Origin of the sequence: Enterobacter sp. Ag1 (assembly GCA_000277545.1) — a bacterium.
Classification (GTDB): domain Bacteria; phylum Pseudomonadota; class Gammaproteobacteria; order Enterobacterales; family Enterobacteriaceae; genus Cedecea.
Genome location: AKXM01000004.1, coordinates 1 through 228231, shown reverse-complemented (window position 1 = coordinate 228231; position 228231 = coordinate 1). Strand labels below are relative to the sequence as shown.

General features: G+C 55.1%; 217 protein-coding genes, 6 tRNA genes and 1 other RNA gene (1 of these 224 only partly in view). 99 read left to right on the top strand and 125 right to left on the bottom strand.

The window, feature by feature from the left end; translation table 11 throughout:
* From prc to msrC, 3 genes are all read right to left on the bottom strand, one after another.
* Positions 1–1694, bottom strand: partial view of a carboxy terminal-processing peptidase gene (prc, locus tag A936_RS01810; RefSeq protein WP_008454005.1) — the 5' portion only. Its footprint begins 352 nt before the window's first position; only the first 1694 of its 2046 coding nucleotides appear in the window; it begins with the start codon at positions 1692–1694; its stop codon lies off the left edge, out of view.
* A 20-nt stretch (positions 1695–1714) separates the two neighbouring features.
* Complete coding sequence (gene proQ / locus A936_RS01805) at positions 1715–2398, bottom strand: RNA chaperone ProQ (protein WP_008454003.1); 684 nt, start codon at positions 2396–2398, stop codon at positions 1715–1717.
* A 104-nt stretch (positions 2399–2502) separates the two neighbouring features.
* Positions 2503–2991, bottom strand: coding sequence for a free L-methionine (R)-S-oxide reductase MsrC (gene msrC, locus A936_RS01800; protein ID WP_008454000.1), 489 nt, complete (start codon positions 2989–2991; stop codon positions 2503–2505).
* A 146-nt stretch (positions 2992–3137) separates the two neighbouring features.
* On the opposite strand from msrC, the gene yebS reads away from it, so the two are divergent.
* From yebS to A936_RS01775, 5 genes are all read left to right on the top strand, one after another.
* On the top strand, positions 3138–4382 hold the full coding sequence (gene yebS / locus A936_RS01795) for a membrane integrity lipid transport subunit YebS (RefSeq protein ID WP_008453998.1): 1245 nt from the start codon (positions 3138–3140) through the stop codon (positions 4380–4382).
* Positions 4351–6984, top strand: a complete 2634-nt coding sequence (locus tag A936_RS01790; RefSeq protein WP_008453996.1) for a PqiB family protein — start codon at positions 4351–4353, stop codon at positions 6982–6984. Before yebS ends, A936_RS01790 begins: the two co-directional genes overlap by 32 nt.
* Before the next feature lie 78 nt (positions 6985–7062).
* Positions 7063–8511: a 16S rRNA (cytosine(1407)-C(5))-methyltransferase RsmF gene (gene rsmF / locus A936_RS01785; protein ID WP_008453993.1), complete on the top strand. Its 1449-nt coding sequence runs from the start codon at positions 7063–7065 to the stop codon at positions 8509–8511.
* 105 nt (positions 8512–8616) lie between these two features.
* On the top strand, positions 8617–8856 hold the full coding sequence (locus tag A936_RS01780) for a YebV family protein (protein WP_008453991.1): 240 nt from the start codon (positions 8617–8619) through the stop codon (positions 8854–8856).
* 238 nt (positions 8857–9094) lie between these two features.
* Positions 9095–9286, top strand: a complete 192-nt coding sequence (locus A936_RS01775) for a YdfD/YebW family protein (protein WP_008453989.1) — start codon at positions 9095–9097, stop codon at positions 9284–9286.
* 16 nt (positions 9287–9302) lie between these two features.
* On the opposite strand, the gene A936_RS01770 is transcribed toward A936_RS01775, so the two are convergent.
* The 6 genes from A936_RS01770 to yobA form a co-directional block, all read right to left on the bottom strand.
* Positions 9303–9836, bottom strand: a complete 534-nt coding sequence (locus A936_RS01770; RefSeq protein WP_192810964.1) for a GNAT family N-acetyltransferase — start codon at positions 9834–9836, stop codon at positions 9303–9305.
* 14 nt (positions 9837–9850) lie between these two features.
* The gene (locus A936_RS01765; RefSeq protein ID WP_008453986.1) at positions 9851–11098 is read right to left on the bottom strand and encodes an MFS transporter; all 1248 of its coding nucleotides are present in this window, start codon (positions 11096–11098) and stop codon (positions 9851–9853) included.
* A 255-nt stretch (positions 11099–11353) separates the two neighbouring features.
* A complete protein-coding gene (locus A936_RS01760; protein ID WP_008453984.1) occupies positions 11354–12850 on the bottom strand; it encodes a SulP family inorganic anion transporter in 1497 nt (498 codons plus the stop codon).
* A gap of 540 nt (positions 12851–13390) precedes the next feature.
* A complete protein-coding gene (locus tag A936_RS01755; RefSeq protein WP_008453983.1) occupies positions 13391–13735 on the bottom strand; it encodes a YebY family protein in 345 nt (114 codons plus the stop codon).
* Between the two features lie 28 nt (positions 13736–13763).
* Positions 13764–14639, bottom strand: coding sequence for a copper homeostasis membrane protein CopD (copD, locus tag A936_RS01750; RefSeq protein ID WP_008453981.1), 876 nt, complete (start codon positions 14637–14639; stop codon positions 13764–13766).
* A gap of 5 nt (positions 14640–14644) precedes the next feature.
* Entirely contained in the window at positions 14645–15019 is a 375-nt protein-coding gene (yobA, locus tag A936_RS01745) for a CopC domain-containing protein YobA (RefSeq protein WP_008453980.1), read from the bottom strand.
* Positions 15020–15160: 141 nt separating this feature from the next.
* Here yobA and A936_RS01740 point away from each other — a divergent pair, with 141 nt between their 5' ends.
* The 3 genes from A936_RS01740 to exoX all read left to right on the top strand — a co-directional run bounded on the left by A936_RS01740 (position 15161) and on the right by exoX (position 16950).
* Entirely contained in the window at positions 15161–15391 is a 231-nt protein-coding gene (locus A936_RS01740) for a DNA polymerase III subunit theta (RefSeq protein ID WP_008453979.1), read from the top strand.
* 129 nt (positions 15392–15520) lie between these two features.
* Entirely contained in the window at positions 15521–16249 is a 729-nt protein-coding gene (locus A936_RS01735; RefSeq protein ID WP_008453978.1) for a carbon-nitrogen hydrolase family protein, read from the top strand.
* Positions 16250–16278: 29 nt separating this feature from the next.
* Positions 16279–16950, top strand: coding sequence for an exodeoxyribonuclease X (gene exoX / locus A936_RS01730; RefSeq protein ID WP_008453977.1), 672 nt, complete (start codon positions 16279–16281; stop codon positions 16948–16950).
* Here the strand turns inward: exoX and ptrB are convergent.
* The 3 genes from ptrB to A936_RS01715 form a co-directional block, all read right to left on the bottom strand.
* Positions 16947–19004, bottom strand: a complete 2058-nt coding sequence (gene ptrB / locus A936_RS01725; RefSeq protein WP_008453976.1) for an oligopeptidase B — start codon at positions 19002–19004, stop codon at positions 16947–16949. The two genes, exoX and ptrB, sit on opposite strands and share 4 nt — an antisense overlap.
* A gap of 124 nt (positions 19005–19128) precedes the next feature.
* Entirely contained in the window at positions 19129–19803 is a 675-nt protein-coding gene (locus A936_RS01720; protein WP_008453974.1) for a tellurite resistance TerB family protein, read from the bottom strand.
* A gap of 123 nt (positions 19804–19926) precedes the next feature.
* The gene (locus A936_RS01715) at positions 19927–20277 is read right to left on the bottom strand and encodes a YebG family protein (RefSeq protein ID WP_008453972.1); all 351 of its coding nucleotides are present in this window, start codon (positions 20275–20277) and stop codon (positions 19927–19929) included.
* 136 nt (positions 20278–20413) lie between these two features.
* On the opposite strand from A936_RS01715, the gene purT reads away from it, so the two are divergent.
* Positions 20414–21592, top strand: coding sequence for a formate-dependent phosphoribosylglycinamide formyltransferase (gene purT / locus A936_RS01710; RefSeq protein WP_008453970.1), 1179 nt, complete (start codon positions 20414–20416; stop codon positions 21590–21592).
* Between the two features lie 65 nt (positions 21593–21657).
* Here purT and kdgA read toward each other — a convergent pair whose 3' ends face one another.
* From kdgA to zwf, 3 genes are all read right to left on the bottom strand, one after another.
* Positions 21658–22299: a bifunctional 4-hydroxy-2-oxoglutarate aldolase/2-dehydro-3-deoxy-phosphogluconate aldolase gene (gene kdgA, locus A936_RS01705; protein WP_008453968.1), complete on the bottom strand. Its 642-nt coding sequence runs from the start codon at positions 22297–22299 to the stop codon at positions 21658–21660.
* 52 nt (positions 22300–22351) lie between these two features.
* Positions 22352–24163 carry a phosphogluconate dehydratase gene (gene edd, locus A936_RS01700; protein ID WP_008453966.1) on the bottom strand — a complete coding sequence of 604 codons (1812 nt, stop codon included), beginning with the start codon at positions 24161–24163 and terminating at the stop codon, positions 22352–22354.
* A gap of 266 nt (positions 24164–24429) precedes the next feature.
* Entirely contained in the window at positions 24430–25905 is a 1476-nt protein-coding gene (zwf, locus tag A936_RS01695) for a glucose-6-phosphate dehydrogenase (RefSeq protein WP_008453964.1), read from the bottom strand.
* Between the two features lie 376 nt (positions 25906–26281).
* Between zwf and A936_RS01690 the strand changes: the two genes are divergently transcribed.
* From A936_RS01690 to msrA, 8 genes are all read left to right on the top strand, one after another.
* Positions 26282–27151 (top strand): MurR/RpiR family transcriptional regulator, encoded by an 870-nt coding sequence (locus A936_RS01690; RefSeq protein ID WP_008453963.1) that lies wholly within the window; start codon positions 26282–26284, stop codon positions 27149–27151.
* A gap of 127 nt (positions 27152–27278) precedes the next feature.
* Entirely contained in the window at positions 27279–28721 is a 1443-nt protein-coding gene (pyk, locus tag A936_RS01685; protein ID WP_008453961.1) for a pyruvate kinase, read from the top strand.
* Between the two features lie 219 nt (positions 28722–28940).
* On the top strand, positions 28941–31043 hold the full coding sequence (locus tag A936_RS01680; protein WP_008453959.1) for a TonB-dependent siderophore receptor: 2103 nt from the start codon (positions 28941–28943) through the stop codon (positions 31041–31043).
* Positions 31034–32014 carry an ABC transporter substrate-binding protein gene (locus tag A936_RS01675; protein WP_034807366.1) on the top strand — a complete coding sequence of 327 codons (981 nt, stop codon included), beginning with the start codon at positions 31034–31036 and terminating at the stop codon, positions 32012–32014. Before A936_RS01680 ends, A936_RS01675 begins: the two co-directional genes overlap by 10 nt.
* Positions 32007–32762, top strand: a complete 756-nt coding sequence (locus A936_RS01670; protein ID WP_008453956.1) for a class I SAM-dependent methyltransferase — start codon at positions 32007–32009, stop codon at positions 32760–32762. Before A936_RS01675 ends, A936_RS01670 begins: the two co-directional genes overlap by 8 nt.
* A gap of 4 nt (positions 32763–32766) precedes the next feature.
* Positions 32767–33762 carry a FecCD family ABC transporter permease gene (locus A936_RS01665; protein WP_008453954.1) on the top strand — a complete coding sequence of 332 codons (996 nt, stop codon included), beginning with the start codon at positions 32767–32769 and terminating at the stop codon, positions 33760–33762.
* Positions 33763–33950: 188 nt separating this feature from the next.
* A complete protein-coding gene (locus A936_RS01660) occupies positions 33951–35711 on the top strand; it encodes a cytochrome c biogenesis protein DipZ (protein WP_237717558.1) in 1761 nt (586 codons plus the stop codon).
* A gap of 15 nt (positions 35712–35726) precedes the next feature.
* Positions 35727–36446: a peptide-methionine (S)-S-oxide reductase MsrA gene (gene msrA, locus A936_RS01655; protein ID WP_008453950.1), complete on the top strand. Its 720-nt coding sequence runs from the start codon at positions 35727–35729 to the stop codon at positions 36444–36446.
* Positions 36447–36500: 54 nt separating this feature from the next.
* Here msrA and lpxM read toward each other — a convergent pair whose 3' ends face one another.
* The 3 genes from lpxM to znuA form a co-directional block, all read right to left on the bottom strand.
* Positions 36501–37481 (bottom strand): lauroyl-Kdo(2)-lipid IV(A) myristoyltransferase, encoded by a 981-nt coding sequence (gene lpxM, locus A936_RS01650; RefSeq protein ID WP_008453949.1) that lies wholly within the window; start codon positions 37479–37481, stop codon positions 36501–36503.
* Positions 37482–37604: 123 nt separating this feature from the next.
* On the bottom strand, positions 37605–38927 hold the full coding sequence (mepM, locus tag A936_RS01645) for a murein DD-endopeptidase MepM (RefSeq protein ID WP_008453947.1): 1323 nt from the start codon (positions 38925–38927) through the stop codon (positions 37605–37607).
* Positions 38928–38942: 15 nt separating this feature from the next.
* On the bottom strand, positions 38943–39887 hold the full coding sequence (gene znuA, locus A936_RS01640) for a zinc ABC transporter substrate-binding protein ZnuA (protein ID WP_008453945.1): 945 nt from the start codon (positions 39885–39887) through the stop codon (positions 38943–38945).
* A gap of 79 nt (positions 39888–39966) precedes the next feature.
* Between znuA and znuC the strand changes: the two genes are divergently transcribed.
* Together znuC and znuB are read left to right on the top strand one after the other, a co-directional pair.
* Entirely contained in the window at positions 39967–40719 is a 753-nt protein-coding gene (znuC, locus tag A936_RS01635) for a zinc ABC transporter ATP-binding protein ZnuC (RefSeq protein WP_008453942.1), read from the top strand.
* Entirely contained in the window at positions 40719–41504 is a 786-nt protein-coding gene (gene znuB / locus A936_RS01630; RefSeq protein ID WP_008453940.1) for a zinc ABC transporter permease subunit ZnuB, read from the top strand. The genes znuC and znuB overlap by 1 nt, the downstream gene beginning before the upstream one ends.
* 55 nt (positions 41505–41559) lie before the next feature.
* Here the strand turns inward: znuB and ruvB are convergent, their stop codons facing one another.
* The 6 genes from ruvB to aspS all read right to left on the bottom strand — a co-directional run bounded on the left by ruvB (position 41560) and on the right by aspS (position 46814).
* A complete protein-coding gene (ruvB, locus tag A936_RS01625) occupies positions 41560–42570 on the bottom strand; it encodes a Holliday junction branch migration DNA helicase RuvB (protein WP_008453938.1) in 1011 nt (336 codons plus the stop codon).
* 8 nt (positions 42571–42578) lie between these two features.
* A complete protein-coding gene (gene ruvA / locus A936_RS01620) occupies positions 42579–43190 on the bottom strand; it encodes a Holliday junction branch migration protein RuvA (protein WP_008453936.1) in 612 nt (203 codons plus the stop codon).
* An 82-nt stretch (positions 43191–43272) separates the two neighbouring features.
* Positions 43273–43794 (bottom strand): crossover junction endodeoxyribonuclease RuvC, encoded by a 522-nt coding sequence (gene ruvC / locus A936_RS01615; RefSeq protein WP_008453933.1) that lies wholly within the window; start codon positions 43792–43794, stop codon positions 43273–43275.
* Positions 43795–43834: 40 nt separating this feature from the next.
* Positions 43835–44575 carry a YebC/PmpR family DNA-binding transcriptional regulator gene (locus tag A936_RS01610; protein ID WP_008453931.1) on the bottom strand — a complete coding sequence of 247 codons (741 nt, stop codon included), beginning with the start codon at positions 44573–44575 and terminating at the stop codon, positions 43835–43837.
* 23 nt (positions 44576–44598) lie between these two features.
* Positions 44599–45042, bottom strand: coding sequence for a dihydroneopterin triphosphate diphosphatase (nudB, locus tag A936_RS01605; RefSeq protein ID WP_008453929.1), 444 nt, complete (start codon positions 45040–45042; stop codon positions 44599–44601).
* The gene (gene aspS / locus A936_RS01600; protein WP_008453927.1) at positions 45042–46814 is read right to left on the bottom strand and encodes an aspartate--tRNA ligase; all 1773 of its coding nucleotides are present in this window, start codon (positions 46812–46814) and stop codon (positions 45042–45044) included. Before aspS ends, nudB begins: the two co-directional genes overlap by 1 nt.
* A gap of 268 nt (positions 46815–47082) precedes the next feature.
* On the opposite strand from aspS, the gene A936_RS01595 reads away from it, so the two are divergent.
* The 5 genes from A936_RS01595 (at position 47083) to cmoB (ending at position 50681) form a co-directional block, all read left to right on the top strand.
* Positions 47083–47649, top strand: a complete 567-nt coding sequence (locus tag A936_RS01595; protein ID WP_008453925.1) for a hydrolase — start codon at positions 47083–47085, stop codon at positions 47647–47649.
* A complete protein-coding gene (locus A936_RS01590) occupies positions 47646–48464 on the top strand; it encodes a DUF72 domain-containing protein (RefSeq protein ID WP_008453922.1) in 819 nt (272 codons plus the stop codon). Before A936_RS01595 ends, A936_RS01590 begins: the two co-directional genes overlap by 4 nt.
* Before the next feature lie 70 nt (positions 48465–48534).
* Entirely contained in the window at positions 48535–48930 is a 396-nt protein-coding gene (locus tag A936_RS01585) for an MAPEG family protein (protein ID WP_008453920.1), read from the top strand.
* Between the two features lie 39 nt (positions 48931–48969).
* Positions 48970–49713 carry a carboxy-S-adenosyl-L-methionine synthase CmoA gene (gene cmoA / locus A936_RS01580; protein WP_008453918.1) on the top strand — a complete coding sequence of 248 codons (744 nt, stop codon included), beginning with the start codon at positions 48970–48972 and terminating at the stop codon, positions 49711–49713.
* Positions 49710–50681, top strand: coding sequence for a tRNA 5-methoxyuridine(34)/uridine 5-oxyacetic acid(34) synthase CmoB (cmoB, locus tag A936_RS01575; protein WP_008453916.1), 972 nt, complete (start codon positions 49710–49712; stop codon positions 50679–50681). Before cmoA ends, cmoB begins: the two co-directional genes overlap by 4 nt.
* Before the next feature lie 54 nt (positions 50682–50735).
* Here cmoB and A936_RS01570 read toward each other — a convergent pair whose 3' ends face one another.
* Both A936_RS01570 and cutC read right to left on the bottom strand, forming a co-directional pair.
* Positions 50736–51014, bottom strand: coding sequence for a YdgH/BhsA/McbA family protein (locus tag A936_RS01570; protein ID WP_008453915.1), 279 nt, complete (start codon positions 51012–51014; stop codon positions 50736–50738).
* A gap of 223 nt (positions 51015–51237) precedes the next feature.
* Positions 51238–51987, bottom strand: a complete 750-nt coding sequence (gene cutC / locus A936_RS01565) for a copper homeostasis protein CutC (protein ID WP_008453913.1) — start codon at positions 51985–51987, stop codon at positions 51238–51240.
* 91 nt (positions 51988–52078) lie between these two features.
* Here cutC and A936_RS01560 point away from each other — a divergent pair, with 91 nt between their 5' ends.
* Positions 52079–53218, top strand: a complete 1140-nt coding sequence (locus A936_RS01560; protein ID WP_008453911.1) for a MalY/PatB family protein — start codon at positions 52079–52081, stop codon at positions 53216–53218.
* Here the strand turns inward: A936_RS01560 and A936_RS01555 are convergent, their stop codons facing one another.
* Positions 53219–53785: a VOC family protein gene (locus A936_RS01555; RefSeq protein WP_008453908.1), complete on the bottom strand. Its 567-nt coding sequence runs from the start codon at positions 53783–53785 to the stop codon at positions 53219–53221.
* Positions 53786–54029: 244 nt separating this feature from the next.
* Here A936_RS01555 and argS point away from each other — a divergent pair, with 244 nt between their 5' ends.
* Positions 54030–55763 (top strand): arginine--tRNA ligase, encoded by a 1734-nt coding sequence (argS, locus tag A936_RS01550; RefSeq protein WP_008453907.1) that lies wholly within the window; start codon positions 54030–54032, stop codon positions 55761–55763.
* Positions 55764–55822: 59 nt separating this feature from the next.
* Here the strand turns inward: argS and bglB are convergent, their stop codons facing one another.
* The 15 genes from bglB to A936_RS01475 all read right to left on the bottom strand — a co-directional run bounded on the left by bglB (position 55823) and on the right by A936_RS01475 (position 73598).
* A complete protein-coding gene (gene bglB, locus A936_RS01545) occupies positions 55823–56962 on the bottom strand; it encodes a beta-galactosidase BglB (protein WP_008453906.1) in 1140 nt (379 codons plus the stop codon).
* Positions 56963–56966: 4 nt separating this feature from the next.
* Positions 56967–58550 carry an MFS transporter gene (locus A936_RS01540; RefSeq protein ID WP_008453905.1) on the bottom strand — a complete coding sequence of 528 codons (1584 nt, stop codon included), beginning with the start codon at positions 58548–58550 and terminating at the stop codon, positions 56967–56969.
* A gap of 249 nt (positions 58551–58799) precedes the next feature.
* Positions 58800–59195: a flagellar protein FlhE gene (flhE, locus tag A936_RS01535; RefSeq protein ID WP_008453904.1), complete on the bottom strand. Its 396-nt coding sequence runs from the start codon at positions 59193–59195 to the stop codon at positions 58800–58802.
* A 3-nt stretch (positions 59196–59198) separates the two neighbouring features.
* Positions 59199–61277, bottom strand: coding sequence for a flagellar biosynthesis protein FlhA (flhA, locus tag A936_RS01530; protein ID WP_008453903.1), 2079 nt, complete (start codon positions 61275–61277; stop codon positions 59199–59201).
* Positions 61270–62421 (bottom strand): flagellar biosynthesis protein FlhB, encoded by a 1152-nt coding sequence (flhB, locus tag A936_RS01525; RefSeq protein ID WP_008453902.1) that lies wholly within the window; start codon positions 62419–62421, stop codon positions 61270–61272. Before flhB ends, flhA begins: the two co-directional genes overlap by 8 nt.
* A 143-nt stretch (positions 62422–62564) precedes the next feature.
* The gene (cheZ, locus tag A936_RS01520) at positions 62565–63215 is read right to left on the bottom strand and encodes a protein phosphatase CheZ (protein ID WP_008453901.1); all 651 of its coding nucleotides are present in this window, start codon (positions 63213–63215) and stop codon (positions 62565–62567) included.
* A gap of 10 nt (positions 63216–63225) precedes the next feature.
* Entirely contained in the window at positions 63226–63615 is a 390-nt protein-coding gene (gene cheY / locus A936_RS01515) for a chemotaxis response regulator CheY (protein ID WP_008453900.1), read from the bottom strand.
* 19 nt (positions 63616–63634) lie between these two features.
* The gene (locus A936_RS01510; protein WP_008453899.1) at positions 63635–64684 is read right to left on the bottom strand and encodes a protein-glutamate methylesterase/protein-glutamine glutaminase; all 1050 of its coding nucleotides are present in this window, start codon (positions 64682–64684) and stop codon (positions 63635–63637) included.
* A complete protein-coding gene (cheR, locus tag A936_RS01505) occupies positions 64681–65547 on the bottom strand; it encodes a protein-glutamate O-methyltransferase CheR (protein ID WP_008453898.1) in 867 nt (288 codons plus the stop codon). The genes A936_RS01510 and cheR overlap by 4 nt, the downstream gene beginning before the upstream one ends.
* 19 nt (positions 65548–65566) lie before the next feature.
* Positions 65567–67171, bottom strand: a complete 1605-nt coding sequence (locus A936_RS01500) for a methyl-accepting chemotaxis protein (protein WP_008453896.1) — start codon at positions 67169–67171, stop codon at positions 65567–65569.
* 42 nt (positions 67172–67213) lie between these two features.
* Positions 67214–68881 carry a methyl-accepting chemotaxis protein II gene (gene tar / locus A936_RS01495; protein ID WP_008453894.1) on the bottom strand — a complete coding sequence of 556 codons (1668 nt, stop codon included), beginning with the start codon at positions 68879–68881 and terminating at the stop codon, positions 67214–67216.
* 125 nt (positions 68882–69006) lie between these two features.
* Entirely contained in the window at positions 69007–69963 is a 957-nt protein-coding gene (locus A936_RS01490) for a Csu type fimbrial protein (RefSeq protein ID WP_008453893.1), read from the bottom strand.
* Positions 69964–69998: 35 nt separating this feature from the next.
* Positions 69999–72278, bottom strand: coding sequence for a fimbria/pilus outer membrane usher protein (locus A936_RS01485; protein ID WP_034807454.1), 2280 nt, complete (start codon positions 72276–72278; stop codon positions 69999–70001).
* A 55-nt stretch (positions 72279–72333) separates the two neighbouring features.
* Positions 72334–73053, bottom strand: coding sequence for a fimbrial biogenesis chaperone (locus A936_RS01480; protein ID WP_008453888.1), 720 nt, complete (start codon positions 73051–73053; stop codon positions 72334–72336).
* A gap of 14 nt (positions 73054–73067) precedes the next feature.
* On the bottom strand, positions 73068–73598 hold the full coding sequence (locus A936_RS01475) for a Csu type fimbrial protein (RefSeq protein ID WP_008453886.1): 531 nt from the start codon (positions 73596–73598) through the stop codon (positions 73068–73070).
* Between the two features lie 656 nt (positions 73599–74254).
* Between A936_RS01475 and A936_RS01470 the strand changes: the two genes are divergently transcribed.
* Positions 74255–75520: a dicarboxylate/amino acid:cation symporter gene (locus tag A936_RS01470; protein ID WP_008453884.1), complete on the top strand. Its 1266-nt coding sequence runs from the start codon at positions 74255–74257 to the stop codon at positions 75518–75520.
* A 209-nt stretch (positions 75521–75729) separates the two neighbouring features.
* Here the strand turns inward: A936_RS01470 and cheW are convergent, their stop codons facing one another.
* The 6 genes from cheW to flhD form a co-directional block, all read right to left on the bottom strand.
* Positions 75730–76224: a chemotaxis protein CheW gene (cheW, locus tag A936_RS01465; protein ID WP_008453882.1), complete on the bottom strand. Its 495-nt coding sequence runs from the start codon at positions 76222–76224 to the stop codon at positions 75730–75732.
* A gap of 28 nt (positions 76225–76252) precedes the next feature.
* Complete coding sequence (cheA, locus tag A936_RS01460) at positions 76253–78271, bottom strand: chemotaxis protein CheA (RefSeq protein WP_034807347.1); 2019 nt, start codon at positions 78269–78271, stop codon at positions 76253–76255.
* Between the two features lie 10 nt (positions 78272–78281).
* Entirely contained in the window at positions 78282–79211 is a 930-nt protein-coding gene (gene motB, locus A936_RS01455) for a flagellar motor protein MotB (protein ID WP_008453876.1), read from the bottom strand.
* Positions 79208–80098 carry a flagellar motor stator protein MotA gene (motA, locus tag A936_RS01450; RefSeq protein ID WP_008453872.1) on the bottom strand — a complete coding sequence of 297 codons (891 nt, stop codon included), beginning with the start codon at positions 80096–80098 and terminating at the stop codon, positions 79208–79210. Before motA ends, motB begins: the two co-directional genes overlap by 4 nt.
* 125 nt (positions 80099–80223) lie before the next feature.
* Positions 80224–80754 carry a flagellar transcriptional regulator FlhC gene (gene flhC / locus A936_RS01445; protein WP_008453870.1) on the bottom strand — a complete coding sequence of 177 codons (531 nt, stop codon included), beginning with the start codon at positions 80752–80754 and terminating at the stop codon, positions 80224–80226.
* A gap of 51 nt (positions 80755–80805) precedes the next feature.
* The gene (gene flhD, locus A936_RS01440; protein WP_008453867.1) at positions 80806–81156 is read right to left on the bottom strand and encodes a flagellar transcriptional regulator FlhD; all 351 of its coding nucleotides are present in this window, start codon (positions 81154–81156) and stop codon (positions 80806–80808) included.
* A gap of 937 nt (positions 81157–82093) precedes the next feature.
* Between flhD and uspC the strand changes: the two genes are divergently transcribed.
* Together uspC and A936_RS01430 are read left to right on the top strand one after the other, a co-directional pair.
* Positions 82094–82513, top strand: coding sequence for a universal stress protein UspC (uspC, locus tag A936_RS01435; RefSeq protein ID WP_008453866.1), 420 nt, complete (start codon positions 82094–82096; stop codon positions 82511–82513).
* Positions 82514–83329: 816 nt separating this feature from the next.
* Positions 83330–83833, top strand: coding sequence for a non-heme ferritin-like protein (locus tag A936_RS01430; RefSeq protein WP_008453865.1), 504 nt, complete (start codon positions 83330–83332; stop codon positions 83831–83833).
* 70 nt (positions 83834–83903) lie between these two features.
* Here the strand turns inward: A936_RS01430 and A936_RS01425 are convergent, their stop codons facing one another.
* The 7 genes from A936_RS01425 to A936_RS01395 form a co-directional block, all read right to left on the bottom strand.
* The gene (locus tag A936_RS01425) at positions 83904–84155 is read right to left on the bottom strand and encodes a DUF2766 family protein (RefSeq protein WP_008453864.1); all 252 of its coding nucleotides are present in this window, start codon (positions 84153–84155) and stop codon (positions 83904–83906) included.
* Positions 84156–84264: 109 nt separating this feature from the next.
* Positions 84265–85239: an ABC transporter ATP-binding protein gene (locus tag A936_RS01420; protein WP_008453863.1), complete on the bottom strand. Its 975-nt coding sequence runs from the start codon at positions 85237–85239 to the stop codon at positions 84265–84267.
* Positions 85232–86209: an ABC transporter ATP-binding protein gene (locus A936_RS01415; protein WP_008453861.1), complete on the bottom strand. Its 978-nt coding sequence runs from the start codon at positions 86207–86209 to the stop codon at positions 85232–85234. The genes A936_RS01420 and A936_RS01415 overlap by 8 nt, the downstream gene beginning before the upstream one ends.
* Positions 86202–87047 (bottom strand): ABC transporter permease, encoded by an 846-nt coding sequence (locus tag A936_RS01410; RefSeq protein WP_008453859.1) that lies wholly within the window; start codon positions 87045–87047, stop codon positions 86202–86204. Before A936_RS01410 ends, A936_RS01415 begins: the two co-directional genes overlap by 8 nt.
* Before the next feature lie 2 nt (positions 87048–87049).
* Entirely contained in the window at positions 87050–88003 is a 954-nt protein-coding gene (locus tag A936_RS01405; RefSeq protein WP_008453857.1) for an ABC transporter permease, read from the bottom strand.
* Between the two features lie 58 nt (positions 88004–88061).
* Entirely contained in the window at positions 88062–89651 is a 1590-nt protein-coding gene (locus tag A936_RS01400) for an ABC transporter substrate-binding protein (protein ID WP_008453855.1), read from the bottom strand.
* Positions 89652–89884: 233 nt separating this feature from the next.
* On the bottom strand, positions 89885–91036 hold the full coding sequence (locus A936_RS01395) for a methyl-accepting chemotaxis protein (protein ID WP_008453853.1): 1152 nt from the start codon (positions 91034–91036) through the stop codon (positions 89885–89887).
* A gap of 322 nt (positions 91037–91358) precedes the next feature.
* On the opposite strand from A936_RS01395, the gene yecR reads away from it, so the two are divergent.
* From yecR to A936_RS01380, 3 genes are all read left to right on the top strand, one after another.
* A complete protein-coding gene (gene yecR, locus A936_RS01390) occupies positions 91359–91718 on the top strand; it encodes a YecR family lipoprotein (RefSeq protein WP_034807343.1) in 360 nt (119 codons plus the stop codon).
* 140 nt (positions 91719–91858) lie between these two features.
* Positions 91859–93133: an MFS transporter gene (locus A936_RS01385; protein ID WP_008453849.1), complete on the top strand. Its 1275-nt coding sequence runs from the start codon at positions 91859–91861 to the stop codon at positions 93131–93133.
* The gene (locus tag A936_RS01380; protein WP_008453847.1) at positions 93133–93570 is read left to right on the top strand and encodes a DUF3574 domain-containing protein; all 438 of its coding nucleotides are present in this window, start codon (positions 93133–93135) and stop codon (positions 93568–93570) included. Before A936_RS01385 ends, A936_RS01380 begins: the two co-directional genes overlap by 1 nt.
* A 47-nt stretch (positions 93571–93617) precedes the next feature.
* Here the strand turns inward: A936_RS01380 and A936_RS01375 are convergent, their stop codons facing one another.
* Positions 93618–94799, bottom strand: a complete 1182-nt coding sequence (locus A936_RS01375) for a NupC/NupG family nucleoside CNT transporter (RefSeq protein ID WP_008453845.1) — start codon at positions 94797–94799, stop codon at positions 93618–93620.
* 350 nt (positions 94800–95149) lie between these two features.
* On the opposite strand from A936_RS01375, the gene ftnA reads away from it, so the two are divergent.
* Complete coding sequence (gene ftnA / locus A936_RS01370) at positions 95150–95647, top strand: non-heme ferritin (RefSeq protein WP_008453843.1); 498 nt, start codon at positions 95150–95152, stop codon at positions 95645–95647.
* A 42-nt stretch (positions 95648–95689) separates the two neighbouring features.
* Here ftnA and A936_RS01365 read toward each other — a convergent pair whose 3' ends face one another.
* From A936_RS01365 to uvrY, 8 genes are all read right to left on the bottom strand, one after another.
* The gene (locus A936_RS01365) at positions 95690–96265 is read right to left on the bottom strand and encodes a UPF0149 family protein (RefSeq protein ID WP_008453841.1); all 576 of its coding nucleotides are present in this window, start codon (positions 96263–96265) and stop codon (positions 95690–95692) included.
* Between the two features lie 73 nt (positions 96266–96338).
* Positions 96339–97082: an alpha/beta hydrolase gene (locus A936_RS01360; RefSeq protein WP_008453840.1), complete on the bottom strand. Its 744-nt coding sequence runs from the start codon at positions 97080–97082 to the stop codon at positions 96339–96341.
* Positions 97083–97204: 122 nt separating this feature from the next.
* Positions 97205–97290: transfer RNA gene (locus tag A936_RS01355), tRNA-Leu, on the bottom strand.
* Between the two features lie 12 nt (positions 97291–97302).
* Positions 97303–97376 (bottom strand) — tRNA-Cys (locus A936_RS01350).
* Between the two features lie 49 nt (positions 97377–97425).
* Positions 97426–97501 (bottom strand) — tRNA-Gly (locus A936_RS01345).
* A gap of 167 nt (positions 97502–97668) precedes the next feature.
* A complete protein-coding gene (gene pgsA / locus A936_RS01340; RefSeq protein WP_008453839.1) occupies positions 97669–98217 on the bottom strand; it encodes a CDP-diacylglycerol--glycerol-3-phosphate 3-phosphatidyltransferase in 549 nt (182 codons plus the stop codon).
* A gap of 57 nt (positions 98218–98274) precedes the next feature.
* Positions 98275–100107, bottom strand: a complete 1833-nt coding sequence (uvrC, locus tag A936_RS01335) for an excinuclease ABC subunit UvrC (protein ID WP_008453838.1) — start codon at positions 100105–100107, stop codon at positions 98275–98277.
* Positions 100100–100756 (bottom strand): UvrY/SirA/GacA family response regulator transcription factor, encoded by a 657-nt coding sequence (gene uvrY, locus A936_RS01330; RefSeq protein WP_008453836.1) that lies wholly within the window; start codon positions 100754–100756, stop codon positions 100100–100102. Before uvrY ends, uvrC begins: the two co-directional genes overlap by 8 nt.
* Positions 100757–101238: 482 nt before the next feature.
* On the opposite strand from uvrY, the gene A936_RS01325 reads away from it, so the two are divergent.
* Entirely contained in the window at positions 101239–101463 is a 225-nt protein-coding gene (locus A936_RS01325; RefSeq protein WP_008453834.1) for a DUF2594 family protein, read from the top strand.
* Positions 101464–101531: 68 nt separating this feature from the next.
* Here A936_RS01325 and sdiA read toward each other — a convergent pair whose 3' ends face one another.
* A complete protein-coding gene (gene sdiA / locus A936_RS01320; protein WP_008453832.1) occupies positions 101532–102254 on the bottom strand; it encodes a quorum-sensing transcriptional regulator SdiA in 723 nt (240 codons plus the stop codon).
* Positions 102255–102407: 153 nt separating this feature from the next.
* On the opposite strand from sdiA, the gene A936_RS01315 reads away from it, so the two are divergent.
* A complete protein-coding gene (locus A936_RS01315; protein WP_008453830.1) occupies positions 102408–103769 on the top strand; it encodes a CoA transferase in 1362 nt (453 codons plus the stop codon).
* Between the two features lie 19 nt (positions 103770–103788).
* On the opposite strand, the gene tcyN is transcribed toward A936_RS01315, so the two are convergent.
* The 6 genes from tcyN to fliA all read right to left on the bottom strand — a co-directional run bounded on the left by tcyN (position 103789) and on the right by fliA (position 108535).
* Positions 103789–104541, bottom strand: coding sequence for an L-cystine ABC transporter ATP-binding protein TcyN (gene tcyN / locus A936_RS01310; RefSeq protein ID WP_008453828.1), 753 nt, complete (start codon positions 104539–104541; stop codon positions 103789–103791).
* Positions 104538–105206, bottom strand: a complete 669-nt coding sequence (tcyL, locus tag A936_RS01305) for a cystine ABC transporter permease (protein WP_008453825.1) — start codon at positions 105204–105206, stop codon at positions 104538–104540. Before tcyL ends, tcyN begins: the two co-directional genes overlap by 4 nt.
* Positions 105207–105240: 34 nt before the next feature.
* On the bottom strand, positions 105241–106227 hold the full coding sequence (dcyD, locus tag A936_RS01300; protein WP_008453823.1) for a D-cysteine desulfhydrase: 987 nt from the start codon (positions 106225–106227) through the stop codon (positions 105241–105243).
* A gap of 118 nt (positions 106228–106345) precedes the next feature.
* Positions 106346–107146 carry a cystine ABC transporter substrate-binding protein gene (tcyJ, locus tag A936_RS01295; RefSeq protein WP_008453821.1) on the bottom strand — a complete coding sequence of 267 codons (801 nt, stop codon included), beginning with the start codon at positions 107144–107146 and terminating at the stop codon, positions 106346–106348.
* An 85-nt stretch (positions 107147–107231) separates the two neighbouring features.
* Positions 107232–107777, bottom strand: a complete 546-nt coding sequence (gene fliZ / locus A936_RS01290) for a flagella biosynthesis regulatory protein FliZ (protein ID WP_008453818.1) — start codon at positions 107775–107777, stop codon at positions 107232–107234.
* A gap of 38 nt (positions 107778–107815) precedes the next feature.
* On the bottom strand, positions 107816–108535 hold the full coding sequence (gene fliA, locus A936_RS01285; RefSeq protein ID WP_008453816.1) for an RNA polymerase sigma factor FliA: 720 nt from the start codon (positions 108533–108535) through the stop codon (positions 107816–107818).
* A gap of 387 nt (positions 108536–108922) precedes the next feature.
* Here fliA and A936_RS01280 point away from each other — a divergent pair, with 387 nt between their 5' ends.
* Entirely contained in the window at positions 108923–109879 is a 957-nt protein-coding gene (locus A936_RS01280; RefSeq protein ID WP_034807339.1) for an ATP-grasp domain-containing protein, read from the top strand.
* Between the two features lie 4 nt (positions 109880–109883).
* Positions 109884–110600, top strand: a complete 717-nt coding sequence (locus A936_RS01275) for a class I SAM-dependent methyltransferase (RefSeq protein ID WP_008453812.1) — start codon at positions 109884–109886, stop codon at positions 110598–110600.
* A gap of 72 nt (positions 110601–110672) precedes the next feature.
* Here A936_RS01275 and A936_RS01270 read toward each other — a convergent pair whose 3' ends face one another.
* The 4 genes from A936_RS01270 to A936_RS01255 all read right to left on the bottom strand — a co-directional run bounded on the left by A936_RS01270 (position 110673) and on the right by A936_RS01255 (position 117696).
* On the bottom strand, positions 110673–111800 hold the full coding sequence (locus tag A936_RS01270; RefSeq protein ID WP_008453810.1) for a DegT/DnrJ/EryC1/StrS family aminotransferase: 1128 nt from the start codon (positions 111798–111800) through the stop codon (positions 110673–110675).
* Positions 111801–111840: 40 nt separating this feature from the next.
* Positions 111841–115194, bottom strand: coding sequence for an O-linked N-acetylglucosamine transferase family protein (locus A936_RS01265; protein WP_008453808.1), 3354 nt, complete (start codon positions 115192–115194; stop codon positions 111841–111843).
* 39 nt (positions 115195–115233) lie between these two features.
* Positions 115234–116661 carry a hypothetical protein gene (locus A936_RS01260; RefSeq protein ID WP_008453806.1) on the bottom strand — a complete coding sequence of 476 codons (1428 nt, stop codon included), beginning with the start codon at positions 116659–116661 and terminating at the stop codon, positions 115234–115236.
* Positions 116662–116859: 198 nt separating this feature from the next.
* Positions 116860–117696: a flagellin N-terminal helical domain-containing protein gene (locus A936_RS01255; protein WP_008453804.1), complete on the bottom strand. Its 837-nt coding sequence runs from the start codon at positions 117694–117696 to the stop codon at positions 116860–116862.
* Between the two features lie 400 nt (positions 117697–118096).
* Here A936_RS01255 and fliD point away from each other — a divergent pair, with 400 nt between their 5' ends.
* From fliD to amyA, 4 genes are all read left to right on the top strand, one after another.
* Positions 118097–119518, top strand: coding sequence for a flagellar filament capping protein FliD (fliD, locus tag A936_RS01250; RefSeq protein WP_008453803.1), 1422 nt, complete (start codon positions 118097–118099; stop codon positions 119516–119518).
* Positions 119519–119527: 9 nt separating this feature from the next.
* Positions 119528–119938 (top strand): flagellar export chaperone FliS, encoded by a 411-nt coding sequence (fliS, locus tag A936_RS01245; RefSeq protein WP_008453801.1) that lies wholly within the window; start codon positions 119528–119530, stop codon positions 119936–119938.
* Positions 119938–120300 (top strand): flagella biosynthesis regulatory protein FliT, encoded by a 363-nt coding sequence (gene fliT, locus A936_RS01240; RefSeq protein ID WP_008453799.1) that lies wholly within the window; start codon positions 119938–119940, stop codon positions 120298–120300. The genes fliS and fliT overlap by 1 nt, the downstream gene beginning before the upstream one ends.
* Positions 120301–120369: 69 nt before the next feature.
* Positions 120370–121857: an alpha-amylase gene (gene amyA / locus A936_RS01235; RefSeq protein ID WP_008453798.1), complete on the top strand. Its 1488-nt coding sequence runs from the start codon at positions 120370–120372 to the stop codon at positions 121855–121857.
* 405 nt (positions 121858–122262) lie between these two features.
* Here amyA and yghU read toward each other — a convergent pair whose 3' ends face one another.
* The 6 genes from yghU to A936_RS01200 form a co-directional block, all read right to left on the bottom strand.
* Positions 122263–123108, bottom strand: coding sequence for a glutathione-dependent disulfide-bond oxidoreductase (gene yghU, locus A936_RS01225; protein ID WP_008453793.1), 846 nt, complete (start codon positions 123106–123108; stop codon positions 122263–122265).
* 114 nt (positions 123109–123222) lie between these two features.
* Positions 123223–123846 carry an SDR family oxidoreductase gene (locus tag A936_RS01220; RefSeq protein WP_008453791.1) on the bottom strand — a complete coding sequence of 208 codons (624 nt, stop codon included), beginning with the start codon at positions 123844–123846 and terminating at the stop codon, positions 123223–123225.
* A complete protein-coding gene (gene hutX, locus A936_RS01215; protein ID WP_008453789.1) occupies positions 123843–124340 on the bottom strand; it encodes a heme utilization cystosolic carrier protein HutX in 498 nt (165 codons plus the stop codon). The genes A936_RS01220 and hutX overlap by 4 nt, the downstream gene beginning before the upstream one ends.
* Positions 124337–125683 carry a heme anaerobic degradation radical SAM methyltransferase ChuW/HutW gene (hutW, locus tag A936_RS01210; protein WP_034807438.1) on the bottom strand — a complete coding sequence of 449 codons (1347 nt, stop codon included), beginning with the start codon at positions 125681–125683 and terminating at the stop codon, positions 124337–124339. Before hutW ends, hutX begins: the two co-directional genes overlap by 4 nt.
* A gap of 29 nt (positions 125684–125712) precedes the next feature.
* A complete protein-coding gene (locus A936_RS01205) occupies positions 125713–126555 on the bottom strand; it encodes a heme/hemin ABC transporter substrate-binding protein (RefSeq protein ID WP_008453785.1) in 843 nt (280 codons plus the stop codon).
* Positions 126555–128699, bottom strand: coding sequence for a TonB-dependent receptor plug domain-containing protein (locus A936_RS01200; RefSeq protein WP_008453783.1), 2145 nt, complete (start codon positions 128697–128699; stop codon positions 126555–126557). The genes A936_RS01205 and A936_RS01200 overlap by 1 nt, the downstream gene beginning before the upstream one ends.
* A gap of 389 nt (positions 128700–129088) precedes the next feature.
* On the opposite strand from A936_RS01200, the gene A936_RS01195 reads away from it, so the two are divergent.
* On the top strand, positions 129089–130768 hold the full coding sequence (locus A936_RS01195; protein ID WP_008453782.1) for an ArnT family glycosyltransferase: 1680 nt from the start codon (positions 129089–129091) through the stop codon (positions 130766–130768).
* Between the two features lie 24 nt (positions 130769–130792).
* Here A936_RS01195 and A936_RS01190 read toward each other — a convergent pair whose 3' ends face one another.
* Positions 130793–131086 carry a DUF1330 domain-containing protein gene (locus A936_RS01190; RefSeq protein WP_008453781.1) on the bottom strand — a complete coding sequence of 98 codons (294 nt, stop codon included), beginning with the start codon at positions 131084–131086 and terminating at the stop codon, positions 130793–130795.
* 234 nt (positions 131087–131320) lie between these two features.
* Here A936_RS01190 and asr point away from each other — a divergent pair, with 234 nt between their 5' ends.
* Positions 131321–131746: an acid resistance repetitive basic protein Asr gene (gene asr, locus A936_RS22520; protein ID WP_008453780.1), complete on the top strand. Its 426-nt coding sequence runs from the start codon at positions 131321–131323 to the stop codon at positions 131744–131746.
* 81 nt (positions 131747–131827) lie between these two features.
* Entirely contained in the window at positions 131828–131911 is an 84-nt protein-coding gene (ydgU, locus tag A936_RS24025; protein WP_456297838.1) for a small membrane protein YdgU, read from the top strand.
* 229 nt (positions 131912–132140) lie between these two features.
* Here ydgU and A936_RS01180 read toward each other — a convergent pair.
* The 6 genes from A936_RS01180 to aspA form a co-directional block, all read right to left on the bottom strand.
* A tRNA-Phe gene (locus tag A936_RS01180) sits at positions 132141–132216 on the bottom strand.
* Positions 132217–132330: 114 nt separating this feature from the next.
* Positions 132331–132906 carry a transcriptional regulator gene (locus tag A936_RS01175; protein ID WP_008453778.1) on the bottom strand — a complete coding sequence of 192 codons (576 nt, stop codon included), beginning with the start codon at positions 132904–132906 and terminating at the stop codon, positions 132331–132333.
* A gap of 38 nt (positions 132907–132944) precedes the next feature.
* Positions 132945–134753, bottom strand: coding sequence for a protein-disulfide reductase DsbD (locus tag A936_RS01170; RefSeq protein ID WP_008453777.1), 1809 nt, complete (start codon positions 134751–134753; stop codon positions 132945–132947).
* Positions 134729–135052: a divalent cation tolerance protein CutA gene (cutA, locus tag A936_RS01165; RefSeq protein WP_008453776.1), complete on the bottom strand. Its 324-nt coding sequence runs from the start codon at positions 135050–135052 to the stop codon at positions 134729–134731. The genes A936_RS01170 and cutA overlap by 25 nt, the downstream gene beginning before the upstream one ends.
* Positions 135053–135139: 87 nt before the next feature.
* Positions 135140–136441: an anaerobic C4-dicarboxylate transporter gene (locus A936_RS01160; protein WP_008453775.1), complete on the bottom strand. Its 1302-nt coding sequence runs from the start codon at positions 136439–136441 to the stop codon at positions 135140–135142.
* A 115-nt stretch (positions 136442–136556) separates the two neighbouring features.
* Positions 136557–137993, bottom strand: coding sequence for an aspartate ammonia-lyase (gene aspA, locus A936_RS01155; protein ID WP_008453774.1), 1437 nt, complete (start codon positions 137991–137993; stop codon positions 136557–136559).
* Between the two features lie 344 nt (positions 137994–138337).
* Here aspA and A936_RS01150 point away from each other — a divergent pair, with 344 nt between their 5' ends.
* The 4 genes from A936_RS01150 to A936_RS01135 all read left to right on the top strand — a co-directional run bounded on the left by A936_RS01150 (position 138338) and on the right by A936_RS01135 (position 141412).
* Entirely contained in the window at positions 138338–138814 is a 477-nt protein-coding gene (locus A936_RS01150; RefSeq protein ID WP_008453773.1) for an FxsA family protein, read from the top strand.
* A 134-nt stretch (positions 138815–138948) separates the two neighbouring features.
* Complete coding sequence (locus tag A936_RS01145; protein ID WP_008453772.1) at positions 138949–139242, top strand: co-chaperone GroES; 294 nt, start codon at positions 138949–138951, stop codon at positions 139240–139242.
* 40 nt (positions 139243–139282) lie between these two features.
* Complete coding sequence (groL, locus tag A936_RS01140) at positions 139283–140929, top strand: chaperonin GroEL (protein ID WP_008453770.1); 1647 nt, start codon at positions 139283–139285, stop codon at positions 140927–140929.
* 129 nt (positions 140930–141058) lie between these two features.
* Positions 141059–141412, top strand: a complete 354-nt coding sequence (locus A936_RS01135; protein WP_008453768.1) for a DUF4156 domain-containing protein — start codon at positions 141059–141061, stop codon at positions 141410–141412.
* Positions 141413–141618: 206 nt separating this feature from the next.
* Here the strand turns inward: A936_RS01135 and epmB are convergent, their stop codons facing one another.
* Entirely contained in the window at positions 141619–142647 is a 1029-nt protein-coding gene (gene epmB, locus A936_RS01130) for an EF-P beta-lysylation protein EpmB (protein ID WP_008453766.1), read from the bottom strand.
* Positions 142648–142688: 41 nt separating this feature from the next.
* On the opposite strand from epmB, the gene efp reads away from it, so the two are divergent.
* From efp to ecnB, 3 genes are all read left to right on the top strand, one after another.
* Positions 142689–143255 (top strand): elongation factor P, encoded by a 567-nt coding sequence (gene efp, locus A936_RS01125; protein ID WP_008453764.1) that lies wholly within the window; start codon positions 142689–142691, stop codon positions 143253–143255.
* A gap of 64 nt (positions 143256–143319) precedes the next feature.
* A complete protein-coding gene (locus A936_RS01120; RefSeq protein WP_008453762.1) occupies positions 143320–143454 on the top strand; it encodes an entericidin A/B family lipoprotein in 135 nt (44 codons plus the stop codon).
* Positions 143455–143558: 104 nt separating this feature from the next.
* Complete coding sequence (gene ecnB, locus A936_RS01115; protein ID WP_008453759.1) at positions 143559–143705, top strand: lipoprotein toxin entericidin B; 147 nt, start codon at positions 143559–143561, stop codon at positions 143703–143705.
* Between the two features lie 31 nt (positions 143706–143736).
* Here the strand turns inward: ecnB and A936_RS01110 are convergent, their stop codons facing one another.
* Entirely contained in the window at positions 143737–144345 is a 609-nt protein-coding gene (locus A936_RS01110; protein WP_008453758.1) for a LuxR C-terminal-related transcriptional regulator, read from the bottom strand.
* A gap of 288 nt (positions 144346–144633) precedes the next feature.
* On the opposite strand from A936_RS01110, the gene sugE reads away from it, so the two are divergent.
* Positions 144634–144951 (top strand): quaternary ammonium compound efflux SMR transporter SugE, encoded by a 318-nt coding sequence (gene sugE, locus A936_RS01105; protein WP_008453755.1) that lies wholly within the window; start codon positions 144634–144636, stop codon positions 144949–144951.
* Here the strand turns inward: sugE and blc are convergent.
* Entirely contained in the window at positions 144948–145481 is a 534-nt protein-coding gene (gene blc, locus A936_RS01100) for an outer membrane lipoprotein Blc (RefSeq protein WP_008453753.1), read from the bottom strand. The genes sugE and blc overlap by 4 nt on opposite strands.
* A 108-nt stretch (positions 145482–145589) precedes the next feature.
* Entirely contained in the window at positions 145590–146741 is a 1152-nt protein-coding gene (ampC, locus tag A936_RS01095; RefSeq protein WP_083845834.1) for a CMY2/MIR/ACT/EC family class C beta-lactamase, read from the bottom strand.
* Between the two features lie 128 nt (positions 146742–146869).
* Between ampC and ampR the strand changes: the two genes are divergently transcribed.
* Positions 146870–147748, top strand: coding sequence for a LysR family transcriptional regulator AmpR (gene ampR, locus A936_RS01090; protein ID WP_008453749.1), 879 nt, complete (start codon positions 146870–146872; stop codon positions 147746–147748).
* A gap of 26 nt (positions 147749–147774) precedes the next feature.
* On the opposite strand, the gene rclA is transcribed toward ampR, so the two are convergent.
* Positions 147775–149100 carry a reactive chlorine resistance oxidoreductase RclA gene (gene rclA / locus A936_RS01085; protein WP_008453747.1) on the bottom strand — a complete coding sequence of 442 codons (1326 nt, stop codon included), beginning with the start codon at positions 149098–149100 and terminating at the stop codon, positions 147775–147777.
* 125 nt (positions 149101–149225) lie between these two features.
* Here rclA and rclR point away from each other — a divergent pair, with 125 nt between their 5' ends.
* Positions 149226–150083 carry a reactive chlorine-specific transcriptional regulator RclR gene (gene rclR, locus A936_RS01080; RefSeq protein ID WP_008453745.1) on the top strand — a complete coding sequence of 286 codons (858 nt, stop codon included), beginning with the start codon at positions 149226–149228 and terminating at the stop codon, positions 150081–150083.
* A gap of 42 nt (positions 150084–150125) precedes the next feature.
* Here rclR and frdD read toward each other — a convergent pair whose 3' ends face one another.
* From frdD to frdA, 4 genes are read right to left on the bottom strand one after another with little or no spacing between them, the layout of a single operon-like run.
* Positions 150126–150485, bottom strand: a complete 360-nt coding sequence (gene frdD / locus A936_RS01075) for a fumarate reductase subunit FrdD (protein ID WP_008453743.1) — start codon at positions 150483–150485, stop codon at positions 150126–150128.
* Positions 150486–150495: 10 nt separating this feature from the next.
* The gene (frdC, locus tag A936_RS01070; protein WP_008453742.1) at positions 150496–150891 is read right to left on the bottom strand and encodes a fumarate reductase subunit FrdC; all 396 of its coding nucleotides are present in this window, start codon (positions 150889–150891) and stop codon (positions 150496–150498) included.
* A gap of 10 nt (positions 150892–150901) precedes the next feature.
* Entirely contained in the window at positions 150902–151636 is a 735-nt protein-coding gene (locus tag A936_RS01065; RefSeq protein WP_008453741.1) for a succinate dehydrogenase/fumarate reductase iron-sulfur subunit, read from the bottom strand.
* On the bottom strand, positions 151629–153422 hold the full coding sequence (gene frdA / locus A936_RS01060) for a fumarate reductase (quinol) flavoprotein subunit (RefSeq protein ID WP_008453739.1): 1794 nt from the start codon (positions 153420–153422) through the stop codon (positions 151629–151631). Before frdA ends, A936_RS01065 begins: the two co-directional genes overlap by 8 nt.
* Before the next feature lie 332 nt (positions 153423–153754).
* On the opposite strand from frdA, the gene A936_RS01055 reads away from it, so the two are divergent.
* The 3 genes from A936_RS01055 (at position 153755) to epmA (ending at position 156643) form a co-directional block, all read left to right on the top strand.
* Positions 153755–154528 carry an isocitrate lyase/PEP mutase family protein gene (locus A936_RS01055; protein WP_008453737.1) on the top strand — a complete coding sequence of 258 codons (774 nt, stop codon included), beginning with the start codon at positions 153755–153757 and terminating at the stop codon, positions 154526–154528.
* A complete protein-coding gene (locus A936_RS01050; protein ID WP_008453734.1) occupies positions 154515–155561 on the top strand; it encodes a bifunctional transcriptional activator/DNA repair enzyme AdaA in 1047 nt (348 codons plus the stop codon). Before A936_RS01055 ends, A936_RS01050 begins: the two co-directional genes overlap by 14 nt.
* A 104-nt stretch (positions 155562–155665) precedes the next feature.
* Positions 155666–156643 (top strand): elongation factor P--(R)-beta-lysine ligase, encoded by a 978-nt coding sequence (gene epmA, locus A936_RS01045; protein WP_008453732.1) that lies wholly within the window; start codon positions 155666–155668, stop codon positions 156641–156643.
* A 57-nt stretch (positions 156644–156700) separates the two neighbouring features.
* On the opposite strand, the gene A936_RS01040 is transcribed toward epmA, so the two are convergent.
* Entirely contained in the window at positions 156701–157729 is a 1029-nt protein-coding gene (locus A936_RS01040) for a threonine aldolase family protein (RefSeq protein WP_008453731.1), read from the bottom strand.
* Between the two features lie 193 nt (positions 157730–157922).
* On the opposite strand from A936_RS01040, the gene A936_RS01035 reads away from it, so the two are divergent.
* Complete coding sequence (locus A936_RS01035; protein ID WP_008453728.1) at positions 157923–158453, top strand: GNAT family N-acetyltransferase; 531 nt, start codon at positions 157923–157925, stop codon at positions 158451–158453.
* Between the two features lie 73 nt (positions 158454–158526).
* Positions 158527–159156: a LysE family translocator gene (locus tag A936_RS01030; protein WP_008453726.1), complete on the top strand. Its 630-nt coding sequence runs from the start codon at positions 158527–158529 to the stop codon at positions 159154–159156.
* Positions 159157–159213: 57 nt separating this feature from the next.
* On the opposite strand, the gene yjgA is transcribed toward A936_RS01030, so the two are convergent.
* On the bottom strand, positions 159214–159768 hold the full coding sequence (gene yjgA / locus A936_RS01025; RefSeq protein WP_008453724.1) for a ribosome biogenesis factor YjgA: 555 nt from the start codon (positions 159766–159768) through the stop codon (positions 159214–159216).
* 99 nt (positions 159769–159867) lie between these two features.
* Here yjgA and pmbA point away from each other — a divergent pair, with 99 nt between their 5' ends.
* Both pmbA and cybC read left to right on the top strand, forming a co-directional pair.
* The gene (gene pmbA / locus A936_RS01020) at positions 159868–161220 is read left to right on the top strand and encodes a metalloprotease PmbA (protein WP_034807432.1); all 1353 of its coding nucleotides are present in this window, start codon (positions 159868–159870) and stop codon (positions 161218–161220) included.
* Between the two features lie 58 nt (positions 161221–161278).
* Complete coding sequence (gene cybC, locus A936_RS01015) at positions 161279–161665, top strand: cytochrome b562 (protein WP_008453720.1); 387 nt, start codon at positions 161279–161281, stop codon at positions 161663–161665.
* Positions 161666–161702: 37 nt separating this feature from the next.
* On the opposite strand, the gene A936_RS01010 is transcribed toward cybC, so the two are convergent.
* A complete protein-coding gene (locus A936_RS01010) occupies positions 161703–162335 on the bottom strand; it encodes a CatB-related O-acetyltransferase (protein ID WP_008453718.1) in 633 nt (210 codons plus the stop codon).
* Between the two features lie 385 nt (positions 162336–162720).
* Here A936_RS01010 and mdcA point away from each other — a divergent pair, with 385 nt between their 5' ends.
* The 8 genes from mdcA (at position 162721) to mdcH (ending at position 169792) form a co-directional block, all read left to right on the top strand.
* Positions 162721–164376 (top strand): malonate decarboxylase subunit alpha, encoded by a 1656-nt coding sequence (mdcA, locus tag A936_RS01005; protein ID WP_008453717.1) that lies wholly within the window; start codon positions 162721–162723, stop codon positions 164374–164376.
* The gene (locus A936_RS01000; RefSeq protein ID WP_008453715.1) at positions 164376–165245 is read left to right on the top strand and encodes a triphosphoribosyl-dephospho-CoA synthase; all 870 of its coding nucleotides are present in this window, start codon (positions 164376–164378) and stop codon (positions 165243–165245) included. The genes mdcA and A936_RS01000 overlap by 1 nt, the downstream gene beginning before the upstream one ends.
* A 10-nt stretch (positions 165246–165255) precedes the next feature.
* A complete protein-coding gene (gene mdcC / locus A936_RS00995; RefSeq protein ID WP_008453713.1) occupies positions 165256–165555 on the top strand; it encodes a malonate decarboxylase acyl carrier protein in 300 nt (99 codons plus the stop codon).
* Complete coding sequence (locus A936_RS00990; protein WP_008453711.1) at positions 165548–166378, top strand: biotin-independent malonate decarboxylase subunit beta; 831 nt, start codon at positions 165548–165550, stop codon at positions 166376–166378. The genes mdcC and A936_RS00990 overlap by 8 nt, the downstream gene beginning before the upstream one ends.
* The gene (gene mdcE / locus A936_RS00985) at positions 166378–167178 is read left to right on the top strand and encodes a biotin-independent malonate decarboxylase subunit gamma (RefSeq protein ID WP_008453709.1); all 801 of its coding nucleotides are present in this window, start codon (positions 166378–166380) and stop codon (positions 167176–167178) included. The genes A936_RS00990 and mdcE overlap by 1 nt, the downstream gene beginning before the upstream one ends.
* A gap of 125 nt (positions 167179–167303) precedes the next feature.
* On the top strand, positions 167304–168263 hold the full coding sequence (locus A936_RS00980) for an AEC family transporter (RefSeq protein ID WP_008453707.1): 960 nt from the start codon (positions 167304–167306) through the stop codon (positions 168261–168263).
* 3 nt (positions 168264–168266) lie between these two features.
* Positions 168267–168887: a malonate decarboxylase holo-ACP synthase gene (locus tag A936_RS00975; protein ID WP_008453705.1), complete on the top strand. Its 621-nt coding sequence runs from the start codon at positions 168267–168269 to the stop codon at positions 168885–168887.
* On the top strand, positions 168884–169792 hold the full coding sequence (mdcH, locus tag A936_RS00970) for a malonate decarboxylase subunit epsilon (protein ID WP_008453702.1): 909 nt from the start codon (positions 168884–168886) through the stop codon (positions 169790–169792). Before A936_RS00975 ends, mdcH begins: the two co-directional genes overlap by 4 nt.
* On the opposite strand, the gene A936_RS00965 is transcribed toward mdcH, so the two are convergent.
* Positions 169776–170714 carry a LysR family transcriptional regulator gene (locus A936_RS00965; protein ID WP_008453700.1) on the bottom strand — a complete coding sequence of 313 codons (939 nt, stop codon included), beginning with the start codon at positions 170712–170714 and terminating at the stop codon, positions 169776–169778. The two genes, mdcH and A936_RS00965, sit on opposite strands and share 17 nt — an antisense overlap.
* A 402-nt stretch (positions 170715–171116) precedes the next feature.
* Between A936_RS00965 and A936_RS00960 the strand changes: the two genes are divergently transcribed.
* From A936_RS00960 to A936_RS00915, 10 genes are all read left to right on the top strand, one after another.
* Positions 171117–171419 carry a glycine dehydrogenase gene (locus A936_RS00960; protein WP_008453698.1) on the top strand — a complete coding sequence of 101 codons (303 nt, stop codon included), beginning with the start codon at positions 171117–171119 and terminating at the stop codon, positions 171417–171419.
* 17 nt (positions 171420–171436) lie between these two features.
* Entirely contained in the window at positions 171437–171799 is a 363-nt protein-coding gene (locus tag A936_RS00955; protein ID WP_008453696.1) for an SFCGS family glycine-rich protein, read from the top strand.
* A gap of 2 nt (positions 171800–171801) precedes the next feature.
* Positions 171802–172098 (top strand): DUF4312 family protein, encoded by a 297-nt coding sequence (locus A936_RS00950; RefSeq protein ID WP_008453694.1) that lies wholly within the window; start codon positions 171802–171804, stop codon positions 172096–172098.
* Positions 172099–172122: 24 nt separating this feature from the next.
* Positions 172123–172899 carry a DUF4311 domain-containing protein gene (locus tag A936_RS00945; RefSeq protein WP_008453692.1) on the top strand — a complete coding sequence of 259 codons (777 nt, stop codon included), beginning with the start codon at positions 172123–172125 and terminating at the stop codon, positions 172897–172899.
* Between the two features lie 11 nt (positions 172900–172910).
* Complete coding sequence (locus tag A936_RS00940) at positions 172911–173552, top strand: DUF4310 family protein (RefSeq protein ID WP_008453690.1); 642 nt, start codon at positions 172911–172913, stop codon at positions 173550–173552.
* Between the two features lie 55 nt (positions 173553–173607).
* Positions 173608–174741 carry an amidohydrolase/deacetylase family metallohydrolase gene (locus A936_RS00935; protein ID WP_008453688.1) on the top strand — a complete coding sequence of 378 codons (1134 nt, stop codon included), beginning with the start codon at positions 173608–173610 and terminating at the stop codon, positions 174739–174741.
* A complete protein-coding gene (locus A936_RS00930; protein ID WP_008453687.1) occupies positions 174725–175837 on the top strand; it encodes a DgaE family pyridoxal phosphate-dependent ammonia lyase in 1113 nt (370 codons plus the stop codon). The genes A936_RS00935 and A936_RS00930 overlap by 17 nt, the downstream gene beginning before the upstream one ends.
* A gap of 2 nt (positions 175838–175839) precedes the next feature.
* Positions 175840–176580 (top strand): 2-dehydro-3-deoxy-phosphogluconate aldolase, encoded by a 741-nt coding sequence (gene dagF, locus A936_RS00925; protein ID WP_008453685.1) that lies wholly within the window; start codon positions 175840–175842, stop codon positions 176578–176580.
* 264 nt (positions 176581–176844) lie between these two features.
* Positions 176845–177996 carry a lactonase family protein gene (locus tag A936_RS00920; protein WP_008453683.1) on the top strand — a complete coding sequence of 384 codons (1152 nt, stop codon included), beginning with the start codon at positions 176845–176847 and terminating at the stop codon, positions 177994–177996.
* A gap of 46 nt (positions 177997–178042) precedes the next feature.
* Positions 178043–179953 (top strand): BglG family transcription antiterminator, encoded by a 1911-nt coding sequence (locus A936_RS00915; protein ID WP_008453681.1) that lies wholly within the window; start codon positions 178043–178045, stop codon positions 179951–179953.
* A 145-nt stretch (positions 179954–180098) separates the two neighbouring features.
* On the opposite strand, the gene dolP is transcribed toward A936_RS00915, so the two are convergent.
* Genes dolP through A936_RS00895 form a run of 4 tightly spaced genes read right to left on the bottom strand, consistent with a single transcriptional unit; the run spans position 180099 to position 183774 of the window.
* A complete protein-coding gene (dolP, locus tag A936_RS00910; RefSeq protein ID WP_008453679.1) occupies positions 180099–180674 on the bottom strand; it encodes a division/outer membrane stress-associated lipid-binding lipoprotein in 576 nt (191 codons plus the stop codon).
* Between the two features lie 32 nt (positions 180675–180706).
* The gene (diaA, locus tag A936_RS00905; protein ID WP_008453676.1) at positions 180707–181297 is read right to left on the bottom strand and encodes a DnaA initiator-associating protein DiaA; all 591 of its coding nucleotides are present in this window, start codon (positions 181295–181297) and stop codon (positions 180707–180709) included.
* Positions 181298–181318: 21 nt separating this feature from the next.
* Positions 181319–181714, bottom strand: a complete 396-nt coding sequence (locus A936_RS00900) for a YraN family protein (protein WP_008453674.1) — start codon at positions 181712–181714, stop codon at positions 181319–181321.
* Positions 181672–183774 carry a penicillin-binding protein activator gene (locus A936_RS00895; protein ID WP_008453671.1) on the bottom strand — a complete coding sequence of 701 codons (2103 nt, stop codon included), beginning with the start codon at positions 183772–183774 and terminating at the stop codon, positions 181672–181674. The genes A936_RS00900 and A936_RS00895 overlap by 43 nt, the downstream gene beginning before the upstream one ends.
* A 61-nt stretch (positions 183775–183835) precedes the next feature.
* Here A936_RS00895 and rsmI point away from each other — a divergent pair, with 61 nt between their 5' ends.
* Positions 183836–184702: a 16S rRNA (cytidine(1402)-2'-O)-methyltransferase gene (rsmI, locus tag A936_RS00890; RefSeq protein ID WP_008453669.1), complete on the top strand. Its 867-nt coding sequence runs from the start codon at positions 183836–183838 to the stop codon at positions 184700–184702.
* 142 nt (positions 184703–184844) lie between these two features.
* Entirely contained in the window at positions 184845–185462 is a 618-nt protein-coding gene (locus A936_RS00885; protein WP_008453667.1) for a hypothetical protein, read from the top strand.
* Between the two features lie 51 nt (positions 185463–185513).
* On the opposite strand, the gene A936_RS00880 is transcribed toward A936_RS00885, so the two are convergent.
* The 8 genes from A936_RS00880 to kbaZ all read right to left on the bottom strand — a co-directional run bounded on the left by A936_RS00880 (position 185514) and on the right by kbaZ (position 193710).
* Positions 185514–187403: an alpha-galactosidase gene (locus tag A936_RS00880; protein WP_008453665.1), complete on the bottom strand. Its 1890-nt coding sequence runs from the start codon at positions 187401–187403 to the stop codon at positions 185514–185516.
* 22 nt (positions 187404–187425) lie between these two features.
* Complete coding sequence (gene kbaY, locus A936_RS00875; RefSeq protein WP_008453662.1) at positions 187426–188304, bottom strand: tagatose-bisphosphate aldolase subunit KbaY; 879 nt, start codon at positions 188302–188304, stop codon at positions 187426–187428.
* 10 nt (positions 188305–188314) lie between these two features.
* A complete protein-coding gene (locus A936_RS00870) occupies positions 188315–189472 on the bottom strand; it encodes an SIS domain-containing protein (protein ID WP_008453660.1) in 1158 nt (385 codons plus the stop codon).
* A 348-nt stretch (positions 189473–189820) separates the two neighbouring features.
* Positions 189821–190255 (bottom strand): PTS galactosamine/N-acetylgalactosamine transporter subunit IIA, encoded by a 435-nt coding sequence (agaF, locus tag A936_RS00865; RefSeq protein ID WP_008453658.1) that lies wholly within the window; start codon positions 190253–190255, stop codon positions 189821–189823.
* A 12-nt stretch (positions 190256–190267) separates the two neighbouring features.
* Positions 190268–191137, bottom strand: a complete 870-nt coding sequence (gene agaE / locus A936_RS00860) for a PTS N-acetylgalactosamine transporter subunit IID (RefSeq protein ID WP_008453656.1) — start codon at positions 191135–191137, stop codon at positions 190268–190270.
* Positions 191127–191909, bottom strand: coding sequence for a PTS N-acetylgalactosamine transporter subunit IIC (gene agaW / locus A936_RS00855; RefSeq protein ID WP_008453654.1), 783 nt, complete (start codon positions 191907–191909; stop codon positions 191127–191129). The genes agaE and agaW overlap by 11 nt, the downstream gene beginning before the upstream one ends.
* Positions 191910–191919: 10 nt before the next feature.
* Positions 191920–192393 (bottom strand): PTS N-acetylgalactosamine transporter subunit IIB, encoded by a 474-nt coding sequence (agaV, locus tag A936_RS00850; protein WP_008453652.1) that lies wholly within the window; start codon positions 192391–192393, stop codon positions 191920–191922.
* Between the two features lie 24 nt (positions 192394–192417).
* Entirely contained in the window at positions 192418–193710 is a 1293-nt protein-coding gene (gene kbaZ / locus A936_RS00845) for a tagatose-bisphosphate aldolase subunit KbaZ (RefSeq protein ID WP_008453650.1), read from the bottom strand.
* Positions 193711–193961: 251 nt separating this feature from the next.
* Between kbaZ and A936_RS00840 the strand changes: the two genes are divergently transcribed.
* Both A936_RS00840 and rnpB read left to right on the top strand, forming a co-directional pair.
* A complete protein-coding gene (locus A936_RS00840) occupies positions 193962–194771 on the top strand; it encodes a DeoR family transcriptional regulator (RefSeq protein WP_008453648.1) in 810 nt (269 codons plus the stop codon).
* 59 nt (positions 194772–194830) lie between these two features.
* An RNA gene (gene rnpB / locus A936_RS22400) (RNase P RNA component class A) lies at positions 194831–195207 on the top strand.
* A 2-nt stretch (positions 195208–195209) separates the two neighbouring features.
* Here rnpB and A936_RS00835 read toward each other — a convergent pair.
* Together A936_RS00835 and A936_RS00830 are read right to left on the bottom strand one after the other, a co-directional pair.
* Positions 195210–195587, bottom strand: a complete 378-nt coding sequence (locus A936_RS00835; RefSeq protein WP_008453645.1) for a hypothetical protein — start codon at positions 195585–195587, stop codon at positions 195210–195212.
* Between the two features lie 178 nt (positions 195588–195765).
* On the bottom strand, positions 195766–196692 hold the full coding sequence (locus A936_RS00830) for a bifunctional helix-turn-helix transcriptional regulator/GNAT family N-acetyltransferase (protein WP_008453643.1): 927 nt from the start codon (positions 196690–196692) through the stop codon (positions 195766–195768).
* Positions 196693–196972: 280 nt separating this feature from the next.
* Here A936_RS00830 and A936_RS00825 point away from each other — a divergent pair, with 280 nt between their 5' ends.
* Entirely contained in the window at positions 196973–198070 is a 1098-nt protein-coding gene (locus A936_RS00825) for an AAA family ATPase (RefSeq protein WP_008453642.1), read from the top strand.
* A gap of 41 nt (positions 198071–198111) precedes the next feature.
* On the opposite strand, the gene A936_RS00820 is transcribed toward A936_RS00825, so the two are convergent.
* The 6 genes from A936_RS00820 to A936_RS00790 all read right to left on the bottom strand — a co-directional run bounded on the left by A936_RS00820 (position 198112) and on the right by A936_RS00790 (position 206925).
* On the bottom strand, positions 198112–198906 hold the full coding sequence (locus A936_RS00820) for a hypothetical protein (RefSeq protein ID WP_008453641.1): 795 nt from the start codon (positions 198904–198906) through the stop codon (positions 198112–198114).
* Between the two features lie 16 nt (positions 198907–198922).
* Positions 198923–200086 (bottom strand): MFS transporter, encoded by a 1164-nt coding sequence (locus tag A936_RS00815; RefSeq protein ID WP_008453640.1) that lies wholly within the window; start codon positions 200084–200086, stop codon positions 198923–198925.
* 81 nt (positions 200087–200167) lie between these two features.
* Positions 200168–200959, bottom strand: a complete 792-nt coding sequence (locus A936_RS00810; RefSeq protein ID WP_008453639.1) for a hypothetical protein — start codon at positions 200957–200959, stop codon at positions 200168–200170.
* Between the two features lie 3 nt (positions 200960–200962).
* A complete protein-coding gene (locus tag A936_RS00805) occupies positions 200963–202411 on the bottom strand; it encodes a radical SAM protein (RefSeq protein WP_008453637.1) in 1449 nt (482 codons plus the stop codon).
* Positions 202411–205050, bottom strand: coding sequence for a glycosyltransferase (locus A936_RS23660; protein ID WP_237717557.1), 2640 nt, complete (start codon positions 205048–205050; stop codon positions 202411–202413). The genes A936_RS00805 and A936_RS23660 overlap by 1 nt, the downstream gene beginning before the upstream one ends.
* 1173 nt (positions 205051–206223) lie before the next feature.
* Positions 206224–206925, bottom strand: a complete 702-nt coding sequence (locus A936_RS00790; protein WP_008453631.1) for a pirin family protein — start codon at positions 206923–206925, stop codon at positions 206224–206226.
* Positions 206926–207030: 105 nt separating this feature from the next.
* Between A936_RS00790 and A936_RS00785 the strand changes: the two genes are divergently transcribed.
* On the top strand, positions 207031–207921 hold the full coding sequence (locus A936_RS00785) for a LysR family transcriptional regulator (RefSeq protein WP_008453630.1): 891 nt from the start codon (positions 207031–207033) through the stop codon (positions 207919–207921).
* A gap of 46 nt (positions 207922–207967) precedes the next feature.
* Here the strand turns inward: A936_RS00785 and mscM are convergent, their stop codons facing one another.
* From mscM to rsgA, 3 genes are all read right to left on the bottom strand, one after another.
* On the bottom strand, positions 207968–211306 hold the full coding sequence (gene mscM, locus A936_RS00780) for a miniconductance mechanosensitive channel MscM (RefSeq protein ID WP_008453628.1): 3339 nt from the start codon (positions 211304–211306) through the stop codon (positions 207968–207970).
* A 145-nt stretch (positions 211307–211451) separates the two neighbouring features.
* Positions 211452–212411 (bottom strand): archaetidylserine decarboxylase, encoded by a 960-nt coding sequence (asd, locus tag A936_RS00775; RefSeq protein ID WP_008453626.1) that lies wholly within the window; start codon positions 212409–212411, stop codon positions 211452–211454.
* Positions 212412–212488: 77 nt separating this feature from the next.
* Positions 212489–213544 (bottom strand): small ribosomal subunit biogenesis GTPase RsgA, encoded by a 1056-nt coding sequence (gene rsgA, locus A936_RS00770; protein ID WP_008453624.1) that lies wholly within the window; start codon positions 213542–213544, stop codon positions 212489–212491.
* Between the two features lie 113 nt (positions 213545–213657).
* Between rsgA and orn the strand changes: the two genes are divergently transcribed.
* The 3 genes from orn to A936_RS00755 all read left to right on the top strand — a co-directional run bounded on the left by orn (position 213658) and on the right by A936_RS00755 (position 214578).
* A complete protein-coding gene (gene orn / locus A936_RS00765) occupies positions 213658–214203 on the top strand; it encodes an oligoribonuclease (protein WP_008453623.1) in 546 nt (181 codons plus the stop codon).
* A 186-nt stretch (positions 214204–214389) separates the two neighbouring features.
* Positions 214390–214465, top strand: a tRNA-Gly gene (locus A936_RS00760).
* Positions 214466–214502: 37 nt separating this feature from the next.
* Positions 214503–214578, top strand: a tRNA-Gly gene (locus A936_RS00755).
* A gap of 272 nt (positions 214579–214850) precedes the next feature.
* Here A936_RS00755 and queG read toward each other — a convergent pair.
* Entirely contained in the window at positions 214851–215990 is a 1140-nt protein-coding gene (gene queG / locus A936_RS00750) for a tRNA epoxyqueuosine(34) reductase QueG (protein ID WP_008453621.1), read from the bottom strand.
* Here queG and nnr point away from each other — a divergent pair.
* The 11 genes from nnr (at position 215989) to A936_RS00695 (ending at position 228033) form a co-directional block, all read left to right on the top strand.
* On the top strand, positions 215989–217491 hold the full coding sequence (gene nnr / locus A936_RS00745) for a bifunctional ADP-dependent NAD(P)H-hydrate dehydratase/NAD(P)H-hydrate epimerase (RefSeq protein WP_008453619.1): 1503 nt from the start codon (positions 215989–215991) through the stop codon (positions 217489–217491). The genes queG and nnr overlap by 2 nt on opposite strands.
* Before the next feature lie 4 nt (positions 217492–217495).
* Positions 217496–217957, top strand: a complete 462-nt coding sequence (gene tsaE / locus A936_RS00740) for a tRNA (adenosine(37)-N6)-threonylcarbamoyltransferase complex ATPase subunit type 1 TsaE (protein WP_008453617.1) — start codon at positions 217496–217498, stop codon at positions 217955–217957.
* A 13-nt stretch (positions 217958–217970) separates the two neighbouring features.
* A complete protein-coding gene (gene amiB / locus A936_RS00735) occupies positions 217971–219302 on the top strand; it encodes an N-acetylmuramoyl-L-alanine amidase AmiB (protein ID WP_008453615.1) in 1332 nt (443 codons plus the stop codon).
* Positions 219303–219311: 9 nt separating this feature from the next.
* Positions 219312–221189 (top strand): DNA mismatch repair endonuclease MutL, encoded by a 1878-nt coding sequence (gene mutL / locus A936_RS00730; RefSeq protein WP_008453612.1) that lies wholly within the window; start codon positions 219312–219314, stop codon positions 221187–221189.
* Complete coding sequence (gene miaA / locus A936_RS00725) at positions 221182–222126, top strand: tRNA (adenosine(37)-N6)-dimethylallyltransferase MiaA (protein ID WP_008453610.1); 945 nt, start codon at positions 221182–221184, stop codon at positions 222124–222126. The genes mutL and miaA overlap by 8 nt, the downstream gene beginning before the upstream one ends.
* 101 nt (positions 222127–222227) lie before the next feature.
* On the top strand, positions 222228–222539 hold the full coding sequence (gene hfq / locus A936_RS00720) for an RNA chaperone Hfq (RefSeq protein WP_008453608.1): 312 nt from the start codon (positions 222228–222230) through the stop codon (positions 222537–222539).
* Between the two features lie 75 nt (positions 222540–222614).
* Entirely contained in the window at positions 222615–223895 is a 1281-nt protein-coding gene (gene hflX, locus A936_RS00715; protein ID WP_008453606.1) for a ribosome rescue GTPase HflX, read from the top strand.
* Positions 223896–224105: 210 nt separating this feature from the next.
* Complete coding sequence (gene hflK / locus A936_RS00710) at positions 224106–225365, top strand: FtsH protease activity modulator HflK (protein WP_008453604.1); 1260 nt, start codon at positions 224106–224108, stop codon at positions 225363–225365.
* A gap of 2 nt (positions 225366–225367) precedes the next feature.
* Entirely contained in the window at positions 225368–226372 is a 1005-nt protein-coding gene (hflC, locus tag A936_RS00705) for a protease modulator HflC (protein ID WP_008453602.1), read from the top strand.
* A gap of 62 nt (positions 226373–226434) precedes the next feature.
* Positions 226435–226632: a DUF2065 domain-containing protein gene (locus A936_RS00700; RefSeq protein WP_008453600.1), complete on the top strand. Its 198-nt coding sequence runs from the start codon at positions 226435–226437 to the stop codon at positions 226630–226632.
* A 102-nt stretch (positions 226633–226734) separates the two neighbouring features.
* Positions 226735–228033, top strand: coding sequence for an adenylosuccinate synthase (locus A936_RS00695; RefSeq protein ID WP_008453598.1), 1299 nt, complete (start codon positions 226735–226737; stop codon positions 228031–228033).
* Positions 228034–228231 lie beyond the last annotated feature (198 nt).

The following is a 228231-nucleotide window of genomic DNA, read 5'->3' as shown; positions in this document are numbered from 1 at the left end:
GTAAGGTCACCGGTTTTCACATAGGTCGCTGCGTTGATGCTGTCCCACGGCAATGCGTTGTCTTCGAACTTCTCGCCGGTCTCAGTTTGCTCGGTCCCGGTTGGCATCATGATGTCCGGCGTCACACCTTTCCGCTGAGTGCTGCCGCCGTTGATGCGGTAGAACTTCTGAATGGTGTACTGAACCGAGCCCAGCGCAGGCCATTCCGGACGCAGCATCTGATCGTAAATGCGATTCAGCGAACGGTACTGCTGCACGGTGCCTTTCCCGAAGGTCGGCTCGCCGACAATCAGCGCGCGGCCATAATCCTGCATCGCCGCCGCAAAGATTTCAGATGCCGAGGCGCTGAAGCGGTCAACCAGCACCACCAGCGGCCCTTTGTAGTAGACCACGCCGTCGGTATCGCTATCTTCACGGACTTTACCGTTGTTGTCGCGGACCTGAACGACCGGGCCACTTGGGATAAACAGACCGGACAGGGACACCGCTTCAGTCAGCGCCCCGCCGCCGTTAGAACGCAGATCGATAATTACGCTCTTCACGTTCTGTTTTTCCAGCTTCTGCAGCTGAACCTTCACATCATCAGTGAGGCCAACGTAGAAGCCAGGAATATCCAGCACGCCGACTTTGTCTTTGCCGACTGTCTTCACAGACATCTTAACCGCGCGATCTTCGAGGCGAATACGTTCGCGGGTCAGCGTCACGGTACGCGTCTTGGTGCCTTTGCCCGCTGGCAGGATTTCAAGGCGAACTTTGCTGCCTTTTGGCCCTTTAATCAGCGCCACAACGTCGTCCAGACGCCAGCCGATCACGTCAACCATCGGTTTACCCGTTTGGCCTACGCCAACAATACGATCGCCGACGGTGATGGCCTTGCTCTTCGCCGCCGGACCACCGGCAACCATGGAGTTGATCAGCGTATAATCATCGTCCATTTGCAGCACCGCCCCGATACCTTCTAAAGACAGGCTCATTTCGGTGTTGAACTGTTCGGTGCTGCGCGGAGAGAGATAGTTCGTATGCGGGTCAATCTCATGAGCAAACGCGGTCATCGCCAGCGAGAACACATCTTCGCTGTTACTTTGCGCCAGGCGGCGGATCGCAAACTGATAGCGCTTGGTCAGGGTTTCACGAATTTCCTGCTCGGTTTTACCGGTCAGCTTCAGGCTCAGCTCGTCGTATTTAACTTTCGCATCCCAGAGCTTATCCAGCTCATCGACGCTCGTTGGCCACGGCGCCTTGCTGCGATCCAGATTGATGGTGTCGTTACCGGTGAAATCCATCGGCTTCGCCAGCACCTTCAGGGCGTACTGGTAGCGTTCAAAACGGCGCTTCTGACCCAGATTGTAGAGGTCGTAAAAAACATCGAGCTTACCGCTACGCAGCTCGTCGCCGATCTGCCCTTTCTTCGCAGCGAACTGGGCGACGTCGCTGGCTAACAGCACGTTATGGCTGTAATCCAGCAAGTTCAGGTAGCGGTCAAAGATTTTTGCCGAGAAATTGGCATCCAGATCGAACTGGCGGTAATGCGAGCGCGTAAAACGCGAGGTCACACGCTCACTCACCGTAGCGTGCTGAGCTTCTTCCTTTAACTGAGGAATTTGGTCAGCACGGGTAATGTTGTCCAGGGCCAGGGCACTGCCTGCCACGAACAGCAGGCTGGCGATAGCCGTAAGCTTAAAGAGTTTGTTCATGCCTGAGTCAGGCCTCCGTTTCAGAACTGCAAGTGTTCTGCGCGTACGATCATTGCCATACCAGAAGTCAGCTGTACACGGACGCCATCTTTGGTAATTTCCAGTACGGTAGCATCCATTGCGTTGTTACCGGCTTTGACTTTAATGGCCTGTCCAACCTGCAGAGCAGAAATATCGGTCACCGGCGTACGACGCTCTTCACGAGGTGCCTTAGGTGCCGGTTTTTCTGCGCGAGGTTTACGCTCCGCCCCTTCTTTACGACGCGGTGCTGCCGCCAGACGAGGTTTGCGTTCGCGACGTGGAGCGTCTTCCGTTACGCCTGCGGCTGCCGCGGCTTCACGTTTCTTCGCCTGTTGCTCAGCGCGCTGGGCCTGAACGCGGGCTTTCGCTTCATCCAGCTGCTGACGTGCATGTTCAACATGCTGTTCGTCCAGCTCACCGCAAGGGTTGCCATCAAGATCGACGCGAGTCGCGCCAGCTTTGATGCCGTACAGGTAGCGCCAGCTTGACGTATAGAGACGTAACGCTGAACGAAGCTGTGTTTTGCTGAGGCTCATTTCGCCTTCAACACGAGAGACTAAATCCTGGAAGATACCAATCTTCAACGGACGAGCTTCACCTTCAGCGCTAAAACATTGAGGGAAACGCTCGGCCAAAAATGCGATAACTTCTTTACTGCTATTCAACTTAGGTTGATTTTCCATGAAATTTCCTGATTACAACGGAATTGCCAATAAGTCGCAGGCATGAACAGGCGACATTATAATGACGCCATCGCTAAATGCCACGTTATCCGTTGCTTATCATGCTATCGAGGGAAGAATTTTTTAAAATCAGTGCCGCTCAGCACGTCTGAAAGCCGCGAAATCAAGGTTTTTAAACCCATTTCGTCTTCTTCCGAAAAACGGCCATACTCGGTGCTGTCGATATCCAGGACGCCAATCGTCTGGCCGTCAACCGTCAGGGGCAGCACAATTTCCGAATTGCTGGCCGCATCGCAGGCAATGTGCCCGTCGAATGCATGCACATCCTCCACACGCTGAATCGTGCCTGCTGCGACGGCTGTGCCGCATACGCCCTTGCCGACAGGGATTCTTACGCAGGCAATTTTGCCCTGGAAGGGCCCCAGAACTAGCGTTTGGGCTTCGAGAAGGTAGAATCCTGCCCAGTTGACGCCTTCAAGGCGCTCAAAGAGCAACGCACTGGTATTCGCCAGTGTTGCAAGAAAGCTGGTTTCACCTGCCATTAACGCACTAAAATCGCGATTCAGATCCGCGTAAAATTGTTCTTTGTTCATTAAATAACCGTTATGTTGTCTTACTTTACTTTGTAGCATATTAAAATAAGCATTAAATGCACGGTGCCACAAGGTGTATCATTTTATGAATTACGATAGGCTAAATGCATCATTCAGATAACAACGCTCCCGGCTTACGACGCACAATGAAAATACACGCCATCAGTCAGGCATTGCCTCAGGCACGTTATCAGCGTTGTCCCCAATGCGATACCCTTTTCTCTCTGCCCCAGGTTAAATCAACACAAAGTGCCTACTGCCCCTGTTGTGATGCAAGAGTACATCATGGCCGTGACTGGTCATTGACGCGCCTGGGGGCGATGGCCGTGGCGATGCTGGTGCTCATGCCCGTCGCCTTTTCCGATCCGCTGCTGCGTATCTATCTCCTGGGTTCGAGTATTGATGCCAACGTTATGCAGGGCATTTGGCAGATGGCAAGCCAGGGAGACGTGCTTACCGCCGCCGTCGTGCTCTTTTGCGTGGTCGGCGCACCGGCCACGCTGGTCGCGGCTATTGCCTATCTCTGCTTTGGCAACATTCTCGGCATGAACCTTCGCCCGGTACTGCTGATGCTGGATAAGCTTAAAGAGTGGGTGATGCTGGATATCTATCTGGTGGGCATTGGCGTGGCGTGCATTAAGGTTCGCGAGTATGCGTTTATCCAGCCAGGCCCAGGGCTGATCGCTTTTATTGCGCTGGTGGTCTTGAGCCTGTTGACCATGATCCACCTGAACATTGAGCAGCTATGGGAGCGTTTTTACCCCCAGCGCCCGGCTCGTGCTTTTAATGCGCAACTGCGGGTTTGCCTCGGCTGCCATTTTACCGGCGTTCCTGACGAACGAGGCCGCTGCCCTCGCTGCCACATCCCGCTGTACCATCGCCGAAAGCAAAGCTTACAAAAATCCTGGGCAGCACTGGTTGCCTCCCTGATCTTCCTGCTTCCGGCTAACCTGCTGCCGATTTCTATTATTTACGTGAACGGGGCACGCCAGGAAGACACCATTCTTTCGGGCATCATTTCCCTGGCGCACAGCAATATCGCCGTCGCTGCCGTGGTGTTTATTGCCAGTATCCTGGTGCCGTTTACTAAAGTTATTGTATTAATTACGCTACTTATCAGTATTCATTTCAAATGCCAGCAGGGATTACGAACCCGCATTTTATTGCTTCGCTTTGTCACCTGGATTGGCCGCTGGTCTATGCTCGATCTGTTTGTCATCGCGTTGATGATGTCACTGGTTAACCGTGACCAGCTGTTAGCTTTTACGATGGGTCCCGCCGCAGTCTTCTTTGGCGCGGCGGTTATATTAACTATTCTTGCCGTCGAATGGCTGGATAGCCGACTACTTTGGGACGCACATGAGTCAGGAAACGCCCGCTTCACCGACTGAAGCGAGAATTAAAACGAAACGCCGGATTTCCCCTTTCTGGTTATTACCTGTTATTGCGTTACTGATTGCCGGCTGGCTGATCTGGACGACTTACCAGGAACGCGGCAACACCGTAACCATCGACTTCATCTCCGCCGACGGGATAGTCGCTGGCCGCACGCCCGTGCGCTACCAGGGCGTTGAAGTGGGTACCGTGCAAAACATCAGCCTGAGCGATGACCTGCGTAAAATAGAAGTCAAAGTCAGCATCAAAAGCGATATGAAGGATGCCCTGCGGGAAGACACACAATTCTGGCTGGTAACGCCGAAAGCTTCCCTCGCTGGAGTATCCGGGCTTGATGCCCTGGTAGGCGGGAACTACATCGGCATGATGCCGGGTAAAGGCGAGCCGCGTGACCATTTTACCGCCCTCGATACCCAACCCAAATATCGCCTGGATAACGGCGAGCTGATGATTCACCTCCACGCCCCGGATTTAGGCTCCCTTAACAGCGGGTCGCTGGTTTATTTCCGCAAAATTCCGGTTGGCCGCGTGTATGACTATGCCATCAATAAGAACAAGCAGGGCGTCACCGTCGACGTGCTTATCGATCGCCGCTTTACCAGCCTGGTGAAAAAAGGCAGCCGTTTCTGGAATGTGTCCGGCGTAAAAGCCGATGTTAGCCTGAGTGGGGCCAAAGTTCAGCTTGAAAGCCTGGCGGCGCTGGTCAATGGGGCCATTGCTTTCGATTCCCCTGACGATTCAGAACCGGCCAAAGCGGATGATGAATTCGGCCTTTACGAAGACCTGGCGCACAGCCAGCGCGGCGTCATCATTAACCTCGATCTCCCGAGCGGGGATGGCCTTAAAGCAGGCTCGACTAAGTTAATGTATCAGGGGCTGGAGGTGGGTTCGCTGACTAAGTTAAACCTCAATCCAGGCGGTGCCGTCACAGGGGAAATGACCGTTGACCCCGGCGTGGTTAGCCTGATGCGTAGCGGCACGCGCATCGAACTCCGTAGCCCAAAAATCTCGCTGGATAATCCAAGTATCAGCACGTTGCTCACGGGCAGCACCTTTGAACTTGTGCCGGGTGACGGCGAGCCGCAGGATCGCTTCACCGTAGTCTCCAGCGATCAAACGCCGCTCCAGCAGCCGAATGTATTGACGCTTTCGCTGACGGCCCCTGAAAGCTACGGTATTGATGCCGGACAACCGATTATCCTGCACGGGATACAAATCGGCCAGGTGGTGGCGCGGGCACTGTCAGCGAAAGGCGTCACGTTCTCCGTCGCCATTGAACCGCAATACCGCCATCTGCTGCAGGGCGACAGCAAATTCGTGGTCAACAGCCGCATTGATGTGAAGCTCGGCATGGACGGAGTGGAATTCCTGGGCGCCAGTGCCAACGAATGGGTCAACGGCGGCATACGCGTGCTGCCGGGCAGCAAAGGCGAGATGAAAAGCAGTTATCCGCTTTATGCCAACCTGGAAAAAGCGATTGAAAACAGCCTGAGCGACATCCCGACCACCACGCTGACGCTGACGGCCTCCAGCCTGCCAGATATCCAGACCGGCTCCGTGGTGCTGTACCGCAAATTCCAGGTGGGCGAAATCATCACCATCCGCCCTCGCGCCGAGAACTTTGATATTGATGTTCACATCAAGCCGGAATACCGCAAGCTGCTGACGCCAAACACCGTGTTTTGGGCTGAAGGTGGCGCGAAAGTTCAGCTCAACGGCAGCGGGCTAACGGTGCAGGCCTCCCCGCTCTCTCGTGCACTCAAAGGGGCCATCAGCTTTGACAACATGAGCGGTGCCAGCGTCGGACAGGTGAAAGGTGAGAAACGCGTGCTCTACGCCTCTGAAACCGCGGCAAGAGCGGTGGGCAGCCAGATAACGCTGCACACTTTCGATGCCGGAAAACTTTCCGCCGGGATGCCAATTCGCTATCTGGGCATTGATATCGGCCAGCTTGAGTCGCTGAACCTGACGCAATCCCGCAACGAAGTGGAAGCGAAAGCGGTACTTTACCCTGAGTATGTGTCTACCTTCGCACGCGCCGGTACCCGCTTCTCCGTTGTCACACCGCAGATCTCTGCGGCGGGCGTCGATCATCTTGATACCCTCCTCCAGCCTTACATCAACGTTGAACCCGGTAAAGGTGACCCCCGCCGCGACTTCGAACTGCAGGAAGCGTCTATCACCGACTCTCGTTACTCCGACGGGCTGAACATCGTGCTGGAAGTGCCTGAAGCCGGCTCGCTGAGCATAGGCACGCCGGTTCTCTTCCGCGGGATTGAAGTCGGTACGGTAACCGGCATGACGCTCGGCAATCTCTCTGACCGCGTGATGGTGGGCCTGCGTATAAGCAAGCGTTACCAGCATTTGCTCCGGGACAACTCCGTCTTCTGGCTGGCTTCCGGCTACAGCCTGGACTTTGGCTTAACTGGCGGCGTGGTGAAAACCGGAACCTTTAATCAGTTTATTCGCGGTGGCATTGCGTTTGCGACGCCGCCGGGGATCCCGCTTTCCCCTAAAGCAGAGGCCGGGAAACACTTCCTGCTGCTGGAAAGCGAGCCGAAAGAGTGGCGTCAGTGGGGCACCGCCCTTCCGCGCTGAACCGCAAGCCCGGGCGGTACGTCGCCCGGGTAATTCCGTGTTAAACTGCGCCCCTTAATTTTTTCAGGGGCGTTTTTCATGGCTCAATTTACTGCCGTTTATCTTCCTCAACCTTTTCTCGACGCGATTCGTGACGCACTTCCCGCTGGCCAGACGCTGGAAAGTTTTATCGAATACTGTCAGCAGCCGCTGCGCCGCAGCCTGCGCGTCAATACGCTGAAGATATCCGTGGCTGACTTTCTGACGCTCGTCGCGCCCTATCACTGGCGTTTAACGCCGGTGCCGTGGTGCGAAGAAGGCTTCTGGATTGAACGAGAAGATGAAGAAACCCTGCCGCTGGGCAGCACCGCAGAGCATTTGAGCGGCCTGTTCTATATTCATGAAGCCAGTTCAATGCTGCCCGTAGCCGCGTTGTTTGCCGACGGCAACCAGCCGCAGCGAGTGATGGACGTCGCCGCAGCGCCAGGATCAAAAACAACCCAGATTGCCGCCCGCATGAATAATACCGGCGCAATTCTTGCCAATGAATATTCCGCCAGCCGGGTAAAAGTCCTGCATGCCAATATCAGCCGCTGTGGGATCAGTAACGTAGCGCTGACGCATTTTGATGGCCGCGTATTCGGTGCCGCTCTGCCGGAATCCTTCGACGCCATTCTGCTGGATGCCCCCTGCTCCGGTGAAGGCGTGGTGAGGAAAGATCCCGATGCACTACGCAACTGGTCGCCTGAAAGCACGGCCGAAATTGCCGGCACACAGCGCGAATTGATTGAGAGTGCTTTTCATGCGCTCCGCCCCGGCGGGACTCTGGTCTACTCGACCTGTACGCTGAATCGCCAGGAAAACCAGGATGTCTGCCAGTGGCTGCTGGATACCTGGCCGGACGCGGTAGAAATTGCCCCCCTTGACGAGCTTTTCCCGGAAGCAGCACGCGCGCTGACGCCGGAAGGTTTCCTGCACGTGTTCCCACAGATTTACGACTGCGAAGGCTTTTTCGTTGCCCGTTTGCGCAAAACGGCCTCTATCGAACCGCTGCCGGCCCCGGGCTATAAAGTAGGGAAATTCCCCTTCGCGCCGATGAAAGGCAAAGCCGCAGCCGAACTAACCACCGCGGCGGCAAAATCGGGCCTTATCTGGGGCGATGAGCTGAATCTATGGCAGCGCGACAAAGAGATCTGGCTGTTTCCGAGTGAGATTGAACCGCTTATCGGGAAAGTGCGTTTCTCTCGCATTGGCCTCAAGCTCGCCGAACAGCATAACAAAGGCTTCCGCTGGCAGCATGAAGCCGTGGTTTCTCTGGTCAAAAGTGACAACCCGCTTTGCTTCCCGCTGAGCGAGACCGAAGCCGAGGAGTGGTACCGTGGGCGGGATATCTATCCAGAAGTGACACCGTCACGAGATGAAGTGATTGTCACTTTTCAGGGGCAGCCGATCGGCCTGGCGCGTAAAGTTGGCTCACGCCTGAAGAACAGCTACCCAAGGGAATTAGTACGCGACGGCAAGCTTTTCGCCGCCCCGCAGGCTGGCTAAAAAAATAAGCACTTTTTGAGTTGGCAATTTGTGCTGCCTTGACTACGCTGAAATTGGAACGACCCACTGGTCATACCACCTGCTGCGGATAACAAGGAGCCAAAGATGACAAAGACCAACGTTCGGATCGGCATCTTCGAGATCGATGATGCCGAATTACACGGTGAACAACAGGGGGATCGAACGTTAAGCATTCCCTGCAAGTCCGATCCCGACCTGTGCATGCAGCTGGATGCATGGGATGGGGCAACCTCTATTCCCGCCGTGCTGGACGGCGAACATTCCGTACTTTACCTGCAGCATTACGATCGCCAGCGCGATGCCTGGGTTATGCGCCTTGCATAATTCAAGATGAACCCGTCCCTGAGACGGGTTATATAGATGATAAACAGCCAAAAACGTGGTTTTCAGCTGTTTGAAGTAGACCAGAGGACATCATTCATTGCTTTTGTTAGACCCAAGTGCCGTTTTTACATCAATGATTTTTGCCAGCACTTTCTCCGTCCACGGGACGGATTAATTATTTCCCCCACTCCCTTGGCTCCCCTACACTTAAACCAAACGAAGCGGTTCTGAGGCGCTAATGTTTGCTTTGGTTTTATTTGTTTGTTACCTGGACGGCGGCTGTGACGATCTGGTGCTGGAAGTCTTCACCAGCGAGCAGCAGTGTCTGAGTGCGATGAGCGAGCAGCGTATGCGCCACGGCGGCTGTTACCCGGTAGAAGAGTTTATCGATGGATTCTGGCGGCCTGCCCAGGAGTACAGCGACTTCTGAGCAGGGCCAGGCGAGATTAGCGCTTCTTCGGGCGAAGGAACATGCGTATTTGCTTCCCGTGGTATTCAACGTAGTGCTGGAAAGTAAAGCCGAAGCGCTCTGCCAGACCAATAGAACGCTGATTATCGTCATCAATAATGCAGCATACCGGCTCGCTGAAATTGTCATCCGCCCAACTTAACACTGCGCTGAGCGCCTCCGCCGCATAGCCTTTACCGTGTACCGCAGGAATAAGCGTCCAGCCCGCCTCCGGGTGTGCCAAAGCCGGGCTGAGATTTCGTTTAGCGTCCTGGAAACCAAACGCCCCTACGAATCGCCCACTCTGTTTTTCAAACAACGCCCAGTAACCGTAGCCCAGCGCCTGCCAGTGACCGATATAGCGCATCAATCGCGCCCAGCTCATTTCACCGTCCTGCGGTTTTCCGCCGCCGATAAACTTTACCATCTCCGGGTCAGACCAACAGGCAACCAGCGCCTCATAGTCGTCCAGCGTAAAATGGCGCAGGATAAGGCGTTCCGTTTCAAGACGTGGGGCTTCAGTAATCATCATGACTCCGCTCAGTATTACTCTTGTAGTCGTTGTTTAAGGCCTGATTTGCAGGCGTAAATGATAGCGCACAGCAGCAGGCTAAACAGCATGGTACCCAAAAACACACCCGCACCGGTCAGGGTTAGCATAACGCCGCCAATCAGCGGCCCAAGCGCTATGCCTAACGTCGTCAGGGTCGATGCTCCCAGGTACGCACCGCGGTGCTCATCCGGTGCCAGCTGATCCAGCAGAATATTCAGGTTCGGCATCAGAATGGCCTCGCCGATGCTGAAAATAACCGTCACGCTCACCCACAACAGTGCATCCGGCGTACGGACGGACCAGAACAAAAGCTGTGACAGCGCAAAGATAGCGCCCCCCAGCAAAATACGGTTAGACAGGCTAACTTGAGCCAAAAAGCGAACCAGAAAAAGCTGGGCAATAAGCACCGTACAGGCGTTCGACACCAGAATCAGCGTGATTAACTTTACGGCCGCCTCAGCGTCCAGCGTCAGTAAATAAAGCGGCACCACGGATTCATAATGTACGAAAACCACGGCGCATAACGTGCTGCACAGCAGCGCCGCAACGAACAGTTTGTCCCGGGCGATGATTAGCATAACGTCGCGTAATCTGACCCCGGGTTTATGTTCGCTATCTTTGGCAACCAGCTTGCCTGCAGGAATAAACAATAAGGTGTAAATAAGCAGCGGCAAATAGCTCACAGCCGTGATTACGAATGTCCCTTTCTGCGAAGTCAGCCCGAAAGCAATGCCGACCAGTGGCCCGGTGACCGCCGCCACATTCACCAAATAATAGCGAATCTGCAGAGCCAGAGCGCGACGACGGCGGTCGCCCAGTAAGTCACTCATCAGCGCTCGCGTCGGCGGCTCTACCCACGCGAAACAGACGCCAACAATCATTAGCCCAATGATAAATAACGCCATTCCCGTGGCCAGCCCAAGCAGAGCATAGCCAACAAACGACAGCGCACAGCCGAGGGAAAGCACGCCCCGGCGGCCTAATTTATCCGACAGCTGCCCGCCATACATTCCCAGCACCACTGCCAGAAGCGCACTGCTGGTCATCGCCACGCCTACAGAGATGGGCGAAAGATGATAATTACGGGTCATGATCACCGTCATAAACGGCCAGGCCATAAAATAGCTAAAGCGAATCACCAGGGTAAAAAGCAGCAGCGCAATCACCGTCGACGGGAAGGTTTTGACCGTCGGCCAAAAACCGCGCGCAGCGTCCTCACGGACGGCATCGTTTGTCGTCATAAAGTATCCTGTTAATTATCGTTATAGTGGAGGCGGGGCCGCTTACGCTGAGTAAGCGGTTAAATAGTAATAAGTTATTCCTTATTGACTGGCAACGTAAATGTTACTGAAATGTTTATTTCCCCAGCTTGTCGTTTAAACCATCAGCCGGGCAGCGGAAAGTAGTGGAAAATTGTGACCTGCCGCTCAAAAAATGGCATTTCGTGCTGGGAATGATTGGGGAGAGTCGGCAGCTGAACGCCGCCGGCAAAACGGTTAAAGTTTACCGCTCAGGCGCTGATGGAAATCGGCGCTGTGGGTGTCCAGGCCAACAATTTCGACCTGCGCCTGATAACGCTGATAGCGCGTTTCAATGGCATCTAATACGGCAACGGTGGAGGCATCCCAAATTTGAGCCTGAGTCAGATCGATCACCACCCGTGCCGGGTCGTCAGCATAGTGAAAATGCTCGACCAGGTCGTTGCTGCTGGCAAAGAACAGCGGCCCACGAACCCGATAAGTCACTTCGCTCCCGTCCGCTGCCAGCTGCCGCTCAGCACGCACCACATGTGCAATACGGCGAGCAAACAACATCATAGCGAAGATAACGCCGCCCAAAACGCCAAGCGCGAGGTTATCGGTATAAACCGTTATAGCGACGGTCGTGAGCATCACCAGCGTTTCCGGCACCGGCATTCGGCGAAGCGTAACTGGAGAGAGGCTATGCCAGTTCAGCGTTTTCACCGCCACAATCATCATGATCCCAGCCAGCACCACCATCGGAATTTTTGCCATCACTTCACTCAGCACGGTGACCAGCAGCAATAGCACCAGCGCAGCCGCCACGGTAGACAGCCGCGTTCGCCCTCTTCCCAGCTCAACGTTGACAATGGTTTGCCCAATCATGGCGCAGCCCGCGATGCCGCCATAAAAACCGGCGAAGATATTCGACACGCCCAGTCCCCAGCATTCGCGCCGCTTGCTGGAAGGTGTATCGGTGAGATCGTTCACCAGCCTGGCCGTTAGCAAGGACTCCATCAAGCCAACAAAAGCGATGCTCAGCGCGCAGGGCCAGATAATGCGCAGCGTCTCAACGTTAAGCGGCACTATCAGTTCCGTTAACCCGGGCAAACCGGCTTTCATCGGCCCGCTGTCGCCTACCGTGGGCATTACCCATCCCAGGGCAATACTCAGGCCGGTCACCAGAACAATCGCCACCAGCGGCGAAGGCACAGATTTAAGCAGTCTCGGCAACATTAAAACGACGGCGAGAGTCACGACGAACAGGCCCCAAACCAGCGGCGATTGCCCCCAGACATGAGGCACCTGAGCAAAGAAAATAAGAATCCCCAGCGCATTCACAAACCCGGTCATTACCGAAAGCGGGATATAGCGCATCATTCGCGCCAGCCCGCTTAGGCCGAACAGGATCTGGATCCCGCCCGCCAGCACCACCGCAGGCAGGATATAACCCACCCCATATTGATGAACCATCGGGGCAATCACCAGCGCTACCGAACCGGCCGCCGCAGTGACCATTGCCGGGCGGCCCCCCAGAATCGACATAGCAAAACAAAGCACGATCGAGGCAATCAGGCTGACCTTCGGATCCACGCCCGCGATCAGGGAAAAGGAGATCACTTCGGGGATCAGGGCCAGCGCGGTGACGACTCCGGCCAGCAGTTCACGCTGGATGAGTCGAGGGGAGCGAAGCACGGCGCGCAGGCTATTCTCACGCGCATGTTGAGCGGCAAGCTCGGTTTGATTTGTCATAGTCGGATGCAGGCTTATTGTCAGAAACGCCGCATTTCTCATGGAATGCAGTCAGTGAGGCCGAAAGTGTAGCGTTGTCGCGGCAGTGATGCGAATTTTTGTGACATGCGTCACTAGCCCGAAAGACTCACCGACCCGGCCCCCACGTTTGCGCAACAAATAATTAACAAATTGAGCAAAAAACGCTGGACGGCAAGCTATCAAGGTGTGGTATGGTTTTAGCGCACAGGCCAGGTCGAAGCGTTATGGGAAACGCTTTACGCGCAAGCAAGCTGGCGGATTCCCGAATAAAAAAAGACCGAATACGATTCCTGTATTCGGTCCAGGGAAATGGCTCTTGGGAGAGAGCCGTGCGCTAAAAGTTGGCATTAATGCAGGCTAAATCGCCTTGCCTCTTAAGAATAGATTACCGGCGCAGGTTTTCCAGTCCGCAACAAAAGTGGTCAGAAAAAAGGCGCAATAAAGGTGACTATTTATGCAAAAACAGCAATATCCCGTTGAGGCTATTGCTGTTTTTTTATGCCAGGAAATGCGTGTTTTTTATTCACCGCAAAGCTTTTGCGCGCGCTCAATGAAGGGTTCGAGACTCATCTTCTGGCCAGGATGCTGCGGGTCGTCCACCTGAATAACGCTGATGGGCTGCCCGCTCGTTTTACCGCTCTTGATCTGCTGCTCGGCAATGGCGTTCAGCGGGTACTGCATCAGCGTACTTGGGTTGATGGCAAACAACGCATTCCCCGCTCTGCAGCTCAACATCACCTCTTCACGGTTGAACGCCCATTTGTCTTTACCCACCTCAAACCGACTCACGGTGATAATTTGCGGGGCAGCCAGCGCAGAACTCGCGCAGGCCAGCAGCAGTAAAGTCAAAATGCTCTTTTTCATGAATCTCTCATATAACCAGTTTGCGCCGTCAGAACGGCTCCCAGGTAGCATAGATGCTGACAAGCAGCAGTATCGCTACCGATAGAATCACTTCCAGCCACGTAAGCTGAATAAATCTCCGCTGAGCATCGGCTTGAACAGCGTCGAAACGCGGCACCAGTATATAGCGGTTGATCAGCGCCAGCATAACCATCACTAGCACCAGCACAACCTTCAGCGCCAGCAATCGAACATAACCACTTTCCAGCGGCAGCGCCCAGCCGAGGATAAGCAAGCTATTCACCACGCCGGTCACCAGTACCGCAGCCACTGCAAGATGCCCGTAGCGCGAAAAACGCATCATTGCCGTAATCGCCGGAGTACGCCAGCGCGGCTTATGTGCCATATACATACAAACCAGCAAAGGCAGCAGGCCTCCCACCCACCAGGCCGCGCTCAGAAGATGAATCGCATGGTTCATCCGCTGAAAGACACCGAGCGCGCCGTCGTGCATTGCGGCATGCCCGACGCCAGCTAGCATAATTAGCTGCGCCGCGGCTAAAAGCAGCAATAACCCCGGCATTGCCCGGGGAGCGATCAGCACAGCGGCCAGCGTGGCCAGGCCCAGCAATAGCTGCCATATCCAGACGGAACCAAAGCGAGTCGTCAGCACCGCCTGCCAGACATCCGGCGAAAGAGTATCGCGCCAGCCGTCACCCATTTGCCCGGCCTGAGCCATGAATAGCAGACAGGCGCTAATGAGCGACAGCCAGACGGCAGGCCGCCACTGCGCCCTGAGGCGACGCACAAGCACGGGTTTAAACTGCTGCGGGGCAAGGAGCGAACAGCAGATGGCGCTGCCAAGCAGCACCATCAAGGCAGTGAAATGGATAAAACGCAGCGCGATGTAAAACGCCGACAGCATGGCGATTACTTCACGGAGAAGTGATAGTTACCTTTGGTTTTGTGCCCGTCGACCGACACAACATGCCAGTCCACGGAGTAATCACCCGGTTTCAGGGCTTCTTCAACCGGCACAATCAGCTGTTTGTTGTCGGTCTCAGCAACCTTCACTTTCCCGGTCTTCACGGCAGATTTCTGCGGGCCGGTCACGGTCACGCCGCTGAAGCCAGGCTCCACCCCTTCAGAGAAGCTCAGGGTCAGCGACTGCGGCGATGCTGTCACGGCGGAATCTGCTGCCGGAGACTGCTGCTTAAGGTGCGCGTGTGCAAACACGGCTGGAGAAACGGCCATAGCAGTGACAAATGCCGCCACGGTTGCGATGCGGGAGGAGATGAACGCCATATTAACTATTCCTTTTTGTTATGTGTCGAGGCGGCAAGGATACCCCCGCGTTAATACCAAGTCGAGACGGGAAAAGCTATTGTTGCTTGTCATCCGGGGCGCAAAACAGTAACTTCTGCGCTGACATTGCAGGAGGATATGATGAGCTACAATCTCGCCGATTTACCCCAGGAAGAAATGGATAAAGTTAACGTCGACCTTGCCGCTGCCGGCGTGGCGTTTAAAGAGCGCTATAACATGCCCGTAGTGGCTGAAATGGTGGAACGTGAGCAACCTGAACATCTGCGGACCTGGTTCCGTGAAAAGCTGATTGCCTATCGTCTGGCCTCGGTGAATCTTTCCCGTTTGCCGTATGAACCGAAGCAAAAATAAAAAATTAAGAATTTTCTCTTTGATTCAAAACTAGTGCTACTCTCTTCCTTGTTCAGTTGACCACAAGCTTTGGCTCATCCCTCACGATTGCAGGACGCAATCGTTGGATGAAAGATTAAGGAAGAACCTATGCCACGCTGGAATGTTGCCGCTGCGCAATACGGTGCCGTTGCCGGAAGTTATCAGGCCAACATCGACCACCATCTCGATTTCATTCGCTGTGCCGCCGAAGAAGGCATCGATCTTCTGGTTTTCCCTCATCTCTCTTTATCCGGATTACGCCCCGACAACCATCCTCCGGCGTTTACCGATCCGCTGTTCGACCCGCTCAGCGAGGCTGCTCGCAGCTACCATATGACCGTTATCGTCGGCATGTCGCTCAGTGACGAGGCGCATAGCGCCGCCGGTATGGTAGGTTTTCTGCCGGATGGATCGCGTATCGCCTGTTGCAAACGTCCCGCAACGGCTATCGATGTAAATGCTCAAACCCCCGTCGCACCACTTTTGGGGCAACGTTCCCGCAATATTGCCCTGGCCGTTTGCGCCCAAAGCGATGATGAAGCCTGGCCCCGAAGCGCCGCTGATATCGGCGCCGATCTTTACGCCACCGGCGCCGCAATGACAGAACTAAGCTACCAGCAAGATGAGATGTATATGCAACGCTGGGCGCACAAATATGGACTCACCATTTTGCAGGCCAATTACGCCTGGTCCGGGGCAGAACTTCGCTCCGCTGGGCGCAGCGCATGTTGGGATAATTTAGGCCAGCTAGTCGTCAGGGCCGACCAGGGTGAATTGCTGGCGATTGGCCGCCGGGATGAGAGAGGTTGGCACGGCGAGGTCATTCCTTTACGCTAGTCGCCTGAGGCCTGTTTACGGAGACTGCGATGCTGCGCATTATTGATACGGAAACCTGCGGATTACAGGGAGGCGTAGTGGAAGTTGCGTCGGTCGATATCATCGACGGCAAGATTGTAAACCCGATGAGCGATCTTGTCCGTCCTGACCGACCAATAAGCCACCAGGCAATGGCCATCCATAAAATTACCGAAGAGATGGTGGCCGATAAACCCTGGATTGAAGACGTCATCCCCCGCTATATCGGTAGCCCCTATTACGTGGCGCACAACGCCAGTTTCGACAGCCGCATGCTGCCGGAAATGCAGGGCGACTGGATTTGCACGGTGAAGCTGGCGCGTCGCCTGTGGCCGGGCATCAAATACAGCAACATGGGCTTGTATAAATCGCTAAAGTTGCATGTGGATACACCTGCCGGGCTGCATCATCACCGCGCCCTGTTTGACTGTTATATCACCGCCGCCCTGCTGCTGAGAATTATGGATGTGTCCGGCTGGACCGCAGAAGATATGGTCACGATTACCGGGCGCCCGGCGCTGGTAACCACCATGATGTTTGGCAAATACCGGGGCAAACGCATTGCCGAAATAGCCGAAGACGACCCGGGTTATCTTCGCTGGATGCTCAACAACATCAAGGAGCTAACGCCGGATCTCCGCATGACGCTAAAACATTACCTGGCCGCCAGCGCGGCCGATTAATGCACGCGCCCTGGCAGCGTTCCCTGCGCCAGGGCAATCAGGAAAGCAAACTCCAGTGCCACGCCTTCGTAAGATTTGAAGCGCCCCGACTTGCCGCCGTGCCCGGAATCCATGTCGGTACAAAGCAGCAGCAAGGTCTCATCCCGCTTATAGTCACGTAATTTGGCAACCCACTTAGCCGGCTCCCAATACTGCACCTGCGAATCATGCAGCCCGGTGGTCACTAACAGATGGGGATAAGCCTGCTCACGAACCTGGTCGTAAGGGCTGTATTGCTTCATATAGCGGTAATATTCTTCATCCTGGGGGTTACCCCACTCTTCAAATTCCCCGGTGGTAAGCGGAATCGACTCGTCCAGCATCGTCGTTACAACGTCGACAAACGGCACCTGAGCCACCACGCCATGGAATAATTCAGGACGCAGATTGATAGCTGCCCCCATCAGCATTCCGCCCGCGCTGCCGCCCATCCCATAAAGCAGTTTAGGATCGCCATATCCCTGCCTGAGCAGCTCGTCGCACACGTCCAGATAGTCGTTAAAGGTATTCATTTTTTTCAGGTATTTACCGTCTTCATACCATTGTTGGCCCAGTTCACCGCCGCCGCGGACATGGGCGATGGCGAAGACAACCCCCCTGTCCAGCAGACTCAAACGGCTGCTGCTAAAGTCAGCATCCATACTGCTGCCGTAAGATCCATAGCCATAGACCAGCAGCGGGCTTTTGCCCCGGCGAAAGTGTTTCCGGTGATAAACCAGTGAGACCGGTACCAGAACGCCATCCCGCGCCGTCACCCACAGATGCTCGCTGCGGTAATGGCTAGCGTCAAAACCGGCAACCTGGGTTTGCTTGATAACCCGTCGCTCACCGCTGTCCATATCCAGCTCGAATAGGGTGTCCGGCGTTGTCATTGAAGAGTAACCGTAGCGCAGGTGCGAAGTTTCCGGCTCAGGATTGTAGCCAAGCCAGGTGACATAGGCTGGATCGTCAAAAGCGATGCCCGTGGACTCACGCGTATGGCGATTAATCTGGCGCAGGCTGGTCAATCCCTGCTGGCGCTCGGCAACCACCAGCCAGTCGCGGAACAGCGTAAAGTCTTCAAGCATGACCTGTTCCCGCGCGGCAATCAGCGTTTCCCACTGTTTTTCGTCCCGCACGGCGCTGCGGTAGAGTCCGAAATTTTTACCGTCTTTGTTGGAACGAATGTAGAACCCATGCTGGTAGTGATCGACCGTGTACTCATGATCTTTCCGGCGCGGGGCAAAAACTTGCGGCTCGGCGTCTGCCAGTTCGGCATCCAGTAACAAAGCCTCACTCGTCGTCGCGCTGGCAAGATGAATGACAACAAAATGCTGGGAGGTTGTTTTATGCACGCTGACGTAAAAAGCGTCATCTTTTTCTTCATACACCAGTTGGTCATCGGCCACCGGGTGGCCCAGCGTGTGCCGCCAGACCTGATAAGGCAGTAAGGTTTTGGGATGCTTGCGCACGTAGTAAAGCGTGACGGAGTCATTTGCCCAAACAAAACCGGTCGAGACGTTCTCCAGCAACTCCGGATACCAGTTTCCGGTTTTCAAATTGCGCAGACGGATGCCGAACTGACGGCGGGAGAGATAGTCCTCTGCCAAGGCCATCACGGCATTGTCCGGCGTAATGGCCAATCCACCCATGGTGTAGAACTCGCTATGGGCGGCACGCTGGTTGGCATCCAGCAAAACGTCCCACTCGCCCCACTCTTCTCTGACCGCAGATTGCCGCTGATAAATCGCGTACTCATTCCCTTTGTCATACACCTGGCGGTAGCGATAGCCGTTCTTCACATACGGGGCGGAAACATCGCGAGGAGGAACGCGAGCGATCATCTCTTTGAGCAACTGATCCTGCAGCGCGCGCTGGCTCTCCATGATCCTTTTCCCGTAATCATTTTCCTGCTCAAGGTATTTCAGCACATCCGGATCGGCGCGGTCATCATCCCGCAGCCAGTAATAGTTATCCGTGCGGGTATCGCCATGCAGCGTCATAGCGTGAGGTATTTTTTTGGCTTTTGGCGGCATCACTTTCATCATTTTCCGTTTAACACCCCGTAAGGGTGGCAAATTCAGCCGGGCTTGCAAGCGGAACATGAAGGATTAAAAGAAAATGCCGGGAGAAACCCGGCACAGGCTGGTTGCAGGAGGATTACACCGCGAGCGGTTGTTTTTGCTGCTGAATATCTTGCTCAATACCGGAGCGGACATCCGGCGGTATGTTTAGCGCATCGCCCAGAGCGCTCAGGTAGCTACGTTCCATAAAGTGATCGATATCGATAGCCGTGCAGCTAAGGTAATAAAGCTCCAGCGCTTCCTCCTCATTTCTCACACCTTGTGCAAGCTGGTGAGGATCTAACGGCCTGTCGATCGCCCGTTCGACGAGCGCTTTACCTTCCCCGTCGATACCGACTTCACGCAGCTGTTGCTCAATAAACTGACGCTCTTTTGCATCGATATGGCCGTCGCTTTTCGCCGCAAAAACCAGCGCGGTAATTAATCTTTCGGTACGAACATCAACCGACGAGTGCGGCTCACTCCAGCCTGTGGAAACGGGCTGGCTCTGGCGAACCCGCTCCTTGTATTTGTTCCATAACACGCTTCCGGCCACGGCGCCGCCGCCGACCAGAAGCGCACTGGTGCCGTATTTTGTTAACAGTTTGCGGGAAGATTTACTCGCCAGCAGTAACCCGGCTAATCCACCCAGCGCCCCCGGCACCAGAAGTTTACCGATCCCTTCAGAGCTATTACCGGCTGCAGGCTGTGAAGATTGAGGAGAAGTAGATTGCCCCAGGAGCGACTGAAGCTGCTGTAACCAGTTATTCATGACGGAGATCCTCTGTTGACTTAACTCGTCGAGAGTAGGCCACAGGACGTCAAGAAACGTCGGACAGCGCTAAAGATGGGAAAAGAATCGCGCCGGCTACCCGGCGCTTACAGCAGAACCGTATTACGCGGCTTTGGTGCGTTTACGTCCAGGGTGTTCGCTGACGTTGTCTTCAGCCGCTGGCGATTGTTCAAGCGCTGAGGACTCCGCGTCTGGCTCAAACTGACTTAATTCAGGCTCTGGCAGCTTGCCATTTTTCAATACGCCCGCCAGCAGATCCTTGTTTTCCGCCATCCACATCGCCAGGGTGTCGCTCTGCCCTTCATCCAGCGCAATCGGGCTTTGCTGCAGCCAGTCGCCGAGGACTTCAGCCAGATCCAGCATTTTGTCATAAGCGTCAGCATCCTTTTTACTGGCAAAGGCCATTTTTTCTTGTCCCTCTCTCACTACAACATATTTAATCTCGACCGCCATTTTGCAGCTCCGTTTTACCTGTTTATTTATCCAGTATATCGTCATTCATTTTATCACACAAGCCGGAAAGCCGCTGCCAACGCAAACGTTTTCGTTTATACTGCAGCGGTCTTTTTCTTTGTTAAGGCTAAATCACATGTCAACGTTGGGAACCGCTCTGCGCCCGGCAGCTACGCGAGTTATGCTGCTGGGTTCCGGTGAATTGGGTAAAGAAGTGGCCATTGAATGCCAGCGCCTCGGGGTAGAAGTTATCGCCGTCGATCGCTACGCAAATGCGCCGGCAATGCACGTCGCACACCGCAGCCACGTCATTAACATGCTGGATGCCGCGGCGCTAAAAGCGCTTGTCGCCGCCGAAATGCCCGATTTTATCGTTCCTGAAATTGAAGCCATTGCCACCGATGCCCTGCTGGAGCTTGAAGCCCAGGGTCAGCGAGTGGTGCCGTGCGCCCGCGCCACCAAACTCACCATGAACCGCGAAGGGATCCGCCGCCTGGCCGCAGAAGAACTTCAGTTGCCCACTTCCAGCTATCGCTTCGCCGACAGCGAAGAAGCCTTCCAGCAGGCCGTGCATGAGATTGGTTTGCCGTGCATTGTAAAACCGGTAATGAGTTCCTCCGGCAAAGGCCAGAGCTTCATCCGCACAGCCGACCAACTGGCAAAAACCTGGGAATACGCCCAGCTAGGTGGGCGGGCCGGTAAAGGCCGCGTTATCGTTGAAGGCGTGGTCAATTTTGATTTTGAAATCACCCTGCTGACCATCAGCGCCGTTGACGGCGTGCATTTCTGCGCGCCTATCGGGCACCGTCAGGAAGAGGGCGACTACCGTGAATCCTGGCAGCCACAGCAGATGAGCGACATCGCGCTGGCAAAATCGAAAGAGATTGCTGAAAAAGTGGTTACCGCTCTGGGCGGCCATGGCCTGTTCGGTGTGGAGCTGTTTGTCTGCGGCGATGAGGTGATTTTCAGTGAAGTCTCCCCTCGCCCGCACGACACTGGCATGGTGACGTTGATTTCACAGGATCTGTCTGAGTTTGCGCTGCACGTTCGCGCCTTCCTCGGCCTGCCTGTCGGCGAAATTCGTCAGTATGGCCCTGCCGCATCGGCGGTGATCCTGCCTGAGTTGCAAAGCGATAACGTTAAATTTAGTAACGTGGGAGCAGCGCTGGGCGGCGGTTTACAGGTTCGCCTGTTCGGTAAGCCGGAGATCGCAGGTAAACGCCGCATGGGCGTGGCGCTGGCAACCGGTAACAGCGTCGATGAGGCAGTGACAAGGGCCGTGACGTCAGCCGCTCAGGTAAAAGTTGAAGGATAAAAAAATCGCCCTCAAATGAGGGCGATTGAGTCAGTGGGCCCGCGTACTGCGGGCTTTTTTATGGCTTACAGCTTGGCGCCTTCCACCGCTTCACGGGCAAGCTGAGTGATGCGGTCGTATTCGCCCGCTTCCAGCGCATCGGCCGGAACCAGCCAGGAACCACCGATGCACAGCACGCTTTTAAGCGCCAGGTAATCGCGGTAGTTAGCCGGAGATATCCCCCCGGTTGGACAGAAACGCACCTGAGAGAACGGTCCTGCAATGGCCTGCAGCGCTTTAGTGCCACCGTTGGCTTCAGCCGGGAAGAATTTGAACTCTTTCAGGCCATAGTCCATCCCCAGCATCAGTTCTGACACGGTGCTGATGCCTGGGATCAACGGAATGGTGCCTTCGGTCGCGGCTTTCAGCAGCGGCTCGGTCAGACCCGGGCTGATGGCAAACTGCGCGCCAGCTTCGGTCACTTCCGCAAGCTGCTGTGGGTTCAGCACGGTACCTGCGCCGATAATAGCTTCAGGCACTTCTTTCGCAATCGCACGAATGGCATCGATAGCACAAGCTGTACGCAGCGTGACTTCCAGCACGCGGACGCCACCGGCCACCAGCGCTTTCGCCATTGGCACCGCATGCTCCAGCTTGTTAACAACAATAACCGGCACAACCGGACCGGTTTTCAGGATCTGTTCTGCTGTAGTTTTCCAATTTTTCATCTGAGCGCCTCTTAGCCACTTTTAATCTGTTCCGGGCATTACTGCCGCGGGCTTAAAATTTAATGCAGGTTGCGCCTTGTTCAGCGCCCGAAAGCTGTTCGCGCAATGCGCCGAATAGCTCCCGACCAGTCCCTACGCGCTCGGCGCTGAGATCCGGGTGATAAGCAGTGCGCGCCGCAAGTACGGCTTCATCGACCAGCAACGTTAGCTCGCCCGTTTGGCCGTTGACGCGAATAATGTCGCCATCCTGCACCTTCGCCAGCAGCCCGCCGTCATACGCTTCCGGGGTAACATGGATTGCGGAAGGCACCTTCCCTGAGGCACCGGACAGTCTTCCATCTGTCACCAGAGCAATTTTGAAACAGCGGTCCAATAATACTCCAAGCGGCGGCATAAGTTTATGCAATTCTGGCATGCCGTTCGCTTTTGGCCCCTGATGGCGGACGACGACAACGCAATCGCGGTCCAGTTTGCCGGCTTCAAAAGCAGGCAATACGTCATGCTGGCTTTCAAAAATAACCGCGGGCGCTTCAATCACCTGATTTTCTACCGGCACCGCTGAGGTTTTCATCACCGCCCGGCCCAGATTCCCGCTCAGCACTTTGGTTCCGCCGTGGCGGGAGAATGGTTTTTCCATCGTGGCAATAACGTCGCTATCCAACGGCTGGCTCGCGCCTTCACGCCAGGCAAGCTGACCGTTGTCGAGCCACGGCTCCATGGTGTAGTGATGCAGGCCAAAACCGGCCACGGTGTTAACGTCTTCGTGCAGCAGGCCACCTTTCAGCAGCTCACGCAGCAGCACCGGCACACCGCCCGCCGCCTGGAAGTGGTTAATGTCGGCAGGGCCATTCGGGTAGAGGCGCGCCAGCAGCGGCACAATTTCGGAGATCTCGGAGAAGTCGTCCCAGTTAATAATGATCCCGGCAGCGCGAGCCATCGCAACAAGATGCATGGTATGGTTCGTCGAGCCGCCGGTAGCCAGCAGTGCAACAATGCCGTTCACCACCACTTTCTCATCAATCATTTTCCCGAGTGGCATCCATTCGTTGCCGTTGCCGGTCAGGCGAGTGACCTGGCGCGCCGCTGCGTCCGTCAGCGCGTGACGCAACTCTGCATCAGGCTGAACAAACGACGACCCCGGCAACTGCATGCCCATAAACTCAACCACCATCTGGTTGGTATTCGCCGTGCCGTAGAAAGTACAGGTCCCCGGAGCGTGATAAGAGGCAGCTTCCGCTTCCAGCAGCGCGAGGCGGTCAACTTTACCTTCCGCATAAAGCTGGCGAATGCGGACTTTTTCTTTGTTCGGCAAGCCGCTGGCCATCGGGCCTGATGGCACAAAGACTGCTGGGAGATGCCCAAACGACAGCGCGGCCATCGTCAGCCCCGGCACGATTTTGTCGCACACGCCAAGATAGAGCGCCCCGTCAAACATGTTATGGGAAAGGCCAACGGCGGTAGACATGGCAATCACTTCCCGGCTCAGCAGCGAAAGCTCCATACCATCCTGGCCCTGAGTCACCCCGTCGCACATCGCCGGGACACCGCCTGCAACCTGCCCCACCGCGCCCACGGAATGCAGCGCCTTACGGATTTGCTCAGGATAATGTTCATACGGCTGATGGGCGGAGAGCATGTCGTTGTAGGACGTGATGATCGCAATATTGTTACGCAGCATGCTTTTCAGCGCCGCCTTATCGTCCGGCTGGCAGGCAGCGAAACCATGCGCGAGGTTACCGCAGGCAAGTTCCGAGCGGTGAACCGTGTTGCTCCGGGCTTTCTCAATGCGTGCCAGGTAGGCTTCGCGCGTTGGGCGGGAGCGTTCGATAATACGCGATGTTACCCGTAACAAATTTGGATGCATAGAAGTTCCTCAGAAAGTGGCTGTTCTCCCGCATTGATACCGTCATGTTCAGAGCTGATGAATGTAACTTTGTTGCCCATCGTAGCCCATCAGACTTGATGCCGGGAGCAAAAACGCTTCAGCTAGTGTAAATAAAAAAGCCCCGCGGGTGAATCCACGCGGGGCTATTATTCATAAAAAACTATGCCACTTCTGTGTTAGATCATGTTACCGGTAAAATAAGGTCCCTTTGTTAGTGACTTTTTACCGGCCATGTTCACGGCCTGTTACTCAAACTCGTTCCAGGAGTGGCCGTCACGGGTAATCATCGCCACGGAAGCCACCGGCCCCCAGGTTCCGGCCTGATAAGGTTTCGGCGCATCGTTATCCGCAGCCCAGGCTTCGGTAATGGAGTCGACCCATTTCCACGCCTCTTCCACTTCATCACGACGAACAAACAGCGCCTGAATGCCCCGCATGGTTTCCAGCAGCAGACGTTCATAGGCATCTGCCAGGTGAGATTCATTGAAGGTCTCGGAGTAGCTCAGATCCAGTTTGGTGGTTTGCAGGTTATGCTTGTGCTCCAGGCCCGGGACTTTGTTCAGGATCTGAATATCCACGCCTTCATCCGGCTGCAGACGGATAGTCAGCTTGTTCTGCGGCAATTCCTGCCAGGAATCTTTAAACAGATTCAGCGCAGGGTTTTTGAAGTAAACCACGACTTCAGAACATTTGGTTGGCAGACGTTTACCGGTACGCAGGTAGAACGGCACGCCGGCCCAACGCCAGTTATCGATATCTACGCGAATAGCCACGAAGGTTTCGGTGGCGCTGGATTTGTTCGCGCCCTCTTCTTCCAGGTAACCAGGCACTTTTTTGCCCTGCGCGAAGCCTGCGGTGTACTGACCGCGCACGGTTTTATCACGCACGTTGGTGCGGTCAATGCGGCGCAGCGACTGCAGAACCTTCACTTTCTCATCGCGAATATGGTCCGCAGTCAAATCAGACGGTGGAGACATGGCAATCATGCACAGGATCTGCAGCAGGTGGTTTTGGATCATGTCGCGCATCTGCCCGGCCTGATCGAAGTAACCCCAGCGGCCTTCAATACCCACTTCTTCGGCCACGGTGATTTCTACGTGATCGATAGTGCGGTTGTCCCAGTTGTTAGCGAACAGGGAGTTAGCAAAACGCAGTGCCAGCAGGTTAAGAACGGTTTCTTTACCCAGATAGTGGTCGATGCGGTAAACCTGGCACTCTTCAAAGAACTCGCCCACCTGATCGTTGATCTGCTGGGAAGTTTCGAGGGAAGTCCCCAGCGGTTTTTCCATGACGACGCGAGCAGGCTTGGCGTTAAGCTTCGCTTTACCTAACCCTTTGCAGATAGCGCCAAAGGTGCTTGGCGGCATAGCGAAATAGTTGATGGTGACGCGATTCTGCTGGTCGAGCATTTTCCCCAGCTTGGTAAAAGCAGAGGTGTCGTTGACGTCCAGGTTACAGAAATCCAGACGACCGCTCAGTTTGTCCCACAGGCTCTCGTCAATCTTCTCTTTCATGAAGGTTTCGAGGGCTTCGCGGACAACTTTGGTGTATGCCTCTTTATCCCACTCTGCGCGGCCAACACCCAGAATACGGGTCTCCGGATGGATTTGACCTGCTTTTTCCAGCTGATACAGGGATGGCAACAGTTTCCGGCGCGCCAGGTCGCCTTTTGCACCGAAAATGACCAGGTCGCACGCCTGGGCTGTTTGCGTTACCGCCATGTTTGTCTCCTCGTTTCGGATATCCCGGCTTTTACCGGCCCTTTGGGGCCCGGATAGCATTAAGCCAGGCACGTCTTGTAATTTTATTACGCTGCAATGTACTGCTTTTGCTGAATCGAGGACAACCGTTAACCCCGGTTTGACCGCCTCAATTGCTAACTTTTCCCACAATGCCGCACTAAAGCGTCATTTACTGGCGTTTTATTGTGCGATGTAACCGTTGCCAAAGTTAGACACCGATCATGTAATGAAAAAAAACAACAACATTACCTGGGCGACTCGCCCTATCACATTTTAGCAAGAGTATATTCTTGCTAAATCGGCCCACGATTTCTTCTGTTGCTGAAATCGCTAAAACCCATGAGTGCCCGCCTTTATGAATATGCTGGAAAAAATCCAGTCACAGCTGGAACACCTTAGCAAATCGGAACGCAAAGTCGCAGAAGTGATTCTTGCTGCGCCTCAGGACGCCATTCACTCCAGCATCGCGACGCTTGCCCGTAGCGCGGACGTCAGCGAGCCCACCGTGAACCGCTTTTGCCGTCGCCTTGAAACCAAGGGCTTCCCGGATTTTAAACTGCATTTAGCTCAGAGTCTGGCGAATGGCACGCCGTATGTAAACCGGAATGTTGATGAAGATGATAGCGTCGAGTCCTATACCGGCAAGATTTTTGAATCCGCTATGGCGAGCCTTGACCGGGTTCGTCAGTCGCTGGATATGTCTGCGGTGAACCGGGCCGTGGATTTGCTTACCCAGGCAAAGAAAATTGCCTTTTTTGGACTCGGATCATCCGCCGCCGTCGCGCACGACGCTACCAACAAGTTTTTCCGCTTTAATGTCCCGGTGATTTACTCAGATGACGTTGTTATGCAACGTATGAGCTGTATGAATTGTACCGAGCAGGACGTGGTGGTGCTTATCTCTCACACCGGCCGGACTAAAAATCTGGTTGAGCTGGCGCAGTTAGCCCGTGAAAACGATGCCATTGTGCTCGCCATCACATCGGAAGGCAGCCCGCTTGCCCGTGAGGCGACGCTTTCCCTGCTGCTGGATGTGCCAGAAGATACTGACATTTATATGCCGATGGTGTCTCGCCTGGCGCAGTTGACCGTCATTGATGTCCTGGCGACGGGCTTTACTTTGCGTCGAGGGGCAAAATTCAGGGATAACTTGAAGCGAGTCAAGGAAGCGCTCAAAGAATCGCGCTTTGATAAAGAACGTCTTCTCTCAGGCGATGAACGTTAATTTTTGATAACAAAGTTGTAACTTATTAGGCTGTTCGGTTACGTTGTCATGGGTGTTTACAGCACACCCTGACCTACCGAGTTTTTGTTCACGCAACACCAAGTTGTTTCAGTCAACGGAGTAATACATGTCCAGACGGCTACGTAGAACCAAAATCGTTACCACCTTAGGCCCGGCAACCGACCGCGATAATAATTTAGAAAAAATTATTGCCGCCGGCGCTAACGTGGTGCGAATGAACTTCTCCCACGGCTCAGCTGAAGACCATCAGCTGCGTGCAGATAAAGTGCGTGAAATTGCCGCAAAACTGGGGCGCCACGTGGCGATCCTCGGCGATTTGCAAGGCCCTAAAATTCGCGTATCTACCTTCAAAGAAGGCAAAGTATTCCTTAACCTGGGCGACAAATTCCTGCTGGATGCCAACCTCGGCAAAGGCGAAGGCGACAAAGAGAAAGTGGGCATCGACTATAAAGGCCTTCCGGCCGACGTTGTCCCAGGCGACATCCTGCTGCTCGACGATGGCCGCGTGCAGCTCAAAGTGCTGGAAGTCCAGGGCCTGAAAGTGTTTACCGAAGTGACCGTAGGCGGCCCGCTGTCTAACAACAAAGGGATCAACAAGCTGGGCGGAGGGCTGTCTGCAGAAGCGCTGACCGACAAAGACAAAGCCGACATTGTTACCGCGGCAAAAATTGGCGTTGATTACCTGGCCGTTTCCTTCCCACGCTGCGGCGAAGATTTGAACTATGCCCGTCGTCTGGCGCGTGATGCGGGCTGCGATGCGAAAATTGTGGCGAAAGTAGAACGCGCGGAAGCCGTTTGCGACGAAGCCGCAATGGACGATATTATTCTCGCCTCTGACGTGGTGATGGTAGCCCGCGGTGACCTGGGCGTAGAAATCGGCGACCCGGAGCTGGTTGGCATCCAGAAAACCCTGATTCGCCGTGCGCGTAAGCTGAATCGTGCCGTGATCACCGCCACCCAGATGATGGAGTCGATGATCACCAACCCAATGCCAACCCGTGCGGAAGTCATGGACGTGGCAAACGCCGTACTCGACGGCACCGATGCGGTGATGCTGTCGGCAGAAACGGCGGCAGGCCAGTATCCTGCTGAAACCGTAGCGGCAATGGCGCGGGTTTGCCTGGGCGCAGAGAAAATCCCAAGCATTAACGTTTCCAAGCACCGTCTCGACGTGCAGTTCGATAACGTGGAAGAAGCCATTGCGATGTCCGCGATGTATGCCGCTAACCACCTCAAAGGGGTTACCGCCATCATTTCGATGACCGAGTCCGGGCGTACCGCGCTGATGACGTCCCGTATCAGCTCCGGCTTGCCTATTTTTGCGCTCTCTCGCCATGAGCGTACGCTGAACCTCACGTCACTCTATCGCGGCGTGACCCCGGTTTACTTTGACAGCGCAAGCGAAGGCGTCGCCGCCGCTAACGATGCGGTAAACCTCCTGCGGGATAAAGGCTACCTGATTTCTGGCGACCTGGTCATCGTGACCCAGGGCGACGTAATGAGCACCATTGGCACCACCAACACCACGCGTATACTCTGCGTTGAGTAATTCTCGCCCGCGATAAAGCCCGACAGAGCCGCGACACACGTTCGCGGCTTTTTTATTATCTGCCCCGCTTCCCTGGCCGTAAACCCACACGCAATACAGCGTTTTAATTTCCACATCATTGTGAAATGATATGTTATAACGTAACAATTGATGGCAAGGTAGAGTCTTACGGCGCCACTTTCTGAACAGGCACGTTCATTCTGAGTCGATACATACACAATGAAAATCAAACGCCCCTTCCCGTATGCCTGCGTCGCATTGACGTTTTTTTCTTCTCCGCTTTTGGCCGCCAGCTGCCCTTCCGCTGAGTGTGAAGAAAACATCACCGTAGAAAGCCGAACGCCCGCAGAAATTCAGCCCGCAGTCGGCACGGCGTCACGCCTGGGCCTGACGGATAAAGAAATCCCCCGCTATGTGGAAACCTTTTCACAAAAAGAGATCCGCGTCCGCGGCGACCGCACGCTGGCCGAAACCGTCAGCCATGCAACCGGCATGTCCGGCGTCGCTTCCCCTACGCTCTCCAATAGCTTCTCACTGCGCGGCTTTATGCCGGTAAGCTGGCTATTGGACGGGATGGAAATGCCAGGCAGCACGCTCCAGTTGGGCAACCCGGCACACTACGGCCAGGTGGATATTTTGCACGGCCCCGGTTCCACCCTGAACGGTTTGAGCGCTACCGCCGGCAGCGTCAATCTTGTGTCACGTCAGCCCAGCTTCGTGGACACACCGGCGATGCTCAACTATCGGTTCGGCAGCTACAGCACCCAGGCATTGCAGGGCGGAGCGGGAGGAACGCTGTTGCAGGACAAAATAGCCTGGCGGCTGGATGCTTCAGGCAGCGGCGGTAACAGTCAGGTCCAGCATGAGCGCAATCGACAGTCGAGGGTCAGCGGCTCGCTGCTCTTCCGCCTGACCGACGACACCACCCTGACGCTCTACGGCGACCGGATGAACAACCGGAGCAACAATCCTTACTTCGGGACCCCATTGATTGAGGGCAAAGCACTGAAGTCACTGCGCGGCCTGAACTACAATAATCTGACCGACGCCACGATTGCCAGCCACGCAACGGCCTTGCAGGCCGTACTGGACAGCACTCTCGCTCCGGGGCTGAGCTTCAACAACCATACCTGGTATTACACCGGCTACCGCGCCTGGCACAACGTGGAACGCTATCGCTACAGCGCAGCAGCTCCGGACTTAGTGAATCGCGACTCCTGGGGCGATCTGAGCCATAAGAATACCCTGCTGGCTAACAGGTCGAGTCTGTCCCTGGACGGTCCTCTGCTGGGGTTCGATAACCGCCTGGTGGCCGGAATCGAGCTGCAAACCAGCCGCTTTGATTATCAAAAAAACGGCTTCCCCGGCTCGCAAGATGTGCCCATATTTAATCCGCCGCGCGAGCCTTTCAGTGCCGAAACCGGCGTTACCCGCACGCCCTGGAGTCGGGTCACTCAACGCCAGTCTGCGGCTTTTCTGGAAGACAGCCTGCAGTTGACCCGCAGCCTCAGCCTGCTAAGCCAGCTGCGCTTTACGAAGCTGGATATGGACTGGCGCTACTACACGCCGGCGCGCAGTGAAAGTCAGACCTACAGCTTCCTGAATTCAGGTCTCGGCCTGAACTGGGATATCACCGACAACACCACGCTATACGTCAGCTATGCCAACGGCAAAGAGGCTGGAGGCGACATCTTTTTCTTAAGCGCCGACCAGACTCATCTGCCGCTGACGCAGTCACAGCAGTGGGAAACAGGGATCAAGAGCCAGTTCTGGGATAACAAAGTGGCCACCCGGCTTGCTCTCTACCAGCTACGTAAAAATAACCTCTTCACTCCTTCAGCTATCACGCCGGGGGAGCTTACCGCCGTGGGGCAGCAGACATCTCGGGGAATTGAGTTTTCCACGACTATTCAGCCCAACGAGCGCTGGGAGATGGCGGGAAATCTGGCCTGGACTCACGCAAGATTTGACCGTTTTAGCGCGGGTAACCCGCCTGAAAATCTGGACGGGAATCAACCGGCTTATGTCCCGACCTGGACCGGCAATCTCGCACTTACCTGGCACCCCATAGCTCCTCTCAGCTTGCGGAGTGACCTGCGCTATGTTGGCAGCAGCTTCAATGACAATCGCAATACCCGACCGATGGACGATTACATTACCCTGGATCTGGCCGCAGAATACCGGCTGACGCCTAAAGTGACCGTGGGTACGCGGGTGCGCAACCTGACCGACACGTTTTATACCTGGCAGCGGACTTACGACGGCCAGGCGCTGATCGCGCCGTCACGCACCTGGGAAGGTTGGGTGACGGTATGGTTCTGAGGACCGTACCAGCGGCTTTAATTCTTGTGGCAGCGGGACTTCTGTTTCCCTCAGCTCTACGGGCTATTACCCTCCCTAATTGTGCTGAACCACAGCGCTTTGCTGCCGTACCGACGCGTATCGTGGTTTACGGCAATCCGGCGCTGGAAAATCTTCTGGCGCTAGGGGCGCAGGAAGAGATTGTCGGCATCGTGGGCTACGATCCAGCCCACGACCCTCAGCACCTGGCTGACGGCAACGCTCTTTCACTGCCGGTCGTGGCAAAGAAGGGGCTCATTTCTGCTGAGGCGCTGCTGATGCTGCATCCTGACATGGTCTACTCCTCAAGCTGGTACTGGTTCTGGTCACCTGAAGGAGCGACCCGCGACCAAATGACATCGTGGGGGATATCGACCTGGCTTTCATCAGGCGCCTGCGGAGGTCAGCAAAGTACCCCAGGGCGAAATATCAGCTTTGATGCGCTGTTTCAGGAAATTGAGGATTTAGCGCAAATCTTACGCCGGGAAAAACAGGGCATGACGCTTGTAGACCAAAACCGAAAGTACCTGGCAGCCCTGCGCCAGCGTGCGGGTACATTGCCCCCGGCGCGTCTCCTCTGGTGGTATTCCGGCACGGATTCACCCTACGTGGCCGGGTGCTGCGGCGCGCCGAATATGCTGAGCATGGCCAGCGGCAGTCAAAATATTTTCTCCGATCTCTCTGCGCTGTGGCCAAACGTTGCCTGGGAAGAGATAGCCCGTCGCGATCCGGACATTTTGGTGCTCGCCGATCTGCCCCGGGGCGGCCCCGGGGATAGTGCCAAAGATAAAATAGCCTTTGTCGAGCATTTCCCTCTCACCGCCGGGCTGCGCGCCGTGAAGGAAAAGAAATTCATCATCCTGTCCGGCTATGACATGGATCCCTCGATCCGCTCGCTGGACGCGCTAAACCGGCTCATTGCCTCACTTTCTACCAAGGAAAAACATGACTGACATCACATGGAACACTCTTGTCACGCTCTGGGATCGGCAGCAAAGCGCTTATATCGCCAGCCGGGAAGCGCGCTTCGACGCCCTGATGGACATACTCGCCCTGCAGTTTGACGATGCCTTTTCACTACTCGAACTCGGGTGTGGGCCGGGTTCCCTCACGAGGCGCATCCTGCAACGGTTCCCTGCTGTGCACGTTACCGCGGTGGATGTTGATCCGGTCATGCTGGCCATCGCCCGTGAAACGCTGCTTCCTTTCGGCGATCGGGTGCGTATTCTTTCGGCCGATTTGGCCACGCCTGACTGGCAGCAAAAAATGGTCGGGGCTCGCCCGGAAGCGATTGTTTCAAGCACCGCGTTACACTGGTTAATGCCCGACAGACAGCATGCTCTGCACGGTGAAATTCATAGAATGCTGGCCGATAACGGCGTGTTCCTGAATGCCGATCACCAGCGTTTTAACCCCGCGGACCTCCACAAGAAAGCGATCAGCGAGCGCCACGATGCCCAAACTCAGCAGCGGGCCTGGGCTCACGGTGCCGTGGACTGGGAGGCGTGGTTTACCCTCGCTAAAGAGATAGAGGACATCGCCAGGCTGATTCCGGCCCGGGAAGCCGTGTTCGCGGGGCGCCTGGTTCCCCCGCCGACAACGGTGGCCTTTCAACTGGCAAGCCTGAGTCAGGCTGGTTTCAGCGAAACAGGCACGCTGTGGCAGCTTATGGACGATTACCTGATTGCCGGCTGGAAATAAGTGCGTGAAGCCGCTGCGCCTGCTGCTGTGTGCCATCGTCACTTTGCTAGGATTGATTTATAGCCTGCGCTACGGGGCAGTCACATTATCCTTGAGCGAAGTGATTCAGCTCCTGAATCCGCGTCCCGCAGAGGATCCCGTGCTGGCCCTGTATCAGAAAATCGTCTGGTCGCTGCGACTGCCCAGGGCGCTGCTGGCGATGGCCTGCGGCGGTGGGCTGGCGCTGGCTGGCGCCGTGCTACAGACATTAACCCGTAACCCGCTGGCTGACCCGTGGCTGCTCGGCATCTCTTCCGGCGCCGGTCTGGGCGCCGTGCTCATTATTGCGCTCGGCGTCCAGCCGCTGCTCATAGCCATGCCCTCCGGCGCGTTTATCGGGGCGCTGACCGCATTCGCTCTGGTTGTGCTGATGGCTGGCCGGGCCGTGACGCAGCCAGCGCGATTTATGCTATCGGGCGTGGCCGTGGGGCAGTTACTGAGCGCCTTCACCTCGCTGATTGTTTTCTGGCAAACGGACGCCACCACCTCACGTGGCTTTACCTTCTGGCTGCTTGGCGCGTTTGGTCAGGCCACCTGGCAGCAGGTCGCGATTTGCAGCGGCGCACTGTTTGTTATCGGCACATTTTGTCTGGCACTGTCCCCGACGCTAAACGTCATGGCGCTGGGTAACGTTGCCGCTCAGGGGCTGGGCGTTAACGTAGCCGCGCTGCAAATGTGGCTCTACCTCTCCATGACGGTATTAACCGCCACGATGGTCGCCTTTTGTGGGGCGATTGGCTTTGTCGGTCTGACCGTTCCACACCTGGCAAAGCTGATGTTCGGCCATCGCCACCAGTGGGTTTTACCCGCCAGCGTGTTCTTTGGCGCGCTGCTGACGCTGGCTTCCGACACGCTGGCGCGCACGCTATTTGCTCCGAGGGAACTGCCTCCCGGCGTCATCACGGCGCTGATCGGCGTGCCGGTGTTTCTTCTCGCCCTGCGCCACCGCCCACAACCCTGACCCCTCCGCCCCCAGGCCGTTTCACACGAACAGGCTCTTGCCCTCCCGCCGCCTCGAGAGTTATCACGAAATTGTTAACTCTTGAGGAGGATTTAGTAAGTATTCTTTTTATAAAGTGCAGGCATAAATACATGAGGAGCTCCGTCTTTCCGCCCGGCTCTCCGTTCTCACTCTGATACAGGAACATCATGATGCTGGTCATTATTCTTGCTTATCTGGGCGGCCTGTTAACCATCGCCAGCCCTTGTATCCTGCCGGTACTGCCGTTTGTTTTTGCACGATCCGACCAGCCGTTTGTCCGCACAGGGCTGCCGCTTCTGGCGGGCATGGCGATAACGTTCACGTTATTCGCAACTCTGGCAGCCGTCGGCGGTGGCTGGGTCGTCGCGGCCAACCAATATGGCCGCGGCGTGGCATTAGTGTTGATGGCAGTGTTTGGTATCACGCTGCTATTCCCTCGCCTGGCTGAGCGCGTCATGCACCCTCTGGTTAACGCGGGTAACTCGCTGTCTAACCGCGTGGCTCCGGGCCAGCCAGCGGGTCCAGGCGCTTCATTTTTACTAGGTATTGCAACCGGGCTGCTTTGGGCGCCTTGCGCAGGTCCCATTCTGGGACTGGTGTTGACCGGTGCGGCCCTGCAGGGGGCAAATGTAGGCTCTACGCTGTTGCTGTTGTCTTATGCCGCAGGTGCGGCCACCTCGCTGGCGCTGGCGCTTTTGATCGGTGGCAAAGTATTCAGCGCCATGAAACGCTCTCTGGGCGTAGGGGAATGGATCCGTCGAATTCTGGGCGCAGGGATGTTACTGGGCGTCGTCGCTATTTCTTTTGGCTTAGATACCGGCGTCCTGGCCCGACTTTCTACAGCGTCAACCGGCGGCATCGAACAAGCGCTGGTGAAACGCCTCTCTCCAGACAGCACCACGGCCAATGCCCCCACGCCCGCCTCCGTGGTGAAAACGTCAGATGACGACACCATTCCAACGTTGACCGATGCTGGCGTGATGCCTTCGTTGAGCGGTGCGACGCAGTGGCTAAACTCGCCACCACTGACTGCTGAATCGCTGAAAGGCAAAGTCGTCCTCGTCGATTTCTGGACTTACTCCTGCATTAACTGCCTGCGTTCTTTACCGTATGTGAAAGCCTGGGCCGAAAAATACCGCGACCAGGGCCTGGTGGTGATTGGCGTCCACGCGCCGGAGTTCGCTTTTGAGCGTGACGTCAATAACGTGACCAAAGAAGCGAAGAAACTGGGCGTCACTTATCCCATCGCCATTGATAACGATTACAGTATCTGGCGGGCGTTCAATAACCAGTACTGGCCAGCACATTACTTTATTGATGCCAGCGGCCATATTCGCTACGAGCACTTTGGCGAAGGCGACTATGCGCAATCTGAACGCGTTATTCAGGAGCTGCTGCGCCAGGCAGGCGCTAAAAATGTTAACAGCGGCATCAGCACCGTTTCTGCCAGCGGCGTAGAGCAGGCGGCCAGCGGCCAGAATGACATCTCTCCAGAAACCTACCTCGGCTATATGCGGGCGCAGAACTTTGCCTCTGGCGAAGTCACCGGAGATAAACCGACAGACTACAAAAAGCCTTCCGCACTGCCGCTGGACAGCTGGGGACTCGAAGGTAACTGGACCATCGGCGGGGAGAACATCACGCTTAATCGCCCGAATGGCCGCATTGTTTACCAGTTTCATGCTCGCGATCTGCACCTCGTTCTCGGCCCTGGCACAGCAGGCAAGCCGGTGCGTTTTAAAGTCACAATCGACGACCAGGCGCCCGGCAGCGTTCACGGTTCAGATGTTGCCCCGGACGGCAGCGGCACGGTGACGGAACAGCGCCTTTACCAGCTGATTCGCCAGTCGAGCGGCAGCGGCGAACACACGTTCAGTATTGAATTTGAAGATCCGGGCGTGAACGCCTATGCCTTCACGTTCGGTTAACCGGGGAGCATTACGATGAAACCGACACTCTTTTCATCCACCAAACGCCGGGTAGCGTTGTTCAGCGCGCCTGCACTTATCGTTGCTGCACTTGTCTTTCAGAATACGGCCTGGTCCGAACCCGAACGTGCGGTGGCGATCCCTGCACCACTGCAGGATGAGTCGCCCACGGGCCAACATCTTGAAACCGCCGTCTTTGCCGGGGGGTGTTTCTGGGGTGTTCAGGGCGTCTTTCAGCATGTTAAAGGCGTGACCAGCGCAATATCTGGCTATACGGGCGGTAAAGCACGGACGGCGAATTATGAGACGGTCAGCATGGGGATGACCGGGCACGCCGAATCCGTGCAGGTTATCTTTGATCCAGCCAAAGTGACCTATGGTCAGCTATTACAGGTCTTCTTTTCCGTCGCGCACAACCCCACGGAGCTAAACCGCCAGGGGCCGGATTACGGAACGCAATACCGTTCTACCGTTTTTCCGCTCAGCGAATCACAGGCGAAGGTGGCCAAAGCGTATATCACGCAGCTTAACGCCAGCCATAGGTTTAGTGCGCCGCTGGTCACCACGATTGAAGAACATGCGCAGTTCTACCCGGCAGAGAAATATCACCAGAATTTCCTGCACGACAACCCAAGCTACCCTTACATCGCGATCAACGACATCCCGAAAGTCGAACAGCTTAAACAGCTCTTCCCGGCGCTGTGGAACAACGATCCGGTGCTGGTGAAAGGGTGAAAAAAACCGCGCCCGTGAAAGACAGTGGCGCGGTTTTCCATTACGCAATATGCGCTATTTTTTCTTTTTCGGGTACAGCTCATCCCGGCAGTAAGGCTCTATCTCGCCCTCTTTACGGGTCTTCAGGAGCTTGAGGATCCAGGTATATTGCTCCGGATGCGGGCCCACCAGCAATTCCACCTCTTCGTTCATCCGGCGGGCGATGGTATGGTCATCGGCGTCGAGCAGATCATCCATCGGCGGGCGGATAAAAATATCCAGCCGGTGAGTGTCGCTGTTATAAACCGGGAACAGCGGGATCACGCGGGCACGACACACTTTCATCAGGCGCCCAATGGCCGGGAGAGTTGCTTTGTAGGTCGCAAAGAAATCGACAAATTCGCTGTGTTCTGGGCCATGATCCTGATCGGGAAGATAGTAACCCCAATAGCCCTGGCGAACGGAACTGATAAACGGTTTGATCCCGTCGTTGCGGGCATGCATCCGGCCGCCAAAGCGACGGCGCACCGTATTCCAGACATAGTCAAACAGCTGGTTGCCCTGGTTGTGGAACATCGCCGCCATTTTCTGGCCTTCAGAGGCCATCAGCATGGCCGGAATATCGACGGCCCAGCCGTGCGGCACGAGGAAAATCACGTTCTCCCCTTTCGCCCGGATCTCGTCCACTATCTCTTTGCCGTGCCAGTCCACTCGAGCCATGACCTTTTTCGGGTCACGCAGCCCCAACTCCGCCATTAGCACCATCGCCTGCGGCGCCGTGGCGAACATGCGATCGATGATTGATTCACGCTCGGCTTCCGGTAAATCCGGGAAGCAGTAAAGCAGGTTAATTTGTGCCCGGCGTCTGGCGCTTTTGCCCAGGCGCCCCGCTAAGCGCCCAATTTTCCCCAGCAAAGGATCCCGGAGTCCCGGAGGAAGAAGCGCCAGCCCGACAAAAGCGCCAACGCCAAGCCATGCGCCCCAGTAACGCGGGTGCAAAAAGGCTTTTTGAAATTCAGGGATAAACTCACTGTGGTTTTTTTTTGCTTTTTCCATGCGGCTCTCAGTAGTTCGCCAGCAGTCTGGCGAGACAAATTTATCGTTATTTTAGCGGGGCTGCGGCCAGCAGACAAAAGAAAAAGCCGGTTACAAGAACCGGCTTTTCGTCGAAGGGAAAAATCAGTCGATACGCAGCTGCGGCAGTACGTCTTTAACCTGCGCCAGGTAATCACTGCGATCGGAGCCGGTCAGGCCCTCAGAACGCGGCAGTTTGGCCGTCAGCGGGTTAACCGCCTGCTGGTTGATCCACACTTCGTAATGCAGATGCGGGCCGGTAGAACGCCCGGTATTGCCAGACAGTGCAATACGGTCACCGCGCTTCACTTTCTGTCCAGGTTTCACCAGCAGCTTCTTAAGGTGCATGTAACGGGTGGTATAAGTCCGGCCATGGCGGATAGCCACAAAGTAACCTGCGGCCCCGCTGCGCTTCGCCATTACCACTTCACCATCCCCGACAGCCAGTACAGGTGTTCCCTGTGGCATCGCAAAATCAACGCCTTTGTGCGGCGCGACGCGGCCGGTCACCGGGTTAAGACGACGAGGGTTGAAGTTAGAGGAAACGCGGAACTGCTTCACGGTTGGGAAACGCATAAAGCCTTTGGCCAGGCCCGACCCGTTGCGATCGTAAAACTTGCCGTCTTCCGCACGGATAGCGTAATAATCTTTTCCGTCACTGCGCAGGCGCACGCCGACCAGTTGGCTCTGCTCACGCTTGCCGTCCAGCATTTCGCGGGACATCAACACGGAGAATTCATCGCCCTTCTTCAGCTTGCGGAAGTCCATCTGCCACTGCATGGCTTTGATAACAGAACTGATTTCTGCGCTAGTCAAACCGGCATCACGTGCGCTGGAAACAAAACTTGCCCCCACCGTGCCCTTCAGCACGCTGTTAACCCAATCGCCCTGCTGGGTTTCGCTGCTCATTTTGAAACCGTTATCAGTGCGATCGTAAGTGCGCGTTTCGCGGCGCGACATTTCCCAGGTCAGACGCTGCAAATCGCCGTCTGCGTTAAGCGTCCAGGAAAGCTGCTGACCAATTTTCATGTTTCGCAGGTCTTTATCAGCGGAAGCGAGCTGGCTGATGTCGCCCATATCGATGCCGTACTGATTCAGAATGCTGCTTAGCGTATCGCCTGTGGAGACGACATATTCATGAACGCCCGCTTCGCCGGAGGTTTTATCATCCAGCTCATCCTGAGGCAGGGTGTCATCTTCGGCGTCCGGGGACTGGTCGAGGGGTTCGCTGGCTTCCGGCAGCAGCGAATGTATTTCGCTTTTTTGAAGTTCGATGGTCTTGATTATCGGACTGGACTGCGGATGGTAAATTGACGGTCGCCATACCGCGACCGCCAGAGTGAGAACCGTAAGCGACCCCAGCATAACGCGATGGGGCCGTGATAAATTGTCAAATGCCATGGCGACAGAGCGGGCTATCTGTTGCACGTATTCACTTCCTCGTTAATCTCCTTTCAGGCAGCTCGCATACTGGTTCGCAAGTCCGGTCATAAACTGCATATAGCTGTTTTTACCCAATGCGACTTCAATTCCCAGAGGATCTAAGGTGCCGGAGCGAACGTTAGTGCCTCTGGCAACGGCGTTAATTACCGCTGGCCTGAATTGTGGCTCAGCAAAAACGCAAACCGCTTTATGCTCAACCAACTGTGTTCTGATTTCATGTAAACGCTGCGCACCAGGCTGTATTTCAGGGTTAACGGTAAAGTGGCCAAGCGGCGTTAAACCGTACTGTTTTTCAAAGTAGCCATAGGCGTCATGAAAAACGAAATACCCTTTTCCTTTCAGCGGTGCCAGCACGGAACCCACCTGTTTATCGGCGTCGGCTAAGCCTGACTCGAAATCTTTCAGGTTGGCGTCAAGTTTGGCTCGATTTTCGGGCATAAGTTCCACTAATTTATCGTGGATTGCAACCGCCGACAGCCGCGCTACTTCTGGGGAGAGCCAAATGTGCAAGTTGTATTCACCGTGATGGTGATCTGCGTCACTCTTTGCGCCATGGCCATGTTCATCGCCGTGCTCATGGTCGTCGTCGTCACCGCCTTTCATGAGCAGCGGTTTCACGCCGGCAAGCGCCGCCAGCTCAAGCTGTTTTTGCTCGGGAAGCTGACGCACAGACTTCTGCATGAAAGCTTCCATTTCTGGCCCAACCCATACAACTAAGTCCGCGCCCTGTAAGCGTTTTACATCGGACGGACGAAGTGCATAGTCGTGCTCAGAGGCGCCATCAGGCAGTAATACTTCTGTGCCAGTCACCCCGTCGGCAATGGCTGAAGCGATAAAGCCCAGAGGCTTGATGGACGCCACAACGGCGGCGTTGGTGTTGGTGACGGCAGAGCCCCAGAGGGCAGCGGAAAATGCAGCGAAAAGAAGTGTCTTTTTATGTAACATAATGCAACTTATCATCGTGGAAATCAGAATAATTGTGATATTATAACATCCGCTAACTTATGCAACCCCTGAAATTGCCATGACAAATTTGGTTGAACTGGAAAATATCTCGGTCTCTTTTGGCCAGCGACGCGTGCTGGCTGATATCTCACTTGCGCTAAAGCCCGGCCGTATTCTTACGTTGCTGGGGCCTAACGGTGCCGGTAAATCCACCTTAGTGCGTGTCGTGCTTGGGCTGGTCACACCCGATCAGGGTGTCATCAAGCGCGACCAGCATCTGCGCATTGGCTACGTGCCGCAAAAACTTCATTTGGACGCCACGCTGCCGCTCACGGTTAGTCGTTTCCTGCGCCTGCGTCCGGGAGTGAAAAAAGCCGACATTCTCCCGGCACTTAAACGCGTGCAGGCTGCTCATTTGATAGATGCGCCAATGCAGAAGCTCTCTGGCGGTGAAAACCAACGCGTTCTGCTGGCGCGAGCGTTGTTGAATGAGCCTCACCTGCTGGTACTGGATGAACCCACCCAGGGCGTGGACGTCAACGGCCAGCTCGCGCTTTATAATCTGATTGACCAGCTTCGCCATGAGCTGAACTGCGCGGTGCTGATGGTTTCTCATGATCTGCACCTCGTCATGGCCAAAACCGATGAGGTGCTGTGCCTGAACCACCATATTTGCTGCTCCGGTACGCCAGAAGTCGTCTCCACCCATCCTGAGTTTATCTCGATGTTTGGGCCCATCGGTGCCGAACAACTGGGCATTTATCGCCACCATCATAACCACCGTCACGATCTGCAGGGTCGCATCGTTCTGCGCAGAGGGAATGGACAGTAATGCTTGAATTGTTGTTGCCCGGCTGGCTGGCCGGGATTTTGCTCGCCTGTGCGGCAGGGCCGCTGGGCTCTTTTGTGGTCTGGCGTCGGATGTCTTATTTTGGCGATACGCTGGCTCACGCCTCATTGCTGGGCGTCGCGTTTGGTCTGCTGCTCAATGTGAACCCTTTTTATGCCGTTATCGCAGTGACGTTGTTACTTGCTATTGGCCTGGTCTGGCTGGAGAAACGCCCTCACCTCGCCATTGATACTCTGCTGGGTATTATGGCGCACAGCGCCCTGTCGCTCGGTCTGGTGGTGGTCAGCCTGATGTCTAACGTCCGCGTCGATCTCATGGCTTACCTTTTCGGCGATTTACTGTCAGTCACGCCGTCGGACATTATCTCCATTGCCGCTGGCGTGGCCGTGGTGCTTGGCGTACTGGCCTGGCAGTGGCGTAGCCTGCTGGCGATGACCATCAGCCCGGACCTTGCCCACGTGGACGGCGTCAATCTTCAGCGAGTGAAAATGCTGTTGATGCTGGTGACCGCCCTCACCATCGGTGTTGCAATGAAATTCGTCGGGGCACTCATCATTACCTCACTGCTGATTATACCGGCCGCAACCGCGCGGCGCTTCGCCCGAACGCCGGAACAAATGGCGGGCTTTGCGGTTCTCATTGGTATGATTGCCGTCACCGGCGGGCTGGCTTTCTCGGCACTTTACGATACTCCGGCAGGTCCATCCGTAGTGCTGGCCGCCGCCGCGCTGTTTATTCTTAGCATGGCTAAAAAGCAGCCGGCTTAAACCTCACGTAGACACGAAAAAGGCGCCCTGAGGCGCCTTTTTTATTGCGGAATATTCACGGCTGAGCCGGAGGGACAATCCCAAAGTGCGTCCAGGCCCGCGGCGTGGCAATACGCCCGCGCGGCGTTCGCTGCAGAAAGCCCTGCTGAATCAGGAACGGCTCCAGCACGTCCTCAATGGTTTCTCGCTCTTCGCCGATAGCGGCGGCAAGGTTATCCAGCCCAACCGGGCCACCGAGGAACTTGTCGATCACCGCCAGCAACAGCTTGCGATCCATGTAATCAAACCCTTCGCTATCCACATTCAGCATGTCCAGCGCCTGCGCTGCTACTTCGGCAGTAATCGCCCCGTCATGCTTTACTTCAGCAAAGTCGCGAACGCGGCGAAGTAAGCGGTTGGCAATACGCGGCGTACCGCGAGCGCGGCGGGCAACTTCCAGAGCACCATCATCGCTCATCTCCAGCCCAAGCACGCTGGCGCTGCGCCCGACAATATGCTGCAGGTCGGCCACCTGATAAAACTCCAGCCGCTGCACAATCCCGAAACGGTCGCGCAAGGGCGAAGTCAGGGAGCCCGCGCGGGTGGTCGCGCCAATCAGAGTGAACGGAGGGAGATCGATTTTAATCGAACGGGCAGCCGGGCCTTCGCCAATCATGATATCCAGCTGATAGTCTTCCATCGCCGGATACAGCACCTCTTCCACCACCGGGGAAAGGCGGTGGATCTCATCGATAAACAGTACGTCGTGAGGCTCAAGATTGGTTAGCATTGCCGCCAGATCGCCAGCTTTCTCCAGCACCGGGCCGGAGGTGGTTCGCAAATTCACGCCCATCTCGTTGGCCACGATGTTAGCCAGGGTGGTTTTCCCCAGCCCCGGTGGGCCAAAAATCAGCAGATGATCGAGCGCATCGCCGCGCAGCTTGGCCGCCTGAATGAAGATTTCCATCTGCGAGCGCACGTGCGGCTGCCCGACATACTCTTCGAGCAGCTTTGGGCGAATGGCACGATCGATTAACTCGTCCTGGGTGATATTTCCTGGGGATACCAGGCGGTCTGCTTCAATCATCCTCTACCTCATAGCGCCGCGCGGAGCGCTTCGCGGATCAGGGTTTCGCTGTCGGCACCGGCACGGCCCACTTTGCTGACCATGCGGCTGGCTTCCTGTGGTTTATAGCCCAGAGAAACGAGGGCAGCAACGGCTTCCTGCTCGGCATCGTCGGCCTGGCCGTTATCCGGCGAGGTTAGCACCAGATCGGCTGCAGGGGTAAACAGGTCGCCATGCATGCCTTTGAAGCGGTCTTTCATCTCCACAATCAGGCGCTCGGCGGTTTTCTTACCCACGCCCGGCAGCTTGATAAGGGAGCCAATTTCTTCGCGCTCGACGGCATTCACGAACTGCTGAGCCGACATCCCGGAGAGAATAGCCAGCGCCAGTTTTGGCCCCACGCCGTTCACTTTAATCAGCTCACGGAACAGCGTCCGCTCCTGCTTATTGTTAAACCCGTAAAGCAGCTGAGCGTCTTCACGCACCACGAACTGAGTGAACACCACCGCCTCTTTGCCAATGTCCGGCAGCTCATAGAAGCAGGTCATCGGCATATACACTTCGTAACCCACGCCGTTGGTTTCCAGCAATACCAATGGGGGCTGCTTTTCCAGAACGATGCCTCTGAGTCGACCTATCACAATGTGCTCCTGCGTATTTACGTTGATGCGCGAAAAAGTAACGCTATGATATAAAAAAGGCTGGATAGATATCCAGCCTTAATTATTTTAATCGCCCTCGCGCCAAATTAAGCCGCGATTCGCTCATCTGGACCGAGTTTTGCGTCACATGGCAATGCGTAATGGCGATAGCCAACGCATCCGCCGCATCAGCCTGCGGGTTGGCCGGGAGCTTCAGCAGCGTGCGCACCATGTGCTGCACCTGGCTTTTCTCCGCGCTGCCTATGCCCACCACGGTTTGCTTTACCTGACGTGCCGCGTACTCAAACACCGGTAGATCAGCATTCACCGCTGCGACAATGGCCGCGCCGCGCGCCTGCCCCAGCTTAAGCGCGGAATCCGCATTTTTCGCCATAAACACCTGCTCGATGGCAAAATACTCGGGCTGGAACTGGGTAATGATTTCGCTCACCCCCGCGTAGATAAGCTTCAGACGCGAGGGCAAGTCGGCAACCTGCGTTCGGATACAGCCGCTGCCCAGATAGGTCAACTGCCGCCCGGTCTGGCGGATAACGCCGTAACCGGTGACGCGCGATCCCGGGTCGATGCCGAGAATAATCGCCATCACGCGTCTCCTGAGTACAGGTCAGATATTGGCTGCGCCATTAAAGGGTAGCCGCCACCTCGTCGGAGATCTCACCGTTGTGGTAAACCTCCTGCACGTCATCACAATCTTCCAGCATGTCGATCAGACGCATCAGCTTAGGCGCGGTGTCCGCATCCATGTCTGCTTTGGTGGAAGGGATCATGGAAACTTCTGCGTTGTCCGCCTTCAGGCCCGCTGCTTCCAGCGCATCTTTCACCGCGCCCATCTCTTCCCATGCGGTGTAAACGTCGATAGCGCCGTCGTCGAAGGTCACGACGTCTTCAGCACCCGCTTCCAGCGCAGCTTCCATGATCTGATCTTCGTCACCTGCTTCGAAGGAGATAACCCCTTTCTTGGTGAACAAATAAGCAACGGAGCCGTCGGTGCCCAGATTCCCGCCGCATTTGTTGAACGCGTGACGCACTTCGGCAACGGTACGGTTACGGTTGTCGCTCAGGCATTCCACCATCACGGCAGAGCCGCCAGGGCCGTAACCTTCATAAATGATGGTTTCCATGTTCGCATCATCATCGCCGCCCACGCCGCGTGCAATCGCACGGTTCAGGGTGTCGCGCGTCATGTTGTTCGACAGCGCTTTATCGATAGCGGCGCGCAGACGCGGGTTAGACCCTGCATCACCGCCGCCCAGACGGGCAGCCGTTACCAGCTCGCGAATAATTTTGGTGAAAATCTTACCGCGCTTGGCATCCTGTGCCGCTTTGCGGTGTTTCGTGTTGGCCCACTTACTATGACCTGCCATAACAATCTCCAAAAGCGCCTCTATCAGGCGGCATCAATTACAAACTCTTCAATCGCCTGCCGGTTGCTCCATGACTTGGTCATCAGGGCCGCCTCTTCGGCGGGCACCCATTTCCAGGCCAGATGTTCGGTAATCGTAATCTGGCGTTCATGAGGCAGCGCAAGACAGAACCACGATTCCGTATTGCGCGTGATCCCCGGCGCATAGCGATGACGCAAATGAGTAAATATCTCAAACTCCACCCGGCGCTGGCAGTCAACTAACGGCAGCGGCTCATTGAGCACGTCGATAGCGACCTCTTCCTTTACTTCACGCCGGGCGGCATGCAGCGCGCTTTCCCCTTCTTCAAGGCTGCCGGTGACCGACTGCCAAAAATCAGGATCGTCGCGCCGCTGTAACATCAGCACCCGCTTCGTATCTTCTGCGTAAATGACCACCAGAACCGAAACGGGACGCTTATAAGGCATCAGTTTTTCTCTGCCTTTTTGATGACTTCAATCCCCAGCTCGGCAAGCGAAGCCGGGTTAGCGAAGCTTGGCGCTTCGGTCATCAGACAGGCGGCAGCCGTGGTTTTCGGGAAGGCGATAACGTCACGGATGTTGTCGGTGCCGGTCAGCAGCATGGTCAGGCGATCCAGACCAAACGCCAGGCCCGCATGAGGCGGCGTACCGTACTTCAGCGCGTCCAGCAGGAAGCCGAATTTCTCGCGCTGTTCCTGCTCGTTAATGCCCAGAATGCCGAACACGGTCTGCTGCATCTGGCCGTTGTGAATACGCACGGAGCCACCGCCCACTTCGTAGCCGTTGATAACCATATCGTAGGCGTTGGCAATCGCGGTTTCCGGCTGAGCAGCCAGTTGTTCCGGCGTCATGTCTTTTGGCGCGGTGAACGGGTGGTGCATCGCGGTCAGGCCGCCTTCGCCGTTGTCTTCAAACATTGGGAAGTCAACCACCCACAGCGGCGCCCATTTTTTCTCATCGGTTAACTGCAAATCTTTACCGATTTTCAGACGCAGTGCGCCCAGAGCGTCGGCAACCACTTTCTTGCTGTCCGCGCCGAAGAAGATCATGTCGCCGTCGGCTGCGCCGGTACGAGCCAGGATAGCTTCCACGATATCCGCGTTCAGGAACTTGGCGACCGGGCTGGTGATCCCTTCGATGCCTTTCGCACGTTCGTTAACCTTGATGTACGCCAGGCCGCGAGCGCCGTAAATTTCGATGAACTTGCCGTAGTCGTCAATCTGTTTACGGCTGATCTGTGCGCCACCCGGCACACGCAGTGCGGCAACGCGGCCTTTGGCGTCGTTTGCCGGGCCGGAGAAGACCTTAAACTCTACGTCTTTGACCAGGTCAGCCACATCCACCAGCTCCAGCGGATTACGCAGGTCCGGCTTGTCGGAGCCGTAGCGGCGCTCAGCTTCGGCGAAAGTCATCACCGGGAAGTCGCCCAGGTCAACGTTAATGGTGTTGATCCACAGTTTGCGCACCAGGTCTTCCATCACTTCACGCACCTGTGGCGCGGTCATGAAGGACGTTTCAACGTCGATCTGGGTAAATTCTGGCTGACGGTCGGCGCGCAGGTCTTCGTCGCGGAAACATTTCACGATCTGATAGTAGCGGTCAAAGCCGGACATCATCAGCAGCTGTTTGAACAGCTGAGGAGACTGCGGCAGCGCGTAGAATTTACCTTTATGGACGCGGGAAGGCACCAGATAGTCACGTGCACCTTCTGGCGTAGCTTTGGTCAGCATTGGGGTTTCAATATCGAGGAAACCGTGGTCGTCCATAAAGCGGCGCACGAAGCTGGTAATTTTTGCGCGAGTTTTCAGGCGCTGAGCCATTTCTGGACGACGGAGATCCAGGTAACGGTACTTCAGGCGCGCTTCTTCGGTATTAACGTGGTTGGAGTCCAGCGGCAGCACGTCAGAGCGGTTAATGATGGTCAGTTCGGTGGCAAACACTTCCACTTCGCCGGTCGCCATATCTTTATTAACGTTGCGCTCGTCGCGAGCACGCACGGTGCCAACAACCTGAATACAGAACTCATTACGCAGTTCAGAGGCGAGCTGGAACGCTTCCTGACGGTCCGGGTCGAAAAACACCTGCACGATGCCCTCACGATCGCGCATATCAATAAAGATAAGGCTACCGAGGTCACGGCGACGATTGACCCACCCACTAAGCGTTACTTGCTGTCCCACATGGGATTGATTGAGCTGCCCGCAATATACTGTACGCATGAGATATCCCTTAATCAGCTGCACGCAACCCGCCACCTGCGACGGCAGGCGCTTTGGTGGCAGCTATTTCGACTGTCACAACTGGATGAAAAAAGGGGGCTATTATACTGGAAATAATGGCTGGCGATAACCCCGAAACCGCCGACTGGCGCGAATCGCAGCGCCGGTATTGCAGATTCTCACAAAAATTAACAAAATTTGTAAACTCAGCAACCTGGCTTCCAGCGTAAGGTATTGACCCTTAACCCCAATGTTAACCGGAGTCACAATGACACAACTCAACGCATCTCGTACTGCCCTGGTGGTGATTGACCTGCAGGACGGCATTTTACCGTTTGCCGGTGGCCCCCACAGCGCCAGCGACGTCGTGGCTCGTGCCGCGCGCCTGGCCGAGAAATTCCGCGCCAGCGGTTCGCCGGTGGTGATGGTGCGCGTGGGCTGGTCAGCCGATTACGCAGAAGCCCTGAAACAACCTGTTGATGCCGCACCTCCGGGCCATGCCCTGCCTGAAAATTGGTGGAGCTACCCGGCCGCGCTCGGTAAAAAAGACAGTGACATTGAAGTCACCAAACGCCAGTGGGGAGCGTTTTACGGCACAGACCTCGAGCTACAGCTGCGCCGCCGCGGCATCGATACCCTCGTCCTTTGCGGTATTTCGACCAATATTGGCGTCGAGTCCACCGCACGTAACGCCTGGGAAATGGGGTTCTCGTTGGTTCTGGCTGAGGATGCCTGCAGCGCCGCCAGCGCCGAGCAGCATAATCACAGCCTGAAGTTCATCTTCCCGCGTATCTCCCGCATTCGCAGCACCGACGAGATAATTGCTTCGCTATGATTTATATCGGCCTTCCCCAGTGGCAGCACCCGAAATGGAACCGGCTGGGCATCACTTCGCTGGAGGATTATGCCCGCCACTTCAACTGTGTGGAAGGCAACACCACGCTGTACGCTCTGCCAAAAGCGGAAATCGTACAGCGCTGGCGGGAAATGACTAGCGACAGTTTTCGCTTCTGTTTTAAATTTCCCGCCACCATTTCCCATACCGCCGCCCTTCGCAACTGCGGCGACCTCACCGCCGAGTTTTTCGACCGCATGTCGCCGCTAGCGGGCAGAATAGGCCAATACTGGCTTCAATTGCCGGCCACTTTCGGGCCTGGCGACCTCCCGGCGCTGTGGAATTTTCTGGATGCATTGCCCGCGGAGTTCACCTATGGCGTTGAAGTCCGGCACCCGGCCTTTTTCGACAAAGGTGCGGATGAACAGGCATTGAATCGCGGCCTGCATGACAGGAAAGTGAATCGAGCCATTCTCGACAGCCGCCCGATTCACAGCGCCGTGCCGCACAACGAGGCGGTGCGGGAAGCCCAACGTAAAAAGCCCAAAGTTCCGGTGCATGCCATTGTCACGGCCAGCCATCCTCTGGTGCGATTTATCGGCAGCGACAACATGACGCAAAATGCCGAGCTGTTTGATGTCTGGTTAAAAAAGTTGCCTGAATGGACGGCAAAAACAACGCCATACCTTTTTCTCCACACCCCGGACATTGCCCAGGCGCCGGAGCTGGTTCATACCCTGTGGCCCGCGCTGCAGCACGTTTTTCCTGAATTAGGGGCTCCACCCGCCATCCCGCAACAGGCCACACTTTTCTGAGCGCTAGCGACAGCACTCCGCTTGCGAGCTATCATAGCGTGAGCCGTAACTGTTACGACATGGAGTTAATATGGTAAGCGCGCTGTATGCGGTGCTGGCTGCTCTGCTGTTAATTAAGTTTTCGTTCGACGTTGTTCGCCTGCGAATGCAGTACCGGGTTTCCTACGGCGACGGCGGCTTTAGTGAACTCCAAAGCGCCATCCGTATTCACGGTAATGCGGTGGAATATATTCCCATTTCCCTGCTGCTTTTACTGCTGATGGAGATGGACGGCGCCGAAACCTGGATGGTGCATATTTGCGGTATTATGCTGCTGGCCGGACGCCTGCTGCACTACTACGGATACCATCATCGCCTGATCCGCTGGCGCCGTTCCGGCATGAGTGCCACCTGGTGCGCGCTGATGCTAATGGTGCTGGCCAACTTATGGTATATGCCGTGGGAGTTGGTTTTCTCGCTCCATTAACGCAAAATACGCCCCTTTCGAATTTCCGGATTTAACGTTATGTCTGACCGCGATACGCTGTTTTCCGCCCCGATAGCCAAACTGGGCGACTGGACCTTTGATGAACGGGTAGCCGAAGTCTTCCCCGATATGATCCAGCGCTCGGTGCCAGGTTACTCCAATATCATCTCCATGATTGGCATGCTGGCGGAGCGCTTCGTGCAGCCCCACAGCCAGGTTTACGACCTTGGCTGCTCTTTGGGCGCGGCAACATTATCGGTACGACGCAACATTCATCACGATGGCTGCAAAATCATTGCCGTCGACAACTCCCCGGCCATGGTCGAACGCTGCCGCCGCCATCTTGACGCCTTTAAAGCGCAAACGCCCGTCGAAGTCATCGAAGGCGATATTCGCCATATCGCCATCGAAAATGCGTCGATGGTGGTGCTGAACTTCACGCTACAATTCCTCGAGCCCGACGACCGTCAACTGTTGCTGAATAAAATCTGGCAGGGCCTGAGGCCGGGCGGTGCACTGGTGCTTTCGGAGAAATTCAGCTTTGAAGATGCTGAAGTTGGCGAGCTGCTGTTTAACATGCACCACGACTTTAAGCGCGCCAACGGCTACAGCGAACTGGAAATCAGCCAGAAGCGCAGCATGCTGGAAAACGTGATGCTGACCGACTCGGTCGAAACCCATAAAAAACGCCTCAAACAGGCGGGCTTTGAGCACGCCGAACTGTGGTTCCAGTGCTTTAACTTTGGCTCTCTGGTAGCCGTCAAGTCCGGAGATGTCGCGTGATTGATTTCGGTAATTTTTATCAGCTGATTGCAAAAAACCACCTGGCCCCGTGGCTGGAAACCCTGCCCGCGCAAATTGCCAACTGGCAGCGTGAATCCCTGCACGGCCAGTTCAAGCACTGGTACAACACGGTGAACTATCTGCCGGAGATGACGCCTCATCGTCTGGACCTCCTGCACAGCGTCACCGCTGAGTCCGCCATGCCGCTGAGCGAAGGCCAGCAGCTTGGCATTGAAAAGCTGCTCCGCAACCTGATGCCCTGGCGCAAAGGGCCCTACTCGCTGTATGGCGTAGATATCGACACCGAATGGCGCTCAGATCTTAAATGGGATCGCGTCTTGCCGCACATTTCGCCGCTTGCCGGGCGGACCATTCTCGACGTGGGCTGCGGCAGCGGCTATCACCTGTGGCGCATGATTGGCGCAGGCGCGCAGCTGGCGGTTGGCATTGACCCGATGCAGCTGTTTATTTGCCAGTTTGAGGCGGTGCGCAAGCTGCTTGGGAACGATCAGCGCGCCCACGTTCTGCCGCTTGGTATTGAGCAACTTCCAGAGCTGAACGCCTTTGATACCGTGTTCTCGATGGGCGTGCTTTACCATCGCCGCTCGCCGCTGGATCACCTCTGGCAGCTGAAGAATCAGCTGGTCAAAGAAGGCGAACTGGTGCTGGAAACGCTGGTGGTGGAAGGCGATGAAAATACGGTATTAGTACCGGGCGAGCGCTATGCTCAGATGCGCAACGTTTACTACATCCCGTCCGCGCTGGCATTGAAAAACTGGCTGGAGAAATGCGGTTTTGTCGACGTAAAAATTGTCGACCACTGCGTCACCACGCAGGAAGAACAGCGCCGCACGTCGTGGATGATCACCGAATCGCTGGGCGATTTCCTCGACCCAAATGACAGTGGCAAAACCATTGAAGGTTACCCCGCCCCGCTTCGTGCCGTTCTGGTGGCCCGCAAGCCATAATCCACAAACAAAAAACCCGGCGCTGATTGCCGGGTTTTTTATCTTCGCCATCGCTTAGCGATAAACCTGTGCGGTGCCACTCCACAGGCTGGAGTCGCCCGGCGTGCCCAGGCCAGTAATGTTAATTTTGCTGCCGCCGATTTTCTCGGCCTTTACCTGCAGTCGGTTGATGGCATCATCGGTGCTGCCGGATACGCCACGAATGGACACGACGCCAATTTGCTCCTGTCCTGCCGGGCTGCTGTTAAGCACTTCGGGCAGCGGTGCGGCAAAAGCGGCAGATGCAAAGACGGATGACAGAGCCAGGATGACAGTTGCAGTTATTTTTTTCATTTTTAATTCCCTCTAACATAGATAGTTGTCGGAGAGGATTATTCACCCCAGGGTGTTTTGTAACGTAAGTGACTGGCAAACGAAGTTAAACAATGTGTACAAAAAGTGAAGGAAAGGTTACGCGACGCATCGCTGGTTACAAATAAAAAAAGCCCCAGCAATACGCCGGGGCCTGGTACGAGCAAGCATCATATTGGGCGACATGATGCGCGGTAGAAATCTTTCAGCGCGGCGGGTTTGCGTCCACCAGCGCGTTTTTCATGGCCGCTACTACGTCTGCATCCACGCAGTAGCGATTAAACTCATCGGCTTGTGCATCGGCGCTCATCGACACGCCAGCTTTGCGATAGCGCATTGGAGAAGGCACCGAGCGCCCTGCCGAGCTGTGAAGCTCCTCAATACCGTTGGCAACAAACTTATCGAGGTTGCTCAGACGCACGCCTGCGCCAGCCATAATAATTGGAGCACGAGAATACTGTTTTAGTTCCCGAAGAAGTGAGATTCCCGTTTCGGCCGTTTGCTGCTGCCCTGAAGTCAGGATCCTTGCTACCCCTAACGCCGCTAGTTGCTCAAACGCCTGCAGCGGATGCTGGCACATATCAAAAGCCCGGTGGAACGTCACGGCCATGCCCTCAGCGGCCTGCATGACCTGCTCCATTCGCGGTAAATCAATATTGCCGTCTACATCAAGCATCCCGATAACAAGCCCGGGGAAACCGAGTTCACGCACAAACGCAATATCTTCAAGCATGGTGGCAAATTCGCCGTCGGTGTAGCAAAAATCACCGCCGCGCGGGCGAATAATCGGGTGCACCGGGATCGATACCTTCTGCCTAACCTGGCGCAGCACGCCAGCGGACGGCGTCAGCCCACCTTCTTTAGGCGCCGAGCAGAGTTCAATTCTGTCCGCGCCGGCCTGTTCTGCAGTAACAGCACAATCTATTCCATAACAGCATATTTCAAGTAAAGCCATTGATTACTCCTGATAAAACCTGCAGTTCGCCGGTTGTGTCCCCGTCACTGAATGATAATCTTAAATGAGGTCCACAAAAAGGTAGCGTACTATGGCATTCAATTTTGATGAATGGATCGACAGGCGTCACAGCGACAGTTCGAAGTGGAATAAATTTGCTGAAAACGTGCTGCCTATGTGGGTTGCTGACATGGATTTTCGCTCCCCGCCCTGCATCCTTGAGGCACTTCAGGCACGCGTCCGACACGGCGTATTTGGCTACGGCAAACGCCCGCATGAACTGATAGATGTCCTGACCGAAAGACTCGCCAGCCGCTATCAGTGGCGCATCAAACCCGAATGGCTGGTCTTTTTGCCTGGCGTTGTTTCCGGCATGAATCTCTGCGTTCGAGCCTTTACCGCCGCCTCTGAATCGACGATAGCCCCGACGCCGATATACCCGCCGTTTCGTAAAGCATCCGAACTTGCCCGGCGTACGCAGATTAACGCACCGCTCAGGCTCACAGAAAAGCGCTGGACTCTTGAGCTTGAGGCATTAACGGCCGGCATGACCGGCAATGAAAAACTGCTGATGCTGTGTAACCCGCAGAACCCTGGCGGCACGGTTTACCGCCGTCGTGAACTAGAGCAGCATCTGGCCTTTGCGCAGCGGCACGAGTTAATTGTCTGTTCCGACGAAATCCACTGCGACTTATTGCTTGAGCCCGGCGTAACGCACATCCCCTTCGCGACTTTAAGTGAAGATGCAGCGCAGCGTTCAGTGACGCTACTATCCCCGTCCAAAACCTTTAATATTGCCGGGCTTGGCGCCTCGGTGGCCGTTATTCCCAACCCTGACCTGCGGCGCAAATTCAAAGCCTCGCGGGCGGGCATTGTGCCGGAAGTGGATATTCTTGCCCTGACGGCGGCGGAAGCTGCATGGCGAGACGGCGAGGCGTGGCTGCAGGCGCTGCTGGTTTATCTGCGCGCAAACCGGGATCGGCTGACGCAGGCCGTGAATGCCACGCCGGGTTTAACGATGATATCGCCGGAAGCCACTTATCTCGGCTGGGTTGATGCCAGCGGATTAGGCGTAGAGAATCCGGCGGCATTCTTTTTCAACGCCGGGCTGGGCTTTTCTCCCGGCATCGATTTTGGCGAGCAACAGTTTGTCCGCATCAACTTTGGCTGTACGGCCGCTGTCCTTGCCGAAGCCCTTAGCCGCCTGCAAACTGCGGTGCAGCAACGCTAATCAGTCACCCTGTTCGCTGGCGACGATCTGCTCAATGCTCCAGGGATGGAATTTGATGGTCACTTTACCGTCGGTGACCGCAAGCGTTGGGTTGGGCAATCTTTCGCGTTCGCCTTTCGGGGCGCTGGTTTTCACCGAAATTCCCGTTTCACGCAGCCCGGCGTCAGACAACAAGTCCAGCGCCCGCGCGTTAAGCATTTCTGGCTCGCCCGGCAGCACAATCTCAATGTGCTCCCAGCCTTCGTGCGGGTAACGTTTTTCCCCGGGCCAGGGCAACTCTACAACCGTAAACCGCCAGTGTTCGACGCACACCGGCTCGTCGAGCTTGAATAAGCAGATCGGGCGGCCATTGATAATATTTTCACTCAGCAACGTGCCGCATTTTTCCAGCCCTGTACGCCAGCGTTCGGCGGTCACGTTCTGGTGGCAGCGCAAAGAAATGTGATCGGCATCCAGGGGCGCAATCTCCAGCCCAAGTCGGGTGGCAAGTTCTGTTAACGCTTTTGTAAATCTCGGCAGATCTGCCGAAATATCATACAGTTCATCTACCGTCTGCCAGTGTGCCATGCCGCCATCCTCTTTTTTAGAAACCGCGTAATCTACCCTGTTCCTGGCAGGCCGCCAACTCCCCGCCAGGGCCAAATGCCGATGAATGGTTATTCATTGCGCCGTTAATAATAATTGCACCGCCCGCTAGCGAGGCTTTTGCTGACGTCGGAGCGTAAATAACGTTATACTCACGCCCTGTTTCTTTCCTCATTTTTAGGCGGCCCTTGACGTGGCTGCCCAGTACAAATTGTAAGGTATCCCGGTGAATATTCAGTCTCTTCTCTCAGAAAAAGTCAGCCAGGCGCTGATTGCTGCAGGTGCGCCAGCGGACTGCGAACCGCAGGTTCGTCAGTCAGCAAAAGTCCAGTTCGGCGACTATCAGGCCAATGGCGTGATGTCCGTTGCTAAAACGCTGGGCATGCCGCCGCGACAGGTTGCAGAGAAGGTCATCGCTAACCTCGATCTGACCGGGATCGCCAGCAAAGTTGAGATTGCCGGCCCTGGCTTTATCAACATTTTCCTCGACCCGGCATTTCTGGCGAAAAACATTGATGAGGCCGTGGCGTCCGATCGCGTTGGCGTGAGCGTGTCTGAACCGCAAACTATCGTCGTCGACTACTCTGCGCCAAACGTTGCCAAAGAAATGCACGTGGGCCACATTCGCTCCACCATCATCGGTGACGCGGCCGTGCGCACCCTGGAGTTCCTTGGCCACAAGGTCATCCGTGCCAACCACGTTGGCGACTGGGGCACTCAGTTCGGCATGCTCATCGCGTTCCTGGAAAAACAGCAGCAGGAAAACGCGGGCGAAATGGCGCTGGCCGACCTGGAAGAGTTTTACCGCGCGGCCAAAAAACACTATGACGAAGACGAAGTTTTTGCCGAGCGCGCCCGTGGTTACGTGGTAAAGCTGCAGGGCGGCGATGAATACTGCCGTGAGATGTGGCGTAAGCTGGTCGACATCACCATGACGCAGAACCAGAAAACCTACGAACGCCTCAACGTGACGCTGACTCGCGATGACGTGATGGGCGAAAGCCTCTACAACCCAATGCTGCCTGGCATTGTGGCGGATCTGAAAGAGAAAGGTCTGGCGGTAGAGAGCGAAGGCGCCACCGTGGTATTCCTGGACGAGTTCAAGAACAAAGACGGCGACCCGATGGGCGTGATCATCCAGAAGAAAGATGGCGGTTACCTCTACACTACCACCGACATCGCCTGTGCCAAATACCGCTACGAAACCCTGCACGCCGACCGCGTGCTCTACTTCATCGACTCTCGCCAGCACCAGCACCTGATGCAGGCGTGGACCATCGTGCGTAAAGCTGGCTACGTGCCGGAGTCCGTTACCCTGGAGCACCAGATGTTCGGCATGATGCTGGGCAAAGACGGCAAGCCGTTCAAAACCCGCTCCGGCGGCACCGTGAAGCTGACCGACCTGCTCGATGAGGCAATGGAACGCGCCCGCGGTCTGGTTGCGGCGAAGAACCCGGATATGCCTGCAGACGAACTGGAAAATCTGGCGAAAGCGGTAGGTATTGGTGCGGTGAAGTACGCCGACCTGTCCAAGAGCCGTACCACCGACTACATCTTCGACTGGGACAACATGCTCGCCTTCGAGGGGAACACCGCGCCGTACATGCAGTATGCCTACACCCGCGTCCTGTCCGTGTTCCGTAAGGCCGACCTCGACGAAGCCGAACTGCTGAAAGCGAAGGTTGTTATTACCGAAGACCGTGAAGCTCAGCTGGCCGCCCGCCTGCTGCAGTTTGAAGAGACCCTGAATGTGGTTGCCCGCGACGGTACGCCGCATGTGATGTGCGCCTATCTGTACGATGTTGCCGGCCTGTTCTCCGGCTTCTACGAGCACTGCCCGATTCTCAGCGCCGCCGATGAAGCGACCCGCAACAGCCGCCTGAAGCTGGCGTTGCTCACCGCGAAAACGCTGAAGCTGGGTCTGGATACGCTGGGTATCAACACCGTAGAACGTATGTAATTCTTCAGCTATACAAACAAAAACCCGGCCACCGTGCCGGGTTTTCTTTTTTAAGCGACTCAGTAATAGCCGCGCAGATATTCCGTCATACACAGAATGGCCATCGCCTGGCCGTACGGCATAGAAGTCAGCGGTATCTGGCGGTAAAACTCAAGATTACTGCCCATGCCGGTGCCAAACGACGTTTGCAGCAGCTCCCCTTCCGGCGAGATATTAGCCACAATACCGCGCATCGCCTTTTCTCCGACTGCCGCATAGTCTGCGCTGATGTAGCGCTTTCGCGCCGCCTTGAGAATGCCGTAGGCAAAACCGGCCGTCGCCGAGGCTTCCAGGTAAGAATCGGGGTCATCAAGTAAGGTATGCCAGAGGCCCGTTTCATGCTGGCATTTCGCCAGCGCCTCTATCTGCCGGTTCAGCACCTGCAGCAGATAACGGCGTACCGCGCTGGTTTCAGGCAAACCAAGCAGCTCAAGGAAGTCCGGGATAACAATAGTCAACCAGCTGTTACCCCGTGCCCAACGTGCGTGAGCGAAGTTGTGGCAGCCGTCGTAGCTCCAGCCGTGAAACCACAGCCCGCTCTCCCTGTCCATCAGGTTCTGAACGTGCAGTAAAAACTGATAGGTCGCCTCCTCCACATACGCTTTGCGCCCAAGCAGCTTGCCGATTTTCGCCAGCGGAAGCACCGTCATCATCAGCGTGTCATCCCACATCTGCCGATGGTTCTCCTCCGCCAGGGTGATGTGCTGCATCCCGCCAAAATCCGTGCGCGGCATCTCATGCATTGCCCATTCGGCCCAGCTTTCAAGCCAGGGCAGATCCGCTGGATTCAGACTTTCTTCATAGCGATACGCCAGCGTCAGAAACGGTGCCATTGTGTTGACGTTTTTGGTGGTCGCCCCTTCGGCAAAGCGCGCGGTAAACCAGTCGTCGATGATATCCCGCATCGAGGTATCTCCCGTCTGGCGGTAATACTGCCAGATCCCGTACAGTCCGATCCCGTGCGTCCATTCCCAGCCGGCCCAGCCCTTGGTATCGATCGTCCTGCCATCATCCAGCCGCAGCAAAAACTCACCGCTTGCATCCTGAATATTGACCAGATTATCGGTCACCTTCTCTATCAGCGCTTTCAGTTCGTCCCTGGCAATAAAACGCTCAGGCTGACGTAACAACGGGCTGTGCTTAACGGGCCAAACCTTCATGATATTAACCTCCATGGTATGTTGAATTCGGTGATGCATCGGTCTGAAGCGTTGACGCAGGCGGCTTATTGCGGTTGAGGTAGCCAATGTTGTTATTGCCCCAAAGGGCTTCGAACGGCATCCCGGCCAGCATTTCTACCGTCGCTCGAGCTTCCGGAGAGCTGGCCTGTGGAATTGCGCTGCCAGACTCACGCATTTTGGCCGTCTCTTCACGCAGCGTACTGTGGGTTTGTAGATTGAGCCTGAAGCGCAGGGAGACAAGGAACCCACAGGCCAGCACCAGCAGCGTGCCCACGCTCAGGATGATCAGAATGGTGTGGCTAACCTCCTCAGGCTGCGTTTTTTGCCCGCTGACAAAGCCAGACATTTGCATCACGATGCCCACCAGCATCACCGCACCTGCCTGCGAAGCTTTACGCGTCAGGGTCATGATCCCGGCAAAAATCCCCTCCCGGCGCTGGCCGGTTATCACCTCATCCACATCGGCAATGTAGGTGTAGGTATTCCAGGGAACATAGTTGATGCCTCCTCGCCCCAGTCCGGCGACGGCTGAAACCAACAGCAGCAGTGCATACACATCGCTAAGCCCCGCATAGTAAAGCAGCGCGTAGGCAAGAGAGCTGATGCCAAACAGCACCACAACCATGCGGTAAGACGGTGCGGGCCCAAAGCGGATGCACAGCGGGATCATCGCGATAACCGCGATAAACTGAAAAATCGCCATGGTGCCGAGTAGATTCGAGGCAAAAGAGACCTCCTGCATCAGTACGAAAACGACGTAGTAAGTGAAGACCGCATTAAAGACATCCTGCGCAATATAGCCGCCAAGATACATGCCCAGATGCTGGCGAAAAATCTTTATCCGCAGCGTAGATCCCAGCTCAACAAACAGGCGGTTGAGGCTTTGCCCGAGGCTTAGCTGCTGCTTCTCCGCTTCCGCCCGAAGCGCGGCTTCCGTCCACGCCTCGCGTGGGCGCTCCCAGGTAAAACACCAGACAAACGTCAGCATCAGCGCGCACAGTACGGAAAACACCAGGCTTGCATAGAAGAAGGAGATGGCGCTGTCTTTGCCAAACTGGGTCAACAGTATGCCCGGCAGGAAAGAGGCAAGTATCGCCGACATTTGTGCCATAGAAATCCGCGCGCCCGAAAACTTGGTTTTCTGTTTAAAGTCATCGGTCATTTCCGGCACCAGCGTTTCATACGGCACCAGAATCATGGTGTAGACGACATCAAAGATCAGATAAGTGACCAGGTAGTACCAGAAATCCATGTTGCCTACCCACATCAACGAATAGCTGAATACGCAGGGAATGCCGAGCAGGATAAAGAACTTCCTTCGTCCGAATCGCTTGCCGAGCCGGGTGGAACCGAAGTTATCGGTAAGAAAGCCCATCAATGGGCTGACCAGCGCATCCAGTACCCTGGCCGCAGCAAAAATAAAGGTGGCCTCAATGGGAGAGAGCCCGCAAAACGTGGTGTAAAAATAGAGCAACCAGGCCGCCGTAAGCGCCGTGGTCCCTGCCCCTAAAAAGTCGCCTGAGCCATAGGCCAGGTAATTCGTGAATCCAATCTTCCGTGTTCTCATCGCCGTCAGCCCTTATGGTTTTTCGGAGACTCCCTGATGACTGCTCCTCGCTCCGGGAGTAAATACACGGTTAAAGGTAAAAGCATCGCGCCAGTGATACCTCTGCGTTTCTGCCAACGGCAAACGGAAAATGGCAAAAATACAAAGGGACCCCGGGCATGAGTCACTGATTGATAAAACAAAAGGGTTTAACGCGGAAAACGAGAGGTCGGCCAGCGGATGAAGCCCGCGGGCCGGTAAGAGAGAGACTTACTGCACGTAATTAACGATGACCTGATTACTGCGTACCCGCAGCGGCGGGTACATAGAACCGCCGCCCGGTACTTCCCAGACAAAGCGCAACGGCTGATTTGCATCGGTGTTGATCAGCCCGCGCGTGGTGCCGTTTGCACCCTCAAGCGGGGTGCAATTCGTCGGCGAACAAAGTTTGACGGTCAGCCCCGCAGGCGTCGGGCCATCCAGCACGTAGGTCCAGGCTATCAGCGTCATTCTGCCGCTGACGGGCTGCATCGGTTTCAACGGCCGGGACGAGGCCGTTACGCCCCGGTTACTGAGAGTCACGCCAATCCCGCTGTCCTGCCAGGAGCCCTCACCTAACGCCAGGGCACCAAACGGCACCAGCAGCATCAAAAGTAACGCTTTCATTCTTTATTTCGCTCCGATAGTTGCCGTCATGCGGATATTGCGGTTGTCGGACAGCTCCAGGCTCGAGAGCACAACCAGCTGCGGCAGCGTTCTGCGTAAGAAGCGCGCCAGCAGCGGACGCAGGGCATGGTTCACCAACAGCACCGGTGGTGCACCCAGCATTTCCTGGCGCTGCAATGCATCCTGAGTCTGTTCCAGCAGGCGATCCGCCAGCCCCGGTTCAAGGCCGCCCCCGCCCTGCAACGCCTGCAGCAGCAGACGCTCAAGAGACGCATCCAGGCCGATAACCTGTACTTCACCGGTGCCAGGGAACCATTGCTGGGTGATAGCCCTGCCCAGCGCCACGCGAACCACGGCGGTGAGCTCATGCGGATCGCTCTGAATAGGCGCATGCTCCGCCAGCGTTTCCAGAATGGTTCGCATATCGCGGATCGGCACTTTCTCTTCAAGCAGGTTTTGCAGCACTTTATGCAGCGTGGTCAGCGTCACCACCGCCGGGATAAGATCTTCCGTCAGCTTAGGCATTTCCTGCGTCACGCGGTCAAGCAGCTGCTGCGCTTCCTGGCGGCCAAACAGCTCTGGCGCAAACTGTCCGATAAGGTGGTTCAGGTGCGTTGCCACCACGGTACTCGCTTCAACCACGGTGAAGCCCTGAATTTGCGCCTGCTCTTTCAGCGCGCTCTCAATCCAGATGGCGGCCAGGCCAAAGGCCGGATCAATGGTCGCCTCGCCCGGTAACGTCCCTGCGGCGGTGCCGGGGTTAATCGCCAGCCAGCGGCCTGGGTAGGCATCCCCGCTGCCAATTTCTACGCCCTTCATCAAAATACGGTAGCGCGCGGGCGGCAGATCCATATTGTCGCGAATATGCACCACCGGCGGCAGGAACCCCATCTCCTGGGCGAATTTTTTACGAATACTGCGAATACGGCCCAGCAGCTCGCCGTCCTGCTGGAAATCCACCATCGGAATCAGGCGATAACCCACTTCCATGCCCAGCGGATCTTCCAGCTGCACGTCATTCCAGGTCGCTTCCACGGCCTGATTATTTTCCGGCATCTTCACCGGCTGAGGTGCTTCCGGCTCGGCCATCTGGCGGCCACGCATCCACCAGGCCAGGCCCAGCAGTGCGGCGGTAAACAGCAGGAACACAAAGTTCGGCATACCCGGCACCATCCCGAGCAGCCCCAGCACGCCAGCGGCCAACAGCATTACGCGCGGGTTGTTGAACAGCTGGGTCACCATCTGTTCACCGACATCCTGATCGGTCGCCACGCGGGTAACAATCACGCCCGCAGCGGTGGAAATCACCAGCGCCGGGATCTGGGCGACCAGGCCGTCACCGATGGTCAACAGCGTATAGCTCTGTGCCGCCGCTCCCATCGCCATATCGTGCTGGATAACCCCAACCATCAGGCCGCCCACCACGTTAATCACCATGATGATAAGCCCGGCCACGGCGTCGCCGCGCACGAACTTACTCGCCCCGTCCATTGAACCGTAAAAGTCAGCTTCCTGGGTCACTTCAGAACGGCGTTTTTTCGCTTCCTCTTCACCAATGATCCCGGCGTTCAGATCGGCATCGATAGCCATCTGTTTCCCCGGCATCCCGTCCAGCACAAAACGTGCCCCGACTTCGGCGATACGTCCCGCACCCTTGGTGATAACCATAAAGTTGATGATAACGAGGATGATAAACACCACGATACCGATGGCGAAGTTGCCGCCCACCAGGAAGTGTCCAAAGGCTTCAACCACTTTACCCGCCGCCGCCGCACCGGTATGCCCTTCGAGCAGGATGATACGGGTAGAAGCCACGTTTAGCGCGAGGCGCAGCAAAGTGGTAAACAGCAGAATGGTCGGAAACGCCGCGAAGTCCAGCGTGCGCTGGGTGAACATCGCCACCAGCAGCACCATGATCGACAGCGCGATGTTAAAGGTAAACAGCAGGTCGAGGACAAACGGCGGCAGCGGCAGCACCATCATCGACAGAATCAGCAGGATCAGTACCGGTCCCGCAAGAATTTGCCATTGCCCAGATTTCATGTTGCCCGGCAGGCGCAACATCGCAGCCAGATTAGCCATCGGAGTCCTTCTCGTTTGCAAAGTCCAGCGCCTCAGGCACCGGCAGATTTTCAGGTTTCTTCGGAATTAAGCCGCCCGCCACGCGCCAGCGGCGCAGCTGCCAGACCCAGGCCAGCACTTCCGCCACGGCAGAATAAAGCTGGCCGGGGATCTGCTGCCCAATTTCCGCATGTCGGTACAGCGCACGCGCCAGCGGGGGGGCTTCCAGCATCGGGATGCGGTTTTCATTGCCAATTTCTTTAATGCGCTGAGCGATCAGCCCGGCACCTTTCGCCAGGACTTTAGGCGCGCTCATTTTGTTTTCGTCGTACTGCAGAGCCACCGCATAGTGGGTCGGGTTGGTCACGATAACGTCAGCTTTTGGCACATCGGCCATCATGCGGCGGCGCGCAATCGCTCTTTGCTGCTGGCGAATACGCCCTTTAATGTGCGGGTCGCCCTCATTCTGTTTGTACTCGTCACGAATATCCTGGCGAGTCATGCGTAACTTTTTAATGTGGCTGTAAATCTGGAAGAAGACGTCAAATCCCACCATCGGGATAAGGCCCAGAATCACCAGCAGGGCGCAAAGCGCCACCATGTTGAGCGCGCTGGCAAGGGCAGTAACCGGGGACTCACTCATCAGGCGCATCATCGCCGGCCAGTTGTGCCACAAATACCAGGCAGCCACGCAGCCCACCAGCACCGCTTTCAGCAGCGCCTTGAGTAACTCCGCTGCCGTCTGCATAGAAAACATCCGCTTAATGCCGGCAATCGGGTTGAGCTTGCCGAGATTAAACTTGATCGACTTGGCGCTAAAGTTCACGCCCCCCAGCAGCATCGGCGCGGCTATCGCGACAATAACCAGGCCGGAGATCAGCGGCAGCAGCGCCATCACGGCAAGCTTAATCAAATGGCTGATCTGATTCACAATCAGGCTGGGGTCGTTGATGATTTTGTGGTCGAAGTGCAGGCCATCAGACAGCATGGCACCGAGCATCTTGCCCAGCGACGCCCCGCCCATCCAGATAATGCACAGCCCTACCAATAACATCAGCAGGGAAGTCAGTTCACGGGAACGCGGGATCTGCCCCTCTTCACGCGCCTTTTCAAGTCGGTGGGCCGTGGGGGCTTCTGTTTTTTCCTGATCGCTATCTTCAGACACCGCAACAATCTCGTGGCCGCATTTTCAAGGACAGCATGCCAGAGCACGGTTGGGCTAATAGAGGAATTACAAACGTTTTTGTACGTTTATTTTGACGTTAACGGGCGGCCTCCCCCACGCACGCGAGAGCGGCCGCCGCTATTTTAAAAGCCTAAGCTGTCCAGCAAATCATCAACCTGATCCTGACTTGCCACCACGCCGGCGGCGGAAGCATCAAGCTGCGGGCCGTTCAACAAGCCTTCGTTCACGCGCTTGGCGCGAGCGTCCGGCTCCGGCATGTTTTCCAGCAGCACCATCAACAGCTGGCGCTCGATCTCCTGGATAACGTCCATCATGCGCTTGATAACCTGGCCGGTAAGGTCCTGGAAATCCTGCGCCATCATGATTTCCAGCAGTTGGGCGTTGGTGAAGCTGGTGTGTTCCGGAACGCCTGACAGGTAGCTGCGGGTGTCAGTCACCAGTTCGCGCGCATCTTTCAGCTCGATCGGATTTTCAAACCATGCATCCCAGCGGCCGCTCAGCGCTTTCGCTTCGCTTTCCAGCTGGTTCTGGTGAGGCTGAGACAGCTCCACGCAGTTCAGGGCGCGCTCGGCGGCCTGCGCGGTCATCTGCACGACATAGTCCAGGCGATCGCGGGCATCAGGAATAGCTTCAGCCGCTTCAGCAATGGCCTGGTCGAGCCCCAGCTCACGCAGGCTGTCGCGCAGCATGCGGGTCAGGCTGCCGATACGTGCAATGATATCGGTTGGTGAATGCTCGTGTATCTCTGTTGCCGGGTTTGTTGATGAGTGCATTTGCGCCTCCTTACATGCCGAGCTTTTCGAAAATTTTGCCCAGTTTCTCTTCCAGTGTTGCCGCAGTGAATGGCTTAACGACGTAGCCGCTTGCCCCGGCCTGTGCGGCTGCAATAATGTTTTCTTTTTTGGCTTCTGCCGTAACCATCAGCACCGGCATCGCTGACATCGCGCCGTCGGCACGAATGGTTTTCAGCAGCTCCAGACCGTCCATGTTCGGCATGTTCCAGTCGGAAATCACAAAGCCGAAACCACCGGCCTGCAGTTTGTTCAGCGCGTCTACGCCGTCTTCCGCTTCTTCAACGTTATTAAAACCCAGCTCTTTAAGCAGGTTACGCACGATGCGGCGCATGGTTGAAAAGTCGTCTACGACCAGAAACTTGAGTTCTTTGTCCGCCATAAAATCCGGGCTCCTTCAGTTAAATACGTATTGCCTGTCCGGCACTAATTTTCGCCAGCATCTGCTGGCTAACCTGGCTTAAATCGACCACTTCGCTGACGCCACCGGAATTGATGGCCTCACGCGGCATGCCGAACACCACACAACTTGCTTCGTTTTGGGCGATGGTCCACGCCCCTGCCTGGTGCATCGCCAGCATCCCGGCGGCACCGTCATTACCCATCCCGGTGAGGATCACGCCCACGGCGTTACGCCCCGCGTGTTTCGCCACCGAATGGAACAGCACATCCACGGCCGGGCGATGCCGGTTCACGGGTGGGCCGTCATGTAATTTGATTTGATAGTTTGCGCCGCTGCGCGCCAGCTCCATGTGCTTATCACCCGGGGCGATATAGGCATGGCCCGGCAGTACGCGCTCGCCGTCTTCGGCCTCTTTAACGCTGATCTGGCACAGCTTGTTCAGCCGCTCGGCGAACGAACGGGTGAAACCCGGCGGCATATGCTGGGTAATCAACAGCGCCGGGCTGGAAAGCGGCAGCGGCTGCAGCACATGGCGAATCGCTTCGGTGCCGCCGGTTGAAGCCCCAATGGCAATCAACTTTTCCGAGCTAAGCAGCGGCCCGGCCTTCAGCGTCGCAGGCACGGTGGCTGGCGCATGTGCGGCAATCTTAGCCCTGGCGGCGGTTCTCACCTTTTCAGCAATCATTTCGCTGTAGGCCAGCATCCCTTCGCGAATGCCCAACTGCGGCTTGGTCACGAAGTCGATAGCCCCCAGCTCCAGCGCGCGCAGCGTCACTTCCGACCCTTTGCCGGTCAGCGAAGACACCATCACCACCGGCATGGGCCGCAGGCGCATCAGCTTCTCCAGGAAGTCGAGGCCGTCCATTCGCGGCATTTCGACATCCAGCGTTAACACATCCGGATTGAACTTTTTAATCAGATCGCGCGCCACCAGCGGGTCCGGGGCGGTAGCAACCATTTCCATATCGCTATGACTGTTGATAATTTCCGTCATTATCTGCCGCATCAGCGCAGAGTCATCGACCGATAAGACACGTATTTTCGTCATGTTCTTTCCTTACTCAGGCCATAGACCGTCTGACCACGCAGCCAGAAGTCACGGCTGAGGTTACTGAAGTTCTCCGAATGCCCGGCAAACAGCAGCCCGCCGGGTTTCAGCAGCGGAACAAAGCGCTGCAAAATCGCCTGCTGTGTAGGTTTATCAAAATAAATCATCACATTGCGGCAAAAAATGGCGTCAAATGGCCCCGGTACCGGTGCCTGCTTGTCCAGCAGGTTGATCGGCGCAAAATCAATATGATTCGACAGTTCACTGCGCACCCGGACCAGCCCCTCATGCGGCCCCGTGCCGCGCATGAAATAGCGCTGCATCTGTACCGGCGAAAGCGTTTTCAGCTCTTCCTGGCGATAAACGCCGCTCTGGGCTTTCTCCAGCACCTGGGTGTCGATATCGCTGGCAAAAACCTTCCAGCGTCCCGCGCCGCCCCCCAGCACATCCGCCAGGGTAATGGCGATGGAATAGGGCTCTTCGCCGGTCGAAGCCGCCGCGCTCCAGACTTTATAGTCCCCGCTGCGTTTGCGGGCGTGCTCCGCAAGGATAGGGAAATGGTGTCCTTCGCGAAAAAAAGCGGTCAGGTTAGTGGTCAGCGAGTTGATAAACGCCTGCCATTCGGCGCTGCTGGAGTTGGCTTCCAGCATGCCTAAGTAGCGGCCAAAATCATCCAGACCCAGCAGACGCAGGCGGCGAACCAGACGGTTATAAACCATGTCCCGTTTATGGTCGGCCAGCACGATACCCGCGCGCTGATAGATCAACTGGCATATCCGACGAAAATGCGCGTCGGACAGCGGCAGACGCTGTGTCATCTGTAGCATTAATGACTGTTGCCCGGTGGGCGTCGATGATGTCATAGCGCCTTCTTTATTCCCTTCAAGATGTTACCCATTCTCCGGTCGCGGCGAACTCACTGGCTGCGGGCTCAGCGTCGGCACCGCTCAGATGAAATACCGCCACCACGCCGGAAAGATATTCAGCCTGCCCCGCCAGCGCATCGGTGGCGCTGGCGGCTTCTTCAACCAGCGCGGCGTTTTGCTGCGTGACCTGATCCATCTGGCTGACCGCCTGAGCGACTTGCTCAATCCCACGGCGCTGCTCATCTGACGCCGAGGCAATTTCGCCCATAATGTCGTTCACCTGGGTGACCGAACGGACAATTTCAGCCATCGTTGTCGCCGCCGTATCGACCAGCTTCGATCCCTGCTGCACGCGGTCAACGGACTCTTCAATTAATACTTTGATCTCTTTGGCCGCCTGTGCGCTGCGGCTGGCCAGGTTACGAACTTCCCCGGCAACCACCGCAAAACCACGCCCCTGCTCCCCGGCACGCGCCGCTTCTACCGCCGCGTTCAGCGCGAGGATATTGGTCTGGAACGCAATGCCGTCGATCACGCTGGTAATGTCGCTAATTTTCTGCGAGCTGCCCGCGATGTCGCGCATGGTGTTTGCCACGTTTGCTGCCTGCTGCCCGCCCTGCTTCGCGGTATCAGCCGCGCTGCGGGAAAGCTGTGCCGCCTGGCGAGCGTTATCGGCGTTCTGCCCGACTGTAGCCGTGAGCTGCTCCATGCTGGCCGCCGTTTCTGCCAGGGAAGCCGCCTGCTGCTCGGTTCGAGCCGACAGGTCGCTGTTGCCTGCGGCGATCTCACCGATACCGGCGTGCATGGAGCGGGTGCCGCTGCGCACCTGGCTGACCGTCTCTTTTAACGCCGTCTGCATATTTTTCAGGCTGGCGAATATCTCAGAGATCTCATTGCGCCCGAAGACCGAAATTGGCTTCGCCAGGTCGCCGGCGGCAATGCTGTCAAAGTGGCTACGGACAATCGCCAGCGGCTGCACAATCATCTTGCGCGACCAGGCCAGGGAGCCGAGCAACAGCACCACGGCGATGATCGTCACCACGGTAAAAATCACCGCGGAGATATGGTAGTTTTTCTGGCTGTCGCCGCTCGCGGTTTGCACAATCTGATTAATGCTCTGCTGCCACGCATTGAAGTTCGCATCAAAAACGCCCTGCGACTTCTGTACCGGCGCGGTCATAAAGTCGGAAAGCTGGTTGTTCTCAAGCCACGTTGCCTGATGCTGGAGATCGTCTCTGAACGCCGTATAGCTCTCTTTCGTCGAGGCCAGCATTGTCTCAGCCTCGCCCTCTTTCGGCGGGATCTCGAGGAACTGGTTAAACAGCATATCCGCCTGCTTCAGGCTGCTGCGGGCATCCGCCATCAGGCGTTTGATATCGTCCGGTGGATAGCTGAGTGCGGTCAGCGTACCCGCCCGGTTTAAGGCATTGCTGGCCTGCAGTAACGCGGCCCGGCTTTGGGTTAACGCATCGCGCTGCTGATTGCTAACCTCGACCCTTTTCAGGTTCTGGAAATCGTCACGAAAAGCCCAAAAAGACAAGCCATTACTGCCAATCTGCAAAACGCCGCAGACAATCAAAATCAGGAAAAGCGTGGTCGAGATCCGGATACGGTTTAACATCAAAGCTTCCCTCTGCCGGCCAGCAGGCCGGTATTCATCTGATCAGAAAGTTTCCCAGTTATCGTCATCCCCGGCCCGGGCCGGAGTACGCGGGGCATGAACCACAGGGCTTTGCGCTACCGGCGCGGCCGCTGCAGGTTTTTTACTACCCGCATTCCCTTGCAAACGGAACGTCGCGACAGACTGAGTCAGGCGGCTGGCCTGCTCCTCCAGCGCGGCGGCCGCGGCAGCAGACTCTTCCACCAGCGAGGCGTTCTGCTGTGTCACTCTGTCCATCTCAGACACGGCCAGGGCGACCTGATCGATACCCCGGCTTTGCTCGTCAGAGGCGGAGGCGATTTCCCCCATGATGTCCGTGACCCGCGTCACCGCGTTCACGATGTCGCTCATGGTTTCCCCTGCGCTTTCCACCAGCACGGATCCCGTGTCCACGCGCGAAACGGAATCTTCAATCAGCAATTTAATTTCTTTTGCCGCCTGGGCGCTGCGGCTGGCCAGGTTACGAACTTCCCCGGCAACCACCGCAAAACCACGCCCCTGCTCCCCCGCACGCGCCGCTTCTACCGCCGCATTCAGCGCCAGGATGTTGGTCTGGAAGGCAATCCCGTCAATCACGCTAATGATGTCGGCAATTTTCCTGGAGGAACCCGCGATGTCATGCATGGTTTTCACCACGCCATCGACAACCTTGCCGCCGCGCTGCGCGGTTTCGGACGCATTCAGCGCCAGCTGAGAGGCCTGACGTGCGTTTTCGGCGTTCTGCTTCACGGTGGCGGTGAGCTGCTCCATGCTGGCGGCGGTTTCTTCCAGGGACGCCGCCTGTTGCTCGGTGCGGGATGAAAGATCGTTATTGCCTGCGGCAATTTCGGTGGTGCCGCTGTAAATGGCATCCGACCCTTCGCGCACGCTGCTGACGGTGGTAATCAGTTCCTGCTGCATGTGCTGCACGCTGGAGGCTAGCTGGGTCAGCTCGTTTTTCCCTTCAACGTTAATTTTTTCCGTCAGGTTACCGGCCGCAATCTCGCGGATATGCCCGATCACCACGTTCAGCGGCTTAAGCAGTATCTGACGCATCCCGACCCAGACCAGCAGAATGACTGCGGCCAGCGCCAGGGCTAAAATGCCAAGCTGCCAGATGGCGAAGGTGTAGCCGTCGCGGCTGTCGACGTACGAGGCTTCGTACATGCGATCGTTCAGCGCCAGGTAGCCGTCGTAGGCTTTTTCCAGCGCATTCTGCATACCCTGGGTCGACTGACCGAAATAGGCATCCATGTTGCCGCTTTCCAGGTAGCCAATCAGCTCCGCCAGCGCCTGATGGTAGGTCTGGTAATCACCGTCGATATCTTTCACCACGGTGTTCATTTCGGCTGAAATGGGCGCAACCTGTTTAAAGCTGTTGTAGTGCTGCTCGGCGCTGGCGAGGGATTTCTTCGCATTGTTCAGCAGATCGGTTTTGGCTGCGCTCTGGCTATTGGCCGGATCCATCATCATGCGCGCGGCAGAGCGGCTAAGGTTAATGCGCGTGTGCAACATCAGGATCCATGCCTGATTTAATTCGGCCTGCTGCACCCGCAGTTCGCGGGAGACTTTGAAGTTATCATTGTTGTTTTTTAACGAATTAAAGAACATTCCACCGGAAATAATTTGCAGCAGCGCGAACACCACCAGCACCATCATCAGCATGGTGACAACGCGAATACGCTTTAACATAGGACGCCCTTTTAACGACTTGTTCCCGAGGTTATCGGCACCGTCAGCGGGAACTTTACGTTAAGTCACAGGGAAATTAACCGGTTGCGCCATGGCAACCGGCTATCTGTCAGCAAGAGGAACGATCAATAGGTTACGGTAATGGTCACCGTGTCGGCATAGTTGTCTGGCGTGTAATTGGTGCTCGGAATAGTGACATAGACCTGGTATTGCTGCGCTCCCCCGTTACCGGTGCTGGACGGCATGTTCAGCGACGTGTTGCCCCACACCGCCCCGGATGTTCCGGTGGCTTGTCTTAGTTGATAAGGCACCTGATCGGTATTACTTCCCGTGCCTGACAGCACCCCGGTGCCGCCCGTGTTGCCGTTCGATGGCGTCAGGCCCACGGTGTAAACCGTGCCGGTGGTGCAGGCAATGCCGATGGTGTTATTCGACGCCACATTGCTTTGCATAGCCGCCACCGGCCCGAAGCTAACGTTATTGGCGTAGCTGACGTTGCACTGCTTGCCCACGGTCGCCACCACGTTGAAGGGAAAGTTTGCGACCACGCTGGTGCCACAGCTGGAGGGGGGTGCCAGCAGGCCTGTATTCATTGTGACGGTGGTCATGCCGCTGGTGTAAGAATCCTGATACCCGCCTTGCGCGGCGGATATTTGCGGCAGCGTCATTTGGGCGTAGACCGTCAGGCTGCCGGTGACGGGCGTCAGGTTAAGTAAATTGAGCGGCACCATCGGGTAGGTCGTTCCCGACTGAAACTGGCTCCCCCAAGCACCCCCGCTTAACGTTCCCTGATAAAGCTCATAGGACAGCGTACTGGCAGGCGGACCGGCAAAAGACATTTTGTGATTCCCAACGCCGGCCCCGTCAATATTAAAGCAGAGCGTCACCCCGGCCAGCAGATCGCCCAGTTGTTTGGAACAGCTGTAATCGAAGGTCATTGAAGTGTTGGGCGTGCCTGTCGCCAGCGGGTTGATGGTGCCAAAGTTAACGGTTTGCACGTTGCTAACCGAGCATACAACCGCATGGCTAATCCCGGGGGACAGCAAGAGCACCGCCAGCAGCAGTAATTGTTTTAATCTCATGCGGGTCACTCCTGTCTCAAAAGTCCACGCGTACGCTATCGGCACACAACCGGGCCAATAGTCGGCACGCTTTTCTGATTCTCTGGATAGTCGAACGCAGCCACACAAATACCGTTCTCTGTTGTCACCCGGAGCTGATTGTGCAGCTCAAGCGCATCGAAATAGGTCATGCCATCAAACCCGACAATCGAGTCCTGTCCGGTGCCTGACATTAATCTGACCGGGCTGCCTTCGGCGATGGCTTTGCCTTTAGCGTCAACCAGGCTTATCTGGGCGGCGCGAACCGGCTTGATATCAAAATGCACCAGCGTCCCGGAGCGGTCGGCTGGGGTAGCGTTCAGACTGACGCTGCGGATCCGCATGTTGGCCGGCAGGTTCATCGGATCGATACTGATCAGGTTGTTCTGGTAGCTGTTGAGCGGCGTCACCAGTAGCCGTCCGCTGCTGTCGCTGTTGCCCACCAGGTTATGCTGCAGCTTGACCGGTACATCGGGAATACCGTCCGTAGAAACCACGGCAAACCCGTTGTTGATCTCCCGGGCGGCAAACACGCCGCCGCCCATCATCACCAGCGACCCCGTCGCCCCCGCATAGCCGTAATTATTGTCTGGAATGCTGCGGAAGCCGGTATATACGCGGCCATAGCGCCCCAGGTAACCCACTTCACCCTGCCCGGTTTGCTGTGAACTTTGCTGGCTGGCGGCCACGTTCCAGCCGACCCCGCCCTCGGACGGTGGATTCTGGCTGGCATTGAGCTGGTAACCCATCTTGTCCCCGGTGCGCTGCACCGTCGCTCCGGCCGTCAGGCTATTGCTGGTACTGACGGTCAGCATCAGGTACACGCTGCGGTCGCGGGTATCATCAATATTCTGGTTAAAGCTGGCGCTTAAGGAGATGTTTTCCGTGATGGGTTTAAACCAGCTGGCGTTGGCGTAGCGAATAGCGCTTTGGTCAGGGTAGCGAAACTGCAGGTAACTCAGACTGAGATTCCCCCCCACGCCAAAGTTATATCCCACCACCGCGCTGCCGCTGAAGGCTGGCGGCGGGGCACCATAGCGTGTGGCAACATCGTGATAGTCGCCGGAGGTGGCCGTGGCGCTGGAGCTAAAGCTGAAGCGCCCGCCGGACCAGCGATAGCCGAGTCCATACAAATAGCCATTCTCCCCGGCATCCGAGCTTGCCGCCAGCGCGGTTGAGATCGTCCCGGACTGGCTCCAGGGGATCCAGTCGCTGCTGACGCCCCCGTTGACCAGGCTGTCGCTGGCCTCCATATGGCCCCCTGCGGTCAGGCTGTTGCTGAAGCCCCGCCGCCAGGTGCCGCTGAGCGCGGGTTCGCTGGCGTAGTCGAAGGAGGAATAGCCGTAGTTTTTTCTGACCACGCCCAGCTCAAGGGACCAGTCCGTGAGTCCTTCCCTCAGCAGGAGCTGATCGTTATAAAAAGAGAAGTTCTGCACGCTGGTTCTGCCCAGGGCATCGGTCATCATCACCTGAGCATTCCCTGCGCCGGTGATGTTTGGCAGCGTATTCAACTGGAAACTGCCCGCCGGAACCTCGCCGTTATAGTATTTAACCCCGTTGACATACAGCTCAACGCTGGAGGGCAGCGTGGCCGACCCCAGAAACGCCGGCAGCGGGGTCGTGGGCATATAAGGGTTGAGGCCAAAATCCGTCCCGATTTTCACCCCGGCAATGCGGGTCTGGCGGGACCATGAAAGCGAACTGGTGAGCGTGTCACCGAGTGTAACCGCCAGCATTTTATCGGGAAAAGAGGAGCGCCAGCTGGTGTCCAGGCGGCTAAAAGACTGATTGCTATTCTGTTCCGTGCTGTAGCGGGTAAGCTGGGTCGAGCTCAGGACGCCTGCCGAATTAAACGCCCGGAACTCACTGAATGTGTTGAAATTGCTGTTCTTGCCGCTGTCGCCGTAGAGGTCGTAATTCAGCAACGCCCCAAGGGCATTGTCGGCCTTCGGCGAGGACATATCGGACTGATTGAGCTGGGTGGTTTTCAGATCTAACAGGCTCAGCGGCGCGGTCAACGCCAGGGTTTGTTGCTGCACGTTATAGTCAACTTTGACCTGGGCAATGTCATTCAGGTAATACGGCGGCTGTGCTTTTTCCGGCAGGTGAAATCCCAACTGACGCAGGGCCATCGCGTCGCCGTAGAGTTTTCCCTGCGCGTAGCCAAGATGAACCAGACCCACGGCATTCCCGTTCACCGTCGTGTCCAGATATAAATCCACGCCTACAGGCTGAGCTGTATCATTGCTGGCCGCATTCTGAGGTAAGTCATTATTAGTATTTTGTGCTGCTGTCATGCCTGAGAAAAATAAACCATTAAGCAATACAATATTTACCAAAGAATATGGCCAGTCATAGATTTTGTTCTGTTTTTTGACCATTGATAGTGACTTCAACCTTTCCACTGTGATAAGCATCACTGGCAGACGAAGATATTATCCACCGCATAGTTGAACCGGGAAGAACATAACCTAACAGACCTGGCGTAATCGTTTTTCGCGCGCCATTAGCCTGAATAAATGTCATGGCAGAAAGCTGGGCGTGGCTGTTTCCCTGATTACTCACGTCGACAAATGTTTTGCCATCGGTTTGCACCAATGCCCATTTCAGTTTTGCGGTGTTTTCAGCCTGCCCCACAGGCTGCAAAAATACCGGGACGGAATAGCGCATAACATACTGAATAGTATTTTTCTGCACTTTGGCAGGCGGCAACTCATCAATAAACAAGCGATAGGCCTGTTCCACCTGATTGGTGGCAGGCGTCGTGCGGATCACGCGGACAAGCTGGCGCTCCCCGGCGGGCAGCGTCACGATGGGAGGGCTAATAACCAGCCCCTGAGAGGTTGACAGCCTGTCGGCATTGCCGCTTTGCTGCCAGTTGAAAACCCGTACCTGCGCGTTGAGCGGCGCAGTCCCTTCATTACTTAACCAGATACCGTCCGCATTTTGTGCGGCGCTCAACGTCAGGTTAACCGGCGATATCTGCAGGCCACCGGCTAGCGCATTTTGTCCCACGGCCAGCGCCAGCAACAGGCATGCGCAGGCCGGGCGTCCGCCTAATTTCATTTTCATCCGTTGCCCTGAAATCAGTAGTTAACGTTGACGGTCACAGTATCCGCATAGCTGTCTGGCGTGTAGTTGGCGCTCGCCGCAGTGGCATAAACCGTATACGAGATAGCCAGCCCGGTGCCCAGGCCCGCCACGCCGTTACCCACCGTCGTTGTGGTGGCGGTGTTACCCCAAACTGGCCCGGTGGCCGAGGTTTGGTTCAGCTGATAAGGGACTTTGTCGGTGTTGGTGGCGAAGTTAAGCACGGACGACATGGCTCCCGAACCGGTGGTGGTGCCACCGTTGGCTGCAGAAGGCGCAAGCCCGATAAAATAGGGCGTTGCCTTGGAGCAGTTCACGGTGAATGTATTACTTTGCGAGGTGTTTACTGCGCTGGCGGCAACCGACCCGAGGTTAATATTCGAGGCTGCCCCCGCCGTTACTGTACAGGACTTTGTAATCGTAATGAGGACCTGAAATGTACCGTTTGCCACCGCCGCATTAGCCGATGGAATAACCGCAAACGCAGTACAAGAGAGAATTAAGCGTGCTGCAGTGGCTGAATTCATATCCTTACCCTCATTCAAATGACTCAATCATACTTCGTGAATACACAACGAAGCGGCACGGGATGATTTAACGCTAGTCTATATTCCGCTTTAATAAAGAAGGCGGACGCCATAACTTGTCTTTTATATAATTCGTCATGAAGCCAAATGGCTGCCCATCAGATATTGTGCATGCTGCATAAAAAATCATTTTGCCCACGAATAACCCCAATCGTTCATTTATCAAGCAAGCAAAACGGTTTCTGGCCGCAACCTTTATGGGCCTGTCGGTAAGAAAAAAATCAGTACGTTACGCCATCACTTAGTTGAAATTTAGTTTAGAGAATGGGAAATAACCAGACCACGTCAAAAAATTCGTTCAGAAGGACAATTGACACATTATTATCAATAAAAACAATGTTTTAAATTCAAAACACCTTACATCACTGCAAAGCGAAAAGAATATATCCGTCATTTTGTGACAGTCATCACAAATAATGATTAAGTGCTGCTTAATTAACAATTAACAGAATTTATAAAAAAGAGTTGTATATCGGCGCAGTTTGATTCAATTTATGCTCCGCGCATTTACGGCCCGGAAACAATAATTATATAAGGGTCAGTAAGTTACAAAAAAACACACATTAACTACAGTCAACTACGGGGTTACTAAGTCAGTGGCAAGTTCAAACAAACTCACGCTATTCATCATTTTGTTCATGATAGCGGGGATCTTCACCGGTGCGGCCATCCACGAATACGCCGCCGCCGACGTCATCAAAGGCTACGCCGATAACATCACGCTGTTTACCGATATCTTCCTGCGCCTGATCAAGATGGTGATTGCGCCGTTAGTCTTCAGCACCCTGACGGTCGGTATCATGAAGCTCGGCGAAACCTCCACCATTGGCCGCGTAGGCGGTAAGGCAATGGTCTGGTTTGTCTCTTCTTCCGTGCTGTCTATTCTGGTCGGCCTGTTTATTGTCACCCTGGAGCATCCGGGTGCGGGCATGAACCTGGAAGTGCCAGCCGAAGCCGTGCAGACCGGCCTGGCCGTCAGCGGAATGACGCTGAAAGCCTTTATTTCCCATACCATCCCAACCAGCATTGCCGGGGCGATGTCGGACAACGAGATCCTGCAGATTGTGGTGTTCTCGATGTTCTTTGGTATTGCCGGCGCGTCTTTGGGCGAGAAATTTAACGCCCCGTTGGTGAGCGCCCTGGACGTTGTCTCCCACATCATGCTGAAAGTGACCGGCTACGTGATGTATGTCGCGCCGCTGGCTATCTTCGCCGCCATCTCTTCGGTGATTGCCACCCAGGGTCTGGGCATTCTGCTCAACTACGCTTCGTTTATCGGCGGCTACTATGTGGCTATCGTGCTCACCTGCATCGTGCTGATTAGCGTGGGTTACATGGTGCTGAAGCGTGATGTGTTCCGCCTGCTGGCGATGCTGAAAGATCCCGTTCTGGTGGCCTTTACCACCAGCAGCTCTGAAGCGGCCTATCCGAAAACGCTGGACCAACTGACCCGCTTTGGCTGTTCCCGCAACATCGCTTCGTTTGTGCTGCCGATCGGTTACTCCTTTAACCTGGTAGGGTCGATGGTCTACTGCTCCTTTGCGTCCATGTTTATTGCCCAGGCTTATAACGTGCACCTCTCCTTCTCTGAGATTGCCGTGCTGATGCTGACGCTGATGCTGGCGTCCAAAGGGATTGCCGGCGTGCCGCGCTCCGCGCTGGTTGTGCTGGCGGCAACAATTCCAAGCTTCAATATTCCGGTAGCGGGCATCCTGCTGTTGATGGGGATTGACCACTTCCTGGATATGGGCCGCTCGGCGATCAACGTGCTGGGCAACGGCGTGGCAACCGCGATGCTGTCCAAGAACGAAGGCATGCTGGAAGAAACCGGCACCGTGCCGGTGGAAGAAGTTAAGGCATAAAAAAGGGCTACCCTCGGGTAGCCCTTATCGCAAGCCGGCGATGTCTGGCAAACGAAGCAATACCAGATTCCACCAATAAATATGCTGGAAAATCACTGTGTGATTTTCGGCTGATAACCACACAGAGGGAAAAACCACGCTTTTTCCCTCTGTGTAAAACAATAAAAGGGCTACCCTAGGGTAGCCCTTCTTATTTTTAGCAAACCGGATTAAGCGACCGCAGAATCCAGCAGCTCCATCTCTTCGCTGTTCAGCAGCTTCTCAATGTTCACCAGAATCAGCATACGTTCACCCAGTGCGCCCAGGCCCGTCAGGTATTCAGTTGACAGAGTGACAGCGAACTCTGGCGCAGGACGAATCTGATCCGCCGTCAGCGACAGCACGTCGGACACACCGTCAACCACAATCCCGACCACGCGTTTTTCCAGGTTCAGCACGATAACCACGGTATTGTCGTTATATTCCACGCCATCCTGTTCGAACTTCAGGCGCAGGTCGATAATCGGCACGATCACGCCGCGCAGGTTGGTGACGCCTTTAATAAAAGCAGGCGTGTTCGCGATGCGCGTCACCTGATCGTAACCGCGGATCTCCTGCACCTTCAGGATATCAATGCCGTACTCTTCAGCGCCGAGGGTGAACACCAGAAACTCCTGGCCTACGTTTTCCCCGGTCAGTTTTGTCACATTCGTTAGTGCAGTCATTTGCGTACCTATTCTTTTAAGCGGTTAATCAGGCGACGGTTAGCGCCAGACGTTGTTCACGGTTTAGCCCCTGCAGCGCAGAAACATCGACGATCAGCGCCACGCTGCCGTCACCCAAAATGGTGGCTGCAGAAATACCCGGCACCTTGCGGTAGTTGCTTTCCAGGTTTTTCACCACCACCTGATGCTGGCCAATCAGCTGGTCGACCAGCAGCGCATAGCGGCGTCCGGCACTTTGCAGGATCACAACGATGCCCTGTGTGGCTTCAGTTTTTGCGCCCTGAACGTCAAAGACTTTCCACAGCTCAACCAGCGGCAGATATTCCCCACGCACTTCCAGCACGCGTTCGCCGCCCGCCAGCGGGTGAAGATCTTCTTCCTGCGGCTGCAGGGATTCCATCACCGCGTTCAGCGGCAGGATAAAGACTTCGTCGCTCACTTTAACCGACATGCCATCGAGGATAGCGAGCGTCAGCGGCAGCAGAATGCGAATGGTCGTCCCTGCTCCGGCTTTCGACTGGATTTCGACGTGGCCGCCCATCTCCTGGATGTTACGTTTCACCACGTCCATGCCCACGCCACGGCCAGACACGTCGGTGACTTGCTCGGCGGTGGAGAAGCCCGGCGCGAAGATCAGCATCCCGACTTCGTCGTCGGTCATGCTTTCACTGACCGGCATCCCCTGGGAAATCGCCTTCGCCAGAATACGCTCGCGGTTGAGCCCTGCCCCGTCGTCGGTCACTTCGATACAGATATTGCCGCCCTGATGTTCCGCAGACAGGATCAGGTTCCCGACTTCGGACTTCCCTGCCGCCCGGCGTTTTTCCGGCGACTCGATACCGTGGTCAAGGCTGTTGCGTACCAGGTGCGTTAGCGGGTCGATAATGCGTTCAATGAGGCTCTTATCCAGCTCGGTGGAGCTGCCCATCAGCGTCAGTTCCACCTGCTTGTTAAGCTTCCCGGCCAGATCGCGGACCAGACGCGGGAAGCGGCTGAAGACGTATTCCATCGGCATCATGCGGATAGACATCACCGATTCCTGGAGGTCGCGCGCGTTACGCTGCAGCTGCCCCATGCTGGTGATCAAATCCCCGTGGTTGACCGGGTCGAGTTCGTTAGAACGCTGGGCCAGCATGGACTGGGTGATCACCAGTTCGCCAACCAGGTTAATCAGTTGGTCAACTTTCTCTACCGCCACGCGGATACTGGTCGATTCAGATGCGCGAGCGGCAGGTTTATCACGCTCAACGCGCCCTGTCGCAGGGGTCAGCGGCTCAGGCAGGCCTGCTTTTTGCACGGCGACAGCCGTTTGAGCAGGTGCCTCAGGCACCGCCACCGAAGTGGTTTCTGCCACCGCTGGCGCGCTGGCTGCGGTAACCGGCACAAAGCTGATTTGCTCAGGCTCAATCACGAAGCAAAGTACGGCCGTAATATCGTCTTCGCTGACGCTGGTTTCCAGCGTGGCCGTTACGGAAGCAGCGTCTTTGACCACCTCGCTCAGGGTGCCCAGGTTCCCCAGCTCTTCGAGCATCAGGTCACGTTCAGCTTCTTTCAGGCCGTCAATCACCACGCGCAGCCTGCCGCCGTTGTCGGCAGGCGCGGACGCAGGCTGTTCGGTTTCTACCACGGAGAGTTTGGCCGGCGCCGATGGTGCCTCGCCTTTGGCTTCCAGGGCCAGCTGACGCAGCGCTTTGCAGATGTAGTCGAAGCTTGCGGCATCCGGCTCTTCAGAATTTTTATAGGCGTCCAGCTGTTCCTGCATAATATCCTTGGTTTCCAAAAACAGGTTGATGATATCGGTGTTGAGCTGCATCTCACCGCGCCGCGCTTCGTCGAGCAGGTTCTCCATCAGGTGGGTCGTTTCCTGCAGGATGGAGAAGCCAAACGTACCGGCCCCGCCCTTAATGGAGTGGGCCGCACGGAAAATAGCGTTCAACTGTTCAGAATCCGGCGCCTCAGGCACCAAATCCAGGAGATGCTGCTCCATATCGGCCAACAGCTCGTCGGCTTCGTCAAAAAATGTCTGGTAAAAATCGCTAATATCCATGCTCACGCTATCACCTCGTGCCTGGTTGTGGCGCAACTGTGTTATTCGCCGGAGCCGCCGTAGGATCCTGCTGCAGAACGCTGAGAGGCTGGTTCTCGCTCTCGGAGTTCTCATGCATGATGGCGTCTTCGGTCTGTTTATTAAGCACCAGCAAACTGATGCGACGGTTAATGGCGTCCCCGCCTCCACGTTTCGAGAGGCTCATCTGCGAGGACATCCCGATGACGCGCAGCACTTTGCCGTCGTCGAGGCCACCGGCGACCAGCTCACGGCGGGAAGCATTCGCGCGGTCGGCGGAAAGCTCCCAGTTGCTGTAGCCGCGCTCGCCGTTGGCATAAGGCAGGTCATCGGTATGGCCGGACAGACTGATCTTGTTAGGAATACCGTTCAGCACCGGGGCGATTTTGCGCAGGATGTCGCGCATGTAAGGCTCCACTTCCGCACTGCCGTTTTTAAACATCGGGCGGTTCTGGCTGTCGATAATCTGAATACGCAACCCTTCCTGAACCAGGTCGATTTGCAGGTGTGGGCGTAGCGCACGCAGCTTCGGGTCTGACTCAATCAGCTGGTCCAGATCCCCTTTGATGCGCTTCAGGCGGTTGGCTTCCATGCGCTTGCGCAGCTCTTCAATGTTGGGCTGTTTTTTCACTTCGCCCTGCTGCTGGGTGACGTCATCGCCCCCGCCCGGAATAGGACTTTCGCTGTCGGCGATACGCTGGCCCCCGGTAATGGCCTGCGCCAACGGGGTGCGGAAGTAGTCAGCAATTTGCGCCAGCTCTTTCGGGCTGGAGATGGAAATCAGCCACATGACCAGGAAGAAAGCCATCATCGCGGTCATGAAGTCCGCGTAGGCAATTTTCCAGGAGCCGTGGGCCGCCCCGCCGTGTCCCTTGTGCTTGCGGCGCTTTACGACAACGATGGGATGGGCCTGATTCTTCATACTTCTTCTTCCGTCGCGCGCTGCGCGTTCGGGGAACGTACCGCTCTGACGTGCTCTTCCAGTTCAATGAACGATGGGCGCTCGCTGGAGTAAAGCGTTTTACGGCCAAATTCCACCGCGATTGGCGGGGCATAACCGTTGAGGCTGGAGAGTAAAGTGACCTTCACGCACTGCATCATTTTGGTGGTTTCAGCACTTTTTTGGCGCAGCACGCTCGCTAATGGGGAAATAAAACCATAGGCCAGTAAAATACCGAGGAAAGTACCCACCATAGCGTGCGCAATTAATGCGCCTAATTCCGCAGCGGGACGGTCGGCGGATGCCAGAGCGTGCACAACCCCCATTACCGCAGCAACGATACCGAAGGCTGGTAATGAATCCCCCATTAACGCAAGGCTGTTGGCCGGTATTTCCGCTTCGCTTTCATGGGTCTCGATTTCTTCATCCATCAGCGCTTCAATTTCGAATGTATTCATATTTCCGCTGATGATTAAACGCAAATAATCGACAATAAAATCAAGCATCATTGTGTCCGCTAAAATACGCGGATAGCTGGCAAAGATTTCGCTTTCTTTAGGGTTTTCGATGTCTCTTTCGAGTGAAAACATACCCTGCTGACGCGACTTAGCCATCAGACGATAAAGCAATGCCATCAAATCCATATACATGCTTTTGGTATATTTTGAGCGTCGGAAGAGCAGCGGCAGCGCTTTTAAGGTGCCCTTAATCGCCTTGCCGTTATTCCCTACAATGAACGCCCCAATACCCGCCCCACCAATGATCACAAATTCAGCAGGTTGATAAAGTGCGCCAAGGTGGCCGCCGGTCAACATGTAACCGCCGAACACTGTCCCTAAAACAACCAGGTAACCTATTAAAATCAGCACGAGATCATCCTTACGCCGTTGAGTGTAGCGAGGATGCCCAGGAGGCAGGTGCAGCGTCGTGTTTGGGCATAAAAAAAGCAGCGGTAATCACTCACCGCTGCTGGAATACGCAAACACAGAATCTGTTACACAGCCTGTTCCACCTGGTCATCCAGCAGTTGTGGAATAATATCGGCAGCATTCTGGGAAAGTTTACGTCTTTTTACCGCCCTCGATGGCGGCTGGCACAGACTGCAGGCAAAGCTGCCGACCGGCTGATGTGCGTGGGTAATAAAATTGCCCCCACAGCAGTTACACTGGCTCAGCTGGAGCATGCCGCTCTCAACAAAACGCACCAGCGTCCAGGCGCGAGTCAGCGCCAATAGCGGGCCGTCTGACTGGGAAGGACATTGTTCAAGGTAGAGCCGATAGGCCTTAATCACCGCATCAACGCCGGTGCAGAGCCCACTACGAAGTAAAAACTGCCAGGCATTACAGAACATGGAAGCATGAATATTTTGCTCCCAGGTCATAAACCAATCAGTAGAGAAAGGCAGCATCCCTTTTGGAGGAGGACTTCCACGGAGTTCTTTGTAGAGTTTGATCAGGCGACCACGGCTCAACTGCGTTTCGCTTTCCAGCATTTGCAATCGGGCACCGAGTGTTATCAGCTCCATAGCGAGCTGAATGTCGCGAGCTTCCTGGACAATACTTTTCTAGCTCATTTGTTATGCCCTTTTTTTCTTAGGTGCCTCGGCAGGCGACGACACCTCACTCAATAAACGGGTCGATAACAAAATACCGGTATGAATTTGCTGTAAATCATCCACACGGGAGTCTTGTGTTAAGCGAGTAATTGCCTGACTTTCGCTAAAACGGAACTGACAAACTAATTGGTTAGTTTCTGCCAATTTCACCATCTGGGGCAACGTGAGTTCCCCTAACGTATTTGCCATATCTTCAGCGATACCTAAGCGAAACATAGCCGAAGCTTTGTCCTGACTAATAAGACGCTGTGCAAGCAATAAGTACGACAAATTGATGTCGTAAATATGTTTTAGCAACTCGGAAGTATGCATTTTTTCCATCCCGAATAACCAACTATTATTGTATGCGGCCCAGCCTAAATATGTCGGATGACAGTAACGTGTCAGCGCGAGTAAATTCTCCAGAAACTTACGGTTGTAAGAAGCCGAAGCGCATCTGTCGCGCCATTACTGTTTTCTGAACTATTAGGGGGTTGTTACCGCACCCCGCGATGTCGCCGGGTTGCCCCGGTTAAATTAAAACAATCGTTACGGCCAAAATGCACGGATAAATCTTCAGCCCTGACTCAGCCCCTCCGCATCCCACGTAGAAGCCATTTCCCTGACAGAGCCCGAACGCCTGTTGTCGTTCATCATTTTATTACAAAAAACTAAGATTTTTCCTAATTCGGGCAAACTCTACTCGCAGCCCCTGGCACATACAATGCGGCCACCTGCGATTTTGGAATTTATGTGACGCAGATCACATAAATACATCATACTTCGGAGTGAAAAGCATCAGAATCGCTTTTCATTTGCTTACTTTTTCATCTGATTAAGAATTTTACCGAAGCCGGCAGACGAATAGTGACACTGAAAGATCACAACTCCATGAGTTGTCATTGCTTTTTATCTGATACTGGCGGCCAGGAATGCCTGAGCGATCACACTTTATGAAAGCCGTTAAGAGTAATCTGCTGTTATTCATAGACTTAAGTGAAATTATAGCGGCATTTTAACCGAGCGTTATGATTTCAAAAGCGTCAGCTACCGAAAGTTATCACTCGATCCAGGTTCTCAAATTAATCCGTTCGTCTGATGGAAAATTTTCACATTTCGTCTACGAAACAATGTTGCAAATTCGTTTCATAAGAATAACTAAACAATTTCTATGAGTGGCTTCACATTTCGTACCGCTGTACGCGTTGCGCCTGAGTCACAAGTGGTGTAAGAAAATGTTAACAATTCACACTAAATGTGGAGGGGTTATATGAGCTATCGTCATGTGCTGGTTGCCGTTGCTATCACGCCTGAAAGCCATCGTCTGGTGCAAAAGGCCGTCTCCATCGTCAAACCCGTCAACGGCAAAATTACGCTGGTCACGCTCGCGTCCGATCCCGAACTGTATAACCAGCTTGCCGCCCCAATGCTGGAAAACCTCCGCGATCTGATGCTGGAAGAAACCCATCTTTTTCTCGCTGAGCTGAAAGAGAAAGCGCAATATCCTGTTGAAAAGGTAATTATTTCCACAGGGGAACTAAGCGAGCACATTCTGGATATCTGTGAAAAACAGGACGTTGATTTGGTGCTTTGCGGTAATCACAATCAGAGTTTCTTTGGCAAGGTTATGTGCTCAGCCAAGGCCGTGGTGGCGTCAAGCCAGGTTGATGTACTGCTGGTCCCGCTTTAATCGCCTCCCCCGACAGAAAGCGGAGCCAGCTCCGCTTTTTCGGCCTCAACTCAACCACCGTTTTGATTATTCCATAGCGACTAATCACGATTTTTTCTGAAAAATTAACTTTTTATCCTGCATTTTAGCGACTGCCTTCATTAACAAGGAAGACGCTCATGCGCGCGGCAGGATTTTTGGATTGCGCCGGATCTGCGGCTGCGTGGTTTCTGGCTGGAGATGCCTCAACGGAAGGATGCAGACGGCTGTTAACCGTACATTATTGCCAACAGCGCAATCTTTGGCTGCGTCAGGTAAAAAAATCAATTCATTAGCCGTATCAGCGGATCCTGCTGCATTTCCCCTCCTGGATTTGATTATTTTTTATACCGAAGTGTTTTTCTTGCACAACAGCGGCCTGGCTCGCAGAACGCCTCTCGAACTCTGCGAGCGCAAATTTTGTTTTAAACCCAGATGACAACATTCCCACCCAGGAGACAGAAACCGCAAACATGACCTCAACACATACAAACAGACAACATTAAAACCACCCCAAAACTCAAAAATGATACACATTAAAAACAATTCACGGACTGAACAAACCTCATTTCTGATATAAAGCAAAACAGGGATAAAAAGAAAAAACCGATAAATATATTTTATATTAAATACAGTATGTTACGAAAAATCAAAAGACGGATAAATTCATGATCTTTTTATCTTAAAGAAAATCAAAAAAAATAAAAATAGCCTGAATTAGGACTTTTCTCATCCGTGATAGCGGGGTATGTTTATTTCACCTCTTCATAAAAGTGCTCATGAAATAAGGATATTTATATGCCCACTGCCAGCATGATCCAGAAACTTAATGCGCAAATTAATCGTGAATTCTATGCCTCCCATCTGTGTCTGCACCTGAGCGCCTGGTGCGCCAAACACAGCCTGACGGGAAGTGCGAATTTTTTACGTAGCCAGGCACAAAACAATGTGACCCACATGATGCGGGTCTTCAATTTTATGAAGCAGTCCGGCGGTATGCCCAGCGTCGGCACTATGTCCCCGCCTGACTGCCACTGCCTGACGCTGGAAGAGCTTTTTCAACAAACGCTGGATGATTACCATCTCCGGCATGAAACGCTGACCGCGCTTAAGGAAGAAGCTAAAGCCGTCAATGCCGGTAGAGTCGTCAGTTTTTTAATGGCGCTAGGCTTAGAACAGGATCGGGAGGGAGAGCGGCTGAAAACGATTCTCGAAGAGGTCCGGGATGCCAACAAGGCAGGCCTGTGCATGAGCCAGACCGACAGGCGCGTACTCAGTTTTGTCGAACGAGACTATCACTGATCGGCCCCGACTCAGATAAAAAGCACCGCAACTGGGCGGTGCTTTTGCTTTCTGGCAGCGGATAAAAACTTCAGTGCGCTTCTTTTTGCTGCGTAAATTTCAGCTCAATCAGTGCGATGGCTTTTTGAATCGCCCGGCGCGTGACCGGATCAACGGCCGCAGGATGGGTAGTAAAATCGATGGTTTTCAGCTGTTCCGCCATCTTGTCGCGGACTTCAACGGGCGCAATCACATCAATCACGTCGAGAATTTGTTTAATCACTAACTGGCACGCCACGACGTCGGAAACCAGTTCCTGATCGGCAGAGAGTTGTTCGGCCATTTTAATCTCCTGTTTTATTTGCGCGACAGTCTACCTGCGCGCCTCTGCACGAGGCAACAGCCCATTCGCTGGAAGAGCGGTGAAGCGGGAGCAAAATGCCCCCGCCGACTCATTTTTCGAACTGCCAGCAGGCCACGCGGTGACCCGGCGAGATCTCCTGCATTCGGGGAGGTTGCTGGTGACATTGGCCCATTGCTCGCGGGCAGCGGGTGGCAAACTTGCAGCCAACGCTTTCCCCCGTATCACCGCCGATTTCGCCTTTTAGTCCACCCTGTTCCAGCATCTGAACATGCGGGTCTGCAATGGGAATAGACGCGAGCAGCGCGCGAGTGTAGGGATGAGCGGGCTGGCTATACAGCGTTTCCGCAGGCGCCTCCTCCACCAGAGAACCAAGATACATTACCCCGATGCGGTCAGAAATGTGGCGAACCATAGACAAATCGTGGGCGATAAACAAATACGTCAGCCCAAATGTCTGCTGCAGATCCTGCAAAATATTCACCACCTGTGCCTGCACAGAGACATCGAGGGCCGACAGCGGCTCATCGCAAAGAATAAATTCGGGATTCACCGCCAGCGCCCGGGCAATGCTGATTCGCTGCCGCTGGCCGCCGCTGAACTCATGGGGAAAGCGGTCCAGGTGCTCATGATTTAATCCCACCTGCCCGAGCAGCTCCAGAGTGCGGGCTTTGCGCCGTGCCGCATCATAACCGTGAATACGCATTGGCTCAGCGATCAGCTGCGCCACCGTCATACCGGGGTTTAGCGACGAATAGGGATCCTGGAAAACGGCCTGCATCCGGCGGCGGGTAGGCTTTAGCTGACGTTCGTTAAGCGCCGCAATATTTTGCCCGTCGAACTCAATTTCGCCGTCGGTCACCTCGAACAGCCGCAATAAGCTTCGCCCTAGCGTCGACTTCCCGCAGCCGGACTCCCCCACCAGGCCATAAGTTTCCCCCGGAAAAACATCGAAGCTCACGCCATCCACGGCTTTTACCGTGGTCCCCGGCCCGAACCAGCCTCGATTAGCGGTGAAATGTTTGTGCAGATTACGCACGCGAATCAAAGGAGTGATGTCAGGCATGAGCGGCCTCTTTTTTCCACAGCCAGCAGTTGACTTCATGGCCGTCGGCGAGCGTGTGTTTGGGTGCTGCCGTGTCGCAAATGGCCATGCGCTGCGGGCAACGAGCGGCGAAAGGACAGCCGGGCGGCGGATTGAGCAGACCCGGCGGGCTACCCTCAATCGGCGACAAGCGCGCTTCGCTGCCGTCAGGGCGAGGCAACGAAGCCAGCAAACCACGCGTGTAGGGATGGGCGGGCCGATAAAAAATCGCCTCAACGCTGCCCTGCTCCATCACCAGCCCACCGTACATCACCACCACCCGGGAACAGACTTGCGCCACCACACCCAGGTCGTGAGTGATCAGTAAGATAGCGGTGTCCGTCTGCTGCTGAAGGTGTTTCAGCAGGCGCAGAATTTGCGCCTGAATGGTCACGTCCAGCGCGGTCGTCGGCTCGTCGGCAATCAGCAATGACGGATGGCACGACAGCGCGATCGCGATCATCACCCGCTGGCGCATTCCGCCGCTAAACTCGTGTGGATACTGGTCATAGCGTTTTTCCGGCTGGCTGATGCCCACCTGCCCTAGCATCGCTATGGCCTTCTCTTTCGCTGCCTTCTTACTCAAACTCTGGTGGCGAATAAGGATCTCGCTCATTTGTCGCCCGATGGTCAGCACCGGATTTAATGCCGTCATCGGATCCTGGAAAATCATCGCGATTTCGCTGCCGCGCAGGTGGCGCATTTGCTCCGCCGTTTTACGCGCCAGGTCTTCTCCCTGAAAACGGATATGGCCTCCCACCACCTTGCCATGGCTGCCCAGCAAATTGATCACCGATTTACAGGTAACGCTTTTGCCACAGCCGGACTCGCCCACAATACCCACCACTTCCCCCCGCTGCACGCTGAAGGTGACGCCGCGTACCGCCTGTACTTCACCCTCGCGGGTAAAGAAAGAGGTTTTCAGGTTTTCAATTTCCAGCAAATTACGCATCGCGATTTGCCCCCGGCTCAAAAGCGGTACGGAACACATCGCCGAGCACGTTAAAACTCAGCACCGTCAGCAGGATCAGCACCCCCGGGAACATGGCAAGCCAGGAGGCTTCGCCGATGTAGGACTGAGCGTTATTCAGCATGCTGCCCCAGGAGGCATCCGGCTGCTGCACGCCGAGACCAAGAAAACTCAATGTTGACTCCATTAAAATCGCCGAGGCGATATTCAAAGTGGCCGCCACAATAATCGTCGGCAAAATATTCGGAATAATGTGCCGGGCGATAATCCTCAGCGGATGCTCCCCGGAGGCCCGGGCATAAATCACGTATTCCCGCTCTTTCAGCGTCAACGTTTCTGCCCGCACCAGTCGCGACATATTCATCCAGGTCAGCGCGCTGATAATCAGAATGATGTTAGCGATGCCGGGCTTCAGGTAAGCATTGAGCACCAGCAGCAGGAAAAAAGCCGGGATCACCATTAAAATGTCCACCAGTCTCATCAGCAGGTTATCAACTTTGCCGCCAAAGTAGCCGCTGACGGTGCCCACCACCGTGCCAACCAGCGTGGAAAACAGCATGGCTAAAAACCCGACCATCAGGGAGATTTGCCCGCCATAAAGTGCGCGGGTGAAGTAGTCCCGGCCATATTCATCCGTGCCAAACCAGTGGCTGACATCTGGCGGCAGCATCCTTCCCTGAAGCGACATTTGATTAGGGTCCCACGGACTTAAAAAAGCCGATAATGAAGCCAGCGCAAAAATCACCAGTACCGCCAGAGAAAGCTGCGCGGGGCGGCTGCGTTTCAGGCCCTGTTTAACCTGATTCCATCTTCTGCTCATGGTTACCTCAGCGCCTTAATGCGCGGGTCCGCCACGCGATACAGAAGATCGGCCAGCAGATTCCCCACAATCAGCATCAACGCTGAGAGCAGAATAATGGCCATGATCAGCGGGTAGTCGAGGGAGGTGATGGCCTGGATCCCCAGCAGCCCCATCCCCGGCCAGGAAAAGACGCTTTCCGTCACGTAGGCGCCCACCACCAGCTCGCCAAAAGAGAGGCCAAACAGCGTGATCACCGGCAGCAGCACGTTCTTCAGCACATGCCGGAACAGAATAGTGCGCCGGGTTGCCCCGTAGGCCAGCTGGGTTTGCACATAGTCGGCGGACAGCTGGCTAATGGTGTTCGACCGGATGTAGCGCACATAGCTGGAGAGGTTGTAAAACGTCAGCGCGATGCAGGGCAGAATGCCGTGACGAATCACATCGAGCCAGGAGTCCTCCGCGCCGATGGTTCGCATCCCCATGCTCGGCAGCCAGTTCAGCTGCACCGAAAACACGGTAATCAGCAGGATGCCAAACCAGAAGATCGGCACCGAGATCCCGACGTAAGCGAACAGGTTCAGAACATGGTCGAGCCAGCGGTGTTTGTACGCCCCCGCCAGTAGCCCCAGCGGGATCGCCAGCAGGATAGCTAACAACAAGGACGCGCCCATCAGGCCAAGCGTGGCCGGGATACGCTCACCGATCATCGTCAGCACCGGACGGTGGTAAATCAGGGAGTAGCCGAGATCGCCCTGCAGCAGATTTTTCAGCCACAGCAGGTACTGCACCGGCAGCGGCTTATCCAGCCCCATGCTCTGGCGGATGCGTTCGATATCCTCCGGGCTCATGCGCGGGGTGATATACGCCTGCACAGGATCGCCGGGGGCCAACTTCACCAGTAAAAAAGAGACCAGCGAGATAAAAAGCAGCATCGGGAGCAGCTGCAGTAAGCGCCGGAAAAGAAGGTTATTCATAGTTTCGCCTTCCTCCGCCCGCCCAGCACAAACCGGCCGGGCGGAGGATCACTCATTGTTATTGTTGATAAATTTTCGACAGATCCTGGAACATATACACGGGCTTAGGCTCGGCTTCTTGCGTGCCGCCAAAACGTTTGTCCACCGCCACAACCGCGTTGGTGTAGGCAATCGGGTACCAGGCCATATCGCTGGCGACGGTTTGCTGGATCTGCTTGTAGATAGCCGCGCGCTTCGCCGCATCCGTTTCCATTGCGCCCTGCTCCCACAGCGCATCAAACGCCGGGTTTTTATAGTGCGCGTAGTTATAGGCTTCGTTGCTCATATACAGCGACTTATAGCCGTCCGGCTCAGCGCCCATGATGTAACCGCCCAGGCTTAGTTCATAGGCCGTGTTTTTCATGTCCTGACTGCGCTGGGACATCGCGTTCGCATCCAGCGGCAGCAGTTCAACGTTGATGCCTATCGCCTTCAGCTGCTGCTGAATGTACAGCCCCATGCTTTCCTGGGTTTTATTGCTGTTGATGTAGGCCAGGCGCAGCTTCACGCCCTCCGGCTGCCCGGACGCTTTGAACAACGCTTTGGCTTTATCGAGATCGAACTTGTACGGTTCCACATCGCTGGTCTGGTAGAGGGTATCCGGGGTCAGAATAGAGGCCGCAGGTTTGGCGTAATCGAGAGAGGTGAACGCCGTTTGCACAAGGTCATCTTTATTCAGCGCGTAGGCAATGGCCTGACGAAGATCTTTGCTCTTCATGCTGTCAACGTTCTGGTTGAAAGTCATGTAGGCCAGGCGGCCTTCCGGGTAAATAACAAAATCAAACTTGCCGGTGGCTTTCAGGCGCGAAACATCCTGCGGATCGACCATCTTGAGATTGATCTCACCGTTCTGCAGCGCGAGGTTGGCAGAGTTGGCGTCCTTTGCAAAGCGGTAGGTGACCGAGTCGAGTTTCGGTTTACCGTTCCAGTAATCATCAAACCGCGTCAGGGCGTAGTACTGACCCGCCCGGTACTCTTTGAACTTGAACGGACCGGAGCCGACGGGCGCATCATTGCGGGTGCTCTTTTCCAGATCGCCTGCTTCGCTGCCGAAGATATGCTGTGGGATCGGGAAGATTTGCACCAGCGTACCGGCAAAGGCGGCGCTGACCTGAGGCAGCGTAAATTTAACCGTGAGCGGATCCACTTTGCTCACGCTCAGGGGCTGGTTGCCATAAACAAACATGCTGCGGAAGAAGCTATGCTGCTTTTCATCCAGCAGTTTATTAAAGGTGAACACCACGTCATCGGCGGTAATCGGCTGCCCATCCTGCCATTTCAGGTCAGGCTTGAGTTTCAGCGTCCAGGTGAGGTTGTCGGCTGACGGCGTCAGGCTTTCCGCCAGGCCCCATTCGATCTTGTCGCCGTTGTAGCTGTACAGCGGCGAGTAAAGCGCCTGCATGATGGTTAACGTAGTCCGATCGCTGGCGTACAGCGGGTTCATGGCCAGCGGATCGCCGGAGGTGATGCCGATTATCAGGCTGCCGCCCTGCTGCGCTTCTTTTGCCGGGGCGGGGGCCGCCGCGGTCTCTTTTTTAGCGTCATCACAGCCGCTTAAGGCCAGGGCCAGCGCGGCGACCAGCGCCGACAATACCAGAGGTTTACGCATTGCTTCAGAAACTCCTTGCTCAATAAGAGCCCGCATAGTGCGACACTCGCGATCGCTTGTAAATGTGCCTAAAAAGCATAAACTTAGCCGATTTTTAACTATCCGCACGGTGCCTGACGCCAATGCCTGCGGGGAATATTATTTCCCCCATCTGCGTCACATATTTTTGTTTCCGCGCCTGTTTAAGACGTAAAAAAAGCAGCCCGGAGGCTGCTTTGTCACATGCGTGGTTTTCAGACTGCGTTAAGCCGGAACATTGCCACCGCGTCATGCAGGTGGTGCGCCTGTTTCTCCAGTTCAACGGAAGAGAGCACCGACTTCTGGACCAGATTCACGTTCTGCTGCGTCACGCTATCCATTTCCCGAACTGCGATCCCGACCTGCCCGATGCCCTGACTTTGCTCGAGGGACGCGCTGGCAATCTCCCCCATGATGTCATTCACCTGCTTCACGGCGCGGAGGATCTCATCCATTGCCTCCCCCGCTTTACGCACCTGCTGCGAGCCGGTGTGAATATTACTGACCGAATCGTTGAGCAGGGTTTCAATCTCTTTTGCGGCCCCGGCGCTTCTGCTGGCCAGATTACGTACCTCGCTGGCGACGACCGCAAAGCCTTTGCCCTGCTCTCCCGCTCTTGCCGCCTCCACCGCGGCATTTAGCGCCAGAATGTTGGTCTGGAACGCAATGCTGTTAATCACCGTGGTGATATCGACAATTTTGTTCGCGCTGCTGGCAATCACATCCATGGTCTTCACTACCTGCTTCACCGAATCCCCGCCGTTTACCGCAGTGTTGGTGGCATTCTGTGCGAGGTGGCTGGCGTGATTTGCATTGTCGGCGTTCAGCTTCACCGTGCTGTTCAGCTGCGCCATGCTGGCGCTGGTCTGCTCCAGCGCGGCGGCCTGTTGCTCCGAACGGGATGACAGGTCGGTGTTCACCCCGGACACTTCGGTGGCGTTGGTGCGAATAGCCTCGGCGCTGTCCCGGATGCGGCTCACCGCCCTTTGCCAGTTTTCCTGCATTTTTTGAATTGGCGGCACCATCAGGCCAATACAGTTGCGCCCCAAATCCGGCAGCGTGGCAGCCAGTTCTCCCTGCGCCAGGACATGCATGTGGTGGCGGATCGTATTAACCGGCTTTACCAGGCAAAACCACAGGTAGCGTTCTGTAAAAATGACGATCGCAATGCTGATAGCAATGGAGATAATCAGCATCCGTTGGGCCGTGTTAATCCACGTGAGCTGATCCGGGCTCAGCGCAAGCTGTTGCTTGAGGTTATGTAATAGCCATAGCGTCGCGCCCGCCACGCAGATCCATGCCAGCGTGGAAAAGATTTGTATCAGCACCACCATCGCGCGAATTTTAATATTGCGAACAATGTTCATTTTTTGGTTCCCCGGTAAAAAATATAATGCACTTCCTGTGCGGCTTTAGCGACGCGCGTCCTGATTTATTCCCTCGTATACCTGCATAAGTGAAATTAAATCGCGCCGTAGCGCTATTGTCGGCACGGTTCAGCAAAACTTGACGCGTTTTTGATCAAAAAATCGCCGCGTATTTTGTGGGGAATTTACGTTAGGTAAAAAGTTTTTATTTCGTAATTTGAATTAAGGGTTATTTAAAATTCGAAATTTATGGAATTTACGGCCCGCCTAATCGAACAGGCTTTTCTGCCCGCCACGCGTGCTACCATGAAGGCGGTTAAGTATGAGGTATGAATCAACGATGAAGCGCATTTATCTGGCCGTTACCGCCCTGCTACTGAGCGGATGCACCGTAAGCAAAACACCTGTTCCGCTCAATGCCAATGAGCCTGCCGGTGTTGTTCGCCTCGCCTATAGCCTGCCGCCGCTGCAAACGGCCAAAGTGGATAAATTCCTCGCCCAGTCCACGGCATCGCGTCAGTGCCAGCAATGGGGCTATGCCAGCGCACTCCCTTACGGCAGCGATATCAAGACCTGTACCACCTACAGCGGCACCCTTTGCCTGAACACCCAGGTGGTGCTGGAATACCAGTGCCGCGGCGTGACCGGCCCACAGTATGCGGGCGTCACCAGCAACTGGTAATCTACCAATACTCCTCTATTTTTAGAGACAACTGTACAAAGAGAAGCCTGACGCCAATGTAACCCGTTCCTGACGATAAATATCTCGCGCTGCCGTTTTCCCACGGCGGCTTGACTCTATTTTTTCATCAGGAACTTAACATGCTTCTTTTATTGCTACGCGCCCTGCGCCAGCACCGCTGGTTCACGCTGCTCGGACTGGCGCTGCTGTTTTCTTCTGTAGGTAACGGCCTGACTTACGTTCTGGTCTTCAGTCAGCTGTTAAACAGTCACGCTACCCCCGCCTGGCTTTCTCTTGCTTACGTCCTCGCCCTTGCGCCCGGCTTACCTGCCAGCTTTGCTGGCGTGTGGTTATTAAAGCGCTGGCCGGCGTTTTCTGTGCTGCTTCTCGGCGAAGTTTTCGGTCTTACAGGGCTGCTTCTGCCGTGCCTTGCGCTGTGGAATGAACACCCAGGCTTGCTGTTGCTAAGCCAGGCCGCCGCCGCTTTTAGCACCGGCCTGACGGTGCCGGCCTTAAGTCAGCTTTTCAAACAAGGTTTATCTAAAGCGCTAATGCCCGCCGCCGCAGGCGTTGAAACGCTGGTGTTTGCCGCCAACGTTATCTTCGGCGTGGGGCTTGGGACATTATTATATGGCCACGTCAGCCTCTGGCTGATGCTGCTGCTGGATGCAATCAGTTTCATCGTTGCCATAGGGCTGCTCTGGTACGCCTCGGCGGCCTTTGTTATGAAGGGAGAAGAAGACAGCGCCCCAGACGAAAGCGAGGAGTTTAGCTGGCAGAACGTTACCCCGGAGCAAAAGCGCAGCCTGTTGCTGTTGCCCAGCCTTGCGCTGGTCGGCGCCCCCGTAATGGCTTTGCTCCCGGCGCTGGCTACTGCGTTGCCGGGTGATAACGCGGCCAATGGCCTGGCGCTGCTGTTTGCCCGTAGCGCTGGGCAACTGCTCGCCCCGCTCCTGCTCAGCGAAAAACAGGTGCGCAACCGGGCGGGTAAAAGCTTCCCGCTAATGCTGGCGCTGCTGCTTTTTACTTTATGTTATTTCGCCGTGGGTTACTCGGGCACTTTGTGGCTGGCGGTGCCGCTGATCGTTATCGCTCATTTGTTCAGTAACTGGTTCTATCTGGTCGCCACGCTCAACGTGATGGACAGTTTCCCTGGCCCACAGGTCGGCGCCGCTATGGCGGCAACCTGGCGACTGCAGCTCGGCATTACGTTAGTCGTCCCGCTGGTCACGGGAACGATTGCCGGATACTTCCCGGCGCAGTGGGTGCTGCCCTGCAGCGGCATCTGCGGGATTATTATTGCCCTATTGATGCTCGGCGACTTGCGAAAAGTGCGGAATTGTAATTTTATATCGCGGCGGAATCATTCCGCATTTAATTTTAATAATGATGATGACAGCAAGACAGGTGGATAATGGTATTTTATAAAGCAACACTGGCCGGGGCATTAGCTCTGGCTCTGACGGGCTGCGTCACGCCAGCGAAAACCACATCGGCGGTTACCGCCCCGGCTAAACAGTGCCAGGCAGGCGATCAGATGACGCAAACCACGCTCTATTTCGGTATCAGCCGCCCATCCGGCGCGGAAATTACCGCCAATGAATGGCGTAGCTTCGTGGATAAAGACGTGACCCCGCGCTTCCGCGAAGGGCTGACCGAATATGACGCCAAAGGCCAGTGGCTGAATGCTAAGGGTGAAGTGACCCACGAACCGAGCAAAGCGATCATGCTGATTCGCGGCAGCGATGCGGAGAGCAGCAAAAAGGTAGACGAACTGCGCTCTATCTATAAAACTCGCTTTGCGCAAGAATCCGTGATGCGCATTGACCAGCCGGTCTGCGCCGCGTTCTGATGATTTTGCGTTAAAGAAACGGCGGGGAAACCCGCCGTTTTTTGTTTTTACAGAACCAGCCCGGCAAACGCCGCGGACAGCAGGCTGACCAGCGTCGCACCGTACACCAGGCGCAGGCCAAAGCGAGACACCACGTTCCCCTGCTTTTCGTTCAGCCCTTTAATAGCCCCGGCCACAATCCCGATGGAAGCAAAGTTAGCGAAGGACACCAGGAAGACCGACAGGATCCCCAGCCCACGCGGCGACAGCGTCGCCATGATCTTCTGCAGCTCAATCATCGCCACAAATTCGTTCGCCACCAGCTTGGTCGCCATAATGCCGGCCGCTTTCAGCGCATCCGCCTGAGGAATCCCCACCAGCCAGGCAAACGGATAGAAAACGTAGCCCAGAATTTGCTGGAAGCTCAGACCGAAGACGGTCGCGAACAGTGCATTAATGGCGCTGATAAGCGCGATAAAACCAATCAGCATCGCCAGAATAATCATCGCCACTTTGAAACCTGCGAGGATGTATTCCCCCAGCATTTCAAAGAAGCTTTGGGATTCGTGCAGCTTCTCAAGCTTGATTTCTGGCTCAGCGCCCGGGCGGGTCGGGTTAATGATCGACAGGATAATGAACGTGCTGAACATATTCAGGATCAGCGCCGCAACCACATACTTCGGCTCCAGCATCGTCATGTAGGCCCCGACGATGGACAGCGAAACCGTGGACATCGCCGTTGCGGCCATGGTGAACAGGCGGCGAGAGCTTAGATCGCCCAGTACGCCTTTGTAGGCGATGAAGTTTTCGGACTGACCCAGAATCAGCGAGCTCACGGCATTGAATGATTCCAGCTTGCCCATGCCGTTCACTTTAGAAAGCAGCGTACCGACAATGCGAATAATAATAGGCAGAATGCGGAAGTGCTGCAGGATCCCGATCAGCGCCGAGATAAAGATAATCGGGCACAGCACGCCAAGGAAGATAAAGGCCAGGCCCGCTTTGCTCATGCCGCCAAAGACGAAGTCGCTGCCCTGCCCGGCGAAGGTCAGAAGGTGGCCAAAGAAACCGGACACGCCGTTAATCACCCACAAGCCGCTGTCGGAGTGCAGGAAGAAGAACGCCAGCAGGCCTTCAATGACGACAAGTTGTAACAAATAGCGGATGCGGATGGTTTTACGATCGAAGCTCACCAGCCACGCCAGTCCCATGATGACAAAAAGTGCGAGAAGAAAATGAAGAATATTCATGTGCAGTCTAATTTTGAAAGAAACGTATTTAGCCACAGCTCCCGCGTCAGGTAAATGGCGGACATAAGAATATTTAGCCATAAGATTTTCCAATGACAACATGGGCTTACTCTTAGCATGGTTACCATTTTGCGCGGCTAAATATGACTAATTCATGACACATTATTTGGCAATAAAATAGCGAAGCGGAACAAGATTAATTCTCATTATTAATTCATTTTGTCACAAATAAAATAATAGTAACAACCATTCTCATTACACTAATATAATTAACAATTTCTTTGCATTATTGAAAATTAATAATTAAAGTAGCGCCATATTAACGCCCCTCAAAAAATATGGAGCCTGTGATGCTGAAGACGGAAATGATTGAAAAACTGAACGAGCAGATGAACCTTGAACTCTACTCCTCCCTGCTTTACCAGCAGATGAGCGCCTGGTGCAGCTATCACAGCTTCGAAGGGGCTGCCGCGTTCCTGCGCCGCCACGCTCAGGAAGAGATGGAGCACATGCAGCGTCTGTTTGCATATTTAAATGATACCGGGAGCATGCCGCGTATTAACGCCATTCAGTCCCCGTATTTAGAATACGCTTCACTGGCCGAATTATTTAAAGCGACCTACGAGCACGAGCAGTTAATTACGCGTCAGATTAATGCTCTGGTCCATTCCGCAATGACCTCTCAGGATTATCCAACCTTTAATTTCCTGCAGTGGTATGTTGCCGAGCAGCATGAAGAAGAGAAACTGTTTAAATCCGTGCTGGATAAACTCAGCCTGGTGGGCAAAAGCGGCGAAGGCCTTTACTTTGTCGATAAAGAGCTGGCCACGCTGGACGCTCAGGCTTAATTGCCGTTAAGTAGCAGGCCATTGCGGCCTGCTATTTTCATTTTAGTGCAGCGCCCCGCCGTTTCGCTGGCTGTGCCAGTATCCGTATAACGCCAGTGCCGCAGGTTTAATCGCCTCAATGCTCGCCAGAAATGCTTCCGGCGTCAGGCTTTCAAACTTCGCTTCATTCTCTTCCAGCCCATGCAGGGCAATCGCCTCCAGCTCTGGCTGAAGTTCTGCCGGCAGCGCAGGCCAGCTTTCCAGTGACACACCGCGCATGTAGCCGTAGCACCACTCTTCCACGATGGTGATTTCGCGGTTATCCACTTCGCTGGTACCAAACAGAGGCTCAAACTGCCCCGGATACTCCGCCAGGCGTTCGGCAATGTCGTTCATATGCTGGAACACCAGTACGCTAAAGCGCGTCAGCTCTTCTTTGCTTTCCCATTCCGGCTCGACATCGCCGCCCCATACCGCCCTCAGCACGGTAGCAGGTTCGGTCACAGTTGGACCTGACAGCAGCGCCGTGAGCAGCCCATCCAGCTCGGCTACATCAATCACCGAATGCGCGGTGCCGTACTTCAGCAGAATGTCATCCAGCCAGATAATTTCGTCTTCGTTCAGCGGGCCCTGGGTCATTTTTGGCTTCCTCGTCTCGCGTTTTGAATAAAATTTGGCGTAGTGTACCCGTTCTACGCGCGACGAGTCATTTTCATTCCGCTTTCGTCAGGCATTCCACCAATAATTGACAGGTTTTTTCGTAGAGCGGGGGATCGTGCTGCAGCGCCTGCCAGACGCTGTTGTGGTCGGCACCCGGCACGGTCAGCAAAGCATGTTTGCCCTGCCCCGACGTCGAATCATAAAGCCGGGGCGGGATCTCCGCCGGGATCACCCGGTCTTCAGCCGCAGCGATGACCAGAACATTACCGCCAAACTCAGTCACGGCCTGCCAGGCGTCACTGTCGGCCCAGCTTCGCGGCTGGCGGATAATGGCGGAAAATTCAGGCCCGAAGTTTACCCGGTAAGCCGAAGGGTGATACACGCCCGGCACCATCAGGATAAGGGAACGCAGAGACACGGATTGGCTCAGTTGCAAAGCGTTGTACGCCCCCATGCTGACGCCCATGCAGCCGGTCAGTTGAGAACCTAAATGTTCGGCAACCGCAAGGGCCTGGTCTGTGCGGCTGATTAAAGAAGATTGAGAGAGATCGCCGCCAGTTTCCCCATGCCCGATACAATCAAAAGCCGTGCTGCCAAAACCCAGCTCAGCCATTAAGTGCCGGTACCGAAGGCTCGCCTCGCGGTCTTTTGAACCTCCGTGGATCATCAGGACGTGGCCTTTACTGGCGAAAATGCTGTCAGCCTTGAGCGCGCGGCCCTGGAAAGCGACATCAAATGGGTGTCGGGAGAAAATGTTCATCGTTACCAGATGGAATGCCAGGGAAGGGTTTAGCATGGCATGCTTTTAGCGGAACAGGCAGGATAATTTTCAGAATGGCAAATCGCAGGCAATAAAAAACCACCCGAAGGTGGTTTACACGACACTGCTTATCATTGATTTTATTCTTTTTATTCCCATGGTACCCGGAGCGGGACTTGAACCCGCACAGCCATAAGCCGAGGGATTTTAAATCCCTTGTGTCTACCGATTTCACCATCCGGGCTCGGGAAGAAATTGGAGGCGCGTTCCGGAGTCGAACCGGACTAGACGGATTTGCAATCCGCTACATAACCGCTTTGCTAACGCGCCAAAATCTTTTGCCTTTTCAGGCGGCAACAGAAAGTCTATTACCTGAATTTGGAGCGGGAAACGAGACTCGAACTCGCGACCCCGACCTTGGCAAGGTCGTGCTCTACCAACTGAGCTATTCCCGCTTTTTGTACAAGTGACTGTTGGTGGCTATTAAGCTAATCACTTGATTTTATTATCTTCCGGCAAACCTTGCTGCCTTTCGATGCGTTGCATTCTACTTACCTGACGCAATGAGTCAATGAAATTTTCTAACACCACGAATCGTTTGCTGAATTTTGCGTCGGATAGATCACGGTTCGAGCAAATCACCGCGTGCCGCGGCCAAATATTGGAACATTGACCAGAACGTTAGCACCGCCGCAACGAAGAAAAGCGCGATACCGGTGTACTCAATCCACATGTTTGGCCGCCAAAGCATGCCAATCAGCGCCAACATTTGCGCCATTGTTTTGGTTTTACCGATCCAGGAAACCGCCACACGGCTGCGCTTACCAATTTCCGCCATCCATTCACGCAGCGCGGAAATAATGATCTCGCGGGCGATCATCGTGGCCGCAGGCAAGGTCACCCACCAGGCGTGATAATGCTCTACCACCAGCACCAGCGCCACCACCACCATCACCTTATCGGCAACGGGATCGAGGAATGCGCCGAAGCGGGTACTTTGGTTCCAGCGACGCGCAAGAAAACCGTCAAACCAGTCGGTTATGGCCGCCAGCCAAAAAATGAAAGCGCAAAGGAAAGGTGCCCAGTTGAACGGCAGATAAAACGCCAGCACAAAGAACGGGATAAGGATGACACGAAACAGCGTGAGCAGTGTTGGGATATTGAATCGCATAGTGCCAGTTAACTATCTGTCATAAGTGGAAATTGTCTCTATGTTGCTACAGAGCCCTTAATGTTTCAACGAGTAGTAGATCTTTTCTGCCAATGCCTGCGAGATGCCCGGCACTTTTGCTATCTCCTCGATGGAGGCGTTGATTAACGGTTGCAATCCGCCCATATACTTCAGCAGCATCTGACGGCGCTTTGGCCCGATGCCTTCAATCGTCTCCAGCGAACTGGTGCTTTTCACCTTCGCTCGTTTTTTACGGTGGCCGGAGATCGCATGATCGTGTGAATCATCGCGAATGTGTTGGATCACGTGCAGCGCCGGAGAATCCGGCGGTAAGGAGAACCCCTCACCTTCGGGCTCAAAGAATAATGTTTCCAGCCCGGCTTTGCGGTCGCTGCCTTTGGCCACGCCCAACAATAAAGGATGGTGTTTATCCCAGGGCACGTCCAGCTCGGCAAACACCGCCTTCGCCTGCCCCAACTGCCCCTTCCCGCCGTCGATCAGGATCACGTCCGGGATTTTGCTCTCTTCTATTGCTTTACCGTAGCGGCGGCGCAGCACCTGATTCATGGCGGCGTAGTCGTCCCCCGGCGTAATACCGGTAATATTGTAGCGGCGGTATTCCGCCCGAAGCGGGCCGTTACTGTCGAACACCACGCAGGAAGCGACGGTTTGCTCCCCCATCGTATGGCTGATATCAAAACACTCCATCCGCTTCACTTCAGGAAGTTTTAGCACTTCGGCCAGCGCTTTCAGGCGCTGCTGGATGGTGGATTGCTGTGAAAGTTTTGTCACCAGCGCCGTTGCCGCGTTGGTGCGGGCAAGCTTCAGGTAACGCGCCCGATCGCCGCGAGGTTTAGTCTGCACATTCACTTTACGCCCGGCCAGCTCGCTCAACGAATCCGCCAGCAGAGATTTGTCCGCCAGCGCGAAGTCGAGCAGGATTTCAGACGGCAGCGTGCGCATCTGGCTGCCCTGGAGATAGAACTGCCCGACAAACGTCTCCACCACTTCGCTAAGTTCGGTGCCTGCCGGGACTTTCGGGAAGTAGCTGCGGCTGCCCAATACTTTGCCCTGGCGAATGAACAAGACGTGTACGCAGGCCATACCCGCATCAAAGGAGACACCAATCACGTCCAGATCGTCGCCGGTGTTGGAGACAAACTGTTTTTCGGTAATACGTCGGACCGCCTGAATCTGATCGCGGATCCTCGCGGCCTCTTCAAATTCAAGATTTTTGCTCGCCGCTTCCATGCGGGAAATAAGCTGCGTCAGCACCTGGTCGTCCTTCCCGGCTAAAAACAGGCGAACATAGTCCACCTGCCGGGCATAGTCTTCTTCTGTGACCAGGCCTGAAACACAGGGGCCAAGACAGCGGCCGATTTGATACTGAAGGCAAGGCCGCGAGCGGTTGCGGTACACGCTGTTTTCACACTGGCGAACCGGAAAGACTTTTTGCAGCAGCGCCAGCGTTTCCCGCACCGCATAACCGTTAGGAAACGGGCCAAAGTATTCTCCCTTCGCGTGCTTCGCGCCGCGGTGCATCGCCAGCCGCGGATGGCTGTCGGCGCTCAGGAAGATAAAGGGATAGGATTTATCGTCTCGCAGCAGCACGTTGTAGCGCGGCTGATAGAGCTTGATGTAGTTGTGCTCCAGCAGCAAAGCCTCGGTTTCCGTGTGGGTCACCGTGACATCAATGTGCTGGATCAACGCCACCAGCGCCTCAGTTTTACGGCTGGCAAGATTCGTGCGGAAATAGCTGGAGAGGCGTTTCTTCAGGTCTTTAGCTTTGCCGACATAGATAACCGTGCCGCCGGCATCGTACATGCGGTAGACGCCGGGCTGGCTGGTTACCGTCTTGAGAAAAGCCCGGGAATCAAAAGGTTCACTCACTGCTGATTAACGTCTCCGCATTGAATAACCCGTGGCGAATCGCCAGGTGCGTCAGCTCCACGTCCCCGCTGATATTCAGTTTACTAAACATGCGGTAGCGGTAACTGTTCACCGTTTTAGGGCTGAGATTAAGCTGCTCAGAGATCTCATTGACCTTCTGGCCTTTGGTGATCATCAGCATAATCTGTAATTCACGCTCAGACAAACTGGCAAAGGGGGATTCTGCCTCGGGTGCAATCTGGCTTAAGGCCATCTGTTGGGCAATGTCGGAGGCGATGTAACGCTGGCCCGCATTAACGGAACGAATGGCATTTACCACGTCCTGAGGCGCTGCGCCTTTACTTAGATACCCTGCCGCACCGGCCTGCATGACTTTGGCAGGCAGCGGGTTCTCAGTGTGGATAGTCAACATGATAACTTTGATATCTGAAGAGTAGCGGGCAATTTTACGGGTGGCTTCCAGGCCACCTATCCCCGGCATATTCATATCCATTAACACGACATCGACCGGGTTACTGCGGCACCATTTGATGGCATCCTCACCGCAGTTAACTTCACCCGAGACTTTGATGCCTTTAATCTCTTCCAGAATGCGTCGTATCCCTGCGCGCACCAGTTCGTGGTCATCAACAAGAAGAACGTTGATCAAAGGGCTATTCTCCAGAAAGGGATAACGCTGCTGATAGCTAATTGGCCATATATTAACGTTTTTCCGGCAACATTAAAATCCAAATTGCGGTCAGCACATTCTGTTAACACTTAAGAAGAATATATCTTTACTTTCAGATCTGTTTCTGCGGCACACCTCAACATTCTAAGCATCGTGTTCAGGCGATTATTCTCTGATTAAAAAACAGCTAATTATCAAAATGCGACCATCATCAAGAATAAAATCCTTCTTCTCTCTCTTTATTTAACGTTAGTTAAACGAGAGCGAAACAATTTCTTTTAATTCTCATCGCTTCCTGCGGGAATAACCCTGAGCAAGGGTTGTTTATTACCATAAACATTCAGACGCATTCTCATTCGTCGAACATGAATAATTCTGATGAATGTTATGGTATACTCCGCCGCCTTATGAATATCACTGTGCATAATGGCAGCGTACAAACTAAGCATTGAGGAAAGTAAATGAGCACTCCAGATTTTTCCACCGCCGAAAACACCCGTGAACTGGCACAAGAAGTCACCTGTCTGAAGACGCTGTTAACCCTGATGCTGCAGGCTATGGGCCAGGCCGATGCGGGCCGCGTTATCCTGAAAATGGAAAAGCAGATCGCTCAACTGGAAGACCCAACTCAGGCTGAAGTATTCAGCAATACCGTTAAGCAAATTAAACAGGCTTACCGTCAATAAGCCGGGGCGGCTGGCAGAATCCGGGTTCGCCAGCCGTCAGCACCTGACGCAACACTTGCCCTCCAGGTTCAGATAATCCCCATCGCCGCCGCATAGCAGGCTATCTGCGTCTTGTTTGGCGCGTTGAATTTCTTCTGCATATTCTTCTGATGGAAGTTCACCGTGTTCTCAGAAATGGACAGGATAATCGCAATTTCTGCCGACGTTTTCCCTTCGCCTGTCCACTGAAGAATCTCTCTTTCGCGCTTGCTGAGCTTCATGTCAATCATCTCGACCGACGGATCGTCCAGCCGATTTAACGTCGCCATACTCAGCTCGGCAAGGTAGCTCAGCCGCAGCCCAAGTTCATCTTCCGACACAAGTTCCTTGCGAACGCCAGAGCGTGAAACGGAGAGAAAACCCGCCGTACGATTAGGGGCCATCACGCAATGTGTGCGCCCGGTCGCCAGACCGTGATCGCGCGCGGCATCCCAAAGCTCACGAGATTCAGCAAACAGGGCATCGCTCCAGATTATTTCACCCCGCATGAAATTAGACTGTTTCAATACCGGGTCAATGGCAAAATAGTTTTCAGTCACGTACCACTCCAGCCATTTTTGCGGATAAGAACTCTGCAATGATAATTTAGGTCGCGTAAAAGGCACCGGGTGCCGCACACACAGCGAAAAATAATCAAACTCGAGGCGCTGAGTTTGTTGTTGAACTAAAGTTTGTAATTCGCTGGCTTCAGTAATTGACAGGAAAAGTTCGAGCGCTTCCCGTCGCCAGCTAAAAAAGTTACGTTCCAGCATTATATCTGGCGTCTCTCCTGGCGCTAAAAAGTATTTCATTAATAGAATGTAATAAGCTAACACATTTATTAAACTAATTAATGTGATTTATGGTTTTTCCGCCACAATTCTTCGGTTTTTACATATGTCAGGAAAAATTTACTGGAGCTCTGTATGGTTAAATCTTCGTTTTCCCTCCTCTTCGGATCAATGGTTCGGGATCTGGGGCTGGAAATCGCTCAGCCGTCAGTGGCCGTGACGGGTAAAGGTGAGCTCAGTTCCCGTTTTCCTGTGACCGAATTCGCCACCGCCAGCCTGGCGACGGCGGGTTGTGCCCTGAGAGCGCTGCTTGCTCGCCCGGATGCGCCGCTTTATATAGACCAGCGGCTGGCCTCATACTGGTTTTCAAGCAGCCATTTCCCCGTGAACCGCGCTCCTGCCGCGCTGTGGGATGAGTTTGCCGGGGATTATGCCACTCGGGACGGCTGGATCCGCCTGCATACCAACGCGCCGCATCATCGCCAGGCAATGGAAAGCATCCTGGGTGTGAGCAAGGATAAATCAGCGCTCGCCCAGCGAGTTACCGCGTGGGGAAAAACTGAGCTTGAAGCGGCGATCGTTGCCGCAGGTGGATGCGCGGCAGCGATGTTAAGCCACGACGAATGGCTGAAGCATCCTCATGGGAAAACCGTTGCGGCAGAGCCATTGTTCTGGCAGCAACGCCATGCCGAAGCCCCTCGCCCTGCATTAGCATTGCCACCAGCCCGCCCGCTGGCAGGCCTCCGCGTGCTGGATCTCACTCGTATTATTGCTGGCCCGGTTGCCACCCGATTTTTGGCCGGGCTTGGGGCGCAGGTGCTGCGCCTTGATCCCCCTGAATGGGAAGAGCCGACGCTGGTTGAGGAAGTTACTCTCGGGAAAAAATGCGCGAGGCTCGACCTCAGATCTGCCGAAGGCAGAGAGCAGTTCAAGGCCCTGCTCGCCGATACCGATGTGCTGGTGCATGGCTACCGGGCGGATGCTCTGGAAGCCCTGGGTTTTGATGCCGAAACCCGACAGCAGCTCTCTCCCGGTCTGATAGACGTGTCGCTCAACGCCTGGGGATGGCACGGGCCGTGGCGTAACCGCCGTGGTTTCGACAGCCTGGTCCAGATGTCCAGCGGTATCGCCGACGCGGGCATGCACTGGAAAAATACCGGGCGGCCTCACCCGCTCCCGGTTCAGGCACTGGATCACGCCACGGGTTACCTGCTTGCCGCTGCAGTGCTAAAAGGCCTCCAGGTCCGAAATGAGCAGCGTCAGGGCTACAGCGCACGCCTGTCGCTCGCCCGAACGGCCGCTTTATTAATGTCTTGCCCGGCAGGAGGTCAATCAGCGCTTGCCGCTATCGGCCCGCATGATTACCAGCCGACGATGGAGTGGTCTGCCTTTGGGCTGGGAAACCGGTTGAAGTTCCCGCTGAGGCTGGCAGGCACGCCGGTTATCTGGGGCACACCACCGGCGGCACTCGGCTCCGCGAAAGCCGCCTGGGGGTGAAACCAGGCCTGCCTAGCGGTTACTGGGTCAAAAATTTCTCCAGAAATTGCCGCGTGCGCGGCTGCTGTGGGCTGGCGAAAAGCGCTTTTGCCGGCCCCTGCTCCACAATCTTGCCCTGATCCATGAATATTGCCCGGTCGGCCACATCCCGGGCGAAGCTCATTTCGTGGGTCACAATGACCATGGTGCGTTTCTCATTCGCCAGCTGGCGAATAGTATTCAGCACTTCTCCCACCAGCTCAGGATCCAGCGCCGAAGTCGGTTCATCAAACAAAATAACTTCTGGCCGCATGGCCAACGCACGGGCAATCGCCACCCGCTGCTGCTGCCCGCCTGACAGGCGACGTGGGTAGCTGTTCTCTTTCCCGCTTAAGCCCACCTTCTCCAGCAGCTCGCGCGCCCGGACAATGGCTTCTGCTTTCGGCTCGCCCTTAACGATGACCGGGCCTTCAATAATATTTTCCAGCACCGTGCGGTGTGGAAAAAGATTGAAGCTCTGGAACACAAACCCCACCTGCTGGCGCAGCGCACGAATTTTCTCTTTCTGCTTTGCCAGAGACTGTCCGGCATCAATCGTGATATTCCCCACCTGAATCGTACCGCTGTCCGGCTCTTCCAGCAGGTTAATACTGCGCAATAGCGTGGTTTTTCCTGAGCCGCTTGGGCCAATGATCGCCACCACTTCGCCAGGTTTAACGTCCAGATCTATGCCGTGCAGCACCGTCTGCCCGTGGAATTTTTTCACCAGTTTTTTAACGTCAATGGCGCTCATTTCGGCTCCCTGTCCTGGCGATTAAGCTGGTTTTCAAAATAGTTTTGCAGCGTGGAGAGCACCGTCGCCATTACCCAGTAGACCAGGGATGCGGCGAGATACATGGTGAACACTTCCAGCGTGCGGGAGGTGATCAGCTGCGCCTGGCGGAACAGCTCCGGTACCTGAATGGTGGCCGCCAGCGAGGTGTCCTTCACCAGGCTGATAAAGCTGTTCCCCAGCGGCGGCAGCGCCACGCGGGCCGACTGCGGCAGAATCGCGCGGCGCAGCGTTTGCCAGCGAGTCATCCCGATACTGGCCGCCGCTTCCCACTGGCCTTTATCAATAGAGGCAATGGCCGCCCGAAGGGTTTCAGAGGCGTAAGCCGCCGTGTTTAACGACAGGCCAATCATCGCCGACGGGATAGGATCCAGCTCAATGCCAAACTGCGGCAGCCCGTAATAAATCATAAACAGCTGAGCGATAAGCGGCGTCCCGCGGAAAATGGAAACATAAAAACGCGACAGCAGCGAAAAAGGCCAAAACGCCGACAGGCGCATCAGCGCCAGCATAAACCCGAGGATCAGGCCAAAAAACATCCCGCCGATACTCAGCTGGAGTGTGAAAACCGCCCCTTTAAGCAGATACGGTGCTGAATCCAGCACCAGTTGCAAACTTTCTTGCATGGTGATTCCTGATGATTAAGACCAGACCCGCGTCTTACAGATGCGGATGGTAGGCAAACAGCGCCGGCGCTCCGCCGGTATGAATAAAGGCAATGGGCCCCTGATCCTTAAATCTTTTTTGCGCCACGCCGTCAATAAGCCCGGCCATCGCTTTGCCGGTGTAGACCGGGTCAAGCAGGATGCCTTCAAGTCTGGCCAGCAGCTTCACCGCTTCCATCCCCTCTTCATTCGGCGTGCCGTAGCCTGGCGCGAAATAGTCATCCCACAGAATAATTTCGCTGGTCGCGCTAACCTCAAGCGACTTCGCCACGGCCTGCTGCAGGGCGACAACTTTGGGTTTTTGCTGCGCCACGGTTCTGGACACAGTGACGCCAATCAGCTCCACGTCCGGCATCAACTGCTCAAGGCCGACCGCCAGACCAGCATGCGTCCCCGCACTGCCCGAGGCAACCACCACGGATGACAGGTTCACGGCGTTCTCACACTGCTGGGCAATTTCCAGCGCGCTTTCAACATACCCTAGCGCACCTAACGCATTTGAGCCGCCGACCGGAATAACATAAGGCCGGAATCCCTGCGCTTCCAGACGCGTAGCCACCGCTTCCAGCTGCTTATCCGGGGCGTTCAGCGCCTCGCACATTTCAACTTCGACATTGAAAAGATCGACCAGCAGACGGTTGCCGTTAGTCAGGTAGTTTTCGGCTTTTGTCCCGATAGGGTTTTCAAGCAGCGCCACGCAATGTAGCCCAAGCTTTGCCGCCACCGCCGCCGTCTGGCGAACGTGGTTAGACTGGATAGCGCCTGCAGTGACCAGCGTATCGGCCCCTTCCCGCAGCGCATCCGCCGCCAAAAATTCAAGCTTGCGCAGCTTGTTGCCGCCCATCGCCATCGGCGTCACGTCATCACGTTTAATATAAATTTCACGGCCAAGATAGTCCGAAAAGCGCGGCAAATATTCCAGCGGCGTCGGTGCGCCAATAAATTCCAGACGAGGAAAACGCGTTAGATGATGCAGTGACATAGGGCCTCCTGAGCCGATATCAATATCCAGTTTTATTATGCACCAGAGAGACGGTTTCCTTCTCTGGTGTCAATAAAAAAAGGTGCTGAAATCAGCACCTTTTCACTGTGATACCGCGCTACTTAGTGACGTCCGCCCCGAACCATTTATCGGACAGCTTAGCCAGAGATCCGTCTTTCTGCATTTCGGCGATAGCCGCATCGATGGCTTTCAGCAGATCTTCATTGCCTTTACGCACGGCAACGCCCGCTTCCTGACGGGAGAACGCATCGCCCGCTACCGCCAGCGTATTGTTGGTTTTCTTAACCAGATCCAGCGCGGCGAGGCGGTCGACCAGAATCGCGTCAATACGGCCCACGCGCAGATCCTGATATTTGGTCGGGTCATCATCATAGGTACGGATGTCTACGCCCGGTACGTTTTCACGCAGCCACTGCTCGTAGTTAGTCCCAAGACCAACGCCCACTTTTTTGCCCTTCAGGTCGGCGGCGGTTTTAATCCCACCTTCGTTGCCTTTTTTCACCAGTGCCTGAATACCGGAGATGGTGTAAGGGGTAGAGAAGTCGTATTTTTTCTTACGTTCGTCGGAAATGGTGACCTGATTAATCACCACATCAATGCGTTTAGAATCTAAAGACGCCAGCATGCCGTCCCATTTGGTCGGCTTCAGCGCGGCTTTAACCCCCAGGTGCTGAGCCAGTTGCTCGGCAAATTCGACTTCAAAGCCGGTCAGCTTGCCGTCATCGCCCTGGAAGCTGAACGGCGGATAAGTGCCTTCCAGCCCCACCAGCAGCGTGCCGCGCTCTTTGACTTTATTCAGAAGATTTTCTGCCGCGAAGGTTTTCACGCTTGCGCCGGCCACCAGAGCAACGGCCAGGACGCCCATCAGCGCCTGACGCCCGATCATTTTTAATTTCATGTTCACCCCGATTATTTACGTTTTTTGTAGTGTAGCGGGCGGCTTCAGGATATATCAAAACCAGTCCGCTACAACTTATGCAAATTTAGTATATATCGGAGGTTGCGCTAATTTCCTGACTCGGGATCGCATGTCCCTGCACCTGGAATTGCCAATATTTGCGTAACGCAATGCGGTAATTATTGGTGCTGGTGCGGGGCAGCCAGGCGTCCAGCGTCTCGTCCAGCAGGCCTTGCAGCGAGCCGGGAAGCGGGACTTTATGCTCACTCAGATGGTTACCCAGGCGGCGCAGACGAACCACGTACTCACGGATCGTGCCGTGGCTCATTTCGGTTTGCTCAAACAGATACTGTTTGAAGCCAATAATATCGAAGTAGTTGTTTTGTTCTTTGCAGTGCAAATCACCGCAAAAACGACACAGCGCCATCCACTCTTTCTGCTCGATAAGCCAGGTGGCCTCATCAATAAGCGTATCAAGTTGAGCAATGGTGGCTTTATTGATAATCACCCCGCTGCGCGTGAGCGTGATGCGGTCGAGCAGCTTACTGCAATGTGCACAATGTGTCTGGGTGTGTTTGAAATCTTTGAGATAGCGGCTTAATGGCCGTCTTTTTGACTGCTGCACCGTCATGATAATTCCCAGGTCGTCAGATAATTGTGCGGCACTCCCTACAACTTACCCAGTTTGGTGCGCAAACGCTTGATCGCCTGGCTATGCAACTGGCTAACCCGCGACTCACCCACATCAAGCACCGCACCAATCTCTTTCAGATTCAGCTCTTCCTGGTAATAAAGCGTCAGCACCAGTTGTTCGCGTTCCGGTAAAGCCTCAATGGCTTCCATTACGCGCTGGCGAAGATTGCTGTCCAGTAATTGCTGTAGCGGGTTTGCCTGCTGGTGTTCCTCGGTGACCAGTTCAATGCTATCGCCATGCTCTTCCCGCCACTCGTCATAAGAGAAGAGCTGGCTGTTATTGGTGTCGAGCAACATCTGGCGATACTCTTCGAGCGGGATGTCCAGCCGCTCCGCGACTTCCGTCTCGGTAGCGTTACGCCCCAGCTCTTGCTCCAGTTGACCAATCGCTTGTGCCACACCGCGAGCGTTACGCCTGACGCTTCGCGGCACCCAATCACGGCTGCGCAACTCATCAAGCATCGCCCCACGGATGCGCTGCACCGCGTAGGTAGTAAATGCCGTTCCCTGCAGGGCATCGTAACGTTCGACTGCGTTCAACAACCCGATGCCGCCTGCCTGTAGCAGATCGTCGAGCTCCACACTCGCCGGCAGACGTACCTGCAGGCGCAATGCTTCGTGACGCACAAGCGGTACATAACGCTGCCACAGCGAGTGTTTATCCATTACACCTTCAGCGGTATACAGTGAATTCACGATAAACAGCCCTGCGTTAGTTGAGTTATCGGCATGATTATCCGTTTCTGCAGGGGTTTTAATCGGATGAATAGTGGGTGAAATGGGGGGTTATTTGGAGGTTATGAAGAAATAAACCCCTGGAATTTTAACCATAATGTAAGGCAAAACATGTTCTGGCTTACTTAAAAGTATCAATTGGTTGTTAAATATTAACGTCACATACTATAGCGAAACCGGAGAAATTAAGCCGGAGAATCTATCCTGCAAAAAAAGGATAAAATCATCTGTTATTCCAGGCCTGATCTCTGGCGGGATTATCATACAGTGATAAATATACGCGTCGTTTCTCTGCGGCAAACTTCCTCCAGCCGTCAGGCGAAGCAGATTACAAGACAGGTCATTTACATGAACATTTTAATTACGGCTATAGGGTCAATGTCTGCGCCAGCCGTGATAAGTGCGCTGAAACGCGCATCCCACACCGTCATCGGGTGTGATATCTACCCCGAGCAATGGGTGTATGCCTCTCGTCTGGTCGACAATTTTGTTCAGGTTCCGCGTGCAACGAATAGCCTGGCCTTTATCGAAAGTATCAATGCTATTTGCGACCAGCATCGCATTGACGCCATCATCCCACTAACCGATGTTGAAGTAGACACGCTTTCTGATACCCGGGGTGAACTGTGTTCGTCCGCCATGCTGGCGCTAATGGCAGCAGAATCTATCGCGGTTGCCAGGGATAAGCTAACCTGGAGCCAACGATTTTCCCATAACGAGGCGTTTCTTTCGCTGCCTACTGTCGCCCTCGCTGAGTCCCAAACGCTTTCCTTTGGTTTCCCGGTTATCCTTAAACAGAGGAATGGCCGCAGCAGCGAAGGGCTTCGCCGCGTAGAGACCCAGGCCGAACTGATTGAGCTACGTCAGCGGCTGAACGGCAACGACTGGATTGTCCAGCCGTATCTGCCGGGAGATGTTCACGTCATTGATATTGTCCGGCAGCGCGAGACCGGCGAATGGGCGGCCGTTGCACGCAAAGAGCTGTTGCGCACCGCGAACGGCGCCGGATTAACCGTTGAGATTGTCCAGGATGAGGCACTGCTCGCCAAAGCGGCAGAAGTTGCCCGCCTGCTCGACCTGAACGGCTGCATCAATATTGAATTTATGCGCCATTCCACCGGGGATTACCTGATGGACATCAACCCCCGCTTCTCCGCCGGGGTCGAATTTTCGGTCATGGCAGGCTACGACATGATTACCAATCATCTTCACTGTTTCACCCGCCAGCCTATTCAACCCGCAGTTGCCGTACAAAACGCCGTCTTTACGCGCCACTACGTCGCTGAGAAATCATTCACAGGATAGAGATATGAGCCAAATAACAGAGCCTGAAAAGCTCACCACGGCCGAGGACTGGGACCATAAATGGCAGGATATTTTCGACCATTACCAAAACGATCTTCGCCACGCCTACTATATTGATGCGGTCAGAAAAAGCCGTGAAAAGCGGGTTCTGGAAATTGCTGCCGGTAGCTTTCGCGATATCGTCCAGTTGACGAAGCGTGGCGCAGAGGGCCACGGAATAGACTTTTCGCCGGAATCCGTGAGTCTTGCGAAAAAGCTTTATCCTTCCCTGCAGGATCGTTTTTCCGTGATGAATGCCTTCGAGCTGCAGTACCCGGACAAGCATTTTGACATCAGTTACCACAATGGGTTTTGGGGGCTATTTGCTGATGAGGATATCCAAAAAATGGCGCTTGAGCAGGCTCGTATCACTCGCGGCAGAATGATCGTCACGGTACATAACGCCCATAATCAGTCATTTGCTGATTACTTTAACGTGAAAAAAGGGACCGACTCGCTGTTTAACATCCGCTTCTTTACCGTCGAACAGATGCAGGAAATCCTCGGCAAAGTCGCCCGCAAAGTCACCATTATCCCGGTCGGCAAAGGCAAAAAAACGCACGAAGACTGGCTAATACGCCACGGCCTGCATAATCCACTATTGATTAACGGCATGTTCAAATTGTCCGGCCAGCGCTACCTTGAGCGCAGCGAGCGCTTGATGTGTATCGCCGAGCTATAACGACACCGTCGAAGCAGAAAAAAGGGCCTTGTCGCAAGACAAAGCCCTTTTTTATTCCCGCCAATCACCCAGTCAGGCGGCGACGCTTTGCCCCTGAGCAATCCGCCTGACTGCCGTAATAATACGCTGCTGCTCTTCTCCCTCGAGATCCGGGAATATCGGCAAACACAGCACCTTGTTAGCCAGGTCGTTGGCTACCGGCAGATGCTCCGCGGCGGAGGACGGTAAATGCCGGTACATGGCGAAGGAGCTGATGAGCGGATAGAAATAGCGCCGGGTATAAATCCCCTCTTCTTTTAACGCGTCATAAAGTGCGTCGCGGCTCACCGGGAACCGTTCATCTATCAGCACGGGATAGTAAGCGTGGTTCCACTCGTAATCGCTTCTCTGGGTATAAAACTCAAGGCCAGGAATATCGGCCAGACCTTCACAGTAGCGCTGATAAATGTCGGCCCGGGCGCTTAAGGCGCCGTCAATATGCTGGAGCTGCAGCAGGCCAAACGCCGCCTGCACTTCATTCATTTTCGCGTTAATGCCCGGCGCAATTACCGTGGTTTCGTCGGCAAAACCGAAGTTTTTCAGGTAATCAATGCGTTTTTTGGTTCTGGCATCCGGGCAGATAATCGCCCCGCCTTCGATGGTATTAAACACTTTGGTGGCGTGGAAACTCAGGATAGACAAATCACCGCAGTTCAGGATGCTGCTGCCGTTCTGCTTCACACCAAAGGCGTGGGCCGCGTCGTAAATAACTTTGAGACCATAGGTGTCGGCGATACGTTGAATTTTATCCACGTCGCAGGGAATACCATAACAGTGCACCGGCATAATGGCCGTAGTTTGTGGGGTGATAAGCGCCTCAATCGCGTCGGCGTTAATATTGAACGTCTGCGGATCAATATCAGCAAAGACCGGCGTCAGGCCATTCCATAAGAGGCTGTGCGATGTCGCCACGAATGAGTAAGCCGTGGTTATCACTTCGCCGCTCAGCCGCAGCGTCTGGAAAGCGGTCAGCAACGCCAGCGTGCCGTTAGAAAACAGCGAAAGATATTTTACGCCCAGATAATCGGCCAGCGCCTGCTCAAGCTGCTGATGAAATGGCCCGTTGTTGGTCAGGTGCCTGTTCCCCCAGATTTGCTCGAGATAAGGAACAAATTCCTCCAGGGGCGGAAGCAGAGGGCTGGTAACAAAAATATTTTTCATAGTACACCTCGGTGTGAAACCAGTTGGCGCGGCCCGCGCCTTATTCCAATACTGTGAACGTACGGTGCGCTTCACCGGCACAGTAAATTCGCCATGCTTCCCGCAATGCGCGCCCAAATGTACCGGCGACGTTAAAGCCATCCGCGGTTTCCGCCGGCATTCTTTCACGCATTGTCATGCGTATTTCATTCAGTTCAGGGAGCCGGTCGCCCCAGCTCAGCGCCTTCTGGATGTAATCCTCTTCGCTGTAGGCAATAAAGTTTTCCAGTCCATGAATGCGCATAATATCGACGCCCTGTCGGGCAGCCATCGTGGCACCGCACAGCGTCAGCGTTGGCACGCCCATCCAGCAGGCGTGGTTACTGGTGGTACCGCCAGAGTAGGGAAATGCATCCAGTAAAATGTCGATTTCATTGTGGTAAGCCAGATAATCAAGCAGCGGCGCTCTTTTCTTGAATATCAGGCGCGACGGCGCAATACCCAGCAGCTCGAGTTTCCTCGTCATCTCGGCCACCATTTTTTCATCGTTCATAAAACCGATAACAAATTTGGCGTCCGGAGACTGTGCCAGAATTGAGGCCCACACTCTGAGGACTTCATCGTTGATCTTTTTAGGGCGATTAAAGCTGCCGAAAGTGAGGTAACCGTTTTTAAGCGCCGGGAGAGTTTCGATATCAGGGCTTTGCGGATCGGGCTCAAAGAACTTACGCATCTCAATAAACATGATGCTTTCGGTCAGCTGCTGTTCAAGATCGGCTGGCTCAGCGAGCGTCGCGGTCACAATGCGGTAATCCATCGTTTTCAAACCGGTTGTGCCAGGGTAGCCAATCCAGGAGATTTGCACCGGTGCGGGGCGAAGCGCAAACGCCGGCAGACGGTTGTCAGAGGTGTGGCCCGAGAGATCAAACAGAATATCAATCCCGTCATGATAAACCTGTTCGGCAAGCTGCTGGTTGCTTAGCTTGTCCACCTGCCGCCATAGCACGGAACCGGCTGCAAAATGTTCAGTGACCTCATCATGAACATAAGAGGTACTGTACCCCACCAGCTCGAAATGATTTCTGTCCAGCCCATCCCAGAACGGCGCCAGGAAGTGGCTCACGGGATGCTTGCGTAAATCTCCGGAAACAAAGCCCACGCGCAGTTTTTTATCAGGATTCTTTATACCCCGATAAGGCAGTTGCAGATGACAGGCCGCGGCCCATGCTCCTACCGTCTCACCGTATTGCAGATGTTTCTGGTAAAGCTGCTCTGCCGTGACCTTATGGTCGTGGGTCATTGCAAACAGCAGTGCGGTAAAGTAATCAAAATTACTCGGTTCCAGCGCTATCGCTTTGTTAAGAAACCAGGCGGCCTCGTCAAGTTTTTGGCTATCGCTGAGAATCACCCCCATCGTGGCATAGTGAATCGCTTTCACCTCGTCGCAGCGCAACGAAACACGAGAGCATTTTTCCGCCAGGGACATTTCACCCAGCTGATAATATGAGTACGCAAGGCTATGCCAGAAATTGACGTTTTTATCTTCCAGCCTTAACAACCCCTGCAGAAGAAGAATCGCGTAATAATGTTGGTTGGTTTTCTGTAGCCCTGTCGCCAGATCGTAATAAATATCCAGACTGGAGAAATAGTGTCCCATCAGCCGACAAAGCACTTCTTTTGCTTCATCCCAGCGATTGGACAGCACAAGCGTTCGCGAATAACAGCGCAGCGCGGCAATATCCTCCGGGTTCTCTTTCAGCAGCTTCTCAGCACAGGTTTTCGCATCCTGAATCTTTTTCTCACGAATTAAACGGTTAATCCGGTCGTAAGTGTCTTCCGCGTGTTCTGATTCACGCTGGGGTAAGTCATTAACATCTTTGCTAAGCAAGCCACCTCGCGATATGGAAACACTCAGCAGCAGCAAATTGTTCAACAGCGGCAGCAAAAATTGTGTTTTCCCCGTACGTAAAAAAAGCTGGTAGTGCTTTTTCCAGGCAGTCGGAGACCCCGACAACGCGCCTTTTTTACGTAGCGACATAAAACACTGCCACGCCTCGGCATCCACACCGGCTAAACCGTGTTGCAAATAGCGCCATTCTTCCGGCGTGACAGAAAATTCATCGCCCCAGAGGTTTCTATAAACTTGCGAAGCATTCCCTTCTGGCACGTCGTTTTTCAGCGATAAAATGGGCTGTAGCGTGTCATTTTCAGCCCGATCATACGCGCCTGGAGTACAGCGCCAGTAGAGTCCCGCCGGCTGAGTGAGATACAGATCTTCCAGCACTTTCAGCACTGCCTCGCGCACGTCGGTATTGTCTTCCGGCTTGCGGCAGTTAATGACCAACTGTTCAACGCTCAGGCTGAATGGCCAGGCAGCCCCAAGCAGATCCAGAATGCGTAAAGTGATCGGATTCTCACTACTGGATTGCTGCCCATCCCCGCCAATATGGCCGTTGTATATCGCCCCATTCTCATTCATTTTGCGGCTAAAGTTTCCCGCCCAATGAAGTGATTCGAGGCGCGAACTGTCAGGCAATGCCGGAAAGTGTTCTTCGGCTCTGGTCGCACTGAGCAGACTAAAGCGTTCGGTTCGCAATACCGCAAAATCAAGATATTGTTGGGCGGCAATGCGCTGCTGTCCGGCGACGAGGGCGTGTAGCGTTGCGACCTTTTCACCATAAGCGCGCGGCAGCTCATACTGAGGCACGGCATCGCCAGCGTAGTGCAATCCCAGGTCGCTGACCTGATGGCAAAACTCAGTAAAAGACAAGGCTGCCATGGTCGGAGAGAGATAACGCAGGGTCAGGGCAAGATCGCTCTCTTTCTCAGCCTCTTCAACCTGGGCTTTAAGTGTCCCTTCCGGTAGCGTCATCGCCAGATAGCTCAGCATGCCTCGCGCAGCATTAACCTGAGACTCAGGATCGGCATTCGCGCCCCGGGCTGCATGGTAGCTAAGCGCCTCGCGAATGGCCGTGGTCTCAGGTTCGCCGGTGGAGGGATACCAGTGCAGGCAGACCACGCCGGAGGCAGAAAGATTTTGGCGGCACCAGAGCAAGAGTGCCTCTCGCTCCTGGCGGCCGAGTAAAGAGAAAACACCGCGAATCACGATGTAGTCAAACTGACCGCCTTCGGTGGCGAGAATATCCCCAAGTCCGGCGGAGAACAGCTCCATATTGCTGATCCCTAATGCCTGAATATGGCGCTGCCCTGCGGCAATCAAGCTTTCATCAATATCAATCCCCATCACCTGGCTTTCCGGGTACGCCAGCGCGTGGGCCGTAATGCATCCTCCCTCGCCGCACCCTATTTCCAGCACGCGAGCGTGCGCAGGCTCCACCGTAGAAAGATGGTAGACGCAGGCCGCAGACTGAATAGCAACGGGCGAAATACGATGATCCGGGTAATACTGACTCACGTTATGCTTATCCATTATTTTGAAGAAATAAATGCAGACTCAACCGATTAACGCGCTGTACTTTTCCAACAGCGACGCTTTGTATCGACGGTAATCCTCACTCTCAACCCCGGAGTGAGCCAGTATCCAACTAAACGCGTCCTCGCCGTGTGCCGCATCCACCAGCGTATGCGGCTGAGCCCGGCCTATTGCCATTTTATCCAGTGCGCTAAGCTCATTTTCGACAGCGGCCAGTGCCACTTGATCGAGAAACCGTTCAGCATTGTTGCGCTGTAAATTGCGATCGATAAACCGGGCCACGGCGGCCAGATATTTCGTCGACAGCTCGCCCCCTTCACAATAGAGACACGCCGCCAGAATCGACGCCCAGAACGGCGCGGTTTCATCCCAGGTCAGCAGTAAATCTTTCACATCTAACTGCCCTTCCATTCCGGCCCACGACTTCCTGACGAGGCTGTTCGCCTCGAGCAGCAGGACAGGCGTGGTCATTTTTTCCAGCGCATGAGATAAAAAGACCAGCCGGCGACTGGCATAGTGCACATTCGCTGCCGTTCCCGGAGTCACTGCCTCGCTGCTTAACGAAATAGCCAGCTCAGGCATCGCGTTGCGAAGCCCCGTAATCTGCTGGGCCAGTCCAGCATCAGAGTTGTAAATATGGAAATGAACGTTAAGCTCGTCGCGATTGGTGTCGAACAGAGAAAGCAGCAGCGGCAGGCCATGAGCGGTAAAGCCGGCGCCATAGCAAGCGACCAGCACGGTAGTTTTATTGTTATTTACCGGCTCAATTAACCAGCTATAACGGCCAGCGTCAGGCTGCCAGTCAGGCACGTCTAACGGGCTAAAATCGATAAAGGAATCCGGGCGGCCTCCCAGCTTGTAGATAGCCGTGACAACCATCAGCAGCGCCATAGGATCTTCCCCGATAAGCGCCATGTTCTCAGTGAGCTGCTGAATAATGACATAGGCCTGATTAAAATCTTCTTCCATCAGGCAGATGAGCAAGAGAATTTTTAGCGCAACGGGTGACTCACTGAGCTCGGAAAGATTATTGGAAATAAGGAAAACGGCGGAGTTTATTTCATTAATGCGGAACAGGATCTGAACGGCGGCAACCAGATAATTTTTATTCCCGTCAAGCTTAAGCGCTTCAACGATACATTGCGTGATTTTCTCAACATTCTCCGCGTCAACCGCCTGCGACTTTTCTCCAGATGGGCCGCAGAGCGCCACATTTGACAGAATAATCGCCCCCATCATCAGCTTTAACGCTCTGTCTTGCTCGAGATTCAACCCCGTCTGTGCCTGGTTTAATTTATCGTCGAGGGCAGCAAAATCAGGATTGGCAAAATTAAGGACTTCGGTCACCAGCCACGCAGGTAAAGCATCGGCTTCCGGCAGGTGAATCGCCCGGGTAAACAGATCGCGGTAATATTGATGCATTGCCCGAGTGCGGGAGAAACTATTCATAACTGTCCTTTAGGTTGCAATATTTTGCCAGACGGGTGATTGTCTGATGCTAGCACCCGCCCAGTAAGCATAATGCGCTGAACAAAACCGAAATTAACGGCTTAACCTTCATATTAAAAACGCCCTGCGCCTCCCCTTTTGGCAAAAACAAAAAAAGGCTGCTGTTTCCAGCAACCTTTCTTGTAGCGGTCTGCGAAATTAACGCAGCAGGGACAGCATCGCCTGTGGAACCTGGTTTGCCTGAGACAGTACAGAAGTACCAGCCTGCTGCAGGATCTGCGCGCGGCTCATGTTGGATACTTCGGTCGCGTAGTCAGCGTCCTGGATACGGGACTGAGCAGCAGACAGGTTGGTGATGGAGTTGTTCAGGTTGTTGATGGTAGATTCGAAACGGTTCTGAATCGCACCCATGTTAGAACGTGCAGTATCGATTTTCGCGATAGCAGCATCAGCAGCAGAAACAACAGCCTGCGCGCTAGAGTGGTCGGTAATAGCGGTGCTCAGACCAGTGCTCAGGCTACCGGAAGATGCGTTGATCAGAGAGTCGCTGCCGATAACGATGGTATCGTTAGAGGTGGTGTTAGCGCCAACCTGAATGTTCAAGCCAGTAGTTACGGAACCGTTCAGCAGGTTTTTGCCGTTGAAAGAAGCGCCGCCTGCGATGCGGTCGATTTCAGACAGACGCTGGGTGATTTCAGTCTGTACGGATGCCAGGTCAGTGGTGCCGTTGGTGTCGTTCGCGGCCTGCAGGGACAGTTCACGGATACGCTGTAAGTTGGTGTTGATCTCGTTCAGGTTACCTTCAGCGGTCTGAACCAGAGAGATACCGTCGTTAGCGTTACGAGCCGCCTGAGTCATACCCTTAACCTGGGAAGTCATACGGTTGGCAATCGCCTGACCAGCAGCATCGTCTTTCGCGCTGTTGATACGCATACCGGAAGACAGACGCTCGATAGCGGTACCCAGGGAAGACTGAGCTTTGCTCAGGTTGTTCTGAGTAGTCAGGGACAGCAGGTTAGTATTGATTACGGACATAGTATTAATTCCTTAAAAATTGGGTTTAGGTTCGGTGCCTAACACTCACGGCGTCTCTCACCGTCAACAAGGTTATCGACGCCCTCTGTGCCAACTTTAGAATTAATGATAAAAAAAAATCAAATGACTGAATTATAAAGAAATTAAATTTACAACCCGCGCTAAACTTAACCTTTCCTACACTTTTAAACGCGGCTTAGCGCATTTGAGAAAATATATCTTTGCCTCCCTTTACGCCATCGACCACGCTATTAATGTCACCGTCTTTTCCGACAATCGTCATATAAGGCCGATCCACTGCCTGCTATTCGGCTGATTATTTTTTTTCCCCGGCTGTAAACTTTTCATTGAGTCAGCCGATAAGTGAATGAAACTACCAGCGACTTAAAGGAAGACATCAATGGCATCGATTTCAAGCCTCGGGGCAGGTACCAGCCTGAACCTCCAGGATACTTACGATAAGCTTTACACGGCTGAACAAACAAAATTAACCATCTTTGATACACAAACAAAGACTTATCAAGCCCAGTTTAGCGCCTTTGGTCAGTTGAAAACCGCGATTTCCGGACTGGAAACGGCTACCGCCGCGTTAACAGCGAAGGGTTCTCTGGTGTCTACCTCCGTCACCAGTACCAATACCGCTTTTAGCGCGACCACGACCAGTGACGCTATCCTTGCTGACTATACAATTAACGTACAGCAGATGGCGAAGGCTCAGGTGCTCTCAACCGGCAGCGTCAGCAGCAACACTGCGCAGCAGGGTGCGACCACCGGCGGTACACGTACGATAACGATTACTCAGCCTGGCACCACTAAGCCACTGAGCGTGACGCTTGCCGACGGCGATACCTCATTAAACGGTATTGCAAAAGCAATTAACGCCGCGGGCGGAAACGTCTCGGCATCCGTGGTTAAAGCTAACGACGGCGACTATCGCCTGATGATTGCTTCCAAGAGCACCGGCACACAGTCAGATATGACCATCACCGTCACCGGTGATGACCAGCTCCAGGGCGTGATTGGGTACAACTCAACGAGCAAGACCGGGGCTTTAACAGAGCAAACGGCTTCGCAAAATGCTCAGGTGAAAGTGAACGGCGTCATGATTGAGCGTCAGAGCAACACCATCTCTGATGCCATGCCGGGCGTAACGTTGAACCTTAAGGCGAAGAGCACGGCCGATGAAACGCTGAGCGTGGCGCGTACCAGCGATGCCAGCAAGAAAGTGATTAATGACTGGGTTAAAGCCTATAACACCCTTCAGTCAACGATTGCTACCGTGACCAAATATGTAAAAGTTGACCCAGGTTCCGCCCAGGATCCAAACAACGGCGCACTCGTCGGGGACAGTACCGTACGCGGTATTCAGGCTGATATCCGTAGCATGCTGACCCAGGTACAGGGCGGCGATTACAGCATTATGGCGCAGTTGGGCATTACCCAGGATCCCGTACTGGCCCCGGATGGCTCCAGCCAGCTAAAAGTCAATGATACCCAATTAACCAAAGCGTTATCCGACAACCCGCAGGGCGTTATTAACTACTTTGTAGGCGACGGGAAAACGACAGGGTTTGCGACACAGCTGGATACCAAACTGAACAATATGCTGAGCACCAGCTCCATTAACGCTGGCGTGATTAAAAATGCGCAGGATGGCCTGACCTCAACATTGAAAACCGTGGCCGATCGTAAACAGGCGATGAGTGACAGCATCGACGAAACCATGGCGCGTTACAAGGCACAGTTTACTTCTCTGGCAAGCCTTGTTAACTCGATGACAAACATGGGGAACTATCTGGCGCAGCAATTCAACAAAAGCTAAGGATTTTGTATGTACAAGAGTTCTGGTGTACAAGCCTATCAACAGGTCGGTCTGGAAAGCGCCGTTATGAGTGCCAGTCCACACCAGCTCGTGGTGATGTTGTTCGATGGGGCACTCAGTGCCCTGGTTCGTGCACGCTTGTTTCTTGAACAGGAACAAATACCGCAAAAAGGCGAGGCGCTCTCAAAAGCCATTAACATTATTGATAATGGCCTGAAAGCCGGCCTGAATATGGATGTCGGAGGAGATTTGCCCGCTAACCTCGCGAATCTTTACGATTACATGGTCAGGCGTCTCCTACACGCTAATTTGCGTAATGACGTAGAGGCCATCGCCGAAGTCGAAAGATTACTTGCAAACATCGCGGATGCATGGAAGCAAATCGGCCCTACTTCCCCTACATTTCAGGATGCTATCTGATGAATGATTTCATCTCATCCCTCAATGGATGGCGTGCCCTGCTCGCCCTCAGTCAAACCATGCTTGACCTTGCCCATAGCGGAAGGTGGGATGAGCTGATTGATCATGAGGTTAAATATGTTCAACTGGTAGAGTCGATTGCCAGCAACCCAATTGCGCAGTCAAGCCAAAGAAGTCAGGAAGAAGCTAAGGCGCTGCTTGATCTGATTCTCGCCAATGAAAATGAGATTAAAGGGCTGCTTAACAGCCGTCTGAGTGAGCTTCGCGACCTGATTGACCAGAGCGGCCGTCAGAAATCACTGAACAACACCTACGGTTTTCTCTCCGGTAATGTGTTAACACCGAGCGATCTGAACCAGTAAACCTACCGTATTTCGATTCTTATTCCATACTCCAGAGGTCAGCTAAATGACTTCTGGAGCACGGACAAGATGACGAACCCCACCCTGTTACAATTTTTTCACTGGTACACCCCCGGCGATGGAGCGCTCTGGTCAGAAGTGGCCGACCGTGCGGCCAGCCTCAGCGACATCGGCATCAACATGGTTTGGCTTCCCCCTGCGTATAAAGGCAGCGCGGGCGGTTATTCGGTTGGCTACGACAGTTACGATCTCTTTGACCTCGGTGAGTTTGACCAGAAAGGTAGCATCGCCACCAAGTACGGGGATAAAGCACAGCTGCTGGCGGCCATAAAGGCCCTGCGGGACAACGGAGTTTCGGTGCTGCTGGACGTTGTCGTGAACCATAAAATGGGCGCCGACGAAAAAGAGCACATCCGCGTCAACCGGGTAAATGCCGATAACCGCAACGAGATCTCGTCCGAGGTTATCGACTGCGAGGCCTGGACCCGCTACACCTTCCCCGCCCGTGCCGGACAATATTCACAGTTCATCTGGGACTACAAATGCTTCAGCGGCGTCGATCATATTGAAAACCCCGATGAAGACGGCATCTTCAAAATCGTCAATGACTACACCGGCGACGGCTGGAACGACCAGGTGGACGACGAGCTGGGGAATTTCGATTATCTGATGGGCGCCAATATCGACTTCCGCAACCATGCGGTGACCGAAGAGCTTAAATACTGGGCGCGCTGGGTGATGGCCCAGACGCAGTGCAACGGCTTTCGGCTCGATGCCGTCAAACACATTCCCGCCTGGTTTTATAAAGAGTGGATTGAGCACGTCCAGGACGTGACGGAAACGCCGCTGTTTATCGTGGCGGAATACTGGTCCCATGAAGTGGACAAACTGCTGGAATACATCACCCAGGTAGAGGGCAAAACGATGCTGTTTGATGCCCCTCTACAAATGAAATTCCATGAGGCATCCCGGCTTGGGCGTGACTACGACATGAGCCAGATTTTCACCGGCACGCTGGTTGAGGCCGACCCGTTCCACGCCGTCACGCTGGTGGCTAACCACGACACCCAGCCGCTGCAGGCGCTTGAAGCGCCCGTAGAAGCCTGGTTTAAACCGCTGGCCTATGCGCTAATTCTGCTGCGCGAAAACGGCGTACCGTCGGTGTTCTACCCGGATCTTTTTGGCGCAAGTTACGACGATAAAGGCGGCGACGGGCAGAACTACCACATTGATATGCCGGTCATCGAACAGCTGGATGATCTGATTCACGCCCGGGAGCGCTTTGCCCACGGGGTGCAGACTTTATGGTTCGATCACCCTAACTGCATTGGCTTTAGCCGCAGCGGCACGGCAGAAGCCCCAGGCTGCGTAGTCATCATGTCCAACGGCGATGACGGCGAAAAGCACGTCACCTTGGGGGAAGATTTCGCTGAGAAAAACTGGCGTGATTATCTCGGCAATCGCGAGGAAACGATTCACACCGACGCGGGCGGCAGCGCAACCTTTACCTGTCACGGCGGCAGCGTTAGCGTTTGGGTGCTGGAGGATGTGCTGTGAATTTGACATCTTTTGGGAGATCTCTTTAATCCGGGAGCTGTTCCGTTCACCCGTAGACCTGTTTTCCCGACACGTTTACTGCACAGTGAACGTGTCCGGCTTAAATCGCCTCCGTTTTCTCTCCGACTGGCCAGGGTCCGGCCGTCGGGAACGGCCGGAGGCTGAGAGCGTCGGGAACGCATCTCAGGCGACCCAGGACTGGGAGATAAAACGGAGGTCTGCCGCTTCAGCGGCCGATTTATTTGGCCGGGAGTCCGGGTTCTTAGGGGAGTGACGGTGACTCCCCTAAGACGTTCACCTATGCCGGGTTACATATAAAACAGGGCTGGAAGTGAACGGAACCTTAGCCGACCCTCCATAATCGTGGGTATTTGTGGCTAAGGAACAGCTTTCAACTTGAAAGGCCTACAACCCTAATGCATCAAAATCTGAAGCATTGTGGCGCTCGGCCAACTGCACATCGCCCCAGGTGCGGTTCACGATGCGGCCACGCTTCACCGCCGGGCGGTTAGCCACTTCATCGGCCCAGCGGCCAAAGTGTTTGTAGGAGGCTATGTCGAGGAACTCGGCGGATTCATACAGGCCGCCTTTCGCCAGCGCGCCGTACCAGGTAAAGATAGCAATGTCGGCGATAGTGTAATCATCTCCGGCGATAAAGCGGTTTTTCTCCAGCTGTTTATCGAGCACGTCCAGCTGACGCTTGGTTTCCATCGCGAAGCGGTTGATGGCGTACTCGATTTTGACCGGGGCATAGTGGTAGAAGTGGCCGAAGCCGCCGCCCAGATAAGGGGCGGAACCCTGCAGCCAGAACAGCCAGTTCAGCGCTTCGGTGCGCCCGGCGATGTCCTTCGGCAGGAAGTGGCCGAATTTTTCCGCGAGATAAAGCAGGATGTTGCCGGACTCAAACACGCGCAGCGGCGGCGTGACGGAGTGGTCAAACAGCGCCGGAATTTTAGAGTTTGGGTTCACTTCCACAAATCCGCTGGAGAACTGGTCGCCTTCGCCGATGCGAATCAGGTGCGCATCGTATTCTGCCCCGCTGATGCCCAGCGCCAGCAGCTCTTCCAGCAGAATCGTGACTTTCTGCCCGTTCGGCGTACCGAGCGAGTAGAGCTGCAGCGGGTGTTTGCCGACAGGCAGCGTTTTTTCATGAGTCGGGCCGGAAATTGGGCGGTTGATGCTGGAGAACTGACCGGCTTCGGTCTTGTTCCAGGTCCAGACTTTTGGGGGCTGATAGTTGTGTTCGGACATCGCGTGATCTGCCTTCTTTTCAGGTTAGTTATCTGATGAAACTATCTTGAAGTGTAGCAAGAGGGAAGAGCCTGCCGGGCTATACCGCCAGAAAAGCGAAAGCCCGGCGTGGCATCAGGCTGGTTTCAGCCCCGGTTCAACGAGGCCGTAAACCTGGTGATTCAGGTGGGAGGATTTTGCCAGTTCTGCGACGTGCGCGGCGACATCGGCCCGCATGACCATACCGTGAATTTCGGGGGTCTGGCTCAGCACAGCTTTGCCGGTGGGTTCACCGTGAAGCAGGCCACCGGGGCGAACAATAGCAAAGTTCAGCGTGCTGGTTTGCAGCCAGCTTTCGGCGAGGGATTTTTCCCGTACCGCCTGACCAAAGGCCGCTTTTGCCCGGTCGGATAAATAAGCCCAGCTTTCTCCGCAGCCTAAAGAGGTGACCAGCACCATGCGTGAGATCCCGGCTTTTTCGGCGCAGTCGATAACTGTCCGGTGCGCCTGGTAATCCTGTGAACCGCCCATCGTCGAAATGACGGTGGCGTCCTTGCCCGCCAGGCGGCAGACTTCTGCGACAGCGTCTGCGTCGCAGGCGTCGCCGATAATAACCTGAGCACCTGCCTCACGCAGTTTTGCGGCGGCTTCTTCGTTACGCACCAGTGCGACAACGGGGCGATTTTCTGCCAAAGCCAGCTTCGCGGTTAGCGCGCCTACGCCCTTGCCCCCGGCCCCAAAAATTAACCATGGCGTCATGCAATATTTCCCTTAAGTGTCTCTGCCAGCGCACGAAAAGCTGCCAGCTGGTCTGCCAGTAATTGGCGGTGATCGTCGCGCCCGATGAAGATTTTCAGCATCGCGCTGCCCGCCTGATTGAAGAACAGAATCGAGGCGGTGTCCATCCCCATAAACTTGCGCTCCACCAACGCGATGTGGGTGCAGTTGGCCGCTTTGATATGCCCCGTCATGCCTTTTTTGCCGCGCAGGTTAAAATAGCCGTGGCGGTGGAAGCCGGAGGGCAGTTCCCCGGAAAATTCAATAATCACATCGGCGGTGTGTACCAGCGTGGTGACGCTGCCCCATTCGACAACGGTGTCCCAAACGGTGTCGAACTGCTCGCCGCTAACCAGCGCCTGAGCGGGGAGCTGGGAGACAACATCCAGCAGGGTGACATTATATTGTGTGGCAATAGATTCCAGCGTGCCGTCCGGCTGGGTTTTTAAGTAATCGGCGAGGGAAACGGAAGTCATAGCGTTGCTCCTTGTGGTTTTTTGTCCGTTGTTATGGGGGTATTGAGGGCGGCAACCAGCGTCTGCAGCGACTGGAAGATATTGCTGGCCCAGAAGCGGCCTTCGTCGGTCAGACGCAGGCAGGTTGAGTCATCCCGGGTCAGGCCGGAGTCGTGCCATTGGGTAAGCAGCGGCTGGAGCAGATGCGCATCGGCGGTTAACTCGTCGAGAGGCACGCGGGCGGTTTCAATGCCTGCCTGGAGGCGATGCCGCCAGCGGTAGCCTGGGTCAGTGGTGCGGGCCATCATCATCAGCGGTTTTTTTCCGGCGGCGACGGCGGCGTGCCAGGTCTCCAGGTTGCGTTCAACCATCCAGGAGTAGCCGTTAACCGAGCCGCCCGCGCCGGAGCCAAAGGCCAGGCAGTCTGCCCCCTGTTTAATCAGCAGGTTGTAAAGGTTGCGTTCCCGCGTGGTGCGCGCCCAGTGGCTGTTGCTGATGCAGCGCCAGCCTGCGCTGTCCATGAAGTCGCAGCCCTGCAGGTACAAATCCCTGCGTTCGGCTGGGGAAGGCAGCGTGACGCGTCCGTTTTCTACAGCTTTACCCAGCGGCGTTTGCGGTAGCAAATTCAGGGCATAAAGATCGACCCCGTCGAGGCCGATGTCCCGCGCGATAGCCAGGTCTTCGGCCCACAGCTTTTGATCCTGCCCCGGAAGGCCAAACAGCAAATCGCAGACCACGGCGGCACGATCGCGTTTGCAGAGGTTTTCCATAAAGCGTCGGGCGGTGGGGCCGTCGGAGGTGCGCGCCATTTTTTTGCGGATTTTGCTGTTAAACGACTGGATGCCGATGGAGAAGCGGTTGGCTCCGGCGTCGAGGCAGGCGTCGATGCGCTCATCATTAAAATTCAGCACCCGGCCTTCAATGGTGATTTCGCAGTCCGGGGCCAGCGGCAGGCTGCGGCGCAAGGCGGTAATGATCCGCGCTAAATCTTTGGCTGACAGCGCCGAAGGCGTGCCACCGCCAAAGTAGATGGCGTGAATGGGGGCCGACTGGTGCAGCGGGCTGCTGGCCTCCAGCTCGATTTCCCTGAGCAGCGCGTCGGTGTAGCGTTCGCAGTGGTCTGCTTCATAACGATTCTGGTAAAAACCGCAGAAGGTACAGTGCGTTGCGCAGAAGGGAATATGGAGGTAAACCAGCCTTTTGCCGAGAGGCGTTGGGCTGGTAATCACCTGTTGCCAGGTGTGCTCCAGCTGTTCTTTGGCGATGGGCATTGCGCCGCGCCACGGCATGGTGGCGTGACGATCCTTAAAGGGTTGCCCGCCGGGGAGCGCAAAGTGCGCCTGGAGATCCAGTTCAGGTTTCATGTTCAACATCGCTCATTTCAAAGTAATCCTTAATCTTTCTGGCCGGACTCGGGCCAAAACTGGTGATGCAGCAGTTCCACGGCCTCTGCGACGCGCGGGCCCATGCCGAGAATCAAAGCCTGATCGATAATGACTATCCGCTTGTTTTTCCAGGCGGAGGTATGGGTGATCCCGGGAATGGCCTTCAGCGCTTCGGGGTTGCCCTGGGTCATTTGAGTCGTCGCGACGATGACCTCAGGGTTGGCGGCGATCATCGCCTCGGTGCTGTAGCTCTGGTACTGACGATGCCGGGCGATATTTTTTGCTCCGGCCATGCTAAGGATGGAGTCGGCCACGCTGCCCGCGCCGGCAACCTGCGGCACGCTGCCGCCTGCGGAGAGAATAAACATCGCTTTGACGGGGTGTGGCTTCAGCGCGTTACGTTTGCTAATCACCTCCAGCCGCTGTTTAAGGCTGGCAATCAGCGCCTCTCCCTGCGGCTGGCGCTGTAAGGTCATCGCCAGAGTTTGAATGTTGGTGTACATCTGCTCGACGGTGGCGGGCACTCGCGGGAGCTGCAGGACATTCACCTTTGCCTTTTCCAACTGCCCGATGACGATGTGCGGCCCGGCGTCCTGCCAGGTAATGAAGCGCCCGGGGCGCAGCGACAAGATGGATTCACTGCTGAGCTGCATCCAGGAACCGATGTGCGGCAGCTTTGCCGTTTCCGGCGGCCAGGTGGTGGTTTCATCCACGCCAACCATCTGGCTACCCGCGTCGAGGGCATAAACAAGCTCGCTCAGGGAGCCGCCAGCGACGACCAGCCGCTCGCTAGCCTGGCTGGAAAAAGAAGTCGTCAGCGCCAGCAGTGCGGCAAAAAAACGTCTCTTCATTAGAATTTCCACCCAAAGCCGATGGCCGTGTTGAAGCCCGCTTCCGGGATAGATTCGTGGGCGGTCTGGTAGCGTTTGTTGGTCAGGTTGTTCAGCGCCAGGTTGACCAGGTACTGATCGTTGTCACCAAACTCGGCGTTGACGGCCAGGTTTAACGTGGCCCAGCCGGGGTAGCATCTTTCACTGTCACCGGTGTTTTCTTTGGCACGGGAGGCCGCGCGAATAAAGGCGTCGGAGGTGATATTCATGGCGTTAAGCATCAGCATATGTCTGACCCCGAAGCGGCCATTGACGACAGGCTCGCCGGTATCCCAGGTTTTTAGCGAGTCGCTTTCATACTGACGACGCAGGAGATTGCCGCTCAGGTAAGGGGAGACGGCCCAGCCGTTGTACTCCGCGCTCAGCTCAATGCCGTAGGTTTTGGCCCGGTTGATGTTGTCATAAAAGCGGTAGTTGGCCCGGGAACTGCTGCTGTTCCCCAGGCAGAGGGCTTGCCCTTCGCAGGCTCGTGATGCGACGTAATCTTTGGCTTCGGAATAGTAGACCGTGCTGTCAATCAGCCACAGGTTGCCTTTGTAGCGGGCGCCAATTTCGTAGTTGTTGGAGTGTTCCGGGCGCAGATCAGGGTTGCCGTAAGTCACGCCGCCGCCGGCGGAAGTCTGCATAAACTGCTGCACCAGCGTCGGGAAGACGTAGCCCTGGGCAAAGGCTGCACGCAGCTCGATATCTTTAAACCCGGAGTAGTTCAGGCTGGTCGCCGCCACGAACTGGCTATCGCTGGCGGATTTGTTGCCGGTTGCGGTGTGGGTTGTAACGCCGCCTTCGGTTTTTTGTGTGCTGCTTTCAATGAGTTTGGAGGAGAGCCAGTACTGGCGGGCGCCCGCCGTCCATGTCCAGTCATCGGCCAGGTGCCAGGCGTTCTGCGCAAACAGTGAGGTATTGCTTTGTTCCGATTTGTCCTGCGACTGGCTGTGGGTTTCAATATCAAAGATCCCGGTTTTGGCCGTCTGCCGCGTGTAGCCGCTGCCGCTCTGGTCTACCTTGTCGTGCTGATACTGTGCCCCAAGCACCAAATCGTTCCCGGCGGGCAGGGAGAAGTTTGTTTGCAGCGTGACGCCCTGGGTGTACTGCTTGTCGTTGGTCTGGGTCTGATTTTTTACGCTTAGCGCCTGAATGGCCGGCGAAGGAATCACCTGTGTAGTCGCGACTTCATTGTTAAACCGGCGTTCGACGGTTTGACTGTAGGCATCCAGATGGATTTTTTTCAGGTAATTTCCGTCGACATCAAGGTCGTAAAACAGCCCGATTTTTTCCCGCGTCATTTTCGGGATCCTGACGCTAAAGGCGTCGAACTGTTGGTCTGGATCGTTGTACCAGGTTTGCGTGGCGAGGCTGTAGCGGTCGAGAGACAGGCCAATTTTCTGACGATCGAAACGGTAACCCAGCCACAGTCCCTGGCCGTTATTGCGGAAGTGCGTGTTATCCAGCCGCCCATCCGGGGTTTTTCTGTTGCCCTGATCCGAGTAGCTGCCGTTGATGCGGTAGTCTAACTGGCCGATGCTGCCCCAGGCGGCGGCGGATTCCTCCCAGCCTGCGGTGGCGGAGTTCCAGGTTGCTTTGACCAGCCCGGCCAACGGCTTATCACCGCCTTTTTTGGTGATGAAATTCACCACGCCGCCGATGGCCTGTGAGCCGTAGAGCACGGAATAGGGGCCTTTAATGACTTCAATACGCTCCAGAGCCGATTCATCCACCAGCAGCCCCGCGCCGTAGTCCTGCCCGGCGCGTTGGTAGGTGACTTGCTGACCATCAATCAGAATCAACACGCGCGATGAGGCTTCGCCCCGGATGCGGATTTGCTTGCGGCCCGCGAGCGCGTTATCGGTGACTTCTACCCCGGGAATATCTTTGAGGTCGTCTGCAATGGAGACGCTGGTGGAGTTTTCCAGCGTTTTGCTGTCAACCACCTGGACGGTAACCGGGCTGTTCCAGAGGTTGGTTTCCGTGCGGCTGGCACTGACGATAATCGTGTCATCAGGCGCGGTGTTTGGCTGGGCGAAAGCGCTATCCGGTGCGGTAAGTGCGCCGGCAATCAACAGAGGTACGACTGAAAAGGTTGCGTAGGTTTCACATTTCCCTGGCATAAACCCATCCTTGTGAACGTTAATGATATTTATTATCGTTCGCCTTTATAGCCAGGAGTAGCGTACATATCCACCGTTTAACCTGCTAACCAGATGCAACTTTGATTTTGGTCAAAGGAGATGGGCCCGTGCGCGGTGAGCCTGCCAAAGAGGGGTAACTTTCTGCGCCCGGGCGCAGAACGTATCACTTTTATGTTGCTAACCTGTTTATTTCCTCAACGAACCTACAAAAAAAAGCAGTGAGTCTGGAAAGAGGAATGCCGTTTATTTTCCATTGCATTGGCGCTTTGTAATGTCCTGTGGTGGGAAAATATTATTATCCCGAACGTGTTTCCGATGAGATACAGCCAGAAACAATTAGCCAATTTATGTAAAGGAGTGATGTTTATATGTTGCAGCGCAGGGACGGGAAAATACTCCTTTTATTTATTAGTTTCCTTATTATTTATCTGCTACCGGGAATATACGGCCATACGCCGTGGAAGCAGGATGAAAACTATACCTTCGGCGTCATTCAAACCATGTATGAAACGGGCAATTGGTTAGTGCCTGTGAACGCCGGTGAGCCGTTTATGGAAAAGCCGCCGCTTTATTACTGGACGGCAACGCTAATGGCGCATTTATTTTCCGGTATGATGCCGCTCCACGATGCTGCCCGAAGTGCGACGCTTTTGTTTTCAATTATTAATTTTTCCTTCTTTATTCTGCTGGCGAGAAGAGTATTCCGCAGTGAAAGCCTGGTAGATTACCGTATCTGGCTGGCCTTCGCCGTTTATATCAGCGCCCCGGGCATCCTGCGCCACAGCCATGATATGTTCAGCGATACCGCGCTCACCGCAGGCGCAACCGTGGCGCTGTATGGCATTGTCGGGTTGATTCGCCAGGAGAAAGTGGCCGCCTCGGCGGTATGGCTTGGCCTGGGCACAATAGCAACGATGTTATCCAAAGGCGTATTTATTCCCGGCGTATTATGGATAACTTTATTTTTAAGCGCTTTATTTTTCACACAATGCCGGACTAAAGCATTTTGGTATGCGGTTATTCTCTCAGGACTGCTAGCGCTTATTTTTATTCTTCCCTGGCCAGTGTTGCTTTACAGTAAACATCCCGACCTTTTTATGGCGTGGTTTTGGGAAAATAATATTGGCCGTTTTCTTGGCTTTTCCGTTGCTAAGCTGGGCGCCAAAGCAAACCTGATGCGTGTGCCTGAGGCCGTTGCGCTTTTTGCTCTGCCAGCCGGGATGTTGGCGACAGTTTATTTTCTTCGTCATCCACTTCAGCGGTTGAGAAACCCGGATGAGTTTGTGATTACGCTTTTTCCGTTGCTCGGCATTATTATTCTGCAGATGTCGGCCACCAGTCGCGCTTTATATTTAATGCCCTTTGTGGCCCCGATGGCTATATTGGGATCCCAGCTTTTACCTGCAATAAAAGAGAAAGCACTGCGTTATTTCTCCTGTTTTGCCGTCGCGCTATGGTCAGCTTCGCTTGCGGGGGTTTGGGGCATTTATCTGCTTAAGGTGGGTGGCGATCAAAAAGGCTGGCTGGCTCCGCTTGAGCGCTGGCTGCCGGCGAGCTACGAGCTGCATTTATCCTGGCCGCCGTTTGTGTTTGCCCTGGTCGTTACCGCGCTGTGGATCTGTCGGGGGCGTTTATCTGCGGCCCTCAACCCGGTGTTGCGGGCAGCATTCAGTTGGGGGTTAGGCGTGACCGTTGTCTGGAGCGTGGCGTTCACGTTAATGGTGGGCTGGTTCGACTACAGCAAAGGTTATGCAGGGGTATTTAAGGATCTCAAAAGCCATCTGGCGGGGCAGTACCTGGCGGATGACTGCATGGCTTCTTACCGGCTGGGGGAGTCAGAGGCGCCTATGCTTTATTACTTTGCCGGGATCCTGCATCAGCCACAAACAACCTTCCGCCAGCCTGAGCGCTGTCGCTGGCTGATTGTGCTGGGCGACAAGCTGCAGCCCGCGCCGAAGGGAATGGTTTTTTTCTGGGAAGATAATCGCCCCGGTGAGAAGCGTAACAACCTGATGGTGTACCGGGACGTTTCACAAAATAACGACTAAAAACCTGGGCCGGGTTTACAAGGCTCAGCCAGGCAGGCCTTCTACAATAGTGATCATCGCTTCTGCGACGCTGGCCCTTTCCTGGCGAGCGCGCTGGTATTCCGGTGAGTGGTAGCAGGCCAGCGCCGTCTCCATATCGGCGAACTCAATGACGACATGCCGGGCGAAAGCCGCATCACCCTCTACCACTTCCGCTTTGCCGCCTCTCGCCAAAAAGCGGGCGTTGTAGCGCGTAAAGGCCGCCGGGGATAAATCGATATAGTTTTGATACTGCTTAGGGTTGTGAACGGTGACGTGGGCAATCCAGTATGCGGCCATGCTTTGCTCCTGTAGGGGGGAAGGCTGTTTGTCAGCCAATCTAGCACAGCGGTGAACGGCCGTGTTGCCGGAAAGAGGCGGCATGCTGTGGTGGCTCATCGCTCAATTTGACGTTGTACATTTCATTACACGCCGATACCAATCACTCACTGAAGAGTTTGTTCCACGCGCCTATAGTTCATTTCAACGGCCCCGCAGTGGGGTAAACACGAAAACAAATTCGAGGATGTCGAAATGAAAAAAGTATTAGCTCTGGTTGTTGCCGCTGCTATGGGTCTGTCTTCCGCCGCTTTCGCTGCTGACACTACCGCTACCGCACCAGCTGCTGCGCCGGCAACCACCGCCGCTGCGCCTGCTGCTAAAGCTCCAGCGGCAAAAGTAACGCACCACAAGAAACACAAAAAAGCTGCCGTTCAGAAAGCACAGGCCGCTAAAAAGAAACACAAAAAAGCCGCTAAGCCAGCCACCGAGCAGAAAGCTCAGGCTGCTAAAAAGCACCACAAAAAAGCAGTAAAACCAGCTGCACAGAAGGCTCAGGCTGCTAAAAAGCACCACAAAAAAGCAGTAAAACCTGTTGCTCAGAAAGCGCAGGCTGCTAAGAAACACGTGAAAAAACATCACAAAGTTGCTGCAAAACCGGCTGTTAAGCCAGCTGCATAAGTTTGACGGGGCAACCCCGTTAGCTTGAAGCGTTAACACAAACACCCGGCTTGCCGGGTGTTTCTTTCTGGAGTTCAGATAATGTTGCGACGCTACAGTTTCGAATTAATCCTCACCGCGCTGCTGACCTGCGGCCTAATCACGCTGAATTTTTGGCTTCAGTAGATTCTGTTCTTCCTGAGTTCTAAAAAACCACCAGCCCCTGCTTTACTCAGAAATACAGGCCAGCGCCTGGTTGAGATACTAGTGCAGATTAGCGCTGTAGTTTTTATTTGGCTCTGGAAAAGTGGTTGGAAGAGGGCGATGTCGATGCAGTCGTGTAATCGTTCAGTTCGATGTAGAGTCCGTATCGCCAAAAGCAAAAAACCCGCCATAGGCGGGTTCTTCTAAATAGTGGTGCCCGGACTCGGAATCGAACCAAGGACACGGGGATTTTCAATCCCCTGCTCTACCGACTGAGCTATCCGGGCAACGGGCCGCATTAAACCGTAAAGGCCGCCAGGCGTCAACGGCTTTGTCATAAAAATTACCTAAAACTATGCTGATTGCCTGCTTTTCAGTCAAAGACAGCAAAAAGACGTGCTTCAGGTTAATGCCCCGCCGGTGCGGCACAGCGCAAAGCGCAGAATATCTTCCGCAAGGGTTCTGGCCGTGTCGATATCAGCCTGGCTACGCTTCACCAATAGCTTGCTCAGGCAGCCTTCCAGCACCAATTCCATTTGGTGCGCGACCATGGTTGGGTCGTCCACTTCCATTTGTGTGAGCAGCTCGTGCGTGTATTCCCAGGCCGCTTTTTTCTGCTGGTCCGCCAGTTGATGAATCGGGTGCGCGGCATCAGGGTAGAAGGTGCAGGCGGCAATAAACAGGCAGCCGGGATAACGCTGGTTGCTCACGCATTCGGTCAGGGCGTGGTAGCGCTTAAGCAGCTTTTGCTCCGGCGTTAACTCTTCGTCCAGCATCAGCTGACGTCGCCAGACATCCACCTGCGAACTTAAGTAGCGCAGGGCGTCGTACAGCAGGGCTTCGCTGTCGGGCCAGAACTGGCGAATCTCAGCGAGCGGATAATCGGCTTCTTTCGCCACCATCTCCAGCGTCGTGCTGGCAATGCCTTCACGTTCAAGGACATGCAGGGCGTGCTCTAAAACTTCTTCGCGTTGCACGGTTTTCTCCTTACGTTTCCCAACGGATCAAGTGTTGTTTACTGGCTGCGATTGCGCAAATGCTCGCTGAACGCGGAGGCGTCCATAAAGCCTGTGACGCGGTCTGCCGGTTGTTCAACGCCGTTAGCATCAAAGAATAAAATGGTTGGCAGGCCAAGCACCTGTAAATGCTTCAGCAGGGCTTTGTCGTCGGCGTTATTTGCCGTGACATCGGCCTGCAGTAAAACGGTGCCAGACAGCGCTTTTTGCACCTGCGGATCGCTAAAGGTGTATTTCTCAAACTCTTTACACGCCACGCACCAGTCGGCGTACAAATCTAACATCACCGGTTTGCCTTTCGCCCCGGCTAGCGCGGCGTCGAGCTGCTCAACGTTGGCTATTTTGTTAAAGCTGAGGTGAGGGACGGATTGAACGGATGCCGGAGAGCCAAAAGCCCAGTCCTGCAGCGGACGAGCGGACACCAGCGCGGCACCCAGAAGAATAATTTGTAGCATGCGTAGCCAGGGCTTCTTTGCTCCAAGGCTGGTGATAAATGCCCAACTGAAGAAGGCGACGCCCAGCAGGCCCCACAGCCTCAGCCCCCAGATGTCGCCCAGCACGCGTTCCAGCAGGAAGACCGGCAGCGCCAGAATCACAAAACCAAAGGCGGTTTTGACGCTTTCCATCCACGGCCCGCTTTTCGGCAGCAGGCGATTACCGAAGACGGTAATCAGGATTAGCGGCAGGCCCATGCCCAGCGCGTAGAGGTAAAGCGTGCCGCCGCCGAGCCACATATTTCCGCTTTGCGCGATGTACAGCAGGATAGCGCTAAGCGGCGCGGTGGTGCACGGCGAGCAGATAAGCCCGGCCAGCGCGCCCATAGCAAAGACGCCGCCCGCCGAGCCGCCCTGCTGGCGGTTGCTCATCAGCGCCAGGCGCGTTTGCAGCGACGAGGGCAGCTGCAGCGTGAACAGACCGAACATCGAGGCGGCGAGCAGGATAAAGAGCGCCGACAGGCCAATCAGCACGTATGGGTGCTGGAGTGCAGCCTGGAACTGGAGTCCTGCGGCGGCAACGACAAGACCGAGTGCGGTGTAGGTCAGCGCCATGCCCTGGACGTATACAAAGGCCAGCAGCAGCGCCCGGGCAGTGGACAGGCGTTGTTTACCACCTAGTACGATGCCGGAAATGAGCGGGTACATCGGCAGCACGCAGGGCGTGAAGGCGATGCCGATGCCGATCAGGAAGGCCCACAGCGCGGAGAAGGGGAGCGATGCGGGTGCGGAGCTGTCTGTTCCCCTCACTCCGGCCCTCTCCCCAGAAGGGGAGAGGGAGGAAGAAATATTGGCCTCGTCTCTTGATGGGGAGAGGGAGGAAGACACATTGGCCTCGTCTCTTGATGGAGAGAGGGAGGAAGACACATTGGCATCATTAGCCGACGCAGCAATAGCACTCAACGGCACAACGCGCGTTTCCGGCGGATAGCAGAATCCGGCTTCGGCACAACCCTGGTAAGTGACGCTGACGGACGAACCTTTATTGGCGGCATTTACCGTAATGGGCAGAGTTAGCTGCTGGGTGAAGATCTCCGTTTTGCCGTAGAACTCATCTTCGTGCCAGGTGCCTTTAGGCATAACCAGGGGCGTAATGTCCGCGCTGGTGGGCACCACTTTGATCTGCTGGCGATAGAGATAATAGCCGGGTTTTATCTGCCAGCTGAGCGTCAGCTTGTGCTCGGCCTGCTGAAAGTCAAAGGCAAAAGCCTGGTCGACCGGGACAAACTGCGTTTTATTCTGGGCGTCAAACAGCCCGGCGAAGGCCTGCGAACTGCATAACAGCAGGACTAGCGTAATGATGCGTAGAGCCATGAGAGATATTCACTGTTTCCGTGTGCAACTGGCAGAACCAGTAGTTCTGGCGTTTGATAAGGGTGATGGGTTTTCAGGCAGGCAAGCAGTGCCTCCTGGTGTTCCACGTCGCTCTTGAGCAGCATTTGGACTTCGTACTCCTGCTCCAGCTTTCCTTCCCAGTAATAGAGCGAAGTTGCGCCCGGCAGCAGCGTCACGCAGGCGGCAAGTTTCTCCGCCAGCACTTTCGCGGCCAGATCCTGCGCGGTGGCTTCATCCGGGGCGGTACAGAGTACAACGACAGCCTGGGTCATCGACATCGCAAACCTCATCTGAGAAGAAAGTGCGATGACTATAACATGAGCAGAAGAAAACGGGCTGCATTGCAGCCCGCGTCTGGCGGAGATTTACAGTACGATCCCGCCGATGATAAAGCCGAGGATAACGCACAAAGTAATGGCAATGACGCCGGGGATCAGGAAGGCGTGGTTGAACACATATTTGCCGATACGGGTTGAGCCGGTGTCGTCCATTTCGACCGCTGCCAGCAGCGTCGGGTAGGTTGGCAGGACGAACAGCGCAGATACCGCTGCAAAAGAGGCGACGGCGGTTAATGGCGTGACGCCGAGCAGCAGGGCCGCAGGCATCAGCGCTTTCGTTGTGGCTGCCTGGGAATAGAGCAAGGTGGCCGCGAAGAACAGCACCACAGCCAGCAGCCACGGGTAACCGTTCAGCAGGTCACCGGCAACCGCCTGAATGTCGCTGATATGGGACTTAACGAAGGTATCGCCCAGCCATGCAACGCCGAGTACGCAAATACAGGCGCTCATGCCGGACTTAAAGGTGCTGGCGTTCAGCACTTCGCCAGTGTCGATTTTACAGGTGATGCTAATCAGCGTGGCGATGGTGAGCATAAACACAACAATCGCTTCGTTACGCGGCAGAACCGGGTTCTGAATCAGGCCGACGGTGTCGCTGATCGCGGTGGCATAGAACATCACGGCGACAATACCGATCAGGAATAGCAGCACCGAACGCTTGGCGTGCGGCTTCAGCTCGAAGACCTGGCTACCGCGCAGCTTCACTTCGCCTTTGGCAAGACGTTCCTGGTAAACCGGATCGTCTTTCAGCTCGCAGCCGAGGAAGTTACACACCACCGCGGTTAGCATCACGGCAATCAGCGTGACCGGGATACAGATACCTAGCAGCGTCAGGTAGCTCACGCCCATCGGCTCCAGAATGCCGGCAAAAAACACCACTGCAGCGGAAATCGGCGATGCCGTAATGGCAATTTGTGAGGCGACAACGGCGATAGAAAGCGGGCGAGAAGGGCGAATGCCCTGCTCTTTTGCCACTTCGGTAATCACCGGCAGCGTGGAAAAGGCCGTGTGGCCGGTCCCGGCCAGAATGGTCATAAACCAGGTGACCAGTGGCGCAAGGAAGGTGATGTATTTCGGATGGCGGCGCAGCATGCGTTCCGCAAGGCTGACCAGGTAGTCCATGCCGCCCGCGACCTGCATGGCCGCAATCGCGGCGATCACCGCCATGATAATTTCAATCACGTCGAAGGGGATTGCCCCCGGTTTGATCTGGAAGATAAGGGTAAGCACCAGCACGCCGAGACCACCGGCAAAACCAATACCGATCCCTCCCAGCCTTGCCCCGAGATAGATCGCCAGCAGGACGACCACGAGTTCAGCACCAAACATAATTGCATCCTTGAGATTTAAATGAGATGAAAATGAAATGTTATGTTTTCGTATACCGTTAAAATGAAAAAGGCACGTCCGACTGGACGTGCCTTTTGGCGTTTATGTGGATGAGTTATTGTTCGCTTTCATCGGTATAGCGCTTAGCTTTGTAGACCGGGTGCATCAGGTTGTGGACGGAGAAGATATCGTCCAGCTCGGCTTCGGTCAGCAGGCCGCGCTCTAGCACGACCTCGCGCACGCTCTTGCCGGTTTCTGCGCAGATCTTGCCGACGATGTCGCCGTTGTGGTGGCCAATGAACGGGTTCAGGTAGGTCACGATACCGATGGAGTTGTACACGTAGCTCTCACACACTTCTTTATTCGCGGTGATGCCGTTAATGCATTTTTCCAGCAGGTTGTAGCAGGCGTTGGTCAGGATATGAATGGATTCGAACATTGCCTGGCCAATCACCGGCTCCATCACGTTCAGCTGCAGCTGACCTGCTTCGGATGCCATGGTCACCGTGGTGTCGTTGCCGATGACTTTGAAGCAAACCTGATTCACCACTTCCGGGACAACCGGGTTCACTTTGGCCGGCATGATAGAAGAACCCGCCTGCAGTTCTGGCAGGTTGATTTCGTTCAGGCCAGCGCGCGGGCCGGAAGAGAGCAGGCGCAGGTCGTTACAGATTTTGGACATTTTCACGGCCAGGCGCTTCAGGGAGCTGTGCACCATTACGTATGCGCCGCAGTCGGAAGTGGCTTCAATCAGGTCTTCTGCTGGTACGCAGGCCAGGCCGCTGACTTCTGCCAGTTTCTGTACGGCCAGCTGCTGGTAGCCATCTGGCGTGTTGAGGCGGGTACCGATGGCGGTTGCGCCAAGGTTCACTTCCAGCAGCAGTTCAGCGGTGCGCAGCAGGTTTTTAGTCTCTTCAGTCAGCAGCACGTTGAACGCGTGGAACTCCTGACCGAGGGTCATCGGAACAGCGTCCTGAAGCTGGGTGCGGCCCATTTTCAGGATCTCAGAAAACTCAACCGCTTTACGCTGGAAGCCTTCGCCCAGCTGATTAATGGCATCGATCAGTTTCACGATGGAAGCATAAACTGCGATGCGGAAGCCGGTTGGGTAGGCGTCGTTAGTGGACTGGCATTTGTTGACGTGGTCGTTCGGGTTCAGGAACTGGTATTCACCTTTCTGGTGGCCCATCAGTTCCAGACCGATGTTAGCGAGGACTTCGTTGGTGTTCATGTTGACGGAAGTACCGGCGCCGCCCTGGTAGACGTCTACCGGGAATTGATCCATGCATTTGCCGTTGTTCAGGACTTCATCACAGGCCTGAATGATGGTGTTCGCGATGCTCTTAGGAATGGTTTGCAGTTCCTTGTTCGCCATTGCCGCCGCTTTTTTTACCATCACCATACCGCGTACAAATTCCGGTATGTCACTGATTTTACTGTTGCTAATGTAGAAGTTTTCAATCGCTCTCAGAGTATGAACGCCGTAGTAGGCATCCGCTGGCACTTCCCTGGTACCCAACAAATCTTCTTCGATACGAATGTTATTTAACATGTGAACCTTCTTAGTAAAGCTGCAGATAAATGCACTGTTTTATTCACACACACGAAATGTGGTTGTGAGCTTAATAGGCCGACGATTATGTCCATATTCGACCGCGTTGACGTGATGATATGCTGATGATAGCGAAAAGCAGTAACCTGGATCACTTATTAAAAGCCGCCACGCATAACAATTATTAATATGTGATATAGGTCAACAGTTGAAAATTTCCAGAAAAAATTCACGCAATAAACATTGATCTTTGTCTACAGCGTCGCCATCTCCCTCCTACGCGTAATTGCTAATCTATTTTTCGCGAGACCATTTACGGGCTCGCCCGATGACAGGAGCGTATAGTGCGCTGGATCCCTCTTATTGCCGTTTTCCTTTATGTTTACATCGAAATTTCGCTGTTCATACAGGTGGCACACGTTTTGGGGGTCTTTATGACCCTGATTCTGGTCATTTTCACTTCGGTGATTGGCCTTTCTCTGGTGCGTAACCAGGGCTTTAAAAACCTGATGCTGATGCAGCAGAAGATGGCGGCAGGCGAAAGCCCTGCGGCGGAGATGATCAAAAGCGTCTCGCTGATCATGGCCGGTATTTTGCTGCTGTTGCCGGGCTTTTTTACCGACTTCCTCGGTCTGCTGCTGCTGTTGCCGCCGGTGCAAAAGCACCTCACGCTCAAGCTGATGCCGCATTTGCGCTTCTCCCGCATGCCTGGCGGCGGTTTTAGCGCCGGTAGTGAAGGGGGCAATACATTCGACGGTGAGTTCCAGCGTAAAGACGACGCGCCAAAGCGCCTCGACGACCAGCACCGGGATGATCGTTAAATTTTAGTTTTTTTTGTTTTCCCCCCTTGAAGGGGGGAAAACGCATCCCCATTAATCAGGTCACCAGCCGATTACCCCTGTGGGACGGCGTTACCTAACTATCTGATACTGACTTTCTCAAAGGAGAGCTATCAATGAGCATTCGTCCATTACATGATCGTGTCATCGTCAAGCGTAAAGAAGTTGAGTCCAAATCTGCGGGCGGCATCGTTCTGACTGGCTCCGCAGCGGGCAAATCAACTCGTGGCGAGATCATCGCTGTCGGTAAAGGCCGCATCCTGGAAAACGGTAGCGTGCAGCCGCTGGACGTGAAAGTGGGTGACATCGTTATCTTCAACGATGGCTACGGCGTGAAGTCCGAGAAAATCGACAACGAAGAAGTGCTGATCATGTCCGAAAGCGACATCCTGGCAATTGTTGAAGCGTAATTTGACGCACGAACCTGAACGAATTTGAGGAATAGAAGAAATGGCAGCTAAAGACGTAAAATTCGGTAACGACGCTCGTGTAAAAATGCTGCGCGGCGTTAACGTACTGGCAGATGCAGTGAAAGTTACCCTCGGTCCTAAAGGCCGTAACGTGGTTCTGGATAAATCTTTCGGTGCACCGACCATCACCAAAGATGGCGTTTCCGTAGCGCGTGAAATCGAGCTGGAAGACAAGTTCGAAAACATGGGCGCACAGATGGTGAAAGAAGTTGCCTCTAAAGCGAACGACGCTGCAGGCGACGGTACCACCACCGCAACCGTACTGGCTCAGGCTATCATCACCGAAGGTCTGAAAGCCGTTGCTGCGGGCATGAACCCAATGGACCTGAAACGCGGTATCGATAAAGCCGTTGTTGCCGCTGTTGAAGAGCTGAAAGCGCTGTCCGTGCCGTGCTCTGACTCTAAAGCGATTGCTCAGGTTGGTACTATCTCCGCTAACTCCGACGAAACCGTAGGTAAACTGATCGCTGAAGCGATGGATAAAGTCGGTAAAGAAGGCGTGATCACCGTTGAAGACGGTACCGGTCTGGAAGACGAACTGGACGTGGTTGAAGGTATGCAGTTCGACCGCGGCTACCTGTCCCCATACTTCATCAACAAGCCAGAAACTGGCGCTGTTGAGCTGGAAAGCCCGTTCATCCTGCTGGCTGACAAAAAAATCTCCAACATCCGTGAAATGCTGCCAGTGCTGGAAGCCGTTGCGAAAGCAGGCAAACCGCTGGTTATCATCGCTGAAGATGTTGAAGGCGAAGCGCTGGCTACCCTGGTGGTTAACACCATGCGTGGCATCGTGAAAGTGGCTGCGGTTAAAGCACCTGGCTTCGGCGACCGCCGTAAAGCTATGCTGCAGGACATCGCTACCCTGACCGGCGGTACCGTTATCTCTGAAGAGATCGGTATGGAGCTGGAAAAAGCGACCCTGGAAGACCTCGGCCAGGCTAAACGCGTTGTGATCAACAAAGACACCACCACCATCATCGATGGCGTGGGTGAAGAAGCCGCTATTCAGGGCCGCGTTGGTCAGATCCGTAAGCAGATCGAAGAAGCAACTTCTGACTATGACCGCGAAAAACTGCAGGAGCGCGTAGCGAAACTGGCAGGCGGCGTAGCGGTAATCAAAGTTGGTGCGGCTACCGAAGTTGAAATGAAAGAGAAAAAAGCTCGCGTCGACGATGCCCTGCACGCTACCCGTGCTGCGGTTGAAGAAGGCGTGGTTGCTGGTGGTGGTGTAGCGCTGGTTCGCGTTGCCGCTAAACTGGCTGGCCTGACCGCTCAGAACGAAGACCAGAACGTGGGTATCAAAGTTGCGCTGCGCGCGATGGAAGCTCCTCTGCGTCAGATCGTTTCTAACGCCGGTGAAGAGCCATCCGTTGTCACCAACGCGGTGAAAGCGGGCGAAGGTAACTACGGTTACAACGCCGCGACCGAAGAATACGGCAACATGATCGATTTCGGTATCCTGGACCCAACCAAAGTTACCCGTTCTGCTCTGCAGTACGCGGCTTCCGTGGCGGGCCTGATGATCACTACCGAGTGCATGGTCACCGACCTGCCTAAAGGCGATGCTCCTGACTTAGGCGCTGCTGGTGGTATGGGCGGCATGGGTGGCATGGGCGGCATGATGTAATTCGCCTTAGCACCTTGTGTTAAAGAAACCCTCAGTCAGAAATGTCTGGGGGTTTTTTCTTTTGTTCACACTCTGGTATAAGTGCTTACCGGGCAATAACGGCTCAATACCTTGATTACGGGGAATAACATGCGCATGAAAGTCTCATCAGGAGTGGTTCTGGCAGCGCTGCTGCTGGCAGGATGTAGCACGGGCAATCAGCTTAGCTCCAGCGGCCAGAGCGTTCGTTTTGTTGAAGACAAACCAGGAAGCGAATGCCGTCTATTAGGCACCGCGACCGGGGAACAGAGCAACTGGCTGTCTGGCCAGCACGGCGATGAAGGCGGGTCTATGCGCGGCGCGGCAAACGCACTGCGTAACAATGCGGCCGAAATGGGCGGCAACGTGCTGTACGGCGTGAGCAGCCCAACCCAGACGCTGCTCTCGAGCTTTGCGCCAACGGCCAGCCAAATGACGGGTCAGGTTTATAAGTGCCCGAACTGATTCGGTAAGTATTACCCTCACCCCGGCCCTCTCCTTCAGGGAGAGGGAGAAAAACGGACGTGCTTTTACTGATAGAGATCGAGGAAGGACTTGCGGTTCCCTGTCACTGGTAAGGGATAAAGTCGTGGGGCTTTTTCTACAGTCGAAGGCGGCACTAAGCGGTTCCCTCTCCTGGGGGAGAGGGTTAGGGTGAGGGCGTTAAGCTCTCACTTTTGTCGTAGCTGCAAATCCAGCGGCGTCTTACTTGGCTCTCCGCCTATTTCTCTCGCCAGCTTCGGCACCATATAGCCAGAAACCAGCGTCAGCAGCTCACGCATAATCGCCCGGGCCTCTTCGTCTTCTACCATAAAGTGCGCCGCACCTTGCACTCTGTCGAGCACGTGCAGGTAATACGGCATCACGCCCGCATTAAACAACGCATTACTAAGGTCGGCCAGGGTTTGTGCGTTGTCGTTCACGCCGCGCAGTAACACGCTTTGATTCAGCAGCGTGACGCCCGCCAGGCGTAGCTTTGCCATCGCCGAGCGGAAATCGTCGCCAATTTCCTGGGCGTGGTTAATATGATTAACCAGCAGCACCTGAAGCGATGAGCGGGCGATTCTTGCGGCCAGCCCATCGGTAATACGCGCCGGGATGACAATCGGCAGGCGGCTGTGAATACGCAGGCGTTTGATATGAGGAATGGCCTCCAGCGCGCTCATCAGCCAGTCCAGTTCATGATCTTTGGCCATCAGCGGATCGCCGCCGGAGAAAATAATTTCATCCAGCTCAGGATGTTCGCTGATATACGCCAGCGCCGTTTGCCAGTTGCGTTTGTTGCCCTGGTTGTCGGCATACGGGAAGTGGCGGCGGAAACAGTAGCGGCAGTTTACGGCGCAGCCACCTTTCACCAGCAGCAAGGCGCGGTTGCGGTACTTATGCAGCAGCCCTGGGACAACGCTGTGTTGCTCTTCCAGCGGATCGGTGGTGAAACCGGGCGCGGCAACGAACTCCTGTTTTGCCGTCAAAACCTGACGCAGTAACGGGTCGTTGGGGTTACCTTTTTCCATGCGCGCGACGAAAGCGCGAGGGACGCGCAGGGCAAAAAGACGCCTTGCTTCACGCCCGGCAAGCAGTTCTTCATCGTCAGCTACATTTAAAATGTGCAGCAGTTCATCAGGATCGGTTATAACATCGGCAAGTTGCGTTAACCAATCTTCTCTGTGAGGGGGATTTAGGGTTACAATGTGTGCCATTTTTTTGGCTAAGCTACCAGTTAACAAATTCAGAGGGCCTTATGGCGACTTATTCTAGCAACGATTTCCGTGCCGGTCTTAAAATCATGATGGATGGCGAACCGTACGCGGTTGAAGCCAGCGAATTCGTAAAACCGGGCAAGGGCCAGGCATTCGCGCGCGTTAAGCTGCGTCGTCTGCTGACCGGTACCCGCGTTGAGAAAACCTTCAAGTCTACTGACTCTGCAGAAGGCGCTGACGTTGTCGATATGAACCTGACTTACCTGTACAACGACGGTGAGTTCTATCACTTCATGAACAACCAAACCTTCGAGCAGCTGGCTGCAGACGAAAAAGCCGTTGGCGAAAACGCTAAATGGCTGCTGGACCAGGCTGAGTGCATCGTGACCCTGTGGAATGGTCAGCCAATCTCCGTTACCCCACCGAACTTTGTTGAGCTGGAAATCGTTGAAACCGATCCAGGTCTGAAAGGTGACACTGCAGGGACCGGCGGCAAGCCAGCAACCCTGAGCACCGGCGCTGTGGTTAAAGTTCCGCTGTTCGTCCAGATCGGCGAAGTCATCAAAGTTGACACCCGTTCTGGTGAATACGTTTCTCGCGTGAAGTAATTCTCGTGAAGGTTCGCGGCGCGGTGCCTGAGGCTCGCGCCGCCGCTTTGTCAGGGCAGGGAAGATGAAACGTTTGTTGAAACAGATTCTTTTTATCTCGCTGCTGGCCGCTGCGCTGTCGGGTTGTAATACCACGCGTGGGTTTGGCGAAGACTTGCAACATCTCGGCGGCGCCATTGAGCGCGTAGCCAATAAATAGTCCCTGCCAGTTATCCGAAATCGCCTCGCTTTTCCTTCGTTGTTCATTTTTTTAGCTATGCTTAACAAGCTATACACAAACAACATAGTTATAAGGAAAAGCTCATGATTAAGAAAACCATTGCTGCGTTTTTCTCTCTCGTCGTTCTTTCATCCTTGTTGACCGCCTGTAACACCACCCGCGGCGTGGGCGAGGATATACAAAGCGGCGGTAAGGCTATTTCTGGTGCGGCAACAAAAGCGCAGGAATAATACTGTTCGGTACGGTGCTAGTGCCGTACCGTTATTCTAAAACAGCCTCCGGAATATTTAAAAAAAGCGATAATCTATTGTCGGCTCCCAGCTTTAATCGAATGTTTCGCTTATAGGTGTAAACCGTTTTTACGCTTATTTCCATCACTCTGGCAATATATTCGTTATTCGCCTCTTCCTTCCAGAGTTTTAATATTCTCTCTTCGCGTAAGGTCAGTAATGGCGTAATATGTCGTTTCACTTCACGGAATGGCGGGCGGGTCGCAATAGTCTGCTGAATCAATGCCGTTAATGCCGACAATGATACTGACTTATCCCAAATATCGTTAGTGCCTTGCGCCGCGCAGTACTCAGCAATGGTGGGGTGTTGCCCGCTTTGCAGCAGCAGCAGGCGCGTCGTATCGCCACAGGCAGAATAAATAGTCGAAAGCTGTTGGATATTATGCAATGCGGTTGAGAAACTGTTGAAGTCGGCGATCACCATATTCGGCTGCCATTTTATAATTTTTTCCCGGGCGAGAAGTAAACTGTCTGTCTCTGAAATACTCACTGCCGTAGCCAGATTATTTTTCTGATTGAGCAAGTGCGTCAGTCCCTGACGGCTGAAGTAACACCTATCAACCAATAATATTTTATACATTTTCACGCTTCACGTTAATCATTACTGCGGCGTTTGCAGGCTGGCAAACCACGTTTTATCATATGAATAAATTTGCCAAAATGAATCACGGAAATACGCGCGAATTCGCTGTCAATTCCAGGCTTAGCAAGGCCCGGCGAGTGAAACGATTATTTCATTGCGTAGCATTTGGATACGGATTTTCAGGCAGCCGTTTGGGTGCTAAAATCAGCTTCTCACCTAAGCCTTACGGGACGACCCGCAAGCGCATCTCACACCGGGGACGGCCCCATTTCTACTGGAGCTGTTATGGCCTGGATCGTACTGTTAATTGCCGGATTACTGGAAGTTGTTTGGGCGGTAGGACTGAAATATACCCACGGCTTTAGCCGCCTGTGGCCTAGCGTTATCACCATCGTCGCGATGGTTGTCAGCATGGCTTTGCTCGCCTGGGCGATGAAAACCCTGCCCACCGGCACGGCCTACGCGGTGTGGACCGGGATCGGTGCCGTCGGCGCGGCGATTACCGGCATTCTGCTGCTGGGAGAGTCGGCTAACCCGATGCGTCTGGCTAGCCTGGCTCTGATTGTGGTCGGGATCATTGGCTTGAAACTTTCCACGCATTAACTGCCTGGTTGTTTCACCCAAATCAATTTATCCACCGCAAAGCCCTGGCGAGCGGCGATAGCCAATAGCTGTTGCTTGAGATCGTGGCTGATGGTTGGTGTGCGGGACAGGATCCACAGATAGCTGAGGTCCGGCCCGCATACCAGCGCATGGCGATAGTCTTTATCCAGCGCAATCACGTTATAGCCGCCGTAAAACGGGCCAAAAAAGGAGACTTTCAGCGCAGCGACGCTCGGGTCTCCGGTGAAATAAGCCTTCCCTTCTGCCTGCTGCCACATCTGCCTGTCCGGGTTGAATCCCCGGTTTATCACGCGCAGGCCGCCGTCATCCATAAAACTGTAGGTGGCCGTGACCTGATTCAGGCCGCTTTCAAAGCTGTGGTCCATTCGCGCAATTTCATACCAGGTGCCGATAAAGCGTTTTGCCTCGAAGTTTTGCACGACCGTGACGCTGGGGGGAGGAGTTGGTGAGCTACAGGAGACAACGAATAATGCGACCGCAAGCGCGGTGACAGCGGGCCAAATGCGCATAGCAGATTCCTTCCGAGGTTTTTTAGCTAAGTGTAGATGGCGACAGGAAATAAAGTGTGAGCGAAGCCGGAAATAATACGGCCTGTGTTCAACAGGCCGTGGTCATTTTTATTGCAGTGCTTCAAGAATGGCGTAAGCGGCTTTTACTCGCTCGGTGTTCGGGTAGCTTTTGTTGGCCAGCATCACGATACCCAGCTGTTTTTCTGGGATAAAGGCCACGTAGCTGCCAAAGCCGCCTGTCGACCCGGTTTTATGTACCCATGAGGCTTTCACCGCAGGTGCTGGAGGCTCAATCAGCGTTGCCGGGTGCGGCGCAAGGGCGATCTTGTTGTCACTGCCATCAATAATCGTTTTCCCCTTCACCGGCCAGTTCAGCATTTCCCAGCCAAGCCCCTGATACATGCTACCCACGCGCCAGTAACGTGACTGCGCGAGCTGGATACCCTGAGCTAACGTTTTGTCTCCCAGACGATCGGGGGCCATATTCGCCTGCACCCAATGGGCCATATCTTCGATGCTGGATTTCACGCCGTAGGCTTCTGCATCCAGCATGCCCGGCGAGACGCGCACGGCTTTGCCGTCCCGGTAGCCCCAGGCGTAGTGGCTGTCTTCCGTCGCCGGCACGTTAATCCAGGTGTGTTGAAGATTCAGTGGCTCAAAGACGCGTTTTAACATCGCCTGTTCAAAGCTCATGCCTGACGGTTTCACCATCAAGGCTCCGAATAGTCCAATACTTGCGTTGGCGTAGAGGCGCTGTGTGCCAGGTGCCCACTTCGGCTGCCAGTTCTGGTAAAACTTCAGCAGGGCATCGCTGTTGGTTACCTCGTCCGGCACCTGCAGCGGCAGGCCACCGGCGGTATAGGTGGCAAGCTGCAGCAGGGTGATCCCTTTCCACTGCTTGCCGTTCAGCTCAGGCCAGTATTTCTGCGCCGGGTCGCTAAGGCTAACTTCGCCGCGCGCCAAAGCATCACCGCCCAGTACGCCGGTAAAGGTTTTACTGACCGAGCCCAGTTCAAACAACGTTTGTTGCGTTACCGGCACGTTGCGCTGCACATCGGCTTTTCCCCAGGTGAAATACAGCGGGTAGCCTTTGTAGATAACGGCCACCGCCATGCCGGGGATCGCCTGCTCTTTCATTAGCGGGGCAACGGTGCGGTTCACCAGCTTTTCAATCTGCGGTGCAGTCAGTTCTTTTTGTGCAGCAAAGCTGGAGCATGAGGCGGCAAGCAGCAGCGTCAGGCAAAGGGTTTTTTTCATGATGGATAACCTTCCTTAGAGAGATGATAGCAGTCCGGGCCCGTCAGACGAGGCAAGTTTGTTGGATTTGACACCCGATGACAAACGATTAAATTTGGCATTAGGCTTAAGATTTTCTAACAGGTAATGTCATGACCCGCAGCTATATCCCGCTAAACTCTCTGCGCGCTTTTGAAGCCGCAGCCAGGCATCTTAGCTTTACCCATGCTGCCATCGAGCTGAATATCACTCATTCTGCCATCAGCCAGCAGGTGAAAGCCCTGGAAGAACATCTGCGTTGCCAGCTGTTTGTGCGCGTTTCTCGTGGGTTGATGTTGACCACGGAAGGTGAAAACCTGTTACCTGTGCTAAACGATTCCTTTGACCGCATTGCCGGGGTACTGGATCGGTTTTCGGGCGCGCAAGCGAGAGAAAAACTTAAGCTAGGTGTGGTGGGCACTTTTGCAACAGGCTTTCTGCTGCCGCGCCTTGAGGCGTTTCGGCGTCGCTATCCGCATATCGATCTTCAGCTTTCGACGCACAACAACCGGGTGGATCCGGCGGCGGAGGGGTTGGACTATACGGTGCGATTTGGTAGCGGAGCCTGGCACGGAACAGACGCGATTTATCTGTGTGATGCCCCGCTGTCACCGCTTTGTTCTCCTGCGCTGGCTTCTGAACTCCAGCGCCCGCAGGACGTGCTGAATCATACGCTCCTGCGTTCCTACCGGCGTGACGAATGGGCGGCATGGCTGCAGGAGGCGGGCGAGGCGCCACCGTCGCCAACGCATCTGGTGATGGTTTTTGATTCTTCGGTAACTATGCTTGAAGCCGCACAGGCTGGCGCGGGTGTTGCCCTTGCCCCGGTGAATATGTTTACCCACTTGCTGAACAGCGAGCGGATTGTTCGCCCGTTTGAGGCTGAAATCAGTCTCGGCAGTTACTGGCTGACAAAGCTCCAGTCCAGGGCGGAAACGCCCGCCATGCGAGACTTCTCCGGCTGGTTAGCCGGAGAGTGTGAGAAAGCGTAGGGCCTGATTGCCAGAACCAGGGCGGGTTATTTTACCAGCCCAAACAGGTCATTAAGCGCTTCGCTCATGGTAGGGTGCGTGAAAATTTGGTCGCGCAGCGTGGTGTAGGGCAGCCCGGCATCCATGACGGTTTTAATCAGGTTAATGATCTCATGGGAGTCAGGGCAGAGCAGCGATGCGCCGAGGATCTCCTGCGTTGAGGTATCCACGATAGCTTTGAGCAAGCCGCGAGTGTCGCCCATGACTCTGGCCCTTGGAATTGCCGCCACGGGAAGCGTAACGATCTGAATGGGTTTACCGCTGGCCTGGGCCTGTTCTTCAGTCATGCCAATGCGAGACAGCGGAGGGGTCATAAACACGGAATAAGGCACATTTTTTCTGTCCCCGGTATGGCGTTTACCTTCGCCCAACAGGCTGTCACGCACGATACGGAAGTCATCGAGCGAGATATAGGTAAACTGTAGCCCGCCGGTTACATCCCCCATTGCCCAGATGTTGTCTGCAGAGGTACGCAGGTATTTATTCACCACGATGGCCCCACGAGCATCGACATCAATCCCGGCATTTTTCAGGTTCAGGGTATCCGTAGCGGGTTTTCGCCCTGAGGCAACAAGCAGCGCGTCAACCGTGTAGACACTATCGTTCGTCTGCAAATGCACCCTGTTGTCATGGGATTCAACGTGCTGAACTTTAGCGTTTAGGATCAGCTCCACGCCTTGCTGCTGAAGTATGTTGGCGACCGCTGCGGCTACGTCACGGTCCTCACGCGGCAAAAAATCTTCGGCGGCTTCGAAAATGGTGACCTTGCTGCCGAAACCGACAAACATTGAGGCAAACTCAACCCCGATGTAGCCGCCGCCCAAAATACCGAGGTGCGTTGGGAGCGTGGTCAGATTAAGCAGCCCGGTGCTGTCATATACCCCAGGCGTAGCCGTCAGCCCGTCAATCGGCGGCAGAACGGACTGCGCACCGGTGTTGATAAAGATTTTCTCCCCCTGCAGTTCAATAGTTTCACCGTTCTGCATCACGCGAACAGTATGCCGGTCGATAAACTCTGCGTGGCCGTTGATAACGTCCACATTATTCAGGTCGGCCAGCAAGTGGTAATTCTTGTCCCGCAGGAAACTGACAATTGAAGACTTACGTGCGATGGCTGTCGTAAAGTCCTGATGCTGTTCTGCATCGTGGACCAGCGCTTTGGTGGGAATGCAGCCAATGTTAATGCAGGTACCGCCGTACATTTCGGCGGATTGCTCGATAATGGCGACTTTCCAGTTTTGTTTTGCCAGGGTTGCCGCCAGGGTTTTACCTGCTTTACCAAAACCAATAATGATTGCCTGATAGGTCTGCATGGAGGTTCTCCGTCAGTGAGCCAGCCGTTAAGTTAATGGCAATCATTGTGTATGCATGGCGTCAATGTGATTTCTTCAGGTATCTTTAAATCCTGTCTTATCGTCTGATTTTTTTGGAGTGAGCGATGGATCCCCTCAGCCAGTTGATGGCGTTCAGCGCCCCGCAGGGTTCGATTGATAAAAATTGCCTGCTCAGCTCGGGCTGGAGCCTGCCCCATGCGGCGGGATCGCTGGCGACCATTCGCTGGCACACCGTTACGCAAGGTGCCGCATGGCTGGAGCTGCCTGCCGGCGAAAAGCTGACGCTACTGCCTGGGCAGGTGGTTGTGCTGACGCAAAACTCTGCGCACCGACTGCGGCAGAAGGGGCAGGAAGAGACCTGGATCGTTTGTGGGAGCCTGCATTTATCTTCGGCTTCCCGTCATTTTTTGACGGCGCTGCCGGAGGCCCTGCTGATGGCGCCCGAACAAGACAGCCCCGAACATACATGGCTGCTGGCGGCCGTTGCGCTGCTGCAACAGGAAGCGGAAGTGCCACAGCCTGGTATGGCGGCGGTATGTAGCCAGCAATGTGCCACGATGATTGCCCTGGGCTTGCGGCAGTGGCTACGGGTGAATATTCAGGATAAAAGTCAGTTGAACCTGCTGCTGCATCCGCGACTGGGTGTGGCAATCCAAAGCATGCTGAATGCACCGCATACGCCGTGGACCGTCGCCTCGCTGGCTGAACAAGTGCATATGTCTCGCGCCAGTTTTGCGTTGCTGTTCCGCGAGGTGAGCGGCACCACCCCGCTGGCAGTGCTGACCCGAATCAGGCTGCAAATTGCCGCACAGCAACTCTCGCGTGAAGCAAGTTCGATTATCACTATCGCTGATGCCGTGGGCTACGCCAGCGAATCGTCATTCCATAAGGCTTTTATGCGGGAGTTTGGCTGTTCGCCTGGGGAATACAGAAAGCGGGTGAAGGCGTTGGCCATGGAATAAAAAAGGCCCGCGCGATGGCGAGCCTTGGTGTGTGCTGAGTACTTAGAGCGTCAGCAGGCCAATAATGGTCACCACCGTCAGAATAGCGGCCAGGCCGTAGAACACCCATTTTCCGGCCGGCACGTGGATCTTCAGGTCATGCATCGCATGGTGGATGCGGTGCAGGCCACACCACAGCGGCAACACAATCATCAGCAGCAGGAACAGGCGGCCAATCCAGCTGTGGGCGAAGGCATAAACGCGGTCAAAGCTCAGCGCATCGCCGGGGAACAGGCCGAGCGGCAGCATAATACCAACCAGCAGCACGATAACCGGCGCGAAAATCGCCCCCCACATGCCACCTGCGCCAAACAGGCCCCAGAATACCGGCTCGTCGGAACGTTTTGGATTTTGGTTAATCACCTCAGCCTCCTTACCAGAACAGTGCTACAAGCAGCACAACGACAGTCACCAGTGCAGTGACAACCCACAATCCCTTGATGACCGGCTCCGGCCCCATTTTCTCGCCCTTAACGATGACGTTAGCGGCCTTTGGCGCCAGCTCAAACCAGGTTTTGGTGTGCAGCACGGCGGCGGCAAGCGTAATGAGATTGAGGATGACAACCACCGGGTTTTGCAGGAAACCGACAAAGCCCGCCCAGCCTTCTACGCCGTGTTTCAGCGAGAAAAGACCATAAATCAGCACGATGCTGAACCAGACTGTCGGAACCGAGGTGCCTTCACGCAGCATATAAAAACGGTAGAAGCCCAGCTGCCGCCACCAGGTTGGCGCCATGGGACGGACATAAGGCTTACGTTTCGTGGTCATGGTGCACTCCTTAGCGTGGTTTCAGGGTGGCAATCAAAAAGTCTTTCGAACTTTCGACTTTGCCCTGCTGGATGGCCGCGGCCGGATCGACGTGTTTTGGACAAACTTCGGAGCAGTAGCCAACAAAGGTGCAGCTCCACACGCCGTTTTGCCCGTTGAGCTGCGGCATACGCTGTTTCTTGCCGTGGTCACGGCTGTCCAGGTTGTAACGATGGGCGAGGGTAATCGCCGCCGGGCCGATAAACTCAGGGTTCAGGCCAAACTGCGGGCAGGCGGCATAGCACAGCCCACAGTTGATGCAGCCGGAGAACTGATGGTATTTCGCCATCTGCGCGGGCGTCTGCGTGTTTGGCCCCTGATCCGGCGTGCGCGGGTTGCCGATGATATAAGGCTTAATCGACTCCAGGCTTTCGATAAAGTGGGTCATGTCGACCACCAAATCGCGCTCAATCGGGAAGTTTGCCAGCGCTTCGACCTTGATGCCGTTGGTGTATTCGCGCAGGAACGTTTTACAGGCCAGCTTCGGCACTTTGTTGACCATCATGCCGCAGGAGCCACAAATCGCCATGCGGCATGACCAGCGGTAGCTGAGGTCCGGTGCGAGGTTATCTTTGATATAACCCAGCCCGTCCAGCAGCGAGGTTTGCTCGTCAAACGGCACCTCGTAGATTGCGCTATGCGGCTGGCTGTCCGTTTCCGGGTTGTAGCGCACAATCTCAATCTTCAGGGTTTGCATCTCAGCCATTTGCCTTCTCCTTTTTCTTCTCAGCATCTTCCGCTTCAGCGCCGTATACGCGTTTTGCTGGCGGCAGCGTGGTGATCTTCACATCGCTGTAGTCGAGGCGAGTTGTGCCGTCGGCGTCGCGGAAGGCCAGAGTGTGCTTCAGGAAGTTGACGTCATCGCGTTCGGTGCAGCCTTCATCCAGACGCTGGTGGGCGCCGCGGGATTCTTTACGTGCAAGGGCGGAGTGCGCCATACATTCGGCAACGTTCAGGCCGTGGCCCAGTTCAATGGTGTACAGCAGGTCGGTATTGAAGACGCTGGAGGTATCGGTGATGCGCACGCGCTTGAAGCGCTCCTGCAGCTCTGCCAGCTTGTCGACGGTTTTCTGCATCAATTCCGGGGTACGGTAAATCCCGCAGCCTTCCTCCATAGAAAGCCCCATTTCGTCGCGGATTTTTGACCAGTTTTCGTTGCCTTCCTGGTTGACTAGCTGCTTCAGGCGGCCTTCAACATCGGCGGCCTGGGCGTTCAGCGCGGCATCGTTAGCCGGTTGCGCTTGTGCGGCGCACTCCATTGCCTGCTCGCCCGCCAGGCGGCCAAAGACCACCAGTTCTGCCAGCGAGTTAGAGCCCAGACGGTTGGCTCCGTGCAGGCCAACGGAGGAACATTCGCCCACTGCGAACAGCCCTTTGATGCGGGTTTCGCATTGGGTATCGGTCTCGATGCCGCCCATGGTGTAGTGCGCCGTTGGGCGAACCGGGATCGGCTCTTTGACCGGGTCAACGCCCACGTAGGCTTTGGCCAGTTCGCAGATGAACGGCAGGCGCTCGAGCAGTTTTTTCTCGCCGAGGTGGCGCAGGTCGAGGTACACCACGTCGCCGCGTGGGGTGGAGATCGTGTTGCCTTTGCGCCATTCGTGCCAGAAGGCCTGAGAGACTTTGTCGCGCGGGCCGAGTTCCATGTATTTGTTCTTCGGCTCGCCGAGCGGGGTTTCCGGCCCCATGCCGTAATCCTGCAGGTAGCGATAGCCGTTTTTGTTCACCAGAATGCCGCCTTCACCGCGGCAGCCTTCGGTCATCAGGATGCCGGAACCCGGCAGCCCGGTTGGATGGTATTGCACAAACTCCATGTCGCGCAGCGGCACGCCGTGGCTCAGCGCCATGCCCATGCCGTCCCCGGTGACGATGCCGCCGTTGGTATTGTAGCGATAGACTCGCCCTGCACCGCCGGTGGCCATCACCACCGCATTGGCACGGATCTGCACCAGCTCGCCTTCCATCATATTCATAGCGACGACGCCGCGCGCCTGGCCGTCATCGACCAGAATATCGAGCACGAAATGCTCGTCGAAGCGTTGAATTTGCGGGAACTGAAGGGAGGTCTGGAAGAGTGTGTGGAGCATATGGAAGCCGGTTTTGTCGGCGGCGAACCAGGTCCGTTCGATCTTCATCCCGCCGAAGCGCCTGACGTTGACGCTGCCGTCCGGGCGGCGACTCCACGGGCAGCCCCACTGCTCAAGCTGGGTCATTTCGGTAGGGCAATGGTGAACGAAGTAGTCAACCACATCCTGCTCACACAGCCAGTCGCCTCCGGCAACGGTGTCGTGAAAATGGTAGTCGAAGCTGTCGTGATCCTGCGCGACGGCTGCGGAACCCCCTTCGGCAGCAACCGTGTGGCTGCGCATCGGGTAGACTTTGGAAATCAGAGCGATTTTTGCCTGTGGATTAGCCTGGGCCGCCGCAATGGCTGCTCGTAGGCCTGCTCCGCCGGCGCCTATAATGGCGAGATCGGCTTGAAAGGTTTGCACGACATTCCTCCAGATTTTAGTAATTCGCAAAGCTATACGACCAAAGGGTATTCACTGCCTGAAAGGCGGTGGCTGCGAAAGGTGTATCCCTGCTCCTTTTTAGGTAGGGAAAGTATAACCGGAGGGATTTTAGGGAAATTTGATTTGTTCGATTTTTTTGCTGTTCTACAGGGCGATTAATTACCGCTCTTAATGAATTGCGTCACAAAAATGAATGTTTAAATGGTGTAATGCGAACAAAAAGCGGCGAAAAATAGTCGTCTGTTTTTCGGTTGTTGCCGCCCCGGCTGGAGCTCAGAATCTTTTCCATTCTATAAAAGCAGGGGATAAAAATGAGCTTCAGTCAGATGCATTATCAGAGCACGCCATTGCTGCTGGCTAACGTTTGGGATGTCAGCAGCGCTCAGGCGGCACAGGACGCGGGTTATCAGGCGCTGGGCACCTCAAGCGCGGCAATCGCCGATATGTTGGGCTACAAGGATGGCGAAGCGCTGCCATTTTCTGTACTTCTTGCCCTGGTGGCCCGCATACGTGAGCGCGTCAGCTTGCCGCTTTCCGTCGATATGGAAGCCGGATATGGGGCAGACACCGAAACGGTTGTGAGCCAGGCCATTCAGCTGGCACAGCTGGGCGTTGTCGGCATTAACCTTGAAGACAGCAAAGTTGAACAGGGAACGCGTCGTTTACTGGATGCAACACACTTTGCTGTCCGCCTGAGCGCGATCAAAGCAGGGCTGGATGCCGCGAAAACGCCGCTCTTTATCAATGCCAGAACCGATGGCTTCTTGCTTGGTGAATTAGATGCGCTGAATCAAACGATCGCCCGCGGCAGGCTATATCAACAGGCGGGGGCTGACGGCTTCTTTGTGCCCTGCGTGACCTCACCTGAAGATATTCAGGCGATTGCCGGCGCAGTTGATCTGCCGCTGAATGTGATGTGCATGCCGGGTCTGCCCGATTTTGATCAACTGGCGGCGCTGGGGGTGAAACGTATTTCAATGGGGAATTTCGTGCACGCCGCGCTGAACCGTAAGTTACAGCATCTGTTGTTTAGCCTCCGCCAGCAGGGCGCATTTGACGAGATCTTTGCCGATGAAAATCCTTGATATCGAGCAGTGCAATACCTGGTACGAGGCGCTGGTGGCGCGCTCTTCCGAGCATGTCGGCGTTTTTTTCGTGGGCGTGAAAACCACCGGCGTGTTCTGCATTTCCAACTGCCGCGCCCGTAAGCCTAAGCGGGGTAACGTTGAGTTTTATGACGACTTCAAATCCGCGCTTCACGCGGGCTTTCGTCCCTGTAAGATCTGCCGCCCCACTGAAAATGCCTTCTCTGCGCCGCCCATAGTCGAGCAGGCCATTGCCCTTTTCAGGGCGAGCAGTGAGAACCGGGTCAGCGATGGTGAGCTGCGTGAGCAAAACATCAGCCCTGAACGTCTCCGGCGCTGGTTTGTGCAACACCACGGGATGACTTTTCAGGCCTGGCAGAGAATGCTGCGTGTGAATGTGGCGTTGCAGGAGCTCAGGCGTGGGAAAAGTGCGACGGATGCGGCGTTTAGCAGCGGCTACGACTCGCTGAGTGGGTTTGGCTATACCTGCAAAAAGCTCACTGGCGATGCCCCCAGTCGGGCGGCAGATATCATCGTCATTCACCGTTTTACCACGCCCATCGGGCCGATGTTTGTGTGCGCCACCGAGATGGGCGTCTGCCTGCTGGAATTTGTTGACCGACGCGCGCTGGAGCGGGAATTTGACGATCTGCAGTCGCGGCTCAATGCCCGTATCATCGCCGGGGAAAATGATCATACGCGGCAGGCGGAAAAAGAGATCGGGGAATACTTTGCTGGAAAAAGGCAGCAGTTCACCCTTGCACTGCAGACGCCGGGCAGCGCGTTTCAGCAAAAAGTCTGGCAGCAGCTTGGGACCGTGCCTTATGGCGAAACGTCCCACTATCAGGCGCTGGCGATAAAAATGGAGAATCCAGACGCCGTGCGTGCGGTGGCCGGAGCCAACGGCGCGAACCGGGTTGCCATCGTCATTCCGTGCCACAGAATCATCGGTAAAAACGGGACTATGACGGGATACGGTGGCGGCATTGCACGAAAAAAATGGCTGCTTGAGCACGAGAAAAAGTTTGCGTAACGCGGGCCATAAAACGCTCAGAACAAAATTCTCTGCACAAAATTTGTCTCCTTTCTGTGATGCGGGTAGACTTCTCGGCCTTGCATAAATACGGAGACTTTCTCATGAGCGAAACGGCCACCTGGCAGCCGAGCGCATCCATCCCCAATTTGTTAAAACGCGCCGCCATTATGGCGGAGATTCGGCGCTTCTTCGCCGACCGAGGCGTTCTGGAGGTGGAAACACCCTGCATGAGCCAGGCGACGGTAACCGATATTCATCTGGTGCCGTTTGAAACCCGTTTCGTCGGCCCAGGTCACTCTCAGGGCATGAATTTGTACCTGATGACCAGCCCGGAATACCACATGAAACGCCTGCTGGCGGCGGGCTGTGGCCCGGTGTTCCAGCTGTGTCGCAGTTTCCGTAATGAAGAGATGGGGCGCCACCACAACCCGGAATTCACCATGCTGGAGTGGTATCGCCCGCATTACGACATGTACCGCCTGATGAATGAGGTGGACGATCTCCTGCAGCAGGTGCTGGAATGCGGCGCCGCAGAAAGTTTGTCTTACCAGCAGGCCTTCCAGCGCCATCTGGATATCGACCCACTGTCTGCAGACAAAGCGCAGCTGCGTGAAGCGGCGGCGAAGCTCGACCTGAGCAACATTGCCGACAAAGAAGAAGACCGGGACACGCTGTTGCAGCTGTTGTTCGCGATGGGCGTCGAGCCACAGATTGGTAAAGACAAGCCGACCTTCGTGTATCACTTCCCGGCAAGCCAGGCCTCTCTGGCGCAGATCAGCACCGAAGATCACCGCGTGGCGGAGCGCTTTGAGGTTTACTTCAAAGGTATCGAGCTGGCGAATGGCTTCCATGAGCTGACAGATGCCCGCGAACAGCAGCAGCGTTTCGAGCAGGATAACCGCAAACGCGCGGCGCTTGGCCTGCCGCAGCAGCCGGTGGACATGAACCTGCTGGCGGCGCTGGAAGCGGGCATGCCGGACAGCTCCGGCGTAGCGCTGGGCGTTGACCGCCTGATTATGCTGGCGCTGGGGGCGGAAAGCCTTGCCGATGTCTTAGCCTTTACGGTGGACCGCGCTTAACGCCCGAAGAAAACTGGCCCCTATGCGGGGCCATTTTTTTTATCTGCTGGCGAACGGTTAGCGGCTCGCTTTAGCCATCAGTTGGTGGAACAAGTTTAAAACGGTCTCGTTGCCTATCGGCAGCATGTTGTCGCCTACATACCATTCCGTTTTACACCAGCCCGGTACTTCGGCCTCTTCCAGCGCATTGAACAGCCAGTATCCCTCCTGCCTGGCTATTTCATCCCTGGCGCTGAGTAATGTTTCTTTATCCGCATCGAAATAAACATGCAGCATGTTGACCTGAGGTCTGCGGGGCAGGATACGAATGCCCGGCACGGCCTCCAGGCTGGCGGCGAGACTGAGGGTGCGCTGATAGCAGCTCTCAAGGATGGTCAGCCGTTTTTCTAAGCGCATTGCCGTGGAAACCACCGCGGGACTTTGCGTCACCACGTTACCGCCTAATCGTCTGAGCCAGACGCGAGCCTGGCGGATAAAGTCTTCATCGCCAGCGAGTAACGAACCTGAAATACCCCCGAGGCCCTTGTAGACGGAAACATAGACTGAAGAAAAACCCTCAGCAATTTCAGCCCAGGTGCGCTGGTAATACGCCCGGCTCTCCCAGAGGCGAGCCCCGTCCATATGCAGCGGCGTGCCAGCTTCTGCGGCTGCGGCTTTCAGGGCTTCCAGCTCGTCCCACTCCGGGAGTTGTCCGCCAATCTCACGCGCGGGAAGTTCAACCACAAGGCAGCTTAAAGGCTCCGCTATGGCGGTAAAATCACTGGCAAGGATAGGCCGTAGTTTATGACCTACGACGACGCCATGCATCTTCACCAGGGCCTGAAAAGTTTGCTGCTCATGAATCAGCAGGTGCGATGTCGCGTGCGCGCCAAAGCGAGGCAGGCGGTTACGTTCGCTCCAGATAATGACCGCTATCAGCTGCGCCATCACTCCGGTAGGAATAAATATTGCCGCTGGTTTACCCAGTAGCTGAGCGATTTTGGTCTCAAAACCCGCGATAAAATCCCCAACGCCGTAGCTGTCATGGGCGAATTCATTTTCCCTGGCCCAGTCGGCCATCTCCCGGAATTGCTCCGCAGGTGTCATTTCTTTAAATCCTCTCAGCTCGGTTTTACAGGCAAGCTTAAGAGCGCGTCGTTGGGCATCGATATCTGGCATCAAAGCAGAGAACCTCTATCTGGACGGATTAAGTCAAAGGGGAACGTAGGGCATTAGCGCAATGTGAATAAGCTACCCGAAATGGCGATCGTAAAGTGTATACATTTGGTAAACTGCGCTCATGCTAACGATAAAACGAATTACCGACCGCAGCTCCCCGTATTTTGAATGCGTGGACGAGCTGTATGAAAGCGCCTTTCCGCGCCATGAGAAACGCCAGCCCGCCGCAAAAATTAGCGCGCTTTCTCACCCGAATTACAGCCTGCAGGCCTGGTTCGACGGCGAGCAGTTTGTCGGCATGATCGGCGCGTGGGATTTTGGCGATTATGCCTATATTGAGCACCTCGCCGTGAACGGCCAGCTGCGTGCGCAGGGCTACGGCAAGCGAATGCTGAGCCAGTTTTTGCGGCTTTACCCGCAAACTATCCTCGAAATCGATCCGCTCACCACTGAGATCGCTCATAAGCGGCTGCGTTTTTACCAAAGCCTAGGCTTCTGCGAAAACGACTATGTGCATCACCATCCGACTTACCATGCGGATATCCACGATCATCAGCTGATTGTGCTGAGTTATCCGCAGCCCATCGGTGACGCTCAGTATGGCCGCTTTTTTGACGATCTCTGCCACATCGTGATGGAACGCCCGCTTTAATCTAAACGTTTTTAAAGTACCCGGCAGGCAGTCGCCGCCGGGCGCTAATCTATTTTTTACCAGGACTTAATAGATGGATATCACCACGCTGTTTCTTTACGTCATCGCCGTTAGCGCGGTTATGGTGACGCCAGGCCCGTCGATGCTTTTAGCGCTCAATAACGGAGCCACCTACGGAATGCGCATTGCGGGCTACGGCTTCCTCGGTGCGGTGCTGGCGGACCTGCTGCTGATTGGCGCGGTGGGCTGCGGCCTGGGCGCGTTGTTGCAGGCTTCTGAACAGCTGTTTGCAGTGGTGAAATGGGGCGGCGCGCTTTACCTGGTCTATCTGGCTTACGTGCTGTGGCGCGCACCTGCTAAGGCGCTAAGCGTGAGCGCTTCGGCGGCAGTGGCCACGGGCAAAACGGCGTTTCTGCGATCGCTGATGGTCGGCTTATCCAACCCCAAAGGGCTGCTGTTCTTCTCGGCATTTTTACCGCAGTTCATCCGCCCGCAGGAGCCGGTGGCGATGCAGTACATGATTCTGGCGCTGGTCAGCGCGATTATTGACTGCATCATGATGACGATTTACGCCTGGGGTGGCCGCCACGCGATGCGTAAATTCTCCGCCAACGTGATGCGCTGGGTGAACCGCAGCTGTGCGGGTATGCTCGCCGTGCTGGCGGTGGGCGTGGCGCTGTATCGACGCAGTAATTTGACCTGAGAAAGGTCAGAGGAAATTGAGCGCTGGCCGGGGGGAAAACAGGCCAGCGCTAACGTCTTAGCTTTCCTGCTCTTCGGCGAGTTCGCGAAGGTAAGAGAAGATCTGACGGTAGGACTTAGGCGGCTTATTGGCCGCTTTTTCTTTTTGCGCGTTACGGATCAACACGCGCAGCTGCTGGCGGTCCGCCTGCGGATAAAGTCTCAGGACTTCGCTCATCGCGTCATCGCCTTCTTCAACCAGGCGGTCGCGCAGGGCTTCCAGCTTGTGGAACAGCGAAACCTGCTGGTTGTGGCGGTTCTTCAGCTTGTCGAGCGCCTGACGGATTGGATCCATGTCGCGGGAACGCATCATCTTGCCGATCAGCTGCACCTGGCGGCGGCGGCCTTCTTTCTTGATGCGCTGCGCCAGCTCAATGGCGGCACGTAAATCATCGTCGAGCGGGATTTTTTCCAGGGCATTTTTGCCCAGTTCCATCAGCTCAACGCCCAGGCGTTTTAGCTCTTCGGCGTCGCGCTTAATCTCACTTTTACTGACCCAGATAATTTCATCATCTTCGTCTTCATTTTCATCATCGGGCACGTCGTCGAGCCAGTCTTCGGGCTGCTTGGTCATATTAGGCTCCTTAAAAAGTTGACGCGGATATTACCAGCAATGGGCCTGCACTGCGAAATTGTTCTGATCCTGTTAGACTTGAACGACTCACCTTACATTATGGCAGTAGCGATGAAAGTAAACACGCAAGTAGCACAACAACGTCAGGTTCTGGAGCAGGCGGTTTCACAGGCGCTGGAGCTGGCAAAGGGCAAGTCAGACGGCGCGGAAGTGGCGGTCAGTAAAACCACCGGTATCAGCGTCAGCACCCGCTACGGTGAGGTGGAGAACGTCGAATTCAACAGCGATGGTGCGTTGGGCATCACCGTTTATCACCAAAACCGCAAAGGCAGCGCTTCGTCCACGGATCTGAGCCCGGACGCCATTGCCCGTACCGTACAGGCCGCGCTGGACATCGCTCGCTATACCTCGCCGGACCCTTATGCTGGCGTGGCGGATAAAGAATTGCTGGCCTTTGATGCCCCCGATCTGGATCTCTTCCACCCAACGGAAATTGACCCGGAGCGCGCCATTGAACTTGCCGCGCGAGCGGAAAACGCGTCCCTGAACGTGGACAAACGTATTACCAATACCGAAGGCGGCAGCTTTAACAGCCATTACGGCATCAAAGTTTTCGGCAACAGCCACGGTATGCTGCAGAGCTACTGCTCCACCCGCCATTCTCTTTCGAGCTGCGTCATTGCCGAAGAAAACGGTGATATGGAGCGGGATTATGCATACACCATCGGTCGCGCGATGGAAGACCTGAAATCACCTGAATGGGTCGGGGCCGACTGCGCGCGCCGCACGCTGTCTCGCCTGTCTCCGCGTAAACTGTCCACCATGAAAGCCCCGGTGATTTTCGCTAATGAAGTGGCGACCGGGCTGTTTGGTCACCTGGTCGGCGCGATTGCGGGCGGTGCGGTGTACCGCAAATCAACTTTCCTGCTGGATTCCCTCGGCAAGCAAATTCTGCCGGACTGGCTGACCATTGAAGAACATCCGCACCTGCTTAAAGGCCTGGCTTCCACGCCGTTTGACAGCGAAGGCGTGCGTACCGAACGCCGCGATATCATCAAGGACGGTGTGCTGCAGCAGTGGCTGCTGACCAACTATTCCGCACGTAAGCTGGGGCTGAAAAGCACCGGCCACGCGGGCGGGATCCACAACTGGCGCATTGCTGGCCAGGGCCTGAGCTTTGAGGAAATGCTGAAACAGATGGGCACCGGGCTGGTGGTGACCGAGCTGATGGGGCAGGGCGTGAGCGGCATTACCGGCGACTATTCTCGCGGTGCGGCGGGCTTCTGGGTTGAAAATGGCGAGATCCAGTATCCGGTGAGCGAAATCACCATCGCCGGCAACCTGAAAGACATGTGGCGCGAGATAGTTACTATTGGCAACGATATAGAAACACGTAGCAACATTCAGTGTGGTTCAGTCTTACTTCCGGAGATGAAGATAGCCGGTCAGTAAAGCAATGTGGCGCGTCCTGCCGCGCCCGTTTCTCATATAAAAAAGATAAGGTGAGTAAATGCGTAAGCAACTGATTGCAATGTTAGCCGTATCATCCGTGTTACTGTCCGGCGCTGCGTTTGCCAAAGATGTCGGTGACGACATGGACATTATCGCGAAAAACTACAAGACCGTGCTGAGCACCAAAGACGCCGCCGAGCTGAAAACTTCACTGGGCAATATGCGTGAAGCGGCTTTGGATGCGCAGAAAGGCACCCCGCCAAAGCTGGAAAATGAAGCGGCCGACAGCGCCAACATGAAAGAGTACCGCCACGGGTTTGATATTCTCGTGGGCCAGATTGACGGTGCCCTGAAGCTGGCCAACGAAGGCAAAGTGACAGAAGCTCAGGCTGCTGCCGCAGACTTCAAAACCACTCGCGATACCTACCACAAGAAGTTTCGCTAAGATTTAACAACGGGCGGGATATTCCCGCCTGCTTTCTTTACCGCAGTGCTCCCACCGCCTGCTCCAGCGCAGCAATATCGTTATTGCTCAACAGGGGCCGAATAGCCTGAAAGTGCTCGTCGCTTAGCTGGTAAATGTGCAGCTTCAGCAGCCGCTCAATCACCTCGGGTTCGAAACGCAGGGCGATTGGTTTGGCCGGGTTACCGCCGACGACGCTGTAAGGCGCGACGTCTTTCGTCACCACGCTGCCAGCGGCAATAATTGCGCCTTCACCGATGGTTACGCCGGGCATGATGATTGCCCTCATGCCTATCCAGCATCCGTCTCCGAGCGTCGTGTCGCCTTTGGCGCGGTAGGCGTCTTTGATGGTTTCGATAAAGGGGTAAAGAGAGAACCAGTCGCCTCTGTGCGTGTGGTTGCCGCCCATCAGGATCACCGCCTCGGCGGCGATACAGACGTAATCCCCTATCCACAGCTGGTCAAGCTCGCCAATGGGCTCCCACTCCCGGCTCACCGCGTCACCCTGCAGGTAGCGCACCACGCTTCGCTCAAAACCGCTATCCCAGCAGTCGCTGTAATAACTGTGCTGGCCTTTAATATGAATATTGGGGTTGGTCACCGTTTCGTGCAGGTGCTCGACCTGAGACCAGTGCTTTTCAGTCTTTGACATGTTTTTTCTCACAACAAAAGTGTGCCCACGGAACAAGGTTCCGTTTCAAATTGCAGACGGGAATGTGTGAGCGCGCTAAGCGATGCGCGGCTGTTTTAGCAGAGGATTGTTGAGTACGGCGACGAGCAGCATGACGTTAAAACCTGTATTTAAGACTCGCCAACCTTAACATCGGGGGCAGCGAAGTACACCTTTTTCCTCCTTCATCCGCGTAGCGCACCCTGGCCATCTTCGCCTTCTACGCCGATCACAAAACGATAAATCCATTATTACTCTAAGGCTAATGATTAACGCCTGAGCTTAATTGATAGCCAACCCCGCGTGGCGCACACTTTTAACCAGACTAAAGCCAATCAAAATGATGCGCTGAATCAGGAGGTTAATAATGAGTGCTAGCCAAACGCCTGCCCGCGTCTGGAACACGCGTCGCACCGAGAAGCAGCGACGTATGGCGTCCAGTAACGTACAGGGCAAGGTGATCCCGACCGGGGACCTCGTCGAAGTGATGGAAAAGCTGATTGCACCGGGCGACCGGGTAGTGCTGGAAGGAAATAACCAAAAACAGGCCGATTTTCTCTCCCGCATGCTGGCAGAGGTCAGCCCGCAAAAAGTACACGATCTGCATATGATCATGCCGAGCGTCGGCCGCAGTGAACACCTTGATATTTTTGAAAAAGGTATCGCCCGCAAGCTTGACTTCTCTTTCTCCGGCACCCAAAGCCTGCGTATTTCTCAACTGCTTGAAGACGGGCTGTTAGAAATTGGCTCGATTCACACCTACATCGAGCTTTATGCGCGCTTGTACGTCGATCTTGCGCCTAACGTCGCGCTCATCGCCGGTTATAAAGCCGACCGCAAAGGAAACCTGTACACCGGGCCGAGCACTGAAGATACGCCTGCATTGGTTGAAGCTGCCGCCTTCCATGACGGGATTGTTATCGCCCAGGTTAATGAACTGGTGGACGATGACTGCGATTTGCCGCGCGTGGACATTCCCGGATCCTGGATTGACTACGTGGTGGTTGCCGACAAACCCTTCTTTATCGAACCGCTGTTTACCCGTGACCCGCGCCTGATCAAGCAGGAACACATCCTGATGGCGATGATGGCCATCAAAGGCATTTACGCCGAACACCAGGTTCAGTCGCTGAACCATGGGATCGGCTTTAACACCGCCGCCATTGAGCTGCTGCTGCCGACTTACGGCGAACAGCTTGGTCTGAAAGGTAAAATCTGCAAACACTGGACCCTGAACCCGCACCCGACGCTGATCCCGGCGATTGAAAGCGGCTGGGTCGAGAGCGTGCACTGCTTCGGCGGCGAGCTGGGCATGGAAGAGTACATTCGCGCCCGCCCGGATATCTTCTTTACCGGTGCCGACGGCTCTATGCGCTCCAACCGAGCCATGTGCCAACTGGCCGGGCAATACGCTGTGGATATGTTTATTGGTTCCACCCTGCAGGTTGATGGCCTGGCTAACTCTTCAACCGTGACGCGTGGCCGCTTATCGGGCTTCGGCGGCGCGCCAAATATGGGCCATGATCCGCATGGTCGTCGCCATGCCACACCGGCCTGGCTGAATATGATCACCGAGCCCGATCCGATGCAGCGCGGCAAAAAGCTGGTGGTGCAGATGGTCGAAACCTTCCAGGCGGGCGTGAAGCCGACCTTCGTGGAAACCCTGGACGCCGTTGAAGTGGCTAAAACCTCCGGTATGCCGCTGGCGCCAGTGATGATTTACGGCGACGACGTGACCCACGTGCTGACCGAGGAAGGGATTGCGTATCTCTACCGTGCGGAGAACCTGGAAGAGCGCCGCGCGATGGTAGCGGCGGTTGCCGGTATCACCGACATCGGCCTGGGCGTGGACGCTAAACGTGTCGCCGCACTTCGCCAGAGCGGCAAAGTGGCTTACCCGGAAGATATGGGGATCCGCCGCAGCGAGGCGACCCGTTCTCTCCTGGCGGCAAGCAGCGTGGCCGATCTCGTCGAATGGTCCGGCGGTCTTTACAACCCGCCAGCGAAATTCCGGAGCTGGTAATGAAATTACATCCACAGAAAGGCGTCGAGGCCGAAGCGGGCTGGCTGGCAAGGGCTGCGACCCAAAGCCTGATCGAAGAAGCCCGCCTGAGCCCGAAACCCGGTCTGGTGGACAGCCGGGGGAATGGCGCCCATCACGACCTCAGCCTGGCGCTGATGGAGCGATCGGCCCTCAGCCTGACCCCGACATTCCATGCTCTGGCATTACAAAGCTGGGAACGTCCGGCAGACATCGCGCTGCGCCAGCTGATAGGGCGCCTGGGTCGCGAAGGTGAGCAACAGATGATGGCGGCGACCGGGGGAGTGAATACCCACCGGGGAGCCATCTGGGCGCTCGGCCTGCTGATTTCCGCCGCCGCTATGCACGGTATGAATGGCAGCAGCGTGGAGATCGCCGCTACGGCAGCGCGACTTGCAGCACTTCCTGATGAAGCCGCGCCAAAAAGCTTCAGCAAAGGGTTAAGAGCCACAAGACGCTATCGCGTGCCGGGTGCACGAGAAGAGGCCCAGCAGGGTTTCCCTCACGTGATGCGCCTTGCGCTGCCCCAGCTTCGCCGTAGCCGCCAGTCCGGGGCAACGGAAGGCGAGGCCAGGATTGACGCTTTGATGGCGATTATGACTTCACTTTCAGATACCTGTGTACTTTCTCGTGCCGGTTTACCTGGCCTGGAAACAATGCAGAACGGTGCCCGCAGCGTGCTGATGAACGGGGGGATTTCGCGCAAAGAAGGCCGTGATGCACTGGATTTGCTCGACCGCAATATGCTGGCGCTGAATGCCTCTCCGGGCGGCGCGGCTGATTTGCTCGCCGCCACGTTCCTGCTGGACCGCATCGATAACGATGCCACTCCGCTTCACTCACTTAATTAACGAGGGCGTTATGGAACACATTACGTTGTCATTTCCGGCAACCCGCACGGCCACAGGCAAAGCTCTGGCTGGCGTGGTGGGCTCCGGCGATATGGAAGTCCTGTTTACTGCCGCACAGGGGCAGATTCTGACCATCGACATTACCACCTCCGTCGATAACAGCGAAAAACGCTGGAAAGCGCTTTTCGAGCGCCTGGCCGCGCTGAGTCAACTGCCTGCCGGGCAAATGCACATTCATGATTTTGGCGCGACGCCGGGCGTGGCGCGTATCCGCATTGAACAGGTTTTTGAGGAGGTGGCTCATGCGTGACGACAGCAGTTTTATTGAATTAAGAGCACGCGAGCGTGCCCGTCTGCTGCTTGATGAAGGCAGCTACCGCGAACTGCTCGATCCTTTTGAGGGCATTATTTCGCCATGGCTGGGGCCTCAGGGCATTGTGCCTCAGTCCGACGACGGTATGGTCGTGGCCAAAGGTACGATCAACGGTGGTCCGGCGGTGGTGATTGCCATCGAAGGCGCATTCCAGGGCGGCAGTATGGGTGAAGTCTCCGGGGCGAAAATGGCCGCCGCGTTTGAGCTGGCGGCGGAAGACAACCGCAACGGTATTCCGACACAGGCGGTGCTTTGCCTGGAAACCGGCGGCGTGCGCCTGCAGGAGGCTAACCTCGGCCTGGCGGCGATTGCCGATATTCACGCGGCGATTGTCGATCTGCGTCGCTATACCCCGGTGATTGGCGTTGTCGCTGGAACCGTGGGTTGCTTTGGGGGGATGTCGATTGCCGCTGCACTTTGCAGCTATCTGATTGTAACTCGCGAAGCGCGCCTGGGCCTCAATGGTCCTCAGGTTATCGAGCAAGAAGCGGGCATTGAGGAATACGATTCCCGGGATCGGCCGTTTATCTGGAGCATGACCGGTGGCGAAGTTCGCTACCAGAGCGGGCTGGTGGACGCGCTGGTTGGGGACGGCGTTCACGCAGTCAAGCAGGCGGTCAACAAAGCCATCGCCAAAGGCGTTCCGGCACTGCATCGCACCGATAACTACGCGTGGTATCTGGATCGCCTGACCCATTTCGACACCAGTCAACAGGCTGATGCCGAACAAATCAAACAGCTTTTTGGGGAGAAACGCTAATGAGCCAGAAACTGAATCGTGCCGCTGTTTGGCTGGACACTCTGGTCCCGGATGCACCACGTATGGCGGGACTGTGCGCCTCCGTACAGGTCGCCGACGGTAACGTTGACGGAAAACCTGCACGCTTTATCGCTGTGGTGCCCGATGCCAATAACCATTACCCCCGGGCTGCTGGCGGCGAAGTCGGGCTGTTAGAAGGCTGGACGCTGGCAAAAGTGGTCAGCGAAACCATCGCTGAAGATGCCGACAAGGCTGAAAAGCGAGCCATCATCGCCGTTATTGATGTCCCTAGTCAGGCCTATGGTCGCCGCGAAGAGGCATTCGGTATTCACCAGGCGCTGGCAGGTGCCGCAGGCGCTTACGCCAACGCTCGTCTGGCCGGGCACCCTGTTGTGGGCCTGATTGTCGGCAAGGCGATGTCCGGGGCATTTCTCGCTCACGGCTACCAGGCTAACCGACTGATCGCTTTTAACGACCAGGGCGTAATGATTCACGCGATGGGGAAAGAGTCCGCCGCGCGGATCACCTTACGCACCGTCGAGGCGCTGGAAAAACTGGCCGCGACCATTCCTCCAATGGCCTATGACATCAGCAATTACGAAACCCTGGGTCTGCTCTCGATGCTGCTGGATATCCATAATCCGGATGAGCCGAAGAGTGACGATGTGACAAAAGTACAGGCTGCCCTGAGTACGGCAGTGAAAGAGGCTCGGAGCGATACTTCGCTGAAATGTCGTCTGTTGGCGAAAAATCGCCACAGTTCGGCGCTGGTTCGTGAACGCATGCGCGCCAGCTGGTAAGAAAAAAGACAGACCTGCCGGATGCTATAACCAGACACGGCGCGCCGTGTCTGAATAAAAAGACGTCCGAAAAATAATAAATATCGCGACCGTGCTAACTCTCTTTATTGACTCAAGGTGAAGTTATGACTTACGTGATCGTTCATGCTCTGGCCCCTATTTTTGTCATCATGCTGCTGGGATTTTTCGCCGGCAAAGCGAAAATGGTCGATAACAAAAATGTCTCGCTGCTTAATATTTTTGTCATGGACTTTGCTCTACCCGCCGCGCTGTTTAGCGCGACAGTACAAACGCCGTGGCTTGGCATTGTTCAGCAGTCACCGCTAATCGTGGTGCTGGTGCTTTCGATGTGGATTACCTATGCGGCGATTTACTTCCTGGCGACCAGCGTATTTAAAAAGTCGCCGCAGGATGCCGCCGTGTTGACGCTTACCGTGGCGCTGCCTAACTATGCCGCGCTTGGCCTGCCGATTTTAGGCAGCGTGCTCGGGGAAGGCTCCTCGACTTCGCTTTCCGTCGCGGTGTCGATTGCCTGCGGCTCCGTCCTGATGACGCCGTTCTGCCTGCTGATTCTTGAACGTGAAAAAGCACGTGCGGCAGGGGAAAACACTAGCTCAACGCTGACAATGTTGCCTGTACTGATGTGGCGTTCGGTGAAAAAACCTATCGTGTGGGGACCGTTGCTGGGGGTTGTACTGTCGGCTGTCGGTGTCCGGATGCCTGACTTGCTGCTGGCTTCTATTAAACCGCTGGGCCTGGCCGCTACCGCAGCCGCATTGTTCCTGACCGGCGTGATCCTGTCTGCGCGTAAGCTGCAGATCAACACTATGGTTATCACCGCGACCGTTACCAAACTGCTTATCCAGCCGTTTATCGCCTGGGGCATCGTGCTGGCGCTCGGCCTGACTGGCCCGGTGGCCATTACCTCCATTCTGATGATTGCCCTGGCCGCCGGCTTCTTTGGCGTAGTTTTTGGCAACCGGTTTGGTGTGCAATCGCCGGATGCGGAAGCCGTGTTGTTGCTGAGCTCGGTACTCTCTATCCTGTCGCTACCGCTGTTTATTACGCTGACTTCAGGAATTTAACCTATGCCGACATTGCGCCCCCACGATCTCCTTTGGCTCACCGACCGCGAAGCACTGGAGGGGGTTCGCGAGGAGTGGATAGCCAGCCAGTGGCGTCCTGCGCTGCCGGTAGTGGTACGGCGTGATGTCGAACGTGACGGACGTGTGCCGGTAGGCGTGCGGGGGATGCGACGCGATCAGCGAGCAGCGGGCTGGGTAAGTACGGCGAGCGTTAAACGCGTTGTTAGCCCTGAAGCGTTATCCAGCCGTGAGCTGCTGCTCAATTCCCCGTTTGTTTCCATGCCGCCGGTGCAGGGCGCTATTCAGCTGGCGAGCCGCCCGTGGGCATGGTGCTGGGGTATTACCGGGAGCGTAGGTTACGCGCTGGCAACAGAAATGCCGGTGATGCATGCCGAGAGCGATCTGGATGTGCTGATTCGCAGCCCACAGCCGATATCAAAAGAGGCGCTGACAGAGTGGCAGAGCCTGACCGGGCGACTGCTGTGCAGGGTTGATACGCAAATCGAAACGCCTTACGGCGCTTTTGCGCTGGCGGAATGGCTAAGAGAAAAACGCGTGTTGCTGAAAACGAATCAGGGGCCGCTGCTTGTGATCGACCCCTGGTTGCCGGAGAAAAACGGATGAAAATACTTTTTACTTTTCCCGGGCAGGGAACCCAGCGTGTGGGCATGCTACAGGATCTACCCGAGCGCGACGCCATCCTGACGCAGGTCAGGGCGGTCTTAGGGGACGAAGCAGGCCAGTTAGATAGTGCTGCTGCGCTGAGGCATACTCGTGCCGTACAGCTTTGCCTGCTAATCGCAGGTGTCGCCTGGGCGCAGGAGCTTGAGCGTAGCGGCGTAAAACCAGACATGGTCAGCGGACTGTCTATCGGCGCGTTTCCGGCAGCCGTAGTCGCCGGCGTTATTCCCTTTTCAGATGCGCTGCGGCTGGTGGCGCTTCGCGGCGATCTGATGGAGCAGGCTTATCCTGAAGGCTACGGCTTAACGGCTATCGTCGGGCTGCGTCTGGAACAGGTGGAACTCCTGGTGGCGGGCAGCGGCACTTACATCGCGAATATTAATGCTGAACAGCAAATCGTCATCGCCGGTAGCGAGGAGGCTATGGCGAAGGTTGCGGGTAGGGCGCTTGAGCAGGGGGCTCAAAAAGCCCGGCAGCTGGCGGTTAGCGTGCCCTCTCACTGTGCCTTGCTGAATGCGCCTGCGCAGAAGTTAAAACAAGCATTTGCTGATGTGGCGCTAAGTCGTCCCAACTGCGCTTATCTCAGCGGCAGCACGGGCCGGGTACTTTGGCTACCAGAGCTAATTGCGGAAGATCTGGCGCTGAATATGGCCCGCACGGTGCGGTGGCGAGAGGCGATGATTGCTGCCAACGAGCGAGACGTGCGGCTGGCGATTGAAATGCCGCCGGGTAGCGTGCTTTCAGGTCTGACGCGGCAGGCGTTTCGTGAGGGGATCACCGTTTGTCGCGAACAAAACAGCGTGGCGGCCATTGTCCACCTTGTGGAAAAAACTAGAGCGGCGCGTTAGGCGTATCGATGAACGTGCGGGCGTACATTCGCCCCTCGGCGGCCAGCGCCAGTAGGTTCGGGTCATGTTCACGGTTGCGGGCAAAGACGATAGCGATGGTTTGTTTCATCTGATATTGCTCGGCCAGCCTCAGCAGCTGCACTGAATTTTCATACACCTTCTTCATTCTTCCGGGCATCAAGGTTAGCCCTACACCCGCCTGTACCAGGCTGACCATTGAGAAAATGTCGTTTACCCGAGTAACGATTTCCGGCTCGAAACCGGCGACGTTAAAGGCTTCCTGAAATCCCGCATAGGTGGCAAAGCCTTCCGCCAGAGAAACGAATTTCTCCGCGTGGAACTCACGCAGATCTGCCGGGTGTGAGGTGTCCAGCGGGAAGCTGGCCGGTGCTGCCAGGAAAATATCGTCTCTAAACATGGGCAGGACTTCCAGCCTCAAGCGATCCACTTCACCTTCAGAAATGGAAATCAAAATAGCGTCCAGTACGCCGTCTTCCAGCATATTTAGCAGCACCTGGTTTGAGCCCATGGTGAGATCCATTTCCAGCTCCGGCCGCCTGAGCTTCATGCCCATGATAAGTTTCGGAACGGTTTCGAGCGTCAGGGAATAGAGGGTGCCGATACGCAGTCGCCCCTGGCCTACGCCTGCCGTCTGGCGGGTTTCATCGATGCCGCGCGCCATCAGCGCAACCACTTCTTTGCTGTGCTCCAGCAGGGTAAATGCCGATTCGAGCGGTACCAGGTTGCGCCCTTTATGAATAAACAGCGGGCAGCGCACACCTTCCTCCAGGGTATGCAACGCGCGGTGCACGCTAACCCCGCTAATACCCAGCGCTTCGGCGGTGCGCGCAATGTTCCCTTTCTCCATAAACTCCATGAATATCTCAAGCTTGCGGAAAGTGATTTCAGCGTCGATTTTCATTACCCGGCGATAACCCCAGTCGGAAAAATTATGCCATTAAGGTATAGCAAACGAGACCAGACGGCACTGATGAGCCGCAATAAGCAGCAGGATTTACCGTTGCGCCACGAACGTATCCATCATAAGCAACGCCAATGATGGCGCTAAAACGGTCCTTTCATCACACTTTCAAACAAAAAGCGCCGCTGGAAAAACGGCCTTTTATCACCCGGTTATGTGAGCCAATTCACGGTAAGCCAGCGGAAAAGCGCTATTCCGGCTCTTTATGTGGAACAGATCACTATTGCCGCCGCGATTTCCACTTCGAAGTGGAAAACAACTCGCTACAAACCTTTCCCCCCGCCAGGTAGCTTAAAAAACAGATTAGTTAACGAGGTACCCAAGGTGAATAACGGAGCGGTAATGGTTAATGAAGCCGAGGAGTTAACGGCGCGTATTCAGGGTTTTATTGACGCGCTGTTCAAAAGTAAGCACATCACGCCTAACGGGGTACAGGAACAAATGCTGGCCTCTCACGTGAAGGCGATGATTCATCGCTCTCTGACCGGAGAGCCGTTACCAGAAGTGGAAGAGAGCTTGTTCGAGGAGATCTCCGCGGGGTCGATGGAAATGGCGCAGGCGGTGGTCGATCAGTTCGGAAATCTGCCGGTAGAAGAAGCGTGGTTGCTGTCAGTGCATTTCGAAGTGGCGAAAGACAATCTTTGAATAATCAGGAGAAAACAATGGAACAAATTACCGTAGTCATTGGTGACCGTCTGGGCAAAGGCCAGAAAGTTGCAGCAGGGATCGAAAAAGCGGGCGGTCGCGCCGTGGTTATTCCAGGCGTCGCCGCCGACATGAAGCTGGGCGACGTGATGAAAGCGGAGAATGCCACCTTTGGTATCTCCTTCTGCGGCAGCGGCGGCGCAGGTGCTATCACCGCACAAACCAAACACGGCTACAAAGCTAAGTACGGCATGCGCTCCGTTGATGAAGGCGTGACGGCGATTAACGAAGGCAACAACGTGCTTGGCTTTGGCTTTATGGACAAAGAAGAGCTGGGTGAGCGCCTGGTACAGGCGTGGAACAAGAAGTACGGCAGTTAAGTATGAAAGAAAAATTCGCTACCACGGTGCGAGTTAGCGGGCGCGGCGATACCAAAGCCAAAGCCTTTTCCGACGCCCTGAATCACGTTCAGGGCACGGTGCTTAAATCCACCAACCACATTCTTCTGCGCATTGAGCCACAGGACGTGCAGGTTGTTCAGGCGCAGGTCAGGGTGCGCAAAGAAGCTTTTCTGTTCTTCTTCCTGCGCCGGGAAAGGCGGAGCTACAGCGTGGAGCTGGATGTTTCCGTCAACGTGACGGCTCTTAACCTCGATGAGGTGGATTTCGTCGCACAATAAAATAACACTAACAAGGGCAGACTCATGTTCTTAATCATATTATTCAAATCACTCATTATCGGCGGCCTCGTCGGTGTGGGCGTTGGTGCCGGGGCCGCGCGTATGTTCCATGCGCCGACCTCCCAGGGCATGGGCGCATTTCGTACACTCGGCGAGCTGAACTCCTGTGAAGGGGATCCGGCTTCTCACTTCTCCTTTGGGCTTGGCTTCTTCTTTAACGCCTGGGCATCTTCCGTCGCGGCGGGGGCATTCACCCAGGACGTTGACCACCGCATCATCCCTAACTGGGGCGCGGCTGCTCTGATGGTGAAGAACCGTAACGTGGCGGAAACCCTCCACGACCCGAAAAAAATGGCTATCGCCTGCGGCATCATCGGCATGATCGTGGTGGCGTTCCTGAACTCTACGGCCTCTGCGGTGCCGGCGGCACTTCAGGTCACGGCAGTCAAAGTGCTGGTCCCTGCGGCTAACCTGCTGGTGAACACCGTGATGCCGGTTATTTTCTGGCTGGCGGCTATCGACGCGGGCAAAAAATCCGGCTTCTGGGCAACCATTTTCGGCGGCGCAGCGCAGCTGATCATGGGCAACGCCGTGCCGGGCCTGGTGCTGGGTATCCTGATCGGTAAAGGCGTTGAAGAAAGCGGCTGGCACCGTGTCACCAAAGTGATGATGACGGCTATCGTGGCCCTGTTTGTGCTGAGCGCCTTCTTCCGCGGGTTCGACATGAAGATGATTGAGTCTTTCCACATGACCGTGCCGAACTGGCTGGATCTGCTGCATAACTCGCTGAGCGGCAAATAAGGGGATAACGCATGGAACAGAATAAAGGCTTTTGGTACGCGGACTGGTCATTCCCGATCTTTGTCGGCCTGCTCTCCTCCGGCGTGTTTGCCGGGACACACATGTACTACCTGTACGGCATCGGCGCGTTTAACGAAGTCGCCTTCGTGGCGATGCTGAAGTCCGGGATTGATACCGGCGTTTACGGCGCGGTGGCGGCGTTTGGCGCCAGCTTCCTGTTTGCCCGCATCATCGAAGGCTCTCTGGTCGGGATCCTGGATATCGGTGGGGCGATTCAAACCGGCGTAGGCCTCGGCGTTCCGGCGCTGCTGCTGGGCGCGGGCTTTGTCTTCCCGGTGGCAAACTTTGCCGCATCGCTGGTGACTGGCCTGGTGATTGGTCTCGCCATTGGCTACATCATCATCCTGGCACGTAAGTTCACCATCAATCAGAGCGACTCGACCTACGGGGCGGACGTCATGATGGGCGCTGGTAACGCCTCCGGCCGCTTCCTTGGGCCGTTGATTATCCTCAGCGCCATGACGGCTTCGATTCCCATCGGCATCGGCTCGTTGATCGGCTCTCTGCTGTTTTACCTCTGGGGCAAACCGATTACCGGCGGGGCGATCCTGGGCGCAATGATTTTAGGTTCCATTTTCCCGGTAGCGTTGTAAGCAGTATTTCCAGGGCGGACGGGCTGTGGCTCGCCCGCCAGTTAAGGAGAAAGATATGTTTGACCTGATCCTGCGCCAGGCGCGGCTGGTGGACGATACCGTAATCGATATCGCCCTGAAGGACGGCAAAATTGCCGCCTTAGGCAAAATAACCGGCGAGGCAACTGAAGAGCGCCAGCTGAACGGCGAATACTACGTCAGCGCCGGCTGGATTGACTCCCACGTTCACTGTTACCCCAAGTCCCCTATTTACCATGACGAACCTGACAGCGTAGGGATTCATACCGGCGTGACAACCGTCGTTGATGCCGGAAGCACCGGGGCCGATGACGTCGACGATTTCTATCAAATCACCCGCAGCGCAGCGACCGAAGTTTATGCGCTGCTGAACATCTCCCGCGTGGGCCTGATTGCCCAAAACGAACTGTCCAATATGGCGAATATTGACGCTGACGCCGTGCGCGGCGCGGTGAAGCGCCACCCGGACTTTATCGTGGGCTTAAAAGCGCGCATGAGCAGCAGCGTAGTAGGTGACAACGGCATTACGCCGCTGGTGCGCGCCAAGGCTATCCAGAAAGAAAACGGTGATTTGCCGCTGATGGTGCATATCGGCAATAACCCGCCGGATCTCGATGAAGTGGCTGAGCTGCTGACCAGCGGCGATATCATCACCCACTGCTACAACGGCAAGCCGAACCGCATTCTCAATCCGGCCGGGCAACTGCGAGCCTCCGTGGCGCAGGCTATCCAACGTGGGGTGCGCCTGGATGTCGGGCACGGCACCGCCAGCTTTAGTTTTGACGTGGCGCGTGTCGCTATCCAGCAGGGTATTCTGCCGCACAGCATCAGCTCGGACATCTACTGCCGCAACCGCATCAGCGGCCCGGTGCATTCACTCGGCGCAGTGATGTCGAAATTCCTCTCCATTGGCCTGTCATTGCTTCAGGTGATCGACTGTGTGACCGCGCACGCTGCGGATGGATTACGTCTGAAAAATAAAGGCCGCCTGGCCGTGGGGCTGGATGGCGATCTGACCGTCTTTGAACTGCGCCGCCAGCCAACGGTATTTACCGACGCAGAGCAGCAAACGCTGACGGGTGACCAGGCGCTGGTGGCGCTGGCCGCAGTGCGCGCCGGGAAATGGTTTACTACCGAACAAGGGAAAGCTGAACATGTCTTCGATCTATGAAAAATACAATTTAAAACAGGTGATTAACGCATCTGGCCGCATGACCGCTCTTGGTGTGTCTACGCCTCGCCCGGAAGTGGTGGATGCGGTCACCACCGGCATGAATCACTACTTCGAAATGAAGGATCTGGTCAACAAGACCGGCGCCTACATTGCCGGACTGCTCGATGTTGAAGCGGCGACCGTGGTGTCCTGCGCTTCTGCCGGTATTGCCCAGTCCGTAGCTGCGGTGCTGGTTAAAGACAATCAATGGCTGATCGAGAACCTACATGCGGCCCCACTGGAGAACAACGAGATCGTGCTGCCGAAGGGCCACAACGTTAACTTCGGCGCGCCGGTCGGCACGATGGTGAACCTGGGCGGCGGCAAAATCGTTGAAGCGGGCTACGCCAACGAATGTTCGGCGGACCAGCTGGCCGCAGCTATTTCTCCGCGCACGGCGGCCATTCTGTACATCAAATCCCACCATTCGGTGCAAAAAAGCATGCTCAGCGTTGAGCAGGCCGTTGTCGTGGCGCGTAAGCACAATCTGCCGCTGATTGTTGACGCTGCGGCGGAAGAAGATTTGCAGTGCTACTACCGCGCCGGGGCAGACCTGGTGATTTACAGCGGGGCGAAAGCTATTGAAGGCCCAACCAGCGGGCTGGTGATCGGCAAAGAGCAGTACGTCGAGTGGATTAAGCTGCAAACTGGCGGTATCGGACGTGCGATGAAAGTCGGCAAAGAAGGCATTCTCGGTCTGACCTGCGCGATTGAACATTACCTGAGCGCAGCCAAAGAGAGTGGGGCCGAAATGGTCGCCAAAATGACGCCGTTTATCGACAGCCTGAACACGCTGAATGGCGTGACCGCGCGCGTGGTGTGGGACGCCGCTGGCCGCGATATCGCCCGCAGCGAAATCAAGTTCGATGAAGCGACCGTTGGCATCAGCACCGGCGAGCTGGTCGGTAAGCTGAAGCAGGGCGAATACGCCATCTACTTCCGTGGCTACAAGGCCAACGAAGGCATTATTGAAGCGGATGTGCGCAGCGTAAGCGCGGCACAGCTGGAGATTATTTACCGCTGCATCAAAGCGCTGGTAAGCAAGGAGAAATAAGCATGAAACTGACCCCGAATTTTTACCGCGATCGCGTGTGCCTGAACGTCCTGGCTGGCTCCAAAGAAAACGCCAAAGAGATTTACCAGGCGGCGGAAGGCCACGTGCTGGTTGGCGTGTTATCCAAAAACTACCCGGATGTAGCAAGCGCGGTCGCCGACATGCGTGATTATGCGGCGCTGATCGACAACGCGCTGTCCGTTGGCCTTGGTGCAGGCGATCCCAATCAATCTGCCATGGTGAGCGAAATCTCCGGCCAGATTCAGCCCCAGCACGTCAATCAGGTGTTTACCGGCGTGGGCACCAGCCGCGCGCTGCTGGGCCAGACTGACAGCGTAGTTAACGGCCTGGTTTCGCCGACCGGCACCGTCGGGAGGGTAAAAATCTCCACCGGCCCGTTAAGCTCTGGCGCGCCGGACGGCATCGTATCCGTCGAAACAGCGATTGCGCTGCTGAAGGATATGGGCGGCAGCTCAATCAAATATTTCCCGATGGGCGGGCTGGACTGCCGTGAAGAGTACCAGGCGGTAGCGGAAGCCTGTGCGAAGCATGATTTCTGGCTGGAGCCGACAGGCGGTATCGATCTTGAGAACTACGAGGAGATCCTGAAGATTGCGCTGGATGCCGGCGTCAGCAAAGTGATTCCTCATATTTACAGCTCAATTATCGACAAGGCCAGCGGCAATACGCGCCCGGCGGATGTTGCCACTCTGTTGGCGATGACGAAGAAGCTGGTGGGGTAAAGTGCTCGCTGTTTCCCCTCACCCCGGCCCTCTCCCCAAAGGGGAGAGGGGGAAAAGAAAGGCCGGTTCTTCTTCGAGGGAGAGAGAAACATTGATGCGAAAAAGAAAAATCCCCTCTGCCTTCCAGGGAGAAAGACTGATGTGAAAATTCCCTTTTAGGGAGAGAGAAGGACTGATGTGAAAAAGAAAGATCCCCTCTCCCTTTTAGGGAGAGGGTTAGGGTGAGGGTATAATCCTCATCAACCACACTTCGAGGACAAACGCATGTCTGCACGCACTCTGCTTGTTGCTTCATTTGCCTTACTCGCCGCCGGCAACAGCGCGGCGCAAAGCCACTATGCCTGGGTTGGCACCTACAACCCCAACGGCGAAGGGCTTTACCGCTTCCAGGTTGACGCCAAAACCGGCGCGCTTAGCGAGAAAACGCTGGTCAGCTCGCTGCCGAATGCCGCACAGCTCACCGCGTCGCCGGATGGAAAAACGCTATACGTAGCCAGCGAAGCCGAGAAAGGCGTGGTATCGGCATTGCGTGTGGGTGATAACGGAAGTGTGACCGAACTGAATCAGGTTTCTTCCGGGGGCGCTGGCCCGGTCTATCTGTCCCTGACGCCGCAGGGTAAGCACCTGCTGGTGGCTAACTATGTGAGCGGTTCAATCGCCGTATTGCCGATTAATGCAGACGGTAGCCTGCAGGAAGCCAGCGACAAGCATCAGGACAGTGGTGAGCCGGGCGCGGCAAAACCAGAAGCTGCGGTAGAAGGTAGCTTTGCTGCCAGCGACCATAACGGCCCGCATGCCCATATGATTGCCGCCGATCCGAGCGGCAAGTTTGTCTTCTCCACCGATCTTGGCCTGGATCGGATCTACCAGTATCGCTTCGATCAAAGCAAAGGCGTGCTGGAGCCAAACGATCCGCCGTTTATCGCCGCCTCTTCAAAAGGCGCGGGGCCACGCCATTTTGTCTTTGCCGCAGACGGCGCGAGCCTGTGGTTGATTAACGAAGAAGCTTCTACGCTTACCCATTACAAGCTCGACCGTGAGAAAGGCACGCTGACAGAAGGAAAGACGATTTCTTCCCTGCCAAAAGGCTATAAGGGCACAAGCTTTGCCGCGGGCCTGGTGCTCAGCCACGACGGCAAGCAACTGTATGTGGCCAACCGCCTGCATAACAGCATCGCGCATTTTAGCGTGGGCGCTAACGGCGAGCTTACGCATCAGGACGACATCTGGACCAGAGGCGACTATCCACGAGGCCTGACGCTGGATAATACCGGCAAACATCTTTATGCCCTGAACCAGCGCAGCGACAACATTACTCGTTTTAGCGTGGCCCCGGGCAGCGGTAAATTAACTTTTATCGAGGATTATACGGCGGTGGGAAGCCCGTCACAGATGGTCTTCACCCCGTTTAAGTAAAGCAGGACGGGGCGCTTAAACGCCCCGATAACCAAAGGAAGCGGTAGTGAGATTCCCCAATCAACGGCTGGCTCAGCTTTTTGAGATGCTGCAAAACGAAACGCTGCCCCAGGATGAACTGGCGCGGCGTTTGTCCGTTTCTACTCGTACGGTTCGGGCCGATATCACGGCGCTTAATGCGCTGATGTCAGGCTTCGGGGCTCAGTTTACGCTTACCCGCGGTGCGGGCTATCAACTGAATATCGAGGATACTGAGCGTTACGGCGAGCTGGTGCAGCATCGTCCGCGTCAGCTTCGTATTCCTCGTACTTCGCCAGAACGCGTGCATTACCTTGTGGTGCGTTTTTTGACGGCGGCGTTTTCACTGAAGCTGGAAGATCTGGCCGAAGAGTGGTTTGTCAGCCGGGCCACGCTGCAAAGCGATATGGCCGAAGTACGGGAGTGGTTTAACCGCTATCATCTGACCATTGAGACACGCCCGCGCCACGGCATGAAGCTGTTCGGCAGCGAAACGGCTATACGCGCCTGCCTGACTGACCTGCTGTGGCAGTTAACCTTAGAGGACAGCGAAAATCCGTTATTGACGGAAGAAGCGCTGAACGCGGGTGTCCCGGAGTTGCTCGCCGGTTCGCTGCACGATTGTTTTACCCGTTGCCACATCCGCCTGACCGATGAAGGCGAGCAGTTTATTCGCCTCTATTGTTCGGTAGCGGTTCGTCGCATCAGCGAAGGCTATCCGCTACCGGAATTTACGGCGGATAGCGTTGATGTCCAGGTGAAAGAGGCAGCCAGACAGATTGCCGCTCTTCTTCAGCAACTGGCGGGGAAGCCGCTTTCCGAAGCTGAAGAGCAGTGGCTGCAGGTGCACATCGCTTCGCGGCAGGTGCAGGAAGTGGCGCCGAGCGCGATCAGCGCCGACGATGATGAGGCGCTGGTTAACTACATTCTGCGCTACATCAATACCCACTATAACTACAATCTTCTCAGCGACGAGCAGCTGCACGCCGACCTGCTGACCCATATCAAGACAATGATCACCCGGGTGCGCTACCAGATAAACATCCCGAATCCTCTGCTGGCTAACATCAAACAGCATTACCCGTTGGCTTACGACATGACGCTGGCGGCGGTCTCAAGCTGGGGAAAATATACCCCTTACGCTATCAGCGAAAACGAAATTGGTTTTCTGGTGTTGCACATCGGTGTGGGTCTGGAGCGTCATTACAACATTGGCTACCAGCGCCATCCTCGCGTGCTGCTGGTTTGCGATACAGGGAATTCGACGGTGCGTATGCTGCAGGCCATGCTGCTGCGTAAATATCCGCAGGTGGAAGTGACCAACATTATCTCTCTGCGCGATTATGAGCAGCTTGAAACCGTGGATGAGGACTTTGTAATCAGCACGGCGCGCATAAATGAGAAAGAAAAGCCGGTGGTGGTGATGGCGCCGTTCCCGACGGATTATCAGCTCGAGCAGCTTGGTAAGCTGGTGCTGGTGGACAGAACAAGGCCTTACATGCTGGAGAAATTCTTCGATGCCAGCCATTTCCGCATTATCGATCAACCTATGACTCAGCAGCAGTTGTTCCTGACGCTCTGCGAGCAGCTGGAGCTGGAAGGCGTGGTTGATGCAGACTTTCACCCGTCGGTGGTGGAGCGCGAGGCCATTGTCAGCACCATGCTGGGCGAAGGCATTGCGCTGCCGCACTCGCTGGGCCTGCTGGCGAAAAAAACGGTGGTTTACACCGTGCTGGCGCCGCACGGTATTAGCTGGGGGGATGAGACGGCGTACGTGATCTTCCTGCTGGCGATTAGCAAAAGCGAATACGAAGAGGCGATGGCGATTTACGACCTGTTTGTGACCTTCCTGCGTGAGCGAGCGATGGTTCGGCTGCGCGAGAGTAAGGATTTTGACAGTTTTAAAGCCGTGGCGATGGAGTGCCTGAGTAAGCTGTAATCACAGTTGCCCCTCATCCAGGAAGGGAGAGGGAGAATTCTGTGGGCAACGTTTACTTCGCCAGAATGAAAACTGGCGGAAATTCAATCGACTGGCTGGTGTTATCCCCTCTCCCTTGTGTGGAGAGGGTTAGGGTGAGGGGCCGTTATTTCAGGATCGTGAACGCGGTGGTGACGTGCTTCACGCCGCTAACCCGGCTGGCAATATCCGCCGCGGCTTTACCTTCACGTTCGGTTACCAGGCCGAGCAGAAATACCTCGCCATTCTCGGTGGTGACTTTCACGTTAGACGATTTTACCTGGTCGCTGGTGAGCAACTGAGATCGAACTTTTGTGGTGATCCACGTATCGCTCGATGCGACACCCAGGCCGACCGGAGCCATAATTCGAATCTCGTTATAGACTTCGGTTGCGCCGTCTACGCCCAACGCAATTTGCTTCGCACGAGAGGCGAGGTCTGGGTTAGGAGACTGACCAGCCAGCAGCACTTTGCCCTGGTAAGCCGTCACGTTAATACGCGCTTCTTTCTTGATCTGCTCATCCTTGTTGAGCGCGCTGTTCACGCGTAATTCAAGCGTGCCGTCATCAACCTGCGTCCCGACTGTGCGTGGGTCTGTCGCAGTTTTTGTCGCTACGGCGGCGCTTCCCACAACAACGGCACCGACGCAGCCCTGCAGCAACAGCGCGGAAATAAGAACTGCGACTGGCGTAATGGCCTTCATGTTCATTCCTTCTCCTTTCTCAAAATTAGCTATTAGCCATCCTGGTGGGGAAATAGCGTATTGTCGATCAGATCGCATAAACAGTTCACCGTCAGCATATGCATCTCCTGGATGCGGGCGCTGCGATGAGAAGGGATTCGGATTTCAACATCCTGTGGCCCCAACAGTCCTGCCAGTTCGCCGCCGTCATAGCCCGTCAGCGCGACGATGGTCATGTCGCGGGTGACAGCGGCCTCAACCGCTTTGACAATATCACGGCTATTGCCTCGGGTGGAAATCGCCAGCAAAACGTCCCCGGCGTGGCCCAGCGCACGAACCTGTTTGGCATAAACTTCTTCATGCAGACGGTCGTTAGCGATCGCGGTTAAGACCACATTATCTGCATTAAGTGCAATGGCCGGTAAACTAGGGCGCTCTGTTTCAAAACGGTTGATCATGCTGGCAGCAAAATGCTGTGCGTTGGCGGCGGAGGTGCCATTGCCACAACAGAGGATTTTGTTGCCGTTCAGTAAAGACTGAACCAGCGTCATCGCTGCACGGGAGATGGCGTCCGGCAGGGCTTCCGCTGCGGCAATCTGAGTTTGAATACTTTCCGTGAAGCAGACTTTGATTCTTTCGAGCACGTTGATTCTACCTGGAGTTTTTTAGATATCGGCGGCAAACGCGTTGGTCAGCCACGCTATTTCATTGCCGGTGAAAGCTAACACATCGAAACGGCAATCTACAGTATCAAAACTTTGACCTTTGCCGCTAAGCCAAACCTGAGCGGCATGCAGCAGGCGCAGCTGCTTGCTGCGCGTCACGCTGGCAGCGGCTCCGCCGAACTTATCGTTACGCCTAAAACGCACTTCCACAAAAACGATAACCTGCTGCTGTTGCATAATAAGGTCGATTTCGCCGCCGCGAACATGCACGTTCGCGGCCACAAAGCGCATTCCCTCGCGCTCAAGATAACGACGCGCCTGCTGTTCATAGCGCGCGCCGCGTTGCTTGCGGTTCAGGATACCGGAACGATCTGGCCCTGACTGAATTGCAGCCAATTTAACTTCCTGTTAATGACGCAGTCCTGGCTGGCGGTCAGCTGCCCGGTGTTGCCGTTTACCTGATAACCCGGCACCTGGCGTATCTGCGAGAAGTGGCTTGCCAGCGTCCAGGCATCAACGCCCATGGCATACAGACGCGCCAGCGAGTAGTCATTATTGACGCTGCTTAAGGCCTGCTGCATCAGCTGTGGATTACCGCCGGAAAGCATCGGGATTTCGCTAAACTGCAGGCCTTCCATTTCCAGTCGGTAGTCCGGGCCGTTCACGCCCTGCGAGCTGCGCGAGCTGGCATACAGCTGAGCGCTGCCGCGGCTGCCGGTGCGCATCGCAATCATCGGTTTGATCAGCGCCACTTCTTCGGAGGTCGCAATGATGTAGACCGCGTCTACGTTGCCGCTGCTGCCTGCGGTAATTTGCGCATCCGTAGGTGCTGCCGGAATAGTCAGTCCGCCAATGGTAACGCCTGGCGGCGTATTGGACGGCGTACTTACCGGGGTGCCGGTCAGGGCGATGCCGGAGCCGCTGTTAATCCCGCGTTTCAGGTCGCTCACTGAACCAAATTTCTGCTGCAGTACCAGACCGCCGCCGAGTTTCTGCCATTCGGTGGCAAAGGCTTTCGCCACTCGGTCGCCTAAGGCGTTAGAAGGGATCAGCATCAGCGGATTGCGGTGGCTTTGCTGCCAGATGTGATCCGCGGCGTCACGGGCTTCGTCTTCTGGAGAAAGTGCGAAATAGCAGATGTTAGGGCGATTCTGCACGTTTTCAGGCTGGTTAAGCGCCAGAATATTTAACGGGCTGTTGGTGCTGGCCAACTGGTCAACATTGTTTTTTAGCAGCGGACCAACGACAAGCGTGGCGCCGTCCTGCTGCGCCTGAGCCAGAACCTGAGAGAGCGGCTGGCTGCTGGTGTCGTAAATCTTAATGTCTGCCGAAGGGTTCGCGGCAACAGATGGCGCGGTTTGTGCGTCTGGCTGGGCAGACGGCGTTGCTGGGGCTGCGGTTTGCGGCGTTGCGGCCTGTGCCTTCTGGTCTGTTAAATCGCTGACGGACGCACTTGCCGGGCTCACTGCAGCATTAGGATCTGCGGGGGCCTGGGTCGCTTGCGGCTGAGGCACTTCTTGAGGCGGCGCAGCCTGTGGTTGCGCATTAGGATCTCCGGGCTGGGCGGCAGGCTGAACGGCTGCAACCGGCGCGACGCCGTTGTTTTTCGCCGCTTCAAACCCTTGCTCAATCGCGCGGCCAAACACCGCAGCCTGGCCGTTGAGCGGCAGCAGGAGAGCGATTTTACCTGTTGAGGCCGGTTTGAAGTTTTGAACATTCACCAACTGAGTCGGCAGCGTTTTTGAACCCGGATTATTCGGGTAGCGCGTTTGCCAGTCCTGAATCCCGGCTTTCAGCATGTTAGGATCGTTACGGTTATCGCTCCAGACGTGCTGCAGGTCCAGCCAACCCTGCAGGGTATTTTCGTCGGCGTTAATCACCAGGCTGTTCATTTGCTCTGGGGAGAACTGCGACAGAACCTGCCAGGTGCCATCAATGTTCTTTTGATGTGCATCGCCTTTCAGCAACGGTTCCTGAGCAATGTACGCGCGTAGCAGCGCTAAAGACGGGCGTCCCTGAGAAGCGTCAATCACAGCCTGGTAATAACGGCTCTGTTGGCCCTTGTCGAGTGCGCTCGGGTCAATCTTTTCCAGCAGGGCAGAGGCGGCGCTGAAATCTTTCTGCGCAATCTTCACTTCCGGCACCAGCAGCTGTTGTTCACGCACTTGAGCATCGTTGAGCTGCTGCGGCAGTTGGTTATACAACGCCACAGCCTGCTGAGGTTTGCCTTCCTTTAGCAGGGAACGAATGGCGAGTAATTGCCAGTTGGTCTTGCTATCATCTGCACTTTGCTGCATTTGCTGCAGATAATAAGCGGACCCGGCGGTGGTGTCGCCCTGCAGCAGCGTGGCGGACTGATCTGGCGCCTGGGTTGAACAGCCGGCAAAAATCAGCGCCGCGAGCAACACAGGCAGGCAGCGCCCGGCTTTTGAACGATTCAAGGTTGAGGGTAGCATTCTGTATCCAGTGGTTTTATTTCCCAATGTACAATATTAAATCGGCAATACGGATGAAACAATGAAACAACACGAAACGGCGGCGATTTCAGCCAGTACGCTTTACATCGTCCCGACGCCTATCGGCAACCTCGGGGATATCACCCAGCGGGCCCTCTCAGTGTTGCAAAGCGTTGATCTGATTGCCGCAGAAGATACCCGTCATACCGGACTTTTGCTGCAGCATTTTGCGATTAATGCGCGACTCTTCGCACTTCACGATCACAATGAGCAACAAAAATCTGAAACGCTATTGGCGAAGCTGCAGGAAGGCCAAAGCATTGCGCTGGTGTCCGATGCCGGTACGCCGCTGATTAACGACCCTGGCTACCACCTCGTGCGCACCTGCCGCGAAGCGGGGATTCGCGTCGTGCCGTTGCCTGGCCCTTGCGCCGCTATTGCTGCACTCAGCGCAGCTGGCTTGCCGTCTGACCGCTTTTGCTATGAAGGTTTTCTGCCTGCAAAATCCAAAGGCCGTCGCGACGCGCTGAAGGCGATTGAACAGGAACCGAGAACGCTGATTTTCTATGAATCCACCCACCGCCTGCTCGACAGTCTCGATGATATCTGCACGGTGCTGGGCGAATCCCGCTACGTAGTGCTGGCGCGCGAGTTGACCAAAACCTGGGAGTCGATTCACGGCGCGCCCGTAGGCGAGCTGCTGGCATGGGTGAAGGAAGATGAAAACCGCCGCAAAGGCGAAATGGTGCTGATTGTTGAGGGCTTTAAAGTCCAAAGCGATGATGAACTCCCCGCCGAAGCGCTGCGAACGCTGGCGTTGCTGCAGACGGAGTTACCGCTGAAAAAGGCTGCAGCGCTTGCCGCAGAAATTCACGGGGTGAAAAAGAATGCCTTGTACAAATATGCGTTAGAAAACAGCGAGAAATAGTTTTCTCGAGCCGGCTCCTGGTTTTCATATCGCAACGCGGTTAGCGTTTAAAAAACGAACTCCCTGGTGTTAATTTATGCATGACTGAATGACTTTAAGGGAGTTAAAGTTTATGCCGGTATTGATACCAGGAGATTCGAATATGGTTGTGATGCCTTTTTCCTATAGCACGGCGTCGATAAAACGCTCGTTCGAGGTGATTGAAGAACTGACGTTTGCAGGTCAGCATTTCCTTATCATTTTTGACAGGTCGACCCCGAGGGCTGCAATCATTAAGGCCGAGCCTGAAGGAAATGAAAAAGATCGCCGGCACGCTGTCGTCGCCATGCTTGAGCTCAAAAATCAAAAAACGATTGGTGACAACGTTATTTCAGTAGATCGTTTTTGGGAGGATCAAAGCGTTCTGCAGGTTGAAGGCGTTTGCGTCGAGAAGCCGCTCCAGGAAGCTGGCTTAGCCACACAGCTATATGAGGCGCTGGTGCTCAAGTGTGGCGTGATTTTAATGAGCGATAATATTCACTATGCCGGGGGCAAGGCGCTTTGGCAGAAAATAGCCAGAAACTCCACTCAACTTGCGGTTTTTATTCTGGATTCAGATGATGGACGATTCTATCCCTTTGACGGTACGAAGGCCGCATACGATGGTGTAAGCATTCCGGAAGAAAAAATCTGGAGCACGCACCCTGATAAAGAGCATTTTGGCATTATCCTGATTGCCGAAGATAAAAGGCGGGTTGCTGCGCTAACATCAGGTAGGTGAAACGCTGTTAAGAAGCGTAGAAAGAACGAGCCTTCTACGCTCCATCCTCGTTTAGTTGACCGGAGTGGCCTCAATCACCAGCGTTTCCAGCGGTTTCAGCGTCACAACCAGCGGCTTACTGTAGTCGTTGGTTACGGTCTCGTTCTTGCCGTAAATTTGCTTCAGCGTAAAGCGCGTGGCCTCGCCGTTCGGCACTTCAAAGCTTTTGCTCAGGTCGAGATAGTAGCTTTGTGATTTATCCGACGGGTTACGCAGGCCCAATATTGCTTTCTCTTTACTCCACGATGCCCAGCCGTAAACCTCAAGCAGCGTCGGGTCGCCGCCAACCCAGTGGCTATCGACCAGCACGTTGCTGTTCGCCCGTGACCATTTCGCCGCGTCGGCAAGCGTGTCCCATTTGGCGTTGTTCAGCATTGACGGCGTGATGTACAGCTCCTGCAATTGCGTGCCGGTGGCGAAGTAGCTCCAGGCCTGATCGGCAAAATCCTGGTCCGTTTGGACTTTCTCCAGCCCAAAGTAGGCATGTTCCGCGCTGACAATGCCGTGGTACATCAGTGAGTTAATCGGGAAAAGTGGGCCTTTACGCACGATGGAGCGATAGGTTTCCGCGTCGCGATAGGTTATCCACTGCTGCACCGGCGAACCTTTGCCATAAACGTTGATGTCATCGCCCTGGCGCCAGATGGAGTCGGCGTAGAACAGCCAGGACGGGCTGGCGTTGGTACCGGTCGTCAGGTTGATAAACAGATCTTTGTTGGCGGCCCGCATGTTTTTGATTAACTCAATGGAGGCATCAAAGTCAGAGGCGTAGAGGCTGCCTTTGATGTACGAGTTGGCGTTGCCCATACCGTCGAGCTTAAACGAGGTGATATGTTCGTTTTTGATAAGCCCGATAATTTGCTGATTAAAATTGTGGAAGTAGTTGGGGCCTGAGAGGGCAAATTTGCCATCCACGGTTTCAAAGCCGTTCTCTTTGGCGTGTGAAACGCGCACGTCGCGTGGTTTGTTGTAGCCACCCCACGGTGAGAGCCACAGCCCCACGGAAGTATGCAAACTGTCCGCTTTTTCTTTGATAACACCAAAGCCATGCTTAAACGCCGGACTAAACAGCCATTTCCCGGTCAAATCGTCCCAGCCGTCATCCAGCAGGAAGCCGTCGAGCTTCACGCCCCGCTTGATTATCAGTTCGCTAGCGTATTCATCCATGCGGGTCAGCACGTCCTTCTCGGTGTAGGGCGTAAAGAAACCGATGTCCATCCAGCTGTTGTAGTGCAGGTAAGGCTGGTAAGGGCGCGGGCGCATGGCGTTGATAAATTCATTAAAGCTACGGCGAAGCTGGTCTGTTGCTTCAAACGTGCCGAAGTAGACCGTATAGGTCACCGGGGCGTCGGTTTTAATCGGTGTTTTGAGCTCAACGTTCAGGTTGGTGGTGGTTTCGTAGGCGTAGGTATTCACGATCGGTTTTTGCGGCAGCATATAGAAACTGTCTGCCACGATGGGGGAACTGTTGATGGCGCCGTTGACATAAGGTGCCTGAGCCTGGCCTTTGGTCGGGAAGAAGGTGATCTTTGTGACATCACGAGGCTGGCCTTTTGCCTGCAGCGTATAGTCCACCGCCGCATACTTGCCCTTCAGCAGCTTCAGGGTAACATTGACCGAGAAGTCGTCTCGCTCGTAATCAATCTGAATGGCGTCTGCGGTTTTGCTGACGTTTTTGAGTTTAAAGTCGGCGGTATGGATAACTTTTTCGTCCGGCAGCGTCAGGAAAAACAGCTCGATGGGCGCCAGTTTGTGGTCGGATAGCCGGTCTTGCACTACCACCGCCGAGCCGGAATCGTCGAAAGAGACGGCAAGGTTGGTGTTTTCCAACTGGTACTGAGCCGCCAGCGCTGCGTTGCTCATGAACATAATAAGCAGGGAGCTTTTTATTATTGTCTTCATCAGATGTCCTTACACCAGAGAGTTAAAGCGCCGCTTCTGATTCCGGCAGCAACTTATTCGCCGAGCCGCATACAGCGACTTTGCTACGCACCACTTCTTTCATCGCGTCCATGCCGACGCGCATGTAAAAGCGTGGGTCGTTGCCTTCCGGGTTAGCGCCAAACCATTCTTTCACCGCGGCGGCGAAGGCGATTTTTAATTCCGTCGCGACATTCACTTTGCAGACCCCAAGCTCGATGGCGCGGCGTACAAACTCGTCAGGCACGTCACTCGCGCCGTGCAGCACCAGCGGGACGCTGACGACGTCGCGGATCTCACCCAGCCGTTTGAAGTCTATTTTCGGGCGTTTGGTATACAGGCCGTGTGCGGTGCCAATGGCAACCGCCAGGCTATCGACGCCGGTGAGCTCAACAAAGCGGCGGGCTTCCTGCGGATCGGTCAGAAAAGCGCTTTCTTCATCCACATCCATGTCGTCTTCCACGCCGCCGAGCCGGCCTAGTTCGGCCTCGACGCTGCAGTCGTTGCGGTGGCAAAACTCGACCACGGATCTCACCAGCTTCACGTTGTCAGCAAAGGGGAAATGGCTGCCGTCAATCATGGCGCTGCGCACGCCTGCGTTAACTTTGCGGCTGATGTCCGCCAGGCTTTCGTGATGATCGAGGTGCAGCGCTAGCGGTATGCCGTAGCTTTCGGAATAGGCGTGACACAGTGCGTAAATCTCTTCGAAAGCGATATGTTTAAAGGTGCCCGGCGTGCCGGCAAGGATCACCGGGGAATGCATCTCTTTGCACACTTCAAGAATCGCCTGGATGGTTTCGGCATTGTGGATATTAAAAGCCGGTACCGCATAGCCTCTGGCCTGCGCGTCCTGAAGCAGATACTTCGTGGAGATAATGCTCATGATGAACCTCTCAGCCTTTCCAGGGATGAATAACGACGCCTTTAACTACGCGATTAACCGTGCCGCTGGTGGAGGGCGTGTCCGGCGTAATGCCTGCTTTAACGGAGGAGGTGAGGGCGAAAACCTGGGCATACATCAGGAAGCAAAACGCCTGCTCAACGTCGAGGAACGTCCGATCTGCCGCAGGCAGGAGGATATGCGGGCCTGATGCGATCTCGGGGCTGGAGGAGGCTGAAATGGCGATCGTTTGCATAGCCAGACTGTCCCGGCGCAGCTCCGCCAGCAGATCCAGATCGTACTGGCGAGTGTAAGGATCGCTGGAGACCAGTACGATCGCCAGCGTCTTACTATTGACCAGGGATTTTGGGCCATGCCTGAAGCCGGTTGGTGTGTCATAAAACGCCGCCAGCTTGCCAGCCGTGAGTTCAAGCACCTTCAGAGAGGCTTCTCGTGCCACGCCCTGCAAGCCACCGCTGCCCAGGTAGACCACGCGTTCGTAGGGAAGATCGCCAAACGGAATCTCTCTGAAATCGCCCTGTGAATGAATGATTTGGGCACAGCGGTGAGCGACATCCTGAAATGACTGCGTATTGATGACGGCCGGGGCGAAAACCGCAAGGCAGCTTGCCATCATGGTCGTGATGCTGCTCGTCATGGCAAAACCGCGATCGTGCGTTTCCGCAGGCATCAGCAGCGGCAGTGAGCGGTTGTCCTCCAGCGCACTACGGTAGAGGCTACCGCCCTCGTTACAGGTGATGGTGATGTGATAGCAGGATTTCACGAGCTGGTTGGCAAGTTCCACCGCAGCGACGCTCTCGGGGCTGTTACCGGAGCGAGCGAAGGAAACCAGCAGCGTGGGCTGTTCAGGGGAGAGATAGTCCAGCGGATTGGTCACCAGATCCGTGGTGGGCACGGCAACAAACTGTTTGCCGGTGTGGCGGGACAGCCACGGTGCAATGATGTCGCCGATAAACGCCGAGGTTCCAGCGCCAGTAAGGATAATTTTTAACTTGTCGTTCGCAAGTAGTGGATTCAGGAAGGCGGCGATCTCATCGCGCGCGCGGTCTATCTGTTGCAGGGAGCGGATCCAGCTCACGGGCTGCTGACGGATCTCTTTTTCAGTCCAGGTCGTGTGGCTGCGATCTGTGGCCGTGGAAGTTTCACTCATGACTCAGTCCTTAGCATTACAGCGTCAGATGTCGGCTTTTTATCGCCCATAATCTTTCGTTTTGTTTCATTTAATGTTTTTTAGTGCTTTATGAAAATTTATAGAAAGGAATCGACAAGATCAATATGAAAAGTGAAATAAAACGAAAATCATGATGTGGATCTTTGTTTATGCATAACACTTTGTTTTATTTGGTTTTCATTGAAAATAAAACAATTAAGAAAAGAAAAAGAAAGGCCCATGGCGGATCTCGCCACAGGCCAAAGTGATGCATAATGAAAGCAGCAGGAGCCGCCGCCTGCATTAAACGGGGTTCGAAACTGGAGATAAGCAATCCGGTCTTTTACTTCAGATGCCTTCTTCGCTGGCTTCCGTTGCCCGGTGGCGCGCCATTTCATCGACCAGGCTGGTCAGGCCGCGATGCCCGCATTCCAGCGCCATCTGGCGAAACTCGCTGCCGTTTAGCCCTTCGCGCTCGAGTACCATCTCCAGCAGTAGCTGCAGATTGACGCCAGTAACGACTTCGCGTCCCGGCTTCTCAAGCGCCAGCGTGGAGGCGACACGGAAAGGCGTACCGCCCAGCAAATCCGTCAGAAACACTAAACCTTCGCATTCATCCAACTGGCCGATAGCGGCTTGAAATTGTTCCGTCAGCCGTGCCGTGGAGGAGGTTTCTGGAAAGTCGATGGCAATAATCTGCGGCTGCTCGCCGAGGATCTGTTTCATTGCCTGCTCCATCCCGCTGGCAAAACCTCCGTGGCCGCTCAAAATGATGCTCAACATCTGCTTTTCTCCTTAGAGGAAGTGAAGGAACTTCCCAACAACGGCTAAAACGACGGTGATGCAAATCAGGCGCAAGGGGCTCCAGCCACGGCGGACCAGGGCGAACATTGTCAGGGTATAGACCAGCGGCAAAAACGCAGGCATCAATTTATCGATGACGTCAGCCTGAAGCTTAACCACCGCATCCCCGGCCGTAATTTCAAGCGTAGTGGACAGGCGAACATAGGTGGCAACGAGAGCGCCGATAACGGTCATCCCGACGATGGAAGCGGCATGCCCTACTTTACGTGTATTAGCCTTAATTAACGGAATAGCTGCCACGCCCATGCGGTAAGCGTAGTGCGCCAGGCCGAAACGCAGGCCCAGATGCACCACGTTAAATAGCACGATAAACACGATGGCACCGAGTATCGACCCCTGAAGCGCCAGGCTGGCGCCGATACCGCCGCAGATTGGCAGCAGCGTCAGCCAGAACATCGCATCCCCGATGCCACCGAGTGGGGCACCAACGGCAATTTTTGTGCTCTGGATACTGTTTACATCCTGCTTCGAACGTTCCATCGCCAGAATAATGCCGATCACAAAGGTGACCAGGAAAGGATGGGTATTGAAGAACCCCATGTGCCCCTGCATCGCCCGCGCCAAATCGCGTTTGTTGGTGTGGATCTTTTTCAGGGCGGGTAGCAGGCCGTACAGCCAGCCGCAGGCCTGCATACGCTCGTAGTTAAATGAGGCCTGCAGCAACATCGAACGCCATGCTACGCGGTTGATATCTTTTCGGGTTAGCTCTGCGCCAATGGTCTGATCTTCATAAATCGTATCATTGGCAATGATGTTCTCAGACTCAATGGCCTGTGAAAGCGTTTGGGTATCAGATGCCATCTTCGAATTCCTCTTTCTGGACGCGAGCGGGCTGCGGTGGAGTAGGGTCTTTACGCATCAAATCCATCAGGGCCAGCGCTAGCGCGGCGGCGGCAATTGCCAGTACCGGTAATTTCAACCAGGCTGCGCCAACAAAGCCGATGATGAAGTAGGGGATATAAACGTTTTTCATCATGATTTTCAGCAGTACGGCGAAACCGATAGCTGGCATGATGCCCCCGGCGACGCCCAGCCCGTCAATCAGCCGCGCGGGTAACATATCGATGGCTGTTTTGGCATGTTCGGCCCCAAAATAAATGGGTAAGAAGGCGCAGAGAAAATAGAAGATGCCGAGTGCAAGCATCGCCAAATAGTTAATGCGCTCAATGCCATTGGTGTCGGCGTTCGCCGCCATGCGGTCGGCACGTGCCATGACGCCGGACATCACGGAGAACAAGAAGGTGATGCCCATCTGTACCGCAACCGCAAAAGGCACTGCGACGCCGACGGCGACTTCGGGCTTCACGCCGGTGGTAATGGCAAAAGTCGTGCCCACGATGGTGCCGATAATGACGTTAGGCGGCTGCGCGCCGGCGAGCGGAGCCAGGCCCATCCAAACCAGTTCCAGCGTGCCGCCGGTGAGAATACCGGTGTGTAAATCGCCAAGAATAAGGCCAACCAGCGGGCCAAGGACGACGGGGCGGTGCATATGGGTCAGGCCGTTGAACATATCCAGACCGGCGATAAAGGCCAGCAGGCCCAGGGCTATCGCTTGCAGTAAGCTGATTTCCATAGCAAATACCTCAGAGAAGTTTATAGAGATCCTGAGCTGATTCCGTCGGTACGCCTTGCACAAAACATTCGACGCCGGCCTGTTTCAGGCCGGAGAAGGCGGCAATGTCTTGTTCATCAACCGACACGGTTTTAGCCACCTGCTTTTTGCCTTCGACGTAGTGCATGTTGCCCACGTTGATGCGCGTTACCGGCACGTTGCCGTTCACCAGGGTGAGGAAATCCCGCGGGTTTTTACAGACCAGCAGGATCTTCTGGCGATCCGCCGCGCGGTGAATGTTGTCGATGACTTTTCGCAGCGGCCAGAAGCGCACCGCAATTCCTTCTGCCAGCACCATCTCCATCAGGTTCTGTTGGATGGGATCTTCCGCCACCTCATCATTGGCGACCAGAACCAGGTTTGCGCCGGAAAACCCGACCCACTGCACGCCAACCTGACCGTGGATCAGGCGCTCATCAATGCGGCTTAAGACAATATTTGGCATGGTATTTCCCTTATTATCATTGTGTTAATGAGGAGATGACTCACCGTGACAGGCCGCGTGATACTGGCGCAGCACATCCTGAATATGGTCGATAATCAGCTCATGAGGTTTGGCTGCTAGCTGTGCTTCCCGCACTTTGGCGTACTGAAGCGGCAGGTACTGGCTGATTAACGGCAGCGGAATAGGTTCGTGGGCAAGGTTCCTGACCAGCACATCGTAAGCCTCATCGATATCGCGATCCGGCCAGTAGTAGCGCACCCGGTCAGAGTAGCTATAGCCGCGTGCCAGACGTAGCGCATCGCCGTTGCCGTGATAGTGCTGCTGCCAGTGCTCCGGGTGGTCAAGCATCACGCTTTCCAGGACGTCCCTCAGGCCGGAGCATTTGTGTGCCGGGAGCAGTTCTCGCTCAATGGCTGAGAGGGAAAAAAGGGCTTCACGTAGGGCAAAAGTCAGGGCAGGACCGACTTTTAGTATCGCAAAGTGATCTTCCACTAACTGATGCAGCGCCTGCGTGGTCTGGTAATCCGTTGAATGTGCTTCAAAAACCATCGTTGGCGAATCTGAAATGAGTTTGCTTAGCGCCCGGGCTTTTTCTGGCTGGTAGTCAATCACCTGGGTGTGGTCGAACTCGACGCCGGGTTGAACAACAAGGCCAATAATGCGCGGCCAGATTTCACTTAGCCCCTGTTCTGCAAAGGCCTGGCGGTGAGCTTCCAGCGTAGTGTTTGCGGCCTGCGGCGTAGTGACGGCGAGTTCGGCGAGAGTTTCATGGGCACCGCCAGGGACCGGTACTTCGGTGCCGATGATGTACACCAGATCGGCATGGCCAAAGTGGTCGATACAGGTTTGCTCAGCAATCAGCGCCAGCCTGGCTGCTCGCCCGGCAACGACGTGATCCGTGAGCGGCACGGGATCGTCCACACAAGACATACTGCAGTCGAGGTGTATTTTCTTGAAGCCTGCGGCGACATAGCTACGGATCAGCTCTTCGGCATGGGACATCGCCTCTTCGGCTGGTCGGGTTTGCCAGCGGTTTGGCCCAAGATGATCGCCGCCGAGTATCAGGTTGGCATAAGGAAAGCGGTGTTGTTCCGCGAGTTGATAAACGAAACCGCAGAAATCCGCAGGCGTCATTCCGGTATAGCCGCCGTACTGGTCCACCTGGTTAGAGGTCGCTTCAATAAGCAAGCTGGTGCCAGCTTCGCGAGCGTGGCGCATGGCGGCCTCAAGCACCAGCGGATGCGCGGAGCACACGGCAAAGATCCCGTGCTGGTTGTTCCGTTTGTGGTTAGCGACAAATTCGATCAACTGTTTCACTTTCCTCTCCACGGCGATGGGTTAAAACATTTTCTTTCGATTCATTTCATTTAATCGTGCCTGAATGGCGTTTGAGAATAAAAAGAAAGATACTGGAATTGCGATCTGTTTCGCAAAAGAAACATAATGAAAGGCGTTGGTGTGCTTACCGCGCCTTTTGAACGAAGATTTCTGGGGCTTGCTTTCTGTTAAAAGAAAGGTGTTAATAGGCAAATAGAAATGAAACGAAAGATATATTGAAAGGTTACTCTATGAGCAACAGCGATACCGCAACGGACAAACGTATTCCGGGTACCAGCGAAAGGCGCGAGCAGATTATTCAGCGCCTTCGCCAGCAGGGAAGCGTACAGGTTAATGATTTATCTTCTTTTTTCGGTGTTTCTACCGTCACCATCCGCAACGATCTCGCGTTTCTTGAAAAGCAGGGCATTGCGGTTCGTGCCTACGGCGGAGCGCTGATTTGTGAGCCCGGCAGCGTGGTAGCAGAGCCTTCGGTGGAGGATAAAAGCTCGCTGAATACTTCACTGAAGCGCAGCATCGCGCGTGTGGCTGCGGACTTGATCCAGCCCGGGGACAAGGTGATTCTGGACTCCGGCACCACAACGTATGAAATCGCCCGGCTAATGCGCCAGCATAAAGAAGTGATCGCCATGACCAACGGCATCAACGTGGCTAATGCGTTGTTAGAAGCAGAAGGGGTCGAGGTGCTGATGACCGGCGGGCATTTGCGCCGTCAGTCGCTATCGTTTTACGGCGACAGCGCGGAACAGTCGCTGCAAAATTATCATTTCGACATGCTGTTCCTCGGGGTGGATGCTATCGATCCGGAACGCGGCGTGAGCACCCATAACGAGGATGAAGCTCGCCTCAACCGCAAAATGTGCGAAGTCGCCGAGCGCATTATCGTGGTGACAGATTCCAGTAAATTTAACCGCTCCAGCCTGCATAAAATCATCGATATCCAGCGCATTCACCGAGTAATCACCGATAAAGGTATTCCGGCAGATAGCCTGAGCGCGCTGCGTAAGAGCGGGATTGAGGTTGTGCTGGTGGGCGACTAGCTTTTCGTTTCTGGCGGGCCCGCGTGACAGGGGGGATGAAACCCTCTATACTGCGCGCCGAAGCTGACCAGACAGTCGCCGCTTCGTCGTCGTCCTCTTCGGGGGAGACGGGCGAGGGGGAGGAAAGTCCGGGCTCCATAGGGCAGGGTGCCAGGTAACGCCTGGGGGGGAAACCCACGACCAGTGCAACAGAGAGCAAACCGCCGATGGCCCGCGCAAGCGGGATCAGGTAAGGGTGAAAGGGTGCGGTAAGAGCGCACCGCGCGGCTGGTAACAGTCCGTGGCACGGTAAACTCCACCCGGAGCAAGGCCAAATAGGGGTTCACATGGTACGGCCCGTACTGAACCCGGGTAGGCTGCTTGAGCCAGTGAGCGATTGCTGGCCTAGATGAATGACTGTCCACGACAGAACCCGGCTTATCGGTCAGCTTCAACTTCTTAATAAACGCCCCGCAGGTGGAAGCCTGTGGGGCGTTTTGCATTCAGAGACAGCAAGATGAATGACTGTCCACGACGCTCTTCATGAAAAGAAAGCGACTTATCGGTCAGCTTCAACTCATTCATATCGAAACTCCCCGCACAGTGAAAGCTGGCGGGGCGTTTTGCATTCAGAGACAGCAAGATGAATGACTGTCCACGACGCTCTTCATGAAAAGAAAGCGGCTTATCGGTCAGCTTCAACTCATTCATATCGAAACTCCCCGCACAGTGAAAGCTGGCGGGGCGTTTTGTATTCAGAGACAGTAAGATGAATAACTGTCCACGGCACTCTTCATGAAAAGAAAGCGGCTTATCGGTCAGCTTCAACTCATTCATATTGAAACGCCCCGCAGGTGCAAGTTTGCGGGGCGTTTTGCATTCAGAGACAGCAAGATGAATGACTGTCCACGACACTCTTCATGAAAAGAAAGCGGCTTATCGGTCAGCTTCAACTCATTCATATTGAAACGCCCCGCAGGTGCAAGTTTGCGGGGCGTTTTGTATTCAACACATACTATTTCAGCGTTTTAAGCATGCAGATCTCACAGCTGTTGTGGCCGGTGTTGCCCAGGCTGCCATCCAGGTGTTTGAAACCGAATGCTTCGTAGAGTGAGACCGCCGAGCTAAGTTCGTCGAGCGTCTCCAGGTAGCAGTATCGATAGCCGAATGCTTCGGCCTGTTGTATCGCCAGCGCCATCAGGCGTCTTCCCAGGCCTATGCCCGTCACGCTGCTGTCCAGATAGAGTTTCTGTAATTCACAATATTCTTCACCTGCGCCCTGCAGCGGGGCGATGCCAACGCCGCCTAAAATCTTGCCTTCGTGTTCAACAACCCAGTAGCCAGACCCGGGTTTTTGGTAGGCGCTGGTCAGGTCATTCAGCGCCGGATCGTGCAGGCTCACGCCTTCGAGATGATCGATTTTATTATCGCGGAAGCTTTGGCGGATCACGTCGGCAATAGCGAGATTGTCCTCTGGGCGAATAGGCCGGATCTGAACCTGAAGATCCCGCTGGCTACGGGCATTTACCAGCACCCGGGTCAGCGATTTGACCGACTGATAGATCTGCTGCTTTTCGCTGTCTGATGCCAGAGAAAGGGCCTGGGCCGTGAAGTCGTTGGCGTGTTCGGTGAGATCTTTAAGCGCGACAACGCCCTCGTGGCTCAGGTTGAACACAGTGGCTCTCCCGTCGCTTTCATCCTGCGTTCTTGCCAGCAGATTGGCACTTTCAAGGCCGCGAAGCGTTCTGCTGATGCTGGATTTTTCCACGCACAGGCGGCGGGCAAGCTCCGTTACCCCGGCTGGCTCGCGATCGAGTTCGATCAAAATATGGCTTTGTAACGGCGACAGATCGGTCCCGCTGCTTTTCCTGTTTAGCATGCCCAGCTCGCGCACCATCTCGCGCAGCGCGGCGCGGAATGCTTCAATTTCGTTGGTCTGCATAGCAACTCACATCAATGAGGGAAATGTATTTGGTTAACACTGTTAACTAGTTTGTGTATCATACCGAAATTAAACAGGCAGGCAAGTAACCAGGAGGGCAGGATGCAAAACGGAGAACCGGATACAACGGACAGAAGGATTGTGATCGGCACGATCGTTGCCGTGCTGTGCTTTTACATTGTGATTGCAGTGGGATCGCTTTGAGCCTCTGGCGGCAAATAAGTGCGCTTTGGCGAGTATTTGCCATAATGGCCCACAAGTTTCACTGTGGCGAAAAATCATGATCAAATCCCTCTACATCGACAACTACCGTTCCGTGCGCAAGCTTTCCATTGATTTGGGCAGGCTGAACGTGGTGTTTGGGCCCAACGGGTGCGGTAAGTCTAATATTTATAAGGCGATCCATCTGATCCACGGTGCGGGGAGTGGGCAACTGTCTCACTGGCTTTCTGATGAAGGCGGGATCCAGAAAGCGATGTGGGCGGGCGATCGCGCCCGCGGCTACGCCAGCGCTCCGCGCAGGCTGACGCTGGCGGTAGAAACGGATACGTTTGAATATGAGCTGCAGGTGGGCTTTCCCGAGCCGCTGCCGTACCCGACGATGTTTGGCCTCGATCCCATTGTTAAAGAGGAGCAAATCTGGCTCAGCGGCTACCGGCGGCGCCCTTCGTCGTCGGTCATGCAGCGGCGTAATCAGACGGTTTTCCTTAATAACGTCAACGGCGAAAAGGTGACTCACGCCGCCACGCTGTACGAAAATGAATCCCTCTTTGGCCAGCTTGGCGAGCCGCATTTGTACCCGGAAGTCTCCAGCGCCAGGGAGACGCTGCGTAACTGGCGTTTCTACCACGAGTTCGATATTTCCAAAGGCGCTGGCCTGAGGCTGCCGCAGGTGGGCTACCGCTCCCCGGTGCTGTCCGGCGATGGCCTGAACCTGGCCGCCGCGTTTCAGACCATCGTCGAAATTGGCGACAGCGAGCTGATGTTTACCGTGCTGGAGCAGGCTTTCCCGGAATGCACGTTTTTCTGCGATAACAGCGGCGGGCGCTTCCAGATGATGATGAACCGACTGGGGATTAATCGCCCGCTGGAGTCCGCGGAGTTTTCAGATGGCACGCTGCGTTTTCTCTGCCTGACGGTGGCGCTGCTCAGCCCGAGACCGCCGCAGTTTATCGCCCTCAATGAGCCTGAAAATAGCCTGCATCCGCAAATGCTCCCGGCGCTTGCCCGCCTGATTGCTGAGGCAAGCCGCTACACGCAGATTTGGCTTACCAGTCACTCGCCTGAACTGGCTACCCTTATCGAAAAATATACGGCGTTTACGCTGTACGAGTTAGGTATTGAGAAAGGGGAAACCACGATGACCCAGCTGGCCTGACGCCGTTTTCCCTTCTCCGCAAGGAGAAGGGAAACGTAAGGTTACAGGCTACCGGCAATGGTGATGTAGTCGGTATAAAGCTGCGGGGCGCCGGAGAACGAAGCCAGTTCGCGCCATTCGTCGTACATCCTTTCGCTTTCCTGATGATCCTTCACGAACTGCAGCGATTTCTCCGTGGAGACATCCAGCTCCGGGTGGAAAGAGTTTAGCGAGGCCAGGCTTTCTATCTCGAGCATCACCAGATATTGCTCAACTCGATTGCCGCCGGTGCCTTTCAACATATGGAATTTCCAGCCCGGGTAGTCGTCGATACGGTGAACGTTGTCGCGGATAAACGTATCGAAAGTCTGCGGGGAAACACCTGAACGCAATGCCAGATTATGCAGCCCGACCACGCGTTTAATCGGTTCTTGTCCGTCGCGTAGCTGGTAGTTTGGCCCTTCTGCCAAAGAGCTATGTTCGTTTTCAGCGAGCTGCTGGTAGGTGGAGAAAATCGTTGGCAGTTCGCCAAACGTCGCGAAGGTTTTCCAGGTGTTGATAAGCTCGACGCCCGCCGGATGATCGCGCCAAAAAGCACGTGCCTGTTCCGTTTGTTCCCCCTGACTATCAATATAGCGCGCGTAGCTGTCGGCATTTTCTGCTTCGTACAGCATCAGATATTGGTTCTGACGCTCGCCGCGCAGGCCTTTCAGCAAGGTCCAGCGCCAGCCCGGATAAGCCGGGATGTGCACGCCTTTGGCTTGCACAAAGGCTTCGAACGTCTCTTCGGTGACGCCCTTTTTCAGGTTAAGACCTACATAGTGAAGGCTGAATACTGCCGGTGATGAGTGACTCATACAAACTCCTGTTTCATTAACGCTGGCGAGAAATAAACGGCGAACCTGAAGCCACAAACAAAAGCAGCAACAGGGCACCGCTGAAGGTCAAACTGAGCCCAATGTGATGGGCGATAAAGCCAATCAGCGCAGGTCCCGCGAGCAGGCCGCTGTAGCCAAAAAGCGTGACGGCAGGGATCGCGAAATCCGCTGAAACCCCCGGCTGGTTACCGGCGGAGGTGAAGAGAATGGGAATAATGTTGGCGAGCCCGGCTCCGGCCAGGATAAACCCCGGCAAGGTGCCCCAATGGGTGAAGACGAGCAGGATAATCCCGATGCCAGCAATAGCGCAGCCGAGGAGCAGCACGAGTTTGCCGCCCAGGGCGCTGACCAGACGATCGCCGCTGAGGCGCCCAAGGGTGACGGTGATGGAATATAAGGTGTAGCCGAAGCCCGCGAGCGAAGCGCTCATGCCGCGTTCCGAGGTCATAAATACCGCCGACCAGTCCAGCATGGCGCCTTCAAGCATGAAGACGAAAAAGCAAAGTATCGCGATGGCCAGCACGGGCGGATGGCTAAGCACGCGTAACGTCTCGCCTTTGCTGCTCGTGGCTTTATTTTGTTTGGGCAAAATATTCCGGGCAGAGGCGGCGAGCAGTAAAGTCAGAAAAACAGTGATGGTGCACACGGCAAGCAACGGTGTAGCCCCCAGCCACAGAAAGAAACTGACGAAGCCTGCGCCGGCAATGCTGCCGATACTGTAAAAGCCGTGAAAGCCGGACATTTTTGCCTGCTCGCTCTCCTGTTCGACGACCACGGCGTGAGCATTCATGGCAACGTCGAGCATGCCGTTGAAGGTGCCGAACAGCAGCAAAGCCAGCGCCATGGCTTCACGCTGGTCAAACAGCATTAGCAGCGGTAAATCCGCGGCAAGCCCCAGCACGCTGAGTATCATCAGGCGACGGCAACCAAAGCGAGCGATCAGCCGGCCGGTAAATGGCATGACGAGCATCGAGCCTGCGGCGATGCAAAAGAGCAACAGCCCTAAAGCGCCGTCGTTAATAGCCAGCCGCGCTTTAGCGAAAGGAATTAGCGGGGCCCAGGACGACATGGCTAAACCGGCCATAAAAAATATGGCGCGTGTGGCATGCTGTTCCCGCGACTGTACGTCCGCCAGGGTTGGTGTTGAGTTAATCGTCATAGTAATTTTGTGACTCAATGTGTGAATTCACTCGCGTGAATGCGTCGTGCCCGGTCCTTCGGGCACGCGCGGCGGTAAGCGTTAATTGAGGCTTTCTGCTACCGAGAGGTAATCGGTATAGATTTGTGGCGACCCGGAAAACGAGGCGAGTTTTTTCCATTCCTCGTACATTTGTTTGGTATCGCGGTGCGCCTGGGCGAATTTGGCCGCTTCGTCGGTAGCGATATCCGGTTCGGGGTAAAAGACATCCAGCGCCTCCAGGCTGGCGATTTCCATCAGCACCACATACTGATCGAGCCGGTTACCTCGCTCCCCTTTCAACAGCCGGAATTTCCAGTCCGGGTAATCTTCAATCCGGTGATGGTTGCCCTCGATAAAACGTTCAAACTGTTCGGCGCTGACGTTGGGGCGCAGCGCGAGGTTGTGAATACCAATCACCCGAGCAACAGGGGGCTGCTGCTGGTAGCGGGGACCCGGCTGGACGGTGCTTTTCTGATTTTCGGCCAGCAGGCGATAATCGGTGAACAGCGTTGGCAGTTCGCTGAAAGTGCCGTAGCTGCGCCATTCGGCCAGCAGCGCTTCCGCTTCAGGATGCTGCCCCCAGAACTCGCGGGCCTCTTCGGTCTGGTTGCCGTCTGCGGCCATATAGCGATCCCGCATTGCCGCATTTTCGATTTCAAACAGCATCAAATATTGCCCGGCACGTTCGCCGCGTAGCCCGCGAAGCAGCGTCCAGCGCCAGCCCGGATAGCAGGGAATATGTACGCCTTTATTTTGCACAAAGGTTTCAAACGCCTGCTGGGTGATGCCCGCTTCGGTGTCGATGGCGATGTAAAACAGGCTGAAAACCGGCGTGGTTGAAGAGTGGCTCATCAGTTACTCCTGTTCTGCGTCGGCTGAGATGAATTGGGTGTTAATGATGGCTTCAACCAGCGTGACGCCGATGGGCGTCAGCGTGACCACGCCTTGATCAATCACCACGAGTTCTTTTGCCTGCAGCTTTTCCAGCGTTGGTTTGATGATGCGGTTTTCAAAAAAGCTGTTGCCGTTGAAGCGTGTCGCGAACACGGTATCGTCAACCGGAATGAGCGTGGAGAGGGCCATTTTGAAGGCGTTAACTTCGCGCTGTTCCGGTGAAATACCGTGGCTTTCTTCGATAGGCAGGCGGCCTTCATCGAGGAACTGCTTGTATTGCTTATAGCCGGTGATGTTAATGGCTTCGGCGCGGGTGCATTTCGAACTGCCGCCCAGGCCGATGGCGACCTCGGGATATTGTTTGTCCAGATCGGTAATCAGCCCTTTCCACTTTTCCGCTTCCAGGTGGTTCTGGTGGAAATACATCGTGGGGTGTTCGCGATAGCCCTCGGTGAGGTATTTCTCGACCAGCTCGCGCATTTGATATTGCTTGCCCAGCCCAGGGAACGTCATGTTGTTCATGTTGATCAGCCCTTTTTTCTGCCACAGGCTTTCACGTTCGCCGGATACGCCGGTGCGCGTTTTCATGAACTCTTCCATGTGCAGCTTGGTGCAGACGACGTGGGAGAGATCCAGCGCCAGGGTGCGCTCCATGTCGTACTTCACGTCATCCACGGTTTGACCCAGCATGCCGTAGATAAGATCGACGCTGACCCAGTCAATGCCCTGTTCCCGCGCGCTGCGTATGGTTTCTTCACACTCGTCGGCGGTGTGCTGGCGGCCACAGGCGGCAATAATAGCGTCGTTAAAAGATTGGGTGCCGAAGCTGATTTTGCTGAAGCCCAGCTCTTTCAGAATGCCGATGTATTCGCGGTTTAATGTCCCAGGTTCGCCTTCAAAGCGAAGCGTTGCCGCCGAGAAATTAAAGTGGGTGTAATAGAAGTCCATCAACCGACGCAGTTCCGGCTCCGGGAGCAGGGAAGGCGTGCCGCCAAAGATATTGAATTCTCCAATTTCCGCTTTTGACAGGCTCGGTACTTTTTCCAGCCACATCTTCGCTTCTTTGATGTTGTAGTCCACCAGATCCCGGAAGACGCCTTCCGCCGAAGGCGATTTCGGGTTGAGAATCACCGTTGGATACTGGCAGAAGTGGCAGCGGTAGCGGCAGGTGGGGATATAGGCCCACAGATGGATCTGTTTCGCAGCCCGAATGTCGTGCTCCATATCGGCAAAGAACGACGCCAGCGGGTAGTGCTCAATGTCACCGGGAAAAACATGGCAGCCAAAAGGATCTTTATGGACGTAGTCCAGAAAAGCCTCGTTCTCCGGCTGGGAGAGGAAACCGTAAACTGCCGGAACCGGATAGGCCGGGTCGAGATCTTTTAATGACGCGAGAGCTTCGGTATTCATCAGAAAACACCTCCGTTGGCAAAGTAGTTGTGGGCTTCACCGGACTCGCGATCTTCACAGAAGTACCAGACAAAGCGTTCGAAATCTTTTTCCGCGACGCTGTTAAAGCAGGCCGGAAGCGGTGGTGCAAAGCCAATGTCCTCCCCGACGGCGTTGCGCAGCGCGGTGAATATCTCGTGGCGGAACTCGAAATAGAGCCGGTAGGCTGGCGTTTTGTAGCTATGGATCGGCTTAAAGTCGATGATGCTCATTTCATGCTTAATGGCGTGAATGCGCTGGTAAAGCCGCTCTGCAACCTGCGGTGAGAAAAAGGCACGTACCCGCTCGTTCTCCAGCAAGATGTGCGGATTCAGCAAGGCTGGAAGAACGATGTTTTTCGGGATGTAGTCTTTGATGGAGTATTCCCAACCCTGCCGGGCCTGCTCTTCGGTGAGGTCAATCAGCGTGTTTTTTTGGATTGAGACGTCCGGGCGCACATCTTTCATGATGATGATGCCGTCGCTGCCGTAGGCGATGCCGCTGATAACATCGTCAATAATGGTGTCCACGCGGCGGCTGTTGATTTCCACAAAGGATTCTTTGGCGTAAACCGGCTTGCCGCCGCAGGCGATGATCTTGATGCCAAAATCCCAGTCGTCGGAAAGGTGTTCTACGAAGCGGCCTTTTTCCAGCTGGTAGAAGATCTCGATACCACCAATTTTTTCGTACAGGCCTCGCTCAACAGCGAAGCCTTTGCCATCCGGGAAGCCGCCAAACAGCGAGAACGATACGTCGCGGCAGCGCAGGGTTTTTTGGATTTCACGGAAGAGGTTGGGGCGCTGCTGGAATGCTTCGCGGTCGTAATAGTAATTGCAGGTCCCGAGATCGCCGTCGTCGGCAATCATTTTTTCTATCAGGGTATGCAGCCAGTAAGGGTCCACGGTGCAGTCGGCATCGGCGGAGACAATATAGTGTTTATTGCTTTTGCCCAGCCGGGCATCACGCGCCCTTGAGCGCAGGGCGGCGTAATCCATACCGCATTTACGGGCCGATGAGACACCCTGAATCTTCTCTTGAATAATGTGCACATCCATCGCCGGATGTTTTTCTTTGAAGAGGTTTATCTTTGCCACGGAATCGTCGCGGGAATTGTTATCCACGATGATCACTTCATAAGCGTCATGGGTTACCAATCGGCCATGCGTTTGTTGGCCAAATAATGAGGCTAAAACTTCATCAATTCGGTCGCTTTCATTGTAAACAGGCAGCACTACCGAGACGAAAATGTTATCGCGCATATCTACTCCTGGGGCGGTGATATTCAGAATGTCCATCACGTTGTTAGAAAGGATGTTTTTGCCGATGGCGAAGTTCTTCGCGGCAATACGATCCATTTCAGGTTTATTGGTAAGCAGTAAAAAAACTTCGTTGATGAAGGCTTCGTCAGGCAGGCCGTCTTGTCCGTCAGAAATAGGCATCACTGGGGCTTCAAAGCCGTGCTGGCCGTAGACTTCCGGGTAATATTCGTAGCGGGTAGTGATGTAGCAGCGCTGGCTGCTGATCGCCTCCCCAATGGGGTTACCGTAGCTGTCGTAGTCCCATGAGGTCAGGAACGACACCAGGTCACAGGAATGGTAGAGATCCTCGATGGTGATTTTTCCCTGGCTTTTGGGCATGAAGTTGTGATGCAGCGGGCCAAGAAACTTCACATAGGGCGTAATGTCCAGCTCCTGTGCCAGTTGCTCCAGCTCGCCTGCATGCGTGGCGTGCTCACGGGTATCGCCGGCGATCAAAAGCCAGACGGTTTTATCAATATTGTGCTTTCTGAACAGGTGGTTAAGGCGTTGTACCAGCAGCACGTCACGGTCCAGGCGCTTCTGCGGAATGATGCGCGTCGTTCGGGCAATGACTATGTCATCGGCGGAAATATCCAGGGATGACCGGATGTTTTTCAGCGCCTGTTGGCCGGTAAAGCTGTAGGTATTTTTTACTACGTGAATATCGACTTCCCGCTGGCACCAGTGTTCCAGCTTTTCTTTGAGATCGTTATTCAGCGTTACGTAGCTAATAAAAGGGGATTTGATCGGTTTAATGGCATGGTTGTACGGCGGTAAACCATACTTCATGATATTTTTCTCGCTGTTCCACATGAGGTCGTGATCGCGCCAGATAACAAAATTTCCTAACTGGTGACGGTGGCCGTATTGTTCTATAGCGAGATAAAGTGCGCGGGTATAAATTATATTCTCTGGCAGCGTGCCGTTTTCGACAATCACGGTGCAAATTCGAAGCTGTTCCCATTGAAGTAAAATTCTTTCGGCCAGACTTTGGGCGGAATATTCAACGGCGTGGATTATTTCTGTTTTTTCTTCAAATGAAACAGAAAGCCTTTCACTGATAAGTACGGCGTGTGCTTTTTCAATAAACTCTGGGGAGTAATGAGGTACAGATGTAATCCCACTGATGCGCGTTAAGGTAAAAGCATCGCGATAAATTTCGGGCTCATGATCGTAAGGTTTATTAAAATTGCCTTTGTCAACCTTAATATCGTACCCAAGATCGAGATAAGAGTTGATACCTTTTTGCTTAAGGCTTTGAGAGACTTTTAATGCTTCCACCGTAATACCTGAGACGGCAACAGCATCAAAAGAGATAAACATGGCATATCTTTGACCATAAACGTCCATGGCAACTACCCCTTTGAAGCGAAACTGCTACGCTTATTTGTTGTAAGCAATTGATACATCCTGAATGACTGCGCTTTCGATAACGCCCGAAGTCATTCGGAACCGGCAAAATCAGAAAACATCGTCAGCAGCCGTGCCGGTGCTGACTTTCAAGTGCTGTATGTATCAAAGTGCCTGCAAGAATTAGCTTGCGGGATAGCTAAACGCAGTGGCGTTTATCAATGTAATATTTATATTTATTTTTAGGCCGAGCGCGTTCGCCGGTTTTATTCGTTTCCCGGATTTATACTCTGGCGATTTTCTGATTTTTAATTATCAGTATTTGATTTTTTTATTGATGTTTGTTGGCTTTCCAGAGTGGTTCAAAAGAGAGGTCAATCTTAAACGTCTCCTTTTTTTGCCGTAAAGCGGGAACGTTCCAGTTGGTGAGCGTTATCACACATTCTTATTTTGTTTTTAAACCGGAATTTTTAATAACCAGTCTAAAGTTAATATTCATTTTAGACCTTTTAAATAAGGAGTTGTGTTAGCGTTGAGATGTTTGTTTTGAAACTTTAGTCATGATTGGGAATGTTCCCAAAGCGCCGCGAATTTACTCATTTCGAGTCTTTTATTTTGAGCGTCACAGAGTTTACATATTAAGAAATATGTAACGCGATTTTCCTCTTTACCCTAATAAAAGAGCGCTCTCAGGTATACCGAACCCTTAACTTTGGTATGGGAAGAGTAAAACTCACACCAGGTATTCGTAACTCATTATAAATATTAGGCTATTATTTAAGTCATGATAAATAGTAAGGGCTAGAGGAAACGCAGCCCTTAAATATTTACTTACTATATGGGGCTTTTACAGAAGCAGAACTGGTAGTCTACGCGCGCGCTGATTGCAAGATTGAATGATGATTTATCGAAATATTTGAACGAGTTAGCGGTTGCGCCGACCATGCAAGTGAGCATTAACCAAAGTAATAAAGCACCAAAACCAACGAGAATATATCGGGGATGTTATTCGTAGGCATGGCAATATTTGGCCGTATGCGGCTTGTGTCCTGGACGAGGCGGTTTTCTACAGAATGAATTTTGCGGAGAAATACCCAGGGATAGAAGGATGCTGCCCCTTTCAGGACGAAAGAGGCAGGCGGTAGGTTAGACCGGTAAGTCGATCAGCAGGCCGCGCAGCGGCGTATCGGCGACCAGGGTGATATTCGCTTCATCACGAATAAACGCGCCATCGCCGCATGTGAGCGCTTCTTTCTCTTCTGATGGCGTCACCGCATGCACCGTGCCGTGAATTGACTGCAGATAGGCCCGTGGGCCATGAAGCTGGAAGCTTAGCTGCTCGCCCTTTTGCATCTCAATATGGTGGATCCACACCTGCTGGCGGAGCTGCAGGCTGTGATTGCTGCCATCCGGCGAGGCAATCAGCTGATGAGATGTTCCCGCTAACGGGATCTTTTGTACCAGCAGATTTTCACGATCCGGGCAGGCATCCAGCCACAGCTGCATACGCGTCAGCGATTTGTCTTTGCTGAGGTTGTGCTCGCTATAGCTGATCCCCGGCTGGGTGGAAAGCAGCAGGACCTCACCGGCGCTGGCCTGGATATGGTTGCCTTCGCTGTCGCGGTATTCCGCTTCCCCTTCCAGAATCAGGTTGAGGATGTCTACTTTCGGGTAGCCGCGCGGTTGAAACGAGGCTCCAGGGGCCAGAACTTCCTGGTTGAGCACGCGCAGAGAGGCGTAGCCCAGCAGTTTCGGGTCGAAGTAGTGTCCAAAAGAAAAGGTGTAGCGAGCCTGCAGCCATCCGTAGTCAGCTTTACCACACTGTTTGGCTGTTCTTGTCGTAATCATAATTCTTGACCTCTCTTTACACTAAACCCATGTTAAGGGTCTGGACGCTGCATTGTTAGCCAGTTAATCTGCTCGGTATGTTCAAATTTCCTGAATGAGAACGAAATGGCGAAAGAAAGGGCGTTGACGCTGGAAGCGTTAAGGGTCATGGATGCGATTGACAGGCGCGGGAGCTTTGCCGCTGCGGCCGACGAGCTGGGACGTGTACCGTCCGCGCTCAGCTACACCATGCAAAAACTGGAAGAAGAGTTAGATGTGGTGCTGTTTGACCGATCCGGCCACCGCACCAAATTTACCAACGTGGGGCGTATGCTGCTGGAACGAGGGCGCGTGCTGCTCGAAGCGGCGGATAAGTTGACCACTGACGCGGAAGCGTTGGCGCGGGGCTGGGAGGCAAACCTGACCATCGTCACCGAAGCGCTGGTGCCGACGGAAAAACTGTTCCCGCTGGTGGATAAGCTGGCCGATAAAGCTGACACCCAATTATCTATTTTCACCGAAGTACTGGCCGGGGCCTGGGAGCGCCTGGAGCAGGGCAGGGCGGATATTGTTATCGCGCCGGATATGCACTTCCGCAGTTCCTCGGAGATTAACTCCCGCAAGCTTTACAAAGTGATGAGCGTTTATGTTGCCGCGCCGGATCACCCGATTCATCAGGAGCCGGAGCCTCTTTCTGAGGTGACCCGCGTGAAGTATCGTGGCGTGGCGGTGGCCGATACCGCCCGTGAAAGACCGGTGTTAACGGTGCGTCTGTTGGACAAACAGCCGCGCCTGACGGTGAGCTCTATCGAAGAGAAGCGGCTGGCGCTGCTGGCCGGGCTTGGCGTGGCGACGATGCCGTATCCGCTGGTTGAGCAGGATATTGCCGAAGGTCGCCTGCGGGTGGTTAGCCCGGAATATACCAACGAGATTGATATCATCATGGCGTGGCGGCGCGACAGCATGGGCGAGGCCAAAGCCTGGTGCCTGCGTGAACTGCCTAAACTGCTGAAATAAAAAAACGCGTTGGTTTTTTGCCAACGCGCTTTGCCCTTCCTTGAAATTACAGGCTGCCAGGCGTTCTGGCGGCTCTGCCCGCGGATTTAATCGTCTTACTGCTACGTTGCCCGCCGAGGCTCTCCAGACGCATCTGGAACGGTGGGAACGGCATCTCGATGTTGTGCTCGCGGAAGCCCTGCAGAATCAGCTGGTGGATTTCGTGGCGCAGCGGCATTCGGTGGCCCATTTCCGCCGCGTGAATACGCAGTTCGAAGACCTGGATACCTTGCTGGAGATCAACCAGGAAGGCTTCCGGCGCTGGCGTATCGAGCACCAGCGTGCAGCGGTGTGCGGCTTCCAGCAGGACCTGGGTGACCTCTTCCGTATTTGCTTCTGACGGAGCAGGAATAGTGAGCACCACGCGTGTGACCGAGTCCGAAAGCGACCAGTTGATGAACTGTTCGGTAATAAAGGCCTGATTCGGCACGATGATTTCTTTGCGGTCCCAGTCGCTGATGGTTGTCGCACGGGTGTTAATTCGCGTGATGGTGCCCGTCAGATCGCGGATGGTAACCGTGTCGCCGATGCGTATCGGCTTCTCGAACAGAATAATCAGGCCGGAGACGAAGTTGGCAAAGATTTGCTGTAAACCGAAACCTAAGCCTACGCTGAGCGCCGCCACCAGCCACTGCAGTTTGGACCACTCAATCCCCACCATCGAGAAGCCAACCAGCCCGCCGATCAGCAGCAGCAGGTACTTCGTGATGGTTGTGATCGCATAGCCGGTGCCGGGGGTTAAGTTCAGGTGCTGGAGAATCGCCAGCTCCAGCAGCGCGGGCAGGTTACGCACCAGTTGGGTGGTAATAATCAGCACCAGAATGGCAATCAGTACCGCACCAAGCGTAATCGGCTCGATGCTTTCCACACCCTGAACCGTGGAAGTGACATCCCACAGAGTGATGTTGCCGAGGAAGCCAAACGCCGAGTGGATTTCCGACCACAGAACGATCACCGACAGCAGGGCGATCAGCGTCAGAATCGAGCGAACCAGGCGCAGGGACTGGGCGCTGATGGTATCCAGATCGACTTCCGGTTCGTCCACGGTTTCGGCCGATCCTTCAGTGCTGTTGGCATGCGCCGTCTCTTCTTCGCCACGCGCTCGCTGGGCCAGGATTTCAGCCCGGCGGTGTTTGGCACGATCAAAGGCCAGACGGCGGCGCTGAATCAGCATCCAGCGGCGAATAATGTGATAAATCACCAGCAGCAGGAACCAGATAGCCACGGAGGTTTCCAGCCGCGCCAGTAGCGCCTGAGCCGTCGCCAGATAGCCGACGACAGCCGCCAGAATGGCCATCAGCGGTGCGCAAAGCAGCAGGTTCCAAAGAATGGTATTGACGATGTTGTCGCCATCGCCCTGTTTGTCGAGGTAGAGCGGCAGCCCGGCGCGCTTAAGGCTAAGCGTGACGATAGCCAGCGCGCCGCAAATCATGATGAAGCAAAGCCTGCCCAGAGAGGCAGAAAACTCTCTGTCATTGAGGTTATCGAACATAATCAGCGCCATGATCAGCGGCACAATCAGGCCGATGCTCATGATGTAGTAGCGCATGGCCCGGCCTACGCGCTCGCGCGGCCAGCCGAAATGCACCACAAACAGCCCGGTAGGGCGGGCGAAGGTTGCACAGATCATCACCCCCCAAAGCAGGGGAACCGTGGCGGTTACACCGTCGCCAATCGCCACTGCGATAGGGTAAGGCCATGCCTCCTGCAAACCATAGCCGAGCGTCGCCCACAGTACGGGAAGCGGAGAGGCGACCAGAATCGACCAGAACACGGTGCGCAGCGTCAGGCGGAAGTGATCCTGGGTCACTTTGCCGACTTTGGCGCTGGAGCGCTCCAGGAAGGCGGTGAAGTGTCGGCGCGAGCTAATGCTAAACCCGACCAGAATCAGCGCGCCAAAGAGCGGCAGCAGCGTCTCTTTGCTGGTCACCATCATGATCGCGGCTTTCCCCAACTGACTGAAGGTATCCAGCGAGACCAGACGCCGCAGATCCTGAACGATTTCCAGCGGCCAACTGATGCCGATTGGGCTGACGTCCGATGTCCAGAACAGGTAGCGGTGGGTCGCCTCGTTCACCTCTTTCAGGGCATCTTCCAGCTGGCTGTTGGCCACTTTCAGCTTGGTGAGTTCAAGGATCAGGGTATCGCCGCCCTGCAACAGCGAATTCAGCAGCTCTCGCTGGGTGCGAAGCTGGGCCTGCAGGATCTTATTTTGTTCCGGCGTTAACGGGCTGCCGTCTGCCTGGCGAACCTGTCGCAGTTGAGCATGCTTATTGAGCAAATCTTCATAGTGCAGGCGCTCTACGCGCAGCTGAGCCAGCTCGGTATCCAGCTGCTGCGGTTTGGGCATGTCCGGCAGCCGGGCGACCTGGGCACGAAGCGCTTCACCCAGCACGTTGGAAACGCCGAGCCACTGGGACTGCTCGCGGAGCGTATTCAGCGCCTGGCGGACCTCCAGCGTCTGGTTATTGGCCTGCCGCTGCTGAGAGGCGACCAGATCCATACGCTGAGCTTGCTGGTTGAGTGCCTGGGAAAGCTCGCGGTTATTTTTGAACTGCTCGACGATTTCCGGCGGCAGGTTGGCGCTGGTTTCCGCCAGCAGTTCGGTGCTTTCCAGCGCCTGTTCCGCCTCACGTTGGCGCTGGCTATTGAGCTGATTTCTCAACGCCTGGAGATAGGCATCCAGCTGGGTGCTTTGCTTCTGCGCCAGTTCGGCGCGCATGCGCGAAAGCTCCTGGCGGTTGTTAGCGGAAAGCTGCGCCAGTTCGAGTTCATCAACCTGCGCTTTCAGGCGTGCGGATTCGGCCTGCAGCAGGAAGTGCTGGGCCTGGGCGAGCGGGGTACCGCCGCTTTGTTGGGTACCGGCGCGGCGCTCGATGTCGTTAAGCTGGCGACGCGCATCCGTTTGCTGCTGAGGCAGCTGGCTTAACGAATCGCTGATGTCCCGGGTTCTTTCCTGTTCCTGCTGAGCAAGGCGGCTTTTGTCCAGAAGCTGGCTGCTGACCTGCAGGATCTCCTGGTTCAGCGCGTCGCTGCTCATGCCCGGGGAAACTTCCTCGGGTTCATCGCGCAGGTTGGTCAGTTGCTTACGCAGGGTTTGCGACAGTTTAGGGAAATTATCAATGACTTGTTGGTATTGTTCGGCGCGTTCGAGCGAGGCTTTACGCTCGTCCAGCGCATTCAGTGCCGACTGGAGTGCTTCAACAATTTCTGCCTGGTTAGGCGTGTTTTTGGCGGCCTTAGCCTGCTCCAGTTCTTGCGAGATTTGTTTTGCATCGGGGGCTGTCGCTGCGTATGCCCCCAGGCTGAGGCACCAGGCCATCAGGAACGTGATAATCAGGCGCACGTCAGTTACCTATAACGTTGCTGGAAAAGAGGGAAAACCATGTCTCCCTCTTGGGTGTTTTAGCAGAAAATCAATGGGTTGATTTTCGTGGTTAAGTGCTGTGAGCTTGCAGGCTCCGGGGTGACCGGTCGCCTGATTTTAGACGTTATTCTGCGGTTTTTGGCGCTTCGGGTTCGTCTGCTTTGGTGTCCAGCATCTCGGCAGGGATTTCGCTCACCGGAACTTCGGGCTCAATGACGGGTTCGCTTGAGACAGCCAGCACTTCACCGATTTTGGTGACGGACAGATTTTTCAGCTGCTCAGCCAGGTTTACTTTGCCCGGCGCAAAGAGGTTAATCACCGTCGAGCCCAGCTTGAAGCGACCCATTTCCTGGCCCTTAAGCAGTGCAATGGCACCTTCACGTTCGCCTGCAGGCCATGTCCAGCGTTTAATCACGCCTTCACGCGGTGGCGTAATGGTGCCAGCCCAGACGGTTTCAATGCTGCCAACAATGGTAGCACCAACCAGAATTTGCGCCATTGGGCCAAACTCGGTGTCGAACAGGCAGATCACGCGTTCATTACGGGCAAACAGGTTCGGGACGTTTTGCGCCGTCAGGTGATTGACGGAGAAAAGGTCACCCGGAACATAGATCATTTCACGCAGAATGCCGTTACACGGCATGTGCACGCGGTGGTAGTCACGAGGTGAAAGGTAAGTTGTGGCGAAGCTGCCGTTGCGGAACAGGTCAGCCATCAGGTAGTTACCTGCCAGCAGCGCTTCCAGGCTGTAGTTATGGCCTTTTGCCTGCAGGATTTTATCTTCTTCGATGCGGCCCAACTGGCTTATCACACCGTCGGCAGGCATCACCAGCACGTTAGGGTCGGTATTTACCGGGCGTACGTCATCGCGCAGTGGACGCACAAAAAAGTCATTGAAGGTGCGGTAAGCGGCGGTGTCCGGCTTTTGCGCCTCATTCATGTCGACTTTGTAGTATTTGACGAACAGATCGATGACCAGTTTGGTCAGCCAGCCAGCACGTTTGCTTGCGCCCCAGCCCGCCAGGCGAGTCAGCCACAGTTTTGGCAGAATGTACTGCAGCGAAAGTTTAATGTTGTCTAACAAAATAGCCTCCTGGCTAAATGCCCTGCATGTGGGCCGATACAGAAAAGGGGCGATTCTAGCGGCGCCCAGCTTAATTGTCAGTTGTCAGTATCAGAAAAGCTTTTACGCGTTTTTACCTGCGCCATGCTTTCCAGAATGCGGTGGTAGTTTTCGAAACGTGTTTCAGCGATCTGGCCTTGTTCCACGGCTTCTCGCAGGGCACAACCTGGGTCATTGTCGTGGCGGCAGTCGCGGTATTTACAACGGCCTAAGTAATCATGGAATTCGACAAACCCGTGGGTGATTTGTTCAGGCTCGAGGTGCCAGAGGCCAAATTCACGCACGCCGGGGGAGTCAATGACATCGCCGCCGCCCGGGAAGTGATAAAGGCGGGAAGCCGTGGTGGTGTGCTGGCCAAGACCAGAGACGTCGGAAACGTCATTCACCAGAATTTGTTTATCGGTGAAGCCTAACAGGTGATTCAGCAGGCTTGATTTACCCACACCGGACTGGCCCGCAAAGATGCTGATGCGGCCCACGAGCTCGGCTTCAAGCTCTTTAAGCCCTTCTGCTTTATAGCTGGAAACCATCAGCACGCGATAGCCAATTTTGCGGTAGATATCCATCTGCTCGTTAACGAAGGCCCGGCCTTCATCGTCCAGCAGATCGGTTTTGTTCAGCACCAGCAGTGGCTCAACGTCGAGGGTTTCGCAGGCAACGAGATAGCGGTCGATGATATTCAACGACAGCTCCGGCAGAATGGCCGAAACGATGATGATTTGGTCTATGTTGGCCGCAATCGGTTTTACGCCGTCGTAAAAGTCTGGGCGGGTCAGAACGGAGGTACGCTCATGCACGGCCTCCACAATCCCTTTTTTCGAGACGCCTTCGGCGGCCTCTTTCGCCAGGCGCCAGACTACCTTGTCGCCGGTAACCAGCGAACGAATGGTGCGACGAATGTTGCAGCGATGTACCGTGCCTTCGTGCGACTCGACGTCCGCATGCTGGCCAAAGCGGCTGATGACCGTGCCTTCGCGCGGTTCACCAAACTGGGCATCGTCATAGTCGGCTTTCTCCACGGTTTTTGTCAGACGACGCTGGTGGTTCGCGTTGACGCGGCGCTGCTGTCCTTTGGAGAGTTTATTTTTGCTCAAGCGTACTGGCTCCTGGTCGCCCCTGGGGGGCAAAACCTCTATGATACACACTATTTTATACGAATTAACCCATCGTCAAGGGTGGGCGACGCACAAGAAGGGTGGAAAATAACATGAGTGGAAACGAAAACAATCTGATTTGGATTGATTTAGAAATGACCGGTCTGGATCCCGAGCGGGATCGCATTATTGAGATTGCTACCCTGGTGACTGATGCCAACCTGAACATTCTGGCAGAAGGGCCAACCATCGCGGTACATCAGTCTGATGCACAACTGGCGTTAATGGATGACTGGAACGTTCGCACCCATACCGCAAGCGGGCTGGTTGAGCGCGTGAAAGCCAGCTCGCTTGACGACCGTGCTGCGGAGTTGGCGACGCTGGAGTTTCTGAAGCAGTGGGTGCCGGCGAATACATCTCCAATTTGCGGGAACAGCATCGGGCAGGATCGTCGCTTCTTGTTTAAGTATATGCCTGAGCTGGAAGCCTACTTCCATTATCGATACCTCGACGTGAGCACGTTGAAAGAGCTGGCGCGCCGCTGGAAGCCAGAAATTCTGCCCGGCTTTAAAAAACAGGGGACCCACCAGGCGATGGACGATATTCGCGAGTCCGTAGCGGAACTGGCTTACTATCGCGAGAATTTTATTAAGCTTTAAAAACAGTCCCCTTGCCGAAAAGGTGAGGGGAAAACAGCCAAAGCCGACGATAAAATAATCATCATGGCGATTTAACCAGCAGTCAGACGAAAATCGCGAAAAAAAACGTTTGAGGGCTTGCGACAAAAACGAATTCTCGTATAATGCGCCTCCCGTACCGATGCAGAATTTGCAGCGTTACACAGAGCGGGAATAGCTCAGTTGGTAGAGCACGACCTTGCCAAGGTCGGGGTCGCGAGTTCGAGTCTCGTTTCCCGCTCCAAAATTTGATTTGGCTTTTACAGCCATGCACCACCCAAGCGGGAATAGCTCAGTTGGTAGAGCACGACCTTGCCAAGGTCGGGGTCGCGAGTTCGAGTCTCGTTTCCCGCTCCAAATTTTCCTTTCAAGCATAAATTATCCACAGCGTCCAGCAAGCGTCGCGGATGGTATTTTGCTGTCTTGCAATACAACTATGAACAGACTTATCCACAGCCTTCTGTCGTTCCTCGCGTCTTCTACAAATGTAATATTTATTACACCAATATTTTAATGCATTGATAATTAAAGTATTAATTTAGTGTCGAAATATTAATGTAATGCTTGCAGAAATTTTGACACTTGAATGACAACGTGTTTTTGAATGTTATGCACACGCTGTGGACATATCACGCGTCGCGCGGAAGCCCTTTCTCAATCACCCTCACCAGACGCTGTTTCTTCGGTAACTGAACCTCAACGGCCTGCTCGCTTCGTCTGGCTAATTGTTGCGCAATCGCCCATTCAATGTGCTCATCCAGAAGTGGGTGCTCACCTTGTCTCTGTTCAAGCGCGGCCAGATTCGCCCCATCCCAGGGCGCGTTGCCCAGCGCAACGGCGATATTACGCAGCCAGCGAAGGTGGCCAATGCGACGGATCGCTGAGCCTTCGGTCACGCGCAGGAAGTGCTGCTCACTCCAGGCAAACAGCTCGATCAACGGCGGAGAATGGAGTGCCTTACGAGGGCTGAAGTCATCTTCTTCGCTAAGCTGCGAGTAGCGGTTCCACGGGCAGATTAGCTGGCAGTCATCGCAGCCGTAGATGCGGTTGCCGATAAGCGGCCGGAATTCTTCCGGGATTGCACCTTCAAGTTCTATGGTCAGATAGGAAATACACCGCCTTGCGTCCACCGTGTAGGGCTCGACGATGGCGTTGGTCGGGCAAAGGGTCATGCAGGCTACACAGCGGCCGCAGCCCTCCTCAACGGGGGAATCAATCGGCAGCGGAATGTCGACCAGCAATTCGCCGAGGAAGAAGAACGAACCCGACTCGCGATTAAGGATTAGTGAGTGCTTACCTGTCCAGCCCAGCCCGGCTTTTTCGGCCAGGGGGCGCTCAAGAAGCGGCGCGGAGTCAACAAAAGGTCTAAAATTCAGCGTGGAGCAGTGGGACTGAATCATTTCCCCCAGCTTTTTTAAGCGGTTACGCAAGACTTTATGGTAATCACGGCCCAGCGCGTAGCGGCTGACGTAACCTAGCTGCGGGTTTTTCAGCGTTGAGGCGAAGGCGGCGTTGGTTGGAAGGTAATTCATGCGAACGCTAATGACCCTAAGCGTACCGGGCACCAGTTCGTGTGGGCGTGCGCGCATCATGCCATGCCGGGCCATCCAGTCCATTTCACCGTGATATTGCTTGTCGAGCCATTCCTGCAGCTGCGGCTCGCTGGCGGTGAGATCGGTATCGGTAATACCGACCTGCTGGAAGCCAAGATCTTTGCCCCATTGTTTAATGCTTTGCGCTAACTGATTGTAATCGAGGGGCTGTGACATGACGGACCATAACCTGAAAAAGTACGTCAAAAGTATACCACATTCGGTCTGGCCGGCAGACTGGCTGCGTAATGCTGAAAAAGACGCCGCCGATAGCCTGGGCATTACGCTTTATGAACTGATGCAGCGTGCCGGTGAAGCGGCATTTCAGATTGCCCGCACGCGTTATCCTGACGCTCGCCACTGGCTGATTGTCTGTGGGCACGGAAATAACGGCGGGGACGGGTATGTCGTTGCCCGGCTGGCGCAGGCGGCTGGTTTTCAGACAACGTTGCTGGCGGTAGAAAGCGATAAGCCCTTGCCCGAAGAAGCCGCTCAGGCGCGTGAAGCGTGGCTTAATGCGGGCGGCGTTCCGCACGATCCCGATAAAATCTGGCCCGCAGGCGTTGATTTGATTGTTGATGCCTTGCTGGGCATTGGCTTAAGTAGCGCGCCGCGTGAAGGTATTGCTCAACTGATTGAGCATATAAACGATCACCCTGCACCGGTTGTTGCGTTGGATATTCCTTCTGGTCTGCTGGCAGAAACGGGCGCTGTGCCCGGCACGGTGGTTCAGGCGGCGGATACGGTGACGTTTATCGCACTCAAACCAGGTTTACTCACAGGGAAGGCGCGAGATGTGGTTGGTAGATTGCACTATGCCGCTCTGGGGCTTGAACCCTGGCTCGAAAGGCAGATCGCGCCCATTTCCCGGTTTGATGTTCAGCAGCTTGCCGGGTGGATTAAACCGAGGCGGCCGACTTCGCATAAAGGGGATAACGGGCGGCTGGTACTGATTGGTGGCGACAGCGGCACTGCCGGAGCCATTCGTATGGCCGGCGAAGCTTCGCTTCGTGCAGGCGCGGGTCTTGTTCGGGTACTTACTCGTGCTGAAAACGTTGCGCCACTGCTTACCGCTTGCCCTGAGTTAATGGTTCATGAGCTGACGCCACAATCGCTTGATGAGGCTCTGGAATGGGCGGATGTGGTGGCCATTGGGCCAGGGCTTGGGCAGCAGGAATGGGGCAAGAAAGCGCTGCAGAAAGTCGAAAACAGCCGTAAACCGATGCTTTGGGATGCGGACGCGCTTAACCTTCTGGCAATCAACCCGGATAAACGTCAGAATCGCGTGATTACGCCTCATCCCGGCGAAGCAGCAAGGCTGCTAAATTGCGCTGTGTCACAAATTGAGAGTGACCGCTTACTTGCAGTAAGGCGTTTGGTCAAACGTTATGGCGGAACCGTGGTCTTAAAAGGTGCCGGCACGCTGGTTGCCAGCCACGATCGGCTGGGCGTTATCGACGTTGGCAATGCCGGGATGGGAAGCGGTGGAATGGGGGATGTGCTGTCGGGGATCATTGCCGCATTGCTGGCACAGAAGCTTACCCCTTATGATGCTGCCTGTGCAGGCTGCGTGGCCCACGGCGCGGCGGCTGATGTTTTAGCTCGCCAGCGCGGCATGCTGGCAAGCGACCTGCTTTCAACGCTTTATCTGTTTGTTAACCCGGATTTGAATACCTGAAGCCATGATGAATCGAGTTATTGCATTACCTGAAGAAGCGGCAACGTTAGCGTTGGGTGAACGCCTGGCACAGGCCTGTGAGGGCGCGACGGTGATTTACCTTTATGGTGACCTCGGCGCGGGCAAAACCACCTTTAGCCGTGGTTTTTTACAGGCCCTGGGGCACAAGGGCAACGTTAAAAGCCCAACCTATACATTAGTTGAACCATATCAGCTTGATAACCTGATGGTTTATCACTTTGACTTGTATCGTCTGGCAGACCCCGAAGAGCTTGAGTTTATGGGGATCCGTGACTATTTCACCAACGACGCAATTTGCCTGGTGGAGTGGCCGCAGCAGGGGACAGGTGTGCTCCCGGACCCGGATGTCGAAATTCACCTGAGCTACGAGGCGCAAGGTCGCGAAGCGCGCATTGCCGCCGTTTCCTCATCTGGTGAAGCGTTACTGGCGCGGTTAGCCAAATAGCAAGGATGACGGGATGATCTATCGCGTGAAAGGTTGGTTGATGGCTGGATTCCTGCTGCTGTGCTGTGCACAAGCGGGGGCGGCGGCGCTGTCTGATATTCAGGTTTCCAACGGTGAAAATCAGGCACGTATCACTTTTAGTTTTATGGGCGACCCGGAATACACTTTTTCACAGGATAATAAGCGAAGCGTTGCGCTGGATATCAAACAAACCGGCGTGATTCGCGGACTGCCTTTGCAGTTTAGCGGCAGTAATCTGGTGAAAAGCATTAGCGCCGGACAGCCAAAAGACGATCAATCTTTGCGCCTGGTCGTCGATTTAACCCAGCCTGGTAAAACCCGCGCGGTGAAACAGCAAAACGGTGCCAACTATACCGTTATCTTTACAATCAACGCTGATGCACCTCCACCTCCACCACCGCCGCCGGTTGTGGCTAAGCGCGTTGAACCCGTTGCCCCCGTTCAGGCTCCAGATCCTGCCCGTAATCCCTTTAAGCCTCAGCAGGTCACCGGCGCGATAGGTTCTAATACCGTGACTCGCCCGGCGGCTCGTGCAAAAAACAGCGGCCCGTCGGATACCGTTGTGGTCGCCATTGATGCCGGTCACGGCGGCCAGGATCCCGGTGCGATTGGCCCTGGTGGTACGCAGGAAAAGAACGTCACTATTTCTATCGCGCGGAAGCTGAAAGCCCTGCTGAATGATGACCCGATGTTCCGCGGCGTACTGACTCGCGATGGAGATTACTTTATCTCGGTCATGGGGCGTTCAGACGTAGCGCGTAAGCAGAATGCAAACCTGCTAGTGTCTATTCATGCGGATGCAGCGCCGAATCGCGATGCCACGGGCGCATCCGTCTGGGTGCTTTCTAACCGCCGTGCAAACAGTGAAATGGCGGGCTGGCTGGAGCAGCACGAGAAACAATCTGAGTTGCTGGGCGGCGCGGGAGATGTGCTGGCAAATAGCCAGGCCGATCCCTACCTGAGCCAGGCTGTGCTGGATTTGCAGTTCGGTCATTCTCAGCGCGTCGGGTATGATGTCGCGACCAAAGTGCTGGCTCAGCTGCAGCGCGTAGGCTCTTTGCATAAGCGCCGTCCGGAACACGCGAGCCTGGGCGTGCTGCGTTCACCGGATATTCCTTCTCTGTTGGTTGAAACGGGCTTCATCAGCAACAGTTCCGAAGAGCGCTTGCTTGGCAGCGACTCTTACCAGCAGCAAATAGCTCAGGCCATTTATGAGGGGCTGCGTAACTATTTCCGCGAGCACCCGCTGCAGTCTGCTCCATCGAATGAGCAAACTGCCCGTAGCCAACTGGGTTCGCCGCAGCAGGTCGCGGTGACCAACTAAGGAGATAACATGCCGATTCAGGTTCTGCCGCCGCAGCTTGCGAACCAGATCGCCGCTGGCGAGGTTGTAGAGCGCCCTGCGTCGGTAGTGAAGGAGCTGGTTGAGAACAGCCTTGATGCCGGGGCCACGCGCATAGATATCGACATTGAACGTGGTGGCGCGAAGCTCATTCGTATTCGGGACAACGGCTGCGGTATCAGGCAGGAAGAGCTGGCGCTGGCGCTGGCTCGCCACGCCACCAGTAAAATCGCTTCACTTGACGATCTGGAGGCCATTATCAGCCTCGGGTTTCGCGGCGAAGCGCTGGCAAGTATCAGCTCCGTTTCCCGCCTGACCCTGACATCGCGTACCGCAGAACAAAATGAAGCCTGGCAGGCCTACGCCGAAGGGCGTGACCAGGCTGTGACGGTCAAACCAGCCGCGCACCCCGTTGGAACAACGCTCGAAGTGCTCGATCTGTTTTACAACACGCCTGCGCGCCGTAAGTTCATGCGCACCGAAAAAACCGAATTTAATCATATTGATGAAGTGGTACGCCGCATTGCGCTGGCGCGGTTCGATGTTTCTATCACGCTTAATCACAACGGCAAAATGATCCGCCAGTACCGTGCCGTACAGGAAGGTGCGCCACGCGAGCGTCGCCTGGGGGCCATTTGCGGTACGCCGTTTCTTGAACAGGCGCTGGCCATTGAGTGGCAGCACGGTGATTTGACGCTACGTGGCTGGGTTGCTGAGCCTTCTGCAACCACTTCGGCCCTGGCGGAGATCCAATATTGTTATGTTAACGGGCGCATGATGCGCGACCGCTTAATTAACCATGCGATTCGCCAGGCCTGTGAAGACAAACTGGGCGTGGATCAGCAGCCAGCCTTTGTGCTGTATCTGGAGATCGATCCGCATCAGGTGGACGTTAACGTTCACCCTGCGAAGCATGAGGTGCGTTTCCATCAGTCACGGCTGGTGCATGACTTTATTTATCAGGGCGTGATAAGCGTACTTCAGCAGCAGGGTGAGAACGCCCTGGCGCTGGAAGAAACGGCGGAAACGCCCGTTGAGCGCTGGCAGCCGGAGAACCGTGTTGCCGCCGGGCGCAATCAGTTTGCCACGCCAGCCGTCGCGCGTGAGCCCCGTGAGACTGCGCCTAGGCAGATTTCGTCTACATCTGGCAGCGGTGGTCGTCCAGCCGGGGTCGGAGGTACGCCCCTTTGGCCACATGCAGCGCCTGGCTATCAAAAGCAGCAGGGTGCCCTTTATCATCAGTTGCTTGAGACGCCTGAGGTCGAGCCAAAACCTGTCACTCGTGCTGAAGAGCCGGCTGCGTTAGAGGGCCACTCGCAAAGTTTTGGCCGGGTGTTAACGGTTTTACCGCCGGATAAAGCTTTGCTGGAGCGACAGGGCAAACTTTCGCTGCTTTCGCTGGTGGTGGCCGAACGGTGGCTAAAACAGGCTCAACTGGCACCGGGGAGTGAAGGTCTGCGTGCTCAGCCGCTGCTGATTCCGCTCCGGCTGAAAGTCAGTCGCGAAGAACATGACGTATTGGTTAAATATCAGGCGCTTTTGAAAGAAATGGGCATTGAGTTTGATACCGATGCCCGGCAGATAACAATTCGCACGGTACCTTTACCTTTACGGAAACAAAATTTACAAATCTTGATTCACGAACTGCCAGGATACCTGGCGCAACAGGCGGACGTTTCGGCGGGCCAGCTGGCTTTGTGGATTGCCCGTCATTTGGCAAGCGATCACGAACAGTGGAGTCAGGCTCAGGCGATTACCCTGCTGGCAGACGTTGAACGTCTTTGCCCGCAGTTGGTGAAATCACCCCCCAGCGGTTTACTGCAACCTGTTGATTTACAATCGGCGATGAACGCCCTGAAAGATGACTGAAGATAAAAAAAGGCCACAGGCGATTTTTTTAATGGGGCCAACGGCCTCAGGTAAGACGGCACTTGCTATTAATTTGCGTAAAACTTTGCCGGTAGAGTTGATAAGCGTAGATTCGGCCCTCATCTATCGTGGAATGGATGTCGGTACCGCTAAGCCAACGGAACAAGAGCAAGCCCAGGCGCCTCACCGGTTACTGGACCTGCTTGACCCGGCTCAGGCGTATTCTGCGGCAGATTTTCGCCGCGATGCGCTGGCCGAGATGGCTGAAATTACCGCCGCCGGGCGTATTCCGCTGCTGGTCGGTGGGACTATGCTCTATTTTAAAGCGCTGCTGGAAGGGCTTTCGCCACTGCCGTCGGCGGACCCGGAAGTCAGGGCAAGAATAGAGCAACAGGCGGCAGAGCAAGGATGGAATGCGCTGCATCGTCAACTGGAGGAAATCGATCCGGTTGCCGCTGCCCGGATTCATCCAAATGATCCGCAAAGGCTTTCCCGGGCACTGGAAGTTTTTTTCATTTCGGGTAAAACTTTAACGGAACTGACGCAAACGTCAGGAGAAGCTCTGCCGTATCAGGTGCATCAGTTCGCCATCGCCCCGGCGAGCCGTGAACTGCTCCATCAGCGAATTGAGCAGCGTTTTCATCAGATGTTAGCTTCAGGTTTTGAAGCAGAAGTGCGGGCGCTTTTTGCTCGCGGAGATTTGCATACGGAGATGCCTTCCATCCGTTGTGTGGGCTACCGCCAGATGTGGTCTTATTTGGCCGGTGAAACGTCATACGATGAAATGGTTTATCGAGGTATTTGCGCGACGCGTCAATTGGCTAAGCGCCAGATGACCTGGCTGCGTGGTTGGGAAGGTGTTCACTGGTTAGACAGTGAAAAACCTGAGCAGGCATACAGCGAAGTGCTACAGGTTGTTAGTGCGAAGCATGGGTGAATGTGTACAATTGAATCGTCAGCGTGCGCAAATTTTTACGCAGTTTTTCAGAGCTAATCGCTCTTGAGTGACAAACAACAAACATATAAGGAAAAGATAGAATGGCTAAGGGGCAATCTTTACAAGATCCGTTCTTGAACGCACTGCGTCGTGAACGTGTTCCAGTTTCTATTTATTTGGTGAATGGTATTAAGCTGCAAGGTCAAATTGAGTCTTTCGATCAGTTCGTGATCCTGTTGAAAAACACGGTCAGCCAGATGGTCTATAAGCACGCGATTTCTACCGTTGTTCCGTCTCGTCCGGTTTCTCATCATAGCAATAACACCGGCACCGGCGGTTCTGGCGGCTACCATCACGGCGGCAGCGCGCAGGCTGGTTCTGCGCCGCAACAAGACAGCGAAGAAACCGAATAAGGTTGCTTGCTGTTTTCCCGGTCGGGGGACCAGTTCAACTGCGTTCCCCGCTGGTCTTTTTGAGAGGTTATACGCTTGTTTGACCGTTATGATGCCGGTGAGCAGGCGGTACTGGTTCACATCTATTTTTCGCAAGACAAAGACATGGAAGACCTGGCGGAGTTTGAATCCCTGGTCTCTTCAGCCGGTGTCGAAGCGCTGCAGGTGGTAACCGGTAGCCGCAAGTCCCCGCACCCAAAGTATTTTGTTGGTGAAGGCAAAGCCGTTGAGATTGCCGAGGCCGTTAAGGCTACTGGGGCGTCGGTTGTGCTGTTTGATCATGCGTTATCGCCCGCCCAGGAACGTAATCTGGAAGCCCTGTGCCAGTGTCGTGTTATCGACCGCACCGGGTTAATTTTAGATATTTTTGCCCAACGTGCACGTACCCATGAGGGTAAATTGCAGGTTGAGCTGGCCCAGCTTCGCCATTTGGCTACGCGCCTGGTACGCGGCTGGACTCACCTTGAGCGCCAGAAAGGCGGGATCGGTTTACGTGGTCCAGGGGAAACCCAGCTCGAGACGGACCGTCGTCTGCTGCGCAATCGTATTATGCTGATCCTTTCGCGGTTAGAGCGCGTAGAAAAACAGCGCGAGCAGGGACGGCGTTCACGTAATAAAGCCGATGTGCCGACGATTTCATTGGTGGGTTACACCAACGCCGGTAAATCCACGCTATTTAATAGAATTACCGCGGCCGATGTTTATGCCGCGGATCAGCTATTTGCCACACTCGATCCTACACTGCGCCGTATTGACGTCGCCGATGTGGGCGAAACCGTGCTGGCAGATACTGTCGGTTTTATTCGCCACCTGCCTCACGATCTGGTAGCGGCGTTTAAGGCCACTTTGCAGGAGACACGTCAGGCCACGCTGTTGTTACACGTGATTGACGCGGCCGACTTCCGGATGCAGGAAAACATTGCAGCAGTCGATACCGTACTGGAAGAGATTGAGGCGAATGAAATCCCTACGCTGTTGGTCATGAATAAAATCGATGCGCTGGATGAGTTTGAGCCGCGTATCGACAGGAACGACGAGAATGTGCCGATCCGCGTCTGGCTTTCCGCACAGACCGGTGCCGGTGTCCCACTGCTTTTCCAGGCTCTGACGGAGCGTTTGTCTGGTGAAATTGCGCAGCATACGCTGCGTTTACCCCCTCAGGCAGGGCGTTTGCGGAGCCGTTTTTATCAGCTTCAGGCAATAGAAAAAGAGTGGACAGAGGAAGACGGATGCGTGGGGTTAGAAGTTCGTATGCCTATCGTGGACTGGCGTCGCCTCTGTAAACAAGAACCGGCACTCGCGGATTACATCGTTTAGATGTCATCAGACTGGTTCATATACCCTAAATAATTCGAGTTGCAGGCAGGCGACAAGGCCGAGAGTTCCCAGGAGCATAGCCTAACTATGTGACTGGGGTGAGCGGGCGCAGCCAACGCACCTGCGGCTTGAAGTATGACGGGTATAAATGTCCTGAAGACTATTTCCCCCTCGGGGGATATCACCGCACAACAAATATGGAGCATAAACATGGCGTGGAATCAGCCCGGTAATAACGGACAGGACCGCGACCCGTGGGGAAGCAGCAAGCCTGGCGGCGACTCTGGGGGTAACAAAGGAGGGCGCGATCAGGGGCCACCTGATCTGGATGATATCTTCCGCAAGCTGAGTAAAAAACTCGGCGGCCTTGGCGGCGGGAAAAGCGGTGGCAGCGGCGGTGGTAATGCATCGCAGGGGCCGGGCAATCCTATTGGCGGTCGAGTGGTCGGTATTGTGGCTGCAGCCGCGGTCATTATCTGGGCCGCAACCGGGTTCTATACCATTAAAGAAGCCGAACGCGGTGTTGTGACCCGCTTTGGTAAATTCAGCCATCTCGTTGAGCCGGGTCTGAACTGGAAACCGACGTTTATCGACAGCGTTCAGGCAGTGAACGTTGAGTCGGTACGTGAACTTGCGGCGTCCGGTGTGATGCTGACTTCTGACGAAAACGTCGTGCGCGTTGAGATGAACGTACAGTACCGCGTGACCGATCCACAGCGCTATTTGTTCAGCGTGACCAGTGCGGATGACAGCCTGCGTCAGGCCACCGACAGCGCACTGCGGGGCGTTATCGGTAAATACACCATGGATAAGATCCTCACTGAGGGGCGTACCGTAATTCGTAGCGATACCCAGCGTGAGCTTGAAGAAACCATCAAGCCTTACAACATGGGTATCACGCTGCTGGACGTAAACTTCCAGACGGCACGTCCGCCAGAAGAAGTTAAGGCCGCCTTTGATGATGCGATTGCCGCTCGTGAGAACGAACAGCAGTACATCCGTGAGGCAGAAGCTTACAGCAACGAAGTACAGCCGCGTGCAAACGGCCAGGCTCAGCGTATTCTGGAAGAAGCGCGTGCATATAAAGCACAAACCGTTCTGGAAGCGCAGGGTGAAGTGGCTCGCTTCGCTAAGATGCTGCCAGAATATAAAGCCGCACCGCAGATTACCCGCGAGCGTCTGTATATCGAAACCATGGAAAAAGTCCTTAGCCACACCCGTAAAGTGCTGGTTAACGATAAAGGTGGCAACCTGATGGTGCTGCCGTTGGATCAGATGTTGAAGGGCGGCGCTCAGCAGCCGGCCGCGAAGAGCGATAACAGCGCAGCGAACAATTTGCTGCGTCTGCCGCCAGCGTCCAGCTCAAGCAGCAGTGCCAGTACCTCTTCGTCCTCCTCGAGTGGCGATATCATGGATCAGCGCCGTGCCAACGCACTGCGCAACGATACCCAGCGCGTAGGGAGTGAATAACGATGCGTAAGTCTTTTGTGGCAGTAATTATCATCGTGCTGGTCGTGATCTACACCTCGCTGTTTGTGGTGCATGAGGGCGAGCGCGGCATTACATTACGCTTCGGCAAAGTCCTGCGTGATGATGAAAACAAACCGGTCGTGTATGAGCCAGGTCTGCACTTCAAGATCCCGTTCATTGAAACCGTGAAAACTCTGGATGCGCGTATCCAGACGATGGACAACCAGGCCGATCGCTTTGTAACCAAAGAGAAAAAAGACCTGATCGTTGACTCCTACATCAAGTGGCGCATCAGCGACTTCAGCCGTTACTACCTTGCCACCGGTGGTGGTGATGTTTCTCAGGCAGAAGTCCTGCTGAAGCGTAAGTTCAGTGACCGTCTGCGGTCTGAGATTGGTCGTCTGGATGTGAAAGACATCGTGACCGATTCACGTGGTCGCCTGACGTTGGACGTCCGCGACGCTCTGAACTCCGGTTCTGCGGGCACGGATGATGAAGTCGCAACGCCTGCAGCTGACGATGCGATTGCTTCCGCAGCGGCGCGTATTACTGAAGAGACCAACGGTAAAGTGCCGGTGGTTAACCCGAACAGTATGGCGGCGTTGGGTATTGAAGTTGTGGACGTCCGTATTAAGCAGATTAACCTGCCTGCTGAAGTGTCCGAGGCGATTTACAACCGTATGCGTGCAGAGCGTGAAGCGGTTGCCCGTCGTCACCGTTCACAGGGTCAGGAAGAAGCTGAGAAGCTGCGTGCAACCGCAGACTACGAAGTTACCCGTACGCTGGCAGAAGCCGAGCGTGAAGGGCGTATCTCTCGTGGTGAAGGTGATGCTGAAGCCGCGAAGCTGTTTGCTGATGCGTTTAGCCAGGATCCAGACTTCTACGCCTTTATCCGTAGCCTGCGTGCTTATGAAGCCAGCTTCCAGTCTAATCAGGACATCATGGTACTGAGCCCGGACAGCGACTTCTTCCGTTACATGAAAACGCCAGCCAATAGCTCACGCTAATCGCTGAGTAATGAGAAAGAGCCGGTTTACCGGCTCTTTTTTTATGCCCGCAAAGGATGATTATGAATTCAACAATCTGGCTGGCGCTTGCGCTGGTTTTGGTACTTGAAGGCCTGGGACCGATGCTTTATCCGCGCATTTGGCGGCGAATGATTCTGGCTATGGCGCAATTACCGGACACGCTATTGCGGCGTTTTGGCGGTGGTCTTGTGGTTGCTGGCATTGTTATCTACTACATGTTGAGTCGCGCCAGTAGCTGAGTGAAATTTATCCGGCAGAAACTGATTTTGTATACTAAAAGGGCTGTTCATCTGAGAAACCGATGGTAGAATCCATTTTTAAGCAAACGGTGATTTTGAAAAATGGGTAACAACGTCGTCGTACTGGGCACCCAATGGGGTGACGAAGGTAAAGGAAAGATCGTCGATCTTCTGACTGAACGGGCTAAATATGTTGTGCGCTACCAGGGCGGTCACAACGCAGGTCACACTCTCGTAATCAACGGTGAAAAAACCGTTCTTCATCTTATTCCATCAGGCATTCTTCGCGAAAACGTCACCAGCATCATCGGTAACGGCGTTGTGCTGTCTCCAGCTGCGCTGATGAAAGAGATGAAAGGTCTGGAAGACCGCGGTATTCCAGTACGTGAGCGTCTGCTGCTGTCAGAAGCTTGCCCGCTGATCCTTGACTACCACGTTGCGCTGGACGTTGCGCGTGAAAAAGCTCGCGGCGCGAAAGCTATCGGCACTACCGGTCGCGGCATCGGGCCGGCTTACGAAGACAAAGTGGCCCGTCGTGGCCTGCGCGTTGGCGACCTGTTCGACAAAGCCACCTTTGCAGACAAGCTGAAAGAAGTGATGGAATACCATAACTTCCAGCTGGTGAACTTCTACAAAGTTGAAGCCGTTGACTACCAGAAAGTGCTGGACGATGCGATGGCGGTTGCCGACATTCTGACCAGCATGGTTGTGGATGTCTCTGACCTGCTGGATCAGGCGCGTCAACGCGGCGACTTCATCATGTTCGAAGGTGCTCAGGGTACGCTGCTGGACATCGACCACGGTACCTATCCGTACGTAACCTCCTCTAACACCACCGCAGGTGGCGTTGCGACCGGCTCCGGCATCGGTCCGCGCTATGTGGATTACGTTCTGGGTATTATCAAAGCTTACTCCACTCGCGTGGGTGCTGGTCCGTTCCCAACCGAGCTGTTCGATGACATCGGCGAATTCCTGTGCAAACAGGGTAACGAATTCGGGGCTACTACCGGCCGTCGCCGTCGTACCGGCTGGCTGGATGCGGTTGCCGTGCGTCGCGCCGTGCAGATCAACTCCTTGTCCGGCTTCTGCCTGACCAAGCTTGACGTCCTGGACGGCCTGAAAGAAGTGAAAATCTGCGTAGGCTATCGTATGCCTGATGGTCGTGAAGTGACCACCACGCCAATGGCTGCGGATGACTGGGAAGGTATCGAACCGATTTATGAAGTGATGCCAGGCTGGTCTGAAACCACTTTCGGCGTGAAAGAGCGCAGCGGTCTGCCGCAGGCAGCGCTGAACTACATCAAACGCATTGAAGAAGTCACCGGCGTACCGATTGATATTATTTCAACCGGCCCGGACCGGACTGAAACCATGATTCTGCGCGATCCGTTCGACGCATAATGATGTCACGGGGTGTGGTTTTGTATGAACCGGTCACATGGGTTACAGAACTGACCGGTCACATGGGTTACACCTTTCTCTCAATCTAACCTCAGGATACGGTGATTGATTCTGTCGTAATGCGCCAGTATCAGTTCACCAAATCCTATTTCGTCGCATTGCTCATTCAACGGTTTCATCCAGACCCACTCATTTCGT

Excerpts from the sequence above, each read along its gene's own strand:
- proQ (WP_008454003.1), bottom strand. The coding sequence starts at position 2,398 with ATGGAAAATCAACCTAAGTTGAATAGCAGTAAAGAAGTTATCGCATTT.
- msrC (WP_008454000.1), bottom strand. The coding sequence starts at position 2,991 with ATGAACAAAGAACAATTTTACGCGGATCTGAATCGCGATTTTAGTGCG.
- yebS (WP_008453998.1), top strand. The coding sequence starts at position 3,138 with ATGAAAATACACGCCATCAGTCAGGCATTGCCTCAGGCACGTTATCAG.
- A936_RS01790 (WP_008453996.1), top strand. The coding sequence starts at position 4,351 with ATGAGTCAGGAAACGCCCGCTTCACCGACTGAAGCGAGAATTAAAACG.
- rsmF (WP_008453993.1), top strand. The coding sequence starts at position 7,063 with ATGGCTCAATTTACTGCCGTTTATCTTCCTCAACCTTTTCTCGACGCG.
- A936_RS01780 (WP_008453991.1), top strand. The coding sequence starts at position 8,617 with ATGACAAAGACCAACGTTCGGATCGGCATCTTCGAGATCGATGATGCC.
- A936_RS01775 (WP_008453989.1), top strand. The coding sequence starts at position 9,095 with ATGTTTGCTTTGGTTTTATTTGTTTGTTACCTGGACGGCGGCTGTGAC.
- A936_RS01770 (WP_192810964.1), bottom strand. The coding sequence starts at position 9,836 with ATGATGATTACTGAAGCCCCACGTCTTGAAACGGAACGCCTTATCCTG.
- A936_RS01765 (WP_008453986.1), bottom strand. The coding sequence starts at position 11,098 with ATGACGACAAACGATGCCGTCCGTGAGGACGCTGCGCGCGGTTTTTGG.
- A936_RS01760 (WP_008453984.1), bottom strand. The coding sequence starts at position 12,850 with ATGACAAATCAAACCGAGCTTGCCGCTCAACATGCGCGTGAGAATAGC.
- A936_RS01755 (WP_008453983.1), bottom strand. The coding sequence starts at position 13,735 with ATGAAAAAGAGCATTTTGACTTTACTGCTGCTGGCCTGCGCGAGTTCT.
- copD (WP_008453981.1), bottom strand. The coding sequence starts at position 14,639 with ATGCTGTCGGCGTTTTACATCGCGCTGCGTTTTATCCATTTCACTGCC.
- yobA (WP_008453980.1), bottom strand. The coding sequence starts at position 15,019 with ATGGCGTTCATCTCCTCCCGCATCGCAACCGTGGCGGCATTTGTCACT.
- A936_RS01740 (WP_008453979.1), top strand. The coding sequence starts at position 15,161 with ATGAGCTACAATCTCGCCGATTTACCCCAGGAAGAAATGGATAAAGTT.
- A936_RS01735 (WP_008453978.1), top strand. The coding sequence starts at position 15,521 with ATGCCACGCTGGAATGTTGCCGCTGCGCAATACGGTGCCGTTGCCGGA.
- exoX (WP_008453977.1), top strand. The coding sequence starts at position 16,279 with ATGCTGCGCATTATTGATACGGAAACCTGCGGATTACAGGGAGGCGTA.
- ptrB (WP_008453976.1), bottom strand. The coding sequence starts at position 19,004 with ATGCCGCCAAAAGCCAAAAAAATACCTCACGCTATGACGCTGCATGGC.
- A936_RS01720 (WP_008453974.1), bottom strand. The coding sequence starts at position 19,803 with ATGAATAACTGGTTACAGCAGCTTCAGTCGCTCCTGGGGCAATCTACT.
- A936_RS01715 (WP_008453972.1), bottom strand. The coding sequence starts at position 20,277 with ATGGCGGTCGAGATTAAATATGTTGTAGTGAGAGAGGGACAAGAAAAA.
- purT (WP_008453970.1), top strand. The coding sequence starts at position 20,414 with ATGTCAACGTTGGGAACCGCTCTGCGCCCGGCAGCTACGCGAGTTATG.
- kdgA (WP_008453968.1), bottom strand. The coding sequence starts at position 22,299 with ATGAAAAATTGGAAAACTACAGCAGAACAGATCCTGAAAACCGGTCCG.
- edd (WP_008453966.1), bottom strand. The coding sequence starts at position 24,163 with ATGCATCCAAATTTGTTACGGGTAACATCGCGTATTATCGAACGCTCC.
- zwf (WP_008453964.1), bottom strand. The coding sequence starts at position 25,905 with ATGGCGGTAACGCAAACAGCCCAGGCGTGCGACCTGGTCATTTTCGGT.
- A936_RS01690 (WP_008453963.1), top strand. The coding sequence starts at position 26,282 with ATGAATATGCTGGAAAAAATCCAGTCACAGCTGGAACACCTTAGCAAA.
- pyk (WP_008453961.1), top strand. The coding sequence starts at position 27,279 with ATGTCCAGACGGCTACGTAGAACCAAAATCGTTACCACCTTAGGCCCG.
- A936_RS01680 (WP_008453959.1), top strand. The coding sequence starts at position 28,941 with ATGAAAATCAAACGCCCCTTCCCGTATGCCTGCGTCGCATTGACGTTT.
- A936_RS01675 (WP_034807366.1), top strand. The coding sequence starts at position 31,034 with ATGGTTCTGAGGACCGTACCAGCGGCTTTAATTCTTGTGGCAGCGGGA.
- A936_RS01670 (WP_008453956.1), top strand. The coding sequence starts at position 32,007 with ATGACTGACATCACATGGAACACTCTTGTCACGCTCTGGGATCGGCAG.
- A936_RS01660 (WP_237717558.1), top strand. The coding sequence starts at position 33,951 with ATGATGCTGGTCATTATTCTTGCTTATCTGGGCGGCCTGTTAACCATC.
- msrA (WP_008453950.1), top strand. The coding sequence starts at position 35,727 with ATGAAACCGACACTCTTTTCATCCACCAAACGCCGGGTAGCGTTGTTC.
- lpxM (WP_008453949.1), bottom strand. The coding sequence starts at position 37,481 with ATGGAAAAAGCAAAAAAAAACCACAGTGAGTTTATCCCTGAATTTCAA.
- znuA (WP_008453945.1), bottom strand. The coding sequence starts at position 39,887 with ATGTTACATAAAAAGACACTTCTTTTCGCTGCATTTTCCGCTGCCCTC.
- znuC (WP_008453942.1), top strand. The coding sequence starts at position 39,967 with ATGACAAATTTGGTTGAACTGGAAAATATCTCGGTCTCTTTTGGCCAG.
- znuB (WP_008453940.1), top strand. The coding sequence starts at position 40,719 with ATGCTTGAATTGTTGTTGCCCGGCTGGCTGGCCGGGATTTTGCTCGCC.
- ruvB (WP_008453938.1), bottom strand. The coding sequence starts at position 42,570 with ATGATTGAAGCAGACCGCCTGGTATCCCCAGGAAATATCACCCAGGAC.
- ruvC (WP_008453933.1), bottom strand. The coding sequence starts at position 43,794 with ATGGCGATTATTCTCGGCATCGACCCGGGATCGCGCGTCACCGGTTAC.
- A936_RS01610 (WP_008453931.1), bottom strand. The coding sequence starts at position 44,575 with ATGGCAGGTCATAGTAAGTGGGCCAACACGAAACACCGCAAAGCGGCA.
- nudB (WP_008453929.1), bottom strand. The coding sequence starts at position 45,042 with ATGCCTTATAAGCGTCCCGTTTCGGTTCTGGTGGTCATTTACGCAGAA.
- aspS (WP_008453927.1), bottom strand. The coding sequence starts at position 46,814 with ATGCGTACAGTATATTGCGGGCAGCTCAATCAATCCCATGTGGGACAG.
- A936_RS01595 (WP_008453925.1), top strand. The coding sequence starts at position 47,083 with ATGACACAACTCAACGCATCTCGTACTGCCCTGGTGGTGATTGACCTG.
- A936_RS01590 (WP_008453922.1), top strand. The coding sequence starts at position 47,646 with ATGATTTATATCGGCCTTCCCCAGTGGCAGCACCCGAAATGGAACCGG.
- A936_RS01585 (WP_008453920.1), top strand. The coding sequence starts at position 48,535 with ATGGTAAGCGCGCTGTATGCGGTGCTGGCTGCTCTGCTGTTAATTAAG.
- cmoA (WP_008453918.1), top strand. The coding sequence starts at position 48,970 with ATGTCTGACCGCGATACGCTGTTTTCCGCCCCGATAGCCAAACTGGGC.
- A936_RS01570 (WP_008453915.1), bottom strand. The coding sequence starts at position 51,014 with ATGAAAAAAATAACTGCAACTGTCATCCTGGCTCTGTCATCCGTCTTT.
- cutC (WP_008453913.1), bottom strand. The coding sequence starts at position 51,987 with ATGGCTTTACTTGAAATATGCTGTTATGGAATAGATTGTGCTGTTACT.
- A936_RS01560 (WP_008453911.1), top strand. The coding sequence starts at position 52,079 with ATGGCATTCAATTTTGATGAATGGATCGACAGGCGTCACAGCGACAGT.
- A936_RS01555 (WP_008453908.1), bottom strand. The coding sequence starts at position 53,785 with ATGGCACACTGGCAGACGGTAGATGAACTGTATGATATTTCGGCAGAT.
- bglB (WP_008453906.1), bottom strand. The coding sequence starts at position 56,962 with ATGAAGGTTTGGCCCGTTAAGCACAGCCCGTTGTTACGTCAGCCTGAG.
- A936_RS01540 (WP_008453905.1), bottom strand. The coding sequence starts at position 58,550 with ATGAGAACACGGAAGATTGGATTCACGAATTACCTGGCCTATGGCTCA.
- flhE (WP_008453904.1), bottom strand. The coding sequence starts at position 59,195 with ATGAAAGCGTTACTTTTGATGCTGCTGGTGCCGTTTGGTGCCCTGGCG.
- flhA (WP_008453903.1), bottom strand. The coding sequence starts at position 61,277 with ATGGCTAATCTGGCTGCGATGTTGCGCCTGCCGGGCAACATGAAATCT.
- cheZ (WP_008453901.1), bottom strand. The coding sequence starts at position 63,215 with ATGCACTCATCAACAAACCCGGCAACAGAGATACACGAGCATTCACCA.
- cheY (WP_008453900.1), bottom strand. The coding sequence starts at position 63,615 with ATGGCGGACAAAGAACTCAAGTTTCTGGTCGTAGACGACTTTTCAACC.
- A936_RS01510 (WP_008453899.1), bottom strand. The coding sequence starts at position 64,684 with ATGACGAAAATACGTGTCTTATCGGTCGATGACTCTGCGCTGATGCGG.
- cheR (WP_008453898.1), bottom strand. The coding sequence starts at position 65,547 with ATGACATCATCGACGCCCACCGGGCAACAGTCATTAATGCTACAGATG.
- A936_RS01500 (WP_008453896.1), bottom strand. The coding sequence starts at position 67,171 with ATGTTAAACCGTATCCGGATCTCGACCACGCTTTTCCTGATTTTGATT.
- tar (WP_008453894.1), bottom strand. The coding sequence starts at position 68,881 with ATGTTAAAGCGTATTCGCGTTGTCACCATGCTGATGATGGTGCTGGTG.
- A936_RS01490 (WP_008453893.1), bottom strand. The coding sequence starts at position 69,963 with ATGAGATTAAAACAATTACTGCTGCTGGCGGTGCTCTTGCTGTCCCCC.
- A936_RS01485 (WP_034807454.1), bottom strand. The coding sequence starts at position 72,278 with ATGACAGCAGCACAAAATACTAATAATGACTTACCTCAGAATGCGGCC.
- A936_RS01480 (WP_008453888.1), bottom strand. The coding sequence starts at position 73,053 with ATGAAAATGAAATTAGGCGGACGCCCGGCCTGCGCATGCCTGTTGCTG.
- A936_RS01475 (WP_008453886.1), bottom strand. The coding sequence starts at position 73,598 with ATGAATTCAGCCACTGCAGCACGCTTAATTCTCTCTTGTACTGCGTTT.
- cheW (WP_008453882.1), bottom strand. The coding sequence starts at position 76,224 with ATGACTGCACTAACGAATGTGACAAAACTGACCGGGGAAAACGTAGGC.
- cheA (WP_034807347.1), bottom strand. The coding sequence starts at position 78,271 with ATGGATATTAGCGATTTTTACCAGACATTTTTTGACGAAGCCGACGAG.
- motB (WP_008453876.1), bottom strand. The coding sequence starts at position 79,211 with ATGAAGAATCAGGCCCATCCCATCGTTGTCGTAAAGCGCCGCAAGCAC.
- flhC (WP_008453870.1), bottom strand. The coding sequence starts at position 80,754 with ATGGAGCTGATAACACTCGGTGCCCGATTGCAAATGCTGGAAAGCGAA.
- flhD (WP_008453867.1), bottom strand. The coding sequence starts at position 81,156 with ATGCATACTTCCGAGTTGCTAAAACATATTTACGACATCAATTTGTCG.
- uspC (WP_008453866.1), top strand. The coding sequence starts at position 82,094 with ATGAGCTATCGTCATGTGCTGGTTGCCGTTGCTATCACGCCTGAAAGC.
- A936_RS01430 (WP_008453865.1), top strand. The coding sequence starts at position 83,330 with ATGCCCACTGCCAGCATGATCCAGAAACTTAATGCGCAAATTAATCGT.
- A936_RS01425 (WP_008453864.1), bottom strand. The coding sequence starts at position 84,155 with ATGGCCGAACAACTCTCTGCCGATCAGGAACTGGTTTCCGACGTCGTG.
- A936_RS01420 (WP_008453863.1), bottom strand. The coding sequence starts at position 85,239 with ATGCCTGACATCACTCCTTTGATTCGCGTGCGTAATCTGCACAAACAT.
- A936_RS01415 (WP_008453861.1), bottom strand. The coding sequence starts at position 86,209 with ATGCGTAATTTGCTGGAAATTGAAAACCTGAAAACCTCTTTCTTTACC.
- A936_RS01410 (WP_008453859.1), bottom strand. The coding sequence starts at position 87,047 with ATGAGCAGAAGATGGAATCAGGTTAAACAGGGCCTGAAACGCAGCCGC.
- A936_RS01405 (WP_008453857.1), bottom strand. The coding sequence starts at position 88,003 with ATGAATAACCTTCTTTTCCGGCGCTTACTGCAGCTGCTCCCGATGCTG.
- A936_RS01400 (WP_008453855.1), bottom strand. The coding sequence starts at position 89,651 with ATGCGTAAACCTCTGGTATTGTCGGCGCTGGTCGCCGCGCTGGCCCTG.
- A936_RS01395 (WP_008453853.1), bottom strand. The coding sequence starts at position 91,036 with ATGAACATTGTTCGCAATATTAAAATTCGCGCGATGGTGGTGCTGATA.
- yecR (WP_034807343.1), top strand. The coding sequence starts at position 91,359 with ATGAGGTATGAATCAACGATGAAGCGCATTTATCTGGCCGTTACCGCC.
- A936_RS01385 (WP_008453849.1), top strand. The coding sequence starts at position 91,859 with ATGCTTCTTTTATTGCTACGCGCCCTGCGCCAGCACCGCTGGTTCACG.
- A936_RS01380 (WP_008453847.1), top strand. The coding sequence starts at position 93,133 with ATGGTATTTTATAAAGCAACACTGGCCGGGGCATTAGCTCTGGCTCTG.
- A936_RS01375 (WP_008453845.1), bottom strand. The coding sequence starts at position 94,799 with ATGAATATTCTTCATTTTCTTCTCGCACTTTTTGTCATCATGGGACTG.
- ftnA (WP_008453843.1), top strand. The coding sequence starts at position 95,150 with ATGCTGAAGACGGAAATGATTGAAAAACTGAACGAGCAGATGAACCTT.
- A936_RS01365 (WP_008453841.1), bottom strand. The coding sequence starts at position 96,265 with ATGACCCAGGGCCCGCTGAACGAAGACGAAATTATCTGGCTGGATGAC.
- A936_RS01360 (WP_008453840.1), bottom strand. The coding sequence starts at position 97,082 with ATGCTAAACCCTTCCCTGGCATTCCATCTGGTAACGATGAACATTTTC.
- pgsA (WP_008453839.1), bottom strand. The coding sequence starts at position 98,217 with ATGCGATTCAATATCCCAACACTGCTCACGCTGTTTCGTGTCATCCTT.
- A936_RS01325 (WP_008453834.1), top strand. The coding sequence starts at position 101,239 with ATGAGCACTCCAGATTTTTCCACCGCCGAAAACACCCGTGAACTGGCA.
- sdiA (WP_008453832.1), bottom strand. The coding sequence starts at position 102,254 with ATGCTGGAACGTAACTTTTTTAGCTGGCGACGGGAAGCGCTCGAACTT.
- A936_RS01315 (WP_008453830.1), top strand. The coding sequence starts at position 102,408 with ATGGTTAAATCTTCGTTTTCCCTCCTCTTCGGATCAATGGTTCGGGAT.
- tcyN (WP_008453828.1), bottom strand. The coding sequence starts at position 104,541 with ATGAGCGCCATTGACGTTAAAAAACTGGTGAAAAAATTCCACGGGCAG.
- tcyL (WP_008453825.1), bottom strand. The coding sequence starts at position 105,206 with ATGCAAGAAAGTTTGCAACTGGTGCTGGATTCAGCACCGTATCTGCTT.
- dcyD (WP_008453823.1), bottom strand. The coding sequence starts at position 106,227 with ATGTCACTGCATCATCTAACGCGTTTTCCTCGTCTGGAATTTATTGGC.
- tcyJ (WP_008453821.1), bottom strand. The coding sequence starts at position 107,146 with ATGAAATTAAAAATGATCGGGCGTCAGGCGCTGATGGGCGTCCTGGCC.
- fliZ (WP_008453818.1), bottom strand. The coding sequence starts at position 107,777 with ATGACGGTGCAGCAGTCAAAAAGACGGCCATTAAGCCGCTATCTCAAA.
- A936_RS01280 (WP_034807339.1), top strand. The coding sequence starts at position 108,923 with ATGAACATTTTAATTACGGCTATAGGGTCAATGTCTGCGCCAGCCGTG.
- A936_RS01275 (WP_008453812.1), top strand. The coding sequence starts at position 109,884 with ATGAGCCAAATAACAGAGCCTGAAAAGCTCACCACGGCCGAGGACTGG.
- A936_RS01270 (WP_008453810.1), bottom strand. The coding sequence starts at position 111,800 with ATGAAAAATATTTTTGTTACCAGCCCTCTGCTTCCGCCCCTGGAGGAA.
- A936_RS01260 (WP_008453806.1), bottom strand. The coding sequence starts at position 116,661 with ATGAATAGTTTCTCCCGCACTCGGGCAATGCATCAATATTACCGCGAT.
- A936_RS01255 (WP_008453804.1), bottom strand. The coding sequence starts at position 117,696 with ATGTCCGTAATCAATACTAACCTGCTGTCCCTGACTACTCAGAACAAC.
- fliD (WP_008453803.1), top strand. The coding sequence starts at position 118,097 with ATGGCATCGATTTCAAGCCTCGGGGCAGGTACCAGCCTGAACCTCCAG.
- fliS (WP_008453801.1), top strand. The coding sequence starts at position 119,528 with ATGTACAAGAGTTCTGGTGTACAAGCCTATCAACAGGTCGGTCTGGAA.
- fliT (WP_008453799.1), top strand. The coding sequence starts at position 119,938 with ATGAATGATTTCATCTCATCCCTCAATGGATGGCGTGCCCTGCTCGCC.
- amyA (WP_008453798.1), top strand. The coding sequence starts at position 120,370 with ATGACGAACCCCACCCTGTTACAATTTTTTCACTGGTACACCCCCGGC.
- yghU (WP_008453793.1), bottom strand. The coding sequence starts at position 123,108 with ATGTCCGAACACAACTATCAGCCCCCAAAAGTCTGGACCTGGAACAAG.
- A936_RS01220 (WP_008453791.1), bottom strand. The coding sequence starts at position 123,846 with ATGACGCCATGGTTAATTTTTGGGGCCGGGGGCAAGGGCGTAGGCGCG.
- hutX (WP_008453789.1), bottom strand. The coding sequence starts at position 124,340 with ATGACTTCCGTTTCCCTCGCCGATTACTTAAAAACCCAGCCGGACGGC.
- hutW (WP_034807438.1), bottom strand. The coding sequence starts at position 125,683 with ATGAAACCTGAACTGGATCTCCAGGCGCACTTTGCGCTCCCCGGCGGG.
- A936_RS01205 (WP_008453785.1), bottom strand. The coding sequence starts at position 126,555 with ATGAAGAGACGTTTTTTTGCCGCACTGCTGGCGCTGACGACTTCTTTT.
- A936_RS01200 (WP_008453783.1), bottom strand. The coding sequence starts at position 128,699 with ATGCCAGGGAAATGTGAAACCTACGCAACCTTTTCAGTCGTACCTCTG.
- A936_RS01195 (WP_008453782.1), top strand. The coding sequence starts at position 129,089 with ATGTTGCAGCGCAGGGACGGGAAAATACTCCTTTTATTTATTAGTTTC.
- A936_RS01190 (WP_008453781.1), bottom strand. The coding sequence starts at position 131,086 with ATGGCCGCATACTGGATTGCCCACGTCACCGTTCACAACCCTAAGCAG.
- asr (WP_008453780.1), top strand. The coding sequence starts at position 131,321 with ATGAAAAAAGTATTAGCTCTGGTTGTTGCCGCTGCTATGGGTCTGTCT.
- ydgU (WP_456297838.1), top strand. The coding sequence starts at position 131,828 with ATGTTGCGACGCTACAGTTTCGAATTAATCCTCACCGCGCTGCTGACC.
- A936_RS01170 (WP_008453777.1), bottom strand. The coding sequence starts at position 134,753 with ATGGCTCTACGCATCATTACGCTAGTCCTGCTGTTATGCAGTTCGCAG.
- cutA (WP_008453776.1), bottom strand. The coding sequence starts at position 135,052 with ATGTCGATGACCCAGGCTGTCGTTGTACTCTGTACCGCCCCGGATGAA.
- A936_RS01160 (WP_008453775.1), bottom strand. The coding sequence starts at position 136,441 with ATGTTTGGTGCTGAACTCGTGGTCGTCCTGCTGGCGATCTATCTCGGG.
- aspA (WP_008453774.1), bottom strand. The coding sequence starts at position 137,993 with ATGTTAAATAACATTCGTATCGAAGAAGATTTGTTGGGTACCAGGGAA.
- A936_RS01145 (WP_008453772.1), top strand. The coding sequence starts at position 138,949 with ATGAGCATTCGTCCATTACATGATCGTGTCATCGTCAAGCGTAAAGAA.
- groL (WP_008453770.1), top strand. The coding sequence starts at position 139,283 with ATGGCAGCTAAAGACGTAAAATTCGGTAACGACGCTCGTGTAAAAATG.
- A936_RS01135 (WP_008453768.1), top strand. The coding sequence starts at position 141,059 with ATGCGCATGAAAGTCTCATCAGGAGTGGTTCTGGCAGCGCTGCTGCTG.
- epmB (WP_008453766.1), bottom strand. The coding sequence starts at position 142,647 with ATGGCACACATTGTAACCCTAAATCCCCCTCACAGAGAAGATTGGTTA.
- efp (WP_008453764.1), top strand. The coding sequence starts at position 142,689 with ATGGCGACTTATTCTAGCAACGATTTCCGTGCCGGTCTTAAAATCATG.
- A936_RS01120 (WP_008453762.1), top strand. The coding sequence starts at position 143,320 with ATGAAACGTTTGTTGAAACAGATTCTTTTTATCTCGCTGCTGGCCGCT.
- ecnB (WP_008453759.1), top strand. The coding sequence starts at position 143,559 with ATGATTAAGAAAACCATTGCTGCGTTTTTCTCTCTCGTCGTTCTTTCA.
- A936_RS01110 (WP_008453758.1), bottom strand. The coding sequence starts at position 144,345 with ATGTATAAAATATTATTGGTTGATAGGTGTTACTTCAGCCGTCAGGGA.
- sugE (WP_008453755.1), top strand. The coding sequence starts at position 144,634 with ATGGCCTGGATCGTACTGTTAATTGCCGGATTACTGGAAGTTGTTTGG.
- blc (WP_008453753.1), bottom strand. The coding sequence starts at position 145,481 with ATGCGCATTTGGCCCGCTGTCACCGCGCTTGCGGTCGCATTATTCGTT.
- ampR (WP_008453749.1), top strand. The coding sequence starts at position 146,870 with ATGACCCGCAGCTATATCCCGCTAAACTCTCTGCGCGCTTTTGAAGCC.
- rclA (WP_008453747.1), bottom strand. The coding sequence starts at position 149,100 with ATGCAGACCTATCAGGCAATCATTATTGGTTTTGGTAAAGCAGGTAAA.
- rclR (WP_008453745.1), top strand. The coding sequence starts at position 149,226 with ATGGATCCCCTCAGCCAGTTGATGGCGTTCAGCGCCCCGCAGGGTTCG.
- frdC (WP_008453742.1), bottom strand. The coding sequence starts at position 150,891 with ATGACCACGAAACGTAAGCCTTATGTCCGTCCCATGGCGCCAACCTGG.
- A936_RS01065 (WP_008453741.1), bottom strand. The coding sequence starts at position 151,636 with ATGGCTGAGATGCAAACCCTGAAGATTGAGATTGTGCGCTACAACCCG.
- A936_RS01055 (WP_008453737.1), top strand. The coding sequence starts at position 153,755 with ATGAGCTTCAGTCAGATGCATTATCAGAGCACGCCATTGCTGCTGGCT.
- A936_RS01050 (WP_008453734.1), top strand. The coding sequence starts at position 154,515 with ATGAAAATCCTTGATATCGAGCAGTGCAATACCTGGTACGAGGCGCTG.
- epmA (WP_008453732.1), top strand. The coding sequence starts at position 155,666 with ATGAGCGAAACGGCCACCTGGCAGCCGAGCGCATCCATCCCCAATTTG.
- A936_RS01040 (WP_008453731.1), bottom strand. The coding sequence starts at position 157,729 with ATGACACCTGCGGAGCAATTCCGGGAGATGGCCGACTGGGCCAGGGAA.
- A936_RS01035 (WP_008453728.1), top strand. The coding sequence starts at position 157,923 with ATGCTAACGATAAAACGAATTACCGACCGCAGCTCCCCGTATTTTGAA.
- A936_RS01030 (WP_008453726.1), top strand. The coding sequence starts at position 158,527 with ATGGATATCACCACGCTGTTTCTTTACGTCATCGCCGTTAGCGCGGTT.
- yjgA (WP_008453724.1), bottom strand. The coding sequence starts at position 159,768 with ATGACCAAGCAGCCCGAAGACTGGCTCGACGACGTGCCCGATGATGAA.
- pmbA (WP_034807432.1), top strand. The coding sequence starts at position 159,868 with ATGGCAGTAGCGATGAAAGTAAACACGCAAGTAGCACAACAACGTCAG.
- cybC (WP_008453720.1), top strand. The coding sequence starts at position 161,279 with ATGCGTAAGCAACTGATTGCAATGTTAGCCGTATCATCCGTGTTACTG.
- A936_RS01010 (WP_008453718.1), bottom strand. The coding sequence starts at position 162,335 with ATGTCAAAGACTGAAAAGCACTGGTCTCAGGTCGAGCACCTGCACGAA.
- mdcA (WP_008453717.1), top strand. The coding sequence starts at position 162,721 with ATGAGTGCTAGCCAAACGCCTGCCCGCGTCTGGAACACGCGTCGCACC.
- A936_RS01000 (WP_008453715.1), top strand. The coding sequence starts at position 164,376 with ATGAAATTACATCCACAGAAAGGCGTCGAGGCCGAAGCGGGCTGGCTG.
- mdcC (WP_008453713.1), top strand. The coding sequence starts at position 165,256 with ATGGAACACATTACGTTGTCATTTCCGGCAACCCGCACGGCCACAGGC.
- A936_RS00990 (WP_008453711.1), top strand. The coding sequence starts at position 165,548 with ATGCGTGACGACAGCAGTTTTATTGAATTAAGAGCACGCGAGCGTGCC.
- mdcE (WP_008453709.1), top strand. The coding sequence starts at position 166,378 with ATGAGCCAGAAACTGAATCGTGCCGCTGTTTGGCTGGACACTCTGGTC.
- A936_RS00980 (WP_008453707.1), top strand. The coding sequence starts at position 167,304 with ATGACTTACGTGATCGTTCATGCTCTGGCCCCTATTTTTGTCATCATG.
- A936_RS00975 (WP_008453705.1), top strand. The coding sequence starts at position 168,267 with ATGCCGACATTGCGCCCCCACGATCTCCTTTGGCTCACCGACCGCGAA.
- mdcH (WP_008453702.1), top strand. The coding sequence starts at position 168,884 with ATGAAAATACTTTTTACTTTTCCCGGGCAGGGAACCCAGCGTGTGGGC.
- A936_RS00965 (WP_008453700.1), bottom strand. The coding sequence starts at position 170,714 with ATGAAAATCGACGCTGAAATCACTTTCCGCAAGCTTGAGATATTCATG.
- A936_RS00960 (WP_008453698.1), top strand. The coding sequence starts at position 171,117 with ATGGTTAATGAAGCCGAGGAGTTAACGGCGCGTATTCAGGGTTTTATT.
- A936_RS00955 (WP_008453696.1), top strand. The coding sequence starts at position 171,437 with ATGGAACAAATTACCGTAGTCATTGGTGACCGTCTGGGCAAAGGCCAG.
- A936_RS00950 (WP_008453694.1), top strand. The coding sequence starts at position 171,802 with ATGAAAGAAAAATTCGCTACCACGGTGCGAGTTAGCGGGCGCGGCGAT.
- A936_RS00945 (WP_008453692.1), top strand. The coding sequence starts at position 172,123 with ATGTTCTTAATCATATTATTCAAATCACTCATTATCGGCGGCCTCGTC.
- A936_RS00940 (WP_008453690.1), top strand. The coding sequence starts at position 172,911 with ATGGAACAGAATAAAGGCTTTTGGTACGCGGACTGGTCATTCCCGATC.
- A936_RS00935 (WP_008453688.1), top strand. The coding sequence starts at position 173,608 with ATGTTTGACCTGATCCTGCGCCAGGCGCGGCTGGTGGACGATACCGTA.
- A936_RS00930 (WP_008453687.1), top strand. The coding sequence starts at position 174,725 with ATGTCTTCGATCTATGAAAAATACAATTTAAAACAGGTGATTAACGCA.
- dagF (WP_008453685.1), top strand. The coding sequence starts at position 175,840 with ATGAAACTGACCCCGAATTTTTACCGCGATCGCGTGTGCCTGAACGTC.
- A936_RS00920 (WP_008453683.1), top strand. The coding sequence starts at position 176,845 with ATGTCTGCACGCACTCTGCTTGTTGCTTCATTTGCCTTACTCGCCGCC.
- dolP (WP_008453679.1), bottom strand. The coding sequence starts at position 180,674 with ATGAAGGCCATTACGCCAGTCGCAGTTCTTATTTCCGCGCTGTTGCTG.
- A936_RS00895 (WP_008453671.1), bottom strand. The coding sequence starts at position 183,774 with ATGCTACCCTCAACCTTGAATCGTTCAAAAGCCGGGCGCTGCCTGCCT.
- rsmI (WP_008453669.1), top strand. The coding sequence starts at position 183,836 with ATGAAACAACACGAAACGGCGGCGATTTCAGCCAGTACGCTTTACATC.
- A936_RS00885 (WP_008453667.1), top strand. The coding sequence starts at position 184,845 with ATGGTTGTGATGCCTTTTTCCTATAGCACGGCGTCGATAAAACGCTCG.
- A936_RS00880 (WP_008453665.1), bottom strand. The coding sequence starts at position 187,403 with ATGAAGACAATAATAAAAAGCTCCCTGCTTATTATGTTCATGAGCAAC.
- kbaY (WP_008453662.1), bottom strand. The coding sequence starts at position 188,304 with ATGAGCATTATCTCCACGAAGTATCTGCTTCAGGACGCGCAGGCCAGA.
- A936_RS00870 (WP_008453660.1), bottom strand. The coding sequence starts at position 189,472 with ATGAGTGAAACTTCCACGGCCACAGATCGCAGCCACACGACCTGGACT.
- agaF (WP_008453658.1), bottom strand. The coding sequence starts at position 190,255 with ATGTTGAGCATCATTTTGAGCGGCCACGGAGGTTTTGCCAGCGGGATG.
- agaE (WP_008453656.1), bottom strand. The coding sequence starts at position 191,137 with ATGGCATCTGATACCCAAACGCTTTCACAGGCCATTGAGTCTGAGAAC.
- agaW (WP_008453654.1), bottom strand. The coding sequence starts at position 191,909 with ATGGAAATCAGCTTACTGCAAGCGATAGCCCTGGGCCTGCTGGCCTTT.
- agaV (WP_008453652.1), bottom strand. The coding sequence starts at position 192,393 with ATGCCAAATATTGTCTTAAGCCGCATTGATGAGCGCCTGATCCACGGT.
- A936_RS00840 (WP_008453648.1), top strand. The coding sequence starts at position 193,962 with ATGAGCAACAGCGATACCGCAACGGACAAACGTATTCCGGGTACCAGC.
- A936_RS00835 (WP_008453645.1), bottom strand. The coding sequence starts at position 195,587 with ATGAATGAGTTGAAGCTGACCGATAAGCCGCTTTCTTTTCATGAAGAG.
- A936_RS00830 (WP_008453643.1), bottom strand. The coding sequence starts at position 196,692 with ATGCAGACCAACGAAATTGAAGCATTCCGCGCCGCGCTGCGCGAGATG.
- A936_RS00825 (WP_008453642.1), top strand. The coding sequence starts at position 196,973 with ATGATCAAATCCCTCTACATCGACAACTACCGTTCCGTGCGCAAGCTT.
- A936_RS00820 (WP_008453641.1), bottom strand. The coding sequence starts at position 198,906 with ATGAGTCACTCATCACCGGCAGTATTCAGCCTTCACTATGTAGGTCTT.
- A936_RS00815 (WP_008453640.1), bottom strand. The coding sequence starts at position 200,086 with ATGACGATTAACTCAACACCAACCCTGGCGGACGTACAGTCGCGGGAA.
- A936_RS00810 (WP_008453639.1), bottom strand. The coding sequence starts at position 200,959 with ATGAGCCACTCTTCAACCACGCCGGTTTTCAGCCTGTTTTACATCGCC.
- A936_RS00805 (WP_008453637.1), bottom strand. The coding sequence starts at position 202,411 with ATGAATACCGAAGCTCTCGCGTCATTAAAAGATCTCGACCCGGCCTAT.
- A936_RS23660 (WP_237717557.1), bottom strand. The coding sequence starts at position 205,050 with ATGTTTATCTCTTTTGATGCTGTTGCCGTCTCAGGTATTACGGTGGAA.
- A936_RS00790 (WP_008453631.1), bottom strand. The coding sequence starts at position 206,925 with ATGATTACGACAAGAACAGCCAAACAGTGTGGTAAAGCTGACTACGGA.
- A936_RS00785 (WP_008453630.1), top strand. The coding sequence starts at position 207,031 with ATGGCGAAAGAAAGGGCGTTGACGCTGGAAGCGTTAAGGGTCATGGAT.
- orn (WP_008453623.1), top strand. The coding sequence starts at position 213,658 with ATGAGTGGAAACGAAAACAATCTGATTTGGATTGATTTAGAAATGACC.
- nnr (WP_008453619.1), top strand. The coding sequence starts at position 215,989 with ATGACGGACCATAACCTGAAAAAGTACGTCAAAAGTATACCACATTCG.
- queG (WP_008453621.1), bottom strand. The coding sequence starts at position 215,990 with ATGTCACAGCCCCTCGATTACAATCAGTTAGCGCAAAGCATTAAACAA.
- tsaE (WP_008453617.1), top strand. The coding sequence starts at position 217,496 with ATGATGAATCGAGTTATTGCATTACCTGAAGAAGCGGCAACGTTAGCG.
- amiB (WP_008453615.1), top strand. The coding sequence starts at position 217,971 with ATGATCTATCGCGTGAAAGGTTGGTTGATGGCTGGATTCCTGCTGCTG.
- mutL (WP_008453612.1), top strand. The coding sequence starts at position 219,312 with ATGCCGATTCAGGTTCTGCCGCCGCAGCTTGCGAACCAGATCGCCGCT.
- miaA (WP_008453610.1), top strand. The coding sequence starts at position 221,182 with ATGACTGAAGATAAAAAAAGGCCACAGGCGATTTTTTTAATGGGGCCA.
- hfq (WP_008453608.1), top strand. The coding sequence starts at position 222,228 with ATGGCTAAGGGGCAATCTTTACAAGATCCGTTCTTGAACGCACTGCGT.
- hflK (WP_008453604.1), top strand. The coding sequence starts at position 224,106 with ATGGCGTGGAATCAGCCCGGTAATAACGGACAGGACCGCGACCCGTGG.
- hflC (WP_008453602.1), top strand. The coding sequence starts at position 225,368 with ATGCGTAAGTCTTTTGTGGCAGTAATTATCATCGTGCTGGTCGTGATC.
- A936_RS00700 (WP_008453600.1), top strand. The coding sequence starts at position 226,435 with ATGAATTCAACAATCTGGCTGGCGCTTGCGCTGGTTTTGGTACTTGAA.
- A936_RS00695 (WP_008453598.1), top strand. The coding sequence starts at position 226,735 with ATGGGTAACAACGTCGTCGTACTGGGCACCCAATGGGGTGACGAAGGT.